Origin of the sequence: Helicobacter pylori (genome assembly GCA_008032935.1) — a bacterium.
Taxonomy (GTDB): Bacteria; Campylobacterota; Campylobacteria; order Campylobacterales; family Helicobacteraceae; genus Helicobacter; species Helicobacter pylori_CX.
Genome location: CP032039.1, coordinates 1,092,411 through 1,323,096, shown reverse-complemented (window position 1 = coordinate 1,323,096; position 230,686 = coordinate 1,092,411). Strand labels below are relative to the sequence as shown.

General features: G+C 39.0%; 163 protein-coding genes, 1 tRNA gene, 1 other RNA gene and 42 pseudogenes (2 of these 207 only partly in view). 121 read left to right on the top strand and 86 right to left on the bottom strand.

The window, feature by feature from the left end; translation table 11 throughout:
* The 5 genes from D2C78_06545 to D2C78_06525 form a co-directional block, all read left to right on the top strand.
* Nucleotides 1-373: the 3' portion of an NUDIX hydrolase gene (locus D2C78_06545; GenBank protein QEF35537.1), read on the top strand. 266 nt of this gene lie to the left of the window's left edge; 373 of the gene's 639 nt are visible here — the last part of the coding sequence; its start codon lies off the left edge, out of view; its stop codon occupies nucleotides 371-373.
* Between the two features lie 10 nt (nucleotides 374-383).
* Entirely contained in the window at nucleotides 384-1,733 is a 1,350-nt protein-coding gene (locus tag D2C78_06540) for a plasmid stabilization protein (protein QEF35834.1), read from the top strand.
* A 4-nt stretch (nucleotides 1,734-1,737) separates the two neighbouring features.
* Entirely contained in the window at nucleotides 1,738-3,117 is a 1,380-nt protein-coding gene (gene glcD, locus D2C78_06535; protein ID QEF35536.1) for a glycolate oxidase subunit GlcD, read from the top strand.
* 21 nt (nucleotides 3,118-3,138) lie between these two features.
* Entirely contained in the window at nucleotides 3,139-3,903 is a 765-nt protein-coding gene (locus D2C78_06530) for a 4-hydroxy-tetrahydrodipicolinate reductase (protein ID QEF35535.1), read from the top strand.
* A gap of 431 nt (nucleotides 3,904-4,334) precedes the next feature.
* The gene (locus D2C78_06525) at nucleotides 4,335-4,436 is read left to right on the top strand and encodes an urease-enhancing factor (protein ID QEF35534.1); all 102 of its coding nucleotides are present in this window, start codon (nucleotides 4,335-4,337) and stop codon (nucleotides 4,434-4,436) included.
* A gap of 417 nt (nucleotides 4,437-4,853) precedes the next feature.
* Here D2C78_06525 and glnA read toward each other — a convergent pair whose 3' ends face one another.
* Nucleotides 4,854-6,299, bottom strand: a complete 1,446-nt coding sequence (gene glnA / locus D2C78_06520) for a type I glutamate--ammonia ligase (protein ID QEF35533.1) — start codon at nucleotides 6,297-6,299, stop codon at nucleotides 4,854-4,856.
* Nucleotides 6,300-6,434: 135 nt separating this feature from the next.
* On the opposite strand from glnA, the gene D2C78_06515 reads away from it, so the two are divergent.
* The 6 genes and pseudogenes from D2C78_06515 (at nucleotide 6,435) to D2C78_06490 (ending at nucleotide 12,780) form a co-directional block, all read left to right on the top strand.
* Complete coding sequence (locus tag D2C78_06515) at nucleotides 6,435-8,498, top strand: DUF262 domain-containing protein (GenBank protein QEF35532.1); 2,064 nt, start codon at nucleotides 6,435-6,437, stop codon at nucleotides 8,496-8,498.
* 59 nt (nucleotides 8,499-8,557) lie between these two features.
* Nucleotides 8,558-9,010 carry a 50S ribosomal protein L9 gene (locus tag D2C78_06510; GenBank protein QEF35531.1) on the top strand — a complete coding sequence of 151 codons (453 nt, stop codon included), beginning with the start codon at nucleotides 8,558-8,560 and terminating at the stop codon, nucleotides 9,008-9,010.
* 3 nt (nucleotides 9,011-9,013) lie between these two features.
* Nucleotides 9,014-9,556: an ATP-dependent protease subunit HslV gene (gene hslV, locus D2C78_06505; protein ID QEF35530.1), complete on the top strand. Its 543-nt coding sequence runs from the start codon at nucleotides 9,014-9,016 to the stop codon at nucleotides 9,554-9,556.
* Nucleotides 9,556-10,886, top strand: a pseudogene (hslU, locus tag D2C78_06500) (HslU--HslV peptidase ATPase subunit). The gene hslV and the pseudogene hslU overlap by 1 nt, the downstream one beginning before the upstream one ends.
* A complete protein-coding gene (locus D2C78_06495; GenBank protein ID QEF35529.1) occupies nucleotides 10,883-11,791 on the top strand; it encodes a GTPase Era in 909 nt (302 codons plus the stop codon). The pseudogene hslU and the gene D2C78_06495 overlap by 4 nt, the downstream one beginning before the upstream one ends.
* The gene (locus D2C78_06490; protein QEF35528.1) at nucleotides 11,788-12,780 is read left to right on the top strand and encodes a peptidase; all 993 of its coding nucleotides are present in this window, start codon (nucleotides 11,788-11,790) and stop codon (nucleotides 12,778-12,780) included. The genes D2C78_06495 and D2C78_06490 overlap by 4 nt, the downstream gene beginning before the upstream one ends.
* A 79-nt stretch (nucleotides 12,781-12,859) precedes the next feature.
* Here D2C78_06490 and D2C78_06485 read toward each other — a convergent pair whose 3' ends face one another.
* From D2C78_06485 to rho, 3 genes are read right to left on the bottom strand one after another with little or no spacing between them, the layout of a single operon-like run.
* Nucleotides 12,860-13,714, bottom strand: a complete 855-nt coding sequence (locus D2C78_06485; protein ID QEF35527.1) for a sel1 repeat family protein — start codon at nucleotides 13,712-13,714, stop codon at nucleotides 12,860-12,862.
* A gap of 11 nt (nucleotides 13,715-13,725) precedes the next feature.
* Complete coding sequence (locus D2C78_06480) at nucleotides 13,726-14,493, bottom strand: glutamate racemase (GenBank protein QEF35526.1); 768 nt, start codon at nucleotides 14,491-14,493, stop codon at nucleotides 13,726-13,728.
* Between the two features lie 38 nt (nucleotides 14,494-14,531).
* Nucleotides 14,532-15,848 carry a transcription termination factor Rho gene (gene rho / locus D2C78_06475; protein ID QEF35525.1) on the bottom strand — a complete coding sequence of 439 codons (1,317 nt, stop codon included), beginning with the start codon at nucleotides 15,846-15,848 and terminating at the stop codon, nucleotides 14,532-14,534.
* A 264-nt stretch (nucleotides 15,849-16,112) separates the two neighbouring features.
* Here rho and rpmE point away from each other — a divergent pair, with 264 nt between their 5' ends.
* The 5 genes and pseudogenes from rpmE (at nucleotide 16,113) to D2C78_06450 (ending at nucleotide 19,694) form a co-directional block, all read left to right on the top strand.
* Complete coding sequence (gene rpmE, locus D2C78_06470) at nucleotides 16,113-16,316, top strand: 50S ribosomal protein L31 (protein QEF35833.1); 204 nt, start codon at nucleotides 16,113-16,115, stop codon at nucleotides 16,314-16,316.
* Between the two features lie 24 nt (nucleotides 16,317-16,340).
* On the top strand, nucleotides 16,341-17,228 hold the full coding sequence (gene rsmI / locus D2C78_06465; GenBank protein ID QEF35524.1) for a 16S rRNA (cytidine(1402)-2'-O)-methyltransferase: 888 nt from the start codon (nucleotides 16,341-16,343) through the stop codon (nucleotides 17,226-17,228).
* Nucleotides 17,216-17,898 (top strand): annotated as a pseudogene (gene rlmB, locus D2C78_06460) (23S rRNA (guanosine(2251)-2'-O)-methyltransferase RlmB). Before rsmI ends, rlmB begins: the two are co-directional and overlap by 13 nt.
* Nucleotides 17,899-17,910: 12 nt before the next feature.
* A complete protein-coding gene (locus tag D2C78_06455) occupies nucleotides 17,911-18,876 on the top strand; it encodes a sialidase (GenBank protein ID QEF35523.1) in 966 nt (321 codons plus the stop codon).
* Entirely contained in the window at nucleotides 18,873-19,694 is an 822-nt protein-coding gene (locus tag D2C78_06450; GenBank protein QEF35522.1) for a hypothetical protein, read from the top strand. Before D2C78_06455 ends, D2C78_06450 begins: the two co-directional genes overlap by 4 nt.
* A 70-nt stretch (nucleotides 19,695-19,764) precedes the next feature.
* On the opposite strand, the gene D2C78_06445 is transcribed toward D2C78_06450, so the two are convergent.
* Nucleotides 19,765-20,202: a hypothetical protein gene (locus tag D2C78_06445; GenBank protein ID QEF35521.1), complete on the bottom strand. Its 438-nt coding sequence runs from the start codon at nucleotides 20,200-20,202 to the stop codon at nucleotides 19,765-19,767.
* A 140-nt stretch (nucleotides 20,203-20,342) separates the two neighbouring features.
* Here D2C78_06445 and D2C78_06440 point away from each other — a divergent pair, with 140 nt between their 5' ends.
* Nucleotides 20,343-20,642 (top strand): hypothetical protein, encoded by a 300-nt coding sequence (locus D2C78_06440; protein ID QEF35520.1) that lies wholly within the window; start codon nucleotides 20,343-20,345, stop codon nucleotides 20,640-20,642.
* A 19-nt stretch (nucleotides 20,643-20,661) separates the two neighbouring features.
* Here the strand turns inward: D2C78_06440 and accA are convergent, their stop codons facing one another.
* From accA to D2C78_06410, 6 genes are all read right to left on the bottom strand, one after another.
* The gene (gene accA, locus D2C78_06435) at nucleotides 20,662-21,600 is read right to left on the bottom strand and encodes an acetyl-CoA carboxylase carboxyl transferase subunit alpha (GenBank protein QEF35519.1); all 939 of its coding nucleotides are present in this window, start codon (nucleotides 21,598-21,600) and stop codon (nucleotides 20,662-20,664) included.
* Nucleotides 21,601-21,622: 22 nt separating this feature from the next.
* Nucleotides 21,623-22,861, bottom strand: coding sequence for a beta-ketoacyl-ACP synthase II (locus tag D2C78_06430; protein ID QEF35832.1), 1,239 nt, complete (start codon nucleotides 22,859-22,861; stop codon nucleotides 21,623-21,625).
* 103 nt (nucleotides 22,862-22,964) lie between these two features.
* Entirely contained in the window at nucleotides 22,965-23,201 is a 237-nt protein-coding gene (gene acpP, locus D2C78_06425; GenBank protein QEF35518.1) for an acyl carrier protein, read from the bottom strand.
* Nucleotides 23,202-23,428: 227 nt separating this feature from the next.
* Nucleotides 23,429-24,172, bottom strand: coding sequence for a 3-oxoacyl-ACP reductase FabG (fabG, locus tag D2C78_06420; GenBank protein QEF35517.1), 744 nt, complete (start codon nucleotides 24,170-24,172; stop codon nucleotides 23,429-23,431).
* Nucleotides 24,173-24,210: 38 nt separating this feature from the next.
* Nucleotides 24,211-24,423 (bottom strand): 30S ribosomal protein S21, encoded by a 213-nt coding sequence (gene rpsU / locus D2C78_06415; protein ID QEF35516.1) that lies wholly within the window; start codon nucleotides 24,421-24,423, stop codon nucleotides 24,211-24,213.
* Between the two features lie 100 nt (nucleotides 24,424-24,523).
* Nucleotides 24,524-25,774, bottom strand: a complete 1,251-nt coding sequence (locus D2C78_06410; protein ID QEF35515.1) for a hypothetical protein — start codon at nucleotides 25,772-25,774, stop codon at nucleotides 24,524-24,526.
* A 171-nt stretch (nucleotides 25,775-25,945) separates the two neighbouring features.
* Here D2C78_06410 and D2C78_06405 point away from each other — a divergent pair, with 171 nt between their 5' ends.
* Nucleotides 25,946-26,191: a hypothetical protein gene (locus D2C78_06405; GenBank protein QEF35514.1), complete on the top strand. Its 246-nt coding sequence runs from the start codon at nucleotides 25,946-25,948 to the stop codon at nucleotides 26,189-26,191.
* A 23-nt stretch (nucleotides 26,192-26,214) separates the two neighbouring features.
* Here D2C78_06405 and D2C78_06400 read toward each other — a convergent pair whose 3' ends face one another.
* Nucleotides 26,215-26,862, bottom strand: coding sequence for a DUF417 domain-containing protein (locus D2C78_06400; GenBank protein ID QEF35513.1), 648 nt, complete (start codon nucleotides 26,860-26,862; stop codon nucleotides 26,215-26,217).
* Between the two features lie 106 nt (nucleotides 26,863-26,968).
* Nucleotides 26,969-27,786 (bottom strand): annotated as a pseudogene (locus D2C78_06395) (diaminopimelate epimerase).
* Between the two features lie 164 nt (nucleotides 27,787-27,950).
* Here D2C78_06395 and D2C78_06390 point away from each other — a divergent pair.
* A pseudogene (locus tag D2C78_06390) lies at nucleotides 27,951-28,947 on the top strand (AI-2E family transporter).
* A gap of 359 nt (nucleotides 28,948-29,306) precedes the next feature.
* Here D2C78_06390 and D2C78_06385 read toward each other — a convergent pair.
* From D2C78_06385 to D2C78_06290, 20 genes and pseudogenes are all read right to left on the bottom strand, one after another.
* Nucleotides 29,307-30,074: a radical SAM/SPASM domain-containing protein gene (locus tag D2C78_06385; GenBank protein QEF35831.1), complete on the bottom strand. Its 768-nt coding sequence runs from the start codon at nucleotides 30,072-30,074 to the stop codon at nucleotides 29,307-29,309.
* 134 nt (nucleotides 30,075-30,208) lie between these two features.
* On the bottom strand, nucleotides 30,209-31,309 hold the full coding sequence (gene ychF / locus D2C78_06380; protein QEF35512.1) for a redox-regulated ATPase YchF: 1,101 nt from the start codon (nucleotides 31,307-31,309) through the stop codon (nucleotides 30,209-30,211).
* Nucleotide 31,310: 1 nt separating this feature from the next.
* Nucleotides 31,311-32,800 (bottom strand): annotated as a pseudogene (locus D2C78_06375) (leucyl aminopeptidase).
* 47 nt (nucleotides 32,801-32,847) lie between these two features.
* Nucleotides 32,848-33,426, bottom strand: coding sequence for a DedA family protein (locus D2C78_06370; protein ID QEF35511.1), 579 nt, complete (start codon nucleotides 33,424-33,426; stop codon nucleotides 32,848-32,850).
* Nucleotides 33,427-33,440: 14 nt separating this feature from the next.
* The gene (apt, locus tag D2C78_06365) at nucleotides 33,441-33,980 is read right to left on the bottom strand and encodes an adenine phosphoribosyltransferase (protein ID QEF35510.1); all 540 of its coding nucleotides are present in this window, start codon (nucleotides 33,978-33,980) and stop codon (nucleotides 33,441-33,443) included.
* 57 nt (nucleotides 33,981-34,037) lie between these two features.
* Nucleotides 34,038-34,370 (bottom strand): hypothetical protein, encoded by a 333-nt coding sequence (locus tag D2C78_06360; GenBank protein QEF35509.1) that lies wholly within the window; start codon nucleotides 34,368-34,370, stop codon nucleotides 34,038-34,040.
* A gap of 44 nt (nucleotides 34,371-34,414) precedes the next feature.
* Complete coding sequence (rpiB, locus tag D2C78_06355) at nucleotides 34,415-34,876, bottom strand: ribose 5-phosphate isomerase B (GenBank protein ID QEF35508.1); 462 nt, start codon at nucleotides 34,874-34,876, stop codon at nucleotides 34,415-34,417.
* 20 nt (nucleotides 34,877-34,896) lie between these two features.
* Nucleotides 34,897-35,595 (bottom strand): site-2 protease family protein, encoded by a 699-nt coding sequence (locus tag D2C78_06350; protein ID QEF35507.1) that lies wholly within the window; start codon nucleotides 35,593-35,595, stop codon nucleotides 34,897-34,899.
* An 8-nt stretch (nucleotides 35,596-35,603) separates the two neighbouring features.
* A pseudogene (gene lepB / locus D2C78_06345) lies at nucleotides 35,604-36,475 on the bottom strand (signal peptidase I).
* On the bottom strand, nucleotides 36,475-37,353 hold the full coding sequence (gene folD / locus D2C78_06340) for a bifunctional methylenetetrahydrofolate dehydrogenase/methenyltetrahydrofolate cyclohydrolase FolD (GenBank protein ID QEF35830.1): 879 nt from the start codon (nucleotides 37,351-37,353) through the stop codon (nucleotides 36,475-36,477). Before folD ends, lepB begins: the two are co-directional and overlap by 1 nt.
* Before the next feature lie 72 nt (nucleotides 37,354-37,425).
* A pseudogene (locus D2C78_06335) lies at nucleotides 37,426-39,455 on the bottom strand (LTA synthase family protein).
* 5 nt (nucleotides 39,456-39,460) lie between these two features.
* On the bottom strand, nucleotides 39,461-40,015 hold the full coding sequence (locus D2C78_06330) for a hypothetical protein (protein QEF35506.1): 555 nt from the start codon (nucleotides 40,013-40,015) through the stop codon (nucleotides 39,461-39,463).
* Between the two features lie 6 nt (nucleotides 40,016-40,021).
* Nucleotides 40,022-41,076 (bottom strand): annotated as a pseudogene (locus D2C78_06325) (hypothetical protein).
* Nucleotides 41,077-41,113: 37 nt separating this feature from the next.
* Nucleotides 41,114-42,133 carry a dihydroorotase gene (pyrC, locus tag D2C78_06320; GenBank protein ID QEF35505.1) on the bottom strand — a complete coding sequence of 340 codons (1,020 nt, stop codon included), beginning with the start codon at nucleotides 42,131-42,133 and terminating at the stop codon, nucleotides 41,114-41,116.
* Nucleotides 42,134-42,135: 2 nt separating this feature from the next.
* Nucleotides 42,136-43,088, bottom strand: a pseudogene (locus D2C78_06315) (energy transducer TonB).
* Nucleotides 43,072-43,953, bottom strand: a complete 882-nt coding sequence (locus D2C78_06310; GenBank protein ID QEF35504.1) for a hypothetical protein — start codon at nucleotides 43,951-43,953, stop codon at nucleotides 43,072-43,074. Before D2C78_06310 ends, D2C78_06315 begins: the two are co-directional and overlap by 17 nt.
* Nucleotides 43,950-44,321 (bottom strand): flagellar motor switch protein FliN, encoded by a 372-nt coding sequence (gene fliN / locus D2C78_06305; GenBank protein QEF35503.1) that lies wholly within the window; start codon nucleotides 44,319-44,321, stop codon nucleotides 43,950-43,952. Before fliN ends, D2C78_06310 begins: the two co-directional genes overlap by 4 nt.
* An 81-nt stretch (nucleotides 44,322-44,402) precedes the next feature.
* Complete coding sequence (nth, locus tag D2C78_06300) at nucleotides 44,403-45,044, bottom strand: endonuclease III (GenBank protein ID QEF35502.1); 642 nt, start codon at nucleotides 45,042-45,044, stop codon at nucleotides 44,403-44,405.
* On the bottom strand, nucleotides 45,041-45,277 hold the full coding sequence (locus tag D2C78_06295; protein ID QEF35501.1) for a hypothetical protein: 237 nt from the start codon (nucleotides 45,275-45,277) through the stop codon (nucleotides 45,041-45,043). The genes nth and D2C78_06295 overlap by 4 nt, the downstream gene beginning before the upstream one ends.
* Nucleotides 45,274-48,213 carry a DUF3971 domain-containing protein gene (locus D2C78_06290; protein QEF35500.1) on the bottom strand — a complete coding sequence of 980 codons (2,940 nt, stop codon included), beginning with the start codon at nucleotides 48,211-48,213 and terminating at the stop codon, nucleotides 45,274-45,276. Before D2C78_06290 ends, D2C78_06295 begins: the two co-directional genes overlap by 4 nt.
* Here D2C78_06290 and mltG point away from each other — a divergent pair.
* The 10 genes and pseudogenes from mltG (at nucleotide 48,131) to rnpB (ending at nucleotide 59,217) form a co-directional block, all read left to right on the top strand.
* On the top strand, nucleotides 48,131-49,120 hold the full coding sequence (mltG, locus tag D2C78_06285; GenBank protein ID QEF35499.1) for an endolytic transglycosylase MltG: 990 nt from the start codon (nucleotides 48,131-48,133) through the stop codon (nucleotides 49,118-49,120). The two genes, D2C78_06290 and mltG, sit on opposite strands and share 83 nt — an antisense overlap.
* 182 nt (nucleotides 49,121-49,302) lie before the next feature.
* Entirely contained in the window at nucleotides 49,303-49,644 is a 342-nt protein-coding gene (locus tag D2C78_06280; GenBank protein QEF35498.1) for a 4Fe-4S dicluster domain-containing protein, read from the top strand.
* Nucleotides 49,644-50,770, top strand: a pseudogene (locus tag D2C78_06275) (2-oxoglutarate synthase subunit alpha). The gene D2C78_06280 and the pseudogene D2C78_06275 overlap by 1 nt, the downstream one beginning before the upstream one ends.
* A gap of 1 nt (nucleotide 50,771) precedes the next feature.
* Nucleotides 50,772-51,593, top strand: coding sequence for a 2-oxoglutarate ferredoxin oxidoreductase subunit beta (locus D2C78_06270; GenBank protein QEF35497.1), 822 nt, complete (start codon nucleotides 50,772-50,774; stop codon nucleotides 51,591-51,593).
* Complete coding sequence (gene oorC, locus D2C78_06265; GenBank protein QEF35496.1) at nucleotides 51,593-52,153, top strand: 2-oxoglutarate:acceptor oxidoreductase; 561 nt, start codon at nucleotides 51,593-51,595, stop codon at nucleotides 52,151-52,153. Before D2C78_06270 ends, oorC begins: the two co-directional genes overlap by 1 nt.
* Nucleotides 52,154-52,307: 154 nt before the next feature.
* On the top strand, nucleotides 52,308-55,250 hold the full coding sequence (locus tag D2C78_06260; GenBank protein ID QEF35495.1) for a DEAD/DEAH box helicase: 2,943 nt from the start codon (nucleotides 52,308-52,310) through the stop codon (nucleotides 55,248-55,250).
* Entirely contained in the window at nucleotides 55,247-57,112 is a 1,866-nt protein-coding gene (locus D2C78_06255; GenBank protein ID QEF35494.1) for a site-specific DNA-methyltransferase, read from the top strand. Before D2C78_06260 ends, D2C78_06255 begins: the two co-directional genes overlap by 4 nt.
* A gap of 107 nt (nucleotides 57,113-57,219) precedes the next feature.
* A complete protein-coding gene (locus tag D2C78_06250; GenBank protein ID QEF35493.1) occupies nucleotides 57,220-57,384 on the top strand; it encodes a hypothetical protein in 165 nt (54 codons plus the stop codon).
* Between the two features lie 9 nt (nucleotides 57,385-57,393).
* Nucleotides 57,394-58,866, top strand: a complete 1,473-nt coding sequence (locus D2C78_06245) for a disulfide bond formation protein B (protein QEF35492.1) — start codon at nucleotides 57,394-57,396, stop codon at nucleotides 58,864-58,866.
* A gap of 35 nt (nucleotides 58,867-58,901) precedes the next feature.
* An RNA gene (rnpB, locus tag D2C78_06240) (RNase P RNA component class A) lies at nucleotides 58,902-59,217 on the top strand.
* Between the two features lie 23 nt (nucleotides 59,218-59,240).
* Here the strand turns inward: rnpB and D2C78_06235 are convergent.
* Nucleotides 59,241-59,430, bottom strand: a pseudogene (locus tag D2C78_06235) (hypothetical protein).
* Here D2C78_06235 and D2C78_06230 point away from each other — a divergent pair.
* A complete protein-coding gene (locus tag D2C78_06230; GenBank protein ID QEF35829.1) occupies nucleotides 59,342-59,920 on the top strand; it encodes a tumor necrosis factor alpha-inducing protein in 579 nt (192 codons plus the stop codon). The pseudogene D2C78_06235 and the gene D2C78_06230 sit on opposite strands and share 89 nt — an antisense overlap.
* A 2-nt stretch (nucleotides 59,921-59,922) precedes the next feature.
* Here the strand turns inward: D2C78_06230 and D2C78_06225 are convergent.
* From D2C78_06225 to D2C78_06210, 4 genes and pseudogenes are all read right to left on the bottom strand, one after another.
* Nucleotides 59,923-61,902, bottom strand: a pseudogene (locus D2C78_06225) (penicillin-binding protein).
* Nucleotides 61,903-63,024, bottom strand: a complete 1,122-nt coding sequence (locus tag D2C78_06220) for a pyridoxal phosphate-dependent aminotransferase family protein (GenBank protein QEF35491.1) — start codon at nucleotides 63,022-63,024, stop codon at nucleotides 61,903-61,905.
* A 22-nt stretch (nucleotides 63,025-63,046) separates the two neighbouring features.
* Entirely contained in the window at nucleotides 63,047-64,348 is a 1,302-nt protein-coding gene (locus D2C78_06215) for a hemolysin (GenBank protein ID QEF35490.1), read from the bottom strand.
* A 71-nt stretch (nucleotides 64,349-64,419) separates the two neighbouring features.
* Nucleotides 64,420-66,060, bottom strand: a complete 1,641-nt coding sequence (locus D2C78_06210) for an ABC transporter ATP-binding protein (protein ID QEF35828.1) — start codon at nucleotides 66,058-66,060, stop codon at nucleotides 64,420-64,422.
* 292 nt (nucleotides 66,061-66,352) lie between these two features.
* On the opposite strand from D2C78_06210, the gene D2C78_06205 reads away from it, so the two are divergent.
* The 9 genes and pseudogenes from D2C78_06205 (at nucleotide 66,353) to D2C78_06165 (ending at nucleotide 85,920) form a co-directional block, all read left to right on the top strand.
* Nucleotides 66,353-67,885, top strand: coding sequence for a flagellin A (locus tag D2C78_06205; GenBank protein QEF35489.1), 1,533 nt, complete (start codon nucleotides 66,353-66,355; stop codon nucleotides 67,883-67,885).
* Between the two features lie 117 nt (nucleotides 67,886-68,002).
* Nucleotides 68,003-68,659: a 3-methyladenine DNA glycosylase gene (locus tag D2C78_06200; GenBank protein QEF35488.1), complete on the top strand. Its 657-nt coding sequence runs from the start codon at nucleotides 68,003-68,005 to the stop codon at nucleotides 68,657-68,659.
* Nucleotides 68,656-69,273, top strand: a complete 618-nt coding sequence (locus D2C78_06195) for a hypothetical protein (GenBank protein QEF35487.1) — start codon at nucleotides 68,656-68,658, stop codon at nucleotides 69,271-69,273. Before D2C78_06200 ends, D2C78_06195 begins: the two co-directional genes overlap by 4 nt.
* 70 nt (nucleotides 69,274-69,343) lie before the next feature.
* Entirely contained in the window at nucleotides 69,344-70,369 is a 1,026-nt protein-coding gene (locus tag D2C78_06190) for a uroporphyrinogen decarboxylase (GenBank protein ID QEF35486.1), read from the top strand.
* A gap of 8 nt (nucleotides 70,370-70,377) precedes the next feature.
* Complete coding sequence (locus D2C78_06185) at nucleotides 70,378-71,811, top strand: TolC family protein (GenBank protein ID QEF35485.1); 1,434 nt, start codon at nucleotides 70,378-70,380, stop codon at nucleotides 71,809-71,811.
* 10 nt (nucleotides 71,812-71,821) lie between these two features.
* The gene (locus tag D2C78_06180) at nucleotides 71,822-72,526 is read left to right on the top strand and encodes an HlyD family efflux transporter periplasmic adaptor subunit (GenBank protein ID QEF35484.1); all 705 of its coding nucleotides are present in this window, start codon (nucleotides 71,822-71,824) and stop codon (nucleotides 72,524-72,526) included.
* Nucleotides 72,527-72,538: 12 nt separating this feature from the next.
* Nucleotides 72,539-75,625: an efflux RND transporter permease subunit gene (locus D2C78_06175; protein ID QEF35483.1), complete on the top strand. Its 3,087-nt coding sequence runs from the start codon at nucleotides 72,539-72,541 to the stop codon at nucleotides 75,623-75,625.
* Nucleotides 75,622-76,191, top strand: coding sequence for an outer membrane beta-barrel protein (locus D2C78_06170; GenBank protein QEF35482.1), 570 nt, complete (start codon nucleotides 75,622-75,624; stop codon nucleotides 76,189-76,191). Before D2C78_06175 ends, D2C78_06170 begins: the two co-directional genes overlap by 4 nt.
* 166 nt (nucleotides 76,192-76,357) lie before the next feature.
* Nucleotides 76,358-85,920 (top strand): annotated as a pseudogene (locus tag D2C78_06165) (toxin).
* Nucleotides 85,921-85,978: 58 nt separating this feature from the next.
* Here D2C78_06165 and D2C78_06160 read toward each other — a convergent pair.
* The 5 genes and pseudogenes from D2C78_06160 to ligA form a co-directional block, all read right to left on the bottom strand.
* On the bottom strand, nucleotides 85,979-86,479 hold the full coding sequence (locus D2C78_06160) for an ABC transporter substrate-binding protein (GenBank protein QEF35481.1): 501 nt from the start codon (nucleotides 86,477-86,479) through the stop codon (nucleotides 85,979-85,981).
* A 16-nt stretch (nucleotides 86,480-86,495) separates the two neighbouring features.
* The gene (locus D2C78_06155; protein QEF35480.1) at nucleotides 86,496-86,735 is read right to left on the bottom strand and encodes a hypothetical protein; all 240 of its coding nucleotides are present in this window, start codon (nucleotides 86,733-86,735) and stop codon (nucleotides 86,496-86,498) included.
* Nucleotides 86,735-87,436 (bottom strand): annotated as a pseudogene (locus D2C78_06150) (ABC transporter ATP-binding protein). The gene D2C78_06155 and the pseudogene D2C78_06150 overlap by 1 nt, the downstream one beginning before the upstream one ends.
* Before the next feature lie 301 nt (nucleotides 87,437-87,737).
* The gene (locus D2C78_06145) at nucleotides 87,738-88,073 is read right to left on the bottom strand and encodes a hypothetical protein (protein QEF35479.1); all 336 of its coding nucleotides are present in this window, start codon (nucleotides 88,071-88,073) and stop codon (nucleotides 87,738-87,740) included.
* Between the two features lie 121 nt (nucleotides 88,074-88,194).
* Nucleotides 88,195-90,165 (bottom strand): DNA ligase (NAD(+)) LigA, encoded by a 1,971-nt coding sequence (ligA, locus tag D2C78_06140; GenBank protein ID QEF35478.1) that lies wholly within the window; start codon nucleotides 90,163-90,165, stop codon nucleotides 88,195-88,197.
* Between the two features lie 77 nt (nucleotides 90,166-90,242).
* Here ligA and D2C78_06135 point away from each other — a divergent pair, with 77 nt between their 5' ends.
* The 7 genes and pseudogenes from D2C78_06135 (at nucleotide 90,243) to D2C78_06105 (ending at nucleotide 96,743) form a co-directional block, all read left to right on the top strand.
* Nucleotides 90,243-91,184 (top strand): chemotaxis signal transduction protein CheV, encoded by a 942-nt coding sequence (locus D2C78_06135; GenBank protein QEF35477.1) that lies wholly within the window; start codon nucleotides 90,243-90,245, stop codon nucleotides 91,182-91,184.
* A 34-nt stretch (nucleotides 91,185-91,218) separates the two neighbouring features.
* A pseudogene (aspS, locus tag D2C78_06130) lies at nucleotides 91,219-92,951 on the top strand (aspartate--tRNA ligase).
* Nucleotides 92,952-92,967: 16 nt separating this feature from the next.
* Nucleotides 92,968-93,543, top strand: coding sequence for an adenylate kinase (locus D2C78_06125; GenBank protein QEF35476.1), 576 nt, complete (start codon nucleotides 92,968-92,970; stop codon nucleotides 93,541-93,543).
* Nucleotides 93,544-93,568: 25 nt separating this feature from the next.
* Nucleotides 93,569-94,860, top strand: a pseudogene (locus D2C78_06120) (glycosyltransferase family 25 protein).
* A gap of 55 nt (nucleotides 94,861-94,915) precedes the next feature.
* Nucleotides 94,916-95,518: a glycosyltransferase family 25 protein gene (locus tag D2C78_06115; GenBank protein QEF35475.1), complete on the top strand. Its 603-nt coding sequence runs from the start codon at nucleotides 94,916-94,918 to the stop codon at nucleotides 95,516-95,518.
* Nucleotides 95,467-96,168 (top strand): lipopolysaccharide biosynthesis protein, encoded by a 702-nt coding sequence (locus D2C78_06110; GenBank protein QEF35474.1) that lies wholly within the window; start codon nucleotides 95,467-95,469, stop codon nucleotides 96,166-96,168. The genes D2C78_06115 and D2C78_06110 overlap by 52 nt, the downstream gene beginning before the upstream one ends.
* Nucleotides 96,169-96,221: 53 nt before the next feature.
* Nucleotides 96,222-96,743: an inorganic diphosphatase gene (locus D2C78_06105; protein ID QEF35473.1), complete on the top strand. Its 522-nt coding sequence runs from the start codon at nucleotides 96,222-96,224 to the stop codon at nucleotides 96,741-96,743.
* Here the strand turns inward: D2C78_06105 and D2C78_06100 are convergent.
* The 5 genes and pseudogenes from D2C78_06100 to D2C78_06080 form a co-directional block, all read right to left on the bottom strand.
* Entirely contained in the window at nucleotides 96,703-96,912 is a 210-nt protein-coding gene (locus D2C78_06100) for a hypothetical protein (protein QEF35472.1), read from the bottom strand. The two genes, D2C78_06105 and D2C78_06100, sit on opposite strands and share 41 nt — an antisense overlap.
* Nucleotides 96,887-99,135, bottom strand: a pseudogene (locus tag D2C78_06095) (endonuclease MutS2). The gene D2C78_06100 and the pseudogene D2C78_06095 overlap by 26 nt, the downstream one beginning before the upstream one ends.
* Before the next feature lie 11 nt (nucleotides 99,136-99,146).
* A complete protein-coding gene (locus D2C78_06090) occupies nucleotides 99,147-99,512 on the bottom strand; it encodes a hypothetical protein (GenBank protein QEF35471.1) in 366 nt (121 codons plus the stop codon).
* Nucleotides 99,512-100,861, bottom strand: coding sequence for a UDP-N-acetylmuramate--L-alanine ligase (locus tag D2C78_06085; GenBank protein QEF35470.1), 1,350 nt, complete (start codon nucleotides 100,859-100,861; stop codon nucleotides 99,512-99,514). Before D2C78_06085 ends, D2C78_06090 begins: the two co-directional genes overlap by 1 nt.
* Nucleotides 100,854-101,980: pseudogene (locus D2C78_06080) on the bottom strand (succinyldiaminopimelate transaminase). The gene D2C78_06085 and the pseudogene D2C78_06080 overlap by 8 nt, the downstream one beginning before the upstream one ends.
* A gap of 152 nt (nucleotides 101,981-102,132) precedes the next feature.
* Here D2C78_06080 and D2C78_06075 point away from each other — a divergent pair.
* The 4 genes and pseudogenes from D2C78_06075 to D2C78_06060 all read left to right on the top strand — a co-directional run bounded on the left by D2C78_06075 (nucleotide 102,133) and on the right by D2C78_06060 (nucleotide 107,756).
* Entirely contained in the window at nucleotides 102,133-103,212 is a 1,080-nt protein-coding gene (locus tag D2C78_06075; protein QEF35469.1) for a flavodoxin-dependent (E)-4-hydroxy-3-methylbut-2-enyl-diphosphate synthase, read from the top strand.
* A gap of 2 nt (nucleotides 103,213-103,214) precedes the next feature.
* Complete coding sequence (locus tag D2C78_06070; GenBank protein ID QEF35468.1) at nucleotides 103,215-104,420, top strand: 2,3,4,5-tetrahydropyridine-2,6-carboxylate N-succinyltransferase; 1,206 nt, start codon at nucleotides 103,215-103,217, stop codon at nucleotides 104,418-104,420.
* Between the two features lie 392 nt (nucleotides 104,421-104,812).
* Nucleotides 104,813-105,489, top strand: a pseudogene (locus D2C78_06065) (HP0628 family Sel1-like repeat protein).
* Between the two features lie 218 nt (nucleotides 105,490-105,707).
* Nucleotides 105,708-107,756 (top strand): DUF262 domain-containing protein, encoded by a 2,049-nt coding sequence (locus D2C78_06060; GenBank protein QEF35467.1) that lies wholly within the window; start codon nucleotides 105,708-105,710, stop codon nucleotides 107,754-107,756.
* 168 nt (nucleotides 107,757-107,924) lie between these two features.
* Here D2C78_06060 and D2C78_06055 read toward each other — a convergent pair whose 3' ends face one another.
* A complete protein-coding gene (locus D2C78_06055) occupies nucleotides 107,925-108,509 on the bottom strand; it encodes a flavodoxin family protein (GenBank protein ID QEF35466.1) in 585 nt (194 codons plus the stop codon).
* A 124-nt stretch (nucleotides 108,510-108,633) separates the two neighbouring features.
* Here D2C78_06055 and D2C78_06050 point away from each other — a divergent pair, with 124 nt between their 5' ends.
* Genes D2C78_06050 through D2C78_06030 form a run of 5 tightly spaced genes read left to right on the top strand, consistent with a single transcriptional unit; the run spans nucleotide 108,634 to nucleotide 114,300 of the window.
* Complete coding sequence (locus D2C78_06050; GenBank protein ID QEF35465.1) at nucleotides 108,634-109,788, top strand: Ni/Fe hydrogenase; 1,155 nt, start codon at nucleotides 108,634-108,636, stop codon at nucleotides 109,786-109,788.
* Nucleotides 109,789-109,797: 9 nt separating this feature from the next.
* Complete coding sequence (locus tag D2C78_06045) at nucleotides 109,798-111,534, top strand: nickel-dependent hydrogenase large subunit (protein ID QEF35464.1); 1,737 nt, start codon at nucleotides 109,798-109,800, stop codon at nucleotides 111,532-111,534.
* A gap of 12 nt (nucleotides 111,535-111,546) precedes the next feature.
* Complete coding sequence (gene cybH, locus D2C78_06040) at nucleotides 111,547-112,227, top strand: Ni/Fe-hydrogenase, b-type cytochrome subunit (GenBank protein ID QEF35463.1); 681 nt, start codon at nucleotides 111,547-111,549, stop codon at nucleotides 112,225-112,227.
* A complete protein-coding gene (gene hybD / locus D2C78_06035) occupies nucleotides 112,224-112,760 on the top strand; it encodes a HyaD/HybD family hydrogenase maturation endopeptidase (protein QEF35462.1) in 537 nt (178 codons plus the stop codon). Before cybH ends, hybD begins: the two co-directional genes overlap by 4 nt.
* A gap of 1 nt (nucleotide 112,761) precedes the next feature.
* On the top strand, nucleotides 112,762-114,300 hold the full coding sequence (locus tag D2C78_06030) for a protein hydE (protein ID QEF35461.1): 1,539 nt from the start codon (nucleotides 112,762-112,764) through the stop codon (nucleotides 114,298-114,300).
* Between the two features lie 4 nt (nucleotides 114,301-114,304).
* Here D2C78_06030 and D2C78_06025 read toward each other — a convergent pair whose 3' ends face one another.
* Together D2C78_06025 and D2C78_06020 are read right to left on the bottom strand one after the other, a co-directional pair.
* Nucleotides 114,305-114,718, bottom strand: coding sequence for a hypothetical protein (locus D2C78_06025; protein ID QEF35460.1), 414 nt, complete (start codon nucleotides 114,716-114,718; stop codon nucleotides 114,305-114,307).
* 118 nt (nucleotides 114,719-114,836) lie between these two features.
* Complete coding sequence (locus tag D2C78_06020) at nucleotides 114,837-115,289, bottom strand: hypothetical protein (GenBank protein ID QEF35459.1); 453 nt, start codon at nucleotides 115,287-115,289, stop codon at nucleotides 114,837-114,839.
* Nucleotides 115,290-115,447: 158 nt separating this feature from the next.
* On the opposite strand from D2C78_06020, the gene D2C78_06015 reads away from it, so the two are divergent.
* Entirely contained in the window at nucleotides 115,448-116,182 is a 735-nt protein-coding gene (locus tag D2C78_06015; GenBank protein QEF35458.1) for an outer membrane beta-barrel protein, read from the top strand.
* Nucleotides 116,183-116,420: 238 nt separating this feature from the next.
* Here D2C78_06015 and queC read toward each other — a convergent pair whose 3' ends face one another.
* Nucleotides 116,421-117,098: a 7-cyano-7-deazaguanine synthase QueC gene (gene queC, locus D2C78_06010; protein QEF35457.1), complete on the bottom strand. Its 678-nt coding sequence runs from the start codon at nucleotides 117,096-117,098 to the stop codon at nucleotides 116,421-116,423.
* A gap of 62 nt (nucleotides 117,099-117,160) precedes the next feature.
* On the opposite strand from queC, the pseudogene D2C78_06005 reads away from it, so the two are divergent.
* The 11 genes and pseudogenes from D2C78_06005 (at nucleotide 117,161) to D2C78_05955 (ending at nucleotide 128,491) form a co-directional block, all read left to right on the top strand.
* Nucleotides 117,161-118,885: pseudogene (locus D2C78_06005) on the top strand (polynucleotide adenylyltransferase).
* A 14-nt stretch (nucleotides 118,886-118,899) separates the two neighbouring features.
* Nucleotides 118,900-119,757, top strand: a complete 858-nt coding sequence (locus D2C78_06000) for an NAD(P)-dependent oxidoreductase (GenBank protein ID QEF35456.1) — start codon at nucleotides 118,900-118,902, stop codon at nucleotides 119,755-119,757.
* A gap of 1 nt (nucleotide 119,758) precedes the next feature.
* Nucleotides 119,759-120,410, top strand: a pseudogene (locus D2C78_05995) (NAD(P)H-dependent oxidoreductase).
* Between the two features lie 170 nt (nucleotides 120,411-120,580).
* Nucleotides 120,581-121,903 (top strand): glutamate--tRNA ligase, encoded by a 1,323-nt coding sequence (locus D2C78_05990; GenBank protein QEF35455.1) that lies wholly within the window; start codon nucleotides 120,581-120,583, stop codon nucleotides 121,901-121,903.
* A complete protein-coding gene (locus D2C78_05985) occupies nucleotides 121,900-122,193 on the top strand; it encodes a YggT family protein (protein ID QEF35454.1) in 294 nt (97 codons plus the stop codon). The genes D2C78_05990 and D2C78_05985 overlap by 4 nt, the downstream gene beginning before the upstream one ends.
* A gap of 8 nt (nucleotides 122,194-122,201) precedes the next feature.
* Nucleotides 122,202-123,884: a lytic transglycosylase domain-containing protein gene (locus D2C78_05980; protein QEF35453.1), complete on the top strand. Its 1,683-nt coding sequence runs from the start codon at nucleotides 122,202-122,204 to the stop codon at nucleotides 123,882-123,884.
* Nucleotides 123,881-124,702 (top strand): UTP--glucose-1-phosphate uridylyltransferase, encoded by an 822-nt coding sequence (gene galU / locus D2C78_05975; protein QEF35452.1) that lies wholly within the window; start codon nucleotides 123,881-123,883, stop codon nucleotides 124,700-124,702. Before D2C78_05980 ends, galU begins: the two co-directional genes overlap by 4 nt.
* Before the next feature lie 11 nt (nucleotides 124,703-124,713).
* Nucleotides 124,714-125,121, top strand: coding sequence for a hypothetical protein (locus D2C78_05970; GenBank protein QEF35451.1), 408 nt, complete (start codon nucleotides 124,714-124,716; stop codon nucleotides 125,119-125,121).
* Nucleotides 125,122-125,123: 2 nt separating this feature from the next.
* On the top strand, nucleotides 125,124-126,392 hold the full coding sequence (gene murA, locus D2C78_05965) for a UDP-N-acetylglucosamine 1-carboxyvinyltransferase (GenBank protein ID QEF35450.1): 1,269 nt from the start codon (nucleotides 125,124-125,126) through the stop codon (nucleotides 126,390-126,392).
* Between the two features lie 57 nt (nucleotides 126,393-126,449).
* Nucleotides 126,450-127,856 (top strand): aspartate ammonia-lyase, encoded by a 1,407-nt coding sequence (gene aspA / locus D2C78_05960; protein ID QEF35449.1) that lies wholly within the window; start codon nucleotides 126,450-126,452, stop codon nucleotides 127,854-127,856.
* A 44-nt stretch (nucleotides 127,857-127,900) separates the two neighbouring features.
* On the top strand, nucleotides 127,901-128,491 hold the full coding sequence (locus tag D2C78_05955) for a uracil-DNA glycosylase (protein QEF35448.1): 591 nt from the start codon (nucleotides 127,901-127,903) through the stop codon (nucleotides 128,489-128,491).
* An 8-nt stretch (nucleotides 128,492-128,499) separates the two neighbouring features.
* On the opposite strand, the gene D2C78_05950 is transcribed toward D2C78_05955, so the two are convergent.
* The 3 genes from D2C78_05950 to D2C78_05940 are packed head-to-tail and all read right to left on the bottom strand — an operon-like array spanning nucleotide 128,500 to nucleotide 131,010.
* Nucleotides 128,500-129,831: a fucosyltransferase gene (locus D2C78_05950; GenBank protein QEF35447.1), complete on the bottom strand. Its 1,332-nt coding sequence runs from the start codon at nucleotides 129,829-129,831 to the stop codon at nucleotides 128,500-128,502.
* Between the two features lie 37 nt (nucleotides 129,832-129,868).
* Nucleotides 129,869-130,492: a phosphoserine phosphatase SerB gene (gene serB / locus D2C78_05945; protein QEF35446.1), complete on the bottom strand. Its 624-nt coding sequence runs from the start codon at nucleotides 130,490-130,492 to the stop codon at nucleotides 129,869-129,871.
* Between the two features lie 14 nt (nucleotides 130,493-130,506).
* Complete coding sequence (locus D2C78_05940; protein ID QEF35445.1) at nucleotides 130,507-131,010, bottom strand: non-heme ferritin; 504 nt, start codon at nucleotides 131,008-131,010, stop codon at nucleotides 130,507-130,509.
* A gap of 296 nt (nucleotides 131,011-131,306) precedes the next feature.
* Here D2C78_05940 and mqnE point away from each other — a divergent pair, with 296 nt between their 5' ends.
* From mqnE to D2C78_05845, 19 genes and pseudogenes are all read left to right on the top strand, one after another.
* Nucleotides 131,307-132,389: an aminofutalosine synthase MqnE gene (gene mqnE / locus D2C78_05935; protein QEF35827.1), complete on the top strand. Its 1,083-nt coding sequence runs from the start codon at nucleotides 131,307-131,309 to the stop codon at nucleotides 132,387-132,389.
* Nucleotides 132,390-132,471: 82 nt separating this feature from the next.
* Nucleotides 132,472-135,191 (top strand): annotated as a pseudogene (bamA, locus tag D2C78_05930) (outer membrane protein assembly factor BamA).
* Nucleotides 135,103-136,253 (top strand): annotated as a pseudogene (locus tag D2C78_05925) (dehypoxanthine futalosine cyclase). The pseudogenes bamA and D2C78_05925 overlap by 89 nt, the downstream one beginning before the upstream one ends.
* A 43-nt stretch (nucleotides 136,254-136,296) precedes the next feature.
* Entirely contained in the window at nucleotides 136,297-137,556 is a 1,260-nt protein-coding gene (locus tag D2C78_05920; protein QEF35444.1) for an insulinase family protein, read from the top strand.
* A complete protein-coding gene (gene gatB / locus D2C78_05915; GenBank protein ID QEF35443.1) occupies nucleotides 137,553-138,980 on the top strand; it encodes an Asp-tRNA(Asn)/Glu-tRNA(Gln) amidotransferase subunit GatB in 1,428 nt (475 codons plus the stop codon). Before D2C78_05920 ends, gatB begins: the two co-directional genes overlap by 4 nt.
* Nucleotides 138,980-140,223, top strand: a pseudogene (locus D2C78_05910) (SurA protein). The gene gatB and the pseudogene D2C78_05910 overlap by 1 nt, the downstream one beginning before the upstream one ends.
* Before the next feature lie 10 nt (nucleotides 140,224-140,233).
* Nucleotides 140,234-141,250 (top strand): hypothetical protein, encoded by a 1,017-nt coding sequence (locus D2C78_05905; protein QEF35442.1) that lies wholly within the window; start codon nucleotides 140,234-140,236, stop codon nucleotides 141,248-141,250.
* Complete coding sequence (locus D2C78_05900; protein ID QEF35441.1) at nucleotides 141,237-141,668, top strand: ribonuclease HI; 432 nt, start codon at nucleotides 141,237-141,239, stop codon at nucleotides 141,666-141,668. The genes D2C78_05905 and D2C78_05900 overlap by 14 nt, the downstream gene beginning before the upstream one ends.
* An 8-nt stretch (nucleotides 141,669-141,676) precedes the next feature.
* Complete coding sequence (locus D2C78_05895) at nucleotides 141,677-142,399, top strand: ribonuclease III (GenBank protein ID QEF35440.1); 723 nt, start codon at nucleotides 141,677-141,679, stop codon at nucleotides 142,397-142,399.
* Nucleotides 142,396-143,492: pseudogene (locus D2C78_05890) on the top strand (chorismate synthase). The gene D2C78_05895 and the pseudogene D2C78_05890 overlap by 4 nt, the downstream one beginning before the upstream one ends.
* A 37-nt stretch (nucleotides 143,493-143,529) precedes the next feature.
* Nucleotides 143,530-144,044, top strand: a pseudogene (locus tag D2C78_05885) (DUF2603 domain-containing protein).
* Nucleotides 144,044-145,417: an oxygen-independent coproporphyrinogen III oxidase gene (hemN, locus tag D2C78_05880; GenBank protein ID QEF35439.1), complete on the top strand. Its 1,374-nt coding sequence runs from the start codon at nucleotides 144,044-144,046 to the stop codon at nucleotides 145,415-145,417. The pseudogene D2C78_05885 and the gene hemN overlap by 1 nt, the downstream one beginning before the upstream one ends.
* Nucleotides 145,414-146,703 (top strand): (Fe-S)-binding protein, encoded by a 1,290-nt coding sequence (locus D2C78_05875; GenBank protein QEF35438.1) that lies wholly within the window; start codon nucleotides 145,414-145,416, stop codon nucleotides 146,701-146,703. Before hemN ends, D2C78_05875 begins: the two co-directional genes overlap by 4 nt.
* 77 nt (nucleotides 146,704-146,780) lie before the next feature.
* Nucleotides 146,781-151,630, top strand: a pseudogene (locus D2C78_05870) (restriction endonuclease).
* Nucleotides 151,623-151,810 (top strand): annotated as a pseudogene (locus tag D2C78_05865) (hypothetical protein). Before D2C78_05870 ends, D2C78_05865 begins: the two co-directional pseudogenes overlap by 8 nt.
* Before the next feature lie 53 nt (nucleotides 151,811-151,863).
* Nucleotides 151,864-152,676 carry an outer membrane protein gene (locus D2C78_05860; GenBank protein QEF35437.1) on the top strand — a complete coding sequence of 271 codons (813 nt, stop codon included), beginning with the start codon at nucleotides 151,864-151,866 and terminating at the stop codon, nucleotides 152,674-152,676.
* A 158-nt stretch (nucleotides 152,677-152,834) separates the two neighbouring features.
* On the top strand, nucleotides 152,835-154,007 hold the full coding sequence (locus D2C78_05855; protein ID QEF35436.1) for a pyridoxal phosphate-dependent aminotransferase: 1,173 nt from the start codon (nucleotides 152,835-152,837) through the stop codon (nucleotides 154,005-154,007).
* A 156-nt stretch (nucleotides 154,008-154,163) separates the two neighbouring features.
* Nucleotides 154,164-155,653: pseudogene (locus D2C78_05850) on the top strand (hypothetical protein).
* Nucleotides 155,654-155,666: 13 nt separating this feature from the next.
* Nucleotides 155,667-156,737: an integrase gene (locus D2C78_05845; protein QEF35435.1), complete on the top strand. Its 1,071-nt coding sequence runs from the start codon at nucleotides 155,667-155,669 to the stop codon at nucleotides 156,735-156,737.
* An 81-nt stretch (nucleotides 156,738-156,818) separates the two neighbouring features.
* On the opposite strand, the gene D2C78_05840 is transcribed toward D2C78_05845, so the two are convergent.
* The 7 genes and pseudogenes from D2C78_05840 to glmU form a co-directional block, all read right to left on the bottom strand.
* Nucleotides 156,819-157,307: a methylated-DNA--[protein]-cysteine S-methyltransferase gene (locus D2C78_05840; protein QEF35826.1), complete on the bottom strand. Its 489-nt coding sequence runs from the start codon at nucleotides 157,305-157,307 to the stop codon at nucleotides 156,819-156,821.
* 3 nt (nucleotides 157,308-157,310) lie between these two features.
* A pseudogene (locus D2C78_05835) lies at nucleotides 157,311-158,077 on the bottom strand (sulfite exporter TauE/SafE family protein).
* A gap of 116 nt (nucleotides 158,078-158,193) precedes the next feature.
* Nucleotides 158,194-159,141, bottom strand: a complete 948-nt coding sequence (locus tag D2C78_05830; GenBank protein QEF35434.1) for a gfo/Idh/MocA family oxidoreductase — start codon at nucleotides 159,139-159,141, stop codon at nucleotides 158,194-158,196.
* Between the two features lie 73 nt (nucleotides 159,142-159,214).
* Nucleotides 159,215-161,581, bottom strand: coding sequence for a ribonucleoside-diphosphate reductase subunit alpha (locus D2C78_05825; protein ID QEF35433.1), 2,367 nt, complete (start codon nucleotides 161,579-161,581; stop codon nucleotides 159,215-159,217).
* A gap of 171 nt (nucleotides 161,582-161,752) precedes the next feature.
* Nucleotides 161,753-162,256, bottom strand: coding sequence for a hypothetical protein (locus tag D2C78_05820; GenBank protein QEF35432.1), 504 nt, complete (start codon nucleotides 162,254-162,256; stop codon nucleotides 161,753-161,755).
* 39 nt (nucleotides 162,257-162,295) lie between these two features.
* Entirely contained in the window at nucleotides 162,296-162,676 is a 381-nt protein-coding gene (locus D2C78_05815) for a pantothenate kinase (GenBank protein QEF35431.1), read from the bottom strand.
* Between the two features lie 214 nt (nucleotides 162,677-162,890).
* Entirely contained in the window at nucleotides 162,891-164,192 is a 1,302-nt protein-coding gene (glmU, locus tag D2C78_05810; GenBank protein QEF35430.1) for a bifunctional UDP-N-acetylglucosamine diphosphorylase/glucosamine-1-phosphate N-acetyltransferase GlmU, read from the bottom strand.
* Between glmU and D2C78_05805 the strand changes: the two genes are divergently transcribed.
* A complete protein-coding gene (locus D2C78_05805) occupies nucleotides 164,149-164,241 on the top strand; it encodes a flagellar biosynthesis protein flip (protein QEF35429.1) in 93 nt (30 codons plus the stop codon). The two genes, glmU and D2C78_05805, sit on opposite strands and share 44 nt — an antisense overlap.
* 32 nt (nucleotides 164,242-164,273) lie before the next feature.
* Complete coding sequence (gene fliP / locus D2C78_05800) at nucleotides 164,274-165,020, top strand: flagellar biosynthetic protein FliP (protein QEF35428.1); 747 nt, start codon at nucleotides 164,274-164,276, stop codon at nucleotides 165,018-165,020.
* A 36-nt stretch (nucleotides 165,021-165,056) separates the two neighbouring features.
* Here fliP and D2C78_05795 read toward each other — a convergent pair whose 3' ends face one another.
* Together D2C78_05795 and feoB are read right to left on the bottom strand one after the other, a co-directional pair.
* Nucleotides 165,057-167,360: a ligand-gated channel gene (locus tag D2C78_05795; GenBank protein ID QEF35427.1), complete on the bottom strand. Its 2,304-nt coding sequence runs from the start codon at nucleotides 167,358-167,360 to the stop codon at nucleotides 165,057-165,059.
* 254 nt (nucleotides 167,361-167,614) lie between these two features.
* On the bottom strand, nucleotides 167,615-169,543 hold the full coding sequence (gene feoB, locus D2C78_05790) for a ferrous iron transport protein B (GenBank protein QEF35426.1): 1,929 nt from the start codon (nucleotides 169,541-169,543) through the stop codon (nucleotides 167,615-167,617).
* Nucleotides 169,544-169,680: 137 nt separating this feature from the next.
* Here feoB and D2C78_05785 point away from each other — a divergent pair, with 137 nt between their 5' ends.
* Entirely contained in the window at nucleotides 169,681-170,493 is an 813-nt protein-coding gene (locus tag D2C78_05785; GenBank protein QEF35425.1) for a 3'-5' exonuclease, read from the top strand.
* A gap of 79 nt (nucleotides 170,494-170,572) precedes the next feature.
* Here the strand turns inward: D2C78_05785 and dcm are convergent, their stop codons facing one another.
* Nucleotides 170,573-171,877 (bottom strand): DNA (cytosine-5-)-methyltransferase, encoded by a 1,305-nt coding sequence (dcm, locus tag D2C78_05780; protein ID QEF35424.1) that lies wholly within the window; start codon nucleotides 171,875-171,877, stop codon nucleotides 170,573-170,575.
* A 62-nt stretch (nucleotides 171,878-171,939) separates the two neighbouring features.
* Between dcm and D2C78_05775 the strand changes: the two genes are divergently transcribed.
* From D2C78_05775 to D2C78_05700, 16 genes and pseudogenes are all read left to right on the top strand, one after another.
* Complete coding sequence (locus tag D2C78_05775; protein QEF35423.1) at nucleotides 171,940-172,602, top strand: NgoBV family restriction endonuclease; 663 nt, start codon at nucleotides 171,940-171,942, stop codon at nucleotides 172,600-172,602.
* Nucleotides 172,603-172,695: 93 nt separating this feature from the next.
* Nucleotides 172,696-173,094 (top strand): annotated as a pseudogene (locus D2C78_05770) (3'-5' exonuclease).
* Nucleotides 173,095-173,380: 286 nt separating this feature from the next.
* Entirely contained in the window at nucleotides 173,381-174,556 is a 1,176-nt protein-coding gene (locus D2C78_05765) for an acetyl-CoA C-acetyltransferase (protein ID QEF35825.1), read from the top strand.
* 10 nt (nucleotides 174,557-174,566) lie between these two features.
* Nucleotides 174,567-175,265 (top strand): CoA transferase subunit A, encoded by a 699-nt coding sequence (locus D2C78_05760; protein QEF35422.1) that lies wholly within the window; start codon nucleotides 174,567-174,569, stop codon nucleotides 175,263-175,265.
* A complete protein-coding gene (locus tag D2C78_05755) occupies nucleotides 175,262-175,885 on the top strand; it encodes a CoA transferase subunit B (protein ID QEF35421.1) in 624 nt (207 codons plus the stop codon). The genes D2C78_05760 and D2C78_05755 overlap by 4 nt, the downstream gene beginning before the upstream one ends.
* 19 nt (nucleotides 175,886-175,904) lie before the next feature.
* The gene (locus tag D2C78_05750; protein ID QEF35420.1) at nucleotides 175,905-177,269 is read left to right on the top strand and encodes a TIGR00366 family protein; all 1,365 of its coding nucleotides are present in this window, start codon (nucleotides 175,905-175,907) and stop codon (nucleotides 177,267-177,269) included.
* A 124-nt stretch (nucleotides 177,270-177,393) separates the two neighbouring features.
* Nucleotides 177,394-178,394 (top strand): annotated as a pseudogene (locus tag D2C78_05745) (lipid A deacylase LpxR family protein).
* A gap of 247 nt (nucleotides 178,395-178,641) precedes the next feature.
* Nucleotides 178,642-180,783: a hydantoinase/oxoprolinase family protein gene (locus tag D2C78_05740; protein QEF35419.1), complete on the top strand. Its 2,142-nt coding sequence runs from the start codon at nucleotides 178,642-178,644 to the stop codon at nucleotides 180,781-180,783.
* Between the two features lie 11 nt (nucleotides 180,784-180,794).
* Nucleotides 180,795-183,092, top strand: a complete 2,298-nt coding sequence (locus tag D2C78_05735) for an acetone carboxylase subunit alpha (GenBank protein ID QEF35418.1) — start codon at nucleotides 180,795-180,797, stop codon at nucleotides 183,090-183,092.
* A 10-nt stretch (nucleotides 183,093-183,102) separates the two neighbouring features.
* Complete coding sequence (locus D2C78_05730; protein ID QEF35417.1) at nucleotides 183,103-183,609, top strand: acetone carboxylase subunit gamma; 507 nt, start codon at nucleotides 183,103-183,105, stop codon at nucleotides 183,607-183,609.
* A 331-nt stretch (nucleotides 183,610-183,940) separates the two neighbouring features.
* A complete protein-coding gene (locus D2C78_05725; protein ID QEF35416.1) occupies nucleotides 183,941-184,969 on the top strand; it encodes a hypothetical protein in 1,029 nt (342 codons plus the stop codon).
* Nucleotides 184,962-185,348 carry a diacylglycerol kinase gene (locus D2C78_05720; protein QEF35415.1) on the top strand — a complete coding sequence of 129 codons (387 nt, stop codon included), beginning with the start codon at nucleotides 184,962-184,964 and terminating at the stop codon, nucleotides 185,346-185,348. Before D2C78_05725 ends, D2C78_05720 begins: the two co-directional genes overlap by 8 nt.
* 19 nt (nucleotides 185,349-185,367) lie before the next feature.
* Nucleotides 185,368-187,848 (top strand): DNA topoisomerase (ATP-hydrolyzing) subunit A, encoded by a 2,481-nt coding sequence (gyrA, locus tag D2C78_05715; GenBank protein QEF35414.1) that lies wholly within the window; start codon nucleotides 185,368-185,370, stop codon nucleotides 187,846-187,848.
* Nucleotides 187,845-188,321 (top strand): hypothetical protein, encoded by a 477-nt coding sequence (locus D2C78_05710; protein ID QEF35413.1) that lies wholly within the window; start codon nucleotides 187,845-187,847, stop codon nucleotides 188,319-188,321. The genes gyrA and D2C78_05710 overlap by 4 nt, the downstream gene beginning before the upstream one ends.
* Nucleotides 188,318-189,463, top strand: coding sequence for a sigma-54-dependent Fis family transcriptional regulator (locus D2C78_05705; GenBank protein ID QEF35412.1), 1,146 nt, complete (start codon nucleotides 188,318-188,320; stop codon nucleotides 189,461-189,463). The genes D2C78_05710 and D2C78_05705 overlap by 4 nt, the downstream gene beginning before the upstream one ends.
* A gap of 171 nt (nucleotides 189,464-189,634) precedes the next feature.
* Nucleotides 189,635-190,113 (top strand): annotated as a pseudogene (locus D2C78_05700) (hypothetical protein).
* 1,018 nt (nucleotides 190,114-191,131) lie between these two features.
* On the opposite strand, the gene uvrA reads toward D2C78_05700, so the two are convergent.
* The gene (uvrA, locus tag D2C78_05695) at nucleotides 191,132-193,939 is read right to left on the bottom strand and encodes an excinuclease ABC subunit A (GenBank protein ID QEF35824.1); all 2,808 of its coding nucleotides are present in this window, start codon (nucleotides 193,937-193,939) and stop codon (nucleotides 191,132-191,134) included.
* Between the two features lie 191 nt (nucleotides 193,940-194,130).
* Here uvrA and D2C78_05690 point away from each other — a divergent pair, with 191 nt between their 5' ends.
* The 6 genes and pseudogenes from D2C78_05690 (at nucleotide 194,131) to D2C78_05665 (ending at nucleotide 201,068) form a co-directional block, all read left to right on the top strand.
* Entirely contained in the window at nucleotides 194,131-194,943 is an 813-nt protein-coding gene (locus D2C78_05690; GenBank protein ID QEF35411.1) for an outer membrane protein, read from the top strand.
* A 178-nt stretch (nucleotides 194,944-195,121) separates the two neighbouring features.
* The gene (rsmH, locus tag D2C78_05685) at nucleotides 195,122-196,048 is read left to right on the top strand and encodes a 16S rRNA (cytosine(1402)-N(4))-methyltransferase (protein QEF35410.1); all 927 of its coding nucleotides are present in this window, start codon (nucleotides 195,122-195,124) and stop codon (nucleotides 196,046-196,048) included.
* A gap of 19 nt (nucleotides 196,049-196,067) precedes the next feature.
* The gene (locus D2C78_05680) at nucleotides 196,068-196,412 is read left to right on the top strand and encodes a hypothetical protein (protein QEF35409.1); all 345 of its coding nucleotides are present in this window, start codon (nucleotides 196,068-196,070) and stop codon (nucleotides 196,410-196,412) included.
* 241 nt (nucleotides 196,413-196,653) lie between these two features.
* Nucleotides 196,654-197,555: pseudogene (locus D2C78_05675) on the top strand (acetolactate synthase).
* A gap of 227 nt (nucleotides 197,556-197,782) precedes the next feature.
* Nucleotides 197,783-199,767 (top strand): annotated as a pseudogene (locus D2C78_05670) (hypothetical protein).
* A 56-nt stretch (nucleotides 199,768-199,823) separates the two neighbouring features.
* Nucleotides 199,824-201,068 (top strand): HD family hydrolase, encoded by a 1,245-nt coding sequence (locus tag D2C78_05665; GenBank protein QEF35408.1) that lies wholly within the window; start codon nucleotides 199,824-199,826, stop codon nucleotides 201,066-201,068.
* 111 nt (nucleotides 201,069-201,179) lie between these two features.
* On the opposite strand, the gene D2C78_05660 is transcribed toward D2C78_05665, so the two are convergent.
* The 5 genes from D2C78_05660 to D2C78_05640 all read right to left on the bottom strand — a co-directional run bounded on the left by D2C78_05660 (nucleotide 201,180) and on the right by D2C78_05640 (nucleotide 206,036).
* The gene (locus D2C78_05660) at nucleotides 201,180-202,424 is read right to left on the bottom strand and encodes an RNA polymerase factor sigma-54 (protein ID QEF35407.1); all 1,245 of its coding nucleotides are present in this window, start codon (nucleotides 202,422-202,424) and stop codon (nucleotides 201,180-201,182) included.
* Between the two features lie 2 nt (nucleotides 202,425-202,426).
* Entirely contained in the window at nucleotides 202,427-203,149 is a 723-nt protein-coding gene (lptB, locus tag D2C78_05655) for an LPS export ABC transporter ATP-binding protein (protein ID QEF35406.1), read from the bottom strand.
* 12 nt (nucleotides 203,150-203,161) lie between these two features.
* Nucleotides 203,162-203,563, bottom strand: coding sequence for a tRNA (adenosine(37)-N6)-threonylcarbamoyltransferase complex ATPase subunit type 1 TsaE (tsaE, locus tag D2C78_05650; protein ID QEF35405.1), 402 nt, complete (start codon nucleotides 203,561-203,563; stop codon nucleotides 203,162-203,164).
* A complete protein-coding gene (locus D2C78_05645; GenBank protein ID QEF35404.1) occupies nucleotides 203,560-205,335 on the bottom strand; it encodes a DNA polymerase III subunit gamma/tau in 1,776 nt (591 codons plus the stop codon). The genes tsaE and D2C78_05645 overlap by 4 nt, the downstream gene beginning before the upstream one ends.
* 68 nt (nucleotides 205,336-205,403) lie before the next feature.
* Entirely contained in the window at nucleotides 205,404-206,036 is a 633-nt protein-coding gene (locus D2C78_05640; protein QEF35403.1) for an amino acid transporter, read from the bottom strand.
* A gap of 269 nt (nucleotides 206,037-206,305) precedes the next feature.
* Between D2C78_05640 and D2C78_05635 the strand changes: the two genes are divergently transcribed.
* The 3 genes and pseudogenes from D2C78_05635 (at nucleotide 206,306) to D2C78_05625 (ending at nucleotide 207,842) form a co-directional block, all read left to right on the top strand.
* A complete protein-coding gene (locus D2C78_05635; protein QEF35402.1) occupies nucleotides 206,306-206,728 on the top strand; it encodes a DUF1104 domain-containing protein in 423 nt (140 codons plus the stop codon).
* A gap of 28 nt (nucleotides 206,729-206,756) precedes the next feature.
* A complete protein-coding gene (locus D2C78_05630; GenBank protein QEF35401.1) occupies nucleotides 206,757-207,203 on the top strand; it encodes a DUF1104 domain-containing protein in 447 nt (148 codons plus the stop codon).
* 311 nt (nucleotides 207,204-207,514) lie between these two features.
* Nucleotides 207,515-207,842, top strand: a pseudogene (locus D2C78_05625) (hypothetical protein).
* A gap of 45 nt (nucleotides 207,843-207,887) precedes the next feature.
* Here the strand turns inward: D2C78_05625 and D2C78_05620 are convergent.
* A complete protein-coding gene (locus tag D2C78_05620) occupies nucleotides 207,888-208,934 on the bottom strand; it encodes a type II asparaginase (GenBank protein ID QEF35400.1) in 1,047 nt (348 codons plus the stop codon).
* A 74-nt stretch (nucleotides 208,935-209,008) separates the two neighbouring features.
* Between D2C78_05620 and D2C78_05615 the strand changes: the two are divergent.
* Nucleotides 209,009-210,339 (top strand): annotated as a pseudogene (locus tag D2C78_05615) (anaerobic C4-dicarboxylate transporter).
* Nucleotides 210,340-210,409: 70 nt separating this feature from the next.
* Here D2C78_05615 and D2C78_05610 read toward each other — a convergent pair.
* The 11 genes and pseudogenes from D2C78_05610 to D2C78_05560 form a co-directional block, all read right to left on the bottom strand.
* Nucleotides 210,410-212,363: pseudogene (locus D2C78_05610) on the bottom strand (outer membrane protein).
* A 208-nt stretch (nucleotides 212,364-212,571) separates the two neighbouring features.
* Nucleotides 212,572-213,489 carry an outer membrane beta-barrel protein gene (locus D2C78_05605; protein ID QEF35399.1) on the bottom strand — a complete coding sequence of 306 codons (918 nt, stop codon included), beginning with the start codon at nucleotides 213,487-213,489 and terminating at the stop codon, nucleotides 212,572-212,574.
* Nucleotides 213,459-214,445, bottom strand: a complete 987-nt coding sequence (locus D2C78_05600) for a tRNA-dihydrouridine synthase (protein QEF35398.1) — start codon at nucleotides 214,443-214,445, stop codon at nucleotides 213,459-213,461. Before D2C78_05600 ends, D2C78_05605 begins: the two co-directional genes overlap by 31 nt.
* 92 nt (nucleotides 214,446-214,537) lie before the next feature.
* On the bottom strand, nucleotides 214,538-215,548 hold the full coding sequence (gene tilS / locus D2C78_05595; protein QEF35823.1) for a tRNA lysidine(34) synthetase TilS: 1,011 nt from the start codon (nucleotides 215,546-215,548) through the stop codon (nucleotides 214,538-214,540).
* A 41-nt stretch (nucleotides 215,549-215,589) separates the two neighbouring features.
* Complete coding sequence (locus tag D2C78_05590) at nucleotides 215,590-216,657, bottom strand: ATP-binding protein (protein ID QEF35397.1); 1,068 nt, start codon at nucleotides 216,655-216,657, stop codon at nucleotides 215,590-215,592.
* An 8-nt stretch (nucleotides 216,658-216,665) separates the two neighbouring features.
* Entirely contained in the window at nucleotides 216,666-216,971 is a 306-nt protein-coding gene (locus D2C78_05585) for a hypothetical protein (protein QEF35396.1), read from the bottom strand.
* A gap of 115 nt (nucleotides 216,972-217,086) precedes the next feature.
* A pseudogene (locus D2C78_05580) lies at nucleotides 217,087-218,791 on the bottom strand (labile enterotoxin output A).
* A pseudogene (locus tag D2C78_05575) lies at nucleotides 218,784-220,656 on the bottom strand (ATP-binding cassette domain-containing protein). The pseudogenes D2C78_05580 and D2C78_05575 overlap by 8 nt, the downstream one beginning before the upstream one ends.
* Nucleotides 220,657-220,769: 113 nt before the next feature.
* Nucleotides 220,770-222,089, bottom strand: a complete 1,320-nt coding sequence (gene rimO / locus D2C78_05570; GenBank protein QEF35395.1) for a 30S ribosomal protein S12 methylthiotransferase RimO — start codon at nucleotides 222,087-222,089, stop codon at nucleotides 220,770-220,772.
* A gap of 1 nt (nucleotide 222,090) precedes the next feature.
* Nucleotides 222,091-222,552 (bottom strand): phosphoribosyltransferase, encoded by a 462-nt coding sequence (locus D2C78_05565; protein ID QEF35394.1) that lies wholly within the window; start codon nucleotides 222,550-222,552, stop codon nucleotides 222,091-222,093.
* 8 nt (nucleotides 222,553-222,560) lie between these two features.
* A complete protein-coding gene (locus tag D2C78_05560; GenBank protein ID QEF35393.1) occupies nucleotides 222,561-223,670 on the bottom strand; it encodes an alanine--glyoxylate aminotransferase family protein in 1,110 nt (369 codons plus the stop codon).
* 149 nt (nucleotides 223,671-223,819) lie between these two features.
* On the opposite strand from D2C78_05560, the gene D2C78_05555 reads away from it, so the two are divergent.
* The 6 genes from D2C78_05555 (at nucleotide 223,820) to D2C78_05530 (ending at nucleotide 229,126) form a co-directional block, all read left to right on the top strand.
* Complete coding sequence (locus tag D2C78_05555; protein QEF35392.1) at nucleotides 223,820-224,296, top strand: phosphatidylglycerophosphatase A; 477 nt, start codon at nucleotides 223,820-223,822, stop codon at nucleotides 224,294-224,296.
* A gap of 77 nt (nucleotides 224,297-224,373) precedes the next feature.
* Nucleotides 224,374-225,417 (top strand): D-alanine--D-alanine ligase, encoded by a 1,044-nt coding sequence (locus D2C78_05550; protein QEF35391.1) that lies wholly within the window; start codon nucleotides 224,374-224,376, stop codon nucleotides 225,415-225,417.
* Nucleotides 225,417-226,142 carry an alpha/beta hydrolase gene (locus D2C78_05545; GenBank protein QEF35390.1) on the top strand — a complete coding sequence of 242 codons (726 nt, stop codon included), beginning with the start codon at nucleotides 225,417-225,419 and terminating at the stop codon, nucleotides 226,140-226,142. Before D2C78_05550 ends, D2C78_05545 begins: the two co-directional genes overlap by 1 nt.
* Complete coding sequence (locus D2C78_05540) at nucleotides 226,129-227,610, top strand: UDP-N-acetylmuramoyl-tripeptide--D-alanyl-D-alanine ligase (GenBank protein ID QEF35389.1); 1,482 nt, start codon at nucleotides 226,129-226,131, stop codon at nucleotides 227,608-227,610. The genes D2C78_05545 and D2C78_05540 overlap by 14 nt, the downstream gene beginning before the upstream one ends.
* A gap of 9 nt (nucleotides 227,611-227,619) precedes the next feature.
* Complete coding sequence (locus tag D2C78_05535) at nucleotides 227,620-228,105, top strand: HIT domain-containing protein (GenBank protein QEF35388.1); 486 nt, start codon at nucleotides 227,620-227,622, stop codon at nucleotides 228,103-228,105.
* A 64-nt stretch (nucleotides 228,106-228,169) separates the two neighbouring features.
* Nucleotides 228,170-229,126 (top strand): ribose-phosphate pyrophosphokinase, encoded by a 957-nt coding sequence (locus D2C78_05530; GenBank protein QEF35387.1) that lies wholly within the window; start codon nucleotides 228,170-228,172, stop codon nucleotides 229,124-229,126.
* A 22-nt stretch (nucleotides 229,127-229,148) separates the two neighbouring features.
* Here the strand turns inward: D2C78_05530 and D2C78_05525 are convergent.
* The 3 genes and pseudogenes from D2C78_05525 to D2C78_05515 form a co-directional block, all read right to left on the bottom strand.
* A tRNA-Met gene (locus tag D2C78_05525) sits at nucleotides 229,149-229,225 on the bottom strand.
* Nucleotides 229,187-230,330, bottom strand: a pseudogene (locus tag D2C78_05520) (rod shape-determining protein RodA). The gene D2C78_05525 and the pseudogene D2C78_05520 overlap by 39 nt, the downstream one beginning before the upstream one ends.
* Nucleotides 230,331-230,352: 22 nt before the next feature.
* Nucleotides 230,353-230,686: pseudogene (locus tag D2C78_05515) on the bottom strand (DUF697 domain-containing protein); it runs 873 nt beyond the window's last position.

Below are 230,686 nucleotides of genomic sequence, written 5' to 3'. Positions count from 1 at the left end.
TCAAAATATTGATGGATACACTTATGAATTGTGCGCGGGGCTTGTGGATAAAGCTAATAAGAGTTTAGAAGAAATCGCTTGCGAAGAAGTGCTAGAAGAATGCGGTTATCAAATTAGCCCTAAAAATTTAGAAACCATAGGCCAATTTTATAGCGCGACCGGGTTGAGCGGGAGTTTGCAAACGCTCTATTACGCTGAAGTGTGCGCGGATTTGAAAGTTTCAAAGGGTGGGGGGATTGATGCCGAAAAGATTGAAGTGCTGTTTTTAGAGCGATCAAAAGCTCTTGATTTTATAATGGATTTTCAATACGCTAAAACCACCGGATTGTCTTTAGCCATTTTATGGAATTTAAAAAAGTTTAAAAATGTTTAAAAGGAATTTTATGTTAAGGCTTTTGATAGGACTTCTTCTAATGAGTTTTATAAGCTTGCAATCAGCCTCTTGGCAAGAACCCTTAAGAGTGAGTATAGAATTTGTGGATTTGCCTAAAAAAATCATTCGTTTTCCAGCCCATGATTTGCAAGTGGGGGAGTTTGGTTTTGTCGTTACTAAACTTTCAGATTATGAAATCGTTAATTCTGAAGTGGTTATTGTTGCTGTTGAAAATGGCGTTGCAACGGCTAAATTCAGAGCGTTTGAGTCCATGAAACAAAGCCATTTACCCACTCCAAGAATGGTCGCTAGAAAGGGTGATTTGGTCTATTTTAGGCAATTCAACAACCAAGCGTTTTTGATCGCTCCTAATGATGAACTCTATGAGCAAATCAGGGCGACTAACACCGATATTAATTTTATTAGTTCTGATTTGTTGGTTACTTTTTTGAACGGGTTTGACCCAAAAATCGCTAATTTAAGAAAAGCGTGCAATGTTTATAGCGTGGGGGTGATTTATATTGTAACCACGAACACGCTCAATATTTTAAGCTGTGAGAGTTTTGAAATTTTAGAAAAAAGAGAGTTGGATACAAGTGGCGTTACTAAAACTTCTACGCCGTTTTTTTCTAGGGTTGAGGGCATTGATGCAGGCACGCTAGGGAAACTTTTTTCAGGCAGTCAATCTAAAAATTACTTCGCTTACTATGACGCTTTAGTGAAAAAAGAAAAACGCAAAGAAGTGAGGATTAAAAAGAGGGAAGAAAAGATTGATTCTAGAGAAAATAAACGAGAAATCAAGCAAGAAGCCATTAAAGAGCCTAAAAAAGCCAATCAAGGCACAGAAAACGCTCCTACTTTAGAAGAGAAAAACTACCAAAAAGCAGAGCGAAAACTTGACACTAAAGAAGAAAGGCGTCGTTCAAGAGATGAAAGGAAAAAAACTAAAGCCACCAAAAAGGCTATGGAATTTGAAGAAAGAGAAAAAGAGCATGATGAAAGAGACGAAAAAGAGACTGAAGAAAGAAGAAAAGCTTTAGGAATGGATAAAGGCAATGAAAAAGTCAATGCCAAAGAAAATGAGCAAAAAATCAAGCAAGAAGCCATTAAAGAGCCAGGTAATGGAAATAACGCCACCCAACAAGGCGAAAACAAAAACGCTCCTAAAGAGAACAAGGCTCAAAAAGAAGAGAATAAACCAAATTCTAAAGAAGAAAAACGCCGCTTGAAAGAAGAAAAGAAAAAAGCCAAAGCCGAACAAAGAGCGAGAGAATTTGAACAAAGAGCGAGAGAGCATCAAGAAAGAGATGAAAAAGAGCTTGAAGAAAGAAGAAAAGCTTTAGAAATGAATAAGAAGTAAGCCCATGTTAGAGAAGCAACACATCCAATACTTTAAAAACCTAGTAGGGGGAGAGGATTTTTTCACTGATTTAGCGCATTTGAACGCTTATTGCTATGACGCTACTAAAGAAAGGCATTTGCCTAGCGGCGTGATTTTCCCTAAAAACGAGCGAGAAATCAGCCAGATTTTAAAATATTGCAACGAGCACCGCATCATCGTTGTGCCTAGGGGGGCTGGGAGCGGTTTTACAGGGGGGGCGTTGAGCGTGAGTGGGGGGCTAGTTTTAAGCGTAGAAAAGCATTTGGATAAGATTTTAGAGATTGACACTAAAAATTTAATCGCTAGAGTCGAGCCGGGCGTGATTAACAAGCATTTCCAAAACGAAGTGGAAAAATTGAATCTCTTCTACCCCCCAGATCCAGCGAGTGAAAATCAAAGCACTTTAGGAGGGAATGTCGCTGAAAATGCCGGCGGCATGCGTGCGGCTAAATACGGCATCACTAAAGATTATGTCATGGCTTTAAGGGTGGTTTTAGCGAATGGTGAAATCATAAGGGCAGGCAAAAAAACGATCAAAGATGTCGCCGGTTTTAATGTTGCAGGGCTGATGATCGCTAGTGAGGGGTGTTTGGGCGTGATTTCTGAAATCACTTTAAAGCTTTTAGCCAAACCGCCCCTAAAGCAAAGCGCGATGGGGGTTTTTAATCATATTGAAGACGCCATGAACGCTGTTTATAAGACAATGAGCAGTGGCGTTACGCCTGTGGCGATGGAATTTTTGGATAATTTGAGCATCAAAGCGGTTGAAGAGAGATTTTCTAAAGGCTTACCCAAAGACGCTGGAGCGATACTCATCACTCAAGTGGATGGCGTGGTTAAAGAGCAGATTGCATGGCAACTCAATGAGATAGAAAAGCACTTCAAAGCCAATGGGTGCGTGGGTTTTAAGATCGCTCAAAACGAACAAGAAGAGCAGGATTTATGGTTTTCAAGGCGTAACGCTTCTCAAAGTATTAGCGTTTATGGTAAAAAGAAATTGAATGAAGACGTGACCGTTCCTAGGGCGAGCTTGCCGAGTTTGTTGCAAGAAGTCGCCAAAATCAGCCAGAAATACGGCTTTAAAATCCCTTGCTTTGGGCATACGGGCGATGGCAATGTGCATGTGAATATCATGCTAGAAGATCCTAAAAGGGATTTAGAAAAAGGTCATAAGGCTATGGAAGAGATCTTTCAGGCTGCTATTAGTTTGGAGGGGACTTTAAGCGGGGAGCATGGCATAGGCTTGTCTAAAGCCAAATTCATGCCTTTAGCGTTTAATGCTAGTGAAATGGAGCTTTTTAGGAACATTAAAAAAGCCCTTGATCCCAATAATATTTTAAACCCTTTTAAAATGGGGTTGTAAGATTTAAAGCAAGGAAAACGCATGAAAATCGGTGTTTATGGAGCGAGCGGTCGTATAGGGAAACTGCTCTTAGAAGAATTAAAAAGGGGGTATAAGGGATTAGCGCTGTCTAGCGTGTTTGTCAGGCAAAAATGCGAAACAGATTTCAGCTCTTTTTCGCACGCCCCTTTAGTAACCAACGATTTAAAAGCGTTTGTGAGGGCATGCGAATGCGTGATTGATTTTTCTTTACCTAAAGGCGTGGATCATTTACTAGAGGCTCTTTTAGAATGCCCTAAAATTTTAGTTTCTGGCACAACCGGTTTAGAAAAAGAAACGCTAGAAAAAATGCAACAATTAGCCTTAAAAGCGCCGCTTTTGCATGCGCACAACATGTCTCTAGGGATTATAATGCTCAACCAATTAGCCTTTTTAGCTTCTTTGAAATTAAAAGATGCGGATATTGAAATTGTAGAAACGCACCACAATCTCAAAAAAGACGCCCCGAGCGGCACGGCGTTGAGCTTGTATGAAACTTGCGCTAAGGCTAGGGGGTATGATGAAAAAAACGCTCTTACCACTCACAGAGAAGGTTTGCGCTCTAAAGAAAGCATTGGCATAGCCGCTTTAAGGGGGGGCGATGTCGCCGGGAAGCACACGATAGGGTTTTATTTAGAGGGCGAATACATAGAGCTTAGCCATACGGCGACTAACCGATCTATTTTTGCTAAAGGGGCTTTAGAAGTGGCTCTGTGGCTTAAAGATAAAGCCGCTAAAAAATATGAAATTAGCGAAATGTTTGGTTGAATGTTTTAATTCTTTTTGTATAAATAATTCACGCTTTTACGATGAAATATTTCCCCTTTTTAGCCTTACTAAAAGGTTTTTACTATACTATAAGGGATATTGCTAACGATTAAGCTGTATTGGAAGGGTTTGTTTTTTTAAGGATTGATCTTGCCTTGTGTGGCTAATAACACAAGGTGGGTGTAACAAGACCTACTATAATTCTAATTCAAGAAGCCTAACCAAAATAAAAGGAGAAATTTTAGTTAGGGCTTTATTATAGCAAAAATTATTAAGGATTACAAAGGGTAGCGTTTCTGGTTGGGATTTAGAGCGTTATTCCCGTTGTTTTGAGTTCCATTTACTTTTTGTTTCATAATAAATCTTAACTATCATAAACGCATGATTAAAGTATGTAAGTTATTAAAAATTTTAAAACAAAAGGATATAAAATGAAAACCATTAGAAATAGCGTGTTTATTGGAGCGTCTTTACTCGGCGGTTGTGCTAGCGTTGAGACTTATTTTGACGCTCTTGCGTGTCGCTTGCATTAAAGACGCTGTTATAGAGAAAGAAGTGTGCTACACGCCCAAAGATTTTGATAGCCCTTACCACACTGACTAAACCGGCACTGGGTTTTAGGTGGGTTTCTTAAAAGATAAAAAATACTAAAAGCATTTTTATAATTAAGAATTAAAGAGCTTGATACCAAGTCAGGTGGTATCTTCTTAAGCGGTCTTGGGTTTTTAGGGGTGTTATTTTAGATACCCTCTGTTCCCTTAAAGAAAATAAATTTCTACCATAAAATAAAATCTTAAATTAAGGCGACTAAAACCCCACTTTTAAAAAATTAAAAAGCGTTAAGTAAGACTTATCCAAAAAGCAAAAAAAATCAATTTTTCCAACCACTTTTTTGAGAACAAGGTATTTTTGCCTTATTCTAAACTTTTAGAGTGAACCCACTCATTGTTTTAGCATGAATAAGTGGTGATAAATTCAAAGGGATGGGGTTTGCTCTCCCATGGGAACACTTCAGCGTTGAATTTAAGAGATTGATAGGCTTGAATAAATTCTTCGCTAAAGACCTGACCCTCTTTTAAATACTGCTTATCGGCTAGCATTTCTTCTAACGATCTCCTTAAGGTGTGGGGCATTTGTTTGATACCCTTTTCTCTGATTTCATCTAAAGTCAATTTGAAAAGGTTAATATCCATCGCTTCGCCGGGATCGATCTTGTTTTTAACGCCATCCATGCCTGCCATTAAAATCGCTGCAAAAGCCAAGTAGGGGTTTGATGAGCTGTCCGGGAATCTGAATTCAAACCTCGCGCTGTTTTTAGAAATCCCATAAGGGATACGCACGCTCGCACTCCTGTTGTTAGCTGAATAGGTTAAAATAGATGGGGCTTCATATCCCGGAATTAGGCGTTTGTAAGAATTAGTGGAAGCGTTAGTGAAAGCGGCCAACCCTCTAGCGTGGCGCAACACGCCCCCTAAAAAATGCAACGCCAACTCGCTCAAGCCCTTGTAAGTTTCGCCGCTAAAAAGGTTTTCGTTGTTTTTCCAAACACTCACATGGGTGTGCATCCCGCTCCCGTTATCCCCATATAAAGGTTTTGGCATGAAAGTGGCGGTTTTGCCGTTTAAATGAGCGACCATTTTAACCACATATTTGAGTTTTTGGACATTGTCAGCGGCTTCCACTAAATCCCCAAATTTCACGCCCACTTCGCCTTGCGCTTGCGCGACTTCATGATGGACGACAAAAGTTTCTAACCCCACTTGGTTTAAGACTTTCACAATTTCTGTGCGAATATCCATCATCGTATCCGTTGGCGGCACAGGCACATAGCCCCCTTGCTTGCCCGGTCTATGCCCAAAATTCACGCCATTTTCAAAGCTCTTATCCCTATTCCATTCGCCCTCTTCGCTATCCACTTCATAATATTGAGAATTGGAAGCGTCTTTAATCTTAATGGAATCAAAGATGAAAAATTCGTTCTCCGCGCCAAAATAAGCCACATCGCCCAAACCTGAATCTTTTAAATGTTGTAAGGCTTTTTTAGCGATACTTCTAGGGCATTTCTCATAAGGCTGGTTTTTATACACATCATACACATCGCAAAACACGACCACGCTCACATCCGCGCTAAAAGGATCAATGAAATAACGCACCAAATCGGGGGTTAAAATCATATCGGAGTGTTCAATGCCTTGCCAGCCTTTAAAACAACTCGCATCAAAAGGAATCCCCTCTTTAAGCATGCCATGCGTTAAAGCCCCAAAAGAATAAGCGATGTGATTCCAAGTGCCTTTGATATCGCTGAATCTAAAATCCACAAATTCCACTTCATTTTCTTTGCAAAATTCAAAAAATTCTTTGATCTTGCTTTCACTATTTTGAGTTCTTACTATCATTAACCACCTTTAATTGTTATGAATTGAGTTTGATTGATAGGGGTGATTATAGCATTTATGGGGTAAAAAAGTAAAATCTGTATCCAGTTTGATTAAGATGCATGCGGTAAAATCCGCTAAATCAAGGAGTGTATTATGGACGCAAAAGCCACCACACTATTAAAATTTTTTGAAGAAAATCAAAACAATCAATTTGTCATCCCCATCTATCAGAGGTTGTATAGTTGGAAAAAGGAACAATGCGAACAATTATGGGATGATATTATAAAAATTGGCGGAAATGATAAGATGAACGGGCATTTTATCGGTTCTATTTTGTATGTGCGAGTTGATGATACGCACTCTAGCCCATTACTCATCATTGACGGCCAACAAAGGCTCACTACTATCACGCTTTTGTTTATCGCTTTAAGGAATCGCTCAAGCGATGAAGTTAAGCGTAAAAAAATGGAGAGTTATCTTATCAACAGCGGTAATGACGGCGATAAGAAATTCAGACTCATCTTATCAGAGTCTGATAAAGACACCTTGCTGTCTTTGATTGATAAAGACAGAAGAAAACCGAGCGAGCCTTCGTTAAAAATAGTGGAAAATTTTAAATTATTTGAAAAATGGATCCGTAAAAACACCAACAAACTAGAAACGATTTTTAAAGGCTTAGAAAAACTCATGATAGTTTGGATTGCTTTAAAGAAAGAAAAAGATGATCCTCAACTTATTTTTGAGAGCATGAACTCAACGGGCAAGGATCTCAAGCAAACGGATTTGATCAGAAACTACATTTTAATGGGATTAGAGCCAGAAAAACAAAAGATTTTTTATAAGAAGTATTGGAGGGCTATGGAGGAAGTTTTTAAACAAAATGAAACATTGTTTAATCAATTTGTCCGGCATTACCTCACGATCAAAACAGGAAAAACTCCCACTGAGAAAAGAGTTTATGAAGCTTTCAAGGATTACCGGCAAAAAAAGGGGATAGAAATAGAGGATTTATTAAAAGATTTGCAAAAATATTGCGGGTATTTTTGCCAGATTGCATTCAAAAAAGAAGCCGATAAAGATTTAAACAAGGCTTTGAATTTGCTTGTAGATTTAGAGATGGATGTGATCTATCCGCTGCTTTTAGAGCTTTATAGCGATTATAGCGATGGCGTTTTATCCAAGCAGGATTTTATCCCTATTATCTATTTAACAGAGAGCTATATTTGCAGAAGGGCGGTGTGCGGGCTTGGCACAAATAGTCTCAATAAAGTCTTTCCCTCTTTTACAAAAAAGATCAATAAAGATCAATATCTTGAAAGTATAAAAGCGCATTTTGTCTATCTGACAGAAAAACAAAGATTTCCAAACAATGACGAGTTTAAAAAGCTTTTTATTACGATAGATTTTTATCATTTTAAAAAAAAGAAATACTTTTTTGAAAGGCTAGAAAATTTTAACACAAAAGAGCCGGTCAATACTCAAGAATGCACTATAGAACACATCATGCCTCAAACCCTTAATTTAGAATGGAAAAGGGATTTGGGTGGAAATTTTCAAGCAATACACGATAAATACCTCCACACAATAGGGAATCTCACTCTAACCGGTTATAACCAGGATTATAGTAACAATTCTTTCCAAGAAAAAAGAGATATGGAAAACGGCTTTAAACAAAGCCCGTTGAGACTCAATCAAAGTTTAAAAGATTTGGAATCTTTTGACGAAAAAAAGATTGAAAAAAGAGCTAATGATTTAGCGGATTGGGCTTTAAAGATTTGGACTTACCCCAATCTAGATGCAGAAACATTAGAGAAATATAAACCCAAGAAAGAAAAAAAGGCTTATGATTTAAGCTCTTATAACTTTGGCCCTGATTCAAGGGAATTGTTTGATATTTTAAGAAAAGAGATTAAAGCTCTTGATGAAGGGATAACTGAAAAATTTAATCAAAAATATATAGCTTATAAGTTTTTTAAAATAAATTTTGTGAATATTGTTGTGCAAAACAAAGGCTTAAAATTGTATTTAAAAATGGAATTGAATGAATTGCAAGATGAAATAAAGGAAAAACTAAAGATCAGAGATGTTTCTAATATCGGTCGTCCATGCTTTGGAAACATGGAAGTAGAGCTAGAAACAAAAGAGAATATCCCTTATTGTTTGAGATTGATCAAACAGGCTTTAGAAAAACAGATGGGTGGTAGGAATAGGCGATAAAAACCCAACTTATTAAAATAAAGAGTATAATTACAAATTACTTAAAACTTAAAGGGGATATAATGAAGGTTCTATTACTAGAAGATGTGAAAAATTTAGGCAAAGCGGGTGAAGTGTGCGAGGTTAAAGATGGCTATGGGAATAACTTTTTAATCGCTAACCAAAAAGCCAAACTCGCCACTAACGAAGTGATCAATAAATATAAAGCCGAAGTTAAAAAGAAAGCGGAAAAAGAAGCCCTAGAAAAGGCACAAAAATTGCAAATGGTAGAAACCTTACAAACCATCACGCTGACTATCCACAAAAAAGTCGGCGCGAACGGCTCTTTATTTGGAGCGATCACTAAAGAAGAGATCACAGAGCGTTTGAAAGAACAGCATGCGAGTTTAAATTTAGATAAAAAAGACATTGAGCTCAAACACCCGATTAAAAGCACAGGGATTTATGAGATTGAAGTCAAGCTTGGATCGGGGGTTGTTGGCGCGTTTAAAATTGATGTGGTGGCTGAGTAGAAAATGTTTGAAGCGACAACGATCCTAGGCTATAGAGGGGAATTGAATCATAAAAAGTTCGCGCTCATTGGAGGTGATGGGCAGGTAACTTTGGGTAATTGCGTGGTCAAAGCCAATGCGACAAAAATCAGAAGCTTGTATCACAACCAGGTTTTAAGCGGGTTTGCCGGGAGCACTGCGGACGCTTTTAGTTTGTTTGATATGTTTGAACGCATTTTAGAGAGCAAAAAAGGGGATTTGTTTAAAAGCGTGGTGGATTTCAGCAAAGAATGGCGCAAGGATAAGTATTTACGCCGATTGGAAGCGATGATGATCGTTTTAAATTTGGATCACATTTTTATTTTGAGCGGCACGGGCGATGTTTTAGAAGCTGAAGACAATAAGATCGCTGCTATTGGGAGTGGGGGGAATTACGCCTTAAGCGCGGCTAGGGCTTTGGATCATTTCGCTCATTTAGAGCCTAAAAAACTTGTAGAAGAGTCCTTAAAAATCGCAGGGGATCTTTGCATTTACACCAACACGAATATTAAAATTTTGGAGCTTTAATGTCTAAATTGAATATGACTCCACGAGAAATTGTCGCTTATTTAGATGAATACATCATTGGGCAAAAGGAAGCTAAAAAGTCTATCGCTATCGCTTTTAGGAATCGTTACAGGCGTTTGCAACTGGAAAAATCCTTACAAGAAGAAATCACGCCTAAAAACATTTTAATGATTGGTTCTACTGGCGTGGGTAAAACGGAAATTGCAAGAAGAATAGCAAAAATCATGGAACTCCCCTTTGTGAAAGTGGAAGCGAGCAAATACACAGAAGTGGGTTTTGTGGGGCGTGATGTGGAGTCTATGGTGAGGGATTTGGTCAATAACAGCGTGCTTTTAGTGGAAAATGAGCATAAAGAAAGATTAAAAGACAAGATTGAAGAAGCGGTTATAGAAAAAATCGCTAAAAAACTCCTACCCCCTTGCCTAGTGGTGTGAGCGAAGAAAAAAAACAAGAATACGCCAACAGCCTTTTAAAAATGCAACAAAGAATCGCGCAAGGCGAGTTGGATAGTAAAGAAATTGAAATTGAAGTGCGTAAAAAAAGCATAGAGATTGATTCTAATGTGCCGCCTGAAATTTTAAGGGTTCAAGAAAATGTGATTAAGTTTTTCCATAAAGAGCAGGATAAAGTCAAAAAAACTTTAAGCGTTAAAGAGGCTAAAGAAGCCCTAAAAGCAGAAATTAGCGACACGCTTTTAGATGGCGAAGCCATTAAAACGGAAGGTTTGAAGCGTGCGGAAAGTTCAGGGGTGATTTTTATTGATGAAATTGATAAAATCGCTGTAAGCTCTAAAGAAGGAAGCCGTCAAGATCCCAGTAAAGAGGGGGTTCAAAGGGATTTGTTGCCGATTGTAGAGGGGAGTGTGGTGAATACGAAGTATGGCTCTATTAAAACAGAGCATATTTTATTCATTGCAGCCGGGGCTTTTCATCTTTCTAAACCAAGCGATCTCATTCCTGAATTGCAAGGCCGTTTCCCCTTAAGGGTGGAGCTAGAGAGTTTAACCGAAGAAATCATGTATATGATTTTAACTCAAACTAAAAACTCTATCATCAAGCAATACCAAGCCCTTTTAAAAGTGGAAGGCGTAGGAATTGCGTTTGAAGATAGTGCGATCAAAGAGTTAGCCAAACTTTCTTATAACGCCAATCAAAAAAGTGAAGATATAGGCGCTAGAAGGTTGCACACCACCATTGAAAAAGTGCTAGAAGACATTAGTTTTGAAGCGGAGGATTATTCTGGGCAAAATGTTACTATCACTAAAGAGTTGGTCCAATCAAAGCTAGAGGATTTAGTGGCTGATGAAAATTTAGTGAAGTATATTTTATAATGAAAACTAAGGCGGGCTTTGTAGCTCTTATAGGCAAACCAAACGCTGGAAAAAGCACTCTTTTAAACACTTTATTAAACGCTCATTTAGCCCTCGTTTCGCATAAGGCTAATGCGACCAGAAAATTAATGAAATGCATCGTGCCTTTCAAAGATAAAGAAGGGTATGAGAGCCAGATCATTTTTTTAGACACACCAGGGCTCCATCATCAAGAAAAATTACTCAACCAGTGCATGCTCTCACAGGCTTTAAAAGCGGTGGGCGATGCTGAATTGTGCGTTTTTTTAGCTTCTGTGCATGATGATTTAAAAGGGTATGAAGAGTTTTTGAGTTTGTGCCAAAAACCCCATATCTTGGCTTTGAGTAAGATTGACACCGCCACGCACAAGCAGGTTTTGCAAAAAATACAAGAGTATCAACAATACGCTTCGCAATTTTTAGCCCTAGTGCCTTTGAGTGCGAAAAAATCTCAAAATTTAAACGCGCTTTTAGAATGCATCAGCAAGCATTTAAGCCCTAGCGCATGGCTTTTTGAAAAGGATTTGATGAGCGATGAAAAAATGCGCGATATTTATAAGGAAATCATTAGGGAGAGTTTGTTTGATTTTTTGAACGATGAAATCCCTTATGAAAGCGATGTGATGATTGATAAATTTATAGAAGAAGAACGCATAGACAAGGTGTATGCGCATATTATCGTAGAAAAAGAAAGCCAAAAAAAGATCGTGATAGGCAAAAACGGGGTGAATATCAAACGCATCGGGACTAGCGCTAGATTGAAAATGCAAGAAGTGGGCGAAAAAAAGGTTTTTTTAAACTTGCAAGTGATCGCTCAAAAATCATGGAGTAAGGAAGAAAAGAGCTTGCAAAAACTGGGCTATATCCATAAAAGGGGTATGGATTGAAAAAGGTATTACCGGCTTTATTAATGGGGTTTGTGGGCTTGAATGCTAGTGATCGTTTATTAGAAATCATGCGCCTTTATCAAAAACAAGGCTTGGAAGTGGTGGGTCAAAAGCTGGATTCTTATTTAGCGGATAAGTCTTTTTGGGCAGAAGAGCTTCAAAACAAGGACACGGATTTTGGCTATTATCAAAACAAGCAGTTTTTATTTGTGGCTAATAAATCCAAGCCCAGTTTAGAGTTTTATGAAATAGACAACAACATGCTTAAAAAAATCAACAGCTCTAAAGCCCTTGTAGGCTCTAAAAAGGGCGATAAGACTTTAGAGGGCGATTTGGCCACGCCTATTGGAGTGTATCGTATCACGCAGAAATTAGAGCGCTTGGATCAATATTATGGCGTTTTGGCTTTTGTAACGAATTACCCTAATTTGTATGACACCTTGAAAAAACGCACCGGGCATGGCATTTGGGTGCATGGAATGCCTTTAAATGGCGATCGGAATGAATTGAACACCAAGGGCTGTATTGCGATTGAAAACCCGCTTTTAAGCTCTTATGACAAAGTGTTAAAAGGCGAAAAAGCGTTCCTCATCACCTATGAAGACAAGTTTTCTCCTAGCACTAAAGAGGAATTGAGCATGATTTTAAGCTCCCTTTTCCAATGGAAAGAAGCTTGGGCTAGGGGCGATTTTGAACGCTACATGCGTTTTTATAACCCCGATTTCACTCGCTATGACGGCATGAAATTCAACGCTTTTAAAGAGTATAAAAAAAGGGTGTTTGCAAAAAACGAAAAAAAGAATATCGCTTTTTCTTCTATCAATGTGATCCCTTACCCCAACTCCCAGAACAAACGCTTGTTTTATGTGGTGTTTGACCAAGATTACAAAGCCTACCAGCAAAACAAGCTCTCTTATAGCTCTAATTCTCAAAAAGAACTCTATGTAGAGATTGAAAACAATCAAGTGTCTATTATAATGGAAAAATAAGAAAAATAAGACTCTGTTTTAATGAGAGTAATCTAAGCGGATTTTTCTAACTCTCAAGTCAAACAAGTTTGATGAAAAACTACAGAGCTTCCATAGCTTTTTCATAACCAAATTCTGCGGATTTTTGCAGGAATTTTTTAGCCCTATTTTTTTGTTTTCTAACGCCAAGCCCTTCTTTATAAGCGATTCCAATTCTATAAAGGATCTCCCCCATTTGTTGTTTGAGTAAAATAATATTGCTTGAAATTTCAGCAATGTCTTCCCAAAGAAGTGTCTTATCTTTGATTTGAGTGGATTTCTTAACAAGTATTCCAAACTTCTTTCCAAATTTTATAGGATTCGCACTCAAACTTGAAAGATCAATGAATCGCGATCCAATAAGCATACTAGTGAACGCAAGGTTTGGTAATCTAAAATTGTTAGCAAAATAATTTGTGCTTTTATTAGAAAACATGCGAACCACATGCCTGTAAGTCTTAAGCGCTTGTTTCAAATCCTTTTTCATCCCTAAGCCTTGCGCTTGCATGCGTCCTAAAATAAGAGCGCCCCCTAACAACCCGCTCCCATACCCTTTGATAGCGTTTTCTGCATAGAATTGCACTTTTTTGTAATCCACTTTCACGCCCTTTCCCTCCAAATACATTTTGGCTAAATAAACGCTGCCAAGCCCAATGCTGTATTCTTGCGCCAATCTAAAATCTTTAAAGGCTTGCTTGTATTGGCCTTGATTAAAATGGTCTAAACCATTTTCAAAATAATATGTCTTATGATTTCGTGCAATTTCATCCCATTGATTTCGCGCCCTTTCATCCCAATCATCACTGATGCTAATATATTCATCAGCTATACAAAGTGAAAACGGCAATAATAAACCCAATAAAAGCAATAAAGGCTTTAAAAAAGAGAGGGTGGTGCGATAAAAATCTTTAAACATGTCAAGTCCTTTTACAATTTGAGCCATTCTTTAGCCTGTTTTTCTAGCCAGATCACATCGCCGCTCGCATGAAATTCCACTTTAGGGAATGCGTGTGCATTTTTCTTAAGGGTGTATTTTTGTTGCAAATATTCTACAATAGCATCGCCCGAATGGATGAGTAGGGGGGGCGTTGAAAGGGCAAAATGCTCCATAAAATAGCCCTCAATTTTTTGAGCGATTAAGGGAAAATGCGTGCAACCTAAAATGATCACTTCAGGTAAAATCTTTAAGGGAGTGAAATAATAACGCATGCAAGTTTCTAACAATTCGCCCTCTAAAATATTTTCTTCAATCAAAGGCACAAAAAGAGAAGTGGCTAAATGCGAAACATTCAAATAGCCTTGTTGTTTCAGGGCGTTGTCATAAGCGTTGGATTGGATCGTCGCTTTTGTCCCTAGCACTAAAATAGAGGCGTTTTTATCTTTTACTTGTTGTTTGATCGCTAAAATGCTTGGCTCAATCACGCCCACAATAGGGATTTTGGAATGCTTTTGCATCTCTTCTAAAGCTAGAGCGCTCGCTGTGTTGCATGCCACAACCAATAATCCAATCTGGTGCGGTTTGAAAAAATCCAAAGCCTCTAAGCCAAATTGCTTGATCGTGGTGGGGTCTTTAGTGCCATAAGGCACTCTAGCGCTATCGCCGTAATAGATGATTTCATCAAATAGTTGCGCTTTTAAAAGGCTTTTTAAAACGCTAAACCCTCCCACACCGCTATCAAAAACGCCTATTTTCATGACACTTTTTTTAATTTAATGGGATTTAATGAGGGATTTTATTTTTCATTCATTAAATTTAAAAATTCTTCATTGTCCTTAGTTTGTTGCATTTTAGAATACACAAAGCTTAAGGCTTCTATGTCATCCATTTGTTGCATCACATTCCTTAAAACCCACACTTTAGTCAAGCGGTCTTTGCCAAGCAAGATATTATCTTTTCGTGTGCCGGATTTTAAAATATCAAAGGCTGGGTAAATGCGCCTGTCCGCAATATTCCTCGCTAAAACGATTTCGCTATTCCCGGTGCCTTTAAATTCTTCAAAAATCACCTCATCCATTCTAGATCCCGTTTCAATCAACGCCGTAGCGATAATCGTCAAGCTCCCGCCTTCTTCAATATTCCTTGCGGCTCCAAAAAAGCGCTTGGGTCTGTGCAAGGCGTTCGCATCCACGCCCCCGCTTAAAACCTTACCGCTTGAAGGCGTTACAGCGTTATACGCTCTGGCTAAACGGGTGATAGAATCTAATAAAACCACCACATCTTTGCCCATTTCCACGCGCCTTTTAGCCCTTTCTAAGACTAATTCAGCGATTCTTATGTGGTTATTAGCGGGCAAATCAAAAGTGGAGCTAAAAACTTGACCTTTAACGCTTCGTTGCATATCCGTTACCTCTTCAGGGCGCTCATCCACTAAAAGGATGATCAGCTCCACTTCAGGGTGGTTAGAAGTGATGCCTTGGGCGAGCTCTTTCATCAGCTCCGTTTTCCCGGTTCGTGGTGGTGCAACGATCAAAGCCCTTTGACCTTTCCCCACAGGGCTGAATAAATCCAGCATCCTGCCGGTAACTTTAGTGGGTTCGTATTCTAATTTGATTTGTTCATCAGGGAATAGGGGGGTTAGATTGTCAAACAAAGGGCGGTTTTTAATCTCATCTGAAGGCAAATAATTGATGGCTTCTATTTTCAAAAGGGCGTAGTATTTTTCCTGGTCTTTGGGGGATCGCACTTGACCGGTAACAATATCGCCATTCCTTAAAGCAAAGCGCCTGATTTGAGAAGGGCTAACATAAGTGTCGTTATGCCCGTCTGAAAAACTCCCATCAAACCCCCTTAAAAAGCCATAGCCATCAGGCATGATTTCTAAAATCCCGGTAAAAAGAATGTATCCGCCTTGCGTGACTTGGGTTTTTAAAATTTCAAACATCAAGTCTTGTCGTTTGAATTCTTGGGGGTTTTCTACTTTGAGCTTGTTAGCGATTTCTAAAAGCTTTTCAGTAGGGTAGGTGCGTAAATATTCAATGTGATAACCGCTCACTGGCGTGTGTGTTTTGACTTTGTGCGAACTTTTGTGCGTAGGCGCGTTTTCGTTCATTAAATTTCCTTTTAACAAAAAGAGGTTTCTAGTTTGTTGCAATTAAGATAAAAATACAAAAAGCTAAAGCATTCTTAAAAAATTAGTGTAACCAAAAGATGCTAATAAGTGGCGCATGCCACAAGTGTTGAATTTCGTAATGCTTTGCTATGCTATCATAATTTTTTTAACAAAGTCAAATTTTATTTTAACTTTAGAGTGGTTTTAATTTGTTGTTACTTATGCTATAATTTTAAGTTTAAATTTAAAAATAAAGGATACTTGATGAAAAAAGGCATTCACCCCGAATACATCCCATGCAAAGTTACTTGCGTAACGAGCGGGAAAGAAATTGAAGTTTTAAGCACCAAACCTGAAATGCGTATTGATATTTCTAGCTTTTGCCACCCTTTCTATACCGGTAGCGATAAAATCGCTGACACTGCAGGGAGAGTAGAAAAATTCAAGCAACGCTACAACTTGAAGTAACTCTTTTAAAAAGCGTGGCTTTTTGTGCTGTATTTTTTGCCCACTCCTATAGGTAATCTCGCTGACATTACGCTACGCACACTAGAAGTTTTAGAGCGTTGCGAGATTTTTTTATGCGAGGATACAAGGGTGAGTAAGAGGTTGTTGCACTTGCTTGCACAAAACCCTATTATCAGCCATTCTTTCCCAAATATCGCTACTAAAAAAAGGGAGTTTATCGCTTTCCATTCGCATAATGATCAGGAATTTTTAAACCAAATAGAGCCTTCTTTTTTTGACAAAGAAATCGCTGTGATGAGCGATGCGGGCATGCCAAGCTTGAGCGATCCAGGCATGAGTTTAGCCGCTTACGCTTTGAAACATAACATTCAATACGATGTTTTGCCTGGGGCTAACGCACTCACTACGGCGTTTTGCGCGAGCGGGTTTTTAGAAGGGCGGTTTTTTTACGCCGGCTTTTTACCTCATAAGAGTAAGGAAAGGCGCTTAAAAATCGCTAAAATTTTAAACGCTTTAGCGTATTTAGAAGAAAAAACCCCGGTGGTTTTTTATGAAAGCCCGCACCGATTGTTGGAGACTTTAAAGGATTTAAACGATTTGGCTCAAGGCATGCATTTGTTTGCGGCTAAAGAGCTTACCAAACTCCACCAGCAGTATTATTTAGGAGAAATTTCTCAAATCATAGAGCGGTTGCAACAAAATAATATCCAAGGGGAGTGGGTTTTAGTGCTTTTGAATGAAAAAAAAATAGAGCCTTGCATGGGGCTATCGGCGTTATTGGAGTTGGATTTACCTCCTAAAATTAAGGCTAAAATTGAAGCCGCTATGACACAAAAAAACGCTAAAGAGCTTTATTTCCAGCGTTTGTTAGAAGAAAAAATCAATAAAAAGGGTTTAGCATGCAGGCAGTAATTTATGGCAAGCAAGTGATTATGCACCTTCTAAACTCTCATCAAGAAAAATTGCAAGAAATCTATCTTTCTAAAGAAATAGACAAAAAATTTTTTTTCGCGCTCAAAAAAGCATGCCCTAATATCATCAAAGTGGATAATAAAAAAGCGCAAAGCTTGGCTAAGGGAGGGAACCATCAAGGGGTTTTAGCTAGGGTGGAACTGCCTTTGGCGGTTTCTTTAAAAGAGGTTAAAAAAGCTCAAAAACTTTTGGTGCTTTGTGGGATTACGGATGTGGGGAATATTGGGGGTATTTTTAGGAGCTCGTATTGCTTAGGAATGGATGGCGTTATTTTAGATTTTGCTAGAGAATTGGCTTATGAGGGGATTGTGCGATCCAGCTTGGGGCTTATGTATGATTTGCCTTTTAGCGTTGCGCCTAACACGCTGGATTTGATCAATGAATTGAAAACGAGCGGGTTTTTATGTTTGGGCACGAGCATGCAAGGCTCTAGTCAAGTAGAAAATCTATCCTTAAAAAAATGCGCTCTTTTTTTGGGGAGTGAGCATGAGGGGTTGTCTAAAAAATCCTTGCTAAAATGGACGCTATATTGAGCGTAAAAATGCGAAGAGATTTTGATTCGCTCAATGTGAGCGTGGCAGCAGGGATCTTAATGGATAAAATCAACTAGGTGGTCAATTGAATGGAACAGCATAAAAAAAGTTTAGAAAATTTAGATCTTTCTGATGTTCAAAACATTTCTAAAGATATTTCTGGTGCGGCATTAGAAGAATTATCGCTTAAAAATTTAGATAAAAATTTGCAGATTTTAAGAGAGATTGGCATACAAGAAATTTACAAAGCGACTAAAATCGCTTCTAAAAATATCAACTACATATTAGAAAAGCGTTATGAGTCTTTATCAAGGGTGCGTGCTAGGGGCTTTATACAAATTTTAGAGCGCGAGTATAAAATTGATTTGAGTGCATGGATGAAAGAATTTGATAAGGCGTGCGCTTTTAAAGAGGGTGCAAGTGAAGAGCAAAATCAAGAAACAGACCCTGAAGAAACAGCAAAAAACCCTTTGAAAGTTGAGATAGATTATAGCATCAATCAGGCCAATACTTCATTATCCAAAAAATCTTCCAAATGGAAACCCTTTGTTTTGGTTTTAGGGGTGGTTGTCATTATTTTGGCGGTCGTTATCATTCAAAACAGCTCTTCTTTAAAAGAAGAAAGAGGGCAAGAAAGCGCTATTAAATCCGGCACTAAAAAGAATTCTTTCAATAAAGTTAATCCTACAGAAGAAAACAAGCCAGAGCCAACGCCTAAACTAGAAGAAAAACCAAAAGAACAAGACAAGCAAGAAAAAGAAGCGATCAAAGAAGATCCTAATACCATTTATATTATCCCTAAAAAAGATATTTGGGTGGAAGTGATTGATTTAGATGAGAAAAAAAACTCCTTTCAAAAGGTTTTTAAAAAAAATTATTCTTTAGAAACCAAAAACCACCGCTTGTTGTTGCGTTTTGGGCATGGGCATCTTAGCCTTAAAAACAACCATCAAGAACAAGAATATAACGATGGAAAAACTAGGCGGTTTTTATACGAGCCAAATAAAGGCTTAACGCTCATCAACGAGGCCCAATACAAAGAACTCCAGCAATGAAAAACCTTTTTTTAGCTTTTATTGTTGGGGGAACGCTTTTAAGCGCTGATGCTTTAAATGATAGGATTGAGAATTTAATGGGGGAGCGAGCTTATCAGGTGAACAAGCTTTTTTTAGAGCGTTTGTTTAAAAATCGTAAGGATTTCTATGTAATGGGGCGTTTGGATTCCTTGAAACTGCTCAACACTCTCAAAGAAAACGGGCTTTTGTCTTTTAATTTTGACAAGCCAAGCATGTTGAAAATCACTTTCAAGGCTTCAAGCAATCCCCTAGCGTTTGCCAAAAGCATCAATAATTCTTTAAGCATGATGGGGTATTCGTATGTTTTGCCTATTAAAATGCAAAGCTCTTTGGGCGAGAATGTTTTTTCATACGAGCTTAAAACGGAATATGTTTTAGACCCTAACATTTTGATAGAGACGATGAAAAGGCATGGTTTTGATTTTGTGGATATTAGGCGCATATCCTTGAAAGAGTGGGAATACGATTTTTCTTTACAAGAAGTCAAGCTCCCTAACGCGAGAGCCTTAGTTTTAAGTAGTGAACCTGTGGAATTTAAGGAAGCGAGCGGGAAATACTGGCTGAGCGTGAATCAAAACGCGTATTTAAAAATAAGCTCTAATAACCCTTTGTGGCAACCCAAAATCATTTTTTATGATGAAAACTTAAAGATCATTCAAATCATTGCTAAAGAAAACAGACAACAAGAAATCGCTCTTAATTTGCTCAATGGCGTGCGTTTTATCCATATCACTGACGCGAAAAACCCTATCATTTTAAAAAATGGGATCAGCGTGGTTTTTGATGCGATGCCTTAAGTAGGGTAACCCTTATCCAATTGATTGGAATATAAGAAAATACGCTTTCAGGCTTGAAAAAAAGAGAGCCTTAATAATAGCGATCCACCCAATATTTACCAAAAAAAATCTTTTGTATCACACAGCCCACCAATAGCCCAGCTCCCGCTTCTATAAAAAGGACAGCCCACCAATTAATAAAACCAAACCATACAAAAAATAAATGCGCTGGTAAAGCGCCAAGCAATAGTGAAACGCCGCTTACAATAGAAATTCCAAAGCGGGTTTTAAGGATTTTACTTTTTTTGCCAAACGCCATGTCTGCTACAAATTCCCCACTAAAAGAAATCAAAAACCACCAAATCAAATGTTCAGGCATCAATGACCAATCCACTCCACTATTTCTATTAACCGCTGTAATGACAAAAAGTGAGAAAAAATACACGCTCAAAGATGCAAAATGCCTGCCCCTATTCCTTAAAGACCAATTCCTAGAAAAGCGGCTTTTGATTTTTTCATATATAACCATGGGATTTCTTTCTTTTTTAAAATACCATTAGACCTAACTTCTGTATTGTAAAATAAGAATGCTTTCATTCAATACGCTGATCATGATGATTGTCTTTTTATATTCAAACAAAAGGATAGAGATAGCAGATTAGTAACACAATGATGTTTTTATATTATTTTACAAACTATGTAAAATATCTGCTTTTTTCTAAAATGATAGCAAGTGGTGAAAAATTTGGCTTTGTTTTTATTGAGCGTTGGTTATCAAAAAATATTGCATTTTTAAGATTGGATAGTAGAGAGATTGATTTTATTCAAGCGGTATTTTTTAAAGCGGTCTTTAGGGATTTAGGGGAGATTTTAGTTGTAGGGGGAGAATTATTTCAAAATACCCCTTATTTCTTTAAGAAAAACACACAATTTTTAAAGTTAAAGAACCAATTATCAAGATTTCATTAAGGCGAATTTTTTGATAGATCTAATTCATGCTCTCCACAAATGAACCAAGCGACATTAATTTTTGATAGCGGTTGTCAAGGAAATGAGGGTCTTGTTGGATAGTCCTTAGAGCGTCTAAAAAATATTCTTTGATCGTGTTAGCCGCTGAAAATTTGTCTCTATGAGCCCCTTTGCTAGGCTCTAAAATAATATCATCAATAAGCCCCGCCTCCTTTAAGTCTCTGGGCGTGATTTTCATCGCTTTAATAGCCACTTCAGTTTTGCTAGGGTCATCCCAAAGAATCGCCGCGCAACCTTCTGGGGATATAACGCTAAAAATGGAATATTCCATCATAGCCAATTTGTCAGCCACTGCAATTGCTAGCGCGCCACCACTGCCCCCTTCACCGATAATTACAGAAATAGTAGGGACTTTTAAGGAAGCGAACTCTTGGAGGTTTTTAGCGATCGCTTCACTCTGGCCTCTTTCCTCTGCGCCAATCCCCGGATACGCCCCGGCTGTATCTACAAGCATCAAAATAGGTAAATTAAACTTTTCAGCAAATTTTGCCATTTTCAAAGCTTTACGATAGCCACAAGGGTTGGGCATGCCAAAATTTCTTAAGAGCTTGTTTTTAGTCCCTCTGCCCTTTTCTTCTCCGATCACCACAACCGGAACATTATCAATTTTCCCTATAAAACACACGATCGCTTTATCATCGTTATAGTGCCTATCCCCAAAGACTTCATACTTATCTTTTAAGATGAGATCAATGTAATCCATAGCGTAGGGTCTGTCAGGGTGTCTTGCTAATTGGAGTTTTTGAAAATCAGTGAGATTGGAGTAAATGCTTTTAACTTCCTTGTCCAATCTTTTTTCTAAGATTTCTTTAGCGTCCTCATCGCCTCTAATAAGGGCTAATTCAATTTCATTTTGAATCTCTTTAATATGATTTTCAAAATCTAAATAAACGGCCATTCAAAATCCTAACTTTGTAAAACTAGGCTTTTTTGAAAATCACAACACCATTAGTGCCACCAAAACCAAATGAGTTGCTCATCACCGCATCCACTTGTTTTTCTCTGGCCGTATTAGGGATATAATCCAGATCGCATTCTGGGTCAGGCGTTTCTTGATTGATGGTAGGAGGTAAGATCCCTTGATTCATGGCCATGATAGAAATAACGGCTTCTAACGCACCCGCAGCGCCCAAGCAATGCCCAATCTGCCCTTTAGTGGAGCTGACGGGAGGGACTTTTTCTTTAGAGCCAAACACATTTTTTAGAGCGATGCTTTCATACCAATCATTATAATGCGTGCTTGTCCCATGAGCGTTCACATAGCCCACTTCCACTTTCGCCATTTCCAAAGCCATTTTCATGGCTCTAAAAGCCCCTTCACCCTCAGGGGCCGGGGCTGTGATGTGGTTAGCATCGCCGCTCTCGCCATACCCGGCAAATTCTGCATAAATTTTTGCCCCTCTTTTTTTCGCGTTCTCGTATTCTTCAAGCACCAAAGCCCCAGCGCCTTCTCCCATCACAAAACCATTGCGATCCTTATCAAAAGGTCTTGAAGCTTTTTTAGGCTCATCATTCCTTGTAGAAAGGGCTTTAATGCTCGCAAACCCTCCAATCCCTACAGGACAAATGGTGGATTCCGCTCCCACGACGAGCATTTTATCAGCCCCATTAAGCAAAATGGTTTTAACGGCTTCAATAATGGCATGAGTGCCTGCTGCACAAGCCGTTACGCTAGAGAGATTAGGCCCTTTAATGCCAAACTCAATGGAAGTGAAACCACCAATCATATTCACTAACGCAGAAGTGATAAAAAAGGGATTGACTTTTCTAGGGCCTTTTTCAAAACAAAAAATGGAATTCGCTTCAATATTACCTAACCCGCCAATCCCAGAGCCAGAGCTTACGCCCATGCGGTTTGCCAATTCTTCAGGGCATCTATTGTGAGCGTCTAAAATCCCACTATCTTTCATCGCCTCTCTTGTGGCTTTCAAGGCTAATTGAATGAAACGACCCGCCTTTTTAACATCTTTGGGATTCATCACCTCTGTAGGGTCAAAGTCAGTGATTTCTCCAGCAATACGCACAGGAAACGCGCTCGCATCAAAACTTTCTATGTGTTTGATACCGCATTCTCCCTTAGCGATCGCTAAAAAAGAATCTTCTTTATTTAAACCTAGCGAATTGATCATTCCCATTCCAGTTACTACAATCCGACGCACCAATAGCTCCTCATTTCAAAAACTTTCATTCAATAAAACTAGATTTTAGCTAAAGCTAAATTTTTGACTAAAACCTGGAGACAAACGCTCCAAGTTAAAAAGATTAAGCTAGTTTATTGTCCTCAATATACTTCACCACATCGCCCACATTGACGATTTTTTCCGCTTGTTCATCAGGAATCTCAATGCCAAACTTTTCTTCTAACGCCATGATTAATTCCACGACATCTAAAGAGTCCGCACCCAAATCCTTCACAAATTCCGCCTCTGGCGTAACTTGCGCCGCATCCACATTCAACTGCTCAGCAATAACTGCCTGAATATCTTCAAATAAAGCCATAATTAAAACTCCCTTGTTTTGTAAAAATTAAATTGAATCATTGGAGCGTTTATTTTTGCTCCAAAACATCTAAAATTCTATACAACAAATAAATCACAATGAGAAACAATATTAAGTAAATAATCCCCATTTGATAATAACCTCTTTGTTTTAGAATAACCTCATAATGTTAGCATGATTTTTGCTACTTACAAACTTTTATCGCTAAAAGAATCCTTTGTTTAGGACTACATATAAAGCCCGCCATTGACTTTGAGAGTCTCTCCAGTGATGTAACTAGAGTGATCGCTCAAAAGAAACGCTACCGCTTCTGCCACTTCTTTAGCAGATCCTAGCCTGTTTAAAGGAATGTTTTTAACATAATCCGCTTTGACTTCATCTTTTAAAGTGGCGTTCATGTCGGTTTCTATAAAGCCTGGCGTTACACAGTTGAAACGAATATTCCTTAAAGCTCCCTCATAAGCAAAGGACTTGCTCATCGCAATCATCCCCCCCTTACTCGCTGAGTAGTTTGTCTGCCCCATATTACCTCTTTCACCAATGATAGAAGCGACATTAACCACGCTCCCAAAACGACTCTTACTCATCACCTTTAAAGCCTCTCTGCAACCTATAAAGGCTGAAGTGAGGTTATTGTCTATGACATGGTGAAAGTCTTCTGTTTTCATTTTGATCGCTAATTTATCGCGCACCACACCGGCGTTATTCACCAAGTAAGATAAACCCCCATCGCTTTGGACAATGGTTTGTATCGCTTCAACAAAATCGCTTTCAGAAGTCGCATCAAATTTAATGACAGCCGCTTTATAGCCTTTTTCTTCAAGCTCATTTTTCAAAGCATCAGCCACTTCAGCATTACTGCGGTAATTGATCCAAACTTTCAGCCCCATAGAAGCGAGAGTTTTGGCGATTTCAGCCCCAATGCCTTTAGAAGCCCCGGTAATGAGAACATTTTTCCCTGTGAATTGCATTATTCAATAATCCTTAAATTTTAAATTCGTTCAAGTTCTTATAGTCTTGATTCATAACGCCTTAACATATAAAGACGCTTTAAGACTTTCTTTTTAGCGCTGATTTTTTGTTTTTTGCGTTTTTCAGTCTTAGACTCAAAGAACCTTCTAGCGCGGCATTCTGTTACCACCAAATTGCGATCGGTTTGCTTTTTGAATCTCCTATAAGCTTCATCAAACGCATCGCCTTCTCTAACCTTAATCCCTGGCATACTGCTATCACCTCTTTTCCATAGCTTAAAATCATTGCTTAACAATGGCTACAAATGAAATAGCATTATATAAGACGAATTAACTGGTTGTCAAGAATTTTCACTTTTTTCTAGCAATTTTGTTAATAAGGTTATAAGGATCAAAAGCAACCGTCATATACACTTGGTAAGATTCTGACCAAGGCAAGCTCCTATCAAAGCCCCCACGCATCGCATTAAGCACGAAATTGATGCGGACCGATGCGAAGTCGTTTTTCCAATTGTAATAAAAATCAAAACGATTGTATAAATTAGCTTGAAAGAATGGCACGCCACGATAAATGGGCGTGGGGCAGTAAGAAGGCGTGCAATACATTTCAACATACTGGTATTGGTTATAAAAAGGCATCTCTGGGGTCTTGGCGAAGAAAAATAAATTGTGTATTCCAAAGCCTTTGTATTGGATCTCCACATCAAATTGCCCGCCCACGCTGTTCATAAAAGGCACATTTTTGTGGATTTGCCTTAATCGGCTTAATTCAGAAACCATGCCAAAACTAGCGTTGAGTTTTTCCATAAAGGGGGCGATGTCTAAAAGGCTTGTCCCTATGTAAGCGTTAAAGTAGAGGCGATCCATAAGATAAATATTATTGCTATCAATCGCCTTTTTTTCATTAAATTTCATGCCATCAGCCCCATTTAAAAGGTATTTGTCTTCGTTATGGAACAAGACAAAATACCCTCCAATACCCAATAAATCCTTAAAGAAATTATAAGCGACAGAGCCGTTCATTTGAAACCTGTCCATTGCGTTCCCATAAGGGTTTCTCCCGAATTTACAAGTGTTGTAACAATTGCCTCCAAACCAATCTAGCATAAACTCCGCATGCCCATAATAGGGTTTTGAAGGCGAATAATGGTTTTGAAATTGCAATAAAAACCCTCTAGCGTTGGGATCTATAAACCAATAATAAGGGGCAAAAATATTCAAACCATACCTCCCTAAGAGGTTTTTCCTAGGGAAAATCCCTCCATAAAAAGTAAAACGCTTCCCTCTAGCCTTATAATACATAGTAGGCCCCCAACGGTAGGGAAAATTAGTGCTGTAGTTATGGAAGTTTTGAAAGAAATACGCCCCCACAGTCAAGCTTTGCTCCACACCTCTTGTATAAAATTGGATCCCAAAATTTGGAGTCAAACGGGTTTTAAGATTGGTGTTAGTATTGACCCAATAAGGCGTTGAGCCTTCATGGTCCATGATGAACATATTGAAACCCAGATTGTATTTAAAAATATTCCAATCAAAAGCGTAAGAATTAACCGCTAACAAACAGACCAAAAAAGAATGTTTTAAAAAGGTGTTTATTGCCACTTGTTACCCCTATGTCATCATTTTTTTGATAAAAAAGCTTATCTTGTAACAAATGGGTATTCTAGCACATCTAAAAATATTTTTCTTTAGATTTAATATAAAATGGCGTTTATTTCATGTTAGAATAGCCACCATGATGTTACAACATACTAACTAAAAAAGGAAATTTTAATGGAATTAGGAAATAAAAATATAAAACCCGGTCGTAAGCGTGTCGCTGTAGATGAGTTGAAACGCAATTTTTCAGTTACTTTTTATCTCTCTAAAGAAGAGCATGATGTTTTAAGACGACTAGCTGATGAAGAAGTAGAAAGCGTCAATTCCTTTGTCAAACGCCACATTTTAAAAACAATCATTTATAAAAAAGGTGCTAACCAAGATTCTTCTATCAATTGTGATTCTTCTGGTAGGCTTTAAGCCTACTTTAAGGTATTCGCTCTTTAAGAGCAACACCCGCTAGAGCATTTAGTTTTAATCCCTACCGATGAGCGATCCATCAAGCAAAACCCTTTCCCCTCTAAATAGCGTTTCGCATCAAATCCGGCCACAAACAAGCCTCCAGCAAATAACGCCAAGTCTTTAACCACTAGCCTTCCAGCCCCAGAAAGCCATGGGAAATGCTGATTGACAAACACTTCTGGCGTTGTGAATAAAAAGGATAGAGTCGTGATCGTCATTCCAGCGACAAGCAAGCCCCCAATCACGCCCATTAAAGGCATCCAAAGCCCTAAAAGCACCAAAATACCTAGGATCATGATCGTGATCCCTAAACCTTCAGCCACTAAATAAGTGCGGTTTTCTTTATGCCATTCTTTGTTTTCAACGATTTTAGGGTCATCTTGCATTTCTTCTTGCATGGATTGGGATTCAGACATTTTGTGTTGTTTGTATGCGGGCTTTTCAAATTTATACATGAAAGAAAAGAAAGGGGAATTAGCCACAAAAGGGGCGATCCCTTCGGCTTCATACGGCACAAACTTAAGCCCTCCAATCCAAATAAAAATGATGAAAATAGCTATATGCATCAAATAGCCGCCTAGATTCTGGAGTTTTGTAATCACTTCAAGCAATGATTTTAACGCTTGCATGGTTTTATTCCTTTAGGATATTTTTTATATTGCTAAAAACAACTCGCAAATGATAGCGCATTATGTTTAATTACGACAAAATCATTACCATTACAAGAAATAATGATCAAAAACACCCATTTTCAAAAACACTGCCCAAAACGCTCATGCCAATATAACGCACCGCGCCTTTATAAAAAATTTCATCATTTTTTAAAGAAAGCTCTAAAGATTCGTTGCTTTTAGGGATGAGAGTGGCTTTTTTAGGCGTGTTATAAAAAATGTGCGCGGCGATAAAAACCGCCGCCATGCCTGTCCCGCAAGCTAGCGTGAAATCTTCAACCCCTCTTTCATAAGTTTGTAAAAAAATCGTCTCTTTATTTTCTATAAAAGCGATGTTAATATTAGCGTTAAATTCATGCCTTAAAGCCCTTAATTCTAGCGTGTTAAGAGAAAATAACCATTCTTTATTTTCCACAAATCCCACTAAATGCGGCACTCCTGTATCTATGAGGTAGAACATAGGGATATGTTCTAAAACGCTGTCGCTTGAAAAAAAATTTTTGCATCTTAAGGCGGGTATGGTGTCTAGGATTTCGTAGTTACCGAGATTGCTCTCAATAATATTGGGCTCTTCTATGCGAATAGAAATCTCTCTTTTCCCGGCTAAAAAAACATGCTCTTTAGGGGCTATAGCATGTTGGTAGGCAAATAACCCCACGCAACGGCTCGCATTCCCGCACATGCCAGCTTTAGATCCGTCTGAATTGTAAAAATCCCATTCGTAGTCATAATCTTTACTCGGTAAGACGACTACAAGCCCATCAGCCCCAAAACCCTCATGCCTATGGCACACCTGCTTGGCTAAATTGGAAAAATCTTTTTTTTGAAGCTTTGAACGATTAAAAAATCATTCCCGCTCCCTGAATATTTGTAAAACACCATTAATACAAGCCTTTTTGATTTTAATTATAAGTTAAAAGAAATTTTTTATCCTTAAAAGAGCGTTTTTTAGCTAACATTTGATAATTTTTGGTTCAGTTTAATGGGGATAATTTCATGAAAGCTCAGTATTTTTTTGGATTCTTTTTTTGATTGGTTTTTATTGGATGATCTATCTGTATCAAGATTTTTTAATGGATGCATTGATTGCTGGGCTTTTGTGCGTGGGGTTTTTTCAAGTGAAAGTTTTTTTAGATAAGCGCTTTTTCAATATTGTCAGTTCGTTTTTATGCGTTTTGTTTTTAGCGAGCGTTTTGATCGTGCCGTTGTATTTTATTGTTTATAAAAGTTCTAATATCATTTTTGAAATCAATTTTGAAAAATTTTCAGCCCTAATCAAATGGCTTAAAGGGATAATCACCGAAAATTTATCGCATTTTCCTGCCATTCATGATGGAGTGAGCAAGTTTTTAGAAAATTTTAGTGCCGCTTCCATCACGGGCTATTTGTTGAAAATAAGCAGCTATGTGGGAAGATACAGCTTGAAACTCATTACAGACGCTTTGTTTATCTTGGGGCTGTTGTTTTTCTTTTTTATTACGGGGAGAGATTTTATCGTTATTTTTTAGGGGTCTTGCCTCTTGGAATCAATCAAAGCAAAAAGATTTTTGAAGAAGTGGCTGGGATTTTACGCATCGTGCTTTTAACTTCTCTCATCACGGTTATTTTAGAGGGCGTGGCGTTTGGGGTGATGATCGTATGGTTTGGGCATGACGGCTGGTCTTTAGGGATTTTATACGGCTTGGCGTCTTTGGTGCCGGCTGTTGGGGGGCTTTGATTTGGATTCCTATAGCGATTTATGAGCTTTATCATGGAAATGTGAATGAGGCGATATTTATCGCTTTGTATTCCATTTTATTGATTAGCGTGCTGATTGATAGCGTGATCAAGCCAATTTTAATCGTCTTTATTAAAAAAAGAATCTTTAAAACCACCCTTAAAATCAATGAAATGCTGATTTTCTTTTCCATGATCGCTGGGATTTCACAATTTGGTTTTTGGGGGATCATTGTAGGGCCTACTATCACGGCGTTTTTTATTGCGCTACTGCGATTGTATGAAAATTACTTTATCCAAAACGATCAAAAAGCATGCGAATGTTGAATGAAATAACGCAAAACAACTAAAAAGCGTAGAAATCAAAGAGTAGGGTCAATTAGTGTTTTTGAATGGCATCAAGAGAAGCCCACGATTTTTTAGACCCCGCAAGCTATTACAAAAGAAAAGAGCCACTTGTCCTTTAACCCTTAAAATTTTGACAATTCTAACGGCACTAACCCAAACATAAAAGATAAGAATAGTAAAGAGTAAAAGCTTTTAATCGCTGTTTATTACTGAAGAGAACTAAACGCCACCACAATTGCAAAACCAATGACCAACAAACTATTGAAAGGATTACAAAATGCGCTAAAAATAACAGCCTTTTCAAGGAATAAGCAAGGCTAATCCTTAAGGGAGTGGTTTTATTTTTTGTAGCGGATCAAAGGGTAGGAGCAGTTTTTGCATAAAAGTTCTAACGCTTCGCCCTTTAAAAAATGGGTTTTGATAGCTATAGCTTTTTGGCTGTTTAAAATATTTTTTAAAGGCGTATGGTTTAAATCGCCAAGGTTGATATGAGCTTGCGTGTCCATGCAGCATGGCACGACAACGCCATTAGATAAAATAGCGATTTGTTTAATAAGCCCATAACAATAGGGGATTTTTGATTCCTGGTTTAAAGGGTTTGGGGCGTTCAAATCCGGCCATTTAAAGGTCTTTTGGATATTCAAAAAACTTTTTTTAAACAAACGAGCGCGGCCTTGCGATTTTAGTGCCTCTAAAGAAACGCATTCAAAGCTTTCTAAAAAAGGCTTGATCAAATTCTGGTGTTTTTCAAGGGTGCCATCTTGAATGCGTAAATTCAAAAACACTTCGCTATTTTTTTCAAATTTATAGCGGCAAAATTCTAAAATTTTTTGGATATAGCGGTGCTGGTTGATTTTGTTATGATTGTCTAGCCCTGCGTCTAAAGAAATAGAAATTTGATAGATTGCATCTTGTAATAGCGTCTCAAAATCGCGCAAATACACCCCGCTAGTAACCAAATCCACTTTTAAAGAAAAGCGTTTAGCGGTGCTTAAATAGTGGTTTAAATTTTTGAGCTTGCAAGGATCGCCTAAAACATGAAAGGTGATGATTGGGGTTAAGGGGGCCGCTTCTTTGCAAACTTTTTCAAATAATTCTAAAGGCATCACGCCTCTGACATTTTTAGGGTTAGGGCAAAAACTGCATTGCAACCCGCAAATATCGCTTAACTCTATATAGATTTTTTTAAAAAGTTTCTTGTTGGGTGTCAATTCTTATGAGAAACTAGCAATAAGACAGACTAGACATTGAAGCGAAAATGCAACACATCGCCATCTTGAACGATATAATCCTTACCTTCAATGCGTAACGCTCCCTTTTCTTTCGCTCCGGCTTCGCCCTTATAAGCGATAAAATCATCGTAACTGATGGTTTCAGCTCTGATGAAGCCTTTTTCAAAATCCTTATGGATCACCCCAGCAGCCATAGGCGCACTAGAGCCTTTTTTAATCGTCCATGATCGCACTTCCTTGACTCCAGCGGTAAAATAATTGATCAAGCCTAATTCCTTAAAACTCAAACGAATGGTCTTTTCTAGCCCGCTTTCTTCTACGCCTAAACTTTGCAAAAATTCTTTGACTTCATCTCCACTCATAGAAACCATTTCTTCTTCCAATTTAGCGCACAAGACGACAAACTCGCTATTTTGGGCTTTCGCATGGTTTTTGACTTTTTTGGCATGCTCATTGAGAGCGTTTAAATCTTCTTCGCCCACATTAGCAACATAGATCATTTTTTTATGGGATAAAAAACGCAATTCCTTGTCCAATTCTAAAAAAGCCTCGCTTGTATTCAAGGCAAAAGTTTTCGCCGGCTTTAATTCTTCTAAATGCGTTTTTAAACTCAAAGCGCATTCTAAAAGATTTTTAGCGTCTTTTGAGCTTTTTAGGGCTTTTTGCAAGCGTTCGATCCTTTTGTCTAAAGTGGCAATATCCGCTAAAATCAACTCCAATTCAATGGTCTCTATATCATTCAAAGGATCAATCTTGTCGTTCACATGCGTGATATTGTCATCTTCAAAACAGCGCACCACTTGCAAGATCACTTCGCATTCCTTGATATTGGCTAAAAACTGATTGCCTAAACCCTCCCCTTTGCTCGCTCCCTTAATCAATCCGGCAATATCCACAAATTCCACCACAGAATGCAAAATGCGTTCAGGCTTTACGATTTGAGCCAACGCATCAAGCCGCCTATCAGGCACATTCACAATGGCTTTATTGGGTTCAATGGTGCAAAAAGGGTAATTCGCACTTTGGGCGTTTTGGGTTTTAGTGAGCGCGTTAAAGGTGCTGGATTTGCCCACATTAGGCAAACCCACAATGCCTACAGACAAGCCCATTTCAAGCCTTTTTCAAAAGCTCTTCCACAAAAGCTGTGCAAGCTCTCACGCCAGCCCCACTCGCTCCAAAGCTATTCACATCCCATTCTTTTTCCACATAAGCAGGACCTGCAATGTCAATGTGCAGCCATTTGTCTTTAAATTCATCTCTAATAAATTCATTTAAAAACAAGCCCGCTGTGATCGCACCGCCATAGCGTGAAGAAGAAATATTGCACACATCAGCGATTTTAGATTCAATCAATTTCTTTAAATGGCGGTTAAAGGGGAGTTTGGCTAATAATTCGCCGGATTCTAACCCTGAAGTTTCAAAGAGGTTTTTTAACTCTTCATTATGCCCCATGATCGCTGAAGTGAATTCGCCTAAGCCTACAACGCATGCCCCAGTAAGGGTTGCAAAATCCACGATCACATCAGGGTTCAAGTCTTGAGCGTAGCTCAAACAATCCGCTAAAACCAAACGCCCTTCAGCGTCAGTATTACGGACCTCTATGCTCTTGCCTTCTTTAGAGATTAAAATATCATCTGGTTTATAGGCGGCCGGGCCTATCATGTTTTCTGTAGCCCCAATAATGCCATGCACTTCAGCTTCCACGCCTAGTTTGGCTAATGCATTTAAAAGCCCGATCACCGCAGAGCCACCGCCTTTATCCGCTTTCATGGTAACCATGTAATCGGCCGGTTTCAAGCTCAAACCCCCACAATCATAAGTCAAGCCCTTACCCACTAAAGCGATTTTTTTCTTCGCTTTTTTGGGCTTATAGACTAAATGGATCAAGCGGGGAGGATTGATAGCAAGAGAGGCTTTATTGACCGCTAAAAAGGCGTTCATTTTCTTTTCTTCTAAAAATTTTTCATCATGAACATGGATTTCTAAATGGTTTTCTTTAGCCACTTTTTGCGCCACTTCAGCCATATAAACCGGAGTGCCAATCATAGGGGGGTATTGACTAAATCTTTAACGATATTCAAGCTTTCTGTCATGATTTCAGCGTATTTTAAAGCTTCTTTCGCGCTCTTTTCTAAAGAATTCGTGCAAGTTTTTTCGCAAGGTTTGTGCAATTCTAAAGCGACAATGGCTTCTTTTAAAACGCTTTCTTTTTTGTTGGATTTAAAAGTGTCGTATTCATACAAGCCTAATTTTAAGCCCAAGAACAACGCTTTCAGGTTTTCTAAAAGTGCGTTATCTTTAGAATGCGTCCCGCAAGTATAAACGCCCACTTTAACGCTTTTAAAAGCGAGTTTTTTAAGGGTGCGAACGGCTAAACACGCGCTCTCTCTCAATAAATGCACATCGTCTTCTTTAACGCCCACATACAGGATTTTATTTTCTTGGTCTAAAAATACGCCTTCGCCTTCGTATTTAAAGGTTTCTAGCAATTCTTTATTTTTGACCCAAGCGTGATCAAAATCCTTATTGACAATAAAAACTAAACTGCATTCAGCTTTTGCGTTTTCAAAAGTGGTTTTTTCTAATTTGATTTTTAACATAAAGTCTCCTTTTTTAATTTCATATCTTTCAAGAATTGTATTGCACTCTAGCGGTTTTTCTTACTATAGTATTGGAAATACCACAGCACTAACGCCAAGAAAGATACTAATAGTAATATTAGCGCATAAGGGTGTTTTTTAAGCCACCCTAACGCATGCAATAATTCTTCTCCTAAATACCACGCTAGAATAATAGTAATGCTCGCCCACACCATTGCGCTAATGAGATTGATGATAGCGAATTTTAAAGCGCTATAGCGCGTGAGGCCTATGCTAATGGGAATGATGGTGCGCATGCCATACATGTAGCGTTGGATAAAAATGATAAACCAGCCGTGTTTTTGCAACAATAAATGGGCTAGGGCTAGTTTTCGGCGTTGTTTTTCTAGCTTTTTTTGGATGTAAGCTTTATTGGTGCGCCCGATGTAAAAATAGATCTGATCCCCCACAAAACCCCCAATCCCTGCGACTAAAATGGCTAACCCTAAATGCATATGACCGGTATAGCTGGCAATCCCTGCTAAAATTAACCCGATTTCGCCTTCTAAAATGCTCCACCCGAATAAAATGAGATACCCCCAAGTCGCTGCATGCTGATTCCATAAGTCAATGATGTATTCTTCCAAAATTCACCCTTATTCTAGCACTCTAACAAACAAAAGGTTTTCACTCGCTCTTCTAAAAGTTGGATACCCGGTAATTCTTTTAACCCTATCAAAAAGCATGCTTCTATGCATTCGGCTTGTAGGGCTTTGATAAGTTCAAGGCTCGCTAAAGCTGTGCCTCCAGTGGCTAATAAATCATCAATCAACACCACTCTTACCCCCTTAATTCCCCTAAAAGCGTCAGAGTGGATTTCTATGCTATCGCTCCCATACTCTAGGCTGTAGCTTTGAGACAGGGTGTGTGCGGGGAGTTTGCCCTTTTTCCTCACAGGCACAAAACCCACCCCAAGCGCATAAGCGAGAGCAGAGCCTAAAATAAACCCCCTAGCTTCAATGCCCACGATAAAGTCTATATTGAGAGCGAGATAGCGTTTTTTGAGCGCGTCAATGAGTTTGTTAAAGAGTTTAGGGTAGTTGAGTAGCGTGGTAATGTCTTTGAATAAAATCCCTTTTTTAGGGTAATCTTTCACTTCTCTGATGCTTTGTAAAAGTTCTTCTTTGAGCGTTTCATTCATTTTGATTTCCTTTAATATAACGGATTGGTTGTAGAATTTTGATTTATTATAGCGTTTTTAAAGGAGAGCTTCTATTTTTTGCTCCAATTCTTTAATACGATTTTTATATTTATCCGATTCGCCTTTGTATTCAGAGTTGCGCTGTTTAAGGGCTTTTAATTCTGTTTTTAACGAGCTCATTTCTTGGGTAAGAATGTCAATATTGCCTAAAGCCCTTTGGAGTTGCAACTGGTGTTTTTGGATCAAAATTTCAGCTTCTTGTAAGGTGAGCTTCATGGATGCGTTGGTGCGTTCTTGCCGTTTAGCCACGGTTTTAAAAAAGAAAGTGCGCACACCCATATAAAGGATAAAAACAATAGCGATAGTGATGATAAACCATTGGGTAAACATTCTATTAAAATATCCTTTTAGCGAAACGATGCAATTATACTACATTAGGTTGATGATTTCAGCGATTCATCTAGCTTTTGGATGCGCAACGCATGACGGCCTTGTTCAAATTCTGTAGAGAAAAACGCTTCCAAAATGCTTTCTGTTACGCCAATACCGCTAATCTTTTCACCCAAGCACAAGACATTAGCGTTATTGTGCAAGCGAGTCATTTTGGCCATGTAAGCATCAAGGCACAAAGCGGCTCTAATACCCTTAAAGCGATTAGCGCCCATGCTCATGCCTATCCCTGTGGCGCACACTAAAATGCCATAGCTTTGCGGATTTTCTAAGACCTTTTGGCACACTAATTTGGCGTAATCAGGGTAATCCACCCTCATAGTGGGTAAAAAAGCTTGGATCTTAAAATCCTTGTCTTCTAAAAAATGTTTAACAAATTCTGCAAGATGCAACCCTGCATGATCGCTTCCTATAAAAACTTGAGCAATATTCAAAGGCTTATTCATCAGCCCTCCTTGATAAAAGATTAAGAAAGGAGTAAGGAAAATAAAAATCTTGTGGGCGCATGGATAAAAAACTCCGATAAAGGGGGGATAAACAAAAAGACAAACACTACCAACATGCCATAGCGTTCCATTTTAGAAAACCATTCCAATAAAAACGCACTTTTAAAATACAACACCAAAAAGCCTAACGCTTTGGATCCGTCTAAGGGCGGGATAGGGAGGCTATTGAAAACGCCTAAGACAAGATTATAAAGAATGCCTTGAATGAGAAAGGTTACTAAAGCGAGCTGATAAAGATTCAATTCATTGATGCTTAAAGCGTTGATCCCTAGTTGTTGGAAGCTCCAATGCGTGATGGAAGCGAGCAGAACGGCCAGGGTGAAATTATAAGCCACCCCGGCTAAACTCACCACTACGCATGCCAAAGAGCCTTTTTGAGAGACAATATAGCGCATATCCACCGGCACGGGTTTAGCCCACCCAAACAAAAAAGGGGCTTGAAAAATGAGTAATAAAGCCGGTAAAAGCACCGAACCCATCATGTCTAAATGCCTGATAGGGTTTAAACTCAAACGATTAGCGTCTTTAGCGCTCCTGTCTCCAAATAAAAACGCGCTCAAGCCATGCATGATCTCATGCCCTATGATAGCGATTAAAAGGGCTAGGATTTTCATTAAGGTGGTGATAAAACTTTCTAAAGAGGAATCAAAAAATTGCACAAAAAACCTTAATGCGTTGCGTTTTCTTTTTTAATGATTTTTTCTAAGCCTTCAACGCTTTTAAACATGCGTTCCCAACGCACCAGATAGCGTTTTTTAGGGTTATTTTCTGCATCCATTTCCAGGCTATTTTTTAAACTCAAACTGAAATAAACAAACCAAGGCGAACCCACGATGTTTTTATAAGCCACACTCCCCCAAAAGCGCGAGTCGCTAGAATTATCCCTGTTATCGCCGATCATGAAAAATTCATCGTCATTGATTTTTTATAAAACACCTTTTCGCCCTCCATTTGAATGAGTTGCATGCTGATATTAGCTTCTGCGCCTTGAGTGGCTAACTGCTCCATTAAGTGGAAGGTTTCGTTGTCTTTTTGGTAATGGATACCCGGATGCTTACTTTTATAAGGGTTTAAAACAAAAATTTTACCCATAAATTCTTTAGTCATGGCGTTAGGGTAATGTTTAGCGATGTAATTTTTGTCCGTGTCGCTCTCAAAAGGGTGCAAATAAAACCCCTCATTAGTGAATAGCACCTCATCGCCCCCAATAGCAAAATTCCTTTTGACATAGTAAGATTTTTTTTCATGGGGCGGGATAAACACCACCACTTCGCCGCGCTTGGGGCGATCCCCCTCTATCAAATGCCCGTTATTTTTAAAATCAGGCATAACAGGAAGCTCAATCCATGGGATTTTAGGAATGGGTATGCCGTAAGAAAACTTTTTGACAAAGAGCATATCGCCCTCATAGAGCGTGCCTACCATAGAGCGAGAGGGAATGATAAAGGCTTGTGCGACAAAAAAGATAACCAACAGCACAATAACAATCGTCCCCACCCAACTGGAGCAAAAAGCATAAACAGAGCGTAAAAATTTCATTAAAATCCCTTCCTTTGTTGTTTTTCAAAAGCGATTAGAGTGTTTTCTAAAAGCGAGACAATCGTCATAGGCCCCACGCCTTTAGGCACAGGGGTGATAAAACCGGCGACTTTTTGCGCATTGTTAAAATCCACATCGCCCACGATACGCCCATCATTTAAATGGTTGATCCCAATATCCACCACTACAGCCCCTTTTTTTAACATGCTCGCTTTAATCAAATCAGGCTTACCCACGCCCACGCAGACAATATCAGCGTTTTGGGTGTAAAAACTAATGTCTTTAGTCAAAATATGGCACACGCTCACGCTAGCCCCAGCGTTTAACATGAGCATGCTCAAAGGTTTGCCAATGATATTACTCGCCCCGATAATCGCCACATCCTTACCCTTGATTTCAATATGGTAATGCTCTAAAAGACGCATCACGCCCATAGGGGTGGCTGGCAGAAACGATTCTTTTTGGGTGCAGAGTTTGCCGATATTAAGGGGGTGGAAACCATCCACATCTTTACTAGGATCAATGGCTTCTAAAATCATTTTAGTATCAATGTGTCTGGGCAAAGGGAGCTGGACTAAAACGCCTGAAATGTTTTGATCGGTATTGCAATCTTTAATCAAGGACAGCAATTTAGCTTCAGTAATATTTTCTTGGAGGGTTTTTAAATCAAAATCCATGCCCACCCTTTGGCATGCTTTGATCTTCATATTGACATAAGTGATACTCGCAGGGTCTTTTCCCACTAAAATCACGGCTAGTTTGGGGCGTTTATGCGTTTGTGCGGTTATTGTTTGGATTTTATTTTTCAAATCTTTTTCTATATTATCAGCTAGCGCTTGCCCGTCTAATAAAACAACGCCCCTATTTGACATGCCTATTTGTCCTTTATCCATTAAAATCCTACTATTGTAGCAAAAATCATGCGTTTAAGGGAATAAAAACCCAGTTTGTCAATCTTTAAGATTAGCCCCATGATAGAGCAAGTAAAAACTAAGGGCTTTTAAGGATTCTAATTGCTGGTAAAACTTAGAAGCTTCTGTTTTGTCGTTTTGCTTATCCTCTTGATCTTTGTGGTTTTTGTTCAAATACCTTAACCCCAAACTCGGGTTATAAAAATAATCTTTGGTAGCGATCGCTTCATAACCTAGCGCGTAATTGGGGTGGCTTGGGGGTTTATTGTATTGTTAGAAAATAAAGGCTTCCCAAAACTCACGAATTGAAAGCCTTTAGGGGCGACTAATTCAATAATCGTAGGGGCGATGTCTAAATGCGAGCCGACTTGACTGATTTTTTTAGGCTTTAAAGTAGGGGCGAACAAAATAAGCGGCACGGATTTAATGATATATAAATCGTTTTTAGCGTATTCATAGCTCCTGTCAAAATGATCCCCTGTGATGATAAAAAGCGAGTTAGGGAATTTTTGGCTGGCTTTTTTGATGAAATTGACGATTACTTTGTCATACCAGTAAATATGCCCTAAAGAATTAGCGTCCGGTAGATTTTCTGATTTGGGGGTTTTTTCCACAAATTGTTGGATTTTTTCTAAAGGCACGCCAAAGGCTTTGAGATTCACGTTTTTGATCGCATGGTTGCTTAAAGTCATGACCATGCTGAAAGTTTTTTCATGGGGGTTGGTGTTTTCTAAAATATAGTCAAATAAAATATTATCATGCACTCCCCAGTTGCTCTCTATGGGTTTGGGGTAGGGCTTGTTTTTAACAAATTCTAAGAGGTGATTGTTAAAATAAAGGGCGTGAAAACCTTGTTTTTTGGTGAAACTGGTTAATTTATTCCAAATCCCGCTGCCTCCATAATAAAAGTTGTTTCTATACCCTAGAGTCTTCATGATATTGCCGATTGCCATAGGAAAACTAGGGAGGATCACCCCTGAATTGACTAAGTTATTATCATTGATATAGGGCAAGCCTGTGATCTGAACATCCAGGCTCTTAACGGTCCGTGGGGCGCTTTCAATAAAAGCAGAAAGCATGTGAGCATGTTCTTTTTTAACCAAGTCTTGTAAAGCGCTCGTTAGCCCTATGGAATCAAATTTTTTATCAAAATGCCATGAGCTTAGGGACTCTGAAACGATATAAAAAACATGTTGAATGGTTTGAAGAGAATTGTTGTGGCTTGTCTGAGTTAGCAACTCATAGAGGTTGTTTGAAGGGTTATCTTTAAGATGGAAATAATTTTTCGCCACTTCTAAAGGCGTTTCTTTAGCAAAATCGCTGAATTTAAGGTTATGGCTTTGTCTGTAATTGCGCGCCAAAAGATAAAGGTTGCGAAACGCACCGGGGGTAATTTTCATTAAAAAAGGATCTTTGGCTGGCTCTATGCTGAGATCTAAAGACGCGCCCACAAAACTCAATTGCGCGTTAATGTAAAACATTTGCGTGAGGGAAAAAAGCGCAAATAAAATGAAAGTTTTAAGGGGTTTGGTGGTTTGATAAACATTTGTGGGCTTAAAAAGGGCGTTTTGGAGTTTGAAATAGATAAAAGAAATTAAAACGCTAAGGATTACAAAGAGTGAAAAACTAGAAAGAATAGGGTATTCCCCGCTCATTTTTAAAATCGTGAGCGTGTCTTCATGCAAAAATTCCAATAAATTTTCATCAAACACATTCCCATAAATGCCATAATAAACAATGTTCGCAATATTTAAAAACAGAATAATAGCGATAGAAAAACACGTCACAATATTAAGCATTTTTACTTGGTGTTTAGGGGCCAATAACCCTAATAACCCGATGATGATAAAAAGAATCGCTAAGCTTGAGACCACACGATTATCGTATCTGGCTCCATTGAATAGGGTTTTGATGATTTCATCAAAAATAGGGTTTTTTAAAGCATGCTTATAATAGCCAGTATAAAGGATAAAGCCGATACGATTAAACACAAACAACAAGCTCATGAAAAAGGTGAAATAAAAACCTTTTAAAAAGAGCGAAAAAAGGGCATGGGATAGGGATTTCATAAGCGTTAATACAACCTTTTTTTAACAAGAGATAAAGTCTTAAAAAAGACAAAAAGAAGCAAGGGGAAATCCAATAAAGAATCTAAGATTTGAAAATTAGAACGCATCAAAAGCGAACTGGATAACGCTACTAAAGCGATCACACCTAATAAGGGGCTGCTCAAAAACAAACTGCCGCAAAAAAGCGCGCTAAAAATCAGAGAAGCCATGAAATGATGGTAGATTGAAAAAGGCAAAAACCCTAAAATATCTGTCAAAAGCAACAGATTGAAAAACAGCATGACGCTATAAGATTGCAAGGTTTCTAAAGGGGGTTTTTGGAGGAGACGGCAAGAAAAGAGCGCATAAGCAAGGATCAAAAGACAGCTAAAGGGGCTTAAGGGGGCTGTAAAACTGCTTAAAAATTCATTGAGCGATAGGGAGTCTTTCAAAGCGATATTGCTTAAAATCACGCTTATCAAAGAGAGCGAAAACTTTAAACCCAATGGCTTATTTTTGAAAAAAAAGAAAATTAAAAAAACCCATACAAAACTCAGCGTGTAAGAAGAATATATAAACATGATTGATTACTTGAGAAGGGAATTTAAATAAGCCATATTGAAACGGATGTGTTTGATATGAGAGCGGTTATAGGTATAGACAATATCTATAAAATGCGGATTAAGGCTATAGCTTGGGTAACTCACTTCATTGGCTTTGTCTAAAACTTTTAAGGTTTTAAAAGAGTTGGAGTTTTCTAATTTAGAAAGCAAGAGTTCCTTACGACGCAAAGATAAATCGCTAGGGTTGTGGATCAAATACAATTCTTTGTTTAAATTGATCAAATTCAAAGCGTCATTCAAGTTTTTCAAATTCGTAAGCATGGGTTTTTGCCAAGCGGTGGGTGTTTTACAGGTTTCTAGCATGAGGCTATCTTTAAAAGAATGGTTTCTAAACGCCATGACAGCGCAGTCTTTAAAGGGGGTTAGGCTTGGCTGGAGCTGGTGGTTTAGGGTATTAGGCCTTAAAAGTTCTCTTGGGTTATTTTGTTGGTCAAATTTCAACAACAAGGGGTATTGGGTGGCTAATTCGTGATAGAGCGGTAGCATAAACCCGCCATCAGTGGTGTTTAAAGGCTTATTTTTTATCAAATGGCTTAAATTTAAAAAAGGGCTTAAAGAGAGTTTTCGCGCAAACTTAAAATGAATCGGCTCTAAAGCGCTTTCAAGTTGATAGATTTTAGAAGTGGCCCATCCGCCCATGCTCACCCCTACGACAAACAACAAGATTTTATCGTCATGCAAAAAAAGCAAGGGGTTACCCAGTTTTTTGATGTATTCATGCGAATGATGAGAAAGCTCTTCTTTGGTTAAAATAGTGAAGGCTTCGCTCCAGCGATTAGTCTTGCCATCAAAAAGATTTGCGCTGATTTTCACATCCCTTGCCCCTTCTTTAGTGCCGCTAAAATAAGCGCTCAAAAGATTATCATTAGGCAAATTGATTAAAGAGCTCGCATGCACGCTTAAAGCGTCATTTGGTTTAGGGATAGTGAGTTGCATGAAATAGGGGGGGTTTGAGTAACAAGGGTTTGATTGTGCGTGAAAGCATAGGGGGGGTTTGGTGCTTCATTATAATTAAAAATAAAACGATAAAAAGCCCCACAAAAAAGGCGGCATGCTTTAGGCGATTTCTTGAAGGTTCCAAGATAGCGTTTCGCCCCCTCTTAAGATAGCGATTTTTTCATTCAAACAAAGCGTGTGCGTAGGGACTATAAAGGGTTTTTTAGACAAATGCGCTTTTTTGCTGGGTAAATTGTCTAGTGCGTAGATTTTTTTAGCGTTATCGCTGATAAAGGCTTGCAAATTTTCTAAAGCGTTGTGTTTTTCAAAAAGTTCGCATAATGCAGGCAACAAAATAGGGGCAGAAAAGATGCCTGCCGGGATGTTAGCGCTATGCTTTTTAGAAATGAAATGCGGAGCGCTATCAGAGCCAAAAGAGATTTTAGGGTGGGCTTTTAAAGCAAGGGATAAAAGCCTTTCTTGGTCTTTTTTGGTTTTGATTAAAGGCTTACAAAAACAATGCGGGTCCAAACTCCCCCCTAATAAGTCATCTAAAGTCATGCTGATATGGTGTAAAGTTAAAGTCGCATAGAGGTTGTCATGCTTTTCAATTAAAGCGATACTGCGCCAATCGCTCAAATGCTCTATAATGATTTTGAGTTTGGGGAATGAAAGGGCGAAAGTCTCTAAAACGCTATGGCATAAAAATTCTTTATCCAAACAAAACCCAGCCTGTTCTGCATGGATGCATAAAATAAAGCCTAATTTTTGGGCGTTTTCTAAAATCTCTAAAGTTTTTTCACCCAACAAATCCGAAGTGCCGTTTTGCGCGTTTGTGGTCATGCCTTTGGGGTAGAGTTTTAAAAATCTGATGCCTTTTTCTTGGGCATGTTGCAATTCTTCTAAAGTCAAGCCATCATTAAAATACAAACTCATTAAAGGCTTGAAGTTTGAAGAATGGTTTAAAATTTCTTCTTCGTATTCAAGGGTGGTTGGAGTGTTGATTAAGGGCTTACTGAGATTAGGCATGATCACTGCAGCGCTAAAAGGTTCGCTAGAATATCTTAACACCGCTTTTAAAAGCGCGTTTTCTCGCACATGCAAGTGGGCGTCTATGGGGTCAAAAAGCGTGATTTCCATTTTTAATTGCCCCCTAAGTAATAACGCACTCTGATGCGAATGAGCGTTTTGGTTTTGGGGCGTGGGTAATCCTTATAAGCGATCTGAATGGTCTTTAAGGTGTTGTCATCAAGCATTTTGTATTCAGAGCCAATGATGATTTTAAGATCGGTAATATCGCCATTAGGGTGCAAGTAAAACTCTACCGCATTCGTCCCGTCTTGCCCTAAATAAGCCGCTACTTGAGGGTATTCTAAATATTTTTGCGTGATGCGTCCAATATCCCTTAAATTATTCCTGATGAAATCTTTTTCGGCTGTGCCTAAATCCCCAAATTCTTCGCCATACAATTCATCAATATCCCTCCTGGTTTGGTTATCCAAGCCTTTATTATTTTCTTGTCTGGGTGGCGCAACTTCTTTAGGCAAGAAAGAAAGCTGATTAGGGTCAAATTCTTTTTTGACAGGTTTTTTCTCTTCTATTTTTTTCTGCTCTACTTTTTGCTCTACTATTTTTTCTCTTCTTTTTTCTCCTCTACTACTTTTTTCTCTTCCACTTTTTCCACTTTTTTAAGAGCCTTATGTTTGTGGTTGGGCTTTTTGGGTTCAGATTTGGGCTTTGGTTTAGGCTCAGGCTTAGGCTTTTCTATAGGTTTTGGCGGGGTTGGCGGAATGGGTGGGGTTGGGGGTGTGGGAGGTTTTTGGGGGCCAGCCAGCGTGGGTTTAGGAGCGCCTTGGGTGTTTTTACTGGGATCTTGCGAATGGCCTCTTTTTAAAATCAATAAATTTTCAGGATTTAATTTAACGAGCTTGGGTTTTGAAGGAAAAAAATCCTCTCTGTGTTCAAATAAAAAATAAATCAACCAGTGTAACAATACAGACAGAATGAGAGAAAAGAAAAAATTCCTGTTAGAATGATCCACAGGGTCAAAATTTTTCCCTAACTTAGCAGGTTGTAGTTTAGAATTTTCTGGCATATAAATTTCCTAATTTTGAATTCTTTATATTATTTTCAGCTTCTTTAATCAGTTCTTCTTTAGATGTTTTTGGGCTTATTTTGTCTAAAAGCAGGCCGTATTTATCGCTCAGTAAGACCAAGTAACGCTCCTTATTGGTTTCTATTGAAATGATTTTATGGTTCGCATCAACACGACCCAAAACACTAACTTCTAACTTAAAATCTTTTGTAGAAAAAGACCTTTGTGTGGGAACAATTTTTTTTTTGATTACATACAATATTAAGAGTAAGGCAGCAATAACCGCTAACGCCTTATAAGCATGGCTTAAATCCAGTGGGGGTTTTAACTCTAGAGTGTTTAAGGGGCTTTGGGGTTGCTCGTTGGTGTCTTTTTGTGTAAGGTTAGTTTGCTGAGATTGTTCTTTCAAGCTAGGCGGTGGGGCTAAATGAAAACCTTTAGGCAAAAAAAGAAAGCGGAGTTGCTTTTTATCCTTGCTGCTTGAAGCTTGGATTTCTAATTCTGTTGTGGCTTTTTTAGACAAGAGGTAGATGTCATTTTGGTAGGAAAACATTTCTAAAGCATTCAAAGAAGCTTCTTTAAAATCCATGGTTTTTTTAGAATCCAGTTTAGCGTTTTTAAAAACGATCACCTTTTGCCCTTCAACTTCCATGATTTTAGGCGTTTTGTTAAACGGCGTTTCAAAAGTGAGCGTGGTTTGCACGGCTTTTATGGGTGGTGTTGCCGGAGCGTTTGAATCGGGTTGGATTTCTTTTAACGCATTTTGCCAATGAACCAATTTAATGGGGGCGTCATCATTTAAAGGTATTTTTTCTTCAGCCAGTAACATCAAAGTAGCGCTCAGTAACAAGAATAACAATCTCATGAATTTTTAGCGAGATAATACACAATGGCGTTAGAATCAAGGATTTCATTCAAACGAATGGCTAAATTCCTTTCAAAAACCATCACCTCACCCTTACCAATAACCCGCCCGTTCACAAAAGTATCCACGCTCTCTCCGGCGGGTTTTTGCAAATCAATCACAGAGCCTTTTTCAAAACGCAAAATTTGCAACAAAGGGATTTGCGTAGAGCCAAGTTCTGCGCTAAAAACAATCTCCATGTCTAAAAGGTTTTTATAATCGCAGATGAGTTCTTCTAAATAAGTGGAAAGCTCTAGTTCTCTTTCTTTATTCGCTTTCTCTTTTTCTTTTTCGGCTATTTTTAACTTATTAGATTCTGTTTCTGGCATAAAACTCTACTCTTTCAAGAATGATTTGACTTTGATTATAAAATCTTAATTCTACTATAAATTTTATAACAAATAAAGCCACTACGCTTTAAAGCGAGCTTTAGAAACGCAAAATTCTTTTAAAAAACACGCATCGCATAAGGGGTTTTTAGCCTTGCAGGTGTAACGGCCAAACAAGATTAAGGCATGGTGGAGTTTGGATAGGTTGTCTTTAAACAGATCGCTCAATTCCTTTTCGGTTTTAATAGGCTCTTTAGCGTTACTTAAGCCTAAGCGGTGCGTCGTGCGGAACACATGGGTATCTACCGCCATATAATTTGCGTCAAAGCACACTGAAAGCACCACATTAGCGGTTTTTTGCCCCACGCCATCCAGGCTCATTAGTTCTTTTTGCGTAGAGGGGATAACGCCCTTAAAATCTTTAACCACTTTTTGCGCCATGCTGATTAAATGCTTGCTTTTGTTGTTGGAATACGAAACGGATTTAATGATCTCTTTAACCTCTTCTAAAGAAGCGAGGGCTAAATCACTCACGCTGGGGTATTTTTCAAATAGCTTGGGAGTTATTTGATTCACTCTAGCGTCCGTGCATTGAGCGCTTAAAATGGTAGCCACCAATAATTCGTAGGGGTTTTTATGGTGCAATTCGGTGGTTTGGTTGGGGTAATGTTTTAAGAGCAGTTCTTTGATCTGTTGGGCTTTTTTAGCGCGTTTCAAGCTCATTCTTGCACGCTTTCTTTGATGACAAGGTATTGCGCTTCATGGGATCTTAAAGCCACTTGAATGCGGTTGATTTTAATTGAAAGCGTGGCTTTTTTCATGGAATAATGCAAAAGGGTGCATTGAACCCCTTCATGGATACCAAAAGAGAGGAAGCGTTTTTTAAGGGCTTCATCGCAGTTAGCGATTTCTACAATTTCATAAGTTTTGTCTTTAATGGCTTCATTGAGCGTCATTTTAATTTCCTTTTTGAATCAATGTTTTTTTTGACTTCATCCACGATGATGTCAATAGGCGTGAAAATACGGCGCAAGATTTTAAAAGGCGCTTGGATAATATCTGACGCTAAAGTTACTTGGGTTTTAGGCTTATCCAGCGTGCCTTTGACATTCACATTAGTGGTGATTTTACCTCCTTTTCCTAAAACGAGATAGCCCACAATAGGGATTTTATTTAAGACATTGCTCAAAGCCTTGATAGTGGAAACTTCTAAATTCAAATCTAATTTGTTTTTGTCTAATTCAATGATCCCATTGCCAGCAATATCAAGCGTTTTGCCGACAAGATCAATTTTTTCTAACCCTAAATATTCTTTAGTGATCCCAAAAACAACAGACCCCTTTTTGATTTGATAGCCATTAGCCCCTAAATGAGGGTTCCTAAAGACAATGAGGGAGGGAATGGTGTTGATGAGATTGATCATGTTTTGCATGAGAGCGAAATTCTTTAAGCTTGTGTTTTGGAATTTCAATTCGCCATTGAAAACCTGATCTTCAAGAGCCCCAATAAGCGTGAACAAGCCCCCTTCTACGAAATCTTTTTGGAGGATGGTGTTGATATAATCTCCGCTAAAATTATGAGCCTTAAGATACAAAGCCCCATGCACTAAATCCGCCATGATCATGGCGTTTTTATAATTGCCATCAATTTTCACTCTGTCGTCTTGAGCGACAATATCAAGATTTTCTAAAGGAAAAGGCATTTTTTTATAGATCAGCACGACATCTTTAGCATGGATGCGTGTAGAAATAGGGATAATTTTGTGGGCTTTTTCATAGCGTTGTTTAGCGCTAATGAAAACATCTTCATCTTGGATTTCTTTAGAACTGGGCTTTTCTTTTCGTTCTTTTGAGAATAATCCCGCAATAGCTGGCATCTTGCTATCTAAAAAATCATCAATACTCAAATCAATGTTATTAAGGGTAATATCCTTTTGATCCCCCTTAACTTTTATAGATATGCTTTTGCTTGGAGTATAGACAGAAATTTCATCTTTATTGATAGAGCCAAATAAAGAGAGGGAATCAAATTGCTTGCCGTTGCTATGATAAATGGGTAAAGTGATTTTCAAATCTTTAGCGAAAAAATCAATATTAATAAAATCGCTCGTAGAAACTTCTAAAGAGCCATCTTCTAAGGCGAAATATTTCATAATAGGGGAATAGGGCTTGATTTTTTTCAAATCTTTGATCCTAAAAACATAGGCGTTATCTTTAAATTCGCCCTCTAATAAGAGTTGTGGAACGCTCCATTGCATGTGGTTGGGGTTAGAAAAATCAAAATTCAAAGAAAGGTTTTTAAGAGTGTCTCCTGTAGCGTAGAAAACATCTTTAGTGAATTTATCTTCGCTTTGGGCTTTAATGGTGTCTATGATTTTTCTCCTAAAAACCTCTGAGTTTTCACCCTCTTGAATGATAGAATGCAAGCTTTTTAAATCTAAAGAAAATTTAGCAGGCTGTGGGTTATCTTGGGCGTTATTCAGGCCATAAGAACGCATGTTGATATTATTGTTAGTGTTGAATCGTATTTTATGGACTAAAGAATCTAAAGAAAGGGTTTTTTTGTTTAAATCTAAAGCGATTTTAGCGTCTAAATCCAGCATGTTTTCATAGCGGGTGTGGGTAGTTTCTATGTAGATGTATTGGTATTCTTGGGTAATATCTAGGCTTATATTAGCGTTTTGCGTATAAAGGGGGATATTATAGAGCGAGAGGGCGCCTTCTTGCAAATTAACGCTGCCTTGAACGCTAAATAAGGGGGCGGTGTTTTTCAAGAATTGTAAGGTGAGTTTCAAATCCGCGCTAGATGGCATGCTGATTTTATCCAAAGGTAAAACGACTTTATAAGCGCTCAATAAATCCTTAATGCTATCGCCATAATAATTAGGGGTCGTTTTTAAAAAAACCTCCAACTTGGGGGCTTCTAACAAATTGGAAAAAGTGGCGTAAGAGCCGGTTAATTCCATGGTTTCATAAGTGATTTTTTGGGGCTGTATGAGGAGTTGTTTGTTTTTGAAAATCAATTCGGTTTTATCCATTTTAATGGGCGATAAGCCATCATTAAAAACGACTGAAGGCTTAATCAAAGTGGCTTTAACTACAGAATTTTCCAAAAGCGATGGGACAAACTCGCTAGGAGTGAAATTAGCCTTGATTAAAGCGTTATCAATCTTAAAGCTAGCAAATTGAATCTTATCAAAAATCCATGTTTTTAAATTTTTTTGCGATTGGCGTTGGAAAAGGGGCTTTAAAAACGCTAGGCTTTTCATTGGGGAAGTGTTAATTTTTAATTCTATGGTTTTTAAATCGGTTAGCCCTTGCAAATAAATTGCAGCGCTGGGTTCAACTAAGGGCTTGACAATCAAATTAAACGCCATTTTCCTGGCTTTAGGTGAATAGTGGGCGTTGCCATCCACTTGGACTTTAATGTCTTTAAAAAGCAAATTGATGATTTTAAGCTTGATATTTTTATCGTCTTCTAGGGAAAATTCCCCTTTGATTCCTGGAAATTCTAACTCGTATTTACTCCCATCAAAAAAGATATTGGCTTTATTTTTATCGTCTAAAATGATTTCTTTGACTTTAAGCTTTTCAAAATAAGACACCGCCCAAATGCCATAACGGATATTTTTAATCAAATCAGAAACTTCTAAACGCTTTTTAGTGGGTTTTTGATGGAAGAAAGAAGAGAGATCAACCCGCTCAACTTCTAAAGAAAGCTTGTTATTGAGTTTTAAGTATAATTCAGAAATGCCAAGCTTTCCAATTTTTAAATTTTGTATGTGAATGCCGTTTGAAAGGGTTTTGTGAATGACGACTAAAAGAGTGAATACTGCCACAAACAAGATAATGACATTAAACACTTTCTTGGATACATGTTTTCTTTTATTCATCAGTATTCTTTTTTATTTAAGTATACCAATTTATCCTAACAAAGTGGTGGTTGTCCCGCAAGGTTCGCTCAAAAAAGTGTTTTTTTCTTTGAAAGAGCAAGGCGTGGATATTAACGCTTTGGATTTGCTTTTGTTGCGCCTAATGGGCATGCCTAAAAAAGGCTATATTGACATGGGCGATGGGGCTTTAAGGAAGGGGGATTTTTTAGTCCGTTTGATCAAAGCAAAAGCGGCACAAAAAAGCGCGACTTTAATCCCTGGAGAAACCCGCTATTTTTTCACGCAAATTTTGAGCGAAACTTACCAATTAGGAGTTGGCGATCTCAATGAAGCTTATGAAAGCATCGCGCCACGATTGAATGGCGCTGTGATAGAAGATGGGGTGATATGGCCAGACACTTATCATTTGCCCTTAGGAGAGGACGCTTTTAAAATCATGCAAACTTTGATCGGTCAATCCATGAAAAAACACGAATCTTTAAGCAAACAATGGCTTGGATACTACCATAAAGAAGAGTGGTTTGAAAAAATCATTCTCGCTTCTATTGTGCAAAAAGAAGCCGCTAATATTGAAGAAATGCCCCTGATTGCGAGCGTGATTTTTAACCGCTTGAAAAAAGGCATGCCTTTACAAATGGATGGGGCTTTGAATTACCAAGAATTTTCACACGCTAAAGTGACCAAAGAGCGCATTAAAACCGATAATACCCCCTACAACACTTATAAATTTAAGGGTTTGCCTAAAAATCCTGTGGGGAGCGTGAGCCTAGAAGCGATTAGGGCGGTGGTATTCCCTAAAAAAACTAACTTTTTGTATTTTGTGAAAATGCCGGATAAAAAACATGCTTTCAGCACGACTTATAAGGAGCATTTAAAAAACATCAATCTTTCTAATAATCATTTTTAAAATTAGGGTTAATGGGGCGTTTTTTCTTTTAAATTGGTTAAAAAGTGTTTAGTATTTTCTCATTTTAATTTTAAGTTCTTACTATTAAAGCATTTTAGATTTTATTAAAAAAGGCTTGCTACAATTTTAGGCAAATTTTGATTGCTAGGGCTTAAAACAGCTTTTAGCACAAAGGAGAATGAATGGCTAAAATGAACGCTCCAGATGGGGTTGCCGTTTGGGTGAATGAAGACAGGTGTAAGGGTTGTGATATTTGCGTGTCGGTATGCCCGGCTGGGGTTCTTGGCATGGGGATTGAAAAAGAAAGGGTGCTTGGAAAAGTGGCTAAAGTAGCCTACCCAGAGAGCTGTATCGGTTGCGTGCAATGCGAGTTGCACTGCCCGGATTTTGCGATTTATGTGGCTGACAGGAAGGATTTCAAATTCGCTAAAGTTTCTAAAGAGGCTCAAGAAAGAAGCGAAAAGGTTAAGGCCAATAAATACATGCTCTTAGAAGAGACTATTTTAGAAGGGAGAGGCAAATAATGCGCGAGATTATTTCTGACGGGAATGAATTAGTCGCTAAAGCGGCGATTGAAGTGGGGTGTCGGTTTTTTGGGGGCTATCCTATCACGCCGAGTTCGGATATTATGCATGCGATGAGCGTGGCTTTACCCAAATGCGGCGGCCATTTTATCCAAATGGAAGATGAAATCAGCGGGATTAGCGTGTCTTTAGGAGCGAGCATGAGCGGGACGAAGTCTATGACAGCAAGCTCTGGGCCTGGTATTTCATTGAAAGTGGAGCAAATCGGTTATTCTTTCATGGCGGAAATCCCTTTAGTGATCGCTGATGTGATGCGTTCAGGCCCATCAACCGGAATGCCTACTCGTGTGGCTCAAGGCGATGTGAATTTCTTAAGACACCCCATACATGGGGATTTTAAAGCCGTTGCGCTCGCTCCTGCCAATTTGGAAGAAGCTTACACAGAAACCGTTCGCGCGTTCAATTTGGCTGAAATGCTCATGACTCCTGTATTCTTGCTCATGGATGAAACCGTGGGGCATATGTATGGCAAGGTGCAAATCCCGGATTTAGAAGAAGTGCAAAAGATGACCATTAATCGTAAGGAATTTGTGGGCGATAAAAAAGACTACAAACCTTATGGGGTCGCACAAGATGAGCCGGCTGTTTTAAACCCGTTCTTTAAAGGTTATCGCTACCATGTTTCAGGCTTGCACCATGGGCCTATTGGCTTTCCTACTGAAGACGCTAAAATCGGGGGGATTTGATTGACAGATTATTTAATAAGATTGAATCCAAACAAGACATTATCAATGAAAATGAGGAAATGGATTTAGAGGGCGCTGAAATTATTATCATCGCTTATGGTTCGGTTTCTCTAGCGGTTAAAGAAGCCTTGAAAGATTACAACAAAGAGAGCAAGCAAAAAGTCGGCTTTTTCAGGCCTAAAACCTTATGGCCAAGCCCGGCTAAACGCTTGAAAGAAATAGGGGACAAATACGAAAAAATCCTTGTGATTGAATTGAATAAGGGGCAGTATTTAGAAGAAATTGAAAGGGCTATGCAAAGAAAGGTGCATTTCTTTGGGCAAGCCAATGGGCGCACGATTTCGCCTAAACAAATCATCGCAAAGTTGAAGGAGCTTTAAAATGGCGTTTAATTATGATGAATATTTGCGTGTGGATAAAATACCCACTTTGTGGTGTTGGGGCTGTGGCGATGGCGTGATCTTGAAATCCATTATCCGCACGATTGACGCTTTAGGTTGGAAAATGGATGATGTGTGTTTGGTGAGTGGGATTGGTTGCAGCGGGCGCATGAGTTCGTATGTGAATTGCAACACCGTTCACACCACGCATGGTAGGGCTGTAGCGTATGCGACAGGGATTAAAATGGCTAACCCTAGTAAGCATGTGATTGTGGTTTCTGGCGATGGCGATGGCTTTGCGATTGGAGGCAATCACACCATGCATGCATGCAGAAGAAACATTGATTTGAATTTTATTTTAGTGAATAATTTCATTTATGGTTTGACCAACTCCCAAACTTCGCCCACCACGCCTAATGGCATGTGGACAGTTACGGCTCAATGGGGGAATATTGACAACCAATTTGACCCATGTGCTTTAACCACCGCTGCCGGGGCGAGTTTTGTGGCTAGAGAGAGCGTTTTAGACCCTCAAAAATTAGAAAAAGTGCTTAAAGAAGGTTTCACGCATAAGGGCTTTAGCTTCTTTGATGTCCATAGCAATTGCCATATCAATTTAGGGCGTAAGAATAAAATGGGCGAAGCGTCTCAAATGCTAAAATGGATGGAAAGCCGATTGGTGAGCAAACGCCAATTTGAAGCCATGAGCCCTGAAGAAAGGGTGGATAAATTCCCTACAGGCGTTTTAAAGCATGACACGGACAGGAAAGAATATTGCGAAGCGTATCAAGAAATCATTGAAAAAGCACAAGGAAAACAATAATGGAAGTGCAATTACGATTTACGGGCGTTGGAGGGCAAGGCGTGCTGTTAGCGGGAGAGATTTTAGCTGAGGCGAAAATTGTGAGTGGGGGCTATGGCACTAAGACTTCCACCTACACTTCGCAAGTGCGTGGAGGGCCCACTAAAGTGGATATTTTGCTGGATAGAGATGAAATTATTTTCCCTTATGCTAAAGAGGGCGAGATTGATTTCATGCTTTCAGTCGCTCAAATCAGCTACAACCAGTTTAAAAGCGATATTAAAAAAGGCGGTATCGTTGTCATTGATCCCAATCTAGTAACCCCCACTAAAGAAGATGAAGAAAAGTATCAAATTTATAAAATCCCCATTATCAGCATCGCTAAAGATGAAGTGGGTAACATTATCACGCAATCTGTGGTGGCGCTAGCCATTACCGTGGAGCTTACCAAATGCGTAGAAGAAAATATCGTGCTAGACACCATGCTTAAAAAAGTCCCTGCAAAAGTCGCTGACACGAACAAAAAAGCCTTTGAAATTGGCAAAAAACATGCTTTAGAAGCTTTGAAAGTTAGGGCTTAATGGCTCTAAACTCTTGTTTTGAATTGATTTTCTTAATAAATTTTTGAGAACTTGATTGTGATGGGTTCAAGATAACTCAAGCTCTAAAAAGGGGCTTTGTGTTTTTACCCATTTTAGATTAAGACGCTCGCAAACACCAAAGGCAAAAACACCAATGATTTTTGAAAAGCAAGACTACCAGCAAGAGTGTATTAATAACATTATCACGCTTTTAGATGGCTTTGATTTTAAGCGCCACGATGCCTTAAATCTAAAAGATTGTTTAAATCAATTTCACGCCGCATGCGAAATTCCTGTCAAAAATTTAAGCGGCAAGCTCAATGTTGATGTTTTAATGGAAACAGGCACGGGCAAAACTTTCACTTATTTGAATTTGATTTTTGCGCTCCACAAGGCTTATGGGCAAAATAAATTCATCATCTTTGTCCCGCGAAAAGCCATTTTAGAATCAGTTAAGCAAAATATCCGCCTTACGAAAGATTATTTTTATTTAGAATTCAAACGCCACCTGAAAACCTACACTTATGAAGGGGTTAAATCGCCAAGCAATATTATCAACCATTACCTTAAAAACCAAGATGAGCTGAGCGTTTTGCTCCTCACTAACAGCGCAATTGACAAGGAGGGAAACATACTCAATAAAAACAGCGAAAACCTTTTTAACACCAAAAGCATTTTTGAAAATATCGCTGATTTAAAGCCTATTTCTATCATAGACGAGCCGCATTTGCTTAAAGGTGAGGCGTTTGGTAAGTATTTTAGTAAAATAGGCGCACTTTATTTTCGCTTTGGGGCGACTTTTGCCAAAGAAAAAGAGCATGCTTTAAGCAATGTAGCCTTTTGTTTGGATTCAATCAGCGCGTTTAGAAATTACCTTGTCAAACAAATCCGCATCCATTCTGTCATGCAAGATGCGCAAAGCCCGTTTTTGCTCAATGCGGATTCAAAAAGCGCAAAAATTGCCTTTTACAAAGCGGGCATTCTTAAACAAATCACGCTTTCAAAGGGAGAGGATTTAGGCAAAATTAACGCTTCTTTTAACGGCGTTAGCTTGGTTAAAACCACCAAAGACAAGGCTTATTTGAGCGATGGCGCTACGCTTGAAAAGGCTTCTTATAAACTCACGCAAGATGAAATCAGCACTCTTTTAGAAAAAGCCATTGCCTTGCATTTTAAAAAAGAGGCGTTTTTATTTGACCAAGATATTAAAGCGTTAAGCCTGTTTTTTATCCCAAAAATTGAGGATTTTAGGCAAATTGATAACAAAGGCACGCCCTTTATTAAAACCGAATTTGAAAGGCTTTACAAACTCAAACGCGCTTCAATTCTAACAAAGGAAAATTTATCGCCAAGCTATAGAGAATATTTAGCGAGAGATTTTGATGAGAGCGGTAATTTACGCGTCCATCAAGGCTATTTTAGTGGCGATAGCGTAGCGTTCAATAAGGGCAAAAAAGAAAGCAGCAAAGAAAATATTGAAGCCAACGATATTAAGATGATTTTGAGCGAAAAAGAAAAACTGCTTTCGTTTCAAACGCCTTTGCGTTTTATTTTTAGCGTGTGGGCTTTGCAAGAGGGTTGGGATAATCCAAACATTTTTACTCTTATTAAATTGGCAAATTCCACTAGCGAAACAAGCCGCCATCAGCAAGTGGGGCGCGGGTTAAGGATCGCGCTTAATCAAGAGGGCAAGCGCGTTACGCATGGATTTTTAAAAGGCAATGACAACGCTTTTTATGAAATAAACTACCTTGATATGCTAGTGAGCGGCGAAGAAGTGGGCTTTATAGAGGGTTTGCAAAAAGAGATTGAAGCGAGCAACTTTATTGGTGGTGGCAGTGCGCTAGACAGAGAGAATTTAGCCAATTTAGGGCTTAATGAAAGAAAGATCAATCAATTTTGCGATGCATTAGAAATATTAAACGCCGTAGAATTTGACGAAACAAACAACACTTACAAAATCATTGCCCCTATTTGCGAGATAATGCAAAACAACGAAGAAAGGATAAAAAGCTTTTTAAGCGATGAAGAATATCACGCTGTTTTAAGCGCCTTTAAAATGGCTGAAGATCTAACCAACAAGCGCAATCAAATTATAAACGCCAATCAGCCCCCAGAAAAAGTCAAAATCCGCCAAAATTTAGCTAAGGAATTTAAAGAGTTATGGCAAACCATCAACGCTCAAAGCCAATTAAGCTATCAAAATATCCAAAAAAACAAGCTGATAGAATCTATCGCCAAAGCGTTTAATGAAAGCCATGTGATATGTGAGGCAATCATCTTTGAAAGCAAAAGGTATGATGCAAAAACAAATCAAATCATCACAGAGCAATCAAACACCCTAAAAGTCAAAAACTACGCTAATGCCCTACAAAAAGAAATAAACGCGCTTCTGCTTGACTTTGCCAAAGATGAGCGCTTACCCTTAAAATTCACGCTTGAACTCTACAACGCTTTAAACAAAGAGCATTTTACAAACTCACCCAAAAAAGCCTTTAAATTGCTTAAAGGCATCATTAAAGATAAGTTGCATGAAAATTTGCTTTCTTGCGTGAGTTATGAATTTTGCCAAAACGCCTTTTCTAATACGGCTTTTGATAAAACCGATCCGCTTTATTGTGAAGATGGCTCGCCCAAAAATGAGATTGAAAAACACAAATTAGGCAAATACAAAAGCGCACAAACTCCAAGCCAAAACTATCTTTATGAGACGATCATTTATGATTCTAAAATTGAAGAAGAAGTGAGTGAAGAGGGCGTGCAAACACTGGAAGGTAAAAGCATAGAAGTTTTTGCCAAGCTCCCTAAATTTAAAATCCCAACGCCTTATAAAAACTATGAGCCTGATTTTGCTTATTTGCTTAAAGATGAAAAGGGTGCAAAAATCTTTTTTGTTTGCGAAACCAAAGGTTATGAAAAAGAAAGCGATATCCCACCAGATGAAAAGCGTAAAATGGACTACGCTAAGATCTTTTTTGAAACGCTATCTCAAAATCTAAAGAACGCGAAAAAAGAAATACGAGTTATTTTTGCCACACGCATTAACAAACAAGATTTATTAAGTGCGCTTAAAAGCGCATTAAAGGAAACGCCATGACAGACAAAAATCAAGCCAAAAAAATGGGTGTCAACATTATCCAAAGCCAGCAAGAAAATAACCCCCTTTTTGACATGCTTTTAAAGAATTTCCCACAAACGATAAAAGACGGACAAGTGAGCTTAAGTGCTATCAAAATGCTTTTAGGCTTTAATGAAAGCATGAATGATATCAGCGGCTATGAGCTCACTTGGACGGGCAAAGGGCTTGCTAACGCTCTTTATTCTGAACCTTGCCAAAAACAACTCAAATTACAAGAAATTTTTACGCCCCAAACTTCAGCCAGCAAACACCCCAACAACGCTATTATCATAGGCGACAATCTTGATGCACTCAAACTCTTAAAATCCGCTTATAGCGAAAAAATCAAAATGATTTACATTGATCCGCCTTACAATACGACAAACGAAAATTTTATTTATCCGGATAATTTCAGGAAAGATTATCAAAAGATTTTAAGGGAAGTGGGCTTAATGGAAATAGATGAAAACGGAAAGGAGATAGAAAGCGAGAGCTTGAAATTTTTTAAAAACACTCAAGGGAGCGGGACGCATAGTGGGTGGCTCTCTTTCATGCTGCCTCGCTTAAAATTAGCACGCGATTTGCTTAAAGAGGATGGCGTGATTTTTATTAGCATTGACGATAACGAATGCGCGAATTTAAAAATCTTGTGCGATGAAATTTTTGGGGAGGATAATTTTGTTGGAGACTTTATCCGTAAAACAAAATCCACAACAAATGATGCAAAAATCGGATTAAATTACCAGCATGAATTTTTACTTTGCTATGCTAAAGATAAAAATTATACAAATCTCTTGGGAGGAGAAAAGAATTTAGAGAATTACAAAAACCCCGATAACGATCCTAATGGAGCGTGGACATCAGGTAATCCTACAAAACCAGGTTATGCTAAAATACAAAATTTTCCACTTACTAATCCATATACTAAAGCTATTGAATATCCTCCAGAAGGTAGGTCTTGGGTTTTTACAGAAAAAACAATACAAAATTTTATTGATGAAAGGCGTTTAGTATTTAAAAAAGAACATAAAGAAAACGAGCGCATTTTTATATATAAACACTATTTGAAGGATTTAAAAACCACAAAAAAGACTTTTGATAGTTTGATATTTAGCGATAATTGTTATATGAACCAAGCGGCGACTAAAGAGCTTTTAAGTTTGGGAATGGGAGAATATTTTCCTTATCCAAAAGGCGTAGAATTTATGAAAAAAATTATTTTGCATTCAACTTCTACAAATTCAAACGACATCATCTTAGATTTTTTCGCTGGGAGCGGGACGACTGCGCATGCGGTGATGGAATTAAACGCAGAAGATCAAGGCAATAGGGAATTTATTTTAGTTCAAATTGATGAAGAGATAAAAGAAGATAAAAGCGCTTATGATTTTTGCAAGAATGTTTTAAACAGCGCAAAGCCTGTCATTAGCGATATTACCATAGAAAGGGTCAAAAGAGCCGCTCAAAAAATAATCTCAAAAGATAGCGGTTTGGATTTGGGCTTTAAAGTTTATACCTTACAAGACAAAGCGCAAATTACAAACGACAAAGAAGAAATAACGCTTTTCAACCATTCCCATTTAACGCCCTTTGACAAAGCCCTAAATTTAGCCTTACAATGCGGCAAAACGCTCAATTGTGCGCTAGAGATTATCATCAAAGACAAACTCTATAAATGCGAAGACGCTTACTTTTGTATCGTGTGCGATGAAGAAGTGCAAGAATATTTAGCCAAAAGTAAAAACGAAATGATATTTTTAGACGGCTATGAAGAAATAGACTTGCAAGCCTTTCTCAATCTCAACGCTAGCTTTAAAGAGCGTTTAAGCGTGGTGTATTGATTGGAAATAAAAGGGGTTAAAACCGCTTGAGTGGTCTCGCTTCTAATCTTTTATTTATCCAATAGTTTGTTTTTGAGTATAATCCTACGAAAACTTTAAGGAACGGCATGGAGTTTTTGGGACTAATCTTAAGTCTAGCCGCTATTTTGATAGCGTTTAAAAAGCCTGAAAAAGAAAATTGGGCGTTTGGGATTTTGATGGTGGTGTGGTTGGTGGAGTTTATTATTTTTATAGCCCACAGCTCTAGCGTTTTGCCTAACATGAATCTATAAGGGGGATGCATGGATAAAGAAACCCGATTTTACAATCTTTTTTCTTTGGCAATTTTAGGGATTTTGATCTTTCCTGTGGGTTTGGCGAATTTTTATTTTGGCTATGTTTTGAAAGATTCGCCTTGTATTTTTTGCTGGGCGCAACGTATCAACATGATTTTAATAGGGGCGGTGGCGCTTTTGGTGGTGCGTTTTGGGTTTAAGCCTAAATACATTGCTTTGCTGTTACTTATGGCTAGTAGCGGGTTGTATGAGAGCTTCTATCATACCGGTAGCCATGCCTTAGAAGATGTGGGGCAGGGCTTTGCGCTCGCTATTTTGGGCTTGCACACGCAGTTTTGGGCGCTTTTTGTCTTTTTTAGCGTGGTGGCGCTTTTAGCGGTTTTGCTCTTTTTTGCCCCTAATACCCAACCTTTTAAAGATCGTTTGTTAAACGCACTCCAAAAAAGCGCTTTTTATGTTTTCTTTATGGTGGTGGGTTCTAATGCAATACAGGCGTTTGTTTCTACCGGGCCTTTCCCTTACATAGGGCAAAGCGATCCGGTGCGGTTTTCGTGGAATTTGAAAGAATCGGTCTGGTCTATGGAGAATTGGGATCATTTGAAATTCCCAAGAAGCGTTTTAGGCAGAAGAGGTGTGGGCGAGCCTTTGAAATTGAGCGCTTTGCCTAAAGATAATGATTATGAGCGTTCGCCTTTAGAAATTACAAAAACTCTAAAGATTGGAAAAAAAGAAGAACTTCCCTTAAAACTGAATGGAGCGATCACGGATTTGAATTTCAATGAAGACAGGGCGATTCTTACTACAGAAAACCAAGGGCTTTATCTTGTGGGTAACGATTTGAAAACCATTCATGGCCATATGGTGTTGGATAGCTATTATAGCGCGACGGTGGGGGCGTTCGTGGGGGCGGATTTTAACGAAGATGAAAACATTGTGATCATGGGTAATAATAAAACGAGCGTAGAAATCACTCCTAACAAAAACGCTAATGCGCTTAAAAATTTCCCTTATTTTTTAGAAGGGGCTAACTCTTTTGACGAAGTGGAACGCAGCCGCTTAAAAACTTCTAGGGCGAAAAACTATTATATTAGCACTGCAAGAAGGGGGGCTAAATTCACTTATTTGATCACCGCTCCTAACAAGCGCTATAAGGATTTGATGATTATCTCCATGCTCAATAGCGACAAACAGGTGCATGGGGAGTTTTTACTGGAACTGGGTAATGCCAAACTTAAAGAAAAAAGGGAACTGGGCGAGTTAGTTATCAGCGCGTTGGCTTTAAAAGATAACAAGCTTTATGCGTTCAGCAAAGAATTTAACACGCTTTTAGTTATAGACCCTATAAAAGAAGAGATTCTTGAAGTTTATGGCTTGCCTAAAGAGATTAAAAATATCAGCGCTGGGGGGTTTAGGGATAATGAGCTTATTCTTGTGAGCTATGAGAATACTAAAAATATTCTCTATACCCTTAATTTTTAAACTCTTTTAAAGCTACTTTTTTCTAATATACTAACGCATTAGAAGATGGTCGCTATTTTAGAATAGAGGAAAGTCCGGGCTACATTAGACAAAATTCCATCTAACGGATGGCTAGCGCAAGCTAAGGGAAAGTGCCACAGAAAGCAAACCGCCTTTTTAAGGTAAGGGTGAAAGGGTGGGGTAAGAGCCCACCAGAGCTAAAGCAATTTAGCTTGTTTGGGTAAACCCAATTTGTAGCAAGAAGCGCATGGTAAGTCTAAATTGATACGTGCTTCGCTTGAGGAATATTGCAAAATATTTCCCAGATAAATGGCCATCCATTGACAGAACCCGGCTTATTCTAATGCTCAACTGCGTGTTGATTTTTTTAACAATTATTTAATCGTTTTATTTTTTTTATTTTTTTACCTAATTATTGTTTAAAATCTTAAAGATTTATGTTACACTCTGTAAAATCAAAATCAAAGGGGATAGCGTGTTAGAAAAATCTTTTTTAAAAAGCAAGCAATTGGTTTTATGCGGGTTGGGTGTTTTAATGTTACAGGCTTGCACTTGCCCAAACACTTCACAAAGAAATTCTTTTTTACAAGATGTGCCTTATTGGATGTTGCAAAATCGCAGCCAGTATCTCACGCAAGGGGTGGATAGCTCGCACATTGTAGATGGTAAGACAACTGAAGAGATAGAAAAAATCGCTACCAAGAGAGCGACAATAAGAGTGGCACAAAATATTGTGCATAAACTTAAAGAAGCTTACCTTTCCAAAACCAATCGCATCAAGCAAAAGATCACTAATGAAATGTTTATCCAAATGACACAGCCCATTTATGACAGCTTGATGAATGTGGATCGTTTAGGGATTTATATCAATCCTAACAATGAGGAAGTGTTTGCGTTGGTGCGTGCACGTGGTTTTGATAAGGACGCTTTGAGCGAAGGGTTGCATAAAATGGCCTTAGACAATCAAGCGGTGAGTATCCTTGTGGCTAAAGTGGAAGAAATCTTTAAAGATTCTATCAATTACGGAGACATTAAAGTCCCTATAGCCATGTAGGCTTAGAACAATAAGGGTTCTTCGCCATCGTCGGTTTTTTTAGGGGTGGGGGTGATGGAATTGGGGGTTGAATAGTAGGGGATTTTATCCACGATTTCTTTACGCAAGCCTTTGGGGACATCAAACTTTCTTTTTAAAGAGGGTTCAATCGCTAAAATATTACGCATGAAATACGAATACACAGGCGCACTCACAACGCCTCCTGTCGCTCCTTTGCTAATAGGCGTGTTATCGTCCCTCCCAAACCAGATCACGCTTTGTAAGGTGGGGGTAAAGCCAATGAACCAAGCATCAATATTGTTGTTAGAAGTCCCAGTTTTACCGGCAATTTCTAAACCTTTAATGCGAGCCAAACGCCCCGTGCCGTTTTCTACCGCATTCATCAGCACTGAAAGGGTTAAAAAAGCCTGTTCTTTGGAGGTGATCTTTTTGGTTTCCATAGGCGTGAAAGTTTTGACATCGTTTTGTTGGTTAGTGATGCTTTCAATGAGCATGGGTTTGAGCATGGTGCCGTAATTAGAAAATAGAGAATACTTTTCAGCTGCATCAATGGGTGAGATAGCAAAGCTCCCTAACACGATAGATAAATCTTTAGGGAGGTTTTTAAACCCCATATCGCTTAAAGATTGATAAATTTTTTCAAAGCCAAGCTGATCGCTTAAATTAATCGTAGCCAGATTTAACGAATGGCTCAAGGCTTCTTGCAAGGTTACAAGCCCTAAAAACTTGCGAGAATAATTGCTGGGGTGCCATGCGTGGTTTTGTTCGCTGTTTTTACTATAATTGCCATTTTCAAAGTTTCGCGCGGTATCAGGGATTTTGGAAGTCGTGGAATAGCCATTATCAAAAGCGATTTGATACACAAAGGGTTTTATCGCGCTCCCAAATTGCCGTTTGGCTTGCGTGGCGCGATTGAAAGCACTTTTTTTATAATCAATCCCCCCACTAAAGCTAAAATCTTACCGGTGCTCGTTTCTGTAACTATCATGCTGGCGTTCAAGTTGTCTTCATCTTCATCATTAGAGGCGTTAGTTTTTGGCTTCTCTTTAGCGATTTTTTCTAAGATTTTTTGATGCCCAAAACGCAAAGACTCTAACGCTAAGCGTTGGTAATCCAAATCTATCGTGAGCTTTATGGTATAGCCTTGAGTTTTTAACCCGTCTAATTGATCCAATTGCTTCAACACTTCATCCACGACATAGGGAGCGATATTTTGCGTGGAAGTTTGGTTATAAACGATTGGCACTTCATTGAGAGCGCCTTTGAGCTCGTTAGAAGAAATCCAGCCTAAAGAATACAACCGCCTTAAAATATCATTAGCCCTAGAGAGTGAAAATTCTAAATTTTTGGTAGGGTCATAAAAACTTGGGGCTCTGGGTAAGGCGACTAACATGGCGATTTCTTTAAGCGTGAGTTTGTCAAGAGGTTTTTTAAAATACCCTAAGCTTGCGGTTTTCACGCCATAATACCCATGCCCAAAAAAAGTTTGGTTCAAATAGCGCTCTAAAATTTCTTCTTTGCTTAAGACTTTTTCAATGCGTATAGAAATGATGGCTTCTTTGAGCTTTCTGGTCAGGGTTTTTTCTCGCGTGAGCACCATGTTTTTAACGAGTTGTTGGGTTAGAGTGCTACCCCCTTCGGTGTAACGACCGCTTTTAGCGTTTTTAATCATAGCACGCATGATAGCGTCCAAATTAATCCCCCATGCTCAAAAAAGAGGGTGTCTTCTACCGCTAAAAGGCTTTCAACAAATCGTGGGGGATTTCTTCAAAACGCGCATAAAAACGGAATTCCTTATCATAAATATTAGCGATCAAACGCCCTTTTCGGTCTAAAATCTGTGAAGCGACGCCCGGGCGATAATCTTTAATTTTGGCAATATCCTTATCCGTAGTTACCCAGACTTGAGCGATAAGAATGGCCAATAACCCTATGATAATCAAAAATAAAACGATAAAACCATAAAAAATCTTTTTTAGCATTTAACCACTCTTAAAAGAAGATTGTATTTTAGAATAATCTAAAAGGGTGTTTGCAAGCTCTTTAGTGTCTTCTAAGCTGTTTTTGAGAGACAAAGAGACGCGCAAAAGGGGTTTAGAAACCGTGGGAGGGCGGATAGCTCCCACTAAAAACCCTTTTTCTTTCAAAAAATGATGAGCGTTTAAAAGAGCGGGATTGTTTTCAAACTCTAAAGTAAAAAATCCTGCGAGCGTTCTAATACCTAAAGTTTCAAAAATAATCTGTTGGTGTTTGCTAAGCTCATTTTTTAATTCTTGTTTTTGCGCGATAAAGTATTCTAAATGGGCTAAAGTTAAAGCGGTGTCTAACAGGCTTAAAGCGGTGGTGTAAATCACGCTTTTAGCGCGATTAGTTAAAAACTCTATGACCTGTAAAGGGGCTAAAATACACGCCCCATAGCTCGCAAGGGCTTTAGAAAAAGTGCTGAGTTTAATGATTTTGTCCTTTTCTTTGATGCGATAATATTCTAAAAAACCCAATAAATTCTCGCCGATAGTCCCAAAACTATGGGCTTCATCTACGATTAAAAAAGCGTTAGGAGTCTCTTGAACGATTTCATAAAAATCATAAGGAGCGACGCTCGCATCCATAGAATAAACCCCCTCAATGGCTATGAATTTGAGCTTGTTTTTAGGAGCGTTAAAGAGTTTTTGTTGTAAATCTTTAGCGTCATTGTGCGAGAAAAAAACCACTTGATTAGGTTTAGCTTTGGTGCTAAAAATCCCGCTTGCATGGTAGTGTGCGTCCATGAATAAGAGGGCGTTTTTGACTAATAGGGTGTCTATTAAAGCCAGATTGCCCAAAAAACCACTCCCCACTAAAAGAGCGCTTTCAAACCCCAACAAACTTGCTAATCGTTCTTCTAACTCTGCATGCAAAGAGTGGTAGCCATTCACTAGCATGGAAGCCTTGGGGGAATGAGAAACAAAGGATTGGAGCTTATTAAAAGCGTTTTGAAGCAAATCTTTTTTAACGCTCAAACCCAAATAATCATTAGAAGCGTAATCCTTTAATAAAGGGTCAAACAACTCTCTTTTGCGGTAGCGTTTGGCATGGCGTAGGGCTTCTAAAGATTTAGAAAACATCAAAACACTTCATTGAATAAAATCATTCGCCTTTTTGGATTTTTTCAATGATCTTATTGAGTTCGTCTTGTTTTTCGTAAAACATCTTATCAATATTTTCTTTGACATGCTTAGCGCTATCTTCCATTAAATGCACTTTATGCTCTAGGTATTTTGAATCGGTAATGTGGTCTTCTTGAACGGCTTTAACCAAATCATTAGCTTCAGCATGCACGCTCGCATGGTGGCTTTCTAAAGCTCTATAGCCTGAAGTGTTGGAAAAATTCTCTTTGCCCGCGCCCTCATAATACCATTTGCCTAAGCGGCAATTCTTATGGCTAGTAATATCAAAGGAGTTGAGACCAAAAACCATGCCATAAAGATTGTTTTTAAAGACCACATGATCCAGTTTAGCCAGACCGCAAAACACCCGGTTATTGACATTGTAGATGGTGTATTTTGCCGCTTGCGCGACAATCATGTTATTTTTTACGGTGGATTTAAGCTCTTCCACATCGCCTTTAATAGAGCCTACAATAGAATTAATATCGTGGGTATTGGTTTGAATATCGTTCGCTTCTTGTTGCATGCTTTTAACGACAACAGCGATTTCTTTAGTGGCTTTTTGGGTTTTTTCAGCGAGTTTTCTCACCTCATCAGCCACCACCGCAAACCCTCTCCCATGCTCGCCCGCTCGCGCAGCCTCAATAGCGGCGTTTAGGGCTAAGAGATTGGTTTGTTCTGCAATATCATCAATCAAAGAAATGACTTGAGTGATTTCATTGCTCCGTTGGTTGAGAGAGTCCGCTAGCGAAGTGGCGTTTTGCATCTTTTCATAAAGCGATTCAATGTCTTGACCCGTTTTATTAACGGTCCCTAATCCTTCAGTAGAATGCGCTTCGCCATTTTTAGCCGCATTTAAGAGCAAGCCTGTTTCTTGATGGAAATACTGCATGCTTTCTTGCGCGTTCTCTAAGCCTTCTTTTAAGCTCGCGCAAAAAGTCTTAAACAAATCATTTTTATGGTATTCCCCCACACCCCCTGTTTTTTTGGCTAGTGAAAAATACTGCACGCCATCAATATTTTGGCTTTTTAAAGAATAAGAAACCCCTTGCAAATTAACGCTCTCTGCATTTTCTTTAAAATGAACGCTTTGTTCTTCTAAATTGTTTAAGCTTGCAAGATTCCCGCTTTTAAAAACGACTTTATTGTTTTTAATACCTACAAAACCTTCATGCAAGCACAAATTTAAAAGGCTTTGATAGAGATTGACTTCTTTTTTTAACTCCGCAATCTCAGAATCTTTCTGACTGATTTGAAGCTGTAACTGCTTATTCCCAAACATGGTGGCATTCCTTGTTTAAATTTGAATCTTTTGAGATTATACCCAAAATTACCAAACATTTTAAGCGCTCGTTAGTATTGTTGCTTCAAATATAATTCAGAAAATAAGCCCTGTTTCTTTATAAGGGTTTCAAAGTTGCCCTGTTCTATAAGTTTGCCTTTGTCTAACACAATAATTTCATCAGCCTGTTTGACGCTACCCATGCGGTGTGTAATGATTAAAGCCATTTTAGATTGCGATTTTTTAAAAATAAAATCTAAAAACTCTTTTTCCATAATGGGATCGATGGCACTGCTTGGTTCATCTAAAACAATGCAATTACTTGGTTTTAAAAAGGCTCTTATGGTAGCTATGCGTTGCTTTTGGCCCAAAGAAAAATCTACCCCATTATATTGCGCTCCAAATAATGCGTTGCTGTAATCATTAAGACAATTTTGAAAATTCTCATCAAAAGATTTTAGCATTTCTCTCTTTTGTTTTAATTGCTCTTTAGTGATATTGTTTTGCATAAAAAGATTATCATTAATGCTATACCCAGCATAAAGAGAAAAATCTTGGAATACAGCGCTCATTTGTTGGTGGTAGCTGTTTAGCTCTAAATCTTGTAATGAGTATTTATTATTGATAATAATTTGACCTGAATTTGGGGTATAAAAACCTAACAATAGTTTAATCAGCGTAGTTTTTCCGCTAGTATTCTTGCCGACTAATGCATAAATTTTATCAGAGTGTAAAGAGAGATTAAAATTTTCAAAAATAAGCTTTGAATTAGGATAAGAGAAACTAACATTTTCAAATGTAATGCTATGGATTTTTTCTTCTAATTTGATTTGTGTTTCTGGTTTTGGTGTTTTGTAATCTAATATATAAAAATAATTTTCAAAATATTTATTGATAGTAAAAAACCACTTTCCATAAAACGACAAATCTTGTAGTTGCTGCTCAGTAGAGCTAAATACTTGGATATATCCAGCAATTGCTCCCACACCAATGGATTTTGAAAGAATAATAAAAACCATTAGAAAAAATAGTGCGATACTTAGAGTGGTGGTTAAAATATCAGCATATATGGTAAGCATTAAGTTTTTTTGGGCGATTTTCACAAAATGATTGATATATAATTCTTTGTTTTCAATAAATTTATGATGAAAATTTAGCATGAAGTTAAATAATAGGTTGTCCTTGTTTTTTTGGTTATCTAATCCAGAGTATAGGTAATTTTGCATACTCTCTTTTTGGTCTTGAAGCTTATCTATGGAAGCGCTATGTTTTTTTGCTATATGGTTGGATATGAGAATACAAGGCATTGTTGCAAAAATCATTATAAAGGGTAGATAAATACTAATAGAAAATAATATCCCAAACAGACTCACAAGCCCTATAATGCGTTGCAAGTTAAAAAATAGATTACTGACATAATTTAGGGGACGGATGTGCAGTCCATTATGGATAGCGTTAAGCTTAATAGTGTGATCTTTGTTTTCAAAAAAATTTAGATTTTTAACTTTTGTGAGTTTATTAGCAAGCTGAGTGATGATGTTTATAGAAAATTGTTCAGCAATAATGGTTTGCAAGCTTGATGAAATTCCTGAGAACACATGCGTTAAAAACAGCAAGGCTCCCCATAGTAGCAAAGTTGGTAACAGCAAGCTGTATTCAAAATGCGTATGATTTTGCAATAGGTCTACCACAATATCAATCAATCTTATCATAACAAAATATTTAGAGATGGAATAATGCCGACAAATAGCACTATAATTGATGCCAACACAACACATTTTGGTGAGCTTTTATAGAGTAAAATGAAAGTCCTTAGGGGAATGTTTTTTATGGTATCCCTTAGTGTTTGCATTCAATAATCAAATTTTCTTTATTATAACCCATTTTCATGCTCCTAATTTTGCTTTTAAAATAAAGCCCTTTAAAATTTCAAACTTTAACCGATAATAGTTCCAACCAAAAGCAAGGATGCCTTTGGGTTTTTTATAACAAGGAGTTACAACAATGGCTTTTCAGGTCAATACAAATATCAATGCGATGAATGCGCATGTGCAATCCGCACTCACTCAAAATGCACTTAAAACTTCATTGGAGCGATTGAGTTCAGGTTTAAGGATTAATAAAGCGGCTGATGACGCATCAGGCATGACGGTAGCGGATTCTTTGCGTTCACAAGCGAGCAGTTTGGGTCAAGCGATTGCCAACACGAATGACGGCATGGGGATTATCCAAGTTGCGGATAAGGCTATGGATGAGCAATTAAAAATCTTAGACACCGTTAAGGTTAAAGCGACTCAAGCGGCTCAAGACGGGCAAACTACGGAGTCTCGTAAAGCGATTCAATCTGACATCGTTCGTTTGATTCAAGGTTTAGACAATATCGGTAACACGACTACTTATAACGGGCAAGCGTTATTGTCTGGTCAATTCACTAACAAAGAATTCCAAGTAGGGGCTTATTCTAACCAAAGCATTAAGGCTTCTATCGGCTCTACCACTTCCGATAAAATCGGTCAGGTTCGTATCGCTACAGGCGCGTTAATCACGGCTTCTGGGGATATTAGCTTGACTTTTAAACAAGTGGATGGCGTGAATGATGTAACTTTAGAGAGCGTGAAAGTCTCTAGTTCAGCAGGCACAGGGATTGGCGTGTTAGCAGAAGTGATCAACAAAAACTCTAACCGAACAGGGGTTAAAGCTTATGCGAGCGTTATCACCACAAGCGATGTGGCGGTCCAGTCAGGAAGTTTGAGTAATTTAACCTTAAATGGGATTCATTTGGGTAATATCGCAGATATTAAGAAAAATGACTCAGACGGACGGTTAGTCGCAGCGATCAATGCGGTTACTTCAGAAACCGGCGTGGAAGCTTATACGGATCAAAAAGGGCGCTTGAATTTGCGCAGTATAGATGGTCGTGGGATTGAAATTAAAACCGATAGCGTCAGTAATGGGCCTAGTGCTTTAACGATGGTCAATGGCGGTCAGGATTTAACAAAAGGCTCTACTAACTATGGGAGACTTTCTCTCACACGCTTAGACGCTAAGAGCATCAATGTGGTTTCGGCTTCTGACTCACAGCATTTAGGTTTCACAGCGATTGGTTTTGGGGAATCTCAAGTGGCAGAAACCACGGTGAATTTGCGCGATGTTACTGGGAATTTTAACGCTAATGTCAAATCAGCTAGTGGCGCGAACTATAACGCTGTCATCGCTAGTGGCAATCAAAGCTTGGGATCTGGGGTTACGACCTTAAGGGGTGCGATGGTGGTGATTGATATTGCCGAGTCTGCGATGAAAATGTTGGATAAAGTCCGCTCTGATTTAGGTTCTGTGCAAAATCAAATGATTAGCACCGTGAATAACATCAGCATCACTCAAGTGAATGTTAAAGCGGCTGAATCTCAAATCAGGGATGTGGATTTTGCTGAAGAGAGTGCGAATTTCAATAAAAACAACATTTTGGCGCAATCAGGCAGCTATGCGATGAGTCAAGCCAATACCGTTCAACAAAATATCTTAAGGCTTTTAACTTAGTTTTAAGAAAGGTGTTTGTATGGGGCTAACGCTTTAAGCGTTGGCTTTTTGTTTTAATTTTTACTTCTTTTTCAATAAAATACTCTTTTTTATTTCTTTTTATTACAGGCGGTTATTGTGTTGGATAGTTTTGAGATTTTAAAGGCTTTAAAGAGTTTGGATTTATTGAAAAACGCCCCTGCTTGGTGGTGGCCTAACGCTTTGAAATTTGAAGCTTTATTAGGGGCGGTTTTAACGCAAAACACTAAATTTGAAGCCGTTTTGAAATCTTTGGAAAATCTAAAAAACGCTTTCATTTTAGAAAATGATGATGAGATCAATCTTAAAAAAATCGCTTATATAGAGTTTTCAAAGCTTGCAGAGTGTGTCCGCCCTAGCGGGTTTTATAACCAAAAAGCCAAACGACTGATTGATTTGAGCAGGAATATTTTAAAAGACTTTCAAAGTTTTGAAAATTTTAAACAAGAAGTTACTAGGGAGTGGCTTTTAGACCAAAAGGGTATTGGCAAAGAAAGCGCGGATGCGATTTTATGCTATGCGTGCGCTAAAGAAGTGATGGTGGTGGATAAATACACCTATCTTTTTTTAAAAAAATTAGGCATAGAGATAGAAGATTATGATGAATTGCAACATTTTTTTGAAAAAGGCGTTCAAGAGAATTTAAATGCCGCCTTAGCGCTTTATGAAAACACCATTCCTTTAGTGCAACTTTATGCGAGATTCCATGGAAAGATCGTGGAATTTTCCAAACAAAAATTGGAATTGAAGCTTTGATTTTTAGATTTTTCTTAATCTTAAGCCTTTTGAAAGGGGTCTTGTTAGCCAAAAAGGATTTAAAATTTTTCAAACCCCTAGAGCCTACTAAAAAATATTTTGGCTCTTTTAAGATCGGCTATCTTTACCAGCACGCTCAAACGACTAAAAGATCCCCCATCCGCCCTAAAAACCGCCCGCCTATTTTAATGGATAAAATTTACCATGACGCTTCTTTAGGCTTTCAGGCAGGGTTCGTTTTAAAAAAGAAAGCTTTATTGGGGGGGTATTTGGATGCAGGAATGGGCGATTCGTATTTCATGAGCGCTGGGCTAGTCGCTGGGGTTAGGCTTTTTAAAGGGTGGGTGATCCCTAAAATCGCCTTAGGCTATCAGCTCCAAATTTTAGGGGCTAAGATTGATAAGTATCAATTCAATATCCAATCAGCAGTAGGGAGTGTGGGCTTGTTTTTCAATGCGGCTAAGAATTTTGGCGTGAGCGTAGAAGTAAGGGGCGGTATTCCTTTTTATTTCATCCAAAGCAAATTTTCTAAAGCCTTTGGCACGCCACGACTGAATATCTATTCTATTGGCATCGCTTTCACTTTTTATGATTTTACTAGATTTTTAGGATAATGTGATAAAATACCCTTTTTTAAAACTACAAAGTATAAAAACAAACCACTAAACAAATTTTCAAGGATTTATGATGATTTTCATTGATGCATGTTTTAGAAAAGAAACGCCTTACACGCCCATTTGGATGATGAGGCAAGCGGGGCGTTACCTTAGCGAATACCAAGAGAGTCGTAAAAAAGCGGGGAGTTTCTTGGAATTGTGTAAAAATAGTGATCTGGCCACAGAAGTTACCTTACAGCCGGTAGAGATTTTAGGCGTGGATGCGGCTATTTTGTTTAGCGATATTTTAGTAGTGCCTTTGGAAATGGGCTTGAATTTGGAGTTTATCCCCAAAAAGGGGCCGCATTTTTTAGAGACGATTACGGATTTAAAAAGCGTGGAAAGCCTAAAAGTAGGGGCTTATAAACAGCTGAATTATGTCTATGATACGATTTCTCAAACGCGCCAAAAACTTTCTAAAGAGAAGGCGTTAATTGGTTTTTGCGGATCGCCTTGGACTTTAGCGACTTACATGATAGAAGGCGAGGGGAGCAAATCGTATGCCAAAAGCAAGAAAATGCTTTATAGCGAGCCTGAAGTTTTAAAAGCGCTTTTAGAAAAATTGAGCCTTGAATTGATAGAGTATTTGAGCCTTCAAATCCAAGCAGGAGTCAATGCGGTGATGATCTTTGACTCATGGGCTAGCGCTTTAGAAAAAGAAGCGTATTTGAAATTCAGTTGGGATTATTTGAAAAAAATCTCTAAAGAGCTTAAAAAACGCTATGTGCATATCCCAGTTATCCTTTTCCCTAAAGGGATTGGCGCTTATTTGGATACCATAGATGGGGAATTTGATGTGTTTGGCGTGGATTGGGGCACGCCTTTAGAGGTGGCAAAAAAGATTTTAGGCGATAAATATGTTTTGCAAGGGAATTTAGAACCCGCCCGCCTTTATGATAAAAACGCTTTGGAAGAAGGCGTTGAAAGGATTTTAAAAGTCATGGGCAATCAAGGGCATATTTTCAATTTAGGGCATGGGATGTTGCCGGATTTGCCTAGAGAAAACGCAAAATATTTAGTGCAATTAGTGCATGCCAAAACCACCAGGCGATAGGGGGATTGATGAACACTATTATAAGATATGCGAGTTTATGGGGCTTGTGTGCGGCTTTAACTCTAGCGCAAACCCCCTCTAAAACCCCAGATGAAATCAAGCAAATCCTTAACAATTATAGCCATAAGAATTTAAAGCTCATTGATCCGCCGACAAGTTCTTTAGAAGCGACACCGAGTTTTTTATCCTCGCCTAAAGAAACAGCGACCACGATCAATCAAGAGATTGCTAAATACCATGAAAAAAGCGATAAAGCCGCTTTGGGGCTTTATGAATTGCTAAAGGGGGCTACCACTAACCTTAGTTTGCAAGCGCAAGAACTCAGCGTCAAGCAAGCGATGAAAAACCACACCATCGCCAAAGCGATGTTTTTGCCCACTTTGAACGCGAGTTATAATTTTAAAAATGAAGCTAGGGATACTCCAGAATATAAGCATTATAACACCCAACAACTCCAAGCTCAAGTCACATTGAATGTGTTTAATGGCTTTAGCGATGTGAATAATGTCAAAGAAAAGTCTGCGACTTACCGCTCCAATGTGGCTAATTTAGAATATAGCCGCCAAAGCGTGTATTTGCAAGTGGTGCAACAATACTACGAGTATTTTAACAACCTCGCTCGCATGATCGCTTTGCAAAAAAAATTAGAGCAAATCAAAACGGACATTAAAAGGGTTACTAAGCTCTATGACAAAGGGCTAACCACGATTGATGATTTGCAAAGCCTAAAAGCGCAAGGGAATTTGAGCGAATACGATATTTTGGACATGCAATTTGCTTTGGAGCAAAACCGCTTGACTTTAGAATACCTCACTAACCTCAGTGTGAAAAATTTGAAAAAGACCACGATTGATGCGCCTAATTTGCAATTAAGAGAAAGGCAGGATTTAGTCTCTTTAAGGGAGCAGATTTCCGCAATCAGATACCAAAACAAGCAACTCAATTATTACCCCAAGATAGATGTGTTTGACTCATGGCTTTTTTGGATCCAAAAACCCGCTTATGCCACAGGGCGTTTTGGGAACTTCTACCCCGGTCAGCAAAATACGGCTGGGGTTACTGCGACTTTGAATATTTTTGATGATATAGGGTTGAGCTTGCAAAAACAATCCATCATGCTAGGCCAATTAGCGAATGAAAAGAATTTAGCGTATAAAAAGCTAGAGCAAGAAAAAGACGAACAGCTTTACAGAAAGTCGCTTGATATTGCCAGAGCCAAGATTGAATCTTCCAAGGCTAGTTTGGATGCGGCCAATCTTTCTTTTGCCAATATTAAAAGGAAATACGACGCTAATTTAGTGGATTTCACCACCTATTTAAGGGGCTTAACCACGCGCTTTGATGCAGAAGTGGCTTACAATTTAGCGCTCAACAATTATGAAGTGCAAAAAGCCAATTACATTTTCAACAGCGGGCATAAAATAGACGACTATGTGCATTAAGGGAATGAAAATGATACGAAAAATTTTAATAGGACTTTTTTTGAGTTTTTTGAGCATGGAAGCTGGCGAAAGAGTGTATGCGATTTTCAATGTGAAAGCGATGCAAGATTCCAAGCTCACCTTAGACAGCACAGGGATTGTGGATAGCATTAAGGTTACTGAGGGGAGCGTGGTCAAAAAGGGCGATGTTTTGTTGCTTTTGTATAATCAAGACAAACAGGCTCAAAGCGATTCTACCGAGCAACAACTCATTTTCGCTAAAAAGCAATACCAACGATACAGCAAAATTGGGGGTGCTGTGGATAAAAACACTCTAGAGGGTTATGAGTTCACTTACAGGCGCTTGGAGTCTGATTACGCTTATTCTATTGCGGTATTGAATAAAACCATTTTAAGAGCCCCTTTTGATGGCGTGATAGCGAGCAAAAACATTCAGGTGGGCGAAGGGGTGAGCGCGAATAACACGGTGTTATTGAGACTGGTCAGCCATGCTAGGAAATTGGTTATTGAATTTGATTCTAAATACATTAATGCAGTCAAAGTGGGGGATATTTACACTTATTCTATAGATGGGGATTCCAATCAGCATGAAATTAAAATCACTAAGATTTACCCCACGGTTGATGAAAACACCAGGAAAGTGAGCGCTGAAGCCCTTTTGTCTAAGCCTATGGCAGTGGGGCTTTTTGGCGACGGGTTTATCCAAACGAAATAATAGGATATTTTGATGTATAAAACAGCGATTAATCGTCCTATTACGACCTTGATGTTTGCTTTGGCGATTGTCTTTTTTGGGGTGATGGGTTTTAAAAAATTGAGCGTGGCGCTTTTCCCTAAAATTGACATGCCTACGGTGGTGGTTACTACGACTTATCCTGGGGCTAGCGCTGAAATCATAGAGAGTAAGGTAACCGATAAGATTGAAGAAGCGGTGATGGGGATTGATGGGATCAAAAAGGTTACTTCTACGAGTTCTAAAAATGTGAGTATTGTCGTCATTGAATTTGAATTAGAAAAGCCTAATGAAGAAGCCTTAAACGATGTGATGAATAAAATTTCTTCGGTGCGTTTTGATGACTCTAATATTAAAAAACCCTCTATCAATAAATTTGATACCGACAGTCAAGCCATTATTTCATTGTTTGTGAGCAGTTCAAGCGTGCCGGCTACAACCCTTAATGACTACGCTAAAAACACCATCAAGCCCATGCTCCAAAAAATCAATGGGGTAGGGGGCGTGCAGCTCAACGGCTTTAGGGAGCGCCAGATTAGGATTTATGCCGATCCCACTTTGATGAATAAATACAACCTGACTTATGCAGATCTTTTCAGCACGCTTAAAGCGGAGAATGTGGAAATTGATGGCGGGCGCATTGTCAATAGCCAAAGGGAATTGTCTATTTTAATTAATGCGAATAGTTATAGCGTGGCGGATGTGGAAAAGATTCAAGTGGGTAATCATGTGCGTCTTGGCGATATTGCAAAGATTGAAATCGGTTTGGAAGAAGACAACACTTTTGCGAGCTTTAAAGACAAACCCGGTGTGATTTTAGAAATCCAAAAGATTGCCGGAGCGAATGAAATTGAAATCGTAGATAGAGTGTATGAAGCGTTAAAGCGCATTCAAGCCATTAGCCCCAGCTATGAAATCAGACCTTTTTTAGACACCACGAGCTATATCCGCACCTCTATTGAAGACGTGAAATTTGACTTGATTTTAGGGGCGATTTTAGCGGTTTTAGTGGTGTTTGCGTTCTTGCGTAACGGCACGATCACCCTCGTTTCAGCGATCTCTATCCCTATTTCTATCATGGGGACTTTTGCGCTCATTCAATGGATGGGCTTTTCATTAAACATGCTCACCATGGTGGCTTTAACGCTAGCGATAGGGATCATCATTGATGATGCGATCGTGGTGATTGAAAACATCCATAAAAAGCTAGAAATGGGCATGAGTAAACGAAAAGCGAGCTATGAGGGGGTGAGGGAAATTGGTTTTGCTCTAGTAGCGATTTCAGCGATGCTGCTCTCTGTTTTTGTGCCTATAGGGAACATGAAAGGCATTATCGGGCGCTTTTTCCAAAGCTTTGGGATCACGGTGGCTTTAGCGATCGCTTTATCGTATGTGGTGGTCGTTACGATTATTCCTATGGTAAGCTCAGTCGTGGTCAATCCCAGGCATTCTCGTTTTTATGTGTGGAGTGAGCCTTTTTTTAAGGCTTTAGAGTCTCGTTATACCAAGTTACTCCAATGGGTATTAAACCACAAGCTCATTATCTTTATAGCGGTGGTTTTGGTGTTTGTGGGTTCGCTTTTTGTGGCTTCTAAACTCGGCATGGATTTTATACTGAAAGAAGATAGGGGGAGGTTTTTAGTGTGGCTTAAGGCTAAACCGGGTGTGAGCATAGATTACATGACACAAAAGAGTAAGATCTTTCAAAAAGCGATTGAAAAACATGCTGAAGTGGAATTTACCACCCTGCAAGTGGGTTATGGCACCACGCAAAACCCTTTTAAGGCTAAGATTTTTGTGCAACTCAAGCCTTTAAAAGAGCGCAAAAAAGAGCATCAATTGGGGCAATTTGAGTTGATGCGCGCTTTAAGGAAAGAGTTGAGAAGCTTGCCTGAAGCTAAAGGTTTAGATACTATTAATCTTTCTGAAGTTGCTCTTATAGGGGGCGGTGGGGATAGTTCGCCCTTCCAAACCTTTGTGTTTTCCCATTCTCAAGAAGCGGTGGATAAAAGCGTGGAGAATTTGAGAAAATTCTTATTAGAAAGCCCTGAATTAAAAGGCAAGGTTGAAAGCTACCATACAAGCACGAGCGAATCGCAACCGCAATTGCAACTCAAAATCTTAAGACAAAACGCTAACAAATACGGCGTGAGCGCTCAAACCATTGGCTCGGTGGTGAGCTCTGCTTTCTCTGGGACTTCTCAAGCGAGCGTGTTCAAAGAAGATGGCAAAGAATACGACATGATCATTAGAGTGCCTGATGACAAGCGCGTTTCTGTAGAAGACATCAAACGCTTGCAGGTGCGTAACAAATACGATAAATTGATGTTTTTAGACGCTTTAGTGGAAATCACAGAAACTAAAAGCCCGTCTAGTATTTCTCGCTACAACCGCCAACGCAGCGTTACGGTGCTTGCTGAGCCTAATAGGAATGCGGGCGTTTCTTTGGGCGAGATTTTAACGCAAGTGAGTAAAAACACTAAAGAATGGCTGGTTGAGGGGGCGAATTACAGATTTACCGGTGAAGCGGATAACGCCAAAGAGAGCAATGGGGAGTTTTTAGTCGCTTTAGCGACAGCGTTTGTGCTGATTTATATGATTTTAGCGGCGTTGTATGAGTCCATTTTAGAGCCTTTTATCATCATGGTTACCATGCCTTTAAGCTTTTCAGGGGCGTTTTTTGCTCTAGGTTTAGTCCATCAGCCTTTGAGCATGTTCTCTATGATAGGCTTGATTTTGCTCATTGGTATGGTGGGTAAAAACGCCACGCTTTTAATTGATGTGGCGAATGAAGAGCGTAAAAAAGGTTTGAATATCCAAGAAGCCATTTTATTTGCCGGCAAAACCCGTCTAAGACCGATTTTAATGACGACCATTGCGATGGTTTGCGGGATGCTGCCTTTAGCGTTGGCGAGTGGGGATGGAGCGGCGATGAAATCCCCTATAGGGATTGCGATGAGTGGAGGCTTAATGATTTCTATGGTGTTAAGCCTACTCATTGTGCCGGTGTTTTATCGTTTGCTCGCTCCCATAGACGACAAAATCAAGCGGTTTTATCAAAACCAAAAAGCTTTAGAATGAAAAAGATTGTTTTCATTTTGGCTTTATGGGTGGGCTTGTTGGGGGCGTTTGAGCCTAAAAAAAGTCATATTTATTTTGGGGCTATGGTGGGTTTAGCCCCCATTAAAATAACCCCAAAACCGGCTAGTGATTCTTCTTATACGGCTTTTTTATGGGGGGCTAAAGGGGGGTATCAATTCGCTTTTTTTAAAGCTCTAGCGTTAAGGGGTGAATTTTCCTACCTTATGGCAATCAAACCCACCGCATTCCACACGATTAACACTTCTTTATTGAGCTTAAATGTAGATGTGTTGAGCGATTTTTACACTTACAAAAAATACAGCTTTGGGGTGTATGGGGGGCTTGGGATAGGGTATTTTTATCAAAGCAACCATTTAGGCATGAAAAATAGTTCGTTTATGGGGTATAACGGCTTGTTTAATGTGGGGCTTGGCAGCACGATCGATCGCCACCACCGCGTAGAGCTTGGGGCTAAAATCCCTTTTTCAAAGACCAGAAATTCTTTTAAAAATTCTTATTTTTTAGAGAGCGTTTTTATCCATGCGAGTTATAGTTACGCTTTTTAAAGGAGGTATATTACAGAAAGTAACTAACCGATGGTTTTTATAATGAGATTGGTTACTAACATATAAAAGGATTTGTTTTGTTTTCTTTTAATTAATATAATGAAAATTTCGTTGTGGATAGTGTTAAGAAATGTAATTATATAATATAATAGAAAGGGTTCAAAATATGACTTATAGAAATGGCAAAATAGATTTAAAGAATGAACGCTTTAGTAAAAACCGCTCGTTTAAGGGTGTTAAAAAGAAAATCGCTAAAAAATACAAAATCAAAAACTCGCCTTTGACAATCTATTCCTTAAAAACGCAATCAAATCTTTCTGCATCCTTTAACAAAAAAATCTTCTTAGGGCTAGGGTTTGTTTCAGCTTTGAGCGCTGAAGATTATAAGAGTTCGGTGTATTGGCTCAATAGCGTGAATGAAAATAACAGCAACAAATCCTACTATGTCAGCCCTTTACGCACTTGGGCTGGGGGGAATAGGAATTTCACGCAAAACTACAACAACAGCAAATTGTATATAGGGACAAAAAACGCTTCCGCAACACCTAATAATTCTTCTATATGGTTTGGGGAAAAGGGCTATATCGGTTTTATTACAGGGGTTTTTAAGGCAAAAGACATTTTTATCACAGGAGCTGTTGGCTCAGGTAATGAGTGGAAAACCGGTGGGGGGCGATACTGGTTTTTGAAAGCTCAAACGAATTAAACACTAACGGAGCTTATTTTCAAAATAACAGAGCTGGGACACAAACTTCTTGGATCAATTTGATTTCCAATAACAGCGTGAATTTGACAAACACGGATTTTGGCAACCAAACCCCTAATGGGGGCTTTAATGCTATGGGGCGAAAGATCACCTATAATGGCGGGATCGTCAATGGCGGGAATTTTGGCTTTGATAACGTGGATAGCAACGGCACAACCACCATTAGCGGGGTAACTTTCAACAATAACGGCGCGCTCACTTATAAGGGTGGGAATGGTATCGGGGGGAGCATCACTTTCACTAACTCTAATATCAATCATTACAAACTCAATCTTAATGCTAATAGCGTTACCTTTAATAACAGCACTCTGGGGAGTATGCCTAATGGCAACGCTAATACTATAGGGAATGCCTATATTCTTAATGCAAATAATATTACTTTTAATAATTTGACCTTCAATGGGGGTTGGTTTGTTTTTAATAGAACTAACGCTAATGTTAATTTTCAAGGCACAACCACGATCAACAACCCCACTTCGCCTTTTGTCAATATGACCGGTAAAGTTACTATTAATCCTAATGCGATTTTTAACATTCAAAATTACACGCCTAGCATAGGGAGCGCTTACACGCTCTTTAGCATGAAAAATGGCTCTATCGCTTATAATGATGTGGATAATTTATGGAATATCATCAGGCTTAAAAACACGCAAGCCACAAAAGACGCTGATAAAAATCATACAAGCTCAAATAACAACACCCACACTTACCATGTAACCTATAATTTAGGCGGCACGCTCTATCATTTTAGGCAAATTTTTAGCCCTGATTCTATTGTTTTACAATCCGTCTATTATGGCGCGAACAATCTTTACTACACCAATAGCGTGAATATCCATGATAATGTCTTTAATTTAAAAAATATCAATGATGATAGAGCTGATGCGATTTTTTATCTTAACGGCTTAAACACTTGGAATTACACTAATGCGAGATTTGCTCAAACCTATGGCGGGAAAAACAGCGCTTTAGTCTTTAACGCTACGACCCCTTGGGCTAATGGTGCGATCCCTAAATCTAACAGCACGGTGCGTTTTGGGGGGTATGAGGGGGTCAATTGGGGGAAAACGGGCTATATTACTGGCACTTTCACAGCCGATAGGGTTTATATCACCGGTAACATGATGACTGGTAACGGCGCTCAAACCGGTGGGGGGGCGACTTTGAATTTTGTGGGCGCGACTGAAATTAATATCGCTGGAGCTGATTTTAAAAACCTAAAAACCACTTCACAAAATTCTTACATGACTTTTATCGCTTTAGGGAATGGCTCTGGGAGCGGTAAGATCAATGTTTCTCAGTCTGATTTTTACGATTGGACGGGTGGGGGGTATGATTTTACCGGTAATGGCGTTTTTGATAGCGTGAATTTCAACAAGGCTTATTACAAATTTCAAGGCACTGAAAATTCTTATACTTTTAAAAACACGAACTTTTTAGCAGGGAATTTCAAGTTTCAAGGCAAGACCACCATTGAAAAATCCGTTTTAGATGACGCTTTTTATGCTTTTGATGGCATAAATAACGCCTTTAATGAAGACAAATTTAATAGCGGTTCGTTTAATTTCAACCACGCAGAGCAAACAAACGCTTTTAATAACAACTCGTTTAATGGCGGATCGTTTAGTTTTAACGCTAAGCAAGTGGATTTTAGTGGGAACTCGTTCAATGGGGGCGTGTTTAATTTCAATAAAACTTCTAAAGTCAGTTTTACTGATGACACTTTCAATGTGAATAACCAATTTAAAATAAATGGCGCTCAAACGGATTTTGCTTTCAATAAGGGCGTTGTTTTCAACATGCAAGGGCTTTTGAATAGCCTAAGCGTAGGCACGACTTATCAATTGCTTAACGCTAAAAGCGTGGATTATAAGGATAATAACGCTTTGTATCAAATGCTGCGTTGGATTAGTGGGGAAAACCCTAGCGGCACGCTAGTAAATAAGGATCAATCCACGCCAGACAGCACTAAAATTTATAATGTCCAATTCACCGATAACGGCTTGACTTACTACATCAAAGAAAATTTTAATAACGGGATCACGCTCACTCGTTTATGCACTCTAGGGTATACGCATTGCGTGAATATCCATAATGAGGTATTTCATCTTAAAAATGTCAATAACAACGCCAGTAACACCGTGTTCTATCTCAACGGCATGACGACTTGGAAGACTGCTGGCACAGGCGTTTTCACGCAAGATTATAGCGGCGCTAACAGCGTTTTAGTGTTCAATCAGACCACCCCTTTTCTTGCTGGGGCGAATCCCACTTCTAATAGCGTGGTGGGTTTTGGGAAAACTTCAGGGGCTGAATGGGGGCTAGTGGGCTATATTCAAGGCGTTTTTAAAGCCAATCAAATTGATATTACCGGCACCATTCGCTCTGGTAATGGGGCCAAAACCGGTGGGGGCGCGACTTTAGTGTTTAACGCTCAAAAGCGTTTGAATATCGCTAACGCTCATTTGAATAGCGATAAAGCCGGTTTGCAAAATTCATGGATGAATTTCATTGTGGATAATGGCAACTTGAATGCAACAAACGCAAATTTTAGTAACCAAACCCCGCATGGAGGCTTTAACCTTAAAGCCAATGACATCACTTGGGATAAAGGCTCTGTGAGTGGAGGGGGGAATTTTGGCGTGGATAACGCTAGCGCTAATGGGAAGGCGGTGATTAAGAATGTTAGTTTTAGCGATAACGGCACCTTGATTTATAAAGGGGGCGAAAACAGTGCCGGAAATTCTTTAACCCTAGAAAACAACACTTTCAATTCTTACAATATCAACGCAAAAGCGCAAAATCTAATTTTTAACAACAACTCGTTTAATGGCGGTAGCTATTCGTTTAATGACACTAAAAACACCACCTTTAAAGGCACAAACACGCTTATTAATAGCGATCCTTTCAGCCGCCTTAAAGGCTCAATCGCTATTGACAATAATAGTATTTTTAATATTGAAAGGGATTTGACTGACAACACCACCTACACGCTTTTAAGTGGGGATAACATTAAATATAATAATGAAATTGTGGCGGACAATGCTTTTTCAAAAAATTTATGGAATTTGATCCATTATGGTGGCGAACAAGGGACTTTATTAAGGACGGATAACAACACTTTTTTTGTGCAATTCACCCAAAGCAACGGCCAAAAATTTGTTTTTGAAGAGACTTTTAATCCGGGCTCTATCACTTATAAATATTTCACTATCCATTCTTCGCCTTTCCACACAGACGCTGATTCTAAGGATATTTGGAGTCAAGTGAGGAAGCAATTTGATTTCATTCCAGGAAAAACCCCTGTGTGCGTTGGCGTGTGCTATATCGCGCCTTATAAAAATCAAGACCTTATTGGCTCTAGCGCTTTTGCATGGTCGCTGAACTTTGGGGCTACGGTGGTAGGGACTTTGCTTTTAGGGAGCGCTCAAGAAAAGGCTAATGACAATGGCGGATCGATCTGGTTTGGTAAGAATAATTTGCTGTATTTGCATGGCAATTTCAACGCGACTAATATCTTTTTAACGAATAACTTTAATGTCGGCAACCCTAACGCTGGCGGTGGGGCAACGATCAATTTTAACGCTGATGAAACCTTGAACGCTGACGGGTTGGATTACACGAATTTTCAAACCGTGGCTATGGGCTTACAAACCAGTGCGAGCCAGCATTCATGGGCGAATTTTAATTCCAAGCTTTCTATGGAGATTAAAAATTCTAACTTTAGGGATTTCACATGGGGAGGCTTTAATTTTAATTCAGGGCGTATCGCTTTTGAAAACACCACTTTTAGCGGTTGGACTAATATTAACGGAGCGACTGAAAGCGGCTCATCGTATGTGAACATGGTTGCGAATACGGATTTGATTTTTACTAATTCCATTTTAGGAGGGGGCATTCGTTATGATTTGAAAGCTAATAACATTATTTTCAATAACTCTCAAATAGTCATTGATGTGTCTAAAAATGTGAATCAGTCTTCATTGAATGGGAATGTTACTTTCAATCATTCCAGGCTTTCAGTCAAACCCAATGCGGCTATCAATATTGGGGGGGATCAGACTCAAACGATTTTAGAAAACGCTTCAAGCCTTTCTTTTTATAATAATAGTGTGGCTAATTTTAACGGCACGACTGCTTTTAACGGGGTTTCTTACTTGAATTTAAACCCTAACGCTCAATTAAGCTTCAATCAAGCGAATTTCAATAACGCTAATGTAACCTTTTATGGCATCCCGCTATTTGGTAAAACGCCTGATTTTGGCAACTCTGCACGCCTTATTAATTTCAAAGGGAATACGAATTTTAATCAAGCGACGCTCAATTTAAGGGCTAAAAATATCCATATCAATTTCCAAGGCACTTCTACTTTTGAAAATAACTCTACGATGAATTTAGCTGAAAGTTCCCAAGCGAGTTTTAATACGCTTAGCGTAGAGGGGGAAACGAATTTCAATCTCAATAACTCAAGCTTATTAAATTTCAATGGCGATAGCGTTTTTAACGCTCCTGTGAGTTTTTATGCCAATAATTCTCAAATTTCTTTCACTAAATTAGCGACCTTTAATGCAGACGCTTCATTTGATTTAAGCAACAACAGCACCCTGAATTTTCAAAGCGTTCTTTTAAATGGCGCTCTAAACCTTTTAGGCAATGGCACTAACGCTTTATCCATTAATGCAAGCGGGAATTTCAGCTTTGGAACTCAAGGCGTTTTGAATCTGTCTAATGTGAATTTATTTGATGCAAAAAACAAGCCCTTAGTTTATAATGTTTTACAAGCTCAAAATATTCAGGGTTTGATGGGGAATAACGGCTATGAAAAGATCCGTTTTTATGGCATACAGATTGACAAGGCTGACTACTCGTTTAATAACGGCGTTCATTCTTGGAGTTTCATTAACCCGCTCAACACGACTGAAACGATTACAGAAACCTTGCATAACAACCGCTTGAAAATTCAAATCTCTCAAAACGGCGTTTCTAATAATGCGATGTTCAATCTCGCTCCTAGCTTGTATTTTTACCAAAAAAACCCTTATGATGAAAGCTCTAATTCCTATAATCACACAAGCGGCAAAGCTGGCACTTATTATTTGAGCAGTAATATCAAAGGCTTTAATCAAAACAATAAAACACCCGGGACTTATAACGCGCAAAACCAACCCTTACAAGCCTTACATATTTATAATCAGGCTATCACTAAGCAGGATTTAAGCGTTATTGCCAGTTTGGGTAAGGAATTTTTGCCTAAAATAGCCAATCTTTTATCTTCAGGGGATTTGGACAATCTCAATATCAATAGCCCGAATGGTTTTGAAACTCTTTTTGGTATCTTTGAAAAGTATGGTATCACTTTAAACCAAGAAAATTGGAAGAGCTTATTAAAGATTATCAATAATTTTTCCAACACGGCTAATTATGATTTCTCTCAAGGCAATCTCGTGGTAGGGGCGATCAAAGAAGGGCAAACGAACACGAATAGCGTGGTGTGGTTTGGAGGCGATGGCTATAAAAATCCATGCGCGGTTGGGGATAACACTTGCCAGATGTTCAGACAGACTAATTTAGGGCAATTGCTTAATTCTAGTGCGCCTTATTTGGGCTACATTAACGCTAATTTTAGGGCTAAAAACATTTACATTACCGGAACCATCGGCAGCGGGAACGCTTGGGGGAGTGGAGGGAGCGCGAATGTGTCTTTTGAAAGCGCGACGAATTTAGTGCTCAATCAAGCCAATATTGACGCTCAAGGGACTGATAAAATCTTTTCTTATCTAGGGCAAGGTGGCATTGAAAAGCTTTTTGGAGAAAAGGGCTTGGGGAATATCCTTTCTAACATGGTTTATGAAGAGAGCTTGAACAATAACGCTATCCCTAAAGATTTAGCCAGCATGATCCCTAAAGATTTTGGATCTAAGACTTTAAGCTCTTTGCTTAGCCCTACTGAAGTGAATGATCTCTTAGGCGTGAGCGCTTTTAAAAACGCGATCATGGAAATTTTAAATTCTAAAACGGTGGGCGATGTTTTTGGTGAAAACGGGCTTTTAAACGCACTAGATCCTACGGAAAGAAAAAAAATTGATCAAATGCTTTTAGAGCAAATCCAAGCCCATTCTTCAGGGTTTGAAAAATTCATCGTGAAAACTTTAGGGATTGAAAATGTAGAGAATTTCATCAATAACTGGTATGGCAAGCAAAGTTTGAGTTCTTTTGCCAATAATTTTGTGCCTGGAGGCTTGAATCAAGCCCTGGATAAAATAGGCTCTAGCGCTGATGCCAAAGACTTACAGAGTTTCTTGGATAAAACGACTTTTGGGGATATTCTCAATCAAATGATTGAACAAGCCCCCCTAATCAATAAGCTCATTTCTTGGCTCGGCCCACAGGATTTGAGCGTGTTAGTCAATATCGCTCTAAATAGCATCACTAACCCTAGCGAAGAGCTAACTAACACCATTTCTAGCATAGGTGAAAAAGCGTTAAATGACTTATTAGGCGAAAGCGTAGTGAATAAAATCATGAGCAATCAAGTCCTAGGGCAAATGTTCAATAAAATCGTCGCTGATAAGGGATTAGGAGGCGTTTATCATCAAGGTTTAGGCTCTATACTGCCTCAATCTTTACAAGATGAGTTGAAACAATTGGGCATGGGATCTTTACTCAAACCTAAAGGCTTGCACAATCTCTGGCAAAAAGGGAATTTCAATTTTGTGGCTAAAAACCATGTGTTTGTGAATAACAGCTCGTTTAGTAACGCCACAGGGGGGGAATTGAATTTTGTGGCGGGCAAGTCCATTATCTTTAATGGGAAAAACACGATTAATTTCACGCAATATCAGGGCAGGCTTTCTTTTGTATCTAAAGATTTTTCTAACATTTCATTAGATACCTTAAACGCTACCAACGGCTTAACGCTTAATGCTCCTAAAAATGACATTAGCGTTCAAAAAGGTCAGATTTGCGTGAATGTTTTAAATTGCATGAGCGAGAAAAAAACTAATTCTTCAACTTCAAGCGTTCCAACCGATGAAACGCTAGAAGTGAATGCCAATAACTTCGCTTTTTTAGGAACCATTAAAGCTAATGGATTAGTGGATTTTTCAAAAGTCTTACAAAATACGACTATTGGGACTTTAAATTTAGGGCCAAATGCTCTTTTGAGGGCGAATAATTTGATCGTGAATAACGCTTTTAATAATAACTCTAATCATAGGGCTGATATTAGCGGTAATCTCAATGTGGTAAAAGGAGCGACTCTCAGCACGAATGAAAATGGTTTGAATGTGGGGGGCGATTTCAAGAGCGAAGGGCCATTAATCTTTAATCTTAATAACCCCACCCATCAAACGATTATTAATGTAACGGGCACTTCTACGATCATGTCTTATAACAATCAGGCTTTAATCCATTTTAACACTCAAAAACAAGGCACTTACACGCTTATAGACGCTAAACGCATGGTTTATGGCTATGATAATCAAACGATTCTTGGAGGGAGCTTGAGCGATTACCTCAAGCTTTACACCCTCATTGATTTTAACGGCAAACGCATGCAATTAAAGGGCGATTCACTAAGCTATGACAACCAACCGGTCAATATTAAAGATGGGGGTCTTGTGGTGAGCTTTAAAGACAATCAAGGGCAAATGGTGTATTCATCTATCCTTTATGATAAAGTTCAAGTTAGCGTCTCTGATAAACCCATGGATATTCATGCCCCTAGTTTGGAGTATTACATCAAATACATTCAAGGCAGCACTGGTTTGAATGCGATCAAATCTGCGGGCAATAATTCCATTCTGTGGTTGAATGAGCTTTTTGCGGCTAAGGGGGGTAATCCCTTGTTCGCTCCTTATTATTTGCAAGACACGCCCACTGAACACATTGTTACCTTAATGAAAGATATTACCAGCGCTTTAGGCATGCTTTCTAAACCCAATCTTAAGAACAATTCCACCGATGCTTTACAGCTCAACACTTACACGCAACAAATGAGCCGTTTAGCCAAGCTTTCTAATTTCGCTTCCTTTGATTCAACGGATTTTAGCGAACGCTTGAGCAGTCTTAAAAACCAAAGATTTGCTGATGCAATCCCTAATGCGATGGATGTGATTTTAAAATACTCTCAAAGGGATAAACTAAAAAACAACCTTTGGGCGACCGGCGTTGGGGGCGTGAGCTTTGTGGAAAATGGCACAGGAACGCTCTATGGTGTCAATGTGGGCTATGACAGATTCATTAAGGGTGTGATTGTTGGAGGGTATGCGGCTTATGGGTATAGCGGTTTTTATGAACGCATCACTAATTCTAAATCCGATAATGTGGATGTGGGCTTGTATGCGAGAGCTTTCATTAAAAAGAGCGAGCTGACTTTTAGCGTCAATGAAACTTGGGGGGCTAATAAAACCCAAATCAGCTCCAACGACGCTCTGCTTTCTATGATCAACCAGTCTTATCAATACAGCACATGGACGACGAACGCAAAAGTTAATTACGGGTATGATTTCATGTTTAAAAACAAAAGCATCATTTTAAAACCTCAAATTGGTTTAAGGTATTACTATATTGGCATGACCGGTTTAGATGGGGTGATGGATAACGCGCTTTATAACCAGTTTAAAGCGAACGCCGATCCGTCTAAAAAATCCGTTTTAACGATTGATCTTGCTTTGGAGAACCGCCATTATTTCAACACAAACTCTTATTTTTATGCGATTGGCGGCGTTGGTAGGGATTTGCTTGTAAGGTCTATGGGGGATAAATTGGTGCGTTTCATTGGTAACAACACTTTGAGTTACAGGAAAGGCGAGCTTTATAACACTTTTGCGAGCATCACTACAGGCGGGGAAGTGAGGTTATTTAAAAGCTTTTATGCGAATGCTGGGGTGGGGGCTAGGTTTGGACTAGATTACAAAATGATCAATATCACCGGAAATATTGGAATGCGTTTAGCGTTTTAAAAGTAGGGGGCTTACCCCTTTTTGAGCCATTAAGCGAATTAATGGTGGGACTAAGGGTTTAACGCATGCGTTCTTTTGGTGTTAGTAACATGCGATTAGCGCTTAGTAAAAATAAAATAATGCCACCAATAATGAAAAATGTTGAAGTTGCTAAAACCAGTATAGTATCAATCCCTTGAAAAGCTTTGATTAGAAGTTGATTAAGGTAGTAAAAAATAGATGTTTTGATAAATAATTGACCAATATTAGGTAAGTATTCTAAAGGAACAAAAACATTACAAGACATTAGCGCATAGAGATTGATGATATTACAAAATCCTAAGATGCTTTGTTCGTTTTGAAAAATTCTAGCTACAAAAATGGCCAAGCAAAAACAAAACAATGCGCTTGAAAAAACACTAACAAACCCCAAAATAAGCGCTTTAAAATTAAGAATAGTGATGATATTGAGCATATAAAAAGAGAGAACAATAAAGATAAAAGCATATAGGATTACAACGATTAGTCTTGAAGCGATTAATGCTAGAGTTATTTGTTTGAAAGTTGCTGGTGATAGCATGTAGAACAAGAATATATTATGCGATTCTCAAGCTTGTTATAGCTTGTGTGAGACCAAAGATCGCGCTAGAAATAATAAGAAGTCCCATTAGACCTATAATGTTATTAAAGTAAAAAATTTCAGTGGTATTTTTTGAAAAAACAAAAATTAGTAATAGGAGCATTAAAATAGGATAAATAAAAGTCCAAAATAGCGTGCTTGTATTGGTGAGATAAGATTTGATTTCAAGTTTTAGGATAGATAGAATTGCTCCCACTAAATATCCTTTAGTAATGCTAATAAGTCTTTTGTGGTTGGTTTTTCTTTAAAGTTAAAAGTTTTAGCTACAGATTTTAATATAGAATTTAAAGGTTTGTATTGAGCAATGTTGCCATTCTTAAGGAACAATACCCATTCGCAACTATCTAAGACAATAGGATCATGAGTGGCGATGATACTTGTAAGTTGTTGGGTGTTGCACAAGCTTATGAGATTTGATAGTCTTATAAGAGCGTTTTGCTCTAAACTGGTTTCTGGTTCATCCATAATAATTAATTGGGGGTGGTGGCTAAGAGCTAAATCAATCTTTAAGCGCTGTTTTTATCCATCGCTTAGGTGTTCGTAGGTTTTATTCAAAAGATTTTTTTCAAATAGATTTGGAGTGCAGTTTTTGTGAAAAAATTGATAGAATTTAAAAAGGTCGTTTGCGTTTAATCCAGGTGGGTAGTTGAATAGGTTAGAGACAACTCCCAATTGCTTGCGTTGTGGTATAACATTGTCGTGGTATGGAATATTATTGTTTTGTGCTTTAAAATTATAGTCTGATCTAATGCCTAGAATAGTGTTGATAAGCGTTGATTTTCCAGCACCATTTGTGCCAATAATGGCTGTACTAGTATGACTTTTAAATGAAAAATCTTGTATATTTAAAGCGTTTTTAAACATGGTTTTTGGGTGTATGCTGATGTTAGAAATCATAAAATCCCCTTATTAGAAATGATTTAAAATCCTATTTAGGGTTATTATATTAAATGATGGTTTTATTGAGTGCAGTGTTACTAAAAAATTAACTAATCTTTATTAAAACGAGACAAAAGCGTTACTGATAGATACGCTCTAAGCGAGTGAGATTTTAAAAAGCATTCCAAACTCTCAAAAATAGACAAAGCCAAGGCTTTGAATAAAAAGATCAATAACCTTAAAAAACCAAAGGAACCGAGCTTTTGATTTTCCATTCTCAAAACCCTAAATACCCTCTCATTTTTTGTCCGTTACTGGTTTATGGGTGTTTTAACATGTAAAATTCCAGCGCTTTTTCAAAGAGGAGCGAGCGGTTAGAAAAACCTTTCTCTTTCATGTATTCATCCACTTTAGCCATAAAACTGGGCGAAAGTAAAACGCTATGATTGATTCTTCGCTCTTTACTTGTTTTTTCTTCGTATTCTATTTCTTCTATTTCAGCTAACAAACTGGGCGAGAGCGAAATGTTAAAACTGCTCCTTCGTTCATTGCCCACTTTTATTTCTGCTTCTAACTCGGCTAATTCGGTTAGCAACCTTTTGCGTTTGGCTTGTAAAGCCTGAACGGTTGTGTGCGCTTTATGGTGTTCCATCATTGTTCCTTAAAATATATTCATTTTTCGCATTCTACTATAAAATAGGATTTTGTGAGTAAATTCATTAAGAATGAAAATTGGAATTTTTCTTTAGAATTTAACTGGATATTTGATTTTAATTTTAATCCAATTCCTTAAGGCGCTTTAATAATTCTTCTTCATTCAAAACGCTCACGCCATGTTTTTTTGCTAGAGCGAGTTTTGAGCCGGGGTTTTCTCCAGCGATTAAAAAATTGGTTTTAGCGCTCACGCTTGAAGCAATTTTTGCCCCTAAATTTTCTAACATTTGAGTGTATTCTTGCCGTGGTTTAGAAAGCGTGCCGGTTAAAACAATCGTTTTATCACTGAAAACAGAAGAGCTTTTTTGCTTTTCTTCAGCCATATCGCTGTTTTTAGGGTTCAATAAATCAAATAACGATCGGATAAATTCCTGATTGCTCGCATAAAAATTGACTAGAGAGTGCGCCATTTCCACCCCAAAGCCTTCCATTTCTAAAAACTCAGCTTCGCTTTTTTCTAACACATTTAAGCCGTATTTGGCTAGCGTTTTACTCGCTCCCTTACCAATATGCTCAATCCCTAAAGCGTTGATCAAACGCCATAAGGGAGGGTTTTTGCTCTTTTGAATAGCGTCTAATAGATTTTGAGCTTTTTTGATTTTGAATTTGTCTAGCCGCATTAAATCTTCTAATTTTAAAGCATACAAATCCAGGGCGTTAACAATGAGTTTTTCTTCAAAAAGTTGCTCTATGACTTTATCGCCCAAGCCTTGAATGTTTAAAGCGTCCTTAGAAGCGAAATGAATCAAGCTTTCTTTCAACCTTGCCGGGCAATTAAGGTTTTGACAATAGGTAAAAATCTCTTCGCACAAAAGCTCATGCGAACATATAGGGCAAACTTTGGGGCGCATGATTTTTTGTTGCGAGCCGTCTCTGTAAGTTTCTAAAGGTTTGATGATTTTAGGGATCACGTCGCCGCTTCTAATGACAACGACCCTATCATTGAGCATGATATTTTTTTTTTCAATTTCAGAATAATTGTGTAAGGTCGCTTTCGTAATTATAGCTCCAGCAATTTCTATAGGTTCTAAAAGAGCGACCGGCGTGATTGCCCCGCTACGCCCCACTTGGTTAATGACTCCTACAATTTTGGTGTGTTTTTCTAGAGCCGGGAATTTATAAGCGCAAGCGAATTTAGGGGATTTTTGCGTGTAACCTAGCTCCTTTTGAATATCCAATTCATCCACAACGATCACCATGCCGTCTAAAAGGGCAAAAAAGCCCTCCCTTTCTTTAATCAGGGTGTGGTAATTTTCTTCTATTTCTTGGTGGTTTTTGTTTAGGCTTAAGTATTCAATAGCGTTAAAACCTAGCGAAACAATAAAATCCAAACACTCCTTAAAGCTTAGGAAATTTAAAGAATGCTTGCCCACGCCCCAAGGAATGAATTGCAATTTACGCTTTTTAGTGATTTTACTATCAAGCTGCCTCAAACTCCCTGATGCGGCGTTTCTAGGGTTAGCGAATAGGGGTTCATTAGCGTTTAAGCGCTCTTTGTTTAAAGCGTCAAAATCCTTTTTAGAAATGATCACTTCGCCCCTGATTTCTATTTCTCCATTATAAGCGATAGTGTGGGGGATATTAGCGATGTGTTTAGCGTTTGCGCTCACTAATTCCCCTTCTAAGCCGTTGCCCCTAGTGGTCGCCTTCACTAGCTTGCCATGTTGATACAAAAGATTGAGCGAAACCCCATCAAGTTTGGGCGAACACACGAACGAAGCGCTAGGATAGGCTTTTAAAATGCGTTGCAACCACGCTTGCAATTCATTTTGATTGAACACATCATCTAAGCTCCACATCCGCATTAAATGGGGGTTTTTATTGAACGAATTGGGGGTAGTAGCCCCCACTTTTTGGGTAGGGGAATTGGCTTGAATGTTATTAGGGTTTTTTTCTTCATAAGCTTTTAATTCTTGATAAAGTTCATCATAGACTGCATCGCTCACGATGGGATCATCAAGGTTGTAATAATGGTGCGATAGGGTGTTTAAATATTCAATTCTTTCTAAATATTCTTTTTGGCTTTTTATCATGTTTGTAAAAACCTTTTAAACTAAATTAGGGTAGTATTATAACATTTAATCTTTGATAGGGCTTTAGGGGAAATTAGGTGGTAAGAGGCATTGACAAAACGACTTCGTTGCACTTAAACAACGAAGCGCAATTTCTGTGCTTTAGATTAGATGCAGAAAAAGACGCCCAGCTTTATGGCATGAATATTTTTAAGATCCGAGAAATTATCCATTATGACGGGGAGGTTACAGAGATTCTTGGGGGGAGCGATGGCATGATGCTCGGGTTTCTTAGCGTTAGGGGCGAATCCATTCCTTTAGTGGATGTGAAAAGGTGGTTGCATTATAACGCTAATGATCCGAGCCGCAATTTGAAAGAATGCAGCGTTAAAGATGACCATAATTTAGTGATCGTGTGCCATTTTTCTAACCATTCCATCGCTCTAAAGGTTTTAAAAATTGAAAGGATCATCCATAAAAATTGGACTGAGATTAGTGCTGGGGACAAACAAGGCATTAATGAAGAAGGTAAGCTTAGCGCTATCACTCGTTTTGATGGAGAACAAGTGGTGCAGATCTTAGATGTGGAAAAAATGATAAGCGATGTTTTCCCTAGCTTGAAGGATTTAGACGACTTGACTTTGCGTTGCATAGAAGCCATTCAAAGCCAAAAACTCATTTTAATCGCTGAAGACTCCTTAAGCGCTCTTAAAACCCTAGAAAAAATCGTTCAAACCTTAGAATTGCGTTATTTAGCCTTTCCAAACGGAAGGGAATTGTTGGATTATTTGTATGAAAAAGAACATTACCAACAAGTCGGCGTGGTCATTACGGATTTAGAAATGCCTAACGTTTCAGGGTTTGAAGTGCTAAAAACCATTAAAGCTGATAGCAGAACCGAACACATTCCTGTGATTATCAATTCGTCCATGAGCAGCGATTCTAACCGCCAATTAGCCCAATCTTTAGAAGCGGATGGTTTTGTGGTAAAATCTAACATTCTTGAAATCCATGAAATGCTTAAAAAAACGCTTTCATAAATTTAATTTTTGTTTTAATTTAAAGGGATAAAACATGCGAAGTCATTTCTGCACAGAAATTAGTGAAAAAGATGTGGGTAAAACCATCAAAGTGGCCGGGTGGTGTAACACTTATAGAGACCATGGAGGCGTGGTTTTTATTGATTTAAGGGATAAGAGCGGTTTGGTGCAATTAGTCTGTGATCCTAGCTCTAAGGCTTATGAAAAGGCTTTAGAAGTCAGGAGTGAATTTGTGCTAGTGGCTAAAGGGAAAGTGCGTTTGAGAGGCGCTGGGTTAGAAAACCCTAAACTAAAGACCGGTAAAATTGAAATCGTTTTAGAAGAGCTAGTCATTGAAAATAAAAGCGCTACCCCACCGATTGAAATCGGCAACAAACATGTGAATGAGGATTTGCGCTTGAAATACCGCTATTTGGATTTGCGCTCTCCTAATTCTTATGAAATCTTTAAATTGCGCAGCGAAGTGGCTTTAATCACTCGTAACACTCTAGCCCAAAAGGGTTTTTTAGAGATTGAAACCCCCATTTTGTCTAAAACCACGCCTGAAGGGGCTAGGGATTATTTAGTGCCAAGCAGGGTGCATGAGGGCGAATTTTTCGCGCTTCCCCAAAGCCCGCAATTATTCAAACAGCTTTTAATGGTGGGGGGAATGGATAGGTATTTTCAAATCGCTCGTTGCTTTAGAGATGAAGATTTGAGAGCGGACAGGCAGCCAGAATTCACGCAAATTGATGCGGAAATGAGTTTTTGCGATGAAAATGATGTGATGGGCGTGGTGGAAGATTTGTTGCAAGCGATTTTTAAAGCGATTGGGCATACTATTTCTAAACCTTTTAAACGCATGCCTTATAAGGAAGCGATGGAAAATTACGGGAGCGACAAGCCGGATTTACGCTTTGAATTGCCTTTAGTTGAAGTGGGGGATTGTTTTAGGGACAGCTCAAATTCTATTTTTTCTAATATCGCAAAAGATCCTAAACACAAACGCATTAAAGCTTTGAACGTTAAGGGGGCTGATGCGCTTTTTAGCCGCAGCGTTTTAAAAGAATTAGAAGAATTTGTGCGCCAATTTGGGGCTCAAGGCTTGGCGTATTTGCAGATCAAAGAAGATGGGATTAAAGGGCCTTTAGTTAAATTTTTGAGCGAAAAAGGGCTTAAGAATATTTTAGAAAAAACTGGTGCAAAAACTGGGGATATTGTCTTTTTTGGAGCTGGGGATAAAAAAATCGTGCTAGATTACATGGGACGCTTGCGCTTGAAGGTGGCTGAAACGCTTGATTTGATTGATAAAGACGCTTTGAATTTCTTATGGGTGGTCAATTTCCCCATGTTTGAAAAAACCGAAAACGGCTATCATGCTGCACACCACCCCTTTACGATGCCTAAAAATATAGAATGCGAAGATATAGAAGAGATTGAAGCGCATGCGTATGATGTGGTGCTTAATGGCGTGGAGCTTGGTGGGGGAGCATAAGGATTCATAAAGAAGAAATGCAAAAAAAAGTCTTTGAAAAAATCAATATCCACGAAGAAGAAGCGCAAAAGAAATTTGGCTTTTTACTAGAAGCGCTAAAGTTTGGCGCTCCTCCTCATGGGGGCTTTGCGATAGGCTTTGATCGCTTGATCATGCTCATGACTAAATCTAGTAGCATTAGAGATGTGATCGCTTTCCCTAAAACGCAAAAAGCTTCATGCTTATTGACTGACGCTCCTAGCCCCATTAATGAAGAGCAGCTAAGAGAATTACACATTCGCTTGAGAAAATAATTTAAAAGGATACGATATGAAACAACTATTTTTGATTATTGGAGCCCCAGGGAGTGGTAAAACCACTGATGCAGAGCTTATCGCTAAGAATAACAGCGAAACAATCGCTCATTTTTCTACCGGGGATTTACTCAGGGCTGAGAGCGCTAAAAAGACTGAGCGAGGCTTATTGATTGAGAAATTCACTTCTCAAGGCGAATTAGTGCCTTTAGAAATTGTGGTAGAAACGATCCTTTCAGCGATTAAAAGCTCTAGTAAAGGGATCATTTTAATTGATGGCTATCCTAGGAGCGTGGAACAAATGCAAGCTTTGGATAAGGAATTGAACGCTCAAAACGAAGTGATCTTAAAAAGCGTGATTGAAGTAGAAGTGAGTGAAAACACCGCTAAAGAAAGGGTTTTAGGGCGCTCTAGGGGGGCTGATGATAATGAAAAGGTGTTTCATAACCGCATGCGGGTGTTTTTGGATCCGTTGGGTGAGATCCAAAATTTTTACAAGAATAAGAAAGTGTATAAAGCGATCAATGGGGAGAGGAGCATTGAAGAGATTGTGGGCGAAATGCAAGAGTATATCTTGTCTTTCGGTAATTAAAATGCACTCTCAAGGAGAATGATCTGTGATTTCTGTTTATATCATTTCTTTAAAAGAAAGTCAAAGGCGTTTGGATACTGAAAAACTCGTTTCAGAATCCAATGAAAAATTTAAAGGCCGTTGTGTTTTCCAAATCTTTGACGCTATTAGCCCTAAACATCAAGATTTTGAAAAATTCGTTCAAGAGCTTTATGATTCTTCAAGTATGTTAAAATCCGATTGGTTCCATTCTGATTGGTGTTGTGGAGAATTATTGCCCCAAGAATTTGGGTGCTATTTAAGCCATTATCTTTTGTGGAAAGAATGCGTCAAAACAAACCAACCGGTCGTTATTTTAGAAGATGATGTAGCCTTAGAGTCTAATTTCATGCAAGCCTTAGAAGATTGCTTGAAAAGCCCTTTTGATTTTGTCAAGCTTTTTGGGTGGTATTGGAATTTTCATAAAACCAATTTGCACACGCTCCCCCTAGAGAGAGATGCTGTAGAATCTGTGGGAGAGACACCCATTGAAGATCATGCAAAGGCTGAAGAGGCTGAAACGCCTATTGAAAATTATGAAGTTACCCCCCCCCCCCCAATCCCACACAAGATGCGCAACAAGATTGTATTATTGAAACGCAACAAGACCCTAAAGAACTATATGAGCCTTGCAAAATAGCGCCCCAAAAAATCTCTTTTAACCAAGTGGTTTTTAAAAAAATTAAAAGAAAACTCAACCGCTTTATTGGAAGTATTTTAGCTCGGACAGAAGTGTATAAGAATATCGTAGGAAAATACGATGAACTCACAGGAAAATACGATGAACTCACAGGAAAATACGATGAACTCACAGGAAAATACGATGAACTCACAGGAAAATACGAATCCTTATTGGCAAAAGAGGCAAACATCAAAGAGACCTTTTGGGAAAGGCGTGCTGATAGTGAAAAAGAAGCCTTATTTTTAGAGCATTTTTACCTCACTAGCGTGTATGTGGCTTCTACGGCAGGCTACTATATCACGCCTAAGGGAGCTAAAACTTTTATAGAAGCCACGGAGCGTTTTAAAATCATAGAGCCGGTGGATATGTTCATAAACAACCCCACTTACCATGATGTCGCTACTCTTACTTACTTGCCTTTGCCTGTTTCTTTGAACAAGCATTGCAAAATCAGCACCATCCAAAATCTAAAAAAATCCGACATTTCATTGAGCGGCCCTAAAAAGTCTTACTTGGATAATCTTCTTTATGATCAATTAAACACTAGAAAGTGCTTAAAAGCCTTTCACAAATACAGCAGACGATACGCTCCTTTAAAAACCCCTAAAGAGGTTTAAAAAGAGCGGGCTTTATGTTAGAATAATTCATGGAATGACATATTTAGGAGTTCATTTGACGCAAGTTTATATCATTTCTTTAAAAGAAAGTCAAAGGCGTTTGGATACTGAAAAACTCGTTTTAGAATCCAATGAAAAGTTTAAAGGCCGTTGTGTTTTTCAAATCTTTGACGCTATTAGCCCCAAACACCAAGATTTTGAAAAACTCGTTCAAGAGCTTTATGACGCGCAAAGCATGTTAAAATCCGATTGGTTCCATTCTGATTATTGCTATAAGGAATTATTGCCCCAAGAATTTGGGTGCTATTTAAGCCATTATCTTTTGTGGAAAGAATGCGTCAAATTAAACCAACCGGTCGTTATTTTAGAAGATGATGTAGCCTTAGAGTCTAATTTCATGCAAGCCTTAGAAGATTGCTTGAAAAGCCCTTTTGATTTTGTGAGACTCTATGGGCATTATTGGGGAGGCCATAAAACCAATTTGTACTCTCTCCCTATCTATACAGAGGCTGAAGAGGCTGAAGCGTCTATTGAAGAAACGCCTATTGAAAATTATGAAGTTACCCCCCCCCCCCCAATCCCACACAAGATGCGCAACAAGATTGTATTATTGAAACGCAACAAGACCCTAAAGAACTATATGAGCCTTGCAAAATAGCGCCCCAAAAAATCTCTTTTAACCAAGTGGTTTTTAAAAAAATTAAAAGAAAACTCAACCGCTTTATTGGAAGTATTTTAGCTCGGACAGAAGTGTATAAGAATATCGTAGGAAAATACGATGAACTCACCAAAAAATACGATGATCTCAATAAGAATATTGCGGAAAAATACGACGAACTCATGGGAAAATACGAATCCTTACTGGCAAAAGAAACAAACATCAAAGAGACTTTTTGGGAATCTCGTGCTGATAATGAAAAAGAAGCGCTATTTTTAGAGCATTTTTACCTCACCAGCGTGTATGTGGCTACTACGTCAGGCTACTACCTCACGCCTAAGGGTGCTAAAACTTTTATAGAGGCTACGGAGCGTTTTAAAATCATAGAGCCGGTGGATATGTTTATGAATAACCCCACTTACCATAATGTTGCGAATTTTACCTATTTGCCTTGCCCTGTTTCTTTAAACAAGCATGCTTTCAATAGCACCATTCAAAATGCGAAAAAGCCTGACATTTCATTAAAACCCCCTAGAAAATCCTATTTTGATAATCTTTTTTATCATCAATTAAACACCAAAAAGTGCTTGAGGGCGTTTCACAAATACAGCAAACAATACGCTCCTTTAAAAACCCCTAAAGGGGTTTAAAAAGAGCGGGCTTTATGTTAGAATAAGTCTTTTTTATTTCAAAGGAGATTGCAATGAATTTAGACCAATTAGAAGTGAGCCATGACGCTGATTCTTTGTGCGTGGTGATTGAAATATCCAAGCATTCTAATATCAAGTATGAACTGAATAAAGAAAGCGGGGCTTTAATGGTGGATAGGGTGCTTTATGGGGCGCAAAATTACCCTGCGAATTACGGCTTTGTGCCTAACACTTTAGGATCTGATGGCGACCCTGTAGATGCACTGGTTTTAAGCGATGTGGCTTTTCAAGCCGGAAGCGTAGTGAAAGCGCGCTTGGTTGGGGTTTTGAACATGGAAGATGAAAGCGGAATGGATGAAAAATTACTCGCTCTACCCATAGATAAGATCGATCCCACGCATTCCTATGTCAAAGATATTGATGATTTATCCAAACACACTTTAGATAAAATCAAGCATTTTTTTGAAACTTACAAAGATTTAGAGCCTAATAAATGGGTGAAAGTCAAGGGGTTTGAAAACAAAGAGAGTGCGATTAAGGTTTTAGAAAAAGCCATAAAATCCTATCAAGGCTAAAGATTTTTAAGGGTTTTGACTCAATTAAGCGATAAAAACCCTTTTTCAACGCTCTTTTAAAAGGCTTTGTCCTCATTGGGTGCTGGTGTAAAATAGGGTAGTTTAAAGCGGATTTTTGTATTCCCCATAAAAAGTGCCAAAAACTACAATTTAACGATTTTAACCCCACTGCCGCCTAAATTAATGGGAGCGTCGCTAAAGCTCACCACTTTGGGGTGGTTTTTTAGAAATTCTTTCACGAACTTTTCTAAAATCCCGCTCCCCTTGCCGTGGCAAATAAGCACTTCTTCAAAGCCCCCTAAAAGCGCATCGTTTAAAAAAGCGTCTAATAAATCCAGGGCTTCTTCGCTGCGTTGCCCTCTTAAATCAAGGCGTAAGCTTGCCTTTTGGGGTTTAGGAACGATGGTTTTAGGGGGTTTGAATTTGTTTTTAGAGGGTTTTTGGATTTGTTTCAACCAACTCCCATGCGCTTTTAGGCGCATGCCAAGCTCGGTTTCTACCAAATAATAGCCCTTGTCTAAAATTTGTGCTATCAGCACGCTTTCATTTTTATAGCGCGCTTTTTCGTTAATTTGAAAGCTTGTTATTGTTTGTGGGATCTCTTGGTCTGTTTTATGCTTGTTTAAAATCTCGCTCGCTTTATGGATTTCTTTATGCATGGAGCTGGTATCTTTTGAAGCGACTTCGCTTTTTAAGATATTTAGGGCTTGTTGGTAGGATTTTTCCAATTCCAATTTTTTATTATGAAAGATTTCTTTTTGTTTTTCCATTTCTAAAAGCCATGCGTTTTTTAAATCTTCTTGCTCTTTTAAAGCGTTCTCTAAACGTTCATTTTTTTGCTTCAATTCCCTTTCTAACGCGCTGGAATTTTCAATCAAAACGTTCAATTTTTCCTTATCTTCGCCATAGAAGGCTTTCGCTTTTTCAATCAAAAAAGGCGGCACGCCATAGCGCAAAGCGGTTTCAAACGCATAGCTTTTGCCAATAACCCCCTTTAAAAAAGTGTAAGTGGGCCGTTCTTTTTCTTCGTCATAAAGAGCGGCCAGTAATTCCACTTCCTTGTTTTCTGCCATTAACACGCTCAAGCGTTTGTGGTGCGTGGTGATAACGATTTGGTTGTTTTGTTTGAGTAATTTTTCTAACAGGGTTTTATACAAACTGCTCGCTTCATCAGCGTCAGTCCCTAGCTCAATTTCATCAACGCCTAAAAGCATGTTTTCTTTGGATAAAAGAGCGCTAAATTGCTTCATTCTGCCTGCAAAAGTAGAGATATTGTTCGCGCTGTTTTGGGGGTCATTGATAATGGCGTGGATTTCTTTAAAATAGGGGATAATGGAATGATGGGCGTTGATTTTCATAGGAATGAGATGCTTGCTCAAAAAAGCCGCGCTTAAAAGCGATTTTAAGAGCATGGTTTTCCCGCCCGCATTCACGCCGGTAACAGCGAGCATGGATTTTTCAAACTTCAAATTTAAGGGCTTTGGCTCTTTTAAAATGGGGTGCGAAAAGTTTTCTAAAACCATTTTTTTTGTGTAAAGCTTGGCATGACAAATTCTAAATTATAAGCTTTAGCGAAATTAAGCCTGGCTTGCAAGCTGTCTAAAAAATCAAATTCTTTAAAAAGGAATTTTAAAAATAAAAGGTGTTTTTGCAAGCTACGGCTTAGAGTTTGACACATTTCAACAATACAGCAATCTATTTCATTACCAATTTGCGCGATTTTTTGGGCGATTTTTTGCGCGCTTTCAGGCAAGAGGTAGAAATAGCCATTAGCGCTCCTTTCTAGCACAACGCCCTTAATCGCGCTAGAAAACCCGCTCTTTAATAAAAGGCATTCATAACCATGCTTAAGGTGGCTTTGCGTATCCACTAAATAAGGGGCAAGCTCTTTAGAGTGGGCGTAATGGTGAATGATTTTTGCGCTCTCTTTTTTAAGGCGGTTCAAACTTTCATTCAAAGCGTCTAGGGTAGCGTTCGCCCCTTGTTTGATTTGCCCTTCATCATCCAATAAAGCGATCAGATCATTAAAAAAAGGGGGTAAAATAATAGCGTTAAGGCGTTCATGAAATTTTAAATGCGTGAAAGTTTTAAAAGCGTTTTGTAAAATGACAATGTAGCGCAATCGTTTGACAATCTCAAAAATTTCATCTAAATGGAGCGTCCCTAATTTGGTGAGTTTGATGACAATAAGATCGCTTTCTTTCACGCTTTTAGGGGTAGGCAAACCGATCGAATCCACTTCAGTTAGATAAGTGAAAGCTTGTTTGAGATCGTTTTCTAAAGCAATAGAATCTCTTTCTTTGGCAAAAAAGGTTTTAAAAAGAGCGATAAACTCTTTTAAATCCAGGCTTTCTTCTAGGGGTTTGGGTAGGGTATTATTATTATTCATCATTCATTGGGTATTCATTGGGGTTGGATTAAGGGATCTTTTTGAAGCGTCTGACAAGAATCCAAATCCACAAGAACGTCTTTCATAGGGGTTTGTTTTTTGCCTAAAAAGCTCAAAGTCCCGCTCACTAAATTAAAGGTTTGGTTATTGACTTTAATGCCTTTACACAACAAAGTTTCCCCCCTTAAAAACGCTCTTTGCAAAGCGATTTCTCGTTGGTTTTGTTGGTTTTGTTGGTAAGTATAAACGCTGATGCTCGCTCCTATAATCCCCACGATTAAAAAAGCTAAAATCTTTTGTTTGGGGCTAACTAAACCAAAATCCCTTAAAACTAAAAACAATAAAATCAGCGTTAAAAATAAAACAACCGCTGCACCCATTACATTTCGCCTCTCAATTGATAGGTAATATCCCCCGCTCCAAAGCCTATCACAAAGCCTTTTTCAATCGTTTCTACCACATTATCATTGACTAACAGCTCTAAAAAATCCCCCTTTTTACGCACCCTGTCTATAAAGGTGGGGTTATAATGTTTAAAATGGGCTTTCAAATCAATGTCTCTTTTAACTTCACTCGCGCTATAAACGGGTAAAATGATCAATCTGTCGCAATGCTCTAAAAAACATTTTTTAAATTCTTCTAAATTGTCCATTAAGCGGGAGTATTTGTGCGCTTGCCAGATCACAATAATTTTTTCTTGCGTGTCCAATAAGTTAGCATAAATCCTAGCGCTCTTTAAAGTGGCGTTAATTTCAGTAGGGTGGTGGGCGTAATCATCAATGAGGATGAGCGCGTTTTTTTGCAAAATATCAAAGCGTTTTTTAATGCCTTTGAAATTCAATAAATTATTTCTAATTTCTTCTAAATTCAATTCATCTAAAGCGCTTAAAATCGCCAAACTCGCATTCGTGGCGTTGTGTTCGCCTAACCCCCACACCAAAAAAGCCCCCAAATCTTTCAATTCAAATGAAGTGTAAGGCTCGCCGTCTTTTAAAATGTATTGGATATTATAAATGTCTTTTTTTTCTAAAACAATGGCGTCTTTAGAATAGCGGTTTAAAAAAGGATCTTCTTTATAAATCACTCTTTTTTGAGCATGGTCTAAAAAATATTCATAAGCGAAGAAAAAGCGTTCTAAATCGTGATCATAATGTTCCAAATGTTCTGGCTCTGTGTTAGGCACAATCGCACAAAAAGGGTTGGAAAATAAAAAACTTGAATCGCTCTCATCGGCTTCAAAAACCAAGCTATCATTCGCGCTCTCTCGCACATTGGAATCAAACTCTTTAGAATGCGCCCCAATAATCGCTCCAAAAAAGGGGCAAATCGCGCTCAACATGGCCGTGATACTGCTTTTTCCATGAGCCCCGCACACGCTAAAAACGCGCTTGTCTTTAAGGATAGAATACAAAGCGTCTTTGCGAGACAAAATAGGGATTTCTAATTCCTTAGCCCTTTGTATTTCGGTATTGTCTTCTTTGATAATGGCTGAATGAATGATGACATCTTGATGGTTAATCGCTTTTGGATCATGCGGGATATTAACCTCTACACCTAAAGCTTTCAAATACTTAACGCTAGGGCTTATGGCAATATCAGATCCGCTGATCTTAGCCCCTTGCGCTTTAAGGTATTTGGCTAAGCCTGAAATGCCAATCCCCCCTATACCGATAAAATGGATCTTGCAATCTTGTAAGTTTTTGAGTAAAACTTTTGGGGTTTCAAGCATGGTTTTCTCGATAAGTTTCTATGATTTCTAAAGGCTTTTCTAAAAGGGGGTGTCATAGACAAGGGCTAAACGCACGTAGTCAGCGCCGATATGATTACGCCCTAAATACAAAGCCGGTAAGGTAGTAATGCCTTCGTTTTGATAAAGTCTTTTAGCAAAATTTTCGCCATTTTGAACGGGCAGATACACATAAAAACTATAAGGATAAATGAGCGTGTCTTTAAAGATTTTTCGCGCCAGTTTCAAATTATTTGCATAAATATTGCGGAAAAATTCTGCATGCCTATCATCTAGCCAAGCCGCTTCACTAGCCTTTTGGATCGCATTAGCGCTCGTATAGCCTAAATAGGTGCGAAACGCTTTGTATTTTTCTAAAATGCTGCTATCCCCAGCGATAAAACCACTCCTTAGTCCTGGAGCGCTGGAGCGTTTGGAGAGCGAATGGATCACTAAAACATTTTTAAACGCTTCATTACTAGCTAGCATGCAAGCTTCTAAAAGCGAAGGGGGAGGCGTGTTTTCATAAATTTCACTATAGCATTCATCATTGATTAAAATAAAATCATGTTTTAAAGCGAGTTTGACCCAATTAATCAGCTCTTCTACAGAAAGGGTTCTTCCGGTGGGGTTGTTGGGGGAATTTAAGATCACTAAATCCACTTCTTGCAACTCTTTTTCATTCAAGCTTGGCGTGAAATCATTTTCTTTTACTAAAGGCATTAAAAGGCTTTTGGCTCTAGCGAATTGGGCTGATCCTTCATAGATTTGATAAAAGGGGTTAGGGTAGGCGATAGTGGGGTTTGGATAATCAAATAAAACAAAACTAGGGAAATTGAATAACACTTCCCTAGATCCTAGCGTGGAAACTAATTCGTTTTCTTTCAATTCTATCTTAAAACGGCGTTTAAAAAAACCCCTTTGAGCCGCTCTTAAACCCTCTTCAAACGCGCTTTTAGGGTAGATATTGAGCGAATGGGTGTGCTGTTTGAGAGCGTCTTGAATGAATTTGGGCGTTTCAAATCGCGGCTCGCCGATGCCTAAATCCAACCCCTTTTTTTTAGGGGTGATCTCTTTAAACAAGGCTCTTAATCGTTCAAAAGGATAAGGCTCAAAAGTCATAGGGCTACTTTAATTTAAAATGGAATGGTTAATCTTATCTAAAATTTAAGCGTTTATCATTGAAAGCGCTAAAAAAGAGCGAAAGAGAACATAAAAGAGAGAGCATAAAAGAGTATAATAGCGCATAAGAATTTAACTGATGAAGAGGTTTGATGCTAGAAAACAGAGTTAAGACCAAGCAAATTTTTATCGGTGGCGTCGCCATAGGGGGTGATGCTCCCATAAGCACGCAAAGCATGACCTTTAGTAAAACCGCTGATATTGAAAGCACTAAAAATCAAATTGACCGACTCAAACTTGCTGGGGCTGATTTAGTGAGGGTGGCGGTGAGTAATGAAAAGGACGCCCTAGCCTTAAAAGAATTGAAAAAAGCGTCTCCTTTGCCTTTAATCGCTGATATTCATTTCCATTATAAATTCGCTCTCATTGCCGCTCAAAGCGTGGATGCGATCAGGATTAACCCCGGAAACATCGGCTCTAAAGACAAAATTAAAGCGGTGGTTGATGCTTGTAAAGAAAAAAACATTCCCATAAGAATTGGCGTGAATGCCGGGAGTTTAGAAAAGCAATTTGATCAAAAATACGGGCCGACCCCAAAAGGCATGGTAGAAAGCGCTTTGTATAACGCCAAACTTTTAGAAGATTTGGATTTTACCAATTTTAAGATTTCTTTAAAAGCGAGCGATGTGATTCGCACCATAGAAGCTTACAGGATGCTTCGCCCTCTTGTGATCTATCCTTTCCATTTGGGGGTTACGGAGGCGGGGAATCTTTTTAGCTCCAGTATCAAATCCGCTATGGCTTTAGGGGGGCTTTTAATGGAGGGCATTGGGGATACGATGCGCGTATCCATCACAGGGGAGTTAGAAAATGAAATCAAAGTGGCTAGAGCGATTTTACGCCATAGCGGGCGTTTGAAAGAAGGGATTAATTGGATTTCTTGTCCCACTTGCGGGAGGATTGAAGCCAATTTAGTGGATATGGCGAGCAAGGTAGAAAAACGCCTAAGCCACATTAAAACCCCTTTAGACATTAGCGTGATGGGTTGCGTGGTGAACGCTTTAGGTGAAGCCAAGCATGCAGACATGGCGATCGCTTTTGGGAATCGCAGCGGTTTGATCATCAAAGAGGGTAAGGTCATTCACAAACTGGCTGAAAAGGATTTGTTTGAAACTTTTGTCATAGAAGTGGAAAATTTAGCTAAAGAAAGAGAAAAGAGTTTAAAGGATTAGGCATGATCAATAAGTTTAAAAATTTTGTGAGCAACTACCAGCAATCTAACCACTATAAAGAGCCTTTAGGCTTTGGCATTGCCAGAGTGGATATTGCCCCTATTTCCAAAAAGATTTTATGCGCCACTTACCCCGTTTTGAACTGGAAAGAGGAAAATCTAGGCTCTTATGCGGTGTTTTGCAATTCGCTTTCTAAAGACAAAATCCTAAAAGAGAGCGCGAGCGAGCGCGTCGTTGAGATTGATGAAAGTTTTGTGTTAAAAGCGCTAGATTTTTATACGCCCTTTTTGAATGAAGCCTACTCTAATAAAATGGCTCATAAAAACATTCAAGTGGTTTTAGAGCTTTTAAAGGCTTTAGAAGAAAATCGTTTGAAAAATAATAATGGGGAGTCTCTTTATCGCTTGGTGATCTTGTATGAAGATAAGCCTTGCGAGAGCGTGGAGAGCGCATATATGAAACTTTTAGCGCTCTCTTTAGGGAAAGCCCCTTTGAGGAGTTTGAATTTAGAGGGTATTTTTAACCAGCTTTCTAATGCGGCTTGGAGCGGTAACAAGCCTTATGAATTAGAATGGCTCAGAATAAACGAAGTGGCTTTAAAAATGCGAGGCCATTTCCCTAGCATTGATTTTATAGATAAATTCCCGCGCTATTTGATGCAATTAATCCCTGAGTTTGATAATATCCGCTTATTGGATAGCTCAAAAACGCGCTTTGGGGCGTATTTAGGGACCGGAGGTTACACCCAAATGCCCGGGGCGAGTTATGTGAATTTTAACGCAGGGGCTATGGGAGTGTGCATGAATGAGGGGCGTATTTCTTCGTCGGTGGTGGTGGGAGCAGGCACTGATATTGGTGGGGGAGCGAGCGTTTTAGGCGTTTTAAGTGGAGGGAATAATAACCCCATTAGCATCGGGAAAAATTGTCTGTTAGGGGCTAATAGCGTTACCGGCATTAGTCTAGGCGATGGCTGTATTGTGGATGCAGGCGTTGCGATTTTAGCTGGGAGCGTGATAGAAATTGAAGAAAATGAGTTTAAAAAGCTTTTAGAAGTGAATAGCGCTTTAGAAAAACATGCCAACAACCTTTACAAAGGCAAAGAGCTTTCCGGAAAACATGGCGTGCATTTTCGTTCCAATAGCCAAAATGGTAAGCTGATCGCTTTTAGGAGCGTGAAAAAAATTGAGTTGAATCAAAACCTGCATTAAGGATTAAAAGAATGCTCAAAAAAAGTTTGTTATTGCTTGTTTTTTTAATCTTACAGCTTAGCGGCGCTGAAGAAAACAATCAAGCCCAAAAAAACACGCCTCCTGAGTTAAACCCCGCTAACGCTAAGGGCGCGCCAAACCCTAACACCCAAATCACCCCTAAAAACGATAACTCCAATCTATTAGACAAATTAGGGTCGCCTGAAAACGCTCAAACCGAGCTTTCTGCCGGTATTGATTTAGCTAAAAAGGGCGATTATCAAGGGGCTTTCAAGCTTTTTTCCCAATCGTGCGATAACGGCAATGCGGCCGGGTGTTTTGCGGTAGGGGCGATGTATGCTAATGGGGTAGGAATCCAAACCAACAGATTAAAAGCCGCTCGCTATTATGAAATGGGTTGCAGTGGGGGCGATGCGACCGCTTGCGCGAATTTAGCTCAAATGTATGAAAACAAGAAAAATGCGGATACGAACGATAAAGAAAACGCTTTGCAATTGTATGCGGTGGCTTGCCAAGGGGGGATATGCTCGCATGCAATAATTTGGGGTGGATGTTTGCTAATGGGAGTGGGGTCCCAAAAGATTATTACAAAGCGATAAGTTATTATAAATTTTCATGCGAGAATGGGAATGATATGGGGTGTTATAATCTGGGCTTGATGTCTAATGTGAATAATATTTATGGCATTGATAAGGCCAAGCTCAGTCAAGTGGATTTGAATTATTTGGCTTGTAACGCTGGGGATATGATGGGGTGCGCGAATTTAGGCTGGATTTATGCGAATGGGGATTTAGGGGCTCCTTTGAATAACCACTACGCGGCGAAGTATTTTCAAATGGCATGCGATGGGGGGATTTTGGGGAGCTGTAACAATTTAGGCGTGCTGTATCAAAAGGGCTTAGGCGTGCCTCAAGACGATCAAAGGGCTTTGGATTTATTCTCGTATGCATGCGATAATGGTTTTGAGTCAAGCTGTCGTAATTACGGGAATTTCAAAGAGCATTTATTGCGCGTGAACCCTAATTACGGGCGCTTGTTCATGCCATACAATTCTTATGATATACCCTAGTAGGGGTATTTTGAAATCATTCTCGCTCCCATTAACTAAACCCCCCTAAAGATCGCATTTTTAAGAGATTACTACTTGCTTTGCGCAAAGCTCTTTTATCTTTTTTTAGATAAATTCAGCCACAAATTGCGGTTTTTTCACAAATTTAAGCTATTTTTTTTTTTTTTTTTTTGATTTAATACTCGGTGTGATTTTAATCTTATTTAAAAGGAAAAGCGATGAAAGCGACACAAAGCACCGTTAACGACTTTTTTGCCTTAACAGGCACGATATTTTCTATCCCTGTATACCAGAGGAACTACACTTGGGAAGAAGAAAATTGTGAAAAATTACTGCAAGATATTGTCAGTATTTCACAAAATAAAAAAACGCATTTCATGGGTTCTATCACTTATATTTTGCATTTGATTGATGATGAAAAGAGCTTAAGACAACTGCAAGAATTTGTCATCATTGACGGGCAGCAAAGGATTACCACTCTCATGCTTTTGCTCAAAGCCATAGAGACCAAGATACCAAATGAAGGGATAAAAAAAGAGATTGATAATCTACTCAATCTTTCGGGACAAAGGCTGCGTCTCAAACCCATTAAAAGCGACAAAGAAGCCTTTGATTTAGTCATGCAAGACAGGTGGAACGAAATACAAGACACACCACACATCAAGGAAAATTATAAATTTTTCACCAAAGAGCTTGACGATTATATCAGCAAAGGGTATCGCATAGAAGAGATTTATGGGGCGTTTTTGCGGCTTAAAATCGTAGCCATAGGCTTAGAGTTGGGCGAAGACGATCCGCAAGTGGTGTTTGAAAGCATCAACGCTACAGGCGTGCAATTAAAAGGACTGGATCTCATCCGCAACTATCTGATGATGGGAGAAAATTCTGACAACCAAAATCGTCTTTATAAGACTTATTGGGTTCCTTTAGAAAATTGGCTTGGTGAAAAGGATTTGAACGATTTTATCAAAACCTACCTGAGAATCTATTTTGAAGATAAGGTAAAAGAGGGAGAGCGCGAAGTGTATTACACGCTAAAAGACCACCACAGAAAAAATTTCCCTAACGATATACAAGGTCTTATGAGCGATATGCGTGAGTATGGCAGAATCTATCAAATCTTTTTAGACAGAGATCATTATTTTTTAGATCGTGGGGACTCGCAGCAGTTAGCGAATTTACGCCTGCGCATTAAAGATCTCGTAAAAATCAAATTTGGCGTGGCAAAGCCCTTTGTTTTGCGTTGCGCCAGAGATTTTGAAGAAGGCAAGCTGGATTATGAAAATTTCTACGAAATTTTGCAAATCCTTATCAGCTACTTCGTGCGCAGGAGCGTGTGCGGAGATTCTACTGCTGTGCTTAACAAAGTTCTTTATTCTTTATACAGACAGCTAGGGGAAAATGTTTCAGCCGATGCGTTGAAGCGGTATCTGGGCAAGAGCGTTGGTCAAATGGCGTTCCCTAATGACGATAGAATTAAAGCGGCGTTTGCTGTTCGTAACGCTTATTCAGCAAATCAAGCGTGCAAATTCATCCTGCTTGAGATAGAAAAATTAAGTAACGCCGAACCGCCAAAAGAAGAGAATTTAGAAGTGGAGCATTTCTACCCCAAAACCCCCACACAAGAATGGCGCGATAGGGTGGGGGACTATTTCACTTTTGAGCAAGACTACCTCAATAATTTTGGGAATCTAACCCTATCAGGGCAAAATCAAAAGCTTGGCAACAGACCTTACGAGACAAAAATAGAGCTTATGGAACAATACAGCTCCTTGCATTTAAATGACTATTTCATCAATAACACCCATTCTTGGGGGATAGAGGAAGTGAGGAATAGGAGCGGATATTTAGCGGATCAATTTTGTCAAGTGGGATTGTTTAAAGATCTGCCCAAAGAATACCGCACCAGAGAGATCAGTAAAACCCTTGATGATGATTTAACTTCCCATAATCTTCAAAGCGTCAGACTCCCCAATCAGCGAAGGCAAATAGTAAGAAACGCTAAGGAATTGGCTAGCGCTGTCATAGACTACTTATTAGAAAACGCCAGAGAGGCCTTTGAAAGCTACACGGATGAAGCTCAAAGATACATTTGTTGGGATAAAGCAAAAGCGCAATTAAGGGATAGAGATGGCACTCTTGTTGTGCATTTTGAAAAATACGGATTCCACTTTGTCAGCAATGCGAGTTATCAAACGGTGGGCAGTAATCTTAGGGATCTTATCTTAGGCTGTGAGCTCAATCCCAAAGACTTTATTGTGGAATAAACATTGTGTAATAAACATTGTGGAATAAACATTGTGTAATAAACATTGTGTAATAAACATTGTGTAATAAACATTGTGTAATAAACATTGTGGAATAAACATTGTGGAATAAACATTGTGGAATAAACAAGCCCCCCAAAGAAATGGGGGGTTAAAAAAATTTTAAAATCACTTGCCAAAAGCTTGATGCAAATGCGTGGTTAGGGAGTTAAGATACTGCTCTACTTGGGGGTTTTTCACCACATCGTTGCAAATAAAAGTGGGCAATGCTGAAAGCCCTAAAAATTGGAACGCCTTATGCAAATGCAAATACACAACATCCACGCCCACCCCTTCAAAAAATTCACTAGGATCATTAAAGGCTTCAATGGGAGCGTTCCAAGTCAAGCTCAACATGTATTTTTTGCCTTGCATCAAGCCCCCTTTCCCATAGTTTTTAGTGGGGTTTTGCGAACTCCTGCCATCGCTAGCATAAAGCTTCCCATGCCCTGAAGTGAAGACTTCATCAATGTATTTTTTCACAATCCAAGGCTCGCCCATCCACCAGCCAGGCATTTGCCAAATCGTCGCATCAGCACTAACGATCTTTTCCACCTCTTGGCTATGATTATAGCCCTTATCCACGATCGTAGTATCCACTTCTAGCCCCAAAGACTCTAGAGTCTTTTTTGCATGATCAGTCAAAGTTTCATTGAGTTTCCCTCCAGAGCTCCCAAACGCTTTGCCCCCATTAATGATGAGTACTTTTTTCATTTTGTTCCTTTTTTTGATAATTATAAATTGCGATTATATCTCAAATTTTTAAAAAGCAATTAAATTGCGATTGTATTATTTTTATTATGTTAAGATAATGAAAATTTCTATTTAAGGAATGGCGATGTTCTACGATGAAAAAAAGACCTATCAAAAGATTGAAGAACGCCTTGATATAGTTCGTTCGTTTAACGCTCATAACGAGCATAAAAACTTGCAAGACGAGTTTAAGGGGGCGGGCATTTCCAGGCGTGATTTATTGAAGTGGGCGGGCATGATGAGCACAGCGTTAGCTTTGCCGGCTAGTTTTACTCCCTTGACTTTAAAAGCGGTAGAAGTGGCTAACAGATTGCCCGTGATTTGGTTGCACATGGCAGAATGCACCGGCTGTAGCGAAAGCTTGTTAAGGAGTGCAGACCCCACCATTGATAGCATCATCTTTGATTACATCAATCTAGAATACCATGAAACCATCATGGTAGCGAGCGGTTTTCAAGCCGAAAAAAGCTTGCATGACGCCATAGAAAAGCATAAAAACAATTACATTTTAATGGTAGAAGGCGGTATCCCCCAAGGCACAGAATACTTTCTCACTCAAGGTCCAAACGCTGAAACGGGGGCCGAAGAGTGCAGGAAAGCCGCCCAACACGCAGCGGCTATTTTTGCCATAGGCACATGCTCAAGTTTTGGGGGCGTGCAAGCGGCTTACCCTAACCCCTCTAACGCGCAACCCTTGCATAAAATCATTGATAAACCCGTGATTAACGTTCCCGGTTGCCCGCCTAGTGAAAAAAATATCGTAGGCAATGTGCTTTATTACTTGATGTTTGGGGCTCTCCCTAAATTGGATGCGTATAACCGCCCCTCTTGGGCTTATGGGAACAGGATCCATGATTTGTGCGAAAGGAGAGGGCATTTTGATGCGGGCGAATTCGTGGAGCATTTTGGCGATGAAAACGCTAAAAGGGGCTTTTGCTTGTATAAAATGGGCTGTAAAGGGCCTTACACTTTCAACAATTGCTCCAAACTCCGCTTCAATTCACACACTTCTTGGCCCATAGGTGCAGGGCATGGGTGCATAGGGTGTTCTGAGCCTAATTTTTGGGATACGATGAGTCCTTTTGAAGAGCCTTTAGCGAATCGTTCCATTAAAACCGCCTTTGACGGCTTAGGGGCTGATAAAGTAGCGGATAAAGTCGGCACGACTTTGCTCAGTGCAACCGCTATTGGCATTGTCGCGCATGCGCTCCTTTCTAAAGCGATCAAAAACAAAGAGTAAGGGATTAACATGTCAAAAAAAATCGTAGTCGATCCTATCACTAGGATTGAGGGGCATTTAAGGATTGAAGTGATCGTAGATGATGATAATGTGATCACTGATGCGTTTTCTTCTTCCACGCTTTTTAGGGGGCTAGAGACGATCATTAAGGGCAGAGACCCACGAGATGCAGGCTTTATCGCTCAAAGGATTTGTGGGGTATGCACTTATTCGCATTATAAAGCCGGTATCACTGCGGTAGAAAACGCTCTAGGCATCACCCCCCCATTAAACGCGCAATTGGTGCGATCTTTGATGAACATGGCGCTACTTTTTCACGATCATGTGGTGCATTTCTATACTTTGCATGGGCTTGATTGGTGCGATATTTTGAGCGCTTTAAAAGCCGATCCCATTCAAGCGGCAAAACTTTCTTTCAAATACAGCCCTTACCCTATTAATACCGGTGCCGGTGAATTAAAAGCGGTTCAAAAACGCTTGAGCGATTTCGCTAAAAGCGGATCTTTGGGGCCTTTTAGCAATGGCTATTATGGGCATAAAACCTATCGTTTAAACCCAGAGCAAAATTTAATCGTCTTAAGCCACTACCTCAAGCTTTTAGAAATCCAAAGGGAAGCGGCGAAAATGACCGCTATTTTTGGGGCCAAACAGCCTCACCCACAAAGCCTAACGGTGGGGGGTGTTACGAGTGTCATGGATATATTGGATCCGACAAGATTGGCTGAATGGAAGAGCAAATTTGAAGTGGTGGCTAATTTTATCAACCATGCTTACTACCCTGATTTGGTGATGGCAGGCGAAATGTTCGCTAACGAACCATCCGTTATCAAAGGCTGTGGTTTAAGGAATTTTATCGCTTATGAAGAAGTGTTGCTTGGGAAGGATAAATACCTTTTGAGTAGTGGGGTGGTGCTTGATGGGGATATTTCTAAATTACACCCCATTGATGAAAGTTTGATTAAAGAAGAGGTTACGCATTCTTGGTATCAATATGAAGACACTAAAGAAGTGCAACTCCACCCTTATGACGGGCAAACTAACCCGCATTATACCGGTTTAAAAGACGGCGAGAGCGTGGGGATTGAAAATAAAATAATCCCTGCTAAAGTGCTTGACACTAAGGATAAATATTCTTGGATAAAATCCCCCAGATACGATAGTAAGCCCATGGAAGTAGGCCCTTTAAGTTCCGTAGTGGTAGGTTTAGCGGCGAAAAACCCCTATGTTACTGAAGTGGCTACTAAGTTTTTAAAAGACACGAAACTGCCTTTAGAGGCGTTGTTTTCAACGCTTGGGCGCACAGCTGCAAGGTGCATTGAAGCTAAGACTATCGCTGATAATGGCCTTTTGGCGTTTGATGCGTTAGTGGAAAATCTAAAAAGCGATCAAAGCACTTGCGCTCCGTATCACATTGATAAAAATCAAGAATATAAAGGGCGCTACATTGGTCAAGTGCCAAGGGGCATGCTAAGCCATTGGGTGCGTATTAAAAACGGCGTGGTGGAAAATTACCAAGCGGTGGTGCCTTCTACTTGGAATGCAGGACCTAGAGATTCTCAAAATCAAAGAGGGGCTTATGAAATGAGCTTGATTGGCACTAAAATCGCTGATTTAACCCAGCCTTTAGAAATCATTAGGACTATCCATTCTTTTGACCCATGCATCGCATGCTCAGTGCATGTGATGGATTTTAAAGGGCAGTCTTTGAACGAGTTTAAAGTAGAGCCTAATTTCGCTAAATTCTAAAAAGGGTTACGCATGGATAAAATAAATAAGGTCGTTTTACACAAAGAGTATTCAGGTTTTGTGCGCTTTTTCCATTGGGTTAGGGCTTTGAGTATTTTTACTTTAATCGCTACAGGGTTTTACATCGCTTACCCTTTTTTGCAGCCTAATTCCAGCTTTTATAAAGGGGTGTATCTTTTACAAGCTTATGTGCGTTCTTTTCATGTCATGTTTGGGTTTTTACTCATTAGCGCATTAATCTTTAGAACCTATCTTTTTTTCACTAAAGAAAGCTTGATGGAACGCAGGAGTTTTGGCCAACTTTTAAGCCCAAAAGCTTGGATCGATCAGATGAAAGCGTATTTTCTTATCAGCGGCAAACCCCACACTAAAGGATCGTATAACCCTATCCAACTCGTGGCTTATTTCACTTTGGTTGTTTTGATCGTATTGATGAGTTTGAGCGGGGTGGTGCTCTATTATAATGTCTATCATGCGGGGCTTGGAGCGTTTTTAGCGAGTGCTTTTAAGTGGTTTGAAGCGCTTTGTGGGGGGTTAGCGAATGTGCGTTTTATCCACCACTTAGCGACTTGGGGGTTTATTTTGTTTGTCCCTGTGCATGTTTATATGGTGTTTTTCCATTCTATCAGGTATGATAGTTCGGGGGCGGATTCTATGATTAATGGCTATGGTTACACCAAAGAAAAAGAATGAGTCAAAAAATCCTAATTCTAGGCATTGGCAATATCCTTTTTGGCGATGAAGGGATTGGGGTGCATCTAGCCCACTACCTCAAAAGAAATTTTTCTTTTTTCCCTAGCGTGGATATTGTGGATGGGGGGACAATGGCCCAGCAACTCATTCCTTTAATCACTTCGTATGAAAAGGTTTTGATTTTGGACTGCGTGAGCGCTAAAGGCGTTGAAATAGGATCAGTTTATGCTTTTGATTTTAAGGACGCCCCTAAAGAAATCACATGGGCTGGGAGTGCGCATGAAGTGGAAATGCTGCACACTTTAAGGCTCACGGAGTTTTTAGGGGATTTGCCTAAAACTTTTATCGTGGGGCTTGTGCCTTTTGTGATAGGGAGCGAGACCACTTTCAAGCTTTCGAGCGAAATGTTAAACGCTTTAGAAACAGCCTTAAAAGCCATAGAAACCCAACTCAACGCATGGGGGGTTGAAATGCAACGCACCGATCATATCGCTTTAGAGTGTATCGCTGAACTCTCTTATAAGGGTTTTTGAATTGGTGTTTGTCTTTCTTTTTAAATGCGTTAATGAAAAAACAAGCTTGATTTTTACGCCCCTTTTAGAGCAAATGGCATGCAATTTGCAAGCGCGTTTTTATAGCGTTTATAAGGATAATACGACTTCTTTCTACCTCCAAGCGAGCGCTGAAACCACTTTAGAATTCGCGCAAAAATTAAGCGAGATCTTGCCCTTTTCTTTAGATTTTAGCTTTTTGTCTTTAAAGGAAATCACAGATCCTTTAGATGAAAATCTTTTCCAAACAACAAGCCTTTCAAAGCCCCTTTTTATGAACGCTAAAGAGCATCAAGATTTTTTAGATAAAAACGCATCTTTGTATGCCAATGCGTTGGGTTTTGTCAAAAACACCGCTTTTAAAGGAGACATAATCCATAGCCCTAAAGAGCTTATAGATTGCTTAACCCAATTAAAAGGCATGCTCAAAACACAGGATTTTATCCCTATTTTCACTTCTAGGGGGGCATTATCCCTTTCTTTAAAAAATCCCTCTCCAAGCGTTATTTTTAGCGATCTTTCTAGCGTTTTGAGTTGCACTAAATTGCCTTTAGAGGACGCTAAATATTTGGCCAGTTTGGAAAAACCCTCTATCAAAGCCCCATTAAAAAGCGTGTTTAAGGACACTTTCAAAAACGATGAAATCATAGCCCAACTGCCCTATGACCCCATATTGAATTTATTGTGCCATATTTTACAAGATGAGGGGATAGAATTTGTTTTTACGCATGAAAGCCATTCTTGTGAAGCGCTTTTGCATTATGAAGCGCTTTTTAAAACCCCTAAGCGTTTGATCACACCCACTAAAAAATTCGTGCTAGAAAATAATTTTTCTACCTTTCCCTTTAAAGATGAATTAGAGTTTTTAAGCGCAACCCCCAATTCTATCGTTTTGTATTTTAGTTTCAAGCACCCTACAAGGTTGTTATTGCATGCTAATGGTTCTTTAAAAACGCTTTTAAGCGTTAAATTTGATTTCAATCAAATATTTAATCTCCTCAAACAAGATGAAAAAGCCTCCAGAATGCTGCAAAACTACGCGGCTAAATTCCCTGATTTTTATGCGCGCCTTTTAGAGCTTTCTCAATACAATCTGGGGGGTGCGAATTTATTGGATTTTTTTTGCATTTTAGGGTTTGTTTTGGGTTATAGCGAAGATTTTTGCGCACAGAGCGTTATTTCTTTGGCTAAAGAATGCTTACGCCCTAAAGGCCCTAGGATTGATTATAAAATCCTTAAAGACGATTCTTTGAGAATGGCTTTAAACTTTTCAAAGATCATGCACAGCACGATGAGTTTCAGGCTCGCAGGCGTGGAAAATGAAATTTTGAGTTTGGGGATTTTGGATTCTTTAGCGGAGTTTTTAGGGAATTTCATTTGGGATAACGCGCAGAATTTTAGCGTCCAAGAAGTAACGATCGCTGGGGATTTTTTTGGCGAAAAAGTGTTTTTAGATTTGTTTGTGCAATATTTCCCCAAAACCTTAACCCTTAAAACGCATGCGTTTTTGGATTATGAATAAGGGCTTAAAAGCGGATGTGCATCATCAACCCGCCGTCCATGTATTGGGTTTTTTTGCTTTTAGTCCTTTCAAAATAAGGCCCAAAAGACAGGGCTTTATTGAAATTCACAATCGGCATGCTCACCCCTTCAGCGATATTGTTTTTAGCGAGTTGTTTGTAAAACTTTTTATCGCTTTTTTTATGGCTTTTAAGGTTGGGGCTTTTTTCTAAATCCACGCCTTCTAAGCCGCTATTTTTAGTGAAATCGTAAAGCTTTTTGTCGTTTTTGGCCTCGGTTTCTGATCCATGGTTTTTATGGAGTTTGTAAAACTTTTTACCGCTCTTTTTTTCGCTTTTGGTTTCGGTTTCTAAATCCGCTGCGAACGCACTACTATACGCCACAAACGATACAAGAAATAAATTTCTAACTATACGCATAAGATCTCCTCTTATATAGCCTTTCTTTATCGCACCACCATAGCATGTTAGAAACAACCATTAGAAAACACAAGCGCGTTTTAATACCAACGCTACCACGCACGCTAAAGCCACTCAATCAATAGAAAGCGTAAGGGAAGTATCCAGGCGCTCCATACCCATAAGGCCCATAAGGCATAAGACCTGACCCATAAGGCATGAAACCATAGGGCATGTAATAATAAGGCATGTAATAGCCTCCATACATGCCGTTTTGCATGGGCGAATTGAGGTTATCCACTGAATTGTAAAAGCCGTTTAGAGAGCCATAAGCGTTATAATTAGTGAAACGATTGATTAAAGGCGTGGTGCGTGCATCAATGATGGCGTTTTCTTGCTGGATGGCGTTTTCTTCTCTGGCGACTTCTTGGGCTTTGGTTTCTTTAGGATCTTTAACTATCACTTCTTCTATAGGCACATTCGCCCCACAAGCGCTTAACAGATAGGCTAAAAAGCCGGTGTTTAAAAAAAGAACGATTTTAGAAAGATGAGCGGATTGGTTGGGTAAAAAAGTTTTATTGTTTTGATGCATGGGTTTTCCTAAATTTTAAAATAACTAAAGATTAACATGTTTTTGATTTAATGTTGGTTAAGCGGTGGTTTTTAGGGTTATTTCATTTTAACTTTGTTTTTCATTAAAACCCCATACTAAAATCTTATTTTTATGATAAAATACTTAAATAATATCAAATCTTAAACCAAAAAAGGAAAAACCATGAAAAAAGCTCTCTTACTCTCTCTCTCTCTCTCTCGTTTTGGCTCCACGCTGAAAGGGACGGATTTTATTTAGGTTCTGACATATTAGGGGGAAGCTATATTTTAGAAAAAATCAATACAAATGTGTTTGCAAATGTGTTTAATGTACTTAACATACAAAATCCATCAACTAGTTCGTCCAATCCTCCAAATTCAAACACTATATCATTCTCTGGTGGATCGGGCGGTCTTCTCAGTGAAATCAGCTTTGGGTATAAATATTTTTTGGGTAAAAAAAGGATTATAGGGTTTAGGCACTCTCTTTTTTTCGGTTACCAAGTTGGTTATATAGGGGGTGGTTGGGGTGGTTTAATTGTTTTTTTACCTTATGGTTTTGATACGGATTTGCTCATTAATTGGACTAACGATAAGCTAGATAAGCGACACTCCTTAAAAGACTATATCGTCAAACGCTCTTCTGGGTTTGTTATTGGCGTGAACATAGGGGCTAGCACTTGGTTTTCTCCTGCTACGACTATTTTTCAGTTACAAGGGAAATTTGGCATTCGTTGGAATCGTGATAAATATTATGCTGGAAAGTATCTTGGGGGTTCTAGTATTGAAGTAGGGGTTAAAGTGCCAGCGTTTGAAGTCAATTTGTTCTTGTCCGATATTAGAAGAGTGGTGAGCGGTTATCTCAATTATACATATACATTTAAAGGGCATTAAAAACACGCTTTTTACCGCTCTTTGATTGTTTTGTAAAAACGCTCAAAGGCATTTTTTAAACAAAAATATAAAACAGCTTGATCTTAATCAAGCGACAAACTCTTAAAAAAACGCTCTTTTTGGGTTAGGGGTTTTAGTTGGGTGTTGTAGGGGGAATTATTTCAAAATCCCCTGTTCTCTTAAGAAATTTATTATAAAAACAAAGTTTTAAAAACCCCATTCTTTAAAAAATTATTTTTTACAGCTTAGCTTGAAACTCTTCAAAGCCTTTTTTTCTTAATTGGCATGCCGGGCATTCATCGCAGCCATAGCCATAAGCATGCAAAATCTTTCGCTCTCCTTGATAGCATGTGTGCGTTTCTTTGATGACTAAATCCAAGACGCCTAAATCTTTAGCCATTTGAAATTCTTGCGCTTTATTCAAAAACATTAAAGGCGTTAGGATTTTAATCGCCGTGTTTGATCCTAAATTTAGGGCATGCTCGATGCTTTTAATAAAATCTTCTTTACAATCCGGATAGCCGCTAAAATCCGCTTGCGAAACCCCTAAAGCGATATTGCTAGCCCCTAGTTTTTGCGCGTAAGAATGCAAAAGGGTGATAAAAATAGCGTTACGATTAGGCACAAAAGAATTGGGTAAATCTTTATTTTGCGCATGCGAATGCCCCATTAAATCGTTAGAGTTTTTAAAAAGCGCGGAGCGGGTGATATTCTCTAAAAAATCTAACGAGATGATTTCATAAGGGAGTTGTAAAAGAGAAGCGATTTTTTGAGCGCATTCTAATTCCACAGAGTGTTTTTGCGCGTAATCAAACCCCACTAAACAGACTTTTTTAAAACGCTTTTTCGCCCATACGGCTAAAGTGGTGCTGTCTTGCCCGCCGCTAAAACCGATCACGCAAATTTCTTGTTCCATCAACATTCCTTAAAAATTCTAAAAAGATATAATAACACAAAGAAGTTTTAAGAGTAAAAAGCGTGTTTGAGTTAGAAGAAGGATTAAAAGAATTGTTTGACATTTATGAAAAATCCCCCTATGAGCTTTACTTGGTAGGGGGTGCGTGCGCGATCGTTTGATGGGCATTACCCCCAAAGATTACGATTTGACCTCAAACGCTTTAGTGAATGAAAGTAAAGAGCTTCTTTTAAAGTGCCATTTTAGGGTACTAGAAACCGGCATCAAGCATGGCACGATCACGGTTCTTAAAAACAATCAAAGCTATGAAATCACAACTTTTAGAATTGAAAAAGGGCATATCAAGCACCGAAAGCCTAAAGAATTGGTTTTTAGCGCTCGTTTAACAGACGATTTAAAGCGGCGCGATTTTAGCATGAATGCGATCGCTTATAGCCCTACAAAAGGGATTATTGATCCTTTCAAAGGGCAAAATGCGATTGAAAATCAAATGATTGAATGCGTGGGGGAAGCGCGACTAAGGTTTTTTGAGGACGCTTTAAGGATTTTAAGAGCGTTGCGATTTAGCGCGACTTTAGCCTTTAAGATAGCGCCAAGCACCAAAGAAGCGATTTTTGCGTGTAAGGATTTGTTAAAACACCTCTCCAAAGAGCGCTTACAAAGCGAATTGAATAAGCTTCTTATGGGGAAAAACGCCTATGAAGTGGCTAAGGAATATCAAGAAATTTTAGAGTTGGTTATTCAAGAGAAAATAGAAGATTTAGGGTTTTTAAAAAGCGCGCCTTTCAATCTGGAATTAAGATTGTTAGGGTTTTTTAAACACCAAAAAAGTTTAGAAAATTTATGCTACCCTAAAAAAACTTGTGTTTTATTTTTAAAAGCTAAAGAATGCCATAAAGCTTTTTTAAATATTCATAACAAAACAGAATTAAAATTTTTATTGAAAAACTACGATTTAGAGCCTTTTAATTTGGCTTTGGAATTTTATGCGCTCAAAAACCCCAAACGCGCTTTAAAAATTAAAGGCTTATTAAAAGAAATATTTAACGCTAACGAGCCTTTTAAAAAAGAACACCTAGCCCTTAAGGGCGGGACGCTTCAAAATTTAGGCTACCGGCGCCAACAAATTGGCGAAATTTTAAACGCATGCTTAGATTTAGTCATTGAAAATCCTAAAAATAACGCTTTAGAATGGCTGATAAAATGGGTTAAAGATCATTATTTACCTAATGATGCTATAAATCATTCGCCAATAGGCAGAAAAAATTAAAAACAGAGAAAACATGATAACGATGAATGCGATTCAATGGCCTGAAAAATGGATTCCAGGAGAGACTGATAATTTTGTGTCCAATGAAGTCATTGTCAAAGGTTTGGATTTTAATAAAGTGGTGCAACACTTAAGAGACGCGTCTTGTTGGGAAAAGTATTACAAAAATTCAGGGAATGTCCACATGCATAATCAAGACAATACCATTCTTAAAGACAAGACTCGTTTTTGTTTTGAAACTTTTGGCTTTTTAGTGGAAGCAGAAGTGGAAGAGTTTGAATTGAAAGACACCATACTGCGTTTGGCTTGGAGAGGTTGGAATGAAGCTAAAGGCGATGAGTATCTTGAAGTGTATCACGCATGGCTAGTTGAAAAATTAGATAATCATCGTGTGCGTATTTTAACCCAAGAAAGCCAATCAGGAGTCCCTGCTAAAGCTTTAGCGAAATCTGTACCTAATGCGATACTAAATGGCCATCAAGCTTGGTTAGATGGTTTAGTGGCGTATTCACGCTAATAAGTGAGAATTGAATGAAAATCGGATGGATTGGACTAGGGGCTATGGGAACTCCTATGGCGACTCGCTTGTGCGATGCGGGTTTAAAAGTATCGGTTTATAACCGAACAGAGAGCAAAGCAGCCCCCTTAAAAGAAAAGGGCGTAGCGGTTTATACTAACCCTATAGATTTGGCCGCTAAAGTTGATCTGGTTTTTACCATGCTTTCGGATAAAACGGCGATTGATGCTGTTTTAGCACCAAAATTTTGGGAACAGATGTCTGAAAAAATCGTGGTGAATATGAGCACCATCGCCCCTTTGGAAAGCTTATCTTTAGAAAAAACCGCTCAAAAGCATCAAGTAACTTACCTTGAAGCGCCCGTTTCAGGATCGGTTGGCGCGGCCAAAGCCGGGGCGTTATTGATTTTAGCAGCCGGTGAAGAAGAGATGGTTACTCAACTCAAACCTGTTTTGGCGCATTTAGGGAGTCAAACCTTTTATTTAGGAAAAGTTGGTCAAGGGGCAAGAGCCAAGTTATCCATTAATAGCCTTTTGGCTCAAATGGGGGTTGCTTATTCAGAAGCTTTGCTATTAGCCAAACATTTAGGGGTTGATGCAGAGTTGTTTTTACAAATTATTGGCCAATCTGGCATGAATTCGCCTCTCTTTCAAGCTAAAAAAGGCATGTGGCTACAAGATAGCTATCCGGCCGCTTTCAGTTTGAAACTCATGCTCAAAGACATTCGTTTAGCTAACAATGAAGTAGGAGAGGCGATTGAATTGCCATTCTTATTCAAGGTGCAAGAACTTTATTCTCAGGCGGAAAAATCCGGTTTAGGCGGATTGGATATGGCAGCCGTTTATCATTATTTAGAAAAAGGAGAACATTAAAATGGACAGAGAACAAATTATTGCTTTACAGCACCAACGATTCGCTGCAAAAAAATACGATCCCAATCGCCGTATTTCTGAAAAAGATTGGGAAGTTTTGGTTGAAGTGGGGAGGTTAGCCCCTTCTTCAATTGGGCTTGAGCCATGGAAAATGCTTTTATTGAAAAATGAACGCATGAAAGAGGATTTAAAACCGATGGCCTGGGGGGCTTTCTAGTTTAGAGGGAGCGAGCCATTTTGTCATTTATCTTGCGCGAAAGGGCGTTACTTATGACAGCGATTACGTTAAGAAAGTGATGCATGAGGTTAAGAAAAGGGATTATGACACCAATTCCAGGTTCGCTCAAATCATCAAAAATTTCCAAGAGAATGATATGAAATTGACTGACGAACGATCCTTGTTTGATTGGGCTAGCAAGCAGACTTATATCCAAATGGCGAACATGATGATGGCAGCAGCCATGTTAGGGATTGATTCTTGCCCGATTGAAGGGTATGATCAAGCAAAAGTGGAGGCTTATTTAGAGGAAAAAGGCTATCTGAACACGGCGGAATTTGGCGTGTCGGTAATGGCTAGTTTTGGTTATCGCAATCAAGAAATCACCCCTAAAACCCGCTGGAAGACAGAAGTTATTTATGAAGTGATTGAATAAAAAACGCTTTTAGCTTTTTGATAATTGATCATAAAAAGCTTGGCGTTAGCCAAGCACTAATCTCTTGAATAATGCCTATTCATGTTTGATAAAAACAGAACTACTTTCCATAAGCACAATTAAGTATTCTTTAGGTATAATCAAAAACTATTTTTAAATAAAGGGTTTTTATGCTTCGTTTTGCGCCTTCGCCTACAGGGGATATGCACATAGGGAATTTAAGGGCAGCCATTTTCAACTACATTGTGGCCAAACAGCAACACAAACCCTTTCTCATTCGCATTGAAGACACGGACAAAGAGCGTAACATTGAAGGCAAAGACCAAGAGATTTTAGAAATTTTAAAGCTTATGGGGGTAAGTTGGGACAAGCTCGTGTATCAAAGCCATAACATAGATTACCACAGAGAAATGGCGGAAAAATTACTGAAAGAAAATAAAGCGTTTTATTGTTATGCGAGCACGGAGTTTTTAGAAAGAGAAAAAGAAAAAGCCAAAAACGAGAAACGCCCTTTCAGGTATTTAGACGAGTGGGCCACTTTAGAAAAAGACAAAAACCATGCCCCTGTGGTGCGTTTAAAAGCCCCAAATCATGCGGTGTCTTTCAATGATGCGATTAAAAAAGAAGTGAAATTTGAGCCTGATGAATTGGATTCTTTTGTGCTTTTGAGACAGGATAAAAGCCCTACTTATAATTTCGCTTGCGCATGCGATGATTTGCTTTATAAAATCAGTCTGATTATTAGAGGCGAAGATCATGTGAGTAACACCCCTAAACAAATTTTAATCCAGCAAGCTTTAGGCTCAAACGATCCGATTGTTTATGCGCATTTGCCCATTATTTTAGATGAAACAAGCGGTAAAAAGATGAGCAAAAGAGACGAAGCGTCTAGCGTGAAATGGCTTTTAAATCAAGGGTTTTTACCGGTTGCGATTGCGAATTACCTCATCACTATCGGTAATAAAGTGCCTAAGGAAGTTTTTAGCCTTGATGAAGCGATAGAATGGTTTAGTTTAGAAAATCTTTCTAATTCCCCGGCTCATTTTAATTTAAAATATTTAAAACACTTAAACCACGAGCATTTAAAGCTTTTAGACGATGAAAAATTATTAGAACTCACTTCAATAAAAGATAAAAACCTCTTAGGGCTTTTAAGATTGTTTATAATAGAAGAATGCGGCACGCTTTTAGAATTGAAAGAAAAAATTTCGTTGTTTTTAGAGCCAAAAGATATTGTTAAAACTTACGAAAATGAAGATTTTAAAGAGCGTTGTTTAGCGCTTTTTAACGCCCTAAAAGGCATGGATTTTCAAGCGTATAAGGATTTTGAAAGTTTTAAAAAAGAAGCCATGCGATTGAGTCAGCTTAAGGGTAAGGATTTTTTCAAACCTTTGCGCATTCTTTTAACTGGGAACTCGCATGGCGTTGAATTGCCTTTGATTTTCCCTTATATCCAAAGCCATTCTCAAGAAGTTTTAAGGCTGAAAGCATGATCTTTTCCACTCTCCTTAACGCAGTAGCGGTGATTTTAAGCTCGCTCATTACGATTTACATGTGGGTAGTGATCATTTATTCGCTTATCGGCTTCGTGCAGCCTAACCCTAATAACCCCATCGTGCAAATCCTCGCTCGTTTGTGTGAGCCGGTGTTTTATTTTTTACGCTCTAGATTCAAGTTGGTGTTTAACGGGTTGGATTTTTCTCCTTTAGTGGTGGTCATTGTGTTGAAATTTTTAGATTTAACCCTCATCCAATGGCTTTTTGCGCTCGCCAAAAGCCTCTAAAGAAAATCATGCGTTTTTTTATGTTATTTTTTATCGGTGCACTTGGCGTTGGTTTTTCTCAAACCGAGTTGGATTTAAAGGATTTAGAAAAAAAGCCCGCCGGGATTGTTAGGGATTATTATTTATGGCGTTATATTAGCGATAAAAAAACCACTTTAGAAAACGCTAAAAAAGCCTATGAATTGACCCAAAATAAAAACAGCGCCCTACAAAAAGCCATGCAAGAAAAAGGCGTAGAAAATTCAGATAAAACCCCTGATGTTAAATTGCCTGAAGATATTTATTGCAAGCAAATTACCCTAGAAAGCATGTTAGAAACAACAGACACTTTCCAAGCAAGCTGTATCGCTATCGCTTTAAAATCAAAAATCAGAGATTTTGATAAAATCCCCCTTCAAACCTTTAAACCTTTACAAGAAAAAATCAAAGAGGCTTACCCCATTCTTTATGAAGAATTAGAAATCTTGCAAAGTAAGCATGTGAGCGCTTCTTTGTTTAAGGCTAACGCGCAAGTGTTTAGCGCGCTCTTTAACCATTTGAGTTATGAAAAAAAGCTTCAAATTTTTGAAGAGCATATCCCGATTAAAGAGTTAAACCGCCTTTTAGATGAAAATTACCCGGCGTTTAACCGCTTGATCTATCAAGTCATCTTAGATCCTAAATTGGATCATTTTAAAGACGCTCTCGCTAAAAGTAACGCCACCCAAAACAACGCGCAAACCTTTTTTATCCTAGGGATTAACGAAATCTTGCACAAAAAAACTTCTAAAGCGCTCAAGTATTTTGAACGCTCAGAAGCGGTTGTCAAGGACGATGATTTTTCAAAAGACAGAGCGATTTTTTGGCAGTATTTAGCCTCTAAAAAGAAAAAAACTTTGGAGCGCCTTTCACAAAGCCCAGCCCTAAACCTCTATAGCCTTTATGCGAGCCGCAAACTCAAAACCACGCCCAGTTATCGCATCATTTCTCGCATCCAGAATTTAAGCCAAGAAGACCCTCCTTTTAACACGCATGACCCTTTTTTATGGCAAATTTTTAAGGAAAAAACTTTGAGTTTGAAAGATGAGAGCGCGTTTAATGCGATGCTAAAAAGCTTGTATTATGAAAAAAGCGCTCCTGAATTGACTTACCTTTTAAGCCAACGCAATAAAGACAAGATTTATTATTATTTATCCCCTTATGAGGGCATTATTGAGTGGCAAAATACAGATGAAAGGGCTATGGCGTATGCGATCGCTAGGCAAGAAAGCTTCTTGCTCCCAGCTTTAATCTCTCGCTCCTTTGCTCTAGGGCTTATGCAAATCATGCCCTTTAATGTAGGGCCTTTCGCTAAAAGCCTTGGCATGGATAATGTTGATCTAAACGACATGTTTAACCCCAATATCGCTCTCAAATTTGGTAATTATTACTTGAACCATTTGAAAAAAGAATTCAACCACCCCCTTTTTGTCGCCTACGCCTATAACGCTGGGCCTGGGTTTTTAAGGAGGTGGTTGGAAAGCTCCAAACGATTTAAAGAAAAAAATCATTTTGAGCCATGGCTTAGCATGGAGCTTATGCCTTATAGCGAGACTCGCATGTATGGCTTTAGGGTCATGCTCAATTACTTGATTTATCAAGAAATTTTTGGGAATTTCATCCCTATTGATGCGTTTTTAGAACAAACTCTTAACTCAAAGGACAAACCATGATTAAAAAATGCCTTTTTCCTGCCGCTGGCTATGGCACGCGCTTTTTACCGATCACTAAAACCATTCCTAAAGAAATGCTGCCCATTGTGGATAAGCCTTTGATCCAATACGCTGTGGAAGAAGCGATGGAAGCGGGCTGTGAAGTGATGGCGATCGTTACGGGCAGGAATAAACGCAGTTTAGAAGATTATTTTGACACGAGCTATGAAATAGAGCATCAAATCCAAGGCACCAACAAAGAAAACGCCTTAAAAAGCATTCGTAACATTATAGAAAAATGCTGTTTTTCTTATGTGCGCCAAAAGCAAATGAAAGGCTTAGGGCATGCGATTTTAACCGGGGAAGCCCTCATAGGCAATGAGCCTTTTGCGGTGATTTTAGCCGATGACTTATGCATAAGCCATGATCACCCAAGCGTGTTAAAGCAAATGACTTCATTGTATCAAAAATACCAATGCTCCATTGTAGCCATTGAAGAAGTGGCGTTAGAAGAAGTTTCAAAATACGGCGTGATTAGGGGCGAATTGTTAGAAGAGGGGGTGTATGAGATTAAAGACATGGTGGAAAAACCAAGCCAAGAAGACGCCCCAAGCAATCTGGCCGTGATAGGGCGCTACATTTTAACCCCGGATATTTTTGATATTTTGCGTGAGACTAAACCGGGTAAAAACAATGAAATCCAAATCACAGACGCTTTACGCACTCAAGCCAAAAGAAAACGCATCATCGCTTACCAATTCAAAGGCAAGCGATACGATTGCGGGAGCGTGGAAGGCTATATTGAAGCGAGTAACGCTTATTATAAAAAACGCTTATAAATCTTATCAACATGGGCAATTTGACTTATTACGCTTACATGTATTTGATCCTCTTTGTATGCCTGTTGCCTGTGTTATTGGTGGGGCTTGCTTGGAGGCTTACTCGCCCCCCCTTAAAGCAAAATATTCCTAATAAAAGCCTCTCTTTAGAAAATTTAAACGAACAAATCAAAAACCTTCAAAGCGTGCCAGCTTTAGAAAAACTGAAAAACCGCTTCAATGAGCGTTTTAAAATCTGCCCTAAAGACAAAGAAACTCTGTGGCTAGAAACGATCCAAAACTTAGTCGCTTCAGAATTTTTTGAATTAGAAGACGCTATTAATTTTGGGCAAGAATTAGAAAACGCTAACCCCAATTACCAACAAAAAATCGCTAACGCTACCGGCTTAGCCCTTAAGAATAAAAAAGAAAAAGGATAGAATTGGACTTTTTAGAGATTGTAGGACAAGTCCCTTTAAAAGGAGAGGTAGAAATTTCAGGGGCGAAAAACTCTGCACTCCCCATTTTAGCTGCCACGCTTTTAAGCCGCCAAGAAGTCAAAATCAAATCCTTGCCCCAAGTGGTGGATATAAAGGCGATGGCGTTATTGTTGCAAAATTTAGGCGCAGAATTAGAATGGCTTAACCCCCACACGCTCCAACTCAGCGCTAAATCCCTGCACCACACCGAAGCCACTTACGATTTGGTGCGTAAAATGCGCGCTTCCATTTTGGTGTTAGGCCCTTTATTAGTGCGCTTTAAAGAATGCTTGGTGAGTTTGCCCGGTGGGTGCGCTATAGGAGCAAGGCCTGTGGATTTGCACTTAAAAGCGATGCAACAATTAGGGGCTGAAATCAAAATTGAGCAAGGCTATATCCACGCAAAAGCCCCTAAAGGCTTGAAAGGGAATGATATTTTATTTGATAAAATCAGCGTTACAGGCACAGAAAACGCCCTCATGGCAGCAAGTTTAGCTAAAGGGATCACGCGCATCATTAACGCCGCTAAAGAGCCAGAAATCGCTCAATTGTGCGCGTTTTTACAAAGCGGAGGCGTAGAAATTGAGGGCGTTGGCAGCAGCGAGCTAAAGATTAGGGGGGTAGAAAGCGACGCTTTGAATTTAAAAGACATTCAAATCATACCGGATAGGATTGAAGCAGGCACTTATTTGTGTGTGGGGGCTATCACTAACAGCCAGCTTAAAATCAATCATATCATCCCTAACCATATTCAAGCGATCACCGATAAGCTCATAGAAATTGGTTTTTCACTAGACATTCAAGAAAATTCTATAGAAATTTACCCGGCCAAACAACGCCAAGCCTTTGAAATCACCACGAAAGAATACCCGGGCTTTCCCACAGACATGCAAGCGCAATTCATGGCATTAGCCACGCAGTGTTTGGGGACTAGTATCATTGAAGAAACGCTTTTTGAAAACCGCTTCATGCATGCAAGCGAATTGCAACGCTTGGGGGCTAGTATTAGCCTAAAAACGAATGTGGCTACCATTAGCGGATCCACAGAGCTTACCGGAAGCGATGTGATGGCGACGGATTTAAGGGCTTCTTCGGCTCTCGTTTTAGCCGCTTTAGTGGCTAAGGGGGTGAGTAGGGTGCATAGGATTTACCACTTGGATAGGGGTTATGAGAGATTAGAGGATAAAATCAACGCTTTAGGGGCAAAAGTGTTGCGTTTAAAAGAAAAATAATCCAAGATTTGGTTACAATAGCTAGAATATTTTTCAATTATTACATAAGGAGCTTTTATGCGTATTGAGCATGATTTCATTGGGCAAATGGAAATTAGCGACGAGGTTTATTACGGGATCCAAACTTTAAGAGCGAGTGAAAATTTTTTCATCACCAACGACAAGCTTTGCAGTTATCCTGTTTTTATTAAATCTTTTGCTCAAGTCAAAAAAGCGGCCGCTTTAGCGAACGCGCAATTAGGCTTGATTGATGAAAAGCTTAAGATTGCGATTTGCCATGCGTGCGATTTGTTGATTGATGGCAAATACCATGATCAATTCATTGTGGATATGATTCAAGGGGGGGCTGGCACGAGCACGAACATGAACATGAATGAAGTGATTGCTAATTTGGCTTTAGAATACATGGGGCATCAAAAGGGCGAGTATCAATTTTGCCACCCAAACGACCATGTCAATCGCTCTCAATCCACTAATGACGCTTATCCTAGCGCGTTAAAAATCGCTATTTATGAGCGTTTGAGTAATTTAGTCGCTCCCATGAAGGCTTTAAGGGACGCTTTCGCTCAAAAAGCTAAGGAATTTTCCCATGTGATTAAAATGGGGCGCACCCAGCTTCAAGACGCTGTGCCTATGACTTTAGGTCAAGAGTTTGAAACTTATGCCTTGATGGTTGATAGGGATATTGAGCAGGTTTTAGACGCTAGGAATTGGGTAAGAGAGCTTAATTTAGGCGGCACGGCTATTGGCACAGGGATCAATTCGCACCCGGATTATCGCAGTTTGATTGAAAAGAAAATCCAAGAAGTAACGGGCCGCCCCTTTGTCATGGCTAACAATTTGATAGAAGCCACTCAAAGCACGGGAGCGTATGTGCAAGTGAGTGGGGTGTTAAAGCGTATTGCGGTCAAACTTTCTAAAGTTTGTAACGATCTTAGGCTACTCAGCTCAGGCCCTAGAGCCGGGTTGAATGAAATCAATTTGCCTAAAATGCAGCCGGGCAGCTCTATCATGCCGGGTAAAGTCAATCCGGTGATCCCTGAAGTGGTCAATCAGGTGTGCTTTGCGGTGATTGGGAACGATTTGAGCGTGGCGTTAGCCGCAGAAGGAGGGCAATTGCAACTCAATGTGTTTGAGCCGGTTATCGCTTACAAGCTTTTCCATTCCTTTGTGATTTTAGGGCGTGCGATTGAAACTTTAACGACTAAATGCGTGGAAGGCATCACGGCTAATGAAAAGATTTGCCACGATTATGTCTTCAACAGCATTGGCATTGTTACCGCGCTAAACCCTCATATCGGCTATGAAAAATCCGCTATGATCGCCAAAGAAGCCTTAAAAAGCGATCGCTCTATCTATGACATCGCTTTAGAAAAGAAAATCTTAACTAAAGAACAACTGGACGATATTTTCAAGCCAGAAAACATGCTAAGCCCTCACGCTTTCAAAAAGCATAAAGACTGAACGCTTTGCAACACTCACGCCTTCAAACTTTACGCTCCCTTTATATGGAGCGTCTTTTAGGCGAAACTTATACGGATATTAGCCTTATAAAGCCCCAAAATAAACCCCTTAACAAACAAGTTCATGAGGGTATAGAAAATTGCAATCTGTGCAAACGCCACCAACATTCAAAACCGGTGATCGGGCTTTTTAACCCCACTTCCAAGCTCGCTTTCATCACGCTAACCCCCATGCTGGATAGCCAATTACATTTCTTAAACAATTTAAAAGCGGTCATGTTAGAGAGCATTATCCAAAAGGTTTTTAACTACCCCTTAAAAGATTGCAGTATTTTATCGCTCCTTAAATGCGACTCTAACAGCCTTAATTTAGAAGAAGAAATCAACGCATGCCTGCCCCATTTAATTTGGCAATTAGACAACAGCGCTTCAAAAGTCATTGTGGTATTTGGCGAGATTTTGCCCAGACGCCTTTTAAACCTTTCTAAAGAAGAATCCTTTGGGCGCATCGTGTCTTTAAAAACCAAACATTTTTTAAGCACCCATGCTTTAGAAGACATGCTCAAAAACCCCACGCTCAAAAAAGAAGCGTTAGCACATTTTAAAATAGCACTCCAATTTCTTAATCAGTCTTAAAATGCACCTTATTTTTTAACCCACTTCCTTATGGCGCATAGCAAGGGTAAGGATTTTTGATAAGCTTTGCGATAGATTTTAAAAGAGGTGTTTTGAGAGAGTTCTAATAAAGGTGAAGCGTTTTGTAAAAGGCGCTCATAATTAATTCTCAAATCATCATAATTAATTCTCAAATCATCATAATTAATTCTCAAATCATCATAATTAACCCTCAAATCATCATAATTAACCCTCAAATCATCAATGGATACTAACGGCTTATGCAGATCACGCTCCCACATGAAAGATGTTGAGGATTTGTGGTAAATCGTATCGTTTTCTAAAATCGTTTTAAAAAAATCTAAGATTTTTTTAAAACTCAAATCTTGGTAAAAGTAAGCTTTCCCATCAAGGGTGTTTAAAGGGTTTTCATAGAGCATGTCTAAATAGGCGTTTGGGTGCGTGTGCAAGTATCTCACGTAATCAATCGCTTCATCAAAGTTTTTAAAATCACAAACGTTTACAAAACTCTTAGGGTTAAAATCTTGCGCCACGCTAGGACTCCCCCAATAAATAGGAATGGTGTGGCTGAAATAAGCGTCAATGATTTTTTCAGTTACATAGCCATAATTTTGAGTGTTTTCAAAACACAGGTTGAATTTGTATTGGCTTAAAAACTCGCTCTTGTTTTTGACGTTATAGCCTAAAGTGTTTTTCACGCTCCCTCCCCCAGTAACTGGCTCTATAGAATTTAAAGCGTCATAGAAAGCGTTCCTTATAGGGGCGTTAGGGTTGCTTGCGACAAAGCTCGCAAACCCTCTTTTCAAAGGATCGCTCTCATCATTCACCACTGCGCATAAATGGGGGTGGTTTTCTTTAAAATGATGGGAGGGTTTTTTTAAAGCATAAAGACTGTTGTCTTTAATCTTGTAAGGCGCAGTGGTGTCATTCACGCTCTCGGCTTTATGGTGTAGCCTATCATAATATAAAGGCATTCTCAAATAACGATCTCTAAAGTCCAATTCATCAAAGCCTATGGCGTAATCAAAGAGGTTGAAATTGGGGACTTCATTTTCACCGGTGTAAAACACTCGTTTAGTGTTTTGATAGGATAGGATTTTTCTGGCTGATCCAAGGGGGTTACCAAAAACGATGTCCGCAGGTTTATCAGGGTTTCGGTGTAAAGTGATTGTGTAATGCTGGCTTAAGATGAAATGTAAAATAAATTTTTTTCTAAACCCTTTGCTTTCTCTTTTATCTAAAGGCCACCAATTCGCTAGGGCTATATTTAATGGGGGCTTATAATCGGTTTCATCTAAACGGGTGCTGTCTGTATAAGCGTCTAATAGGGGCTGAAACATGGTTATCCTTTTAAAGGAATTTTACAAAAAAAATTTTTTAAATCAAAGGCTTGATTAGGGCTAAATCAGGCTCATCAATGCAATGCGTGGCGTGCTGTTTTAGGATTTCTTTAGCGTTGAAAGCGATTTTAATGTGGGCATGTTTGAACATGCTCAAGTCATTCGCTCCATCGCCCACGACTAAAGTGCGATCTTTACTGATATTCAACAAGCGTTGTAAAGCGAGCAACATTTCGCCCTTAGAGTGTGAAAACATCATATGCCCCGTAACCAAGCCGTTTAAGGCGTCATTTTCCACTACCAGCGTGTTACTGAAAGCCGCATCTAAATGCAATAAATCCCTGTAATGATTGGTCGCTAAATCAAAGCCTCCGCTGAAGCAAACCACCTTGTAATTTTTCTCTTTTAAGGCGCTAATGAGTTCAAACGCCCCCTCAAATAAAGGCAGACTTTCACAAACTTCTTTGGCTAGTTTTAAGGGCATGTTTTTGAGTTTAGAAACCCTTAAAATAAGACTTTTATGAAAATCTGTCTCGCCATTCATAGCTTTCAAAGTGATTGTTTTCACTTCATCAAACACCCCCCACGCCCTCGCTAAAGACTCAATCGTCTCAGCATTGACTAGCGTGGAGTCAAAATCAAAAACGGCTAGTTTTTGCACCCAATACCCTAAAATTAAGATTTCCTGCTTTTAGCGATCCCTTTGACATACTGATCAGCCAAATACAAGCCATGGTTTTCATTACCAATCAACTCAATTTTATCCAAAATATCCTTGAAAAGCACTTCTTCTTCATGCTGTTCAGACACATACCATTGCAAGAAATTGAAAGTCGCATGATCTTTGCCTTTTATGGCGTGATCAACGATATTATTAATAGACTCGCTGATGTGTTGCTCATGTTCATAGGCCTTTTGGAAAATTTGAGTCAAACCTTCAAACTTATGCTCAGGGGCGCTGATGCTGGTCAATTGCACAGGCACATTGTTTTCATTCAAGAAAACGATAAGCTTTTTGGCATGCTCATATTCTTCAGCCGCATGGTCAAACAAGAAAAGCCCCGAGCCATCTAAGCTATGGGTATAGCACCAAGAACTCATGCTCATATACAAGTTGGAAGAGTTCATTTCCTTATTCACTTGTTCGTTTAGCAACTTAATGATGTCTTTTGATAACATAGTATCTCCTTTGTGTTGGTTTAAGTTGTCCCATAATTATAGCATAAATGATAATGAAAAAGTAAACAGGAGTATGAAAATTTTTAAAAATTTATAAAAATGAGAAAGAACGCCAGCTAATGGCTTGATAAAGCTTAGATTTTATCATAAAAATCTATTTAATGAGAATTAGGTCAAAAAAAGGGCTGGTATCAATAGGGGGGATTAAAAGGGATATTTTTATATAATATATAAAAAGCATTCTTCAATCTAAAAATGCTACAATGTTTATCTTTAAAATGAAAGGCAATTTAACCATGGACTTTTTAGAAAAGGTATTAGACAATCAAGTTACTGAAAGTAAAGAATTAGTGAAGCTTTATGATTATGATTTATACACGCTAGGGGAAGTAGCGGATTGCATGCGCCAGAACATGCACCAAAAAATCGTGTATTTTAATGTCAATAGGCATTTAAACCCTAGTAATATTTGCGCGGACGCTTGCAAATTTTGCGCTTTCTCAGCCCACAGAAAAAACCCTAACCCTTATGAAATGAGCTTAGAAGAAATATTAGAAAAGGTTAAAAACTCCTACAACAAGGGGATTAAAGAAGTCCATATTGTGAGCGCTCATAACCCTAATTACTCCTATGAGTGGTATTTAAAGGTGTTTGAAACCATCAAACAAGAAATGCCTAACTTACACCTAAAGGCCATGACCGCTGCAGAAGTGCATTTTTTAAGCGTTAAATTCAACAAACCTTTTGAAAGCGTGTTAGAAGACATGCTCAAAGCTGGGGTGGATTCCATGCCTGGTGGGGGGGCGGAGATTTTTGATGAAGAAATCAGGCGTAAAATCTGTAAGGGTAAGGTGGGATCTTCTCGGTGGTTAGAAATCCATGCTTATTGGCACAAATTAGGCAAAATGAGTAACGCTACCATGCTTTTTGGGCATATTGAAAATAAAATCCATCGCATCGATCACATGCTAAGAATCAAAAAAATTCAAAGCCCTAAAAATAAAGTAGAAAATAAAGAAGGGGGTTTTAACGCTTTTATCCCCTTGTTGTACCAAAAAGAAAACAATTATTTGAAAGTGGAAAAATCCCCTAGCGCGATAGAAATCTTAAAAACCATCGCCATATCCCGCATTCTTTTAAACAATATCCCCCACATTAAAGCTTATTGGGCGACTTTGGGCTTAAATTTGGCTTTAGTGGCTCAAGAATTTGGCGCTAACGATTTAGACGGCACGATAGAAATAGAGAGCATTCAAAGTGCGGCTGGCGCGAAGAGCCGGCATGGTTTAGAAAAAGAAGATTTGGTATTTAAAATCAAGGACGCTGGTTTTGTTGCGGTAGAAAGGGATAGTTTGTATAATTTTATACAGAAATTTTAATAATTTTTAGCGTTTTTAAGAATGATTAGTTATAATAATGCTACTAACAACACTCAAGCTAAAATCTATTAAGGAAATCAGTATTAAAAAATTTATTCTATCTTCTCTTGTTTTCGCATGCATGAATACCAGCGTTGAAGCTTTAGAAAATGACGGCTCTAAACCAAACGATTTGACTCCACCAAAAGAGGCCTCTCAAGAATCTCAAAGAAATGAAGCTCAAAAAGAAACCCCCCAATCCAATCAAACGCCTAAAGAAATGAAAGTCAAGTCCATTTCATATATTGGGCTTTCTTACATGTCTGACATGCTCGCTAATGAAATTGTAAAGATTCGTGTGGGCGATATTGTGGATTCTAAAAAAATAGACACCGCTGTTTTGGCTTTGTTCAATCAAGGGTATTTTAAAGACGTTTATGCCACTTTTGAAGGCGGCATATTAGAGTTTCATTTTGATGAAAAAGCCAGGATTGCCGGGGTAGAAATCAAGGGTTATGGGACTGAAAAGGAAAAAGACGGCTTAAAATCCCAAATGGGGATCAAAAAGGGCGACACCTTTGATGAGCAAAAATTAGAGCATGCTAAAACGGCTTTAAAAACAGCTTTAGAGGGGCAGGGCTATTATGGGAGCGTGGTGGAGGTACGCACAGAAAAGGTCAGTGAGGGCGCGTTATTAATTGTGTTTGATGTGAATAGGGGGGATAGTATTTATATCAAACAATCCATTTATGAGGGAAGCGCGAAATTAAAACGCCGCATGATTGAATCTTTGAGCGCGAACAAACAAAGAGATTTCATGGGCTGGATGTGGGGCTTGAATGACGGGAAATTGCGTTTAGATCAATTAGAATACGATTCTATGCGTATCCAAGATGTGTATATGCGTAGGGGTTATTTGGACGCTCATATTTCTTCGCCTTTTTTGAAAACGGATTTTTCTACCCATGACGCTAAGCTTCATTATAAAGTCAAAGAGGGGATCCAATACAGGATTTCAGACATTTTAATAGAGATTGACAACCCGGTAGTCCCTTTAAAAACCTTAGAAAAAGCGCTTAAAGTTAAAAGGAAAGATGTCTTTAATATTGAGCATTTAAGAGCGGATGCGCAAATTTTAAAAACCGAAATCGCCGACAAGGGTTATGCGTTTGCGGTGGTGAAGCCAGACTTGGATAAAGATGAAAAAAACGGGCTTGTGAAAGTCATTTATCGTATTGAAGTGGGCGATATGGTGTATATCAATGATGTCATCATTTCAGGGAACCAGCGCACGAGCGATAGGATCATCAGAAGGGAATTGTTACTAGGGCCTAAGGATAAATACAACTTGACCAAACTGAGAAATTCCGAAAATTCTTTAAGGCGTTTAGGGTTTTTCTCTAAAGTCAAAATTGAAGAAAAAAGGGTGAATAGCTCGCTTATGGATTTGTTAGTGAGCGTGGAAGAGGGGCGCACCGGGCAGTTGCAATTTGGGTTAGGCTATGGCTCTTATGGAGGGCTTATGCTTAATGGGAGCGTGAGCGAAAGGAATCTTTTTGGCACAGGGCAAAGCATGAGCTTGTATGCTAACATCGCTACAGGGGGGGTAGATCTTATCCGGGCATGCCAAAAGGAGCGGGGCGTATGTTTGCCGGGAATTTGAGCTTGACTAATCCAAGGATTTTTGACAGCTGGTATAGCTCTACGATCAATCTTTATGCGGATTACAGGATAAGCTACCAATACATCCAACAAGGCGGGGGCTTTGGGGTGAATATTGGGCGCATGCTGGGTAACAGAACCCATGTGAGCTTAGGGTATAACTTGAACGTTACCAAGCTCCTTGGTTTCAGCAGCCCTTTATACAACCGCTACTATTCCTCTGTTAATGAAGTGGTTTCTCCAAGGCAATGTTCTACCCCCGCATCAGTGATTATCAACCGCTTATCAGGCGGTAAAACCCCCTTACAACCTGAAAGCTGTTCTAGTCCTGGAGCGATCACCACTTCACCAGAAATAAAAGGTATTTGGGATAGGGATTACCACACGCCTATCACCAGCTCTTTCACTCTTGATGTGAGCTATGACAACACCGATGATTATTATTTCCCTAGAAATGGGGTTATCTTTAATTCCTATGCGACAATGTCTGGCTTGCCAAGCTCTGGCACGCTCAATTCTTGGAACGGGTTAGGCGGGAATGTCCGTAATACCAAAGTCTATGGTAAATTCGCCGCTTACCACCATTTGCAAAAATATTTATTGATAGATTTGATCGCTCGCTTTAAAACGCAAGGGGGTTATATCTTTAGGTATAACACCGATGATTACTTGCCCTTAAACTCCACTTTCTACATGGGGGGCGTGACCACGGTGAGAGGCTTTAGGAACGGCTCAGTTACGCCTAAAGATGAGTTTGGCTTGTGGCTTGGAGGCGATGGGATTTTTACCGCTTCTACTGAATTGAGCTATGGGGTGTTGAAAGCGGCTAAAATGCGCTTAGCGTGGTTTTTTGACTTTGGTTTCTTAACCTTTAAAACCCCAACTAGGGGGAGTTTCTTCTATAACGCTCCCTTCACGACAGCGAATTTTAAAGATTATGGCGTGATAGGGGCTGGGTTTGAAAGAGCGACTTGGAGGGCTTCTACAGGCTTACAGATTGAATGGATTTCGCCCATGGGGCCTTTGGTGTTGATTTTCCCTATAGCGTTTTTCAACCAATGGGGCGATGGCAATGGCAAAAAATGCAAAGGGCTATGCTTCAACCCTAACATGGACGATTACACGCAACACTTTGAATTTTCTATGGGAACAAGGTTTTAAAATGCGCATTAACAGAGAAGAAATTTTAGATCTAATGAAAAACGCGCCCTTGAAAGAATTAGGGCAAAAAGCTTTAGAAATCAAGCAGCGCTTGCACCCTGAAAACTTGACGACTTTTATTGTGGATAGGAATATCAATTACACCAATATTTGTTTTGTGGATTGCAAGTTTTGCGCGTTCAAACGCACCCTGAAAGAAAAAGACGCCTATGTGTTGAGCTATGAAGAAATTGATCAAAAGATTGAAGAATTACTGGCCATTGGCGGCACGCAGATCCTTTTTCAAGGGGGGGTGCACCCGCAGCTCAAAATAGACTATTATGAAAATTTAGTCAGCCATATCGCTCAAAAATTCCCCACCATTACCATTCATGGTTTTAGCGCGGTTGAAATTGATTACATTTCTAAAATCTCTAAATTGTCTTTAAAAGAAGTTTTAGAAAGGTTGAAAAACGCCGGTTTAAGCTCCATTCCAGGAGCGGGAGCAGAAATATTAAGCGATAGGGTGCGCGATGTGATCGCTCCTAAAAAATTGAGCAGTGATCGCTGGATTGAAGTGCATAGAATGGCCCATCTTTGCGGGATTAAAAGCACGGCTACCATGATGTTTGGGAGCGTGGATAATGAAGAAGATGTGGTGGAGCATTTACAAAGGGTGCGCGATTTGCAAGATGAAACCGGCGGCTTTAGGGCTTTTATTTTATGGAGTTTTCAGCCCAACAACACCCCATTAAAAGAAGAAATCCCTAGCATTAAAAAAGCGAGTTCCAATCGGTATTTACGCTATTTGGCATGCAGTAGGATTTTTTGGATAACATTCAAAACATACAAAGCTCATGGGTTACTCAAGGCTCTATGATAGGGCAGTTAGCTTTATTGTTTGGAGCGAATGATTTAGGGAGTGTGATGATGGAAGAAAATGTAGTGAAAGCGGCCGGAACGAGTTTTTGCATGAATGAAGCGGGAATGATAGAGCTTATTGAAGACATTGGGAGCGTGGCGGCTAAACGAAACACCGCCTATGAAATCTTAAAGCGTTATCCGGCTAAAGCAAAGGTATAAAGAGCATGAAAAAATTTTAATCATTTTATTATTAGGAGTTTTTATGGGGTTACAAGCGAGTGCTTTGACACACCAAGAAATCAATCAAGCTAAAGTCCCTGTGATTTATGAAGAAAACCATTTGTTGCCTATGGGGTTTATCCATTTAGCCTTTAGGGGGGGCGGGAGCTTAAGCGATAAAAACCAGTTGGGTTTGGCGAAATTATTCGCACAAGTTTTAAACGAAGGCACTAAAGAGCTTGGTGCGGTTGGGTTTGCGCAACTTTTAGAGCAAAAAGCGATCAGTTTGAATGTGGATACCAGCACAGAAGATTTGCAAATCACTTTAGAATTTTTAAAAGAATACGAAGATGAAGCCATAACGCGTTTAAAAGAGCTTTTAAAATCCCCTAACTTCACGCAAAACGCTTTAGAAAAAGTCAAAACCCAAATGTTGGCCGCGCTTTTACAAAAAGAAAGCGATTTTGATTATTTGGCTAAATTGACTTTAAAACAAGAACTTTTTGCTAACACCCCTTTAGCTAACGCAGCCTTAGGCACTAAAGAGAGCCTCCAAAAAATCAAGCTAGAGGATTTGAAACAGCAATTTGCTAAGGTCTTTGAACTCAATAAGCTCGTGGTGGTGCTTGGGGGCGATTTGAAAATCGATCAAACCATTAAGCGTTTAGATAACGCTCTTAATTTCTTGCCACAAGGTAAAGCGTATGAAGAGCCTTATTTTGAAACGAGCGATCAAAAGAGCGAAAAAATCCTCTATAAAGACACTGAACAGGCTTTCGTGTATTTTGGCGCGCCCTTTAAAATCAAGGATTTAAAACAGGATTTAGCGAAATCTAAAGTCATGATGTTTGTGCTTGGTGGGGGGTTTGGCTCTCGTTTGATGGAAAAAATCAGGGTTCAAGAGGGCTTGGCTTATAGCGTGTATATCCGCTCTAATTTTTCTAAAGTGGCGCATTTTGCGAGCGGGTATTTGCAAACCAAACTCAGCACTCAAGCTAAAAGCGTTGCCTTAGTTAAAAAAATCGTTAAGGAATTTATAGAAAAAGGCATGACGCAACAAGAATTAGACGACGCTAAAAAGTTTTTACTAGGCTCTGAGCCTTTAAGGAATGAAACGATCTCTAGCCGCTTGAACACCACTTACAATTATTTTTATTTAGGTTTGCCTTTAAATTTCAACCAAACACTCTTGGATCAAATCCAAAAAATGAGTTTGAAAGAAATCAATGATTTCATTAAAGCCCATACCGAAATCAACGACTTGACTTTTGCCATCGTGAGCAATAAAAAGAAGGACAAATGATGCCATTTGAAGCTGTAATCGGGCTAGAAGTCCATGTCCAACTCAACACCAAAACCAAAATCTTTTGCTCTTGCTCTACAAGCTTTGGAGAAACCCCCAATTCTAACACCTGCCCTGTGTGTTTGGGCTTACCGGGAGCTTTGCCGGTATTGAATAAAGAAGTGGTTAAAAAAGCCATCCAATTAGGCACAGCCATTGAAGCCAATATCAACCAGCATTCCCTTTTTGCGAGGAAAAATTATTTTTACCCTGATTTGCCTAAGGCTTATCAAATTTCGCAGTTTGAAGTCCCCATTGTGAGCGATGGGAAATTAGAGATTGACACCAAAGAGGGCGCAAAAATCGTGCGTATTGAAAGAGCCCACATGGAAGAAGACGCCGGTAAAAATATCCATGAGGGCAGCTATTCTTTGGTGGATTTGAACCGCGCTTGCACCCCTTTATTAGAAATTGTCAGTAAGCCGGACATGCGAAATAGTGAAGAAGCCATAGCGTATTTGAAAAAGCTCCATGCTATCGTGCGTTTTATAGGGATTTCTGATGCGAACATGCAAGAGGGGAATTTCAGGTGCGATGCGAACGTGTCCATTAGACCCAAAGGCGATGAAAAGCTTTACACGAGGGTGGAGATTAAAAATTTAAATAGCTTTAGATTCATTGCTAAAGCGATTGAATACGAAATAGAGCGCCAAAGCGCGGCGTGGGAAAGCGGGCGTTATAGTGAAGAGGTGGTTCAAGAAACGCGCCTTTTTGACACCGCCAAAGGGATCACCCTTTCTATGCGCAATAAAGAAGAGTCAGCGGATTACCGCTATTTTAAAGATCCGGATTTGTATCCTGTTTTTATTGATGAAAAGCTTTTAAAAGAATCTCAAAAGATCAATGAGTTGCCTGGCACGAAAAAAATCCGCTACATGAAAGATTTTAACCTTAAAGAAGACGATGCGAATTTATTGGTGAGCGATCCTTTATTGGCGGAGTATTTTGAAAGCATGCTCCATCTTGGGGTTAAGGCTAAAACGAGCGTAACATGGCTTTGCGTGGAATTATTAGGGCGCTTGAAGGCCGAAACCACTTTAGAAAATTGCGGGGTTAGCGCTCATGCGCTAGGCGCTTTAGCCAAACGCATTGATGAGGGCAAGATTTCGGGCAAGAGTGCTAAAGACGTGTTAGACAAGCTTTTAGAAGAGCATGGGGGCGATGTGGATGCGCTCATTGAACAAATGGGCCTATCTCAAGTCAATGACACAGAAGCGATTGTTAAAGTTATAGAAGAGGTACTTAAAAACAACGCTGACAAGGTGCTTGAATACAAAAGCGGTAAGGACAAGCTTTTTGGGTTTTTTGTAGGGCAAGCGATGAAAAATCTAAAAGGCGCTAATCCTAGCGTGGTGAATGCTATTTTGAAAGAGAAATTGGATTGATGAGGAAAATTTTTTCTTATGTTTTGAAGGCTCTGTTGTTTTTTGGGATCGTTTATGCAGAGCCTGAATCTAAAGTAGAAGCCTTAGAAGGGAAGAAACGAGAATCTTCTTTGGATAAAAAATCCGCCAAGAGTTAAAGAATAAAGAACTGAAAAATAAAGAAGAAAAGAAAAACACCGAAGAAAAGAAAGAAATAAAAGCCAAAAGAAAGCCCAGGGCAGAAGTCCATCATGGGGATTCCAAAAATCCCACTCAAAAAATAACGCCTCCTAAAATCAAAGAGAGCGCTAAAGGCATGCAAAATCAAGGCACGCAAAATCAAGGCGTTCAAAATAATGCACCAAAACTTGAAGAAAAAGAGACAACCTCTCAAACTCTTGAAAAAAATAAGGGGACAAGCCCTAGCTCTCAATTCAATTCCATTTTTGGTAATCCTAATAACGCTACCAACAACACCCTTGAAGATAAGGTCGTAGGGGGCATTTCATTGCTTGTTAATGGCTCGCCTATCACGCTGTATCAAATCCAAGAAGAGCAAAAAAAATCTAAAGTGAGCAAAGCTCAAGCCAGGGATCGTTTGATTGCGGAGCGCATTAAAAACCAAGAAATTGAACGCTTAAAAATCCATGTAGATGACGACAAATTAGACCAAGAAATGGCGATGATGGCGCAACAACAAGGCATGGATTTAGACCATTTCAAACAGATGCTTATGGCTGAGGGGCATTATAAACTCTATAGAGATCAGCTTAAGGAGCATTTAGAAATGCAAGAATTGTTGCGTAATATCTTACTCACCAATGTGGATACCAGCTCTGAAACCAAAATGCGCGAATATTACAACAAACACAAGGAGCAATTCAGTATCCCCACAGAAATAGAAACCGTGCGCTACACTTCCACCAATCAAGAAGATTTAGAAAGGGCTATGGCAGATCCTAATTTGGAAATTCCAGGGGTGAGTAAGGCTAATGAAAAAATAGAGATGAAAACCCTAAACCCTCAAATCGCCCAAGTCTTTATTTCGCATGAGCAAGGCTCTTTTACGCCCGTTATGAATGGGGGTGGGGGGCAGTTTATCACCTTTTATATCAAGGAAAAAAAAGGTAAAAACGAAGTGAGCTTCAGTCAAGCCAAGCAATTCATCGCCCAGAAATTAGTGGAAGAATCTAAAGATAAGATTTTAGAAGAGCATTTTGAAAAATTGCGCGTTAAGTCTAGGATTGTGATGATTAGAGAGTGATTTTTAGATTGTGCAACACTTCAATTTCCTCTATAAAGATTCTTTATTTTCTATTGCTTTATTCACTTTCATTATCGCTCTTGTCATTTTATTAGAACAGGCTAGAGCGTATTTCACCCAAAAGAGAAACAAAAAATTTTTGCAAAAATTCGCCCAAAATCAAAACGCCTATGCGAGCAGTGAGAATTTGGGCGAGCTTTTAAAGCATGCTAAAATTTCTAGTTTGATGTTTTTAGCCAGAGCGTATTCTAAAGCGGATGTGGAAATGAGCATTGAAATCTTAAAAGGGCTTTTGAATCGCTCCTTAAAAGATGAAGAAAAAATCGCTGTTTTAGATTTATTAGCTGAAAATTATTTTAGTGTGGGGTATTTGCAAAAAACAAAAGACACCGTGAAAGAAATTTTGCGCTTTTCCCCAAGGAATGTGGAAGCGTTGTTGAAACTTTTGCATGCGTATGAATTAGAAAAAGATTATTCAAAGGCTTTAGAGACTTTGGAATGTTTGGAAGAATTAGAAGTGGTTGAAATTGAAACGATTAAAAATTACCTTTATCTCATGCATTTAATAGAGAATAAGGAAGATGCGGCTAAAATCTTGCATGTTTCAAAAGCGTCGTTAGATTTGAAAAAAATCGCTCTAAATCACTTAAAATCGCATGATGAAAAGCTTTTTTGGCAAGAAATTGATGCAACTAAACGGCTAGAAAATGTGATCGATCTTTTATGGGATATGAATATCCCTGCTTTTATTTTAGAAAAACATGCCCTTTTGCAAGACATCGCGCGATCTCAAGGGCTGCTTTTGGACAACAAACCTTGCCAAGTTTTTGAATTAGAGGTTTTACGCGCTCTATTAAATAGCCCTATGAAAGCGAGTCTGACTTTTGAATACCGCTGCAAGCATTGCAAACAAATCTTTCCTTTTGAAAGCCATAGGTGTCCTGTGTGTTACCAGTTAGCGTTTATGGATGTGGTGCTTAAAATTTCTAAAGAAAGCTATGGGGGTGGATTGAATGCAAGAAATTGAAATTTTTTGCGATGGCTCTTCTTTAGGTAATCCCGGGCCAGGCGGTTATGCGGCGATTTTACGCTATAAAGATAAAGAAAAAACCATCAGTGGGGGCGAAAATTTCACCACGAATAACCGCATGGAATTAAGAGCGCTCAATGAAGCCTTAAAAATTTTGAAACGCCCATGCCATATCACGCTTTATAGCGATTCGCAATACGTGTGCCAAGCGATCAATGTGTGGCTGATTAACTGGCAAAAAAAGAATTTTGCTAAAGTTAAAAATGTGGATTTATGGAAAGAATTTTTAAAAGTCTCTAAAGGGCATTTGATTGTGGCGGTTTGGATCAAGGGGCATAATGGGCATGCCGAGAATGAGCGATGCGATAGCCTCGCTAAATTAGAGGCGCAAAAACGCACTAAAACGACCATTTAAAGGGAAAAATGATGAAAAACAAACGCTCTCAAAACAGCCCTTATGTAACGCCTAATAACCCTTATACAACGCTAGAAAAAGCTTTAGGGTATTCTTTTAAAGACAAGCGTTTATTGGAGCAAGCCTTAACGCATAAATCATGCAAGCTCGCTTTAAACAATGAACGCTTGGAATTTTTAGGCGATGCGGTGTTGGGTTTGGTGATAGGGGAGTTGCTATACCATAAATTCTATCAATATGATGAGGGGAAACTCTCTAAATTAAGGGCTTCTATTGTGAGCACGCATGGTTTTACGAAATTAGCGAAAGCGATTGCTTTACAAGATTATTTGCGCGTTTCTTCTTCTGAAGAAATTTCTAATGGGAGAGAAAAACCCTCTATTTTATCAAGCGCTTTTGAGGCTTTAATGGCCGGGGTGTATTTAGAAGCAGGGTTAGCTAAGGTGCGTAAGATCATACAGAATTTACTCAATCGCGCTTACAAGCGTTTGGATCTGGAGCATTTGTTTATGGACTATAAAACCGCCTTACAGGAATTAACCCAAGCGCAATTTTGCGTGATCCCCACTTACCAATTACTCAAAGAAAAAGGCCCCGATCACCATAAAGAATTTGAAATGGCTCTATACATTCAAGATAAAATGTATGCGACCGCTAAAGGCAAAAGCAAAAAAGAAGCCGAACAGCAATGCGCTTATTATGCGCTTCAAAAACTGAAGGAAGCCAAATGAACACTTTGGGGCGTTTTTTAAGGCTCACGACCTTTGGGGAATCGCATGGGGATATGATAGGGGGGTATTAGACGGCATGCCTAGCGGGATTAAAATAGACTATGAATTATTAGAAAATGAAATGAAGCGCCGCCAAGGGGGGAGGAACATTTTCATTACGCCACGAAAAGAAGACGATAAGGTGGAAATAACAAGCGGGGTTTTTGAAGGTTTTAGCACAGGGACGCCCATAGGGTTTTTAATCCACAACCAAAGGGCTAGGAGCAAGGATTATGATAACATTAAAAACCTTTTCAGGCCTAGCCATGCGGATTTCACTTATTTTCATAAATACGGCATTAGGGATTTTAGGGGTGGAGGGAGGAGCTCGGCTAGAGAGAGCGCTATAAGAGTGGCTGCTGGGGCGTTTGCTAAAATGCTTTTAAGAGAAATTGGTATTGTTTGTGAAAGCGGGATTATTAAAATTGGGGGCATTGAAGCCAAAAATTATGATTTTAATCACGCTTTAAAAAGCGAGATTTTTGCCCTAGACAAAGAACAAGAAGAAGCGCAAAAAACAGCCATTCAAAACGCTATCAAAAACCACGATAGCATCGGGGGCGTGGCTTTGATCAGGGCAAGGAGCGCAAAAACCAATCAAAAGCTCCCCATTGGCTTAGGTCAAGGGCTATACGCTAAATTAGACGCTAAAATCGCTGAAGCGATGATGGGGCTTAACGGGGTGAAAGCGGTTGAAATAGGCAAGGGGGTAGAAAGCTCTTTACTAAAAGGCTCAGAGTATAACGATTTAATGAGTCAAAAAGGGTTTTTGAGCAATCATAGTGGTGGGGTTTTAGGGGGCATGAGCAATGGGGAAGAAATTATTGTTAGAGTGCATTTCAAACCCACGCCAAGCATTTTCCAACCTCAACAAACCATAGACATTAACAATAACGAATGCGAATGCTTGTTAAAAGGCAGGCATGATCCTTGCATTGCGATTAGAGGGAGCGTGGTGTGCGAGAGTTTGCTTTCATTGGTGTTGGCCGATATGGTATTACTCAATTTGACTTCAAAAATAGAGTATTTAAAAACGATTTATAATGAGAATTAAACGAAATTGGATACAATCAGCTTAAAAAGGATATAAAGTGGAAAAATTACCTAAAAAACGAGTTTCTAAAACCAAATCACAAAAACTTATCCATAGCCTAACCACCCAAAAAAACAGAGCCTTTCTCAAAAAAATCAGTGCTAATGAAATGCTTTTAGAGTTAGAAAAAGGGGCGTTTAAAAAAAATGAAGCCTACTTTATTTCTGATGAAGAAGATAAAAATTACGTTTTGGTGCCAGATAACGTGATCTCTCTTTTGGCAGAAAACGCCAGAAAGGCTTTTGAAGCCAGGCTTAGGGCGGAATTAGAAAGGGATATTATCACCCAAGCGCCGATTGATTTTGAAGACGTGCGCGAAGTTTCTTTGCAATTATTGGAAAATTTACGCCAAAAAGACGGGAATTTGCCCAATATCAACACCTTAAACTTTGTCAAACAAATCAAAAAAGAACACCCTAATTTATTTTTTAATTTTGACAACATATTCAAACAGCCCCTTTTAATGAGAATAATTTTGAAAATTTTGACAATAGCGATGAGGAAAATTTTTAATGCAAACCATTGATTTTGAAAAATTTTCGCAATATTCCAAGCCCGGCCCACGATACACCAGCTACCCCACAGCGGTGGAGTTTAAAGAAAATTTTAATGAAGAGAGCTTGAAAACGGCGTTTTTTAACCATGACAACCTCAAAAACCCCATGCCCTTATCGCTTTATACGCATTTGCCCTTTTGCAGGAGTGCGTGTTATTTTTGCGCATGTTCAGTCATTTACACCAGTTTAGAAGAGAAAAAAGTCCGCTATATCAGCTACCTTAAAAAAGAACTCGCCCTTTTAAAAAATGCCATGGACACTAACAGAGAAGTGGCGCAATTCCACTATGGAGGCGGCACGCCGACCTTTTTTTCGCCCATTCAATTAGATGAGATCACGCAAAGCATTCAAGAAGTTTTCCCTAATTTCAGTCAAGATATTGAAATGAGTTGCGAGATTGATCCTAGGCATTTCACTAAAGAACACATGCAAACCTTGTTTGATAGGGGGTTTAACCGCTTGAGTTTTGGGGTTCAGGATTTTGATTTTGAAGTCCAAAAAGCCATTCATAGGATCCAGCCTTTTGAAATGGTTCAAGAATCCGTAAAACTCGCTAGAGATTACGGCATCAAATCCATTAATTTTGATTTGATTTATGGCTTGCCCAATCAGACTAAAGAGGGTTTTTTAAAAACTTTGGAATGGGTTTTGAAATTGGATCCGGACCGATTAGCGGTGTTCAATTACGCGCATGTGCCTTGGGTGAAAAAAACGATGCGTAAAATTGATGAAACCCTATTGCCAAGCCCTAGAGACAAACTAGAGATTTTAGAATCTCTTATCAGTTTTTTAGAAAAAGCCAATTACCAAATGATAGGCATGGATCATTTCGCTAAAAGCGATAATGAATTGTATCTGGCCCTTCAAAAAGCGGAATTACGCCGTAATTTTCAAGGCTATACCACTAAGAAATTCACTCAAACCATTGGCATTGGCGTTACGAGTATTGGCGAAGGGGGCGATTATTACACGCAAAATTATAAAGACTTGCACCACTATGAAAAAGCCCTTGATTTGGGGCATTTACCGGTAGAAAGGGGTGTAGCGCTCAGCCAAGAAGATGTGTTAAGAAAAGAAGTGATCATGCAAATGATGAGCAATTTAAAATTGGATTACTCTAAGATTGAGGAAAAATTTTCTATTGATTTTAAAGCGCATTTTAAAAAAGAATTAGAAAAATTAAAGCCTTATGAAGAAGCGGGCCTGCTTTCATTCAATTCTAAAGGCTTTGAGATGACAAGAACAGGGGGCATGCTCGTAAGAAACATGGCCATGGAGTTTGACGCGTATTTGCGTGGGGGCGAAAAACATTTCAGTAAAACGCTATGAATGAAAATATCTTTGAAGAAGTAGGGGACGCTTGCGTTAAATGCGCTAAATGCGTGCCAGGTTGCACGATATATCGCATTCATAAAGACGAGGCGACTTCGCCTAGGGGCTTTTTAGATTTGATGCGCCTAAACGCTCAAAACAAGCTCCAATTAGATACGAATTTAAAGCACCTTTTAGAAACTTGTTTTTTATGCACCGCTTGCGTGGAAATTTGCCCTTTTCATTTGCCCATAGACACTTTAATAGAAAAAGCCAGAGAAAAAATCGCTCAAAAGCATGGCATCGCTTGGTATAAAAAATCCTATTTTTCCCTTTTAAAAAACCGCAAAAAAATGGATAGGGTGTTTTCGGTGGCGCATTTTTTAGCCCCTTGTATCTTCAAGCAAGTGGGGGATAGTTTAGAGCCTAGGGCGGTGTTTAAAGGCTTATTCAAACGCTTTAAAAAAAGCGCACTGCCTCCTTTAAATCAAAAAAGTTTTTTACAAAAGCATGCAGAGGTTAAGCCTTTAGAAAACCCCATTCAAAAAGTGGCCATTTTTATAGGGTGCTTGAGCAATTACCATTACCAGCAAGTGGGGGAAAGCTTGTTGTATATTTTAGAAAAACTCAACATTCAAGCGATCATCCCTAAGCAAGAATGCTGCTCAGCACCGGCGTATTTTACCGGCGATAAAGACACCACGCTTTTTTTAGTGAAAAAAAACATAGAATGGTTTGAAAGCTATTTAGATGAAGTGGATGCAATCATTGTGCCTGAAGCCACATGCGCTAGCATGCTCATCAACGATTATTACAAGGTGTTTTTAGGCGAAAAAGATAGGGATTTGTATTTGAAGCGCTTGGAAAAAATCACGCCTAAAATCTATCTGGCGAGCGTGTTTTTAGAGAAACACACCCCTTTAAAACATCTTTTAGAAAAAATCCCTAAGGGAAAAAAAGAGACTATCACCTATCATAACCCTTGCCATGCCAAAAAAACCCTAAACGCTCATAAAGAAGTGCGCAACTTGCTCAATTTGCATTATGAAATTAAAGAAATGCCGGATAATTGTTGCGGTTTTGGGGGGATTACGATGCAAACAGAAAAGGCGGGATTTTCTTTAAAAGTAGGGCTTCTTAGGGCTAAGGAAATCATGGACACTAAAGCTGAAATTTTAAGCGCTGAATGCGGGGCATGCCACATGCAATTAAACAACGCCTTAAAGTCTTTAGACGACCCTAACACCCCGCAATTTTCGCACCCTTTAGAACTCATCGCTAAAGCTTTAAAAAGCGCTGAATAAAAAGCCTTTTTAACCCCACTTTCTAACATCTTTTTATATAATACAGAACTTTAACGCCACTATTTAAGGAATGAAAAATGTCAGAAATCAACACCTTCAAACTCATCAAAGAAAAATTGCAAGCCATACCCAACCTTCGCCTTAAAGGGAGTTGGTTTGAAAAAGTTTCTAGGCGTTTTTTAATAGAGCATGACAGTGCTAACGAATACGAGACTATTGAGCTTTGGAGCGATTGGGAATTAAGGGGGAATGAAGGCGATCGTGGGATTGATATGGTGATCACAACGACTTCAAAAGAATACATCGCCGTGCAATGCAAATTCCATCAAGACAGCGTCTCATTGAACGACCTTTCAACTTTTTTATCCAAATTGCAAAGCGGGGTAAAAGAGGTTGGGTTTAAAAAAGGGATCATCATCTCCACTTCTAATTTAACCTCAGCCGCTCTTAACGAAATTGAGCAAATCAGAAGAAGCAAAGGGATTGATATTGTTGAAATCACTGAAGAGGATTTTATCCATTCTCAGATTGATTGGGAAAAGTTTGATCCTATGCAAACTCAAGGCGAACTCCCCTTATGCGATAAGAAAAAGCCACGCCCTCACCAAATAGAAGCGATAAAAGCCACCAAAGAGTATTTTTCTGACCCTAAAAACACTAGAGGCAAGCTCATTATGGCATGCGGGACAGGCAAAACCTACACTTCTTTAAAAATCATGGAAGCTTTAAATCCCAAAATCACGCTTTTTTTAGCGCCAAGCATCGCTTTGCTTTCTCAAACTTTTAGAGAATACGCGCAAGAAAAAAGCGAGCCTTTTTACGCTTCTATCGTGTGCAGCGATGATAAAGTCGGGAAAGGTAAGAAAAATAAAAACGATGATGACACCGATGATATTAATTTTTCTGAGCTCCCCTTAAAGCCCTCCACTCGCCTTGAAGACATTTTAAGCGTTCATCAAAAAGCTCAAAAAGAAAACAAGCGCTTCATCATCTTTTCAACCTATCAAAGCGCGTTGCGTATCCAAGAAGCGCAAGAAGTGGGTTTGGGCAAAATTGATCTCATCATTTGCGATGAAGCCCACAGAACGGTAGGGGCTATGTATTCTAGTAATGAAAGGGATGATAAAAACGCTTTCACGCTTTGTCATAGCGATGAACATATCAAAGCGAAAAAACGCCTTTATATGACCGCCACGCCTAAAGTTTATAGCGAAAGCTCTAAAGCTAAAGCCAAAGAGAGCGATAATGCCATCTATTCTATGGACGATGCAGAGATTTTTGGCGAAGAAATCTATACGCTCAATTTTGAAAGAGCGATCGCTTCAGATCTTCTCACAGACTACAAAGTCATGATTTTAGCGGTGCGAAAAGAAAATTTAAGTGGCGTTACTAACAGCGTGAATAAAAAGATCAGTAAGCTTGAAGCCGAAGGCACTAAATTGGATAAAAAGCTCATCAATAACGAATTTGTTTGTAAGATTATCGGCACTCATAAAGGGTTAGCCAAGCAGGATTTAATCGCTTTAGATGATGAAAACAAAAAAGATTACGACTTGCAAAACAAAAACGACACCACTCCCTCTCAAAGAGCCATAAGCTTTTGTAAAAGCATTGACACGAGCAAGCGTATTAAAGAATCCTTTGAAACGATTATGGAATGCTACAATGAAGAATTGAAGAAAAAGAGTTTTAAAAACCTAACAATCAGCATCGATCACATTGATGGCACCATGAATTGTAAGGTTAGGCTTGAAAAATTAGAAGAACTCAATGAATTCAAACCTAACACTTGCAAGGTTTTAAGTAACGCTAGGTGTTTGAGCGAAGGGGTGGATGTCCCGGCATTAGATAGCATTGTCTTTTTTGATGGCAAAAGCGCTATGGTGGATATTATCCAAGCGGTGGGTAGGGTGATGCGAAAAGCCAAACACAAGAAAAGAGGCTATATCATTTTGCCTATCGCTTTAGAAGAGAGTGAAATTGAAAACCTGGATGAAGCCGTCAATAACACCAATTTCAAAAACATTTGGAAAGTGATAAAAGCCTTAAGAAGCCATGACCCAAGCCTGGTTGATGAAGCCACTTTTAGAGAAAAAATCAAAATCTTTGGAAGCGATGACAATGACAATGATGAAACAAATCAAAGCGATGAAGAGCCAAAAAAAGATAAAACAAAGCAAGATCCCAAACAAGCCCAAAAAACCCTTTTTGACGCTATCTTATTGCAAGATCTAGCAAACGCTGTGTATAATGTCATGCCCACTAAATTAGGGGACAGGAACTATTGGGAAAATTTCGCCAAAAAAACGGGCAATATCGCAAGAACCTTGAATCATCGCTTGAAAGATATTTTTGAAAAAAACCCTGAAATTTTCCACGGCTTTTTGGATTCCTTAAGAAGCAATATCCACCAAAGCATCAAAGAAGATGAAGCCTTAGACATGATCACCTCTCACATCATCACTAAGCCTATTTTTGATGCAATTTTTGGGGACAATATCAAAAACCCTATCTCTAAAGCGCTGGATAAAATGGTAGAAAAACTCTCCACTTTGGGATTACAAGGAGAAACTAAAGGTCTTAAAAACCTCTATGAAAGCGTGAAAACCGAAGCCACGCGTGCCAAAAGCCAAAAAAGCCAACAAGAACTCATTAAAAACCTCTACAACACTTTCTTTAAAGAAGCCTTTAGAAAGCAAAGCGAAAAACTAGGGATCGTTTATACGCCTATAGAGGTGGTGGATTTCATTTTAAGAGCCACTGACGGCATTTTGAAAAAGCATTTCAATACGGATTTTAACGATAAAAACATCACGATTTTTGATCCCTTCACCGGAACCGGGAGTTTTATCGCTCGTTTGCTTTCTAAAGAAAACGCGCTCATTAGCGACGAAGCCTTAAAAGAGAAGTTTTTAAACCATTTATTCGCTTTTGACATCGTGCTTTTGTCTTATTATATCGCTTTAATCAATATCACCCAAGCCGCGCAAAGTAGGGATGGCTCGTTAAAAAATTTCAAAAATATTGCGCTCACGGACAGCTTGGATTATTTGGAAGAAAAAAGCGCTAAGGGGGTATTTAAATTCTTTGAGGATTTGAAAGAAAACAAAGAAATCAAATCCACCATAGAAAAACAAAACATTAGAGTCATCATAGGCAACCCGCCTTATTCAGCCGGTGCTAAAAGCGAAAACGATAACAACCAAAACCTTTCACACCCTAAGCTTGAAAAAAGGGTTTATGAAAAATACGGCAAAAATTCCACCGCCAAAGTGGGGAAAACCACACGAGACACGCTCATTCAAAGCATCTATATGGCAAGCGAACTTCTTAAAGATAGGGGGGTGCTAGGCTTTGTGGTGAACGGGAGTTTTATTGACTCTAAAAGCGCGGACGGATTCAGAAAATGCGTGGCACAAGAATTTGCGCATCTTTATGTATTGAATTTGAGGGGGAATCAGCGCACTTCGGGAGAAGTGTCAAGAAAAGAGGGAGGGAAAATCTTTGATAGCGGATCCAGGGCGACGGTAGCGGTTATCTTTTTTGTGAAAGATAAGAGCGTTCCCAATAATACGATTTTTTACTATGAAGTGGAAGATTACTTGAAAAGAGAAGCCAAACTCAACTTACTCGCAAATTTTGAAAATTTGGAATCTGTGCCTTTTAAGGAAATCACCCCGAATAATAAAGGCGATTGGATCAACCAAAGGAATGAAGAATTTGAAAAACTCATCCCTTTAAAAAGAGACCCAAAACTCAAAATATTTGATACTATTTTTGATCTCAATTCTAATGGGGTGGTAAGCGGGCGTGATCCTTGGGTGTATAGTTTTTCTCCAAACGCTTTAATGCATTCGGTGCAAAAATGCATTGACACTTATAACGCTGATTTGAAGCGCTTTAATGCACATTTCAGGGAAGCTTTCAAACAACGCGCCAAAGGCGTCAAATCAGCCGATCTTTATAAGCAACTCAACAACCAAGAAATCACCACCGATAAAACGAAAATCGCTTGGACTGATGATTTGAAAAACAATCTCATTAAAAATAAAAATCTGCAAGAAAGCCATAAAGATCGCATGCGATTAGCCCTATATCGCCCTTTTAACAAACAATGGCTTTATTGGGATAAGGATTGGATACACAGACAATACCAATTGCCAAAAATTTTCCCGGACAAAAGCGCACGCAATGTGGTGATTAATACTGGTGTGGGAAATGGTAAGGATTTTAGCGTTCTTGTAAGCGATTGTATTTCTGATTTTAGTTTGATTTCACCCAATCAAACTTATCCCTTGTATTATTACGACGATCTGGGGAATCGCTATAACGCTATCAGCGGCTATGCGCTCAATCTCTTTAGGAGGCATTATAAAGATAATGCTATTACTGAAGAAGAGATTTTTTACTACATTTATGCGATTTTCCACCATAAAGGCTACTTGGAAAAATACAAAAATTCCCTCGCTAAAATTCCCTCGCTAAAGAAGCGCCGCGCGTCGCTTTGAGCGAGGATTTTAAAGAACTTTCTGTGCTTGGCAAAGAATTAGGAGAGTTGCATTTGAACTATGAGAATGGGGAAATGCACACAAGCGTTAAATACACCACACTAATGAACGCAGAACAAGAGGGTTATTATGATGTGGAAACAATGGCCAAAAAAGGGGATCGCATCCATTATAACGACCATATCGCTATCACTAAGATCCCACAAAAAGCCTTTGACTATGCACTGAATGGCAAAAGCGCGATTGACTGGGTGATCGAACGCTATAAAAAGACTAAGGATAAAGACAGCTTGATTGAAAACAACCCGAACGATTACGCCGGCGGCAAATATGTTTTTGAGCTCCTTTGTAGGGTCATCAAACTTTCTGAAAAAAGCGTGGATTTGATAGAAAAGATCAGCGAAAAGAGGTTTGAGTGAAAAACCAACAATACAAAGGGGTATAAGAGGGCGTGAAAACAAACGCTTTTTATACCCCACCTATCCTAAAATCCCCCCAAAAACAGAAAAATCACCCAAGCAAAACCGCTAAAACCCCTCAGAAAATTTAAAATTTTAAGTTTTAGGGGTGTTTTTCTTAAGAATTTAGGTTTTTTATAGATTATTATGTTATTATTATACGAAATGTAGACTTTTAGAAGGAAAAATGTTGTATGAAAAAGTTTGTAGTGTTTAAAACGCTCTGTTTATCGGTAGTGTTAGGTAATAATCTTTTGGCAGCAGAAGGCAGCACAGAAGTGCAAAAACAATTGGAAAAGCCAAAAGAGTATAAAGCAGTGAAAGGCGAGAAAAACGCTTGGTATTTGGGGATTAGCTATCAAGTCGGTCAGGCTTCGCAAAGCGTTAAAAACCCCCCTAAAAGCAGTGAATTTAACTATCCTAAGTTCCCTGTGGGTAAAACCGACTATCTAGCCGTTATGCAAGGCTTAGGGCTTACTGTGGGTTATAAGCAGTTTTTCGGGGAAAAGAGATGGTTTGGTGCGCGCTATTACGGCTTCATGGATTATGGGCATGCCGTGTTTGGAGCGAACGCTTTAACATCAGATAATGGTGGGGGGTGTGAGCTTCACCAACCATGTGCGACCAAAGTAGGGACAATGGGCAATCTGTCTGACATGTTCACTTATGGTGTGGGTATTGACACTTTGTATAATGTCATCAATAAAGAAGATGCGAGTTTTGGTTTCTTTTTTGGGGCTCAAATCGCGGGCAACTCTTGGGGTAATACGACAGGGGCCTTTTTGGAAACTAAAAGCCCTTATAAGCACACCTCTTATAGCCTTGATCCGGCGATTTTCCAGTTCCTTTTTAATTTAGGGATCCGCACCCATATTGGCCGGCATCAAGAATTTGACTTTGGCGTGAAGATTCCTACTATCAATGTTTATTATTTTAACCATGGGAATTTGAGCTTCACTTACCGCCGTCAATACAGCCTTTATGTGGGGTATCGTTACAATTTCTGATTTAAAACGCTTGTTTTTCTCTAATTGGATTTTCAATTAGAGTTTTCTTACATAGACCACCGCTTTCTTTTGAAACATTTTTGAAAGTTTTTTGAAAATTAGAATTAAAATCTTTTTGATCATGTTATGATAGTTCAAAAAATTAACAAGGATTAAGCATGTTATATTCCTCTAAAATCCAATCCCTTTCAGAATCCACAACGATCGCTATCAGCACGCTCGCTAAAGAATTGAAATCGCAAGGAAAAGATATTTTAAGTTTTTCAGCGGGCGAGCCTGATTTTGACACCCCACAAGCGATTAAAGATGCGGCTATAAAAGCCCTAAATGACGGCTTCACCAAATACACGCCGGTGGCTGGGATTCCAGAACTATTAAAAGCGATCGCTTTTAAATTGAAAAAAGAAAACAACTTGGATTATGAGCTGAGTGAAATTCTAGTGAGTAATGGCGCTAAGCAAAGCTTGTTCAATGCGATTCAAGCTTTAATAGGGGAGGGCGATGAGGTGATTATCCCTGTGCCTTTTTGGGTAACTTACCCTGAGCTTGTGAAATACAGCGGAGGGGTGAGTCAATTCATTCAAACCGATGAAAAAAGCCATTTTAAAATCACCCCCAAGCAGCTTAAAGACGCCTTAAGCCCCAAAACAAAAATGCTCATTCTCACCACCCCATCAAACCCTACCGGCATGCTTTATAGTAAGGCGGAATTAGAGGCTTTGGGCGAAGTTTTGAAAGAGACAAAAGTTTGGGTGCTTAGCGATGAAATTTATGAAAAGCTTGTCTATAAAGGGGAGTTTGTTTCTTGCGCGGCGGTGAGCGAAGAGATGAAAAAACGCACCATTACCATTAATGGCTTGAGCAAGTCAGTGGCGATGACAGGCTGGCGTATGGGCTATGCAGCGAGCAAGGATAAAAAATTAGTCAAATTGATGAACAACTTGCAAAGCCAATGCACTTCCAATATCAATTCTATCACGCAAATGGCTTCTATTGTGGCGCTTGAGGGGTTGGTGGATAAAGAAATTGAAACGATGCGTCAGGCTTTTGAGAAGCGCTGTGATTTAGCCCACGCAAAAATCAATGCGATTGAAGGGCTGAGTGCTTTAAAACCTGATGGGGCGTTTTATTTGTTTATTAATATTGGTAGTCTTTGTGGGGGGGATTCGATGCGATTTTGCCATGAGTTGTTAGAAAAAGAAGGCGTAGCGTTAGTGCCTGGAAAGGCTTTTGGATTGGAAGGTTATGTCCGTTTGTCTTTTGCATGCTCAGAAGAGCAGATTGAAAAGGGGATTGAACGCATCGCTCGCTTTGTCAAATCAAAGGGATAAAAAAATTGGTATTTAAAAAAGGGGGGACTTAATCTTGTTTGGAATTTTATATTATATTGTAGTTAGTGGCGTAGCGTGGTATAATGGCTTGATTTAAAAGTTTGAAAAGTGCAGTTTTCATAACTAAAAGAGATTTTTGAGAAAGGAATAAATAATATGACAATAAGATTTGATCACAACAATAATTCTGGAGAATGGCAAATGCTTTTTAACAAAATCAATAATCGCTCGCCTTTTGGGGTTATCACTTTCATTGGACCAATTCTATCGCATTTTAAAAACGCGATGAGAAGTGGCTACCTTTCTTCTGAACCAACAAAGCAAGATCAGATAAGATCTTTCTTAATAAATAAGCGTCATTTTATAGGGTTTGTTGAGATTATTATTGGACCTAGCGAAAGCTTGTTTTTTGTATATGAAAACGAGCCAAGCACGACATTCAAGACATTCAATTTAAAAAACTACTTGTTGGTGTTAGCCAAAATGCATTGTAATCCAACAGCGATTTGTTATTGCGAAAACAAGCAAGACTCGCAAAACACCGACACAAAAGAGATAAAATTCCTAAGAACAAGAACGCATTTTTTTGGGAAAGAATTCGGATCTACAAAAGTTAAAATTGGAATTTCAAACCCCAAGACTTTTTGGGATTCTCTTTTGGAGTTGAGGAATGAGTTTTATTCTTTTGTATTAGATGAGAATCCAATTGAAGATTATAAAGATTTTTTAATAAAAAATAAAAAAATAATAAATGATCGTATCTCCATAACATTGTATCCCCATAATGATTGTTTTGTAGACAATAAATATTCAAGTAGTGATTTTCGCATAAACTCAACTTTTGAAAAACACATGGAAGATATTAAGTCGCACTATAAGCGGTTTCGTGAGACATTTTTGCTTGACTATTCTGAAACCCTACCAAGTGAAACAATAAATAAACTAAAGGCACGAGTGATTGAAGAAAGAGATCAGCAAAAAGAAAAGAATGAGACATATAAGCAAAGCTCTGCACAAAACTTTAAGATCAATGAAATCGCTGAGAATTTAAAAAGTGGTAAGATAGTCGGTGAAAGAATTATCAGCAATGCTTTATCTTATGCAAGCAAGGAATATACAGGTTCTAGCTATTGTTTCATAGATCCTAAGGATTTAGAGACACAATTAGTGCAATATAAACAAGATCTATTAAACGATATTATCATTGAAATAAATCAAATTAAAATTGAATATAATTTGCTTGATGATGCATTCTATTTTATCTTCGATATTGACAATTCTCATCAATTAATTGTCAATGTGCCTAGAAAAAAGTTGAGAGATATGAGACTACCTAAGATGAGAACAAGAGAATCACACTCATATTTGAAAATTCAATCCATACTGAAATCTTGTGTCCGCAAAGGTTTTTATATTATACAAAATAAAACCATTGTTAATATTTTAACTCCCAAGAGTCTAGAGATGCAATTGTTACAAAAATTATCACAAAATAAAGCAGATCTATCGAATCATATTATTGAGGTTTTAAACTATCAATTATCGTTTCAACCACATCAACCGCTGAAAAAAATCATAGCCACGGTTCTTTAGCGCGTCATGTTAGAGAAGGCTATTTTATTCTTGACACACACTTGAAAGAATAAAGTTCAACCCTAAATGAAACACCCCCTAGAAGAATTAAAAGACCCTATAGAAAATCTTTTGCTATGGATTGGGCGCTTTTTGCGTTACAAATGCACAAGCCTGTCTAATTCCCAAGTGAAAGATCAAAACAAGGTTTTTGAATGTTTGAACGAATTCAATCATGCGTTCATCAGCTCAAGCCAATTGGAAAAAGTTTGTAAAAAAGCCCGTAATGTTGGATTACTAGGTATCAATACCTACGCACTGCCCCTACTCAAATTCTACGAATACGCTCAAAAGATTTCTTTAAGATCGCTCAAAAATATAGACGAAGTCATGTTGGCTGAATTTTTAAACATCTATACCGGAGGTTTGAGTTTAGCCACTAAGAAAAATTACAGAATCGCCCTGTTAGGGCTTTTTAGCTATATAGACAAGCAAAATCAAGATGAAAATGAAAAATCTTATATCTATAATATCACGCTTAAAAACATCAGTGGAGTCAATCAAAGCGCAGGCAACAAGCTCCCTACTCATTTAAACAATGAAGAATTAGAAAAATTTTTAGAGAGCATTGATAGAATAGAAATGTCCGCTAAAGTGCGCGCCAGAAACCGCTTGCTCATTAAAATCATCGTTTTTACAGGCATGCGTTCTAATGAAGCCTTGCAGCTTAAAATAAAGGATTTTACTTTAGAAAATGGCTGTTATACGATTTTGATTAAAGGTAAGGGCGATAAATACAGGGCGGTGATGCTCAAAGCTTTCCACATTGAGAGCCTTTTGAAAGAATGGCTCATAGAAAGGGAATTATATCCTGTTAAAAATGATTTATTGTTTTGCAACCAAAAAGGCATGGCTTTAACGCAAGCGTATTTGTATAAGCAAGTGGAGCGTATCATCAATTTTGCAGGACTCAGGCGGGAGAAAAATGGGGCGCACATGTTAAGGCATTCTTTTGCGACCTTGCTCTATCAAAAACGCCATGATTTGATTTTAGTTCAAGAAGCTCTAGGGCATGCGAGCTTGAATACGAGTAGGATTTACACGCATTTTGACAAAGAGCGTTTAGAAGAAGCGGCGAGCATTTGGGAAGAAAATTAAAAAACACCCCCTACTCCCTTAAAAAAATGATTTTTACCATAAAACGACTAAAACCCCATTTTTTAAGAAATTAAAGGGTTTTTAGCTTGCTGGTTTAAAATTTTGCTTTTCAAATTCTAACAGCCACTTTTTGACTTCTATGCCCCCATTATACCCTCCTAAAGCGCCATTTTTACGCACCACTCTATGACAAGGCACGATCAAAGAAATAGGGTTATTATGATTAGCGTTGCCAATCGCTCTGCAAGATTTAGGGTTATTAATAAGCTTTGCGATTTCATCATAACTTTTTGTCTTGCCATAAGGGATAGTCATTAACGCAGACCAAACTTGTTTTTGAAAAGAAGTCCCTATCAAATCCAAAGGCGTATTAAATTCAAAAAGTTGTCCCAAGAAATAACGCTCCAAGGCTTGAACGCTGAGTTTTAATGGGGTATTCATAGGGGTGTTATGAGAAAAATTGGCCGCATCAAAATCCAATCTTAATAAATGGCTCTCATTAGCACACAAATGCAAATACTCTAAAGGGAAACTCTTAGGGGTCTTAAAATAGTAGTGGTATAAAACCATCAATTAAAAAAAGAGTTTGTATAAAACAATCAATAGCGACAAACCATACACCCCCAAAATCAAAGCTTTATGCATTTTTTCATTCAAAAGCCCCATGATCCATTTAATCCCAATGCTCACGCCCATAACAGAGCCTAAGCCCACAATCGCCCCCGCTAAGAGCACTTCTTTATTGATGATGTGGTGATACATTAAAGAAAAAGCTCCTGAAATAGAAGAAAACAAGATGAAAAATAACCCCAACGCCACGCATTTTTTAGAATCATACCCTAAAAAATAATGCATCAAAGGCACCATGAGCATCCCCCCACCAATCCCTAAAGTGATAGCAAAAAACCCTGTGAGCGCGCCAATTAAAAATAATTTTAAACCTTGCAAATGATAGCGTCTAGTATCCGCTATAAAATCTTTTTTTTGGGTTTCAAAACAAATTGGATCATAGAATACACGACTAAAAGCGCGAAAATAACCATTAAAATTTTACTGGAAACGATTTTTAAAACAAATCCGCTAAAACTCGCTCCTATCAGCCCCCCTGCCCCTATCAACAAGCCTAAAGAAAAATCAAGCGATTTTTTTTTGAAATTCAAAACAGATCCCACGAACGATGAAAGCGCCATTTGCAAAATGGAAATCCCAATGGATTCTTCAAAAGAATGCCCAGTTGCGAGCATGATAGGGACAATGATCAACCCCCCACCAATGCCAAAAATCCCTGATAGAATGCCAGTAAAAAGCCCTATCGCTATGTATAACGCATAAATATCCATAAAAAACCCTTAAAAAAAGTAAAAACCCACTCTTAAAAGAAAATTAAAAACAACCCTATTTTAATCAAACACCAATAACCAAACCCTCCTAAACAACGCTTTTAAAAGTGGTGCCTTTACTGGTCTGTTTTGTTTTTGCAACACAAAGCATGCGAATCTTCATTGGGTTCGCTAAGAGAGAGATTTCTTAATTCATAAGCCAATTTGATAGACGCCATAGCGTCATCCAAGCCAAACCCCCCTTGAGCTAAAATCTGTTTGTAGCTTTCTATATACAGATTGTCAAAGCTCTGCGTGAGATTGACTTCTTCACCCTCTAGGATCATTTTATAATAAACCTTTTCTTTAGCCACTCCCATGTGTTCTGGATTGATGGAAAAAAACCATCTGATCTTAGCATGCTCTAAAAAGAGTATCCCGCACACGCAATCAGGCTCTTCTCTATTGATAACCTTGTCTTTAACGCCTCCAAACAAATACAATAAAGTGTCAAAGATATTCACTCCCATTTGAGTGGCTAGCCCCCCACTCCTATTCACATCCGCTCGCCATGAAGAAAAATACCATTTCCCTTGAACGCTGATATAAGTGAGCGTGATGTCAAACACCTTTTCAGGGTTTTTGTCTAATTCGCTCTTAATTTTTTCTTTCAAAGCCAGCGTGTCGCAATGCAAGCGCAAGGGCAAAAGACTGAACACCCTTTTTTGGTGTTTCACCTCTAAATCTTTCAATTCTTGTATTTCGCTAGGGTCTAAAACTAAGGGTTTTTCACAAATCACATGCATGCCGTTTCTTAACCCGAAACGGATGTGATCAAAATGCGTGTGCGTGGGCGTGCAAACACTCAAATAGTTGATTTCTTTACCCATAGCCTTAGACTGCTCTAAATGCTTTTCAAAATCTTCAATATTGGTAAAAAACTCTGATTGCGGGAAATACTCATCTAAAACCCCCACGCTATCATGAACATCAAAAGAGCAATCCAAAAAATGCCCTGTATCTCTAATCGCTTGCAAGTGCTTGGGAGCGATAACCCCCCCTGAACCAATCATCGCAAAAAGCATTCATCTTCCTTAAATCATTTTAAATCTCATTTTAAATCTCATTTTAGCAAAGATTAGCTTATTTAAGCTTATATTATTGGCAATTAAAACACTCCACCGAGCGATCCAACACGCTTTTTTCATCTATGCTAGGGCTTTCGCTGCGCAAATAATAAGTGGATTTGAGTCCCAATTTCCAAGCGAGCGTGTAGATGTCATGCAAGGTTTTACCGCTAGCGTTTTCTATGCGTAAAAACACGTTGATGCTTTGGCCTTGATCGATCCATTTTTGGCGCACGGCCGCTGCTTTAATCAAATCTTTAGCGTCAATATCATAGGCTGATGTGTAAAAATTCCAGGTTTCTACATTCAAATTAGGCACTACGACAGGAATTAGTCCGCTCAAATTTTCTTCAAACCATTTTTTCTTATAAATGGGTTCAATCGTTTGGGTTGTGCCTACTAAAATAGAAATGGAGCTTGTGGGAGCGATCGCCATTAAATAGCCATTACGCATGCCATTGACTTTGACTTTTTCCCTCAAACCTTGCCAATCGCAAGCATGATTAAAAAGCCCTTTTTCGGTGAGCTTCAAGGCTTCATTGTTAGCTTTATCAATAGGGAAAATCCCCTTACTCCATTCTGAATTTTCAAAATCCTTATAAACCCCTTTTTCTTTCGCTAGATTCGCGCTCGTGTCAATCGCATGGTAGCTGATTTGCTCCATTAAAGCGTCAATTTTTTCTAAATGCTCTTTAGACCCCCAAGCGATTTGGTGTTCTGCGAGCATTTGCGCTTCACCCATAACCCCTAACCCTATGGCCCTATTTTGCAAATTGGTGGCTTTGACTTTGCGGTTAGGGTAGAAATTCAAATCAATCACATTGTCTAAAAGCCTGACCATGATCGGCACGACCCTTTTAATGTCTTCTTCAGTGTTGATTTTGCTTAAATTGATGCTCGCTAGATTACACACCGCCGTTTGCCCGTCTTTAGCGACTTTAGTAGCGATATAGATTTTTTTGCCTTTAAGAATATCGGTGCTAGTGAGCTTGTTAGCGCATTTAGTGATATTACTATCTGTCGTTACCAACTCTTTTTCTTCAAAAAACTCTATCGCACCGTCGGTGTATTCTATTTGCATGTAGTAGTGGTTAGGCGCGGTATTTTGAAAAATCTCTGTGCATAAATTGCTGGATCGAATGATTCCTGCATGGGCGTTTGGATTGCACCGATTGGCGTTATCTTTAAAGGCCAAGAAAGGCAAGCCGGCTTCAAAATAATTCATTAAGATTTTTTTCCATAAATCTTTAGCGTTAATGTATTCTTTAATGATTTTAGGATCTTTTTCATACTCTAAATAGCGTTTTTCAAAATCCTGCCCATAAAGCTCAGTCAAATCCTTACACTCATAAGGGTCAAACAAAGTCCACATCGCGTCTTCTAAAACCCTTTTCAAAAACAAATCGCACACCCAAAGGGCCGGGAATAAATCATGCGCTCTTCGCCTTTCATCGCCGCTATTTTTCCTTAAATCAATGAACTCCATCACATCAATGTGCCAAATTTCCAAATACACCGCAATCGCGCCCTTTCGTGTGCCTAATTGATCAACCGCAATCGCCACATCGTTAGCGATTTTTAAAAACGGGATCGTGCCAGCGCTCGCATTTTTATGCCCATCAATATAACTCCCGATAGAGCGCACCAAAGAAAAATCCCAGCCAATCCCCCCGCCGTATTTGGACAACAGCGCCATTTCCTTGTAGCTGTCAAAAATCCCCTCAATATTATCCGGCGTGCTGCCAATATAGCATGAGCTTAATTGGTGCTTGGTGGTGCGCGCGTTCGCTAGAGTGGGGGTCGCGCACATCGCTTCAAACTTGCTTAAAACTTCATAAAATTCTAAAGCGATTTTGTTGGGTTCTTGTTCGTTTTGCGCTAAAAACATCGCAATGCTCATAAACATGTGTTGGGGCAATTCAATAGGGTGATTGTTAGCGTCTTTTAATAAATAGCGATCATACAAGGTTTTAATCCCTAAATAATTGAATTGGAAATCCCTTTCAGGCTTGATCTGGTTATTTAAAAACTCTAAATCAAATTTTTCCTTAAAGCCCTTAAGGATGCGGCCCTTTTCTTCAGCGTTTTCAAAATACTCTTTCAAATGCCTATACCCTGTAAAACCGCTTACTTTATGGTATAGATCATACAAAAAAAGCCTTGAGGCAACAAAGCTCCAATTAGGCGTGTCAATATCTATTTTATCCACAGCGGTTTTAATCAAAGTTTGTTGGATTTCTTCAGTAGTGATCTTGTCCCTGAATTGCAACCTCGCATCCACTTCCAGCTCACTTTGGCTCACGCCCTCTAAATTGTCCGTAGCGTCCTTAGTGTATTTTTGGATTTTGGTAATGTCCAAAGGCTCAATGCGCCCGTTTCGTTTAACCACCGTAATCAAAATTTTTCCTTAAATTTGAATTAAATCGTTTGTTTTTTAAATTTGTCATTGTATCAATAAAAAACTTAAGAAAAAGAAAAGTTCAAGTTGGATTTGTTCTATTAATGAGAATGAGTTTTAAAGTTTTTTAATTTTTTTATACCCCCTCCATTTAATGACATTTGGGTTAAATCACCACCCTAATTTAGCGCAAAGCTTAAGAAAATATTGAAACACCAAAATGACCAAACCCTCTACAAAGAAGTTGCTAGTATGCCCGCAATACGCCGAAATTTCATGCATAGCGATACCAAAAGGTATCGTTAAAAGCACCATATAGAAATCCCTTAGTCTTGCTCCTAACACAGCGTCATAAAACGCGCCAAAAAACCTAGCCTTAAAAATGGCTTTAAAAAACTTGGGGAATCCTTGCCAAGTTTCAATAATGAAATAACCTGACGACCTGCCTTTTGGGTTGAACAAGAGGTTAGACAACAAAGCCGCTATTAGAATCGTTAGCCACACATAGTAACTATCTTTAGGGTTGAAAATCGGATCACCAACATCTGAGCGATAAAGAGCTGTTCTAAAAACTATGGAGTAACAAATTATAGCAACTAAACCCATTGCCACATTGTATTCAGTATAACTCAAACGCTCTTTTGAGCCATTCAAGTTCTCTTTTGTAGTATCCATGTTATTTCCTTCCCCCCCATCACCTTGGCTCATTTAAGATCACCAAGCATGCCCAAAACTATAGCCGTAATCATAAAAATCACGGATAGGTTCTCTTGGGGTTTGTGGCTCTTTGTTTTGTGGCTCTCTAGTTTGTGGCTCTCTATCAACGCCACGGATGTAATCTTCTACTCTATCGCCTATTTCAGACCCAATATATCCTCCTGCTGTGCCACCAACAAATTTCCCTAATCCAATACCCACTGGACCTCCAGGAACCCCAATTGCTCCTCCAATTTTATCACCAACAAAACCCCCAACACCACCCCCTATAAGTTTGCCTAATTCACCCCTTGCCTCTATTTTAGGACTAGCTATAGCCGCATTAGCCATTGCACCGCATAAAACCACTACACAACTAAATGCTTTTAATCCACTCATAACAAATCCTTTCATAAATTGAGATTCAAAAATTGAGACTCAAGGCATGTTTGGCACACCTTGATGAGAATATTTATACCACAATCGCATTCAAAGTATTGTTACAGATTAGTAAAATATCACAAAAAGATTAATAAGTGTTTTGTTTCTACACAAATTACAGAATTAAGGTAAATGATTATAATATTTTAGGATTTTTCATTATTTAAACAAATTAAGGTTTCTTAAAAAACTTAAAATACCCGTTTTCAATGTTGGTTTGAGGGGTGCGTGAAAGGCTCAACGAACCGCTAGGAATGTCTTTAGTGATGGTGGTGCCGCTGCCGATTAAGACATTAGAGCCGATATTTATGGGGGCGACTAGCTGGCTATCGCTCCCTATAAAGACATTTTCACCGATGATCGTTTGGTGTTTCTTTTTACCATCGTAATTGCAAGTGATCACGCCAGCCCCTACATTTGTGTTTTTCCCTATTTCACAATCCCCTAAATAGCTCAAATGCCCCGCTTTAGTGCCTTGAAGTTTGGCGTTTTTAGTCTCTACAAAATTCCCCACATGGCTGTTACAAATCACGCTTTTAGGGCGTGCATGGGCAAACGGCCCCACGCTGCTATTAATGATTTGGCTCTCTTCTATCACGCTATAAGCTTTAATGCGCGCGTTTTCTATCAAGCAATTCCCAATCAAACGCACCCCTTGCTCTAAAACGCACTCCCCCTTAAAACTCACGCCTTTTTCTAAATAAATACTACCAGGCAATTGCATCACTACCCCCAAGTCCATGGCGTTTTTTCGCAGTCTTTCTAGCATGATTTCTTCAGCTTTCGCCCTTTCTGTTTGGCTATTCACCCCTAAAAAACACTCTTCTTCTAAGAAAATAGCGTCAATTGTTTCGTTTTCATTGATTCCTAGAGCAATTAAATCCGTGAGGTAGTATTCTTTTTGGGCGTTTTGGTCATTAAGCTTGGGCAAGTATCTTTCTAAAAACTTTCTTTCAAAAAAATACACGCCAGCGTTCACGCTTTTAATGGTTTTTTCTTCATCATTAGCGTCCTTTTCTTCTACAATCTTTTTAACCTGATGGTTTTCTAAAACAACGCGCCCATAACCTTTAGGGTCAGCTAAATGGAGTAAACCTATAGCGTTATTCTGGCTTTCTAATAAGGGGGTGAGGGTGCCTTTAGTGATTAAGGGCATGTCCGCATTCAAAATCAAAACCCGCTCATGTTGAGTAAAAATAGGCGTTTTATCTTCTTGCATGATAGCCCCACCTGTCCCTGAATATTTTTCCACGATTTGAGTGTGAAAGATGACGCCCTTAAAACGCTTCAATACCGCTTCTTTAATGCGTTCTTGTTGGTGGTGTAAGATAAGATGCACATCATTACTGATTGAAAAAGCCACTTCTAAAATGTAAAACAGCATAGGCTCTCCGCAAAGGGTGTGCAAAGTTTTAGGCAGGCTAGAATGCATGCGAGTGCCTTTGCCAGCGGCTAATATGATTACAGAAAGCATTAAAATCCTTTTTTTAGGGAATTTTAACATGCCTTATCTTATAATTTGACTTCGTTTCATCAAAGATTTAAGGCTAGAATTTTGCGTTTTTTCATTTTTTTAATCCTCATTTGCCCTTTAATATGCCCTTTAATGAGCGCTGATAGCGCTTTGCCTAGCGTCAATCTCTCTTTAAACGCTCCTAATGATCCTAAACAACTCGTAACCACCCTTAATGTCATCGCCCTGCTCACGCTTTTAGTTTTAGCCCCATCATTGATTTTAGTGATGACGAGTTTCACCCGTTTGATCGTGGTGTTTTCTTTTTTAAGGACTGCTTTAGGCACGCAACAAACCCCACCCACTCAAATTTTAGTTTCGCTCTCTTTGATATTGACTTTTTTTATCATGGAACCTAGCTTGAAAAAGGCTTATGATACAGGGATTAAGCCTTATATGGATAAAAAGATTTCTTACACCGAAGCGTTTGAAAAAAGCGCTCTGCCTTTCAAGGAATTCATGCTTAAAAACACACGAGAAAAGGATCTAGCGCTTTTTTTTAGGATTAGGAATTTGCCTAACCCTAAAACCCCTGATGAGGTGAGCTTGAGCGTTTTAATCCCGGCATTTATGATAAGCGAGTTGAAAACAGCGTTTCAAATCGGCTTTTTACTCTACTTGCCTTTTTTGGTGATTGATATGGTTATTAGCTCTATTTTAATGGCGATGGGCATGATGATGCTCCCGCCTGTAATGATTTCTTTACCTTTTAAAATTTTAGTGTTTATTTTAGTAGATGGGTTTAATTTATTGACCGAAAATTTAGTGGCGAGTTTTAAAATGGTTTAATATCAAACATTCAAGCTATAAAAGCTTGAAATTAATTTAAAACTCATAATTCAAATACGCTGTAATGGATCTCCCTGGCGCGGGCTCTCTTCCTGTAGGGCTTGTGCCAATTCCCCTAAAATAATATTTCATGTTAAAAAGGTTATTGATTTGCAAACTCCCAGTGATTTTATGCCTACCGCTTTGCCATAAGACTGAGCTTACTTGAACGTTCAACACAAAATACAAGGGCAATAACCCCACTGAATTACAACCATACTCTAGCCCCCCTGTGTATTCTGGGTTTAGGGGCAAGCACACGGTTTGATCTTTGGCCTGATTGAGCATAGAACTATAAGCGCGGCTATAAAAATAACTGCTGATTCCAAAAGTCGTGTGCTTGTAAGTATACATCATGTCAAATATGAATTGGTTAGGACTCACATAGGGCAAACGCTTCCCTTTAATGTCAAAGGGTTTATTGACAATGCCTGTAAAATAATAAGCAATATCATCAGCGTTAGAAGTGATGCGTGCATCAATGTAAGTGTAAGCCACATGGAATTGCAAACCCCTAATCGGCGCGTAATACAATTCCAATTCCACCCCTTGGCTCCTAGCATTCACAGGCTGTGGACTATAGCCTCCCGCATAGTAACGATTGGCAAAAATCACAAAATAATTGGTATTAAAGCTCAATAGATTTTTATAACTATAGCGTTGCCCCACTTCAATTTCATTAAAAATTTGGTTGTAATTAGTCCTAGTAATGCCTACCATTGTGTGTTGTGGGGGGATAAAACTGCGGCGGTAGTTCGCATACCATATCCAATTTTCCATAGGTTTATAGCCAATGTTAAGGGCGGGACTCCATTCGTTTTGACGCTGTTTTTTACTGGTCCATACGGAAAAATCGTTCTTTTCTGGCTCTTTGTTGTTGTAGTTTAAAAAGGTGTATCTAAGCCCTGGAGTTATCACCAATTTAGAATCAAAAAGCTCTATTTTATCGCTCAACCATACCGCTGTATAGTTGTTAAACATTTCTTGATTGTTACTAGGCTTTTTAGAAAGAACATATGGGGGCATATGGCACACCCCATCAATAATATCTGATTTTTCGCACGTGCTTTGATCGGATCTAATGAACATGTCCATCGTCATAAAACGCATGCCCACATTAAAAGTTTGCTTAACTTTATTGGTATTGACGACTAAGTTCAAATTAGGCTCAAAAGCGTTCATCACATAACGCCTTAAATGATCAAAAATAAAAAATCCTGGATAATTTTGATCGGTATAAACAGGGCCTAATTTAGGATTGGTATTGACATTTAAATAGTTAGAATCAAATTTAAAATCTCTTGACATGTCATGCCCATAGTAACTGAAAGTGAAATCCCCACCTACCCTATCCGTGTCCCCAAAAAAGTTTTGATACACAGCTCCCCATCGCTTCGCTCTCCCGCTTTTATCGTTATTAGGGCGGTTATTTTGAAAACGATTTTCATTATAGGCAGCTATACCTAGAGACCCAGGGTCTGTTAAAAAATAGCTGTAATATTGAAAAAAAGCGGTGATCTTGTTGCTATCATTGATTTGATACAACGAATCTAGCAAGTAGTTTTGAATGTTGGTAGGGCTGTTGTATCTAAACCCTTGCCCTTTGAGCCAATTGACTTGAGCTTGGATTCCAAAATGCTTATTCATCATACCCCCCGTTCTTAAATAGGTGTTAAAAAGCATGTTATTAACTAAGCTTTTATCAATGTTTTTAGAATTTTGATTGAAAAACCCCCCATTTTCAGATTTGCCCCAAAAAGTGGTCCTCTCGCTCACCTGACTTTCCCACTTGGTAGGAATGCCTTTGGTGATAATGTTGATCACACCGCCAAAAGCGTTAGGGCCATAACGCACGCTCTCCCCACCTTTAGTTACACTGATTCTATCCACAGATTGAAAGGTTACAGGAAAAATAACCGTGCCAATTTCAACATAGGGCGCGACATAAATAGGGATCCCATTGACTAGAATCATTCCCGTATTAGAGTGCCCTGGGCCTCCCGCACCAAACCCCCTAATGGAAATACTAGGCACAGCTCCAATACCGGTAGAGTTTCTAATATGCACGCCCGGCACATTTTGCAAAGCTTCTTCAATGCTTTGATTCGCGCTTTTAGTGAGTTGTTTGTTAGAAATCACCGTGCGAGAACCCATATAGTTTCTAACTTCCTTACTCCTCCAGCTTAAAGGCGCTTCTTTATCGTTAGCCACCCCTGAAGCTTCCACCCTTTCCAAATTATGAGTTTTGACAGCATGCGCGCTATGACTCAAAACAGCCAAAGAGACTAAAATTCTTTTCATTTACCACCTTTTATGAAAAATGTTCTTTTTTACAACAAGGTGAAATTTATAATAACCATTATTAGTTTTAGCTTAAATTTTTAAAAAATTATTATTTAGATAATAATATTAATGACTTTTTTATCAAAAATACCGATTAATGCGAATGTTTATAGAAAAGATTAGGATATAAAGAAAAATAAAAATTTTTTAATATTTATAATGGGGTGAATTTTAAACAAATAAAGGGTTTTTAAACCCTTTATGGTTAGCCTTTAAACCAAAATTTGAGTCGCATAAAAAGCTACCAAGGAAAACGCATACGCTACAACGGTTGTGAAGATGAACAAATACGCCACAAACTTTATCCCCCCAGCTTCCCTACCAAAAGTAATGGTCGCTGCAAAACAAGGGATATAAAACATCACAAACACGATAAAAGCGATCCCGCTAGGCACGCTCACTTCTTTTCTTAAAATCTTTCTAAAAGCGTCAGATTTTTCATCTTGATCCCCTAAAGAAAACAACACCACCAAAGTAGAAACCACCACCTCTTTAGCCATAAATCCGGTTACAAGCGAAACGCTCAAACGCCAATCAAAATCCATAGGGCTAAAGACTTTTTCCAAATACGCCCCGCCTCTTCCTACAACGCTATTTTTTAAATTCTTTTGATCCAATTTGGTTTTTAATTCTTTTAATTTTTCTTCTTTAGCTTCGCTTGAAAGGGTGGTGTCTTTACCCACTAACAAGCTTTCTTGTTTATAAGTTTTCATAGCCGCATCGCTTTTAGGGTATTGAGACATAAACCAGATTAAAATCGCTCCCACTAAAATATAAGTCCCAGCCTTTTTAAGGTAAGAAAGCGATTTGGTATAGATACTGAAATAGACCATTCTCCAACTGGGAAAGCGGTATTTGGGCATTTCCATGATAAAGGATTCAGTCTGCCCTTTAAACACGCTTAATTTGAGTAATTTGGCCATCACTAACGCCACAACCGCCCCCAAAATATAAATACAAAACAGCACAAACCCCGCGCTTGAAGAAGGGAAAAACGAGCCTACAAACAGCACATAAATAGGGAGTCTTGCCGAGCAACTCATAAACCCGATTACAAAAAGCGTGATCAATCGTTCGTTATAGTTTTGTAAGGTTCTTGTCGCCATGTAAGCGGGCACAGAGCAGCCAAAACCGGTGATTAAAGGGATAAAACTCTTCCCATGCAAGCCAAATTTATGCAAGATCCCATCTAGTAAAAACGCTACCCTACTCATATAGCCTGTCGTTTCTAGTAAGGAAATCCCAAAATACAACACCACAATTAAAGGCAAGAATGAAACCGTCGCTCCCACTCCCCCAATAATGCCATCGCCCACCAAAGACGCTAAATCTTCATTAGCCACATTTTCTTTAACGCTATCGCTCAAAAATTTAAACCCTGCTTCAAGCGCTTTTTGCACTCCCCCTCCTATTAAAAAGCTCAAGGAAAAAATGATAAACATAAACCCTAAAAAAATGAAAATCCCATAACGAGGGTGCATTAAAATCTTATCAATCTTATAAGTGTGTTCAAAACTCGCGTTTTGTTGGTTTTCACTGATCACTAATTGAGCGATTCTTTGAGCGCTCTGGCTGTATTTTAGAGACTCCTTAAAGCTTTGAGACGGGACTTTTATGCTTTCATTATTTGTAGTGTTTTGAGAATAAAGCCTGACAATTTCATCTAATAAAAGCTCGGTATTCAAGCGATCTTCTTTGGATCTTGCGCTTGTTGGCACGCACACAACCCCTAATTCTTTAGAAAGCTTTCCTGTATTGATTTTAATGCCTTCTTTTTGCGCCTCATCCCACATGTTGAGCGCAAGAAGCATTTTTTTATTCGTGTCTAATAGCTGCATGCTTAAGGCTAAATTACGCTCTAAATTGGTGGAATCCACCACATTGAGAATGAGATCGTATTGCCCTTTTTCTAAAAAATCTTTAGTAACCTTTTCTTCAGTGGTGAAATCATTGAGCGCGTAAGTGCCCGGTAAATCAATGATAGTGATTTGATGCTCTTTATGGATCAAGCCCACTTCCATTTTATCCACGGTAACCCCGGCAAAATTCCCCACTTTCAAATGGGCGTTGCTCAAAGCGTTGATGAGGGAGGATTTCCCCACATTAGGCTGGCCCACAAGGGCGATAGTGATTTCTTTCATTGGGTTTGAATGCTCCGCATTAAAGTTTTTTAATTTTTGGTTATATCGTTTTTAAAAGTTAGCACTATAGCGCTATAAGACTAATTGTTATATAATAAAAGCGAGACAAGAATGTCAAAATGTGAAAGGAGCGTGTGATGTTGTGCGTGTTTGATATAGAAACCATTCCTAGCGTGAGCTTGTGTAAAGAGCATTTTCAATTAGAAGAAAATGATGCGCTAAAAATCTGTGAATGGAGTTTTGAAAAGCAAAAAGAAAAAAGCGGGAGCGAATTTTTGCCCCTTTATTTGCATGAAATTATCTCTATTGCAGCAGTCATTGGCGATGATTACGGGCAATTTATCAAAGTGGGGAATTTTGGTCAAAAACACGAAAATAAAGAGGGTTTTACAAGCGAAAAAGAGCTTTTAGAAGATTTTTTTAGATACTTTAACGAAAAGCAACCGCGCCTAATAAGCTTCAATGGCAGAGGTTTTGATATGCCCCTACTCACGCTCAAAGCCCTTAAATACAATTTAACCTTAGACGCTTTTTACAGCCAAGAAAACAAATGGGAAAATTACCGCGCGCGTTATAGCGAGCAGTTTCATTTGGATTTAATGGATAGCTTGAGCCATTATGGATCCGTTAGGGGGTTGAATTTGAATGGCATTTGCTCTATGACAAATATTCCTGGTAAATTTGATGTGAGCGGGGATTTAGTGCATGCGATTTATTACAACCCACATTTAAGCCAAAAGGAGAAAAAAGAGATTATTGATAGCTATTGCCAAAGCGATGTGCTTAACACTTACTGGCTTTTTTTAAAATACGAAGTGCTGAAAGGGGCTTTAAATAAGGAGCAATACCTTGGGCTATTGAATGATTTTTTAGCCAAATTCCCTAAGGAAAAATCCTATTCAAGCGTTTTTATTAACGCTTTAGAGAAAGAGATTAGGGAGTTTATTTAAAATTCTATAAATTTAATAAAATAAAAAATGTGTTTTTAAGATTAGCTATATACTTTATTTGAGATGTTTCAATCCCTTTTTATATAATTTTTATTAGTCTCTTGCTAATGGCTTGAATAACAGGTACACACACGCTATTGCCTAATAAATCCATGCTTTCTTTGTAGGATGTATTTAGGTTATAATTTTTAGGAAAACCAAACAATCTTAATCCTTCTTGAATGCTCAAACGCCGTAATCCTACCTTTTTGTTTTTAAAATCTATTACTCCCATTTTATGCATATCGCTCGCTACTAAGGTTGGAGTAGGCTCATTAGGGTGCAAGATTTTAGAAAATTCAAAAGAAAGTTTTCCACCACTAAGAGCAAAACCAAATTCGTTATTTTTAGGATTTTTAAATTTTTTTAAATAGCCTTTAACGACTAAATCATCTAACAAATTGATTAAATCTACATGGTTAAAAAAATCCTGAATACTTTTCAAATTAAGAGGTACACCATCTTTCTTGGGTGTTCCCCAAAGTATGGCATATTTAGATTTGCGTCTTTCTTTTAAAAAGAGATTAAGAAAGTCTTTTTGAGTTTGATTAACCGCTCCTCTCAGCTCTAAATCCCATGAATGGATATTGTTGCTAGCCCCTCTTTTATCTTTAATAGCCTTACCATAAAGTTCATCTGGAGTAAATTGAGACAAAATTTTTTTTGTGAAAGGGGTATTTAAAAGTTCCAAGTGGTGTTCTTGAACATCTTTAAAAACACATTTTGTAGTAGGAAAATTATTCAAATCAATAGGACAAGATAAACTACCTACAATATAAAGGCGTTCTCTATTTTGTGCAACCCCAAAATCTTTGGCATTCAAAAGTTTATAATTGACAAAATAACCACATTCTTTTAAATGGCTTAACATAATGGAAAAAGTTTTTCCTTTGTCATGCGTAAGAAGTCCAGGAACATTCTCTAGCAAAAATCCTTTAGGTTTTTTAGCTAATAAAAACCGCATGATTTCAAAAAATAAAGTTCCTCTAGTATCGTCTAGTCCTCGTCGTTTCCCAGCACTAGAAAAAGGTTGACAAGGAAAACCCGCTAATAAAATATCAAAATTAGGAATAGCATTTGTATCAATTTGTGTAACATCACCTTGTGGCGTTTCTTTAAAATGATTTATATAAGCTTGTAAGGCACTTTTTTTAATTTCAGAGCTTAAAACACATTGTGATTTTAACCCTATGCTAGATAGAGCTTGTTCAAGTCCCAAACGCAATCCACCAAGACCTGAAAATAAATCTACAAAACGCACAATTTGATTTTTATAATCTGTGAAATAGGGCTTAAAATTATTGGGTTTCAACAATGGTGCAAAAAGGTCTTGTTCTACTATCATGGAGTTATTATAATTGTTTTTGGCTATAATTTGGCTTATTAGCAATAATAAAAGGATAAACTATAAGTACAACACGACTTTATAGAGATTTAAAAAAGATCGAATGGGATAAAACACAAGGAAAAATTACTTTTTGTTTGGCTAATATTTCTACTACTCTAAAAGCCAAAGATACAGTAGGGTTTGTTTTGCAAGAATGGCTTAAAGATTTTATGTTGCAGGTTGGCTATCAATTTGAAGAACCAAAAAATTCACAAAGTTTTCCTGATTTTTTATTGTTTAATCAAGAATTACAAATTTGGGAGTTTTTAGAAATCAAGGCTTTTCAATACGAAAAAAACCCTGCATTTGATATTGCAAATTTTGAGTCTTATTGTGATAGATTGTTAGAAAATCCACAAATTTTAAACACTTTTTACTTGATTTTTGCCTATAAGATGCAAGAAAATGGGGATATTCTAATTAAAGAAATTTATTTGCATAAAATTTATGAAATTGCAGGGCGTTCATCTTATTATCCTTTAAAAGTGCAAGTAAAAAGAGGAATGATTTATAATATACGCCCTAATAGTGCTTTTAAAACCAATAAGGCTTTTGCTTTTCAAAATACACATGAATTTATACAAGCTATTCATGACACTTTAAAACTTTATAAAGGGGAAGAAAAAGCTTTAAAGTGGCATAAAACTTTACTAGAAAAATGTAACACTATATTCTTTGGTTAAAAAGATCAAGGTAACTTAACTGGATTTTTTCATGTGAGTTTTAGAAAAACTATCTATTGTTTTTTAAAGCCTTAAAAATATTTTTTATGATTGTGGGAAAATTACCGCGCGCGTTATAGCGAGCAGTTTCATTTGGATTTAATGGATAGCTTGAGCCATTATGGATCCGTTAGGGGGTTGAATTTGAATGGCATTTGCTCTATGACAAATATTCCTGGTAAATTTGATGTGAGCGGGGATTTAGTGCATGCGATTTATTACAACCCTAATTTAAGCCAAAAGGAGAAAAAAGAGATTATTGATAGCTATTGCCAAAGCGATGTGCTTAACACTTACTGGCTTTTTTTAAAATACGAAGTGCTGAAAGGGGCTTTAAATAAGGAGCAATACCTTGGGCTATTGAATGATTTTTTAGCCAAATTCCCTAAGGAAAAATCCTATTCAAGCGTTTTTATTAACGCTTTAGAGAAAGAGATTAGGGAGTTTATTTAAAATTCTATTAAAACCCTGAAACTAGGTAAAGACTGATTAGAAAGAAATTTTTTAAAGCGTTAGAGAAACATGAGCCTAAAGCGCGTATCTGCTTGATTTTAGATCCCCACTTGAAGCTATATTATGCAATAACCATTGAACGATAAGAATAATATTTTTGTGAAAAAAATAAACGGATCGCCCTCAATCCAAAACAAAATCTAAAACAAAATCAAACCTATTAGGACGCCCATTATCTAAAAGTGATACTATGATTCGGATAAATCAACTTAAAGGCAAAGAAGACATGAATGAAGTGGTTGTAGTGGCGGCAAAACGAAGCGCTGTGGGGAGTTTTTTAGGCTCTCTAAAGAGCGTGGGCGCTAGAGAAATGGGTGTTTGCGTGCTTAAAGACGCTTTGAATGCGAGTTCTCTTAAGCCTAGCGATGTGGATTCCGTCATTTTAGGCAATGTTTTAGGCGCTGGTTTAGGTCAAAATATCGCCAGGCAGATCCAACTAGACGCTGGCATCCCTAATGACAAAAACGCTTTTAGCGTCAATATGGTTTGCGGATCGTCTATGAAAGCTATCCAGTTAGCGCATGACAGCATCATGCTTGGTCGCGATGAGGTGGTGGTGTGCGGTGGCGTGGAAAACATGAGCAAAGCACCCTATTTGTCGTTTGACATGCGAGAGGGGAAAAGAATGGGGAATGCGAACATGATAGACTCCATGATCCATGACGGATTGTGGGATGCGTTCAATGATTACCACATGGGGATCACCGCTGATAATGTCGCTCAAGCATACCACATCAGCCGAGAAGAACAAGATAATTTCGCACTCCAATCGCAACTCAAAGCAAGAGCCGCCATTAATGCAAAGAAATTCCAAGAAGAAATCACGCCCATTGAAATAGCGAATAAAAAAGGCGTGGTGGTTTTTAAAGAAGACGAATACCCTAGAGACACGACACTAGAATCCCTTGCAAAGCTCAAACCCGCTTTTAAAAAAGACGGATCGGTAACGGCAGGAAATTCATCAGGGATCAATGATGGCGCGAGTGTTATCATTTTATGCAGCGCTAAAAAAGCACAAACATTGGGGTTAAAAGCCATGGCCACTATCAAGGGGTTTGGTTTGGGTGGTTGCAGTCCGGATATAATGGGTATATGCCCTAGCATCGCTATTAAAAACAACCTTAAAAATGTCAAAATGAATCTCAACGACATCAATCTTTTTGAACTCAATGAAGCCTTCGCCGCGCAAAGTATCGCCGTGTTAAAAGAGCTTGAATTAAACCCCAATATCGTGAATGTGAATGGAGGCGCGATAGCCATTGGCCACCCTATTGGCGCGAGCGGCGCTAGGATATTGGTTACTCTCTTACACGAGATGAAGCGTAGCGGTCATGGCGTGGGTTGCGCGTCATTGTGTGTGGGCGGCGGACAAGGTCTTTCTGTGGTAGTTGAACAAAAATAAGGAGAATGAGATGAATAAGGTTATAACTAATTTAGATAAAGCATTGAGCGGGTTAAAAGATGGGGACACTATTTTAGTGGGCGGTTTTGGGCTGTGCGGGATACCCGAATACGCCATTGATTACATTTATAAGAAAGGCATCAAGGATTTGGTTGTCGTGAGCAATAATTGCGGCGTTGATGACTTTGGGCTTGGCATTCTTTTAGAAAAAAAGCAGATCAAAAAGATTATCGCTTCGTATGTGGGAGAAAATAAGATTTTTGAATCGCAAATGCTGAACGGAGAGATTGAAGTCGTTTTGACACCGCAAGGCACGCTCGCTGAAAACTTGCGCGCTGGAGGGGCTGGGATACCCGCTTACTACACCCCAACCGGAGTTGGGACTTTGATCGCTCAAGGCAAGGAATCACGGGAATTTAACGGCAAGGAGTATATTTTAGAAAGAGCGATAACAGGCGATTATGGGCTTATTAAAGCCTATAAAAGCGATACTTTAGGGAATTTGGTGTTTAGAAAAACGGCTAGAAATTTCAACCCCTTGTGCGCGATGGCGTCAAAAATATGCGTCGCTGAAGTGGAAGAAATTGTCCCGGCCGGGGAATTAGACCCAGATGAAATACACTTGCCAGGAATCTATGTGCAGCACATCTATAAGGGCGAGAAATTTGAAAAACGGATAGAAAAAACCACCACAAGGAGCGCGAAATGAGAGAGGCTATCATTAAAAGAGCGGCAAAGGAATTAAAAGAGGGCATGTATGTGAATTTAGGGATAGGCTTGCCCACGCTGGTGGCTAATGAAGTGAGCGGGATGAATATCGTTTTCCAGAGCGAGAACGGGCTATTAGGGATTGGCGCTTACCCTTTAGAAGGGGGCGTTGATGCGGATCTCATCAATGCAGGAAAGGAAACCATAACCGTGGTGCCGGGCGCTTCGTTTTTCAATAGCGCGGATTCGTTTGCGATGATTCGTGGGGGGCATATTGATTTAGCGATTTTAGGAGGGATGGAAGTCTCACAAAATGGGGATTTGGCTAATTGGATGATCCCTAAAAAGCTCATAAAGGGCATGGGAGGGGCCATGGATTTGGTGCATGGCGCTAAAAAAGTGATTGTGATCATGGAGCATTGCAACAAATACGGGGAGTCTAAAGTGAAAAAAGAATGCTTATTGCCTTTAACGGGAAAAGGCGTGGTGCATCAATTGATAACGGATTTAGCGGTGTTTGAGTTTTCCAATAACGCCATGAAATTAGTGGAATTGCAAGAGGGGGTCAGCCTTGATCAAGTGAGAGAAAAAACAGAAGCTGAATTTGAAGTGCACTTATAGCTTATAAAAGGGGGTGTTTATGTTTTTATTAAGGCATTTGACTTCAGCGTGCGTGTTTTTGGCGTCTAAATGTTTGCCGGACTCCTTTGTCTTGGTCGCTCTTTTATCGTTTGTCGTGTTTGTTCTTGTTTATTGCTTGACAGGGCAAGATGCTTCGTCTGTCATTTCTAGTTGGGGGAATGGCGCTTGGACGCTTTTAGGTTTTTCTATGCAAATGGCTCTTATCTTGGTGTTGGGTCAGGCTTTGGCTAGCGCTAAATTAGTCCAAAAACTTTTAAAATATCTAGCGTTTTTACCTAAAGGGTATTATACGGCTTTATGGTTGGTTACTTTTTTATCGTTAATCGCTAATTGGATCAACTGGGGGTTTGGCTTGGTGATTAGTGCGATTTTTGCAAAAGAGATCGCCAAAAAGGTTAAAGGGGTGGATTACAGGCTGCTTATTGCTAGCGCTTATTCGGGTTTTGTCATCTGGCATGGGGGTTTATCAGGCTCTATCCCTTTAAGCGTTGCCACCCAAAATGAAAATCTATCCAAAATAAGCGCTGGGGTGATTGAAAAAGCTATTCCTATCAGTCAGACGATTTTTTCTGCCTATAATTTAATCATTATAGGGATCATTCTTGTAGGGTTACCCTTTTTAATGGCAGTAATCCATCCTAAAAAAGAAGAAATTGTTGAGATTGATTCAAAGCTTTTAAAAGACGAATACAAAGAGATTGAACTCATTGACCACCAACAAGACAAAACGATCGCGCATTTTTTGGAAAACAGCGCTTTGCTTTCTTATCTTTTGGTTTTTTTGGGTTTTGGGTATCTGGGTGTTTATTTTTTTAAAGGGGGAGGGATTAGTTTAAACATTGTCAATACGATTTTCCTTTTTTTAGGGATTTTGCTGCATAAAACCCCTTTAGCTTATGTGAAAGCGATCGATCGTTCCGCTAGGAGCGTGGCTGGGATTTTATTGCAATTCCCTTTTTATGCTGGGATTATGGGGATGATGGCAAGCCATAGCGTGGGGGGTCATTCTTTAGCGCAAATGCTTTCTTTAGCCTTCACGCACATCGCTAATGAAAAAACTTTCGCGCTCATGACTTTTTTGAGCGCAGGGGTTGTCAATATTTTTATTCCATCAGGCGGAGGGCAATGGGCGATTCAAGCTCCTATCATGCTCCCAGCTGGCCAAAGCTTGGGGGTGGATCCGGGCGTGGTTTCTATGGCTATCGCTTGGGGAGACGCTTGGACGAACATGATACAGCCTTTTTGGGCTTTGCCCGCTTTAGCCATTGCAGGTTTGGGTGCTAAAGATATTATGGGTTATTGCGTTTTGACTTTAATTTTTGTAGGCTTAGTCGTGTGTGGGGTGTTTTATTTTTTAGTGTGAGTTTTTTATGCCTAAAACCACGCTCTTTTCAATGGGTAAAGTTTTCTCTTTTTACCCTTTAAACGCTCTTGTAATTAAGCCTTATTTCGTTACAATAACCCCCATAATAACCTAAGGAAGTGTTTTGTTTTTCAAATTTATTTTATGTTTATCATTAGGAACGTTTGCATGGGCAAAAGAGGATATTCCTACCCCATTAACGCCCTCTAAACGCTATTCTATCAATTTGATGACTGAAAATGATGGTTATATCAACCCTTACATTGATGAGTATTACACGGCAGGCAATCAAATAGGCTTTTCTACTAAAGAATTTGACTTTTCTAAAAATAAAGCGATGAAATGGTCTTCGTATTTGGGGTTTTTCAATAAAAGCCCCAGGGTTACTCGTTTTGGCATTTCTCTCGCCCAAGACATGTATACCCCTTCGCTTAAAAACAGAAAACTGGTGCATTTGCATGACAACCACCCTTATGGGGGTATTTGAGGGTGAATTTGAACGTGTATAACCGCCATCAAACTTTCATGGAATTATTCACGATTTCTTTAGGCACGACAGGGCAAGATTCTTTGGCCGCTCAAACACAGCGTCTCATTCATAAATGGGGTCATGACCCCCAATTTTATGGCTGGAACACGCAGCTCAAAAACGAATTTATTTTTGAATTGCACTACCAATTGCTCAAAAAAGTCCCCCTTTTAAAGACTCGTTTTTTTTCTATGGAGTTGATGCCTGGGTTTAATGTGGAATTGGGTAATGCGAGGGATTATTTCCAACTCGGCTCTCTCTTTAGGGCTGGGTATAACTTGGACGCTGATTATGGGGTCAATAAGGTCAATACCGCTTTTGATGGGGGCATGCCTTATAGCGATAAGTTTTCCATCTATTTTTTTGTAGGGGCTTTTGGGCGCTTCCAACCCCTTAACATCTTCATTCAAGGCAACAGCCCTGAGACTAGAGGGATTGCTAATTTGGAATACTTTGTTTATGCCAGTGAAATAGGAGCGGCTATGATGTGGCGTAGCTTTAGGGTGGCTTTTACGATCACTGATATTAGTAAAACTTTCCAATCCCAACCTAAGCACCATCAAATCGGCACTTTAGAATTGAATTTCGCCTTTTGATTTAATATCAGTTTAATGTTTTTCTGCCTATATGATATTTATATGATATTTTTGGGTAATTTAAGATGAATATCAGTAGCATTTTGAATGAATTTGTTACTACTTTTCACTTTATTACACCAAATTTTCCCTTATTGCAAACAACTTTGAAATAAACGATTTCCATTTAAAAATCAGCCCTACAATTTGAACAGGTTACCTTGATAGGTTACCTCGAGCAACACTTTAATACTAAGGAGTCTAAAAAATGAAAGACGCAAAAGTTCAGGTGATGGGTATTGATGCCGGTGGCACCATGACGGACACGTTTTTTGTGAAAGAAAATGGCAGTTTCGTAGTTGGTAAAGCCCAAAGCAACCCAGAAGATGAGAGCTTAGCTATTTATAATAGCTCGCAAGACGCTTTATCGCACTGGAAATCGGATGTGGATAAGGTTTATCCAGAGTTGATCACTTGCGTGTATTCAGGCACGGCGATGCTCAATCGGGTCGTCCAAAGGCGTGGGATGGAAGTGGGCCTAATTTGCAATAAGGGTTTTGAGCAAATGCATTCTATGGGCAGAGCGTTGCAATCCTACTTGGGGTATGCTCTAGAAGAAAGGTTGCATATCAACACGCACAAGTATGATGATCCGCTGATTCCTTTAAAAAGGATTAGAGGCGTTACAGAAAGAACCGATGTCAAGGGGCAAGTGGTTATCCCAGTGCGCGAAGAAGAGGTTAAAGTTGCTGTTAAGGAGCTTTTAGACGCAGGTGCAAAGGCCATTGTGATTTGCTTGTTGCAATCTCATAAAAACGCTGAAAGCGAGCGGATCGTTAGAGATATAGCGTTAAAAGAGATTGAAAAATTGGGTAAAAATATTCCCGTATTCGCTTCGGTGGATTACTACCCTCAAAGAAAAGAAAGCCACAGAATGAACACCACTATCTTAGAAGCTTATGCGGCTGAGCCAAGCAGACAAACTCTCTCTAAAGTCAGCAACCGCTTCAAAGAGCATGGCGCTAAATTTGATCTTCGTGTGATGGCAACGCATGGAGGCACCATTAGTTGGAAAGCTAAAGAGCTTGCCAGAACGATCGTGAGCGGTCCTATTGGAGGCGTGATTGGATCTAAATTGCTAGGCGAAACGCTTGGTTATGACAATATTGCATGCAGCGATATTGGTGGCACGAGCTTTGATATGGCGCTTATCGTTAAGAGCAATTTCAACATCGCTTCTGACCCTGATATGGCGCGCCTTGTTTTATCTCTACCGCTTGTGGCTATGGATTCTGTTGGTGCAGGTGCGGGGAGTTTTGTGCGCATTGATCCACACAGCCGATCTGTCAAACTAGGGCCTGACAGCGCGGGGTATAGGGTTGGCACTTGTTGGAAAGACAGCGGATTAGACACGGTTTCAGTAACCGATTGCCATATTGTTTTAGGCTATTTGAATCCGGATAATTTCTTAGGCGGTTTGATCAAATTAGATGTGGATAGGGCTAAAAAACACATTAAAGAACAAATCGCTGATCCGCTAGGCATTAGCGTAGAAGATGCGGCTGCGGGTGTGATTGAGTTGCTTGATTTGGAGCTTAAAGAATACTTGCGATCCAATATTAGCGCTAAAGGGTATAGCCCGTCTGATTTTGTGTGCTTTTCATATGGTGGTGCGGGGCCTGTGCATACCTATGGCTATACAGAAGGCTTAGGGTTTAAGGATGTGGTAGTGCCTGCGTGGGCGGCTGGATTTAGCGCTTTTGGTTGCGCTTGTGCTGATTTTGAATACAGATACGACAAGAGCGTGGATATTGCCATACCGCAGTATTCTTCAGACAAGTCAAAAGTAGAAGCATGCAAAATCATTCAAGACGCATGGGATGAATTGACCCTCAAAGTGATTGAAGAGTTCAAAATCAATGGATTTTCTCAAAAAGATGTGATCTTAAGACCTGGATACAGGATGCAGTATATGGGGCAATTGAATGATTTAGAGATCACTTCTCCTGTGTCAAAAGCTGCAAGCGTGGCTGATTGGGAAGAGATTGTCAAAGAATATGAAAAAACCTACGCTCGTGTTTATTCTGAATCAGCGTGTTCTCCAGAGCTTGGTTTTAGCGTGACCGGCGTGATCATGCGTGGTGTTGTGGCTACGCAAAAACCTGTGATTCCGGTTGAAAAAGAGCATGGCGCTACGCCCCCAAAAGAAGCCAAAATAGGCGTTAGAAAATTCTATCGGCATAAAAAATGGGTGGATGCAGATGTGTGGCAAATGGAAAAATTACTGCCTGGAAATGAAGTCGTAGGGCCTGCGATCGTGGAATCAGATGCGACCACTTTCGTGATACCCAAAGGCTTTGCGACAAAACTAGACAAACACCGATTGTTCCACTTGAAAGAAATTAAATAAAGGAGTTCAAAATGGCAAATTTATTGAAAAACGGCAAAACTTTAAAACAAGCTAGAGATGAAATCCTAGCCAGGACAGAAAAGACAGGGCATTATAATGGCCTTAAAAAACTAGAGTTTAAAGAAAGAGATCCGATCGGTTATGAGAAGATGTTCTCTAAATTAAGAGGCGGTATCGTGCATGCCAGAGAAACAGCTAAAAGGATTGCGGCAAGCCCTATTGTTGAGCAAGAGGGGGAATTGTGCTTCACGCTTTATAACGCTGTGGGCGATAGCGTGCTGACTTCTACGGGTATCATTATCCATGTAGGCACTATGGGATCAGCTATCAAATACATGGTAGAGAATAATTGGGAAGACAACCCAGGCATCAATGACAAGGATATTTTCACCAATAACGACTGCGCGATTGGGAATGTGCACCCATGCGATATTATGACTCTTGTGCCTATTTTCCACGATGAAAAATTGATTGGGTGGGTAGGCGGCGTTACGCATGTGATTGATACCGGTTCGGTTACTCCAGGATCAATGAGCACTGGACAGGTTCAAAGATTTGGGGATGGATACATGATCACTTGCCGCAAGACAGGAGCGAACGATGAAAGCTTTAAAGATTGGCTGCATGAATCTCAAAGATCGGTTCGCACGCCTAAATATTGGATTCTAGATGAAAGGACTAGGATTGCAGGATGCCATATGATTAGGGATTTAGTGATGGAAGTCATTAAAGAAGACGGCATTGATTCTTACATGCGATTCATTGATGAGGTGATTGAAGAGGGCAGAAGAGGCCTTATTTCTAGGATCAAATCCATGACCATACCAGGCAAGTATAGAAAGGTAGCGTTTGTGGATGTGCCTTATGCACATAAAGATATTGGCGTGTGCTCTGAATTTGCTAAGCTAGACACAATCATGCACTCTCCTGTGGAAATCACTATCAATAAAGACGCTACATGGAAATTAGATTTTGAAGGTGCGTCCAGGTGGGGATGGCACTCTTTTAATTGCAACCAAGTGTCTTTCACTAGCGGTATTTGGGTGATGATGACTCAAACGCTGATACCCACTTCTCGCATCAATGATGGCGCTTATTTCGCTACGCAGTTCAGACTCAAAAAAGGGACTTGGATGAATCCAGATGACAGGCGCACCGGGCATGCTTATGCGTGGCATTTCTTGGTATCAGGCTGGAGCGCTTTGTGGAGAGGCTTATCTCAAGCGTATTACAGCCGAGGGTATTTAGAAGAGGTCAATTCCGGAAACGCTAACACTTCCAATTGGTTGCAAGGCGGTGGTATCAACCAGGATGGAGAAATCCATGCAGTGAATAGCTTTGAGACGAGTTCTTGTGGGACTGGAGCTTGCGCGATAAAAGACGGCTTGAATCACGCAGCGGCTATTTGGAATCCAGAAGGCGATATGGGCGATGTTGAAATTTGGGAAATGGCAGAGCCTCTTCTTTATCTAGGCAGGAATGTCAAAGCCAATACCGGTGGGTATGGAAAATATCGAGGCGGTAACGGGTTTGAAACCTTAAGAATGGTGTGGGGTGCGCATGATTGGACCATGTTCTTTATGGGTAATGGCTATATGAATAGCGATTGGGGTATGATGGGGGGCTATCCAGCGGCCAGTGGTTATAGGTTTGAAGCGCACAACACCGATTTAGAAAACAGGATTAAAAATAACGCCAGCTTGCCTTTGGGAGGCGATTTTAACCCAACTGATAGAGATTATGAAAAGCACATTTCTCATGCATCTCAAGTTAAAAGGGATAAGCAATGCATCACCACCGAGAACTGCTTTGACAATTATGATTTGTATTTGAATTACATCAAAGGCGGTCCTGGATTTGGCGATCCGATTGAAAGGGATTTGAATGCGATTTTAGAAGATCTCAACAGCAAACAGCTATTGCCAGAATACGCTTACAAGGTTTATGGTGCGGTGGTGAGTCAAAATAAAGACGGCATTTGGGTCGGCGATGAAGCCAAAACGAAAGCCAGAAGAAAAGAAATTCTTGAAAACAGAAAGGCTAGATCCATCCCTGTAAAAGAATGGATGGAGCAAGAAAGAAACGCTATCCTTGAAAAAGAGGCTTCCAAACAGGTTAAGCACATGTATGCGACTAGCTTTGATCTCTCACCCAAGTTTTTAAGCGATTTTAAAACATTCTGGAACTTGCCAAAGAGCTGGAGCATGAAAGAAGATGAGCTTGGCGTATTCACCTATGGATCTAAATACAGGATGGATTTGAGCAAATTGCCTGATGTGCGCACAGTTCTGTTGGTTGATGAGAAATAAAGAAAGGAGAATGGTCATGTCAAAATACACACAAGAACAAATTAAAAATTTGGTAGAGGGGAACTTGGATTGGAACACTGTCTTAAAAATGCTTAGCATGCCTAAAGATCATGAAAGGTTCCAAATGTATTTGAAGGTGTTGCAAGATAAGGTAGATTTTGATGACAAAATCGTCTTACCCTTGGGGCCGCATTTGTTTGTGGTGCAAGATCCTCAAAAGAAGTGGGTGATTAAGTGTTCATGCGGCCATGCGTTTTGCACTCCAGAGGAGAATTGGAAATTGCATGCAAACATCTATGTGCGCGATACAGCAGAAAAAATGGAAGAGGTGTATCCTAAACTCTTAGCCAGTGATACTCACTGGCAAGTGTATCGGGAGTATATTTGCCCGGATTGCGGCATCCTTTTAGATGTTGAAGCCCCAACTCCTTGGTATCCTGTGATCCATGATTTTGAGCCTGATATAGAGGTGTTTTATAAAGATTGGCTAGGCATACAGCCCCCAGAAAGACGCTAAAATCGCTCAATCCTTTTTTATGAAGAGGCTTTATGCCTCTTTGACGCATTAAAAAACTTGGGTTAATTCAACTCAAGCGAATTTTTCTTCAATCCCAACAAATTCAGCCACAAATTAGGACTTTTTCAAAATTTTAAGCTCTTTTTCTTTTTTTTTGATTTAATACTAGGTATAATTTTAATTCCATCTAACAAGGAAAAGCTATGAAAGTAACACAAGGCGTTGCTAACGACTTTTTTGTCCTAACAAACACGATATTTTCTGTCCTAAAAATAAGAAAACGCATTTTATGAGTTCTATCACTATACTTTCAATAAAATAAAGGGTGTTTTTGACTAAAAAATTTATGTCTTGGATGGTGGTTATTGGGGCTTTAATTTGCGTGCTTTTAGGGGTGTTTATCTTCTTTACCAGCATGTCGGTTAAAAAATCTTTAACCGCTTATCTTAACGCTTATTTAGATCAACGCCCCCATATTAAGGGCATGGGGATTGTAGGCACTCCTTTTGAATGCGAAGGGTTTTTTAAAATCGCATGCGTTTCTAAAGAGATCAGTTTTTTAGACTCTCAAAACTCCCCTATTGTGGATTTTAAAAATTTAAATATCAAGCTCCATTCTTTAGACAAAAGCTCTCTTATCCTTTCTATCAGCTCTCAAATCAAATCCCCTATTTTAGAACAAGATATTCAGCAAAAAATCAGCCAAATCCCCCTAAAAGACTTGAATGCCTTATTAGAAAAAATGAAACCCACGCGCTTGAATTGCTCTTTAAAATTCAACGCTCTAGATGAAAAAACCTTAAACGACAATTTAAAATGCGATTTGACTAATGCGGAGAATATCCTTGCTTACACTTTTTTTCAAGAGGGTTTAATGGAGACTCAAGAAAATCTCTCCCTTAAAAATATTTTTAAAACCTTGAGTTCTAAAGACGCTAAAGCCACAGAAGAGTTGCAAGACAAACTGCGTTTTTCAGCGCCAAAGTTGAGCGTTTCTATCCAAGCGCGCCATCTTAAAAATGTTTTAGAGTCCTTTTACCACCAAAATAAAGAGAGTTTGGGCTTTTTTTCCCCTTATTTTAGTTTGCGATCTCAAACCCCTAGCGTCTCTTATGAAAGCGCGTTGGCTTCTTTAGAAAACTATTTTATAGCCTTGTTCCAATCCCATTTTAAAGACAATACAGAGCTCCAACAAAATTTTAAAGGATTGTTGCAAGCCTTTGTTTCTATAGCTAAAGACAAACGATCCCAGATCACTCTTAACGCCCAAGCTAAAGACAACACCAAGCTGACTTTTAACGCCTTGTTAGATAGCCTTAGCGTGAATTTCTTTCAATCTTACAAAATAAGCCATGAGTGATTTCAAAGTCCCCCCCAAAGCTAAAGGGTTTAAACGCCTTTTTAAAGCCCTTTTTTATTCTAAAGACGGGCTTAAATGCGCGTGGGCTGAAGAGAGTGCGTTCAGGCAAATTGCCATCTTGGCTCTTTTTTGTATCGCTCTAGCGAGCTATCTAGCTAAAGATTTTTTAGAATGGGGGCTATTGATTTTGCCTTGTTTTTTATCGGTGGTGGTTGAACTCATCAATAGCTCTATTGAAAAGGCTGTGGATTTTACTGGCACCGAGTTCCACCCATTAGCCAAAAAGGCTAAAGACATGGCCAGTTCAGCCCAACTGATAGGGCTTATTTTTTGGGCTTTTGTTTGGGGGCGTTATCTTTTAACGCTTTATTTGAAGTAATTAAATTTTAGGGAGACACATGCAAGATCATTTAGTCAATGAAACAAAAAATATTGTAGAAGTGGGGATTGATTCTTCTATTGAAGAGAGCTATTTAGCCTATTCCATGAGCGTGATCATAGGGCGTGCTTTACCGGACGCTAGAGATGGCTTAAAGCCTGTGCATAGGCGTATTTTGTATGCGATGCATGAATTAGGTCTTACTTCCAAAGTCGCTTACAAAAAAAGCGCTAGGATCGTGGGTGATGTGATTGGTAAATACCACCCCCATGGCGATAACGCGGTTTATGATGCGTTAGTGAGAATGGCGCAAGATTTTTCCATGCGTTTGGAATTAGTGGATGGGCAGGGCAACTTTGGCTCTATTGATGGCGATAACGCTGCAGCGATGCGTTACACTGAAGCCAGAATGACTAAGGCGAGTGAAGAAATTTTAAGGGATATTGATAAGGACACCATTGATTTTGTGCCTAATTATGATGACACCTTAAAAGAGCCAGATATTCTACCAAGCCGTCTGCCTAACCTTTTAGTCAATGGGGCTAATGGGATCGCTGTAGGGATGGCGACTTCTATCCCCCCTCATAGGATTGATGAAATCATAGACGCTTTAGCGCATGTCTTAGAAAACCCTGACGCTGAATTAGATGAAATTTTAGAATTTGTCAAAGGGCCTGATTTTCCCACCGGCGGGATCATTTATGGCAAGGCGGGTATTGTTGAAGCCTATAAAACGGGGCGAGGGCGCGTGAAAGTGCGGGCCAAAGTGCATGTGGAAAAGACGAAAAATAAAGAAATCATCGTTTTAGATGAAATGCCTTTTCAAACCAATAAAGCCAAATTGGTGGAACAAATCAGCGATTTAGCGCGAGAAAAACAAATTGAAGGCATTAGCGAAGTGCGCGATGAGAGCGATAGAGAGGGCATTAGAGTGGTGATTGAATTAAAAAGAGACGCAATGAGTGAAATTGTCTTAAACCACCTTTACAAACTCACCACCATGGAGACCACTTTTAGCATCATTTTACTCGCTATTTACAATAAAGAGCCTAAGATTTTCACGCTTTTAGAGTTGTTGTGCCTTTTTTTAAACCACAGAAAAACCATTATTATAAGACGCACTATTTTTGAATTAGAAAAAGCTAAGACCAGAGCGCATATTTTAGAGGGCTATTTGATCGCCTTGGATAATATTGATGAAATCGTGCGACTCATTAAAACAAGCTCAAGCCCAGAAGCGGCTAAAAACGCCTTAATGGAGCGTTTCACTTTGAGTGAAATCCAAAGCAAAGCCATTTTAGAAATGCGTTTGCAACGCTTAACAGGCCTTGAAAGGGATAAGATCAAAGAAGAATACCAAAACTTATTAGAGCTTATTGATGATCTCAATGGCATTTTAAAGAGCGAAGATCGCTTGAATGAGGTCGTCAAAACAGAGCTTTTAGAAGTCAAAGAGCAGTTTTCTTCTCCAAGGTGCACTGAAATTCAAGAATCTTATGAAAATATTGACATAGAAGATTTGATCGCTAATGAGCCTATGGTGGTGAGCATGAGCTATAAAGGCTATGTGAAAAGAGTGGATTTAAAAGCTTATGAAAAGCAAAATCGTGGCGGTAAGGGCAAGCTTTCAGGCAGCACTTATGAAGACGATTTCATTGAAAACTTTTTTGTGGCTAACACGCATGATATTTTGCTCTTTATCACCAATAAGGGGCAATTGTATCATTTGAAAGTCTATAAAATCCCAGAAGCGAGCCGGATCGCTATGGGTAAAGCCGTTGTGAATTTAATTTCGCTCGCTCCTGATGAAAAGATCATGGCGACTCTAAGCACTAAAGACTTTAGCGATGAGTGCTCTTTAGCTTTCTTCACAAAAAATGGCGTGGTGAAGCGCACCAATTTGAGCGAATTTGAAAGCAACAGGAGTTGTGGTATCAGAGCGATTGTTTTAGATGAAGGCGATGAATTAGTGAGTGCAAAAGTTGTGGATAAAAACGCTAAGCATTTGCTCATCGCATCGCATTTGGGCATTTTCATTAAATTCCCTTTAGAAGATGTGCGCGAGATCGGAAGAACTACTCGTGGGGTTATAGGGATTAGGCTGAATGAAAACGATTTTGTTGTCGGCGCGGTCGTTATTAGCGATGATGGCAACAAGCTTTTGAGCGTGAGCGAGAACGGGCTTGGCAAGCAAACTCTAGCCGAAGCATATAGGGAGCAATCTCGTGGAGGTAAGGGGGTCATTGGCATGAAGCTCACTCAAAAAACCGGCAATCTAGTGGGCGTTATCAGCGTGGATGATGAAAATCTGGATTTGATGATTCTTACTGCGAGCGCAAAAATGATTAGAGTTTCTATTAAAGATATTAGAGAAACCGGAAGAAACGCTAGTGGGGTAAAGCTCATAAACACCGCTGATAAAGTCGTGTATGTCAATTCTTGCCCTAAAGAAGAAGAGCCAGAAAATCTAGAAAACTCTCCTGCACAATTATTTGAGTGATGCGTTTCTTTTCATTCTTTTATTTTTTATTGTATTTTTTAGGGGTTTCTTTGCATGCTCTAAACCCCCTAGAAGATCAAGAATTTTTAATTTCGTACCGCTTGAAAATCGTTGATTCTAGAGTGATGGGCGAAGAGTATTCCATCTCTAAACCTATCGTTAGCCGCATCAAAACAGCCCCCTATGTTTTAGATTATCATTGCTCTATTATTACTAGCAACTTACCCGATTTGAAAAACCCCTTGCTCCAAACCAAACTAGAACGCTTCCTTTTAGAAATAGCGTTAAAAAAAGAAAAAGAGCGAGTCATTGATTGCATTTTAAAAAGCCAAGTCGCTATCACGCATTATGATCACAGCTATAAAAACGGCACCACTACCACGAGCATTCTTAACCTCAAAGCCTTAAGCGTTAGAGCGAGTTTAGTGGGAGATGCGCTGTTTTTAGATATTTTTAGAAAGGAAGAAGAATGAAAATCGCCATTGTAGAAGATGATATTAACATGCGTAAAAGTCTGGAGCTTTTTTTTGAGCTTCAAGACGATTTAGAGATTGTGAGTTTTAAAAACCCTAAAGACGCTTTAGCCAAGTTAGATGAAAGCTTTGATTTAGTCATCACGGATATTAACATGCCACATATGGACGGCTTGGAATTTTTACGCCTTTTAGAAGGCAAATACGAATCCATTGTGATTACCGGCAATGCGACCTTGAATAAAGCCATTGATTCCATTCGTTTAGGCGTGAAAGACTTTTTCCAAAAACCTTTTAAACCAGAATTGCTTTTAGAATCTATCTATCGCACTAAAAAAGTTTTAGAATTTCAAAAAAAACACCCTTTAGAAAAACCTTTAAAAAAACCACACAAACACAGCTTTTTAGCCACTTCAAAAGCGTTAGAAGAGAGCAAACGGCAGGCCTTAAAAGTCGCAAGCACGGACGCTAATGTCATGCTATTAGGCGAAAGCGGGGTGGGTAAGGAAGTTTTTGCTCATTTTATCCACCAGCATTCGCAACGCTCTAAACACCCTTTTATAGCGATCAACATGTCCGCAATCCCAGAGCATTTATTAGAAAGCGAGCTTTTTGGGTATCAAAAAGGGGCGTTCACGGACGCCACAGCACCTAAAATGGGGCTTTTTGAGAGCGCCAATAAAGGCACGATCTTTTTAGATGAAATCGCTGAAATGCCCTTTCAATTGCAAAGCAAACTTTTAAGAGTGGTTCAAGAAAAAGAAATCACGCGCCTTGGGGATAATAAGAGCGTTAAAATTGATGTTCGTTTCATTTCCGCTACCAACGCTAACATGAAAGAAAAAATCGCTTCAAAAGAATTTAGAGAAGATTTATTTTTCCGCTTGCAAATCGTGCCTATAACTATCGCGCCTTTAAGAGAGAGGGTAGAAGAGATCTTGCCCATTGCTGAAATCAAGCTTAAAGAAGTGTGCGATGCGTATCATTTGGGGCCAAAATCCTTTTCAAAAAACGCTGCGAAACGCCTTTTAGAATACTCTTGGCATGGGAATGTGCGAGAGCTTTTAGGCGTCGTGGAAAGAGCGGCGATTTTAAGCGAAGAAACAGAAATCCAAGAAAAAGATTTGTTTTTGGAAAGGTAGTTTGTAGGGCTTCTTTATAAATCATCTGCAACCAGATAAGTTTAATAAGTTTTAGTGATCACGCTATAATTTCATGGAGTTATTAAAAAAAAGCATTTATTAGAAACGCTTAATTTGGGATTTTTGCTTAAAGGGGTTTAAAGATTGGGGTTCAATTAATGGGGAGTTTTTATGTTAGCGGATGATTTTATGGTTAAGAAATTAAAAAACAAGGAGTTGCATGGTTTGTTGTGTAACAAATTGAGTAAAAGAGTGGATAGATTTGGCTATAGAGCGATTGGTGTTGGAGCGGATAAAGAGACTAACGAAGTTATTGTTCAATTGAGTGAGGAAAAAATTGTTAGATTGAGTAGCAAGACCGCTTTAGCAAATGATGATGATTTCATGGCGGGTATTTTTGATGAATTTAATGAATTAAAGGCTAATAAAGAACCACAGAAACCTCACTCGATCTATTATGGGTATGGCAGCTCTTATAAAATCATTGATGTTCTTAACGATAAGGATGGTGATTTTATCAATTGCAGATTGTTTATCGTTAAGGAATTAGGGGTTGAAATGAGTGTTTAGGGTTTTATGTTCCCCCTATGATTGATAATAACAACACCACTCTTGCTGATTTGCTTGAAAATGGCGAGCCTGCAATATATTATGAAGCTAATTCTGCAAATATCAGGCGTTTTTTGGACAAAGGGCCTTACAACATTGAGTGGTTGGTGAGAAAGTATTTGGGGGTTGGGTTTAGGAGTTACAAAATAGAGCGGATACAAGGAACGGAATTTGCGATCAAATTCTACTATAAAAAGTGGGGGTCTATGATTGATAGAGAAGTTAAAATGCAATTCCCCAAATATCTTAAAGACTCAAAGAAGACAGCCGTTAAAATAACAAGCTAAGGTGTTTTACGAGTTGCTGAGGGGGCCTTTGTTTGGCAACCTCCTCGGCAAAGATCCCATTCAGGCGATTATCATGCGGAAGGAAGACAATAATAAATAAAATCTTGTTGAATCTTAATCTTCTTATTTTTTAAATTAGAAGTTATTTTTTAACCCCTAAGACCGCGCTACACAAATTATCATGCAATTAAAATTAAAATCAAACTCTTTACTATTGACTATAAAAAATGTTTTTTAGCATTTTTTATAATTTATGATTAACACTTAATGGTAATAAAGCCTTATTAGTAGTTTTTGTGTGGGACTAAAAATAGTGGGTTTAGGGGGTTTTTAACCCTACCCCTTGTAATTTGGGCTACATGGCGAAAATAATAGCGCCCGCTCTCACGATTTTTAATGGCTGATAACCTGCTTATTTTCAAGTTTTTTACATTTTTAGTATGGCGTATTTTTCTTACTTGGTTTGTTATGGCTCTTGTGTTTTAAACTCGTTTGTGGTAGGATTATTCCCATTAAGGTTTGAAACGCTATTGCCGTTTCTGTAATGGTTAGAGAGTGTCGGCTTGGTCTCTAACTCCCTTAATTTTTTCTCAAACTCTCATGCGATAGATTTTAAGGTATGGCTTCTTTGCTAACTTTTATATAATCAATGGTTATTGTTGCCGCTAGCCTTATAATTTTGAAACCATGACGCAATAGCGCCTCTGCTCTCTAATATTTGGCTGTCTGTTATTTTATTCAGCCCTACTTTAACAAACAAACCCCATGCAAGCTATTTCAATTCCAAAGCTAAAAATTTTCCCGTATAGCTTTGGGTTTTTTCGCAATTTTGCGCCACTTCTAAAGGCGTGCCGCTCGCAATGATTTTCCCACCCTTATCCCCCCCATCAGGCCCCATGTCTATAATGTAGTCAGCGTTTTTGATGATGTCTAAATTATGCTCAATCACTATCATGGAATTGCCTAACGCTACCAAAGAATGCAAAACTTGTAAAAGGTGATTCACATCTTCAAAATGCAAACCGGTGGTAGGCTCATCTAAAATATAAAGGGTTTTGCCCGTGTCTTTTTTGCTCAATTCTTTAGCTAATTTGATCCTTTGAGCCTCCCCCCCGCTTAAAGTCGTAGCGTTTTGCCCTAAAGTGATATAGCCTAAGCCCACATCTATAAGGGTTTTTAACTTCACAGCGATTTTAGGGAATTTAGCAAAAAATTCATAAGCCTCTTCTACGCTCATGTTCAACACATCGGCAATGGATTTGCCTTTCACCTTGATTTCTAAAGTCTGGGGGTTGTATTTAGCGCCCTTACAGCTATCGCATTGGACTAACACATCAGGCAAAAAGTGCATTTCTATTTTAATATCCCCATCGCCTTGGCATTTCTCGCACCGCCCCCCTTTAACATTAAAGCTAAAACGGCTCGCACTATAGCCTAAAATTTTAGCTTCTTTTTGCTCGGCAAATAAAATCCTGATTTCATCCATCACTCCTGTATAAGTGGCAGGGTTGCTTCGTGGGGTTTTGCCTATGGGGGCTTGGTCTAAATAAATCACTTTATCCAAATGCTCCAACCCTACAATCTCCACCCCATTCAAGCTTTGAATTTTTTTAGCATGGTTTAAAAGGGTTTGAGCGGTGGGTAAAAGGGTTTGTAAAATCAGCGAGCTTTTACCGCTCCCGCTCACCCCAGTAATGCACACCAATTGTTTTAAAGGGATTTGAACGCTCAAATTCTTAATGTTATTGATATTGACATTTTTAATTTCTAAAAAATGCTTTTCTTTAGGGAGTTCCAATTTAGGGCGCTCAATCTTTTTAGTGCCGTTGAGATACAAGGCGGTAGAATGGTTGTTTTGCAATAAATCTTTTACGCTCCCACTAAAAACCACTTCACCCCCATGCCTTCCAGCCTTTGGCCCAATATCTACAACAAAATCCGCATGCTTAATCGTCTCTTTGTCATGCTCTACGACAATGAGCGTGTTCCCCTTTTTTTGCAAATTCCTAAGGGTGTTGATGAGTTTGAGCGTGTCTTTTTCATGCAAACCAATACTAGGCTCGTCTAAAACATACAAAACCCCTGTCAGACCGCTCCCGATTTGACTAGCGATTCGTATCCTTTGGCTCTCCCCTCCGCTAATCGTTCGTGCATCCCTCCCTAAAGTCAAATACCCTAGCCCCACATCGTATAAAAAAAACACCCTTTCTAAAATCTCTTTTAAAATAGGTTCAGCGATCTTTTTTTCTTGCTCGTTAAGATAGCTAAAATGCGTGGGATCATTAAAAAAGTGATAGACCTCTTCAATGGGCTTAGTTAAAAAATCCGCCATTTTCAAGCCAGCGACTTGAACGCTCAAACTTGAGGCTTTCAAACGATGCCCCTCGCACGAAGAACAGGTTTTTTCGCTCATGTAATCGCTCAAATCCTTTTGCTCTTTAAACATGTCATAAGCGATTTGGATAATGCCTTTCCAAGGGCGTTTTAAAGGGCTGTTTTTAAAATGAAAGCTGATTTCAGTGCCATTCCCATACAAAAGAGCGTCCTGTTGCTCTTTATTCAATTCGTTAAAACAAAGCGCGCTGTCAATGCCATTGTATTTACAAAAGCCTTCAAACATTTGAGCGTAATAACTGCGGTTATACCCAAAAATCACTTTAATCGCTCCTTGATTTAAAGGCGTGTTAGGATCTAAAATCTTACTAATATCTAAGCTGAATTTTGTTCCCAAACCCAAACAACTCTCGCACGCCCCTTTAGGCGAATTGAAGGAAAAACTCAAAGGCTCTAATTCTTCAAAACTCATCTTGCATTTAAAGCATGCCTTATGCTCGCTGTAATGCTTCCTGATGCTTGGCATGTTGTCTTGCAAGATTTCCACTTCTAATTCCCCATAGCTTTCTTTAAGGGCTTTTTCTATTGCACTAGCGATCCGTGAAGAATTTTCGCTATTGATAACCACCCTATCCACCACCGCTTCAATGGTGTGTTTTTTGGTTTTGTGCAAATGGATTTCTTCATCTAAACGCACCATCACCCCATCAACAAAAGCCCTCACATACCCCTTTAAACGCAAGCTCTCTAATTTATCGTTAAACGAACCTTTTTTATCTTTAATAATGGGGGCTAGAATAATGATTTTAGAATTTTCTTCTAAATGACAGATTTGAGAAATAATATCGCTCGCGCTCATAGAACTAATGGGCTCTAAACATGTGGGGCAAAATTGCTCCCCAATCCTTGCAAACAACAACCTTAAATAATCATAAATCTCAGTGATCGTCCCCACAGTGGATCTAGGGTTTTTAGAAGTGGTTTTTTGATCAATGGCAATCGCAGGGGTTAGGCCTTCAATTTTATCCACATTAGGCTTACCCACTTTGTCTAAAAATTGCCTCGCATAGCTGGACAAACTCTCTAAATAGCGCCTTTGGCCTTCAGCGTATAAAGTGTCAAATGCCAGAGTGGATTTACCCGAACCGCTTAATCCGGTAAAAACAACAAACTGGTTTTTAGGGATTTCTAAAAAAATATTTTTGAGATTGTTTTCCCTAGCCCCTTGAATAATGATCTTATCCATAATGGTTTTATGTTGCAAGAGTTTCCTTAAAATAAGAAAATGGATTAAAAGGAGCTATTATACTTCAAAAAAGAATGGTTTTATTATCATTTCTTATTCATAAGAGTTAAAAATATTTGCTTGATTAAGGATAAACATGCTATTATTTTATGAGACAATTTTAAAGATAGGAATGTAAAGGAATGGAATTTATGAAAAAGTTTGTAGCTTTAGGGCTTCTATCCGCGGTTTTAAGCTCTTCGTTGTTAGCCGAAGGTGATGGTGTTTATATAGGGACTAATTATCAGCTTGGACAAGCCCGTTTGAATAGTAATATTTATAACACAGGGGATTGCACGGAGAGTGTTGTAGGTTGCCCCCCAGGTCTTAGCGCTAATAAGTATAATCCAGGACACACCAATATCAATTGGCATGCTAAATACGCTAATGGGGCTTTGAATGGTTTTGGGTTGAATGTGGGTTATAAGAAGTTCTTCCAGTTCAAGTCTTTTGATATGACAAGCAGGTGGTTTGGTTTTAGAGTGTATGGGCTTTTTGATTATGGGCATGCCACTTTAGGTAAGCAAGTTTATGCACCTAATAAAATCCAGTTGGATATGGTTTCTTGGGGTGTGGGGAGCGATTTGTTAGCTGATATTATTGATAACGATAACGCTTCTTTTGGTATTTTTGGTGGGGTCGCTATCGGTGGTAACACTTGGAAAAGCTCAGCGGCAAACTATTGGAAAGAGCAAATCATTGAAGCTAAAGGTCCTGATGTTTGTACCCCCACTTATTGTAACCCTAACGCTCCTTATAGCACCAAAACTTCAACCGTCGCCTTTCAAGTATGGTTGAATTTTGGCGTGAGAGCCAATATCTACAAGCATAATGGCGTAGAGTTTGGCGTGAGAGTGCCGCTACTCATCAACAAGTTTTTGAGTGCGGGTCCTAACGCTACTAATCTTTATTACCATTTGAAACGGGATTATTCGCTTTATTTGGGGTATAACTACACTTTTTAAACCCTTTAAAAGGGTGTCTTTAAACCCTTTTTAATCTTTATAAAAGGGATTTTAGTTTGGGTTTTTGTATCTTAAAAAGCTAAAATTGATTATAAAGAAACTTTTGAGCGTAACCAACAAAACCAATACCATTGAGTGGGCATTTGGAAAATTCATCTAGGGGTTTTAAGGGGATTTTTTGCAAGAAATAGAAAATCTGCACCAAAGCGTTTTGTTGCAAGAAGTTTTGCAAGCGTTCGCACCTTTAGAAGAAGGGATTTTGATTGATTGCACTTTAGGGTTAGGGGGGCATTCTAAAGCGATTCTATCCCAAAAACCGCACCTAAAACTCATTGGCATTGATAAAGATAAGTTCGCTCAAGAAATCGCTAAAGAACGATTGAAAGCCTTTGAAGGGCGTTACAACCTCTTAAGCGGGGGTTTTGCCAAACGCTTTAAAGAAGCCCTAGAAATTCATGGCGATCGAATCAAGGGGGTTTTAGTGGATTTAGGGGTGAGCTCCTTACAGCTTGATGATGATAACAGAGGGTTTAATTTCCACTCGCACACTCTGGACATGCGCATGGATTTAGAGAGCGATTTGAACGCTCAAAAAGTCATCAACTCTTATCCTGTAATAGCGTTAGAAAAAATCTTTAGAGACTATGGCGAAATCAAAGAATACAAAAAAATCGCCCACAAAATTGCAGAAAGGCGCGCTAAAAAACCCTTCAAAGACGCTAAGGATTTGAGCGAGTTTTTAAGCTCTTTTTCTAAAAATAAAAAAATCCACCCAGCGACATTAGTGTTTCAAGCCGTTCGCATAGAAGTCAATAGCGAATTAGAAGAATTAAAAGAGTTTTTACAATGCGCTAAAAACCTTAAAGGGGCGATTTTGTGCGTGATTTCTTTTCATTCCTTAGAAGACGCATTAGTGAAAAACGCTTTCAAAGATTACGCTAAAAATTGCATTTGCGATCCTTCAAGTTTCAAATGCGCTTGCTCTAACAATCACGCTTTAGGCACAATTTTAACCAAAAAGCCCATCACTCCAAGCCCAGAAGAAATTAAAAACAACAGGCGTTCACGAAGCGCTAAAATGAGGGTTTTTCAATTCAAACCATGAGTAAGTTTATGAGTAAGCCATGAATATCAAAACCCATTCTTCAAACGAAAAAGAACGCTTTGTGTGCATAGAAGAGGACGAAAAAAAGGAATTATTCGCTGGAACTGCAAATGAAAATTCGCACGGCCTTTCTTTAATGAATTTAATAGGGGTATTGGTTTTTGGGGGCGCGTTTTTAGCCTTATTAGCGCCTAAAATCTATTTAAGCAATAATATCTATTATATTAGCCGTAAAATCAACACCCTAGAAGATCAAAAACGCCTGCTTTTAGAAGAACAACAAATCCTAAAAAACGAATTAGAAAAAGAGCGTTTTAAATACTATATAGAGAATAGTGAAAATATTGGCGATATTGCGTTTTAAGTGAAAACCCCCTATCTTAAGAGAGCCTAATTAGCGGTAAATCATTTTAAATTATTTTAACATAAAGACTTATTTTAAAATTTTGTTTCAATATGAAACACTAATCCCTTGTAAAAACTTTAAATTTTAAAAAACAAACAAACAACCCCCTTAAATTGTATAATAAAAACACTTTAATCCAACAAAGGATAACCATGAGAAAACTCTTCACTCCACTTTTGTTATTCAGGAAATAATACAGATGAAAAAAACGATTTCAGCGTTGTTTTTATCAGCGTGCATGGGGTTATCGTCTGTTTATGCAGATAACGCTTTGATTTTACAAACCGACTTTAGCCTAAAAGATGGGGCCGTCTCGGCGATGAAAGGCGTCGCTTTCAGCGTTGATTCCAATCTTAAAATCTTTGATTTAACGCACGAAATCCCCCGTATAACATCTGGGAGGGTGCTTACCGCTTGTATCAGACCGCTAGTTATTGGCCAAAAGGTTCGGTATTTGTGAGCGTAGTTGATCCGGGCGTAGGCACTAAGCGTAAATCGGTGGTGCTAAAAACTAAAAACGGCCAGTATTTCGTCTCGCCGGATAACGGCACGCTGACTTTGGTAGCGCAAACTTTGGGGATTGATAGCGTGCGTGAAATTGATGAAAAAGCTAACCGCTTGAAAGGTTCTGAAAAATCCTACACTTTCCATGGTCGTGATGTGTATGCTTACACTGGTGCGCGCTTGGCTTCTGGAGCGATCACATTCGAGCAGGTCGGGCCAGAGCTTCCCCCAAAAGTCGTTGAAATTCCTTACCAAAAAGCGAAAGCCACAAAAGGGGAAGTGAAAGGCAATATCCCGATTTTGGATATTCAATATGGCAATGTTTGGAGCAATATCAGCGATAAGTTGCTCAATCAAGCAAAAATCAAACGCAACGATATATTGTGTGTAACGATTTCTAAAGGTTCCAAGAAACAATACGAAGGGAAAATGCCGTATGTTGCGAGCTTTGGCGATGTGCCAGAAGGCCAGCCGTTGGTTTATTTAAACAGCTTGTTGAATGTTTCCGTGGCGCTGAATAGGGATAATTTCGCACAAAAATATCAAATCAAATCTGGCGCTGATTGGAATATTGATATAAAGAAGTGTGCTAAGTAAAGCGCTGTTTAGAAAAATTAAGGGGGGGGTTAAAGGTTTTAGTTATCAAACTTTTATCAACACAGCCTAATTAATGATAAATAAACCCTAAAACAAACGCTTGTTTTTAGAATTTTGTTTCAATACGAAACACTAATCCCTTGTAAAAGCTTTAAATTCCAATAAAATAAACAAACCATTCCCTTAAATTGTATAATGAAAACACTATAAGCTAACAAAGGATAACCATGAAAAAACTATTCATCCCACTTTTATTATTCAGCGCTTTAGAAGCGAACGAGAAAAATGGCTTTTTCATAGAAGCCGGCTTTGAAACTGGGCTATTAGAAGGCACGCAAACGCAAGAAAAAAGACACACCACCACAAAAAACACTTACGCAACTTATAGTTATTTACCCACAGACACGATTTTAAAAAGAGCGGCTAATTTATTCACAGACGCTAAATCCATATCACAATTAAACTTTTCATCTTTATCTCCTGTTAAAGTGTTGTATATTGGTGGTAAATTAACTATAGAAAATTTCTTACCTTATAATTTAAGCAATGTTAAACTGAGTTTTAAAGACGCTCAAGGCAACACGATTGATCTAGGCGTGATAGAGACCATCCCCAAACACTCTAAGATTGTTTTACCTGGGGAGGCATTTGATAGCCTAAAAGAGGCGTTTGATAAAATTGGCCCCTATACTTTCTTTCTTCCAAAATTTGAAGCCACTAGCACTTCTATTTCTGACGCTAACACGCAAAGGGTGTTTGAAACGCTCAATAACATTAAAACAAATCTTATAATGAAATATAGTAATGAAAATCCAAGCAATTTCAACACTTGTCCTTACAATAATAATGGTAATACGAAAAATGATTGTTGGCAAAATTTCACCCCACAAACCGCAGAAGAATTCACTAATTTAATGTTGAACATGATCGCTGTCTTAGACTCCCAATCTTGGGGCGATGCGATCTTAAACGCTCCTTTTGAATTCACTAACAGCTCAACAGATTGCGATAATGATTCTTCAAAATGCGTAAATCCCGGAGTAAATGGGCGTGTTGATTCTAAAGTCGATCAACAATATATACTCAACAAACAAGGTATTATTAATAATTTTAGAAAAAAAATAGAAATTGATGCGGTTGTTTTAAAAAATTCAGGGGTTGTAGGGTTAGCCAATGGATATGGTAATGATGGTGAATATGGCACATTAGGGGTAGAAGCTTATGCATTAGAACCCCAAAAACTCTTTAGCGACAACCTTAAGACTATCAATTTGGCTGATTTAAGAACCATCTTGCATGAATTCAGCCACACTAAAGGCTATGGGCATAACGGGAATATGACCTATCAAAGAGTGCCAACCGGTCAAAACGAAAATGGCAAACCAAAAGATTCTGATGGCCTCCCCTATAATGTGTGTTCGCTTTATGGAAAATCCAATCAGCCCGCTTTCCCTAGCAACTACCCTAATTCCATCTATCACAATTGCGCGGATGTCCCAGCTGGCTTTTTAGGGGTAACAGCAGCGGTCTGGCAGCAGCTTATTAATCAAAACGCTTTACCGATTAACTACGCTAACTTGGGGAGTCAAACAAACTACAATCTAAACGCTAGTTTGAACACGCAAGATTTAGCCAATTCCATGCTTAGCACCATTCAAAAAACCTTTGTCACTTCTAGCGTTACCAACCACTATTTTTCAAGCGCTTCACAGAGTTTTAGAAGCCCTATTTTAGGGGTTAACGCTAAAATAGGCTATCAAAACTACTTTAATGATTTCATAGGGTTAGCTTATTATGGCATCGTGAAATACAACTATTCTAAAGCCCTTAATCAAAAATTCCAGCAATTGAGCTATGGTGGGGGATAGATTTATTACTGGATTTCATCACCACTTACTCCAATAAAAATAGCCCTATAGGCGTTCAAACGAGAAAGAACTTTTCTTCATCTTTTGGCATCTTTGGGGGGTTAAGGGGCTTGTATAACAGCTATTATGTGCTCAATAAAGTCAAAGGAAGTGGCAATTTAGATGTGGCTACTGGGTTGAATTACCGCTATAAGCATTCTAAATATTCTGTAGGGATTAGCATCCCTTTAATCCAAAGAAAAGCTAGCGTCGTTTCTAGCGGTGGCGATTACACGAACTCTTTTGTTTTCAATGAAGGGGCTAGCCATTTTAAGGTGTTTTTCAATTATGGGTGGATATTCTAAAACGCTAAAATATTGAAAAGCTTGCGTAAGGCAAGCGTTAGCGTAGAAGGACAATAATGTATGGTGCCCATCCAATGAGAGCTAATTCTTTTAGCTCTTTCAAACCCCTAAAAGCCCCCAAACTCAAAACTCAATTTTTAAGGCGTGTGTTTGTGGGTGCATCCATTAGGCGCTGGAATGACCAAGCATGCCCTTTGGAATTTGTGGAATTAGACAAGCAAGCCCATAAGGCGATGATTGCGTATTTGCTCGCTAAAGATTCAAAAGACAGGGGTAAAGATTTAGATTTAGATCTTTTAATCAAGTTCTTTTGCTTTGAATTTTTGGAGCGCTTGGTTTTAACCGATATTAAACCCCCTATTTTTTACGCCCTCCAACAAACGCACAGCCAAGAATTAGCCTCCTATGTCGCGCAAAGTTTGCAAGATGAAATCAGCGCGTATTTTTCTTTAGAGGAACTCAAAGAGTATTTAAGCCACAGACCCCAAATTTTAGAAACTCAGATTTTAGAGAGCGCGCATTTTTATGCGTCTAAGTGGGAGTTTGATATTATTTATCATTTTAACCCCAACATGTATGGTGTGAAAGAAATTAAAGAAAAAATTGACAAGCAACTCCACAATAACGATCATTTGTTTGAAGGGCTTTTTGGGGAAAAAGAAGATCTGAAAAAATTGGTGAGCATGTTTGGGCAGTTGCGTTTCCAAAAGCGTTGGAGCCAAACCCCAAGAGTGCCGCAAACCAGTGTCTTAGGGCATACCTTATGCGTGGCGATTATGGGGTATTTATTGAGCTTTGATTTAAAAGCTTGTAAAAGCATGCGGATCAATCATTTTTTGGGCGGGCTTTTCCATGATTTACCCGAGATTTTGACCCGAGACATTATCACGCCCATCAAACAAAGCGTTGCGGGGCTTGATAACTGCATTAAAGAAATTGAAAAAAAGGAAATGCAAAACAAAGTCTATTCCTTTGTTTCTTTGGGCGTTCAAGAAGATTTGAAATATTTCACCGAAAACGAGTTTAAAAACCGCTATAAAGACAAGTCTAACAAAATCATTTTCACTAAAGACGCTGAAGAATTATTCACGCTTTATAATAGTGATGAATATTTTGGGGTTTGTGGGGAGCTTTTGAAGGTGTGCGATCATTTGAGCGCGTTTTTAGAAGCCCAAATCTCTCTCTCTCATGGCATTTCCAGTAACGATTTGATTAAAGGGGCTCAAAACCTTTTAGAATTGCGATCCCAAACGGAACTGCTTGATTTGGATTTAGGGAAATTGTTTAGGGATTTTAAGTGATTTATAGATCTACTTAATAGAGTATTAGTTATAAAATCTAAAAAATGCTCAAAAGTATTTTAATTTGATCATTTACGCTCAATGAGAGCGAAATCATTTGATTGGTTATTTTCAAGCACGCATCAAATAGAGCTTTTTCCTTTCGCTTGAAGAAGCGATGTTGAGCAGTTGGCGGTATTTGGTGATCGTTCTTCTTACCATTTTCAAATGGAATTTTTCTTCAATGAGTTCTAAAATCTTAGCGTCGCTCAAAGGCTCTTTTTTGTCTTCATTTTTGATCAATTCTAAAAGATAGTTTTTAATCACAGCGTTTGAAGTCTCGCTATTGTCTAAGGCGGTGCTAAAGAAATGTTTAATAGGGAAAACCCCCCTTTGGCATGCCAAATATTTATTAGAAATGGCCCTTGAAATCGTGCTTACAGAGTGGTTAAACTCATTGGCTAAATCCAATAATTTTAAAGGGCGCAATTCCTTACCCTTAAAAAAATCGTATTGATACTCTAAAAGCATGAGGCCGATTTTATAAATCGTGGCTTTTCTCAAATTCAACGCATCAATCAAATCCTTAGCCTCTTTTAATTTTTCTTTTAAATAAGCGCTATCTTTAAAGCGATTTTCTTCTAAACTGATCGTTGGGTAGCTCTCATCATTCAAACGCACGATGATTTCATTATCCACTTCTAGAATAAAAAGCTCCGGAATGACTTCTATTTCTTTTTCTAAAAACTCAATGGCCGGGGGGTTTTTAAAGGATTTTAAAATCTTTAAAGCCTTTTCATAATAAAAATCTTTAGAAAATTCATGGTGTTTTTCTAAATTTAAAATGATTTTTCGCGCTTCTTCATAAAGCTCATTATTGTCTAATTCCCTACCCTCTAGCTGGAATAAAAAGCTCTCTTTCACATCTCTAGCGCCAATGCCAGAGGGATTAAGGTAACTAAAACGCTGGCGCACTTTTTCATAAACTTCGCTCTCTACCCCTAAAATTTTAGCCCTTTCTTCAATGTTTTCTTCAAAATACCCCTCATTATTCAACCCGCTGATAATATCCATAGCGATTTTTTGAGAGGTTTCAGTGGGAAAGAGGGGGGGAATGATTTGAGCTTCTAAGGTTTCAAAAAGGCTTTTAGAAGCGATTGCGAAATTTTCTAAATGATCGCTGCTATTTTTAGCGCTAAAACGATCGCTAAAATTTTTGATGCGTTTGTTTTCAATTTTGATTAAGGGGTTATCTAGGGCGTTTTGTTTCAACACTTCTTCTAAGTCTTCAAGCTCGCTTTGTAAAATGGGGAGCCACCCTTTTAAGGTAGCGTTTAATTTGTTTTTAGGGCTAAGGTTTGCGCGTAAAACCGCCATGTCTATACCTTAAAATTTTCCCCTAAATAATACTTACGCACCAAAGCGTTTTCATAAATTTCATTAGCGTTCCCGCTCGCTAAAAGCGTGCCGCTTTTAATCACATACGCCCTGTGGCACACGCTCAAAGTCTCTCGCACATTGTGATCAGTGATCAACACGCCGATGTTTAATCCAATCAGGCTTTCAATGATTTTTTGAATGTCAATCACCGCAATCGGATCCACGCCCGCAAAAGGCTCATCTAATAGCACGAATTTAGGGTTTTTCATTAAAGCTCTAGCGATTTCTACGCGCCTTCTTTCTCCCCCACTCAAGCTCATGCCCTTGCGCTCTCTTATGGCTTGGATATTAAAAGCGTCCAACAAGCTTTCCATTTTTTCTTCGCTCTCTTTAGAGTTTTTAAAAGTGCTCTCCCCTGCTAGGGCTAGATTCTCTTCCACGCTCAATTCTTTAAAAATGCTGGATTCTTGGGGCAAGTAGCCTATGCCTAAGTTAGAACGCTTGTGTAAAGGGTATTTAGCTAAATTGACATCATTTAAATAAACGCTCCCCCCACTAGGCTCTAAAAGCCCGCATATCATGTAAAAGGTGGTGGTTTTACCCGCCCCATTAGGCCCTAAAAGCCCCACTACTTCGCCGCTCTTCACTTCTAAAGAAACGTCTGAAACGATTTTGGTTTTTTTAATCTGTTTGTTTAAATGCTCTGCTTTTAAAACATCCATTCAAGCGACCCTTTAAGCGATCTTTATCGTATAAAAACGGCTGGTTGGTTCGGTTTTGATTTCCACAACCTTAATAGCTAAATCGTATTTTTTTAAAATTTTTTCTAATTTTTCATCGCCCCATTCCACAAAATGGATCCCCTTTTCTAACAAGCACTCCAACATGCCAAGCTCCAAGCAAGCCTCTAAATCGCGCATGTAAAAATCATAGTGGAACACGCTCTCGCTATAAGCATGCATCAAGCTAAAGGTGGGTGAAGTCGCTTGAATGTCTAACCCCAAGTGTTTCAAGCACGCTTGAACTAAGGTCGTTTTACCGCTCCCCACAACGCCCTTTAAAAGCACCACCCCCTTAAAATCATCTTTTAAAATTGCAGCCGCCACTTTGTCTAATTCGTCTAAACGCGCCCTCATAACAATTCCACGCTTTTGATTTCAAACTCGCTCTTAATCTCTTCAATCAGCTCAGAGTGGTTAGCCATAAATTCTTGCAACGCTGTTGGGGCTTCTTTGGGTTGGGTTTCTTTAGTCTCTTTAGTTTCGTTTTCTTTAATCTCTTTTTCTTGAACCTCTTTAGTGTCGTTTTCTTTCGTTTGAAGCGCTTTTCCAACCGCTTCTTTTTCATTTTCTTTCGTTTCAGCCGTCGTTTCGGTGGTTGGTTGGGGCTTTAAAAAAGGGAATTTAAACTCTTTAACCTCTTGAGTTTCTAGAGTGCTTTTATTTTCCAAATGATTTTTTAAAGCGATTTTGATATTTTCGCCCTTGCCAAAAACCCCATCAACGATGCTTTTCACGATTTTAAATCGCTCTCTTAAAAGCTCTTTATCCTTATCAGCGGCTAAAGACTCCCAAGTCAAGGTTTTAGTTTGGCTGTCAAAATCAATGAAACGGATATTTTTTTCAAACACCGTCCCTAACTCATAGTTGCGTTCATAAACCAATGTTTGAACTTGTTTGAAAAGGTTGTGAAAAATGCGATCTTTAGCTGAAAGCATGGGAGTTTGCGGAGTTTCTGCGTTCTCTCTTTTTTCTATGCTCTCTATTTGTTCTCTTTGTTCTCTTTGTTCTCTTTTTTCTATATTTTTAAATTCTTGTTTAGGGGCGTTATAGCTCATGCTAGGGCTTTGATTGAAAGGGGCTTGCTCTAATTCTACAATCGCATCGTCTAGGGCTTTGAGTTTCAAAGCTTCTTTGAATTTCATTTTCAATAACAACAGCACAAAACTGGCATTTGCCCCTTCTTTTAAAAGGCTGAGACTGCTCATAATGATTTTAAAAAAGCGCTCTATCAAAAGAATGGAATAAGAATCAGGGTTTAATAATTTCGCTTTCAAAAAAAGCATCATTTCTTCTAAAACGCCCTCGGTTTCATAATTTTCTAAAATGACATAACGCTCTTGCAATCGCGCTTCATCTTGGTTGATTAGGCTTTGGAAAAAATCTTCTAAAACACTCCTGTCAATCGCTCCTAACATTTCAGCCACTTTGCTTTCTGTGATAGCGTTATCGCAATAATTGATGGCTTGCTCTAAAAGAGTGATCGTATCCCTCAAGCTCCCCTGCCCGCTGTGAGCCAGTTTTTCTAACGCGCTTGTTTCATAGCTCACTTGTTCTTTTTCTAAAATGGTTTTTAAATGAGAAATAACGGAATTTTCAGGGATTTTTTTAAACCTGAAATGCTGGGTGCGGCTGAGTATGGTAGCGGGCAATTTCAAGGCGTCCGTTGTCGCTAAAAGGAATTTCACATGGCTAGGAGGCTCTTCTAAAGTCTTTAAGAGCGCATTAAACGCTTCGGTGGTGAACATATGCACTTCATCAATGATAAAGATTTTATAGCGCCCAAAGCTTGGTTTGTAGCGCGTTTGCTCTATGAGATTACGGACATCATCAATCCCCCTATTAGACGCCCCATCCATTTCTATAATATCTATATGGTGGTTGTTTAAAGCACTCTGGCATTGGGTGCAAGTATCGCAAGGCACGGCTTTTGGCCCTTCTTCACACATTAAAGCCCTAGCAAAAATCCTAGAAGAGCTGGTTTTGCCTGAACCTCTTAACCCGCTGAACAAATAAGCGTTAGCCAAACGCTGGTTGTCTAGGGCTAAAGAAAGCGTTTTAGCCACGCTCTCTTGACCGACTAGCTCGCTAAAATGTTTGGGGCGGTATTTTAACGCTAAAACTTGCATATTGATTGTAATCCTTAAAACTCATTTAGGAGTATTGTAATGCAAAATGACTTAAAACTAGCCCCTTTTTAGGTTTTACTCAATAGCGCTAAAAAATCCCTAAATAAAGTAACGCTAAGCGTTCCCATGATGGCGGTTACAAAGAGATTCACCCCCATAAAGATTTTTTGGTTGTTTAAAAGTTTAGAGCCATAGCGTAGAGATAGGGTGCATAACAATAAAAGCCAAGAAAAGGCAGCCGATAAAGTGCCGGCTAGAAAGACAAATTTTTGAGCTAAATTGAAAGACAAAGCGCTCGCGCCAATTAAAAACACCATTTCCAAATACACTTGAGGGTTGAGTAAGGTAACGCCTAAAGTGAATAATAAGGTCTTTTTTAAGGATAGTTTTTTGGGGGTTTGGACTTGCTTCTTTTTAAAGGTTTGAAAAAGGGTTCTAAACGCTAAAAAAGCGTAAAATCCGGTAAAAGCCGCTCCAAATAAATTCAAAAACAAACTCAAATAAAGGTTTTTAGCAAAATAAGCCCCCACGCCAAACACGCCCATGCTCATTAACACTATATCGCACATAAAACACAGAGTGCAAATCAAAAACACATAATTCCTAGCCATGCCTCGCTCTATAATAAACAAGGATTGCGCCCCCACAGCCGCGCACAAAGAAATCGCTAAGCTATAGCCTTTTGCAAAAATCACAAACATTTTTATTCAAAATCCTTTCACTCAAAATAAACTAAAAACTACCAACACCATACAAACCAATCATTCAAAAGGGTATTTTAAAATTTTAGGGTTTAAAACGACCTTTATAAATAAAAATTAAATGATGATACACAATGGTTGCACGAAATTTAAAAACCCCATTTTTTACCGCTCTTAGTGGCGTTTGAGAATAAGTTAAAATTAACATGGTAAAATGCCAAAATTTGCTGTCGTCATGCGGCAAAAATTTAGACAACAAGGAATTGGGAATGAGAAGGAGTTTGGCTTTTTGCCTATCAGCTTTGCTTGGATTACAGGTTTTAGGCGCTAGGGATTTTTCGCAACTCAAAAACGAGGAACTTTTAAAATTAGCAGGCACTCTGCCTTCTAATGAAGCGATTGATTATCGCATGGAAGTGTCTAAACGCCTTAAAGCTTTAAAAGCTGAAGACGCTAAGAAATTCCGTGCGAATTTCAGCCGGATCGCTAAAAAGAATCTTTCCAAAATGAGTGAAGAGGATTTCAAAAAAATGCGTGAAGAAGTGCGTAAAGAATTAGAAGAAAAAACCAAAGGTTTGAGCGCTGAAGAAATCAAGGCAAAAGGACTTAATGTGAGCGTTTGCAGCGGCGATACGAGAAAAGTTTGGTGTAGGGCTGTTAAAAAAAAAGACGAACATTGCTCTCCTAAGTGAGATAAAATTTAATTTAAAAGGATAAAAAATGAAAAAAGCGTTGAAAATACTTTCTGTTAGCACATTGCTATTTGTGGCTTTGAACGCCAAAGATTTCAGCAAAACAAGCGATGAAGATTTAGCTAAAATGGCTGGTATTGTCGCTCCGCAGGATATTGTGGATTATAAAAAAGAATTGAGAATGCGCATGAAAAAAATGCCTGAAGACAAGAGAAAGGCGTTTCATAAACAATTGCATGAATATGCAGTTAAAAACACAGACAACATGACCGTGGCGGATTTTGAAGCGCACCAAAAAGCCGTTAAAGAAGCGCTTAAAAAAAGCAACATGAAAGACATGGATGATGATTTGGGGTTGCGATCATGCGAAAAAATGCATAAACACCATAAACATGGTGGTCATGGCAAAGGGCATGGCAAAGAACAAGGCAAAAAAGATCACGATCATGATGATCATGGTGAAGATAAAAAATAAAGCTTAAATTACACCACTTTCTCTATCAAAGCTTCAAATTCTTTAAGCAGAAATCCTAGACGCTTTTAGCGTTTGGGATGGAAGCTGTTAGTTATCGCATAAAATATCACTAGTGATTTATATTTGTTAGTTTTTAAAATATAGTATTGTATAATTTTAGCCATTTAAATTTTTTAACAAAGGATATTATTATGGATTATACATATAACCCAAATAATGAAATGAATATTTTAGGGCGAGTATTCAACACCGCCGTTTTCAGCAACAATTCCGCATTTGATATAACACCCCTTGATTTAGTTGGGGAATAGATGAGCGTGGAAATGGAAGATGAGGTAGTCAAAAGGTTACCAACCGCCGCACAAACCGTAGCAAGCGTGAATATTTTCTTACCAATCACAATTAAAATCCCCATTCTTAAAACAAGCCCAGCGTATAAAACATGGCTTAACGCAAGGATGCAAAATCCTATTTTTTTTAGGCGAATGCACTTTAAAAGATGATGCGGGCTATCAATATGTGATAAAACAAGTAACTTTGGATTTCAATGTTATAGATTTAGTAACAAGCGCTGAATTTACCATTAAAGGCAACTTCTATGTCAACCAAGACTTGATTAAAATCCCCATCAAAAAATAAAAACCTAAAACCGCTTCAGCGTTTCAAACCATTCTAAAGAGCGTTTCAATACTCTTCAAACATTTCTTGGATTTTTGCCTTATCATTCGTTTTAGTTAGAGCGAGTTGTAAAAGCACCCTGGCTTTTTGGGGGTTTAAATTGTCGCTTGTGATAAAGGCCTTGTCATCAATCTCGCCTGAAGTAATCTCACCGCTGCCTACCCTGCTAGAACGAACAATAACCACCCCCATTTCGCTCGCTTCTTGCATCGCTTTTAAAAACCTAGCACTCACATTCCCATTACCCACCCCGGCTATCACAACGCCTTTTGCATGCGAGTTTAGGCTCGCTTGGAATAAATCAGGGGTCATGCCGACATGCGTGTAAATGATATCCACTTTAGGCAAGGGGGGGTTGAGCTCTAAAATGGAAAATTCGCTCTCTATGGTGTGCTTTCTCAAAGGCTGCATGTAATAGTGCGCCTTGCCATAATACACGCTCCCTATCGCACCGCTATTTAAAGCTTTAAAGGTGGAAGTGTGGGTGGTGTGCATTTTAATCGCTTCTCTAGCGCTAAAAATACTATCATCCATCACCACCAACACGCCCTTATTCGCGCTTTTTTCATTAGTCGCTACGCTCAGCGCATTATACAAATTCAAAGCCCCATCCGCGCTCAAAGAAGCAGCATTACGCATCGCTCCCACTAACACCACCGGTTTTGTGGAGTGTAAAACCAGGTTTAAAAAATACGCACTCTCTTCTAAAGTGTCCGTTCCATGCGTGATAACCACGCCTTGAATACGGCTATCATCTAGCAATTCTTGGGCGTGTTTGGCGAGCTTGAACCATACCTCTTCATTCATGTCTTGTGAGCCGATGTTAGAAATCTGCTCCCCTTGAATGCGAGCGATCTTATTAAGACTGGGGATGGCTTTAAGAAGCTCTTTGATGCCCAACTCACCGCTTTTATAACTACCCAAACTCGCGCTCGCGCCACTCCCTGCAATCGTCCCCCCTGTCGCCAGTAAAGCAATGGTGGGTAAATTTTGAGCCATAACTTGCCCCTTCAAACAAAATAAAAGAATCAACAATTTCAAAAATATTCTCATTATGGACCACCTTTTGAAATTAAAAGATTTTATAGTATAGTAAAACATCGTTAAAATAAATTTAAAAAGGGTTAATGGTGGATGCCTTTTTTCAAATTGCAGTGTTACTTTTTTCGCTTTTTTTAGGGGCAAGGCTAGGGGGCTTGGGAGTGGGCTATGCGGGGGCTTGGGCGTGCTTGTTTTGTGCTTATTTTTAGGGCTAAATCCGGGCAAAATCCCTTTTGATGTGATTTTAATCATCATGGCAGTCATTAGCGCTATTAGCGCCATGCAAAAAGCGGGGGGATTGGATTACTTAGTTAAAATCGCTGAAAAAATTTTAAGGAAACACCCCAAGCAAATCAACTACCTCGCGCCAAGCGTGGCGTATTTTTTAACGATACTAGCCGGCACTGGGCATACGGTTTTTTCCTTGATCCCGGTGATTGTGGAAGTGAGCCAGAGCCAAAACATCAAACCCAAAGCGCCCTTAAGCTTAGCGGTGGTCTCTAGTCAAGTCGCTATTACTGCAAGCCCAGTGAGCGCGGCGGTGGTGTTTATGAGCGGTATTTTAGAGCCTTTAGGAGCGGATTATCTCACCCTTTTAATGGTTTGGATCCCTACGACTTTTTTAGCATGCATGCTCACGGCGTTCATTATGGGCTTTACTGATTTAAAGTTAGACAGCGATCCGCATTATTTAGAGCGTTTGAAAGCGGGCAAAATCTCGCCCCCTAAAATCAAAGAAGAAAAAGAAACCTCAAAAAGCGCGAAATTATCGTTATGGATTTTTATCGGCGGGGTTGTGGCGATCGTTTTTTATGCGAGCGCGATTTCTAAAAATATCGCTTTTGTTAGCCCGGTGGTTTTAGGCAGAGATTACGCGATTGTGTCTTTCATGTTGAGCGTGGCGACTCTCATTGCGCTTTTTTGTAAGATCAACGCTAATGAAATCGCTCATTCAAGCGTGTTTAAATCCGGCATGCAAGCGTGCGTGTGCGTGTTGGGCGTGGCGTGGTTGGGCGATACTTTTGTGAGCAATCATATAGATGAAATCAAGCGGTACGCTTCTTTTTTGATCGCAGATTATCCGTTTTTATTAGCCGTAGCGCTTTTTTTGGCTTCCATGCTTTTGTATTCGCAAGCCGCCACCTCTAAAGCGCTCATCCCAAGCGTGATCACAGCCTTAGGCATTAGCGCTAACCATACAGAGCATTTGTATATTATCGTGGCTTCTTTTGCGAGCGTTTCGGCGTTGTTTGTGTTACCCACTTACCCTACTTTATTAGGAGCGATCGCTATGGATAACACCGGCACCACTAAAATGGGCCGTTATGTGTTTGATCATGCGTTTTTGATCCCTGGGGTTTTAGTCGTGTCTTTGAGCGTGGCGCTAGGGTTTGTTGTTGCGCCGTTGGTTTTGTAGCTTTCATCACCAACGATAAAAAGCTTGACGATTTTTCTAAACCCCTTTAAAAAAAGAGGATTTAACCCATTCAATAAGCAAACACATAATTAAGGTACACGCTATAAAGCCTTCGGTATTCTAGCTTAGTGCCTAAAAAAGAATAGTAATTGGTGTTAATGGTGGGGATTTTAACGCCTAATTCCATGCCATGTTGCGCGGAATGTTCGCTGTCTTTTTTCTTTTTCATAGCGAGATTCGTTCTCAAACCCAAATTGAACAAAAATTGGAAATTGGAAGCATTGACTTTCGCGCTGTAAGGGTTATTGAACGCTGTTAAATTCACATACTGAGAATTAAGCCATGTAGTCCCTGCGAGTTGGATACCTCCAAATAACCCCACAGAAAGCTTGTTGTTCTTTTTAGTGGCTTTATCGTTAAGAAAGTTATATAACAAATCGCTACCACCGCCATAAGTCCATATATCAGAAGACGAATTAAAAAAGCTGGATTTGATATAGCCGTGGTTGTAATCAAAGAAGCCATAATACCTTAACCCAAACGCTTTCTTTTTCCCAAAGAATTGTTTATAGCCCACTTGCACGCCAAGCCCATTCATTGCGCCGTTATTGTTTTGAGAGCTGATCATTCCTATATTTTTAAAGGGGTTATTGCTCATTGCTGCTAAAGCTTGATTGAGATTGGATTGCTGCTCTGGGTTGATTTGGTAGTTGTATTGGCCCGCTGCTGGGGCGTTTTTATCGTAAGGTAGTGTAACAATGTCTTTTGTATTGACTTGATTGTGCGGGAGTTTAGAAATCTTTTCGCTCAAAGTCTTAGCATCGTTATAAGCGGTTACAATCTCTGTTTGATTGGATTTTAGGTTATAAACATCTTTAGCCACGCTTAAAGCCGCATCCACCCGATTGCCATAATAACTCACGTTGTTTTTAATCGTTTGAATTTCTTGGTTTAAATTCACCTCCTGTCTGTAAGGGTTAGTAGGCGTTGAACCCGCATTGGGTATTTTCAAATAAGCTTTCTCTAAATACTTATACTGATCTGCAGGGATAGAACTAAAGAGATTGAAAACGTCTTGAGCGTAAGAGATGACTTGCTTTTGGTTTTGAGCGAAAGCGTAGATGTCTTTAGCGAAATTAGGGTTTGTTTGAGTCCCTGTAGCTTGAGCTTGCAACTGAGTGGATAGGGTGTGGTTGCTTTGAGAAAGCGTAACCGCTTGTTGCAAGATGGGTATCATCGCCTTGATGTTGTTAAACACCGCGTATTGCGTTGGGTAGCCAGTGGATGTGATAGCGCCGGATGCGTTTGAAACGCCATTGATGACGATATTTTTCCACATCATAGCCGTCTTAGTACTTGCGATCAAGTCCATAAGCTTTTGCGCGGTTTCAAGAGTGCTGCTTACGGTTGAGTTTGGTGGATTTGATGTTGAGTTTGTTGTGGCGCATCCGGATAAAGCGCAAAGATTGTTGCCTTTAGTGGTAGCGTTTTGTTGGGCTGCTTGGAGGTTTTCAGCGAGTGTTTTCATCTTGTCGTAAGTGGCTTGATCCATACCGCAGTTTTCAATTCCTGAGCAGTTGCTGACAATAGTGTTAAAAGGAGGGTTACCCTGAACATTAGCGGATCGTTGAGTATTCTTATTACTCACAAAAAAAGTGAAGTAGTTCCCCGCATAAAGACTCCAAAAACCCAATACCGAAGTGATAACGGCTTGCACGGCGTTGAAGATGGGCGATTGGGTGGTGCTGTTATAGTTGTTGTTGGTAAAGCTTTTTAAATAGTTTAAAGAGCTATTGACCAGCTCAATGTTGTTGGCGTTTTGAATGCTTTGCCTCAACGAAGCCACTTGATTTAAATACTGGTTTAATTGCTCGTATTTTTCGTTTAAGTTTTTCAATTCACCGGTGTTTTTGACCATTTGCACCGCTTCGCCGATTTGATAGCCCGCGCTCACAAAAAAGCCGTTGTCTTCAGCATGGAGCGATGATGCCGCAAGCGAGAGAGAGTAAAAATCGTTTTTTCATAAAATGTTCCTTAAATTAATGTTTTTGTTGTAAGAATATCATGGAGTGATAATATATTTACAATGAACCTAATTTTACTATAAATTGATTGGATTTCAAAAAAAAATTTGGAGTATTTTAACTTATTTATCTTTGAAGCGTTGATTTTTGTAACGATAAAATGATTTTTTGAATTTTATCATCAGTGTTTAATAAGAACGAAGCCACACTAAAACAAGAACGCGTAGCTCACAAAAACTTCTTTATTCCTAAAAACGCTGAAGTTTTGTCGGATCGTTTGTTGTTGCCACACATTGCTAAAGCCGAAGTTTTTCCAACTTTGTGCACTCAAGCTGTAATAAGGGATTTTAAGCCCCACATTAAAGCGGTTGCGCTTGCCTATATACAAAGAGCCCCCAAAATTCACAAAAAACCCCCCACCCGCGGCAAAAAATTTATCGTCTTGTTTCGTGTTTTGGTTTTGATAGTTAGGACTCCACAATATGGCGTATTCCACCCCACCCCCACCAAACACGCCTATTTTAAAAAACAGCATTTTTTCTGTTTTTAAAGCGAGTTTCAAAAGGGTGTCTATAGGGAGATTAACAAACACATTCACGTTCAAACCAAACGCCATGAAATGCCCGTTATTGAAAAGGAAGTTTTGAGGGTTTGGGGTTTTTTGCAAAACTAAAGAGCCTTGAGCGTTTGAAGCAGTATCGTAGGTTTTAATCGCGCTTGGGTTATAATTGGCTTGGGATAAAAGGGTGTTACCCCCCACTTTTTGACCCAATTGCGCTTTAGCGTATTCTACATCCCCCCACACCCTTAAGCCTAAAATATGGTATTTATCAAAAGCTATTTCATCGCCTATTTGACCGGTATAAGACAAATTTTTACCCCCCTTATAATGGGCTTCTAATTTCTCGCCATAACACACGCTACCAGGGCAAGTGGGGTTGTCTTTATAGGCTTGTTGCCACATGCTTGTGCGCGTATTAGCCCCTGTGCCTAGCCTAAAACCTAGATAAATGTGGTTTTTCGTTTTAAAAAAAGGCGTTTTTTCAGCCGCATTGCCCCACAAAACCCCCAAGCTGGCTAAAAAAACAAGCGCTTTCAAACGCTTTTTTGATTCAATTCTACCCATAATGGCACTTCACTTTGCAACATTTCTTGATTAAAAAATTCCTCTATACCCTCTCGCATGCTCTTTATTTCTGTAAGGGTATTGACGCAGTTACGAAACGCGCTCGCTTGCATTTCGCCCTTAGCGTAAGCATGCAAATTTTTCCTAAACATAACCACCCCCCTATCCCCATAAAACTCCACCATTTTATCAAAATGTTCTAAAACCAAATCTTTTTTCACGACTGCGGGCAATTTTGTGGTGTTGTTTCTGATTTGCCAAAATATCCATGGGGCTCTTAAGGCTGCTCGCCCTATCATTAGCCCATCCGCTTGTGTGATTTGCAAAACTTCAAAGGCCTTTTTCACGCTGTCAATTTCGCCATTGGCTATCACAGGCTTTTTTAAAATCCCTTTCATTAAAGCGATGCTTTCATAATCTATTTTGTCTTTTTGGTATTTGTCGCTTCGTGTCCTCCCATGCACCACCACATAATCCACCGGCGCATCGTTTAAGGCATGAGCGATTTCTTTAGGGATTTTCTTTTCAAAACCTAAACGCACCTTCACGCTTGTGATTTTTTTATTGGTGTTTTCTCTGATGATTTTTAAAAGCTTCACCAAGTGGTTTAAATCCTTCAATAGCCCGCTACCATTACCATGATTAGCCACTTTAGGAGCGGGACAACCGCAATTAAAATCAATCCCACTCACATGCTCTAAAGCGTTGATTTTTCCAACCGCTTCCTTGACTACGCCCTCTTTAGAGCCTGAAATTTGCGCCATGAAATGATCTTCTAAAGGGGATTTTTCTAACATTTTAGAAGTTTTATCAAACGCATACACCAACGAATGCGAGCTCACCATTTCGCTCGTGGTAACATCCACGCCAAATTTTTTCACCACGCTCCTGAAAGGCAAATCCGTATAGCCTGCTAGAGGGGCTAGAAAAAGCCATTTTTTATTTTTAAAGTCCATTCGCTCTCATATCAAAGTTTTTTGCTGTATTTTGACACAATCAAGGTTAAAAAGCGCTTTAAAACTTAGCACTTGATTAAAATGAAGCTCTTTTATAGATCCATTAAACTCTGTTTAAAACGGGTTAAAAAATCATGCGTTGGTTGTTTTAAAAACTCTGCGTATAAAACAGGCCGTAAGCGTTTAGGGATATTCAACCTCCTAGCCCTGTCTTTAAAATCCTTTGGCATGCTCAAAGTTTTTGGGGGTTTAAGAGCGATAAACACACACTCTTTATCGCTTTCAATGATGAATTTTTGAGCGATTTCCAAGCTAAAAAAAGAGCGTTTGATTTCTTCTTTTTGAGAAAAGCTCAACACATACCCCTTTTGCTTTAAGATTTTATCCACCATAAACAGCGCGTTTTGCGAATACTTAAAAAAAGTGATCCCATGCCTTTGTGAAACAATCATCAAAGGATAAAGCCGCTCTTTTTCTTGATCCAGAAATTTAAAACTTTGGATAATGCCCTTAGAATAATCTTGCATCAAGGAATTAGCGTAATGTTTCCTGAAAAAATTGCGTTTGAATTTTAAAGAAGAATTAGAATCATCTTCAAAAAATTTTCGATCTTTAGCGAGCGTTTTAAGGGTGTCTTTAGGGGTGTAGAGCAAGGGGCGAACAATCGCATAAGATTCTCTTTTTTCATAGGCTTGAAAGCCTAAAAGCGTGTTTAATCCGGCACCTTTACTTAGTTGCATCAAAAACCATTCCAGCCTGTCATTCAAGTGGTGCGCTAAAATCAAATGCTTGTAAGAATGCTCTTTGATTAGGGTTTCAAAAAAATCATAACGAACTTTTCTCGCTTGCATTTCAAAATTGCACGCGATCTTTGGGGCGTAATGGATATAGCATTTTTTATGGTGCGTTTTTGCGAGTGTTTGAGCGTGTTGGATGATTTCAAGGCGTTGTTTTTGCGTGTTATAATCCACTAAAGCGATGTCAAAAACGATATTTTCTCCAACTAAAAGATGGAACAAGCAAGTGGAATCCAATCCACCCGAAAAACCCAATAAATTTTTCCCCTCTCTTAAAGGCTCTAAATAGGTTTTAAAATCTTGCACTATCAAATTTGTGCTAAACGCATGCTGAATGGGTTGCGCTTTTATGAAGTTTCCTTGTGGGTTAAAACGCCTTTGAGTAAGCTTGCGCCTTCTATGCCTAAAATCTCATTCCTGAGTTTTTCCACTTCATTCAAACCTGGAGCTTTTGCGTGAACGGCTTTATTGCGGATGTTTTGAATGAGGCTTAGGCTTCTTGAAAAAGGATAATTGATGAATCTTTTTAAGTTTTCTTCTAAATGGCATTGGATTTTTTCGTGTTTGAGTAAAAATTTAACGCTCCCAAGATTGGGCTTTTGAGTGAAAAAATCTTTAAGTATCAAAGTTCTTTCTTGGACTTTATAAGCTAAATCATAAAGGCTGGGATCTTTTGTGCAAGCCTTTAAAAGAACTTGTTTAGCAAAAGTATAAATTTCGTATTCTAAGGTTTTGGAGTATTTGACGATGATGCTAGTAAAATCATTCAAAAGATCGTTTTCGCTTTGTAAAAGCTCTAATTCGGCATGAATGATGTTATTGATGCTGTCAGGGTGTAAGAGGTAAAAAAGCCTTTTGCCAAAAACAAAACGCATGAAATTTTCTTGCATGGTTAAATATTCTTTGCTTTTATACACGCTCAGATAATGCTTTTCATCGCCTAAAAAATAAGAACGCTCTTCTTTTAACTTAACCGGCAAAGGATAGACATAATTATTCCCATAAATGGCGTAAGTATGGTTGTTTGGCGCGATGAAATTGGCTAAAAATTGATCCCTTAAAAGGCTGAAGTCTTCCCTGACTAATTCCCTTAAATCGCTGATAATAAAAAAGTCTTCCACTTCCAAATTTTTTTCTTTATAATAGCTAGGGATCAAACCCTCATCAATCTCTTTAGAAACCTTTATCACCTTAGTGGCAAATAAATTAGCGTAATCGGTCAAAAAAAGCTGCAAAAAATTTTTTTCATTGGTGGCTTTGTAAATTTCTTCTAAGGAGTCGTGCTTTTCTTGATCGTTGAGCTTTGATCGGATTTTGCCAAAGCCCACTTGGGATTTTTCCTGTAAAACGCTTAAATGTTGTTGGATAACATCTTGTTGGTAGTAAGGGTTATACAAGATTAAAAGGTGGTTCATGCCTTGTCTTATTTTAGGATTTCTTTGAGGTTTTGCTTGATCTCGTCAGGATTTTGTTCGTATTCTTGAATGAGATCTTTTAAAATTTCAAACAATTCGTTAAAGTCTTGCGGGTGTTCTTTCTTAAACTTCACTACCAAATCCAAAGCTTCACAAGCGTTATTCAATGGATCTTTATCGTCATTGAAAGCGTCTTTTATACCCAAAACCATACTAGTAATGCGAGCGCTTTGTATGGGGCTTGAAATGCGTTTGAATAAAAAGCACTTAAGCGCGTTGGCAAGCTTAAAAGATGCGCAAATTTTAGAAAACATCGCCTTTCCTTATTAAAAGATTTAAAATACCGCTTGTTGGATTAGTCCGTTTCAAGCTCAGCCAAAAAGCTTTTTTGATGCGTTTTTGAAATTTTAACATAAATTCAGTTCATTCCTATTCAGGCTCAACATCTATAAAATCTTCGCCCTTGATAAAATCTTCGCCAGTTTGAATCCATTTTGCCAATCCTTGAGCGCACTCTTGCGTTTTTTTAACGCTTTCTTCGCATTCTTGAATGCATTTTTCTAGTTCAAACACGCTCGGGAAACATGTTTGTTTGAATCTGGTTTCATCATTGATGAGATCCAAGATTTCTTGTTTTTGTCCGTCAAAATTAGATTTCATTTTTTCTTTAGCTTTCTCAAATTCTTGTTGTTTTTGGTATTTGTTATAAGAATCCCATGCTTCAAAAGCAAGACCGATAAGCGGTAAAGCTTTGTTCAAATTGCCTGCCAATCTGACAGCACCCCAAGGTTTGAATTTTAAAGCCAAATCTATGCCTACAAATTTTCCCACAGCCACTATCCCATCTCTAGCCACTTTGATGCTAGTTGCATTGATAAACCCGCTTTGATTTAAAAAATTGATTCCAATTTTCCCCAATGTTCCGGCATGTTTTTCAAAAAGACCCATATCGGCATTAAAAGTCTTCCCAATTTTAGCAATTTCATTTGAAATCCCTTGCGTTTGTTTTTCAAATGCATTTTGGACTCTTGTGTCTATATTGATACCTTTATCGCCTATTTCTCTAATAATAAAATCATTAAAGGTTTCTAGGCTGGTGCCAGAAATTTGAAGGATGAGATCGCTAAAATACCTTATTATAAATTCTTTTAAATGAATGCGGGCTTGAGAAATTTCACTATTTAAATTTTGAAGATCCTTTCGCCTTTTTTCAATCATCCTATTCAAATATTCCATTTCTCTCTTAATCTCTTGTTGCTCTTTTTTTGTAAGCGGCATTTGCCTATAGATAACATCTTGAATGACGCTTTTTTTGGCTTCTTCTATGATGGTTAATTTCCCTCCATTTTCTTTAATCTTTTTTTGCGTCGCGTCTTGCAGAGTTTTGATGTGCGAAAGCTTTTGGAATTCTTCTTTATGTTTTAGCCAGTGTTCCACCCCCAAATCAAAAGGGTTTGCAGCGACAGCGACAATAATCAAACTTTCTTTTTCTTCTTCGCTTAAAGAAATCAGATCATTCAGTCGGTTTTGAATGTTTTCTTTTTTGATCTTAAATCTTTTATTGTAATCTTCTTCATCTTCAATATCCGCTTCTTCATCAAAACGGCTGATGACAAATATTGTCCTGGATAAAAGATTAAGCGTCCTGAACAACCAGTTCAAATCGTCCTTATGGCTTTCTTTGATGGGGTTTGACGGGTTGAGCGCGTATAAAATGAGGTGGGCTTCGCTGATATATTTTTTCGTAATATCTTTATAGCGTTCTATCTCGCCGCTATCGTGTGTTTTCACTTTAAACCTGAATAAAATCCCGGGGTGTCAACCAGCTCAATTTCATTATCTATGTCATAGATTTTAACTTCATCGCTGGATTCTTTGTTATCTTCATGCTCTTGTCTAGCCGATCGATCCACGCTGCCGCTATGGATGTTTTCCCGCAAGAAAAACCTCCCACTAAAGCCACTTTAAGTTTTTGACCGGCAACATTTTCCATCGCATTATGGATCTTGTCTTTGAGAGACTCTTCAACCTTGATGCCGTATTTTTTCCTAATATGGACAAAATCAAGTAATTTTTGGAGATTTTTTTGATTCCTCTCTTGATTTTTCTTAAATTGTTCTAGCGTTTCATTCATTGCGCGATCCTTTGTTTTTTAATGTGGTTTTGATGCGATTATCTAAGTGCCATAAGTCTTCACCGGCCTTTATTAGCCCTTCCCTCATGCACTCGTAACAAACAATAAGATCGTTAAAACTGGCTTTTAAATTCTCAATCATTTCAGATGCGCCTTTTTTATAACTTTCAATGCGGCTTTTCACAGCCTCTGCAATTTTTTCACAAACTTCATCTAATTTCTTATCCACTTCTTTTCTGTGTTGGGATTTTTTATAGTCTGAATCAAAAACATTCCACGATGCTTTAACTGCCGCCACTAATGGTACAAGAACCGCTATACTTAGTTCAACCCAACCCACAGGATTCCAAATATTAACTATCCCAACCACAACCAAACCTACTATTGAAGCCCCTAATGCGAATCTATCAATGCCGCTATCAATATTGAAACTAAAATCAAAACCACTATCAATGTTGATGCACTCTAACATTATTAGAGAATCTTTAAGCCTCTCTTCAAATTGTTCAATATTTTTTCCTATACTTCCGCGGAATCGTTCCTCACATTCTTTGAACCGCCGTTCTATGTTCTCAATCAATTTTGTCTCTCTTTGTTTGAGTTCATTTTTAAAAATTTCTTCACATTTCTCATTTTCAATGTCGTCATCAATGCGCGCATGCATTTCTTCTCTAAAATCAGATTTGAATCGCTGTTTCTGTGAATACTAAATTTGTTAAATTGGATATATATTTTTCTTTAGAACGATCCAAATTATCACAAACTTCTTGGTGGTGGTTCTTTATTTCTCTGATGGTTGGATCTATCTGTCTGTCAATCGTGTTTACGATCGCTTTTTGTAATTTTTCTATCGCTTTTAAGGCTTTATTGCAGTTGGATTCTATGATTTTGTTGCGTGAGTTTTTAAGAAGTGCTTCGGTTATAAATTCTCCTAATTGTTTAAAATGGCATTTATACAATAATAATACTTCCGCTTTAAAAAAATCTAGAAATTTTTGTTTGTTTTTATAAAAATCACTCTCTGGGATTAAAGCCGATGCAAGACCATAGAAAGCCATTTGGGCGCTGACTGCTTTATAGCCCATGTAGTGTTTGCCTAAAATGTTTTTCATCTTTTTATTTAAAATTTTTAAGCTTTCTTTTTCGCTTTCATTAATAAGCCCATCTTTGAAAGCTCTCGGGTTGTTAATCGGTTTGTTAAAAATCGTCCATACCTCTGTTTGCGAATCAAGCTGTCTTTAGATTTTTTCAATCGTTCCCCTTTTCCCTTCTTCTCCTTTTTGCGGAGGAGTGGGCTTTTTGGTAACATAAAAAATAGCATGGGCTTTTTGTGTAGCGTTAGAAATCTGATCAATCACTTTTTTTTCGTCGCCTTCTATCCCTGGCACATCCAGCAAAATAAAATTTTGATGGTTGTATTGGAAAGAATAAAATCGTGTTTTTAAAGTGAAATCGCTCCTCCCATCGCCTATGATCGCTCCATCTTGCAATGAATGAAGTTCGTTTAAAACAGCCTGTTTTTTGCGTTCATCATTTTGATAATTGTTTTGGTAATTGGAATCAAGCCGCTTGAATCGTTCTTGTTGAACCACTTTGCTTTGTTCTTTAAAAAACATCCTCAAGCATTCAATAAGGGTTGATTTCCCTGCACCGGTTTCCCCATAAAAAGCAATGGTAAAATTTTCCCACTCTTCATTATTTTTTAAACTTTCAAGCTCTTTTAAGCTTTTAAATTCTAATTGTTGGAATACCTTTAACGCTTCTTGGTTGGATTTTTTTAGTCTTTCATTTTCATTATCAGTGTTTTTAAAAATATTTTGGAGATTTTCAATGCTGGCTTTCACATCAAGATAAATGTTTTTCATTTTTGCATGCCTCAAGCGGATTTTTCTCGGGCATTTTAACAAAAAAAAAAAAAAACACAAACCCCCACGCTCCAGCTACGCTATAGCCACACTTTTAGCCTTATGGCTAGCTTTTAAAAAGGGCTTAAAACCTTAGCGAGTAAGATATTGTCTTTAAACGCACTAGGCACAATCGTGTAATGCCCGGGTTGTAAAGGGGTGGTTATGGCGCTGTCATTGATTAAAATTTCCCCATCCACTTCAGGCGCCCACCTGAGATCCCTTGCTTTGTAAAAATACTCGCCCTCTTTATGTTCCACTAACGCCTTAATGGGCTTATTCAACAAAGCCTTAAAGGAATGGTTTTGGTGTTTTAAGGCGATTTTATTCAAGGCTTTGATGCGGGCGTTGATGATTTTTTTAGGCACTTTCTCTAAAGAATAGGCATGCGTGTTTTCTTCTGTGCTGAAAGCAAAAATATTCAATCGATCAAACTGGAACTCGTCTAAAAACGCGCTCAATTCTTCAAATTCGCCCTCATTTTCTTCTGGATGCCCTACAATGATCGTGCTTCTGATAAAGCTTTCTTTAACCTGTTTCATGGCATCTAAAAGCTTTAAATGGTGCGCTTGGCTGGAGTTGCGCCGCATCTTTTTAAGCATGGAGTCGCTGATGTGCTGGATGGGCATGTCAAAATAATTTTGAAAAATAAGCGAGTCTTCAATCGCACCAATCAGCTCTAAAGTGGTGCTAGAGGGGTAGAGGTATAAAATACGAGCGCTCTTTAAGGCTTGCTGCTTATCAATCGCTCTAATGAGCTGGATCAAGCCGTCTTTTTGCCCCTTATCGTATAAAAAGGAGCTAGAATCTTGAGCGATAAAAGTCATATCCTTATAGCCCTTAAGGGCTAGATATTCTACTTCTTTTAAAATGGAGTCTAATTCCCTGCTTTGTAATTTCCCCTTAAAGCTAGGGATAGCGCAAAAAGAGCATTTTTGGTTACAGCCCTCAGAAATTTTCACATACGCATGCACGCTCGAACCTGTGATGATGCGCGCGTTATAATGCTCGCTTAAAAACACTTGCTCGCTGAATTGGTTTTGTTTTTTAGCGATCAAAATATCGATCTTGTCATAATCCCCCACGCCGGTAAAAATATCCACTTCAGGGATCAATTCTTTGATTTCATCTTTATAGCGCTCACTCAAGCACCCGCTCGCAATCAAAATCGCCCCCTCTTTTTTGTCTTTGGCGGCGTTGAGAATGGTTTGAATGCTCTCTTGTTTGGCGCTTTCAATAAAACCGCAAGTGTTGATCAAAATCACATCAGCGCTCTTAGCATCATTAGTGAGCGTGTAGTTATAAAGCTTGCCTAGCATCACTTCTGAATCCACCAGGTTTTTAGAGCAACCTAATGAGATCAAGCAAAGTTGTTTGTTTTCTTTAATTTGCATGTTAATGGCTTTTTAAGTTTTTCAAATCCACTTCCCAAAAGAAATCAATCCATTCAGGAGCGTCTTTTAAAAACGCATCGGCTTTGTATTTCGCGCTTGTTTTTTGGAACAAACTCGCGCTATAAAACTTTTTATCAGGGTGTTTTTCTTCTAACACTTTAAGCACCGCTTCTAAAGAATTACCGCTATCTACGATTTCATCTACCACCAAAATGGTTTTTAAATGATCTTTGATCGTGGGGATATTTTCAATTTTTAGGGCGTTTTGTTGCTTGGTGGTGTCATAAGAAATCGCATTGATGCCATAAACTTCCCTTAAATTCCAGTGCAAACTCAAAAAATGCGCTAAAGTCATGCCCCCTCGCATCACACACACAAGGGCTTCTGGGACATTGCAAATTCGCTCCACTTGTTTAGCTAATTCCAGGCTGTCTTTCAAAAAGGCTTCATAAGAATAATGCATTGTGATCCTTAAATTTCGTAATATTGCTTCAAAAAAGTTGCGTTCGCCGCGCCGTCAAATTCCCTTAAATCCAAATCGTTTAGGGCTAATTCTAGGGCGTTTAAAGCGTAAGCGCTTTTATAAACAGGAATGATCCCCATGTGGTTGATACGAATGAGCACGTCTTTATAAGGCTCTTGACCGCCCGCAAATTGCACCTGATATTTTTCTTTTAAAAGATTTCTCAATTCTTTGGCATGCTCATTAACAATCGTTGTCATGCTCAAGCTCGGGCTTTTAGGGAAAATCTTTAAACCGAGCGCTAAAACGGCTTTTTGAGTGGCTAAAGCAACTCGTTTAGTCTCTTGATAGAGCGCTTCAAAACCCCCTAAATTCTGCACCAATTCAAAATAGCGTTGCAACCCTAAAGTGTGTAAAATAGGAGCGGTGTAGCTTGTGGTGTTGTTTTTTTGGTTTTTCAATTCGCTCTTCAAATTGAAATAAAACCCCACATCGCGTTCTTCTATGCGATCAATCGCCTTCTGGCTCAATGCGACTAGGCTCATCGCAGGAGGCAGCATGAACGCTTTTTGACTCCCTCCAATGAGCGCATCCACATGCGTTATTTCTAAAGGCTCAACCCCTAAAGCGGTGATCGCATCTACTATTACAAAAACATTCGGGTTAGTTTCTTTGATCGCTTGAGCGATTTTTTCTACAGGGTGTCGTAACCCCCCACTAGACTCGCATGCTTGAATGCAAAACGCATCAATGTTAGGGTTGGCTTTAAGCGCATTTAATATTTCATCCACTTGAGCCGGTGTGTCCCATTCATAGACTAATTCATGGGCTTTGATAAAATGGGCTTTAGCGATCTTGCCAAACCTTTCGCCAAACTTACCCGCATTAACAAAAAGCAACTCTTTTTGACACAAGGAAATCACGCTCGCTTCCATAGCCCCTGTCCCGCTGCTGCTTAGAAGCAAAACTTCTTCTAAACCGGTCATTTTTTTTAAATTTTCCCGCACGCTTTGGAAAATCTTTTCAAAATCTTTGGTGCGGTGGTGGGGCATTGGCTGAGAAAAGCTTGAGCGCATCTCTTCATTAATGGCTACAGGGCCTGGAGTGAAAAGCAACATTTTAAAATTAACCTTTAATTTTTAAAGAGAATTTAAAAGGTATCATACTAAAACGCACTTAAAATTAAGCCTTATTGTTTAAGAAAATCGCTTTTTAATGCAAATAAAATGCTAAAATGCCATGATTTAAAAAGAATTTAAGGCAATGATTGGATAAATTTAGTCTTCGCACGTGTTTTTTAACCCTTTTTTTTAGCGGGTATTCTAAAAAAGCTCCAGGAACGATAGGGAGTTTAGTAGCGTTGTTACTGGGCTTACCTATTTTAATTTTTTCGGCTAACACTTTGTTTTTAGGGGCGGTTTTTGTTGGGCTTATCGCTATTACTCAAATAGATAAGGAAGAAGAAGAGACTAAGAGGCATGACAGCTCTTACATTGTGATAGACGAATTAGTGGGCATGTGGTTGGCGATGGCGATTAGCGGGTTATCGTTAGCGGGCGTGGTTTTGAGTTTTATCTTTTTTAGGATCTATGATATCACTAAGCCCTCACTCATTGGCAAAATAGATAAAGAAGTTAAAGGGGGATTAGGGGTGGTGGCTGATGACGCTTTAGCGGGCGTTTTAGCCGGATTGAGCGTGTTATTAGTCATCAATGTTTTAGGATTTTTTAACATTAAATTTTAATTGTGAGAAAATTCAAAAGCCTTTTTTTAGGTAAATATAGATAGACTTGATTGCAATCGTTTTTAGGGAGTTTGATCGTGGAGTTTTGCGTTTTATTTGGTGGGGCGAGTTTTGAGCATGAGATCAGCATTGTGAGCGCGATCGCGCTTAAAGGAGTGTTAAAGGATAGGATTAAATATTTTATTTTTTTAGATGAAAACCATCATTTTTATTTGATTGAAGAATCCAACATGCATTCAAAATACTTCGCTCAAATCAAAGAAAAAAAATTATCTCCCTTGATGCTCACGCATAATGGCTTGCTTAAAAACTCGTTTTTAGGCGCTAAGATAATAGAGTTGCCTTTAGTGATCAATCTTGTGCATGGGGGCGATGGCGAAGACGGGAAATTAGCGAGCTTGTTAGAATTTTATCGTATCGCTTTCATAGGCCCTAGGGTTGAAGCGAGCGCGCTGAGTTATAACAAATATTTAACCAAACTTTACGCCAAAGATTTAGGGGTGAAGACTTTGGATCATGTTCTTTTGAATGAAAAAAACCGCGCTAACGCCTTGGATTTGATTGGGTTTAATTTCCCTTTCATTGTGAAACCCAGTAACGCCGGAAGCTCTTTAGGAGTGAGCGTTGTGAAAGAAGAAAAAGAATTGGTTTATGCTTTAGACAGTGCATTTGAATATTCTAAAGAAGTTTTAATAGAGCCTTTCATTCAGGGCGTGAAAGAATACAATTTGGCCGGTTGTAAAATCAAAAAGGATTTTTGTTTTTCTTATGTGGAAGAGCCTAGCAAACAGGAATTTTTAGATTTCAAACAAAAATATTTGGATTTTTCACGCAATAAAGCCCCTAAAGCGAACCTTTCTAACGCCCTAGAAGAACAACTAAAAGAAAATTTTAAAAAACTCTATAACGATTTGTTTGATGGCGCAATCATCCGTTGCGATTTTTTTGTCATAGAAAATGAAGTGTATCTTAATGAGATCAACCCCATTCCTGGCAGTTTAGCCAATTATTTGTTTGATGATTTTAAAACAACGCTAGAAAATTTAGCGCAATCGTTACCCAAAACCCCTAAAATCCAAATCAAAAACTCTTATTTGTTGCAAATCCAAAAGAATAAGTAATGGCCAAACGCAGTATCGCTTATTTGGATAGCGTTTTTGACATTTCCTACACTTTTATAGACCACCATAGCCCTTTAAACGCCTTGTTTTTGCATGGCTGGGGGAGTTCTAAAGAAGTGATGCAACAAGCGTTTCAAAGCTGTTTTTTAAATTATAATCATTTGTATGTGGATTTGCCCGGCTTCAATCAAAGCCCTAACGATGAAAAAGTTTTAGAGACTAAAGATTATGCTAATATCATCAATTTATTCTTAAAAAGCGTGGGTAAAAAAGCGCATGTCGTTTTTGGGCATAGCTTTGGAGGGAAAGTAGCGATTTTGTGTGAAAACGAACGGATGGTTTTATTGAGCAGTGCCGGGATCTTAGAGCCAAAACCCTTAAAAGTGCGTTGTAAAATCCTTTTAGCTAAAATCTTTAAAAAATTAGGCTTGAATTTAGGGTTTTTGAGGAGTAAGGACGCTATGGGGCTTAATCAAGTCATGTATGAAACCTTTAAAAAAGTGATTAGCGAGGACTTTAGCGATCATTTCAAACGATGCGAGAAAGAAGTTTTATTATTTTGGGGTAAAGATGATAAAGCAACCCCCTTAAGCTCCGCTCAAAAAATGCAAACCCTATTGAAAAAGAGCACGTTATTCGTTTTAGAAGGGGATCATTTCTTTTTTTTAAACCAAGCAAAAGAGATTGAAAAACTAGTGGAGAATCATTATCATGCAAAGTCTTAGTTGGCTGAATTTAGCGTTTCGTTGGCTCTTTATAACAGGGCTTGGCTATTATATAATGACTTTATTGCAATGGTATCATTACAGCGTGTTCAGGATTTTAACCAAGCACCACAAAATGCGTTGGCATGGGATTTATTTTTTATTGCCTTTAGGGGTGTTTATCCTATCGTATGCTTTCAAAATGCCGTTTGTTTTTGATTTCTTTTGCGGCGTTATTCAAATGCCCATGCTCATTATCTGGGCCAAACGCAACGACAAGCCTTTAGTTTTCACGCCAAGAGTGAAGCGCTTTTTTATCTTCTTATTACTCTTTTTAATCTTGCATGAAATCTTAAACACAGAATTAGTCCCTTTGAATGGGATTTCGCTCGCGCTTGGCTATTGGTGTTTATTTATATTCGTTTTAAGCGCTTCTTTAATCTTTGAAAAAGTCCTATCCAAGCGGTATTTGCAAACCGCTAAAGATAAAATCACCTCTTTAAAACATTTAAAAGTCATCGCCATTACCGGAAGCTTTGGGAAAACCAGCACCAAAAATTTCTTGCTTCAAATCTTACAAACCACATTCAACGCGCATGCAAGCCCCAAAAGCGTCAACACCCTTTTAGGCATTGCGAACGATATTAATCAGAATTTAGACGATAAGAGCGAAGTCTATATCGCTGAAGCCGGGGCAAGGAATAAGGGCGATATTAAAGAAATCACCCGCCTTATTGAACCACACCTTGCCGTGGTTGCAGAAGTGGGCGAACAGCATTTAGAATATTTTAAAACTTTAGAAAATATTTGCGAGACTAAAGCGGAATTACTGGATTCCAAACGCTTAGAAAAAGCCTTTTGTTATTCTGTAGAAAAAATCAAACCCTATGCCCCTAAAGATAGCCCTTTAACAGACATTTCTAGCCTAGTTAGAAATGTCCAATCCACTTTAAAAGGCACTTCTTTTGAAATGCTTTTAGATAGCGTTTGGGAAAGCTTTGAGACGAAGGTTTTAGGGGAGTTTAACGCTTATAATATCGCTTCAGCGATTTTAGTCGCTAAGCATTTAGGATTAGAAACCGAAAGGATCAAACGGCTTGTTTTAGAACTCAACCCTATTGCACATCGTTTGCAACTTTTGGAAGTGAATCAAAAAATCATCATAGACGATAGCTTTAATGGGAATTTAAAGGGCATGTTAGAGGGCATTCGTTTAGCGAGCTTGCATCAAGGGCGTAAAGTCATTGTAACACCGGGTTTAGTGGAAAGCAATACAGAAAGTAATGAAACTTTAGCGCAAAAAATAGACGGGGTTTTTGATGTCGCTATCATCACAGGGGAGTTGAATTCCAAAACGATTGCTTCACAATTGAAAACCCCTCAAAAAATCTTACTCAAGGATAAGGCGCAATTAGAAAATATCTTACAAGCCACCACGATTCAAGGCGATTTGATTTTATTCGCTAATGACGCCCCTAATTACATTTAGGAAATGAACATGCAACATTTATACGCTCCTTGGCGCGAAAATTATTTGAAAGAAAAAATTAAGAATTGTGTCTTTTGTGAAATTTCTCAAAACCCTACAAAAGATTCAGAAAACAGAGTGCTTTATAGAAATAGCGATCTCTTTGTGGTGATGAACGCCTACCCTTATAACCCAGGGCATTTGTTGATCATCCCTCATGCGCATCAAGCGAGCGTGGAACTTTTAGATCTTAACATTTGGCTAAACATGAATAAATTAGCGCCTAAAGTGTTAAAAGCGTTGTATGCTTATGGCGCTCAAGGGATCAATGTAGGTTTGAACTTGCACAGAAACGCCGGAGCAGGGATCCCTGAGCATTTGCACATGCATTTAGTGCCTAGATTCTTAGGCGATAGCAATTTTATGAGCGTTATCGCTCAAACCAGGGTGTGCGGGATGGATTTAAATGAAACCTATCTTACCTTAAAAAACTTATTAGAAAAGGAGCTTGGTTGAAAACAAACGCTTTTAGTTTGGGTGCGCTACAATTGATTTCAATTCATTTTAAGGAGTGTCAGCGATGAAGGCGCGTGGGTTTAAGACAAAGATGCGTGGGTTTAAAATTTTTTCAGGGAGCGCTCACCCTGCATTTGGCAAAGAAGTGTCAAAGCATTTAGGCTTTCCCTTATCCAAAGCGGTGATCGGGAAATTCAGCGATGGCGAAATCAATATCCAAATCAGCGAATCGGTGCGCGGTAAAGATATTTTTATCATCCAACCCACTTGCGTGCCGGTCAATGACAATTTAATGGAATTGTTAGTCATGGTAGATGCTTTAAGGCGCAGTTCGGCCAATTCTATCACAGCGGTGTTGCCGTATTTTGGCTATGCCAGACAGGACAGAAAAGCGGCTCCAAGAGTGCCTATCACGGCTAAAATGGTCGCTAATTTGATGCAAGAAGTGGGGATTGAAAGGATCATCACGATGGATTTGCATGCCGGGCAAATCCAAGGCTTTTTTGATGTGCCGGTGGATAATTTATACGGATCTATCGTTTTTAGAGACTATATCCGCTCTAAAGTGCTCAAAAACCCTGTGATCGCTAGCCCTGATGTGGGTGGGGTTACAAGGGCTAGGTATTTTGCCAATCAAATGGGCTTAGATTTAATCATCGTGGATAAGCGCCGTGAAAAAGCTAATGAAAGCGAAGTGATGAATATTATCGGCTCAGCCAAGGAGTGCGATGTGATTTTAGTGGATGACATGATTGATACCGCAGGCACGATCTGTAAAGCCGCTTTGGCTTTAAAAGAACAAGGGGCAACTTCTGTCATGGCGTTAGGCACGCATGCGGTTTTGAGCGGGAATGCGATCAAGCGCATTAAAGAAAGCGCGTTAGATGAAGTGGTGGTAACTAACTCTATCCCTTTAGTTCAAAAATGCGATAAAATCACCACTTTAAGCGTAGCGCCCTTATTTGCGGAAGTGATCAGAAGGATTTATCATAACGAAAGCGTCCAATCGCTTTTCACTTAAAAAAGGAATAAAAAAGCGGGAGTGGTGGATTCTGTAGGACTTGAACCTACGACCAATCGGTTATGAGCCGAGCGCTCTGACCAGCTGAGCTAAGAATCCAAAATTCCCAAAGGATGGTTTGCTATTGTATCCAAAAATATAGCGAAAAGCAAGCAGGTTTTCTAAGATCCCAAATAGGATCATAAAAGTGATAAAACTGCTCCCCCATAGCTGAATAAAGGCAAGGGAATCCCCACCACAGGGGCTAACCCTAAAGTCATGGCGATATTCACGCTGGAATAAACAAAGATTAAAATAGAAATCCCAAGGGCTACAATCTTTAAAAACCAATCGCTGTTGCTCTCAAACAGATAAAAAAATAAATGCAAACTCAAGCCTATATAAATCGCAAAAAGCAACATAGCCCCTAAAAACCCAAAACGCTCCACGAAGTAAGCGAAGATAAAATCGCTCGTTGCGATAGGCAAGAATTTGAATTTGGTTTGCGTGCAGGCTTCTTTAGATTTGCCTAAAAACCCGCCCGATCCTATGGCGATAATGGATTGCATGACATGGTAATTAGGCTTTTCAGAAAGAAAGTCTGCGATGCGCTTTTTTTGGTAATCATGCAAGAAATGATAAGCGACAGGCGAAGCCACTAAAAGAGCGACAAAAGAGGGAGCCACACCCTAGTCCTTAAACCCACGATAAGTAAAATCCCAAAACCCATGATAAGCACAATAAGAGCCGTGCCTAAATCAGGCTGTTTTAAAATCAAAGCCGCCGGTAAGCAAATGTAAAAACTGAGCTTTAAAAACATGCCCCAATCATAGCCCTTAAAAGGAGGCGGGTTGATTTTAACCAAATGCGCCAATAACAAAAGGATAGCGATTTTCACGGGTTCGCTGGGCTGTAAAGTGATAGAGGTAAAAGGAATGACTAACCATCGTTGCGCCCCAAGCTTACTCGATCCCATAAAATCCACTAACGCCAATAAAATCACGCATGCCCAATAAAACACAAAGAGCCACCGATCGAGCTTCCTGAAAGGGATAAAAAACACGATCCAAAAGAGAAGAAACCCTATCGCATAATAAACCCCTTGCTTCAAGCTCAAAACCGCGCTGCTCTCAAAAATCAACAAAAAAGAAACCACCAACAAGGGGATGATAAACACAAAAGGCAAAAGATCAAAATGCATCCAAATCCTTTTGTCTAATGCCATGCGTTTTTCATAACCCCTGATCTTATGATTTTAATTTTTTGATTGTATCCAAATTGAGATAATTCTCCTTGAAAAGGGAAGTTATCACATCAACTGCAGGCAAATTGACTTCGCCCGTCTCATCATTAAAGCACTTTTCTAGCACTTTCAAATACGCAAACCCAATGCCTTCTGTGATAACAGCAGCGGTTGCACCCCCTGCAACACTCCCCACAACAGGAATGAATTTAAGGAAACCATTAACGAGCGTTCTCCCCACTTGCGCAACTGCGGTTACGCTTAACAATCCTGCGACCAAACTCGTGCCCACAGATTTATCTAAATCCATTCCAAAAGCGTCATTCATTTTATAGATC

Excerpts from the sequence above, each read along its gene's own strand:
- D2C78_06540 (QEF35834.1), top strand. The coding sequence starts at position 384 with ATGTTAAGGCTTTTGATAGGACTTCTTCTAATGAGTTTTATAAGCTTG.
- glcD (QEF35536.1), top strand. The coding sequence starts at position 1,738 with ATGTTAGAGAAGCAACACATCCAATACTTTAAAAACCTAGTAGGGGGA.
- D2C78_06530 (QEF35535.1), top strand. The coding sequence starts at position 3,139 with ATGAAAATCGGTGTTTATGGAGCGAGCGGTCGTATAGGGAAACTGCTC.
- D2C78_06525 (QEF35534.1), top strand. The coding sequence starts at position 4,335 with ATGAAAACCATTAGAAATAGCGTGTTTATTGGAGCGTCTTTACTCGGC.
- glnA (QEF35533.1), bottom strand. The coding sequence starts at position 6,299 with ATGATAGTAAGAACTCAAAATAGTGAAAGCAAGATCAAAGAATTTTTT.
- D2C78_06515 (QEF35532.1), top strand. The coding sequence starts at position 6,435 with ATGGACGCAAAAGCCACCACACTATTAAAATTTTTTGAAGAAAATCAA.
- hslV (QEF35530.1), top strand. The coding sequence starts at position 9,014 with ATGTTTGAAGCGACAACGATCCTAGGCTATAGAGGGGAATTGAATCAT.
- D2C78_06485 (QEF35527.1), bottom strand. The coding sequence starts at position 13,714 with ATGTTTAAAGATTTTTATCGCACCACCCTCTCTTTTTTAAAGCCTTTA.
- D2C78_06480 (QEF35526.1), bottom strand. The coding sequence starts at position 14,493 with ATGAAAATAGGCGTTTTTGATAGCGGTGTGGGAGGGTTTAGCGTTTTA.
- rho (QEF35525.1), bottom strand. The coding sequence starts at position 15,848 with ATGAACGAAAACGCGCCTACGCACAAAAGTTCGCACAAAGTCAAAACA.
- rpmE (QEF35833.1), top strand. The coding sequence starts at position 16,113 with ATGAAAAAAGGCATTCACCCCGAATACATCCCATGCAAAGTTACTTGC.
- D2C78_06455 (QEF35523.1), top strand. The coding sequence starts at position 17,911 with ATGGAACAGCATAAAAAAAGTTTAGAAAATTTAGATCTTTCTGATGTT.
- D2C78_06450 (QEF35522.1), top strand. The coding sequence starts at position 18,873 with ATGAAAAACCTTTTTTTAGCTTTTATTGTTGGGGGAACGCTTTTAAGC.
- D2C78_06445 (QEF35521.1), bottom strand. The coding sequence starts at position 20,202 with ATGGTTATATATGAAAAAATCAAAAGCCGCTTTTCTAGGAATTGGTCT.
- D2C78_06440 (QEF35520.1), top strand. The coding sequence starts at position 20,343 with ATGATGTTTTTATATTATTTTACAAACTATGTAAAATATCTGCTTTTT.
- accA (QEF35519.1), bottom strand. The coding sequence starts at position 21,600 with ATGGCCGTTTATTTAGATTTTGAAAATCATATTAAAGAGATTCAAAAT.
- acpP (QEF35518.1), bottom strand. The coding sequence starts at position 23,201 with ATGGCTTTATTTGAAGATATTCAGGCAGTTATTGCTGAGCAGTTGAAT.
- fabG (QEF35517.1), bottom strand. The coding sequence starts at position 24,172 with ATGCAATTCACAGGGAAAAATGTTCTCATTACCGGGGCTTCTAAAGGC.
- rpsU (QEF35516.1), bottom strand. The coding sequence starts at position 24,423 with ATGCCAGGGATTAAGGTTAGAGAAGGCGATGCGTTTGATGAAGCTTAT.
- D2C78_06405 (QEF35514.1), top strand. The coding sequence starts at position 25,946 with ATGGAATTAGGAAATAAAAATATAAAACCCGGTCGTAAGCGTGTCGCT.
- D2C78_06400 (QEF35513.1), bottom strand. The coding sequence starts at position 26,862 with ATGCAAGCGTTAAAATCATTGCTTGAAGTGATTACAAAACTCCAGAAT.
- D2C78_06385 (QEF35831.1), bottom strand. The coding sequence starts at position 30,074 with ATGCCTTTAGAATTATTTGAAAAAGTTTGCAAAGAAGCGGCCCCCTTA.
- ychF (QEF35512.1), bottom strand. The coding sequence starts at position 31,309 with ATGGGCTTGTCTGTAGGCATTGTGGGTTTGCCTAATGTGGGCAAATCC.
- apt (QEF35510.1), bottom strand. The coding sequence starts at position 33,980 with ATGAATGAAACGCTCAAAGAAGAACTTTTACAAAGCATCAGAGAAGTG.
- D2C78_06360 (QEF35509.1), bottom strand. The coding sequence starts at position 34,370 with ATGTTTACCCAATGGTTTATCATCACTATCGCTATTGTTTTTATCCTT.
- rpiB (QEF35508.1), bottom strand. The coding sequence starts at position 34,876 with ATGAATAAGCCTTTGAATATTGCTCAAGTTTTTATAGGAAGCGATCAT.
- D2C78_06330 (QEF35506.1), bottom strand. The coding sequence starts at position 40,015 with ATGTTTATATATTCTTCTTACACGCTGAGTTTTGTATGGGTTTTTTTA.
- pyrC (QEF35505.1), bottom strand. The coding sequence starts at position 42,133 with ATGGAAATCACGCTTTTTGACCCCATAGACGCCCACTTGCATGTGCGA.
- D2C78_06310 (QEF35504.1), bottom strand. The coding sequence starts at position 43,953 with ATGAGATTGTTATTCTTGTTACTGAGCGCTACTTTGATGTTACTGGCT.
- fliN (QEF35503.1), bottom strand. The coding sequence starts at position 44,321 with ATGCCAGAAACAGAATCTAATAAGTTAAAAATAGCCGAAAAAGAAAAA.
- nth (QEF35502.1), bottom strand. The coding sequence starts at position 45,044 with ATGAGCTTGAAACGCGCTAAAAAAGCCCAACAGATCAAAGAACTGCTC.
- D2C78_06295 (QEF35501.1), bottom strand. The coding sequence starts at position 45,277 with ATGACGCTCAATGAAGCCATTAAAGACAAAACTTATGAAATTGTAGAA.
- mltG (QEF35499.1), top strand. The coding sequence starts at position 48,131 with ATGACGACTAAAAGAGTGAATACTGCCACAAACAAGATAATGACATTA.
- D2C78_06290 (QEF35500.1), bottom strand. The coding sequence starts at position 48,213 with ATGAATAAAAGAAAACATGTATCCAAGAAAGTGTTTAATGTCATTATC.
- D2C78_06280 (QEF35498.1), top strand. The coding sequence starts at position 49,303 with ATGGCTAAAATGAACGCTCCAGATGGGGTTGCCGTTTGGGTGAATGAA.
- D2C78_06270 (QEF35497.1), top strand. The coding sequence starts at position 50,772 with ATGGCGTTTAATTATGATGAATATTTGCGTGTGGATAAAATACCCACT.
- oorC (QEF35496.1), top strand. The coding sequence starts at position 51,593 with ATGGAAGTGCAATTACGATTTACGGGCGTTGGAGGGCAAGGCGTGCTG.
- D2C78_06260 (QEF35495.1), top strand. The coding sequence starts at position 52,308 with ATGATTTTTGAAAAGCAAGACTACCAGCAAGAGTGTATTAATAACATT.
- D2C78_06255 (QEF35494.1), top strand. The coding sequence starts at position 55,247 with ATGACAGACAAAAATCAAGCCAAAAAAATGGGTGTCAACATTATCCAA.
- D2C78_06250 (QEF35493.1), top strand. The coding sequence starts at position 57,220 with ATGGAGTTTTTGGGACTAATCTTAAGTCTAGCCGCTATTTTGATAGCG.
- D2C78_06245 (QEF35492.1), top strand. The coding sequence starts at position 57,394 with ATGGATAAAGAAACCCGATTTTACAATCTTTTTTCTTTGGCAATTTTA.
- D2C78_06220 (QEF35491.1), bottom strand. The coding sequence starts at position 63,024 with ATGTTTTCTAAATCTTTAGAAGCCCTACGCCATGCCAAACGCTACCGC.
- D2C78_06215 (QEF35490.1), bottom strand. The coding sequence starts at position 64,348 with ATGTTTGGGAATAAGCAGTTACAGCTTCAAATCAGTCAGAAAGATTCT.
- D2C78_06210 (QEF35828.1), bottom strand. The coding sequence starts at position 66,060 with ATGATAAGATTGATTGATATTGTGGTAGACCTATTGCAAAATCATACG.
- D2C78_06205 (QEF35489.1), top strand. The coding sequence starts at position 66,353 with ATGGCTTTTCAGGTCAATACAAATATCAATGCGATGAATGCGCATGTG.
- D2C78_06190 (QEF35486.1), top strand. The coding sequence starts at position 69,344 with ATGATGATTTTCATTGATGCATGTTTTAGAAAAGAAACGCCTTACACG.
- D2C78_06185 (QEF35485.1), top strand. The coding sequence starts at position 70,378 with ATGAACACTATTATAAGATATGCGAGTTTATGGGGCTTGTGTGCGGCT.
- D2C78_06180 (QEF35484.1), top strand. The coding sequence starts at position 71,822 with ATGATACGAAAAATTTTAATAGGACTTTTTTTGAGTTTTTTGAGCATG.
- D2C78_06175 (QEF35483.1), top strand. The coding sequence starts at position 72,539 with ATGTATAAAACAGCGATTAATCGTCCTATTACGACCTTGATGTTTGCT.
- D2C78_06170 (QEF35482.1), top strand. The coding sequence starts at position 75,622 with ATGAAAAAGATTGTTTTCATTTTGGCTTTATGGGTGGGCTTGTTGGGG.
- D2C78_06160 (QEF35481.1), bottom strand. The coding sequence starts at position 86,479 with ATGCTATCACCAGCAACTTTCAAACAAATAACTCTAGCATTAATCGCT.
- D2C78_06145 (QEF35479.1), bottom strand. The coding sequence starts at position 88,073 with ATGATGGAACACCATAAAGCGCACACAACCGTTCAGGCTTTACAAGCC.
- ligA (QEF35478.1), bottom strand. The coding sequence starts at position 90,165 with ATGATAAAAAGCCAAAAAGAATATTTAGAAAGAATTGAATATTTAAAC.
- D2C78_06125 (QEF35476.1), top strand. The coding sequence starts at position 92,968 with ATGAAACAACTATTTTTGATTATTGGAGCCCCAGGGAGTGGTAAAACC.
- D2C78_06105 (QEF35473.1), top strand. The coding sequence starts at position 96,222 with ATGAATTTAGACCAATTAGAAGTGAGCCATGACGCTGATTCTTTGTGC.
- D2C78_06090 (QEF35471.1), bottom strand. The coding sequence starts at position 99,512 with ATGGGTGCAGCGGTTGTTTTATTTTTAACGCTGATTTTATTGTTTTTA.
- D2C78_06085 (QEF35470.1), bottom strand. The coding sequence starts at position 100,861 with ATGCTTGAAACCCCAAAAGTTTTACTCAAAAACTTACAAGATTGCAAG.
- D2C78_06075 (QEF35469.1), top strand. The coding sequence starts at position 102,133 with ATGCTAGAAAACAGAGTTAAGACCAAGCAAATTTTTATCGGTGGCGTC.
- D2C78_06070 (QEF35468.1), top strand. The coding sequence starts at position 103,215 with ATGATCAATAAGTTTAAAAATTTTGTGAGCAACTACCAGCAATCTAAC.
- D2C78_06060 (QEF35467.1), top strand. The coding sequence starts at position 105,708 with ATGAAAGCGACACAAAGCACCGTTAACGACTTTTTTGCCTTAACAGGC.
- D2C78_06055 (QEF35466.1), bottom strand. The coding sequence starts at position 108,509 with ATGAAAAAAGTACTCATCATTAATGGGGGCAAAGCGTTTGGGAGCTCT.
- D2C78_06050 (QEF35465.1), top strand. The coding sequence starts at position 108,634 with ATGTTCTACGATGAAAAAAAGACCTATCAAAAGATTGAAGAACGCCTT.
- D2C78_06045 (QEF35464.1), top strand. The coding sequence starts at position 109,798 with ATGTCAAAAAAAATCGTAGTCGATCCTATCACTAGGATTGAGGGGCAT.
- cybH (QEF35463.1), top strand. The coding sequence starts at position 111,547 with ATGGATAAAATAAATAAGGTCGTTTTACACAAAGAGTATTCAGGTTTT.
- hybD (QEF35462.1), top strand. The coding sequence starts at position 112,224 with ATGAGTCAAAAAATCCTAATTCTAGGCATTGGCAATATCCTTTTTGGC.
- D2C78_06025 (QEF35460.1), bottom strand. The coding sequence starts at position 114,718 with ATGCGTATAGTTAGAAATTTATTTCTTGTATCGTTTGTGGCGTATAGT.
- D2C78_06020 (QEF35459.1), bottom strand. The coding sequence starts at position 115,289 with ATGCATCAAAACAATAAAACTTTTTTACCCAACCAATCCGCTCATCTT.
- queC (QEF35457.1), bottom strand. The coding sequence starts at position 117,098 with ATGGAACAAGAAATTTGCGTGATCGGTTTTAGCGGCGGGCAAGACAGC.
- D2C78_06000 (QEF35456.1), top strand. The coding sequence starts at position 118,900 with ATGAAAATCGGATGGATTGGACTAGGGGCTATGGGAACTCCTATGGCG.
- D2C78_05990 (QEF35455.1), top strand. The coding sequence starts at position 120,581 with ATGCTTCGTTTTGCGCCTTCGCCTACAGGGGATATGCACATAGGGAAT.
- D2C78_05985 (QEF35454.1), top strand. The coding sequence starts at position 121,900 with ATGATCTTTTCCACTCTCCTTAACGCAGTAGCGGTGATTTTAAGCTCG.
- D2C78_05980 (QEF35453.1), top strand. The coding sequence starts at position 122,202 with ATGCGTTTTTTTATGTTATTTTTTATCGGTGCACTTGGCGTTGGTTTT.
- galU (QEF35452.1), top strand. The coding sequence starts at position 123,881 with ATGATTAAAAAATGCCTTTTTCCTGCCGCTGGCTATGGCACGCGCTTT.
- D2C78_05970 (QEF35451.1), top strand. The coding sequence starts at position 124,714 with ATGGGCAATTTGACTTATTACGCTTACATGTATTTGATCCTCTTTGTA.
- aspA (QEF35449.1), top strand. The coding sequence starts at position 126,450 with ATGCGTATTGAGCATGATTTCATTGGGCAAATGGAAATTAGCGACGAG.
- D2C78_05955 (QEF35448.1), top strand. The coding sequence starts at position 127,901 with ATGGAGCGTCTTTTAGGCGAAACTTATACGGATATTAGCCTTATAAAG.
- D2C78_05950 (QEF35447.1), bottom strand. The coding sequence starts at position 129,831 with ATGTTTCAGCCCCTATTAGACGCTTATACAGACAGCACCCGTTTAGAT.
- D2C78_05940 (QEF35445.1), bottom strand. The coding sequence starts at position 131,010 with ATGTTATCAAAAGACATCATTAAGTTGCTAAACGAACAAGTGAATAAG.
- mqnE (QEF35827.1), top strand. The coding sequence starts at position 131,307 with ATGGACTTTTTAGAAAAGGTATTAGACAATCAAGTTACTGAAAGTAAA.
- D2C78_05920 (QEF35444.1), top strand. The coding sequence starts at position 136,297 with ATGGGGTTACAAGCGAGTGCTTTGACACACCAAGAAATCAATCAAGCT.
- gatB (QEF35443.1), top strand. The coding sequence starts at position 137,553 with ATGATGCCATTTGAAGCTGTAATCGGGCTAGAAGTCCATGTCCAACTC.
- D2C78_05900 (QEF35441.1), top strand. The coding sequence starts at position 141,237 with ATGCAAGAAATTGAAATTTTTTGCGATGGCTCTTCTTTAGGTAATCCC.
- D2C78_05895 (QEF35440.1), top strand. The coding sequence starts at position 141,677 with ATGATGAAAAACAAACGCTCTCAAAACAGCCCTTATGTAACGCCTAAT.
- hemN (QEF35439.1), top strand. The coding sequence starts at position 144,044 with ATGCAAACCATTGATTTTGAAAAATTTTCGCAATATTCCAAGCCCGGC.
- D2C78_05875 (QEF35438.1), top strand. The coding sequence starts at position 145,414 with ATGAATGAAAATATCTTTGAAGAAGTAGGGGACGCTTGCGTTAAATGC.
- D2C78_05860 (QEF35437.1), top strand. The coding sequence starts at position 151,864 with ATGAAAAAGTTTGTAGTGTTTAAAACGCTCTGTTTATCGGTAGTGTTA.
- D2C78_05855 (QEF35436.1), top strand. The coding sequence starts at position 152,835 with ATGTTATATTCCTCTAAAATCCAATCCCTTTCAGAATCCACAACGATC.
- D2C78_05845 (QEF35435.1), top strand. The coding sequence starts at position 155,667 with ATGAAACACCCCCTAGAAGAATTAAAAGACCCTATAGAAAATCTTTTG.
- D2C78_05840 (QEF35826.1), bottom strand. The coding sequence starts at position 157,307 with ATGGTTTTATACCACTACTATTTTAAGACCCCTAAGAGTTTCCCTTTA.
- D2C78_05830 (QEF35434.1), bottom strand. The coding sequence starts at position 159,141 with ATGCTTTTTGCGATGATTGGTTCAGGGGGGGTTATCGCTCCCAAGCAC.
- D2C78_05820 (QEF35432.1), bottom strand. The coding sequence starts at position 162,256 with ATGGATACTACAAAAGAGAACTTGAATGGCTCAAAAGAGCGTTTGAGT.
- D2C78_05815 (QEF35431.1), bottom strand. The coding sequence starts at position 162,676 with ATGAGTGGATTAAAAGCATTTAGTTGTGTAGTGGTTTTATGCGGTGCA.
- D2C78_05805 (QEF35429.1), top strand. The coding sequence starts at position 164,149 with ATGCGAGTGCCTTTGCCAGCGGCTAATATGATTACAGAAAGCATTAAA.
- glmU (QEF35430.1), bottom strand. The coding sequence starts at position 164,192 with ATGCTTTCTGTAATCATATTAGCCGCTGGCAAAGGCACTCGCATGCAT.
- D2C78_05795 (QEF35427.1), bottom strand. The coding sequence starts at position 167,360 with ATGAAAAGAATTTTAGTCTCTTTGGCTGTTTTGAGTCATAGCGCGCAT.
- feoB (QEF35426.1), bottom strand. The coding sequence starts at position 169,543 with ATGAAAGAAATCACTATCGCCCTTGTGGGCCAGCCTAATGTGGGGAAA.
- D2C78_05785 (QEF35425.1), top strand. The coding sequence starts at position 169,681 with ATGTTGTGCGTGTTTGATATAGAAACCATTCCTAGCGTGAGCTTGTGT.
- dcm (QEF35424.1), bottom strand. The coding sequence starts at position 171,877 with ATGATAGTAGAACAAGACCTTTTTGCACCATTGTTGAAACCCAATAAT.
- D2C78_05765 (QEF35825.1), top strand. The coding sequence starts at position 173,381 with ATGAATGAAGTGGTTGTAGTGGCGGCAAAACGAAGCGCTGTGGGGAGT.
- D2C78_05760 (QEF35422.1), top strand. The coding sequence starts at position 174,567 with ATGAATAAGGTTATAACTAATTTAGATAAAGCATTGAGCGGGTTAAAA.
- D2C78_05755 (QEF35421.1), top strand. The coding sequence starts at position 175,262 with ATGAGAGAGGCTATCATTAAAAGAGCGGCAAAGGAATTAAAAGAGGGC.
- D2C78_05750 (QEF35420.1), top strand. The coding sequence starts at position 175,905 with ATGTTTTTATTAAGGCATTTGACTTCAGCGTGCGTGTTTTTGGCGTCT.
- D2C78_05740 (QEF35419.1), top strand. The coding sequence starts at position 178,642 with ATGAAAGACGCAAAAGTTCAGGTGATGGGTATTGATGCCGGTGGCACC.
- D2C78_05735 (QEF35418.1), top strand. The coding sequence starts at position 180,795 with ATGGCAAATTTATTGAAAAACGGCAAAACTTTAAAACAAGCTAGAGAT.
- D2C78_05730 (QEF35417.1), top strand. The coding sequence starts at position 183,103 with ATGGTCATGTCAAAATACACACAAGAACAAATTAAAAATTTGGTAGAG.
- D2C78_05720 (QEF35415.1), top strand. The coding sequence starts at position 184,962 with ATGAGTGATTTCAAAGTCCCCCCCAAAGCTAAAGGGTTTAAACGCCTT.
- gyrA (QEF35414.1), top strand. The coding sequence starts at position 185,368 with ATGCAAGATCATTTAGTCAATGAAACAAAAAATATTGTAGAAGTGGGG.
- D2C78_05705 (QEF35412.1), top strand. The coding sequence starts at position 188,318 with ATGAAAATCGCCATTGTAGAAGATGATATTAACATGCGTAAAAGTCTG.
- uvrA (QEF35824.1), bottom strand. The coding sequence starts at position 193,939 with ATGGATAAGATCATTATTCAAGGGGCTAGGGAAAACAATCTCAAAAAT.
- D2C78_05690 (QEF35411.1), top strand. The coding sequence starts at position 194,131 with ATGAAAAAGTTTGTAGCTTTAGGGCTTCTATCCGCGGTTTTAAGCTCT.
- D2C78_05680 (QEF35409.1), top strand. The coding sequence starts at position 196,068 with ATGAATATCAAAACCCATTCTTCAAACGAAAAAGAACGCTTTGTGTGC.
- D2C78_05665 (QEF35408.1), top strand. The coding sequence starts at position 199,824 with ATGTATGGTGCCCATCCAATGAGAGCTAATTCTTTTAGCTCTTTCAAA.
- D2C78_05660 (QEF35407.1), bottom strand. The coding sequence starts at position 202,424 with ATGGCGGTTTTACGCGCAAACCTTAGCCCTAAAAACAAATTAAACGCT.
- lptB (QEF35406.1), bottom strand. The coding sequence starts at position 203,149 with ATGGATGTTTTAAAAGCAGAGCATTTAAACAAACAGATTAAAAAAACC.
- tsaE (QEF35405.1), bottom strand. The coding sequence starts at position 203,563 with ATGAGGGCGCGTTTAGACGAATTAGACAAAGTGGCGGCTGCAATTTTA.
- D2C78_05645 (QEF35404.1), bottom strand. The coding sequence starts at position 205,335 with ATGCAAGTTTTAGCGTTAAAATACCGCCCCAAACATTTTAGCGAGCTA.
- D2C78_05640 (QEF35403.1), bottom strand. The coding sequence starts at position 206,036 with ATGTTTGTGATTTTTGCAAAAGGCTATAGCTTAGCGATTTCTTTGTGC.
- D2C78_05635 (QEF35402.1), top strand. The coding sequence starts at position 206,306 with ATGAGAAGGAGTTTGGCTTTTTGCCTATCAGCTTTGCTTGGATTACAG.
- D2C78_05630 (QEF35401.1), top strand. The coding sequence starts at position 206,757 with ATGAAAAAAGCGTTGAAAATACTTTCTGTTAGCACATTGCTATTTGTG.
- D2C78_05620 (QEF35400.1), bottom strand. The coding sequence starts at position 208,934 with ATGAGAATATTTTTGAAATTGTTGATTCTTTTATTTTGTTTGAAGGGG.
- D2C78_05605 (QEF35399.1), bottom strand. The coding sequence starts at position 213,489 with ATGGGTAGAATTGAATCAAAAAAGCGTTTGAAAGCGCTTGTTTTTTTA.
- D2C78_05600 (QEF35398.1), bottom strand. The coding sequence starts at position 214,445 with ATGGACTTTAAAAATAAAAAATGGCTTTTTCTAGCCCCTCTAGCAGGC.
- D2C78_05590 (QEF35397.1), bottom strand. The coding sequence starts at position 216,657 with ATGAACCACCTTTTAATCTTGTATAACCCTTACTACCAACAAGATGTT.
- D2C78_05585 (QEF35396.1), bottom strand. The coding sequence starts at position 216,971 with ATGTTTTCTAAAATTTGCGCATCTTTTAAGCTTGCCAACGCGCTTAAG.
- rimO (QEF35395.1), bottom strand. The coding sequence starts at position 222,089 with ATGCAAATTAAAGAAAACAAACAACTTTGCTTGATCTCATTAGGTTGC.
- D2C78_05565 (QEF35394.1), bottom strand. The coding sequence starts at position 222,552 with ATGCATTATTCTTATGAAGCCTTTTTGAAAGACAGCCTGGAATTAGCT.
- D2C78_05560 (QEF35393.1), bottom strand. The coding sequence starts at position 223,670 with ATGTTGCTTTTCACTCCAGGCCCTGTAGCCATTAATGAAGAGATGCGC.
- D2C78_05545 (QEF35390.1), top strand. The coding sequence starts at position 225,417 with ATGGCCAAACGCAGTATCGCTTATTTGGATAGCGTTTTTGACATTTCC.
- D2C78_05540 (QEF35389.1), top strand. The coding sequence starts at position 226,129 with ATGCAAAGTCTTAGTTGGCTGAATTTAGCGTTTCGTTGGCTCTTTATA.
- D2C78_05535 (QEF35388.1), top strand. The coding sequence starts at position 227,620 with ATGCAACATTTATACGCTCCTTGGCGCGAAAATTATTTGAAAGAAAAA.
- D2C78_05530 (QEF35387.1), top strand. The coding sequence starts at position 228,170 with ATGAAGGCGCGTGGGTTTAAGACAAAGATGCGTGGGTTTAAAATTTTT.